The 219127-nt window shown below is 67.0% G+C and carries 229 protein-coding genes, 3 tRNA genes and 2 pseudogenes (2 of these 234 cut by a window edge); 133 read left to right on the plus strand and 101 right to left on the minus strand.

Going from position 1 to position 219127, the window contains the following annotated elements; translation table 11 throughout:
* Nucleotides 1-6, plus strand: the 3' end of a protein-coding gene (locus ACSQ9I_RS07725) for a bleomycin resistance protein (protein ID WP_093106447.1). 417 nt of this gene lie to the left of the window's left edge; 6 of the gene's 423 nt are visible here — the last part of the coding sequence; its start codon lies beyond the left edge, outside the window; the stop codon is at nt 4-6.
* 39 nt (nt 7-45) lie between these two features.
* The gene (yccS, locus tag ACSQ9I_RS07730; RefSeq protein WP_436312755.1) at nt 46-2301 is read left to right on the plus strand and encodes a YccS family putative transporter; all 2256 of its coding nucleotides are present in this window, start codon (nt 46-48) and stop codon (nt 2299-2301) included.
* Here the strand turns inward: yccS and ACSQ9I_RS07735 are convergent.
* The 4 genes from ACSQ9I_RS07735 to purM all read right to left on the minus strand — a co-directional run bounded on the left by ACSQ9I_RS07735 (nt 2290) and on the right by purM (nt 6111).
* Nucleotides 2290-3279 carry a GlxA family transcriptional regulator gene (locus ACSQ9I_RS07735; protein WP_093106442.1) on the minus strand — a complete coding sequence of 330 codons (990 nt, stop codon included), beginning with the start codon at nt 3277-3279 and terminating at the stop codon, nt 2290-2292. The genes yccS and ACSQ9I_RS07735 overlap by 12 nt on opposite strands.
* A 13-nt stretch (nt 3280-3292) precedes the next feature.
* Entirely contained in the window at nt 3293-3865 is a 573-nt protein-coding gene (locus ACSQ9I_RS07740; RefSeq protein WP_436312756.1) for an isochorismatase family protein, read from the minus strand.
* Nucleotides 3866-3973: 108 nt separating this feature from the next.
* Nucleotides 3974-5050: an AI-2E family transporter gene (locus ACSQ9I_RS07745; RefSeq protein ID WP_436315728.1), complete on the minus strand. Its 1077-nt coding sequence runs from the start codon at nt 5048-5050 to the stop codon at nt 3974-3976.
* Nucleotides 5047-6111, minus strand: a complete 1065-nt coding sequence (gene purM, locus ACSQ9I_RS07750; protein ID WP_093106437.1) for a phosphoribosylformylglycinamidine cyclo-ligase — start codon at nt 6109-6111, stop codon at nt 5047-5049. The genes ACSQ9I_RS07745 and purM overlap by 4 nt, the downstream gene beginning before the upstream one ends.
* A 173-nt stretch (nt 6112-6284) precedes the next feature.
* Here purM and hda point away from each other — a divergent pair, with 173 nt between their 5' ends.
* The 5 genes from hda (at nt 6285) to ACSQ9I_RS07775 (ending at nt 10772) form a co-directional block, all read left to right on the plus strand.
* Nucleotides 6285-6971 carry a DnaA regulatory inactivator Hda gene (gene hda, locus ACSQ9I_RS07755; protein ID WP_093106434.1) on the plus strand — a complete coding sequence of 229 codons (687 nt, stop codon included), beginning with the start codon at nt 6285-6287 and terminating at the stop codon, nt 6969-6971.
* 27 nt (nt 6972-6998) lie between these two features.
* Nucleotides 6999-8555, plus strand: coding sequence for a polynucleotide adenylyltransferase PcnB (pcnB, locus tag ACSQ9I_RS07760; RefSeq protein ID WP_093106431.1), 1557 nt, complete (start codon nt 6999-7001; stop codon nt 8553-8555).
* Nucleotides 8552-9013: a 2-amino-4-hydroxy-6-hydroxymethyldihydropteridine diphosphokinase gene (folK, locus tag ACSQ9I_RS07765; protein ID WP_436312757.1), complete on the plus strand. Its 462-nt coding sequence runs from the start codon at nt 8552-8554 to the stop codon at nt 9011-9013. Before pcnB ends, folK begins: the two co-directional genes overlap by 4 nt.
* A 90-nt stretch (nt 9014-9103) precedes the next feature.
* A complete protein-coding gene (locus tag ACSQ9I_RS07770; RefSeq protein WP_093106846.1) occupies nt 9104-9748 on the plus strand; it encodes a DUF47 domain-containing protein in 645 nt (214 codons plus the stop codon).
* Between the two features lie 13 nt (nt 9749-9761).
* Complete coding sequence (locus ACSQ9I_RS07775; protein WP_436312758.1) at nt 9762-10772, plus strand: anion permease; 1011 nt, start codon at nt 9762-9764, stop codon at nt 10770-10772.
* A gap of 138 nt (nt 10773-10910) precedes the next feature.
* Here the strand turns inward: ACSQ9I_RS07775 and ACSQ9I_RS07780 are convergent, their stop codons facing one another.
* Together ACSQ9I_RS07780 and ACSQ9I_RS07785 are read right to left on the minus strand one after the other, a co-directional pair.
* Complete coding sequence (locus ACSQ9I_RS07780; RefSeq protein ID WP_093106423.1) at nt 10911-11357, minus strand: hypothetical protein; 447 nt, start codon at nt 11355-11357, stop codon at nt 10911-10913.
* Nucleotides 11354-11875, minus strand: a complete 522-nt coding sequence (locus ACSQ9I_RS07785) for an N-acetyltransferase family protein (protein ID WP_436312759.1) — start codon at nt 11873-11875, stop codon at nt 11354-11356. The genes ACSQ9I_RS07780 and ACSQ9I_RS07785 overlap by 4 nt, the downstream gene beginning before the upstream one ends.
* A 166-nt stretch (nt 11876-12041) precedes the next feature.
* Here ACSQ9I_RS07785 and rpsP point away from each other — a divergent pair, with 166 nt between their 5' ends.
* From rpsP to hisC, 7 genes are all read left to right on the plus strand, one after another.
* Nucleotides 12042-12305, plus strand: a complete 264-nt coding sequence (gene rpsP, locus ACSQ9I_RS07790; protein WP_093106418.1) for a 30S ribosomal protein S16 — start codon at nt 12042-12044, stop codon at nt 12303-12305.
* Between the two features lie 15 nt (nt 12306-12320).
* The gene (gene rimM, locus ACSQ9I_RS07795) at nt 12321-12875 is read left to right on the plus strand and encodes a ribosome maturation factor RimM (RefSeq protein ID WP_093106416.1); all 555 of its coding nucleotides are present in this window, start codon (nt 12321-12323) and stop codon (nt 12873-12875) included.
* A gap of 22 nt (nt 12876-12897) precedes the next feature.
* Nucleotides 12898-13644 (plus strand): tRNA (guanosine(37)-N1)-methyltransferase TrmD, encoded by a 747-nt coding sequence (trmD, locus tag ACSQ9I_RS07800; protein ID WP_436312760.1) that lies wholly within the window; start codon nt 12898-12900, stop codon nt 13642-13644.
* 99 nt (nt 13645-13743) lie between these two features.
* Nucleotides 13744-14124, plus strand: coding sequence for a 50S ribosomal protein L19 (gene rplS, locus ACSQ9I_RS07805; protein WP_093106411.1), 381 nt, complete (start codon nt 13744-13746; stop codon nt 14122-14124).
* Nucleotides 14125-14292: 168 nt separating this feature from the next.
* Nucleotides 14293-15009 carry a CoA pyrophosphatase gene (locus ACSQ9I_RS07810; RefSeq protein WP_436303194.1) on the plus strand — a complete coding sequence of 239 codons (717 nt, stop codon included), beginning with the start codon at nt 14293-14295 and terminating at the stop codon, nt 15007-15009.
* Between the two features lie 52 nt (nt 15010-15061).
* On the plus strand, nt 15062-16063 hold the full coding sequence (locus ACSQ9I_RS07815; protein WP_093106405.1) for a CobD/CbiB family protein: 1002 nt from the start codon (nt 15062-15064) through the stop codon (nt 16061-16063).
* A 16-nt stretch (nt 16064-16079) separates the two neighbouring features.
* The gene (hisC, locus tag ACSQ9I_RS07820; RefSeq protein WP_436312761.1) at nt 16080-17159 is read left to right on the plus strand and encodes a histidinol-phosphate transaminase; all 1080 of its coding nucleotides are present in this window, start codon (nt 16080-16082) and stop codon (nt 17157-17159) included.
* Nucleotides 17160-17165: 6 nt separating this feature from the next.
* On the opposite strand, the gene ACSQ9I_RS07825 is transcribed toward hisC, so the two are convergent.
* Genes ACSQ9I_RS07825 through ACSQ9I_RS07840 form a run of 4 tightly spaced genes read right to left on the minus strand, consistent with a single transcriptional unit; the run spans nt 17166 to nt 20862 of the window.
* Nucleotides 17166-18287, minus strand: coding sequence for a glycosyltransferase family 4 protein (locus ACSQ9I_RS07825; RefSeq protein WP_436292635.1), 1122 nt, complete (start codon nt 18285-18287; stop codon nt 17166-17168).
* The gene (gene rsgA / locus ACSQ9I_RS07830; protein WP_436292636.1) at nt 18284-19225 is read right to left on the minus strand and encodes a ribosome small subunit-dependent GTPase A; all 942 of its coding nucleotides are present in this window, start codon (nt 19223-19225) and stop codon (nt 18284-18286) included. Before rsgA ends, ACSQ9I_RS07825 begins: the two co-directional genes overlap by 4 nt.
* Nucleotides 19226-19243: 18 nt before the next feature.
* Nucleotides 19244-19585, minus strand: a complete 342-nt coding sequence (locus ACSQ9I_RS07835; protein WP_436303198.1) for a 4a-hydroxytetrahydrobiopterin dehydratase — start codon at nt 19583-19585, stop codon at nt 19244-19246.
* A 17-nt stretch (nt 19586-19602) separates the two neighbouring features.
* Nucleotides 19603-20862, minus strand: coding sequence for a M48 family metallopeptidase (locus tag ACSQ9I_RS07840; protein ID WP_436312762.1), 1260 nt, complete (start codon nt 20860-20862; stop codon nt 19603-19605).
* 64 nt (nt 20863-20926) lie between these two features.
* On the opposite strand from ACSQ9I_RS07840, the gene orn reads away from it, so the two are divergent.
* Nucleotides 20927-21523, plus strand: a complete 597-nt coding sequence (gene orn / locus ACSQ9I_RS07845) for an oligoribonuclease (protein WP_093106390.1) — start codon at nt 20927-20929, stop codon at nt 21521-21523.
* Nucleotides 21524-21735: 212 nt separating this feature from the next.
* Nucleotides 21736-23502, plus strand: a complete 1767-nt coding sequence (locus ACSQ9I_RS07850; RefSeq protein ID WP_436312763.1) for a DEAD/DEAH box helicase — start codon at nt 21736-21738, stop codon at nt 23500-23502.
* Nucleotides 23503-23560: 58 nt separating this feature from the next.
* Here the strand turns inward: ACSQ9I_RS07850 and ACSQ9I_RS07855 are convergent, their stop codons facing one another.
* A complete protein-coding gene (locus ACSQ9I_RS07855; protein ID WP_212733656.1) occupies nt 23561-24055 on the minus strand; it encodes an Lrp/AsnC family transcriptional regulator in 495 nt (164 codons plus the stop codon).
* A 64-nt stretch (nt 24056-24119) separates the two neighbouring features.
* Here ACSQ9I_RS07855 and ilvB point away from each other — a divergent pair, with 64 nt between their 5' ends.
* A complete protein-coding gene (gene ilvB, locus ACSQ9I_RS07860) occupies nt 24120-25871 on the plus strand; it encodes a biosynthetic-type acetolactate synthase large subunit (RefSeq protein WP_436312764.1) in 1752 nt (583 codons plus the stop codon).
* Between the two features lie 100 nt (nt 25872-25971).
* Nucleotides 25972-27417, plus strand: a complete 1446-nt coding sequence (locus ACSQ9I_RS07865) for an NAD-dependent succinate-semialdehyde dehydrogenase (RefSeq protein WP_093106382.1) — start codon at nt 25972-25974, stop codon at nt 27415-27417.
* A gap of 6 nt (nt 27418-27423) precedes the next feature.
* Here ACSQ9I_RS07865 and ACSQ9I_RS07870 read toward each other — a convergent pair whose 3' ends face one another.
* From ACSQ9I_RS07870 to bktB, 3 genes are all read right to left on the minus strand, one after another.
* Complete coding sequence (locus ACSQ9I_RS07870; RefSeq protein ID WP_436312765.1) at nt 27424-28473, minus strand: aldo/keto reductase; 1050 nt, start codon at nt 28471-28473, stop codon at nt 27424-27426.
* A 164-nt stretch (nt 28474-28637) separates the two neighbouring features.
* Nucleotides 28638-28713 (minus strand) — tRNA-Lys (locus ACSQ9I_RS07875).
* 64 nt (nt 28714-28777) lie between these two features.
* On the minus strand, nt 28778-29959 hold the full coding sequence (gene bktB / locus ACSQ9I_RS07880) for a beta-ketothiolase BktB (RefSeq protein WP_093106378.1): 1182 nt from the start codon (nt 29957-29959) through the stop codon (nt 28778-28780).
* A gap of 101 nt (nt 29960-30060) precedes the next feature.
* Here bktB and ACSQ9I_RS07885 point away from each other — a divergent pair, with 101 nt between their 5' ends.
* Nucleotides 30061-30768: an SDR family NAD(P)-dependent oxidoreductase gene (locus ACSQ9I_RS07885; RefSeq protein ID WP_093106376.1), complete on the plus strand. Its 708-nt coding sequence runs from the start codon at nt 30061-30063 to the stop codon at nt 30766-30768.
* Between the two features lie 44 nt (nt 30769-30812).
* On the opposite strand, the gene ACSQ9I_RS07890 is transcribed toward ACSQ9I_RS07885, so the two are convergent.
* Nucleotides 30813-30888 (minus strand) — tRNA-Ala (locus tag ACSQ9I_RS07890).
* 58 nt (nt 30889-30946) lie between these two features.
* Here ACSQ9I_RS07890 and ACSQ9I_RS07895 point away from each other — a divergent pair.
* Nucleotides 30947-31813, plus strand: a complete 867-nt coding sequence (locus ACSQ9I_RS07895) for an alpha/beta hydrolase (protein ID WP_436312766.1) — start codon at nt 30947-30949, stop codon at nt 31811-31813.
* Between the two features lie 21 nt (nt 31814-31834).
* Here the strand turns inward: ACSQ9I_RS07895 and ACSQ9I_RS07900 are convergent, their stop codons facing one another.
* A complete protein-coding gene (locus ACSQ9I_RS07900; RefSeq protein ID WP_093106371.1) occupies nt 31835-32812 on the minus strand; it encodes a GMP reductase in 978 nt (325 codons plus the stop codon).
* 258 nt (nt 32813-33070) lie between these two features.
* On the opposite strand from ACSQ9I_RS07900, the gene ACSQ9I_RS07905 reads away from it, so the two are divergent.
* Nucleotides 33071-35440 carry a UvrD-helicase domain-containing protein gene (locus tag ACSQ9I_RS07905; protein WP_436312767.1) on the plus strand — a complete coding sequence of 790 codons (2370 nt, stop codon included), beginning with the start codon at nt 33071-33073 and terminating at the stop codon, nt 35438-35440.
* A 6-nt stretch (nt 35441-35446) separates the two neighbouring features.
* On the opposite strand, the gene ACSQ9I_RS07910 is transcribed toward ACSQ9I_RS07905, so the two are convergent.
* Genes ACSQ9I_RS07910 through ACSQ9I_RS07920 form a run of 3 tightly spaced genes read right to left on the minus strand, consistent with a single transcriptional unit; the run spans nt 35447 to nt 37704 of the window.
* Nucleotides 35447-36250 carry a BPSS1780 family membrane protein gene (locus ACSQ9I_RS07910; RefSeq protein WP_093106366.1) on the minus strand — a complete coding sequence of 268 codons (804 nt, stop codon included), beginning with the start codon at nt 36248-36250 and terminating at the stop codon, nt 35447-35449.
* 26 nt (nt 36251-36276) lie between these two features.
* Entirely contained in the window at nt 36277-37335 is a 1059-nt protein-coding gene (locus tag ACSQ9I_RS07915) for a homoserine kinase (protein ID WP_436308685.1), read from the minus strand.
* A gap of 9 nt (nt 37336-37344) precedes the next feature.
* On the minus strand, nt 37345-37704 hold the full coding sequence (locus ACSQ9I_RS07920) for a hypothetical protein (RefSeq protein ID WP_436312768.1): 360 nt from the start codon (nt 37702-37704) through the stop codon (nt 37345-37347).
* Between the two features lie 97 nt (nt 37705-37801).
* On the opposite strand from ACSQ9I_RS07920, the gene polA reads away from it, so the two are divergent.
* Genes polA through ACSQ9I_RS07935 form a run of 3 tightly spaced genes read left to right on the plus strand, consistent with a single transcriptional unit; the run spans nt 37802 to nt 42831 of the window.
* The gene (polA, locus tag ACSQ9I_RS07925) at nt 37802-40594 is read left to right on the plus strand and encodes a DNA polymerase I (RefSeq protein ID WP_436312769.1); all 2793 of its coding nucleotides are present in this window, start codon (nt 37802-37804) and stop codon (nt 40592-40594) included.
* A gap of 25 nt (nt 40595-40619) precedes the next feature.
* Nucleotides 40620-41906, plus strand: coding sequence for a M20/M25/M40 family metallo-hydrolase (locus tag ACSQ9I_RS07930; protein WP_436312770.1), 1287 nt, complete (start codon nt 40620-40622; stop codon nt 41904-41906).
* A gap of 22 nt (nt 41907-41928) precedes the next feature.
* Nucleotides 41929-42831 carry a LysR family transcriptional regulator gene (locus tag ACSQ9I_RS07935; protein ID WP_093106353.1) on the plus strand — a complete coding sequence of 301 codons (903 nt, stop codon included), beginning with the start codon at nt 41929-41931 and terminating at the stop codon, nt 42829-42831.
* Between the two features lie 5 nt (nt 42832-42836).
* On the opposite strand, the gene ACSQ9I_RS07940 is transcribed toward ACSQ9I_RS07935, so the two are convergent.
* Complete coding sequence (locus ACSQ9I_RS07940; RefSeq protein WP_436312771.1) at nt 42837-44045, minus strand: D-amino acid dehydrogenase; 1209 nt, start codon at nt 44043-44045, stop codon at nt 42837-42839.
* A 224-nt stretch (nt 44046-44269) separates the two neighbouring features.
* Here ACSQ9I_RS07940 and ACSQ9I_RS07945 point away from each other — a divergent pair, with 224 nt between their 5' ends.
* The 5 genes from ACSQ9I_RS07945 (at nt 44270) to ACSQ9I_RS07965 (ending at nt 48091) form a co-directional block, all read left to right on the plus strand.
* Nucleotides 44270-45154, plus strand: coding sequence for a transporter substrate-binding domain-containing protein (locus ACSQ9I_RS07945; protein ID WP_436312772.1), 885 nt, complete (start codon nt 44270-44272; stop codon nt 45152-45154).
* A gap of 128 nt (nt 45155-45282) precedes the next feature.
* Nucleotides 45283-46191, plus strand: a complete 909-nt coding sequence (locus tag ACSQ9I_RS07950; RefSeq protein ID WP_436312773.1) for a dienelactone hydrolase family protein — start codon at nt 45283-45285, stop codon at nt 46189-46191.
* A 72-nt stretch (nt 46192-46263) separates the two neighbouring features.
* Nucleotides 46264-47154, plus strand: a complete 891-nt coding sequence (locus ACSQ9I_RS07955; protein WP_436312774.1) for a ZIP family metal transporter — start codon at nt 46264-46266, stop codon at nt 47152-47154.
* A 129-nt stretch (nt 47155-47283) separates the two neighbouring features.
* Nucleotides 47284-47520, plus strand: a complete 237-nt coding sequence (locus ACSQ9I_RS07960) for a hypothetical protein (RefSeq protein WP_093106340.1) — start codon at nt 47284-47286, stop codon at nt 47518-47520.
* Nucleotides 47521-47542: 22 nt separating this feature from the next.
* Nucleotides 47543-48091, plus strand: coding sequence for a DUF421 domain-containing protein (locus tag ACSQ9I_RS07965; RefSeq protein ID WP_436312775.1), 549 nt, complete (start codon nt 47543-47545; stop codon nt 48089-48091).
* A 15-nt stretch (nt 48092-48106) separates the two neighbouring features.
* Here ACSQ9I_RS07965 and ACSQ9I_RS07970 read toward each other — a convergent pair whose 3' ends face one another.
* The 9 genes from ACSQ9I_RS07970 to ACSQ9I_RS08010 all read right to left on the minus strand — a co-directional run bounded on the left by ACSQ9I_RS07970 (nt 48107) and on the right by ACSQ9I_RS08010 (nt 55151).
* Complete coding sequence (locus ACSQ9I_RS07970; RefSeq protein ID WP_093106336.1) at nt 48107-48316, minus strand: dodecin; 210 nt, start codon at nt 48314-48316, stop codon at nt 48107-48109.
* A gap of 66 nt (nt 48317-48382) precedes the next feature.
* Nucleotides 48383-48865 (minus strand): hemerythrin domain-containing protein, encoded by a 483-nt coding sequence (locus ACSQ9I_RS07975; protein WP_436308688.1) that lies wholly within the window; start codon nt 48863-48865, stop codon nt 48383-48385.
* Nucleotides 48866-49028: 163 nt separating this feature from the next.
* On the minus strand, nt 49029-49634 hold the full coding sequence (locus tag ACSQ9I_RS07980; protein WP_436292649.1) for a DUF3299 domain-containing protein: 606 nt from the start codon (nt 49632-49634) through the stop codon (nt 49029-49031).
* A 2-nt stretch (nt 49635-49636) separates the two neighbouring features.
* On the minus strand, nt 49637-50899 hold the full coding sequence (locus tag ACSQ9I_RS07985) for an ABC transporter permease (RefSeq protein WP_436308689.1): 1263 nt from the start codon (nt 50897-50899) through the stop codon (nt 49637-49639).
* Nucleotides 50896-51603, minus strand: coding sequence for an ABC transporter ATP-binding protein (locus ACSQ9I_RS07990; RefSeq protein WP_436312776.1), 708 nt, complete (start codon nt 51601-51603; stop codon nt 50896-50898). The genes ACSQ9I_RS07985 and ACSQ9I_RS07990 overlap by 4 nt, the downstream gene beginning before the upstream one ends.
* Nucleotides 51600-52154, minus strand: a complete 555-nt coding sequence (locus tag ACSQ9I_RS07995; RefSeq protein ID WP_436303219.1) for a DUF2796 domain-containing protein — start codon at nt 52152-52154, stop codon at nt 51600-51602. Before ACSQ9I_RS07995 ends, ACSQ9I_RS07990 begins: the two co-directional genes overlap by 4 nt.
* On the minus strand, nt 52151-53062 hold the full coding sequence (locus ACSQ9I_RS08000) for a sulfurtransferase (protein ID WP_436312777.1): 912 nt from the start codon (nt 53060-53062) through the stop codon (nt 52151-52153). Before ACSQ9I_RS08000 ends, ACSQ9I_RS07995 begins: the two co-directional genes overlap by 4 nt.
* Nucleotides 53063-53072: 10 nt before the next feature.
* Complete coding sequence (locus ACSQ9I_RS08005; RefSeq protein ID WP_436312778.1) at nt 53073-54005, minus strand: DMT family transporter; 933 nt, start codon at nt 54003-54005, stop codon at nt 53073-53075.
* A gap of 9 nt (nt 54006-54014) precedes the next feature.
* Nucleotides 54015-55151, minus strand: coding sequence for an aromatic ring-hydroxylating oxygenase subunit alpha (locus ACSQ9I_RS08010; protein ID WP_436292654.1), 1137 nt, complete (start codon nt 55149-55151; stop codon nt 54015-54017).
* A 182-nt stretch (nt 55152-55333) separates the two neighbouring features.
* Between ACSQ9I_RS08010 and xseB the strand changes: the two genes are divergently transcribed.
* From xseB to ACSQ9I_RS08030, 4 genes are all read left to right on the plus strand, one after another.
* The gene (gene xseB, locus ACSQ9I_RS08015) at nt 55334-55600 is read left to right on the plus strand and encodes an exodeoxyribonuclease VII small subunit (protein WP_093106838.1); all 267 of its coding nucleotides are present in this window, start codon (nt 55334-55336) and stop codon (nt 55598-55600) included.
* Nucleotides 55597-56514 (plus strand): polyprenyl synthetase family protein, encoded by a 918-nt coding sequence (locus ACSQ9I_RS08020; RefSeq protein WP_436312779.1) that lies wholly within the window; start codon nt 55597-55599, stop codon nt 56512-56514. The genes xseB and ACSQ9I_RS08020 overlap by 4 nt, the downstream gene beginning before the upstream one ends.
* A 15-nt stretch (nt 56515-56529) precedes the next feature.
* The gene (gene dxs / locus ACSQ9I_RS08025) at nt 56530-58413 is read left to right on the plus strand and encodes a 1-deoxy-D-xylulose-5-phosphate synthase (RefSeq protein WP_436303222.1); all 1884 of its coding nucleotides are present in this window, start codon (nt 56530-56532) and stop codon (nt 58411-58413) included.
* A gap of 89 nt (nt 58414-58502) precedes the next feature.
* A complete protein-coding gene (locus tag ACSQ9I_RS08030) occupies nt 58503-59582 on the plus strand; it encodes a TRAP transporter substrate-binding protein (protein WP_436312780.1) in 1080 nt (359 codons plus the stop codon).
* Nucleotides 59583-59616: 34 nt separating this feature from the next.
* On the opposite strand, the gene ACSQ9I_RS08035 is transcribed toward ACSQ9I_RS08030, so the two are convergent.
* The 3 genes from ACSQ9I_RS08035 to ACSQ9I_RS08045 are packed head-to-tail and all read right to left on the minus strand — an operon-like array spanning nt 59617 to nt 62221.
* On the minus strand, nt 59617-60078 hold the full coding sequence (locus tag ACSQ9I_RS08035) for a hypothetical protein (RefSeq protein ID WP_436312781.1): 462 nt from the start codon (nt 60076-60078) through the stop codon (nt 59617-59619).
* Nucleotides 60075-61628 (minus strand): TRAP transporter large permease, encoded by a 1554-nt coding sequence (locus ACSQ9I_RS08040; protein WP_436312782.1) that lies wholly within the window; start codon nt 61626-61628, stop codon nt 60075-60077. Before ACSQ9I_RS08040 ends, ACSQ9I_RS08035 begins: the two co-directional genes overlap by 4 nt.
* A 53-nt stretch (nt 61629-61681) precedes the next feature.
* A complete protein-coding gene (locus ACSQ9I_RS08045) occupies nt 61682-62221 on the minus strand; it encodes a TRAP transporter small permease subunit (RefSeq protein ID WP_093106303.1) in 540 nt (179 codons plus the stop codon).
* A gap of 165 nt (nt 62222-62386) precedes the next feature.
* On the opposite strand from ACSQ9I_RS08045, the gene ACSQ9I_RS08050 reads away from it, so the two are divergent.
* The 5 genes from ACSQ9I_RS08050 (at nt 62387) to ACSQ9I_RS08070 (ending at nt 67421) form a co-directional block, all read left to right on the plus strand.
* The gene (locus tag ACSQ9I_RS08050; protein WP_093106300.1) at nt 62387-63679 is read left to right on the plus strand and encodes an SUMF1/EgtB/PvdO family nonheme iron enzyme; all 1293 of its coding nucleotides are present in this window, start codon (nt 62387-62389) and stop codon (nt 63677-63679) included.
* Between the two features lie 30 nt (nt 63680-63709).
* Nucleotides 63710-64366 carry a TetR/AcrR family transcriptional regulator gene (locus tag ACSQ9I_RS08055; RefSeq protein ID WP_093106297.1) on the plus strand — a complete coding sequence of 219 codons (657 nt, stop codon included), beginning with the start codon at nt 63710-63712 and terminating at the stop codon, nt 64364-64366.
* Nucleotides 64367-64373: 7 nt separating this feature from the next.
* A complete protein-coding gene (dcd, locus tag ACSQ9I_RS08060; RefSeq protein WP_093106295.1) occupies nt 64374-64940 on the plus strand; it encodes a dCTP deaminase in 567 nt (188 codons plus the stop codon).
* A 13-nt stretch (nt 64941-64953) separates the two neighbouring features.
* The gene (ypfJ, locus tag ACSQ9I_RS08065) at nt 64954-65841 is read left to right on the plus strand and encodes a KPN_02809 family neutral zinc metallopeptidase (RefSeq protein WP_436312783.1); all 888 of its coding nucleotides are present in this window, start codon (nt 64954-64956) and stop codon (nt 65839-65841) included.
* A 119-nt stretch (nt 65842-65960) separates the two neighbouring features.
* Nucleotides 65961-67421: a DEAD/DEAH box helicase gene (locus ACSQ9I_RS08070; RefSeq protein WP_436303227.1), complete on the plus strand. Its 1461-nt coding sequence runs from the start codon at nt 65961-65963 to the stop codon at nt 67419-67421.
* Nucleotides 67422-67425: 4 nt separating this feature from the next.
* Here the strand turns inward: ACSQ9I_RS08070 and ACSQ9I_RS08075 are convergent, their stop codons facing one another.
* On the minus strand, nt 67426-68268 hold the full coding sequence (locus ACSQ9I_RS08075) for a symmetrical bis(5'-nucleosyl)-tetraphosphatase (RefSeq protein WP_436312784.1): 843 nt from the start codon (nt 68266-68268) through the stop codon (nt 67426-67428).
* Between the two features lie 22 nt (nt 68269-68290).
* On the opposite strand from ACSQ9I_RS08075, the gene ACSQ9I_RS08080 reads away from it, so the two are divergent.
* Nucleotides 68291-69604 carry a hemolysin family protein gene (locus tag ACSQ9I_RS08080; protein ID WP_436312785.1) on the plus strand — a complete coding sequence of 438 codons (1314 nt, stop codon included), beginning with the start codon at nt 68291-68293 and terminating at the stop codon, nt 69602-69604.
* A 44-nt stretch (nt 69605-69648) separates the two neighbouring features.
* Here ACSQ9I_RS08080 and ACSQ9I_RS08085 read toward each other — a convergent pair whose 3' ends face one another.
* Nucleotides 69649-70137 carry a thermonuclease family protein gene (locus tag ACSQ9I_RS08085; protein ID WP_436312786.1) on the minus strand — a complete coding sequence of 163 codons (489 nt, stop codon included), beginning with the start codon at nt 70135-70137 and terminating at the stop codon, nt 69649-69651.
* A gap of 268 nt (nt 70138-70405) precedes the next feature.
* On the opposite strand from ACSQ9I_RS08085, the gene ACSQ9I_RS08090 reads away from it, so the two are divergent.
* A complete protein-coding gene (locus ACSQ9I_RS08090) occupies nt 70406-71068 on the plus strand; it encodes a hypothetical protein (RefSeq protein WP_436308698.1) in 663 nt (220 codons plus the stop codon).
* Between the two features lie 36 nt (nt 71069-71104).
* Here ACSQ9I_RS08090 and ACSQ9I_RS08095 read toward each other — a convergent pair whose 3' ends face one another.
* Nucleotides 71105-71479: an Hsp20/alpha crystallin family protein gene (locus ACSQ9I_RS08095; RefSeq protein WP_436312787.1), complete on the minus strand. Its 375-nt coding sequence runs from the start codon at nt 71477-71479 to the stop codon at nt 71105-71107.
* Between the two features lie 179 nt (nt 71480-71658).
* Here ACSQ9I_RS08095 and ACSQ9I_RS08100 point away from each other — a divergent pair, with 179 nt between their 5' ends.
* Nucleotides 71659-72630: a DHHA1 domain-containing protein gene (locus ACSQ9I_RS08100; protein ID WP_436312788.1), complete on the plus strand. Its 972-nt coding sequence runs from the start codon at nt 71659-71661 to the stop codon at nt 72628-72630.
* A gap of 50 nt (nt 72631-72680) precedes the next feature.
* Complete coding sequence (locus tag ACSQ9I_RS08105) at nt 72681-75578, plus strand: adenosylcobalamin-dependent ribonucleoside-diphosphate reductase (RefSeq protein ID WP_436312789.1); 2898 nt, start codon at nt 72681-72683, stop codon at nt 75576-75578.
* 6 nt (nt 75579-75584) lie between these two features.
* On the opposite strand, the gene ACSQ9I_RS08110 is transcribed toward ACSQ9I_RS08105, so the two are convergent.
* The 3 genes from ACSQ9I_RS08110 to ACSQ9I_RS08120 form a co-directional block, all read right to left on the minus strand.
* On the minus strand, nt 75585-76289 hold the full coding sequence (locus tag ACSQ9I_RS08110) for a glutathione S-transferase N-terminal domain-containing protein (RefSeq protein WP_436312790.1): 705 nt from the start codon (nt 76287-76289) through the stop codon (nt 75585-75587).
* Nucleotides 76290-76354: 65 nt separating this feature from the next.
* Complete coding sequence (locus ACSQ9I_RS08115; RefSeq protein ID WP_436312791.1) at nt 76355-77209, minus strand: methylglyoxal synthase; 855 nt, start codon at nt 77207-77209, stop codon at nt 76355-76357.
* A gap of 19 nt (nt 77210-77228) precedes the next feature.
* Nucleotides 77229-77996: a class I SAM-dependent methyltransferase gene (locus tag ACSQ9I_RS08120; RefSeq protein WP_436312792.1), complete on the minus strand. Its 768-nt coding sequence runs from the start codon at nt 77994-77996 to the stop codon at nt 77229-77231.
* Between ACSQ9I_RS08120 and ACSQ9I_RS08125 the strand changes: the two genes are divergently transcribed.
* The 17 genes from ACSQ9I_RS08125 (at nt 77907) to ACSQ9I_RS08205 (ending at nt 92808) form a co-directional block, all read left to right on the plus strand.
* Complete coding sequence (locus ACSQ9I_RS08125) at nt 77907-79256, plus strand: lanthionine synthetase C family protein (RefSeq protein ID WP_436312793.1); 1350 nt, start codon at nt 77907-77909, stop codon at nt 79254-79256. The genes ACSQ9I_RS08120 and ACSQ9I_RS08125 overlap by 90 nt on opposite strands.
* Before the next feature lie 8 nt (nt 79257-79264).
* Nucleotides 79265-79525, plus strand: a complete 261-nt coding sequence (locus tag ACSQ9I_RS08130; protein ID WP_436312794.1) for a class II aldolase/adducin family protein — start codon at nt 79265-79267, stop codon at nt 79523-79525.
* The gene (locus ACSQ9I_RS08135; RefSeq protein WP_436312795.1) at nt 79522-81207 is read left to right on the plus strand and encodes an FxLYD domain-containing protein; all 1686 of its coding nucleotides are present in this window, start codon (nt 79522-79524) and stop codon (nt 81205-81207) included. The genes ACSQ9I_RS08130 and ACSQ9I_RS08135 overlap by 4 nt, the downstream gene beginning before the upstream one ends.
* A gap of 165 nt (nt 81208-81372) precedes the next feature.
* On the plus strand, nt 81373-81588 hold the full coding sequence (locus ACSQ9I_RS08140) for a hypothetical protein (protein WP_436312796.1): 216 nt from the start codon (nt 81373-81375) through the stop codon (nt 81586-81588).
* Between the two features lie 536 nt (nt 81589-82124).
* The gene (locus tag ACSQ9I_RS08145) at nt 82125-82709 is read left to right on the plus strand and encodes an A24 family peptidase (protein ID WP_436312797.1); all 585 of its coding nucleotides are present in this window, start codon (nt 82125-82127) and stop codon (nt 82707-82709) included.
* Nucleotides 82710-82747: 38 nt separating this feature from the next.
* On the plus strand, nt 82748-83599 hold the full coding sequence (cpaB, locus tag ACSQ9I_RS08150) for a Flp pilus assembly protein CpaB (RefSeq protein WP_436312798.1): 852 nt from the start codon (nt 82748-82750) through the stop codon (nt 83597-83599).
* A 47-nt stretch (nt 83600-83646) separates the two neighbouring features.
* Complete coding sequence (locus ACSQ9I_RS08155) at nt 83647-85149, plus strand: type II and III secretion system protein family protein (protein WP_436315729.1); 1503 nt, start codon at nt 83647-83649, stop codon at nt 85147-85149.
* Between the two features lie 10 nt (nt 85150-85159).
* Nucleotides 85160-85435 carry a hypothetical protein gene (locus tag ACSQ9I_RS08160; protein ID WP_436303245.1) on the plus strand — a complete coding sequence of 92 codons (276 nt, stop codon included), beginning with the start codon at nt 85160-85162 and terminating at the stop codon, nt 85433-85435.
* A gap of 120 nt (nt 85436-85555) precedes the next feature.
* Nucleotides 85556-85759, plus strand: coding sequence for a Flp family type IVb pilin (locus ACSQ9I_RS08165; protein WP_436303246.1), 204 nt, complete (start codon nt 85556-85558; stop codon nt 85757-85759).
* A gap of 147 nt (nt 85760-85906) precedes the next feature.
* Entirely contained in the window at nt 85907-86083 is a 177-nt protein-coding gene (locus tag ACSQ9I_RS08170; RefSeq protein ID WP_436312799.1) for a Flp family type IVb pilin, read from the plus strand.
* Between the two features lie 36 nt (nt 86084-86119).
* Nucleotides 86120-87415: a pilus assembly protein TadG-related protein gene (locus tag ACSQ9I_RS08175; protein WP_436312800.1), complete on the plus strand. Its 1296-nt coding sequence runs from the start codon at nt 86120-86122 to the stop codon at nt 87413-87415.
* Nucleotides 87416-87424: 9 nt separating this feature from the next.
* Nucleotides 87425-87874, plus strand: a complete 450-nt coding sequence (locus ACSQ9I_RS08180; protein ID WP_436303249.1) for a TadE/TadG family type IV pilus assembly protein — start codon at nt 87425-87427, stop codon at nt 87872-87874.
* Complete coding sequence (locus tag ACSQ9I_RS08185) at nt 87871-88305, plus strand: TadE/TadG family type IV pilus assembly protein (protein WP_436312801.1); 435 nt, start codon at nt 87871-87873, stop codon at nt 88303-88305. Before ACSQ9I_RS08180 ends, ACSQ9I_RS08185 begins: the two co-directional genes overlap by 4 nt.
* Nucleotides 88306-88322: 17 nt before the next feature.
* On the plus strand, nt 88323-89474 hold the full coding sequence (locus tag ACSQ9I_RS08190) for an AAA family ATPase (protein ID WP_436303251.1): 1152 nt from the start codon (nt 88323-88325) through the stop codon (nt 89472-89474).
* 36 nt (nt 89475-89510) lie between these two features.
* Nucleotides 89511-90884: a CpaF family protein gene (locus ACSQ9I_RS08195; RefSeq protein WP_436303252.1), complete on the plus strand. Its 1374-nt coding sequence runs from the start codon at nt 89511-89513 to the stop codon at nt 90882-90884.
* A gap of 11 nt (nt 90885-90895) precedes the next feature.
* The gene (locus ACSQ9I_RS08200) at nt 90896-91888 is read left to right on the plus strand and encodes a type II secretion system F family protein (protein WP_436303253.1); all 993 of its coding nucleotides are present in this window, start codon (nt 90896-90898) and stop codon (nt 91886-91888) included.
* Nucleotides 91889-91899: 11 nt separating this feature from the next.
* Entirely contained in the window at nt 91900-92808 is a 909-nt protein-coding gene (locus ACSQ9I_RS08205) for a type II secretion system F family protein (protein ID WP_436312802.1), read from the plus strand.
* 16 nt (nt 92809-92824) lie between these two features.
* On the opposite strand, the gene ACSQ9I_RS08210 is transcribed toward ACSQ9I_RS08205, so the two are convergent.
* Nucleotides 92825-93511: a response regulator gene (locus ACSQ9I_RS08210; RefSeq protein WP_436303255.1), complete on the minus strand. Its 687-nt coding sequence runs from the start codon at nt 93509-93511 to the stop codon at nt 92825-92827.
* Between the two features lie 10 nt (nt 93512-93521).
* Complete coding sequence (locus ACSQ9I_RS08215; protein WP_436312803.1) at nt 93522-95174, minus strand: sensor histidine kinase; 1653 nt, start codon at nt 95172-95174, stop codon at nt 93522-93524.
* Between the two features lie 259 nt (nt 95175-95433).
* Here ACSQ9I_RS08215 and ACSQ9I_RS08220 point away from each other — a divergent pair, with 259 nt between their 5' ends.
* Nucleotides 95434-96576, plus strand: a complete 1143-nt coding sequence (locus ACSQ9I_RS08220; RefSeq protein ID WP_436312804.1) for a zinc-binding dehydrogenase — start codon at nt 95434-95436, stop codon at nt 96574-96576.
* A gap of 68 nt (nt 96577-96644) precedes the next feature.
* Here ACSQ9I_RS08220 and ACSQ9I_RS08225 read toward each other — a convergent pair whose 3' ends face one another.
* The 5 genes from ACSQ9I_RS08225 to flgA are packed head-to-tail and all read right to left on the minus strand — an operon-like array spanning nt 96645 to nt 98785.
* Nucleotides 96645-96974 carry a type II toxin-antitoxin system RelE/ParE family toxin gene (locus ACSQ9I_RS08225; protein WP_093106221.1) on the minus strand — a complete coding sequence of 110 codons (330 nt, stop codon included), beginning with the start codon at nt 96972-96974 and terminating at the stop codon, nt 96645-96647.
* Nucleotides 96971-97222, minus strand: a complete 252-nt coding sequence (locus ACSQ9I_RS08230) for a type II toxin-antitoxin system ParD family antitoxin (protein ID WP_436312805.1) — start codon at nt 97220-97222, stop codon at nt 96971-96973. The genes ACSQ9I_RS08225 and ACSQ9I_RS08230 overlap by 4 nt, the downstream gene beginning before the upstream one ends.
* A gap of 59 nt (nt 97223-97281) precedes the next feature.
* Nucleotides 97282-97740 carry a flagella synthesis protein FlgN gene (locus tag ACSQ9I_RS08235; RefSeq protein ID WP_436312806.1) on the minus strand — a complete coding sequence of 153 codons (459 nt, stop codon included), beginning with the start codon at nt 97738-97740 and terminating at the stop codon, nt 97282-97284.
* Complete coding sequence (gene flgM, locus ACSQ9I_RS08240; RefSeq protein WP_436295941.1) at nt 97737-98033, minus strand: flagellar biosynthesis anti-sigma factor FlgM; 297 nt, start codon at nt 98031-98033, stop codon at nt 97737-97739. Before flgM ends, ACSQ9I_RS08235 begins: the two co-directional genes overlap by 4 nt.
* A gap of 59 nt (nt 98034-98092) precedes the next feature.
* Complete coding sequence (gene flgA, locus ACSQ9I_RS08245; protein ID WP_436312807.1) at nt 98093-98785, minus strand: flagellar basal body P-ring formation chaperone FlgA; 693 nt, start codon at nt 98783-98785, stop codon at nt 98093-98095.
* Nucleotides 98786-98947: 162 nt separating this feature from the next.
* Here flgA and flgB point away from each other — a divergent pair, with 162 nt between their 5' ends.
* From flgB to flgL, 17 genes are all read left to right on the plus strand, one after another.
* Nucleotides 98948-99352: a flagellar basal body rod protein FlgB gene (flgB, locus tag ACSQ9I_RS08250; protein WP_436308722.1), complete on the plus strand. Its 405-nt coding sequence runs from the start codon at nt 98948-98950 to the stop codon at nt 99350-99352.
* 29 nt (nt 99353-99381) lie between these two features.
* Nucleotides 99382-99777 carry a flagellar basal body rod protein FlgC gene (flgC, locus tag ACSQ9I_RS08255; protein ID WP_436315730.1) on the plus strand — a complete coding sequence of 132 codons (396 nt, stop codon included), beginning with the start codon at nt 99382-99384 and terminating at the stop codon, nt 99775-99777.
* Between the two features lie 24 nt (nt 99778-99801).
* Nucleotides 99802-100488, plus strand: coding sequence for a flagellar hook assembly protein FlgD (locus ACSQ9I_RS08260; protein WP_436312808.1), 687 nt, complete (start codon nt 99802-99804; stop codon nt 100486-100488).
* Nucleotides 100489-100568: 80 nt separating this feature from the next.
* Nucleotides 100569-101783: a flagellar hook protein FlgE gene (gene flgE / locus ACSQ9I_RS08265; RefSeq protein WP_093106203.1), complete on the plus strand. Its 1215-nt coding sequence runs from the start codon at nt 100569-100571 to the stop codon at nt 101781-101783.
* Nucleotides 101784-101799: 16 nt separating this feature from the next.
* Nucleotides 101800-102543 (plus strand): flagellar basal body rod protein FlgF, encoded by a 744-nt coding sequence (locus ACSQ9I_RS08270; RefSeq protein WP_436312809.1) that lies wholly within the window; start codon nt 101800-101802, stop codon nt 102541-102543.
* A gap of 28 nt (nt 102544-102571) precedes the next feature.
* The gene (gene flgG / locus ACSQ9I_RS08275) at nt 102572-103354 is read left to right on the plus strand and encodes a flagellar basal-body rod protein FlgG (protein WP_093106198.1); all 783 of its coding nucleotides are present in this window, start codon (nt 102572-102574) and stop codon (nt 103352-103354) included.
* The gene (locus ACSQ9I_RS08280) at nt 103354-104037 is read left to right on the plus strand and encodes a flagellar basal body L-ring protein FlgH (RefSeq protein ID WP_436303266.1); all 684 of its coding nucleotides are present in this window, start codon (nt 103354-103356) and stop codon (nt 104035-104037) included. The genes flgG and ACSQ9I_RS08280 overlap by 1 nt, the downstream gene beginning before the upstream one ends.
* A gap of 2 nt (nt 104038-104039) precedes the next feature.
* Entirely contained in the window at nt 104040-105149 is a 1110-nt protein-coding gene (locus ACSQ9I_RS08285; RefSeq protein ID WP_436312810.1) for a flagellar basal body P-ring protein FlgI, read from the plus strand.
* A 1-nt stretch (nt 105150) separates the two neighbouring features.
* Nucleotides 105151-106119: a flagellar assembly peptidoglycan hydrolase FlgJ gene (flgJ, locus tag ACSQ9I_RS08290; protein ID WP_436312811.1), complete on the plus strand. Its 969-nt coding sequence runs from the start codon at nt 105151-105153 to the stop codon at nt 106117-106119.
* 12 nt (nt 106120-106131) lie between these two features.
* Entirely contained in the window at nt 106132-106641 is a 510-nt protein-coding gene (locus ACSQ9I_RS08295) for a chemotaxis protein CheW (RefSeq protein WP_436312812.1), read from the plus strand.
* Nucleotides 106642-106656: 15 nt separating this feature from the next.
* Complete coding sequence (locus tag ACSQ9I_RS08300; RefSeq protein WP_436312813.1) at nt 106657-108693, plus strand: methyl-accepting chemotaxis protein; 2037 nt, start codon at nt 106657-106659, stop codon at nt 108691-108693.
* Nucleotides 108694-108730: 37 nt separating this feature from the next.
* Nucleotides 108731-110335: a methyl-accepting chemotaxis protein gene (locus tag ACSQ9I_RS08305; RefSeq protein WP_436312814.1), complete on the plus strand. Its 1605-nt coding sequence runs from the start codon at nt 108731-108733 to the stop codon at nt 110333-110335.
* A gap of 10 nt (nt 110336-110345) precedes the next feature.
* Entirely contained in the window at nt 110346-110831 is a 486-nt protein-coding gene (locus ACSQ9I_RS08310; protein WP_436312815.1) for a chemotaxis protein CheW, read from the plus strand.
* 3 nt (nt 110832-110834) lie between these two features.
* Nucleotides 110835-112571: a methyl-accepting chemotaxis protein gene (locus ACSQ9I_RS08315; RefSeq protein ID WP_436312816.1), complete on the plus strand. Its 1737-nt coding sequence runs from the start codon at nt 110835-110837 to the stop codon at nt 112569-112571.
* A gap of 89 nt (nt 112572-112660) precedes the next feature.
* Nucleotides 112661-114238 (plus strand): methyl-accepting chemotaxis protein, encoded by a 1578-nt coding sequence (locus ACSQ9I_RS08320; protein ID WP_436312817.1) that lies wholly within the window; start codon nt 112661-112663, stop codon nt 114236-114238.
* Between the two features lie 58 nt (nt 114239-114296).
* Nucleotides 114297-116255: a flagellar hook-associated protein FlgK gene (gene flgK / locus ACSQ9I_RS08325; protein ID WP_436312818.1), complete on the plus strand. Its 1959-nt coding sequence runs from the start codon at nt 114297-114299 to the stop codon at nt 116253-116255.
* Nucleotides 116256-116272: 17 nt separating this feature from the next.
* Nucleotides 116273-117484, plus strand: a complete 1212-nt coding sequence (gene flgL / locus ACSQ9I_RS08330) for a flagellar hook-associated protein FlgL (RefSeq protein ID WP_436312819.1) — start codon at nt 116273-116275, stop codon at nt 117482-117484.
* A 28-nt stretch (nt 117485-117512) separates the two neighbouring features.
* Here flgL and ACSQ9I_RS08335 read toward each other — a convergent pair whose 3' ends face one another.
* The 3 genes from ACSQ9I_RS08335 to ACSQ9I_RS08345 form a co-directional block, all read right to left on the minus strand.
* The gene (locus ACSQ9I_RS08335; protein ID WP_436295797.1) at nt 117513-117929 is read right to left on the minus strand and encodes a DUF6006 family protein; all 417 of its coding nucleotides are present in this window, start codon (nt 117927-117929) and stop codon (nt 117513-117515) included.
* Nucleotides 117930-118007: 78 nt separating this feature from the next.
* Nucleotides 118008-118133, minus strand: a complete 126-nt coding sequence (locus ACSQ9I_RS08340) for a hypothetical protein (RefSeq protein WP_436295798.1) — start codon at nt 118131-118133, stop codon at nt 118008-118010.
* A gap of 154 nt (nt 118134-118287) precedes the next feature.
* Nucleotides 118288-119247: a LysR family transcriptional regulator gene (locus tag ACSQ9I_RS08345; protein ID WP_436312820.1), complete on the minus strand. Its 960-nt coding sequence runs from the start codon at nt 119245-119247 to the stop codon at nt 118288-118290.
* 167 nt (nt 119248-119414) lie between these two features.
* On the opposite strand from ACSQ9I_RS08345, the gene ACSQ9I_RS08350 reads away from it, so the two are divergent.
* A complete protein-coding gene (locus ACSQ9I_RS08350) occupies nt 119415-119825 on the plus strand; it encodes a VOC family protein (RefSeq protein ID WP_436312821.1) in 411 nt (136 codons plus the stop codon).
* Nucleotides 119826-119827: 2 nt separating this feature from the next.
* Here the strand turns inward: ACSQ9I_RS08350 and ACSQ9I_RS08355 are convergent, their stop codons facing one another.
* The 3 genes and pseudogenes from ACSQ9I_RS08355 to ACSQ9I_RS08365 form a co-directional block, all read right to left on the minus strand.
* On the minus strand, nt 119828-120181 hold the full coding sequence (locus tag ACSQ9I_RS08355; RefSeq protein WP_436312822.1) for a DUF1161 domain-containing protein: 354 nt from the start codon (nt 120179-120181) through the stop codon (nt 119828-119830).
* A 46-nt stretch (nt 120182-120227) separates the two neighbouring features.
* Nucleotides 120228-120617, minus strand: coding sequence for a hypothetical protein (locus tag ACSQ9I_RS08360; RefSeq protein WP_436312823.1), 390 nt, complete (start codon nt 120615-120617; stop codon nt 120228-120230).
* Nucleotides 120618-120909: 292 nt separating this feature from the next.
* A pseudogene (locus ACSQ9I_RS08365) lies at nt 120910-121218 on the minus strand (acyl-CoA thioester hydrolase/BAAT C-terminal domain-containing protein); the annotation flags it as partial.
* Nucleotides 121219-121314: 96 nt separating this feature from the next.
* Here ACSQ9I_RS08365 and ACSQ9I_RS08370 point away from each other — a divergent pair.
* Nucleotides 121315-121681 (plus strand): annotated as a pseudogene (locus tag ACSQ9I_RS08370) (hypothetical protein); the annotation flags it as partial.
* Between the two features lie 60 nt (nt 121682-121741).
* Here ACSQ9I_RS08370 and ACSQ9I_RS08375 read toward each other — a convergent pair.
* Together ACSQ9I_RS08375 and ACSQ9I_RS08380 are read right to left on the minus strand one after the other, a co-directional pair.
* Entirely contained in the window at nt 121742-123943 is a 2202-nt protein-coding gene (locus ACSQ9I_RS08375; RefSeq protein WP_436312824.1) for a phosphocholine-specific phospholipase C, read from the minus strand.
* Between the two features lie 31 nt (nt 123944-123974).
* A complete protein-coding gene (locus ACSQ9I_RS08380) occupies nt 123975-124172 on the minus strand; it encodes a hypothetical protein (protein WP_436303285.1) in 198 nt (65 codons plus the stop codon).
* Nucleotides 124173-124341: 169 nt separating this feature from the next.
* Between ACSQ9I_RS08380 and ACSQ9I_RS08385 the strand changes: the two genes are divergently transcribed.
* From ACSQ9I_RS08385 to ACSQ9I_RS08420, 8 genes are all read left to right on the plus strand, one after another.
* Nucleotides 124342-125136, plus strand: coding sequence for an alpha/beta hydrolase (locus ACSQ9I_RS08385; RefSeq protein ID WP_436312825.1), 795 nt, complete (start codon nt 124342-124344; stop codon nt 125134-125136).
* A gap of 140 nt (nt 125137-125276) precedes the next feature.
* Nucleotides 125277-125639 (plus strand): Zn-ribbon domain-containing OB-fold protein, encoded by a 363-nt coding sequence (locus ACSQ9I_RS08390; protein WP_436303287.1) that lies wholly within the window; start codon nt 125277-125279, stop codon nt 125637-125639.
* Nucleotides 125636-126781, plus strand: a complete 1146-nt coding sequence (locus ACSQ9I_RS08395; protein WP_436312826.1) for a thiolase family protein — start codon at nt 125636-125638, stop codon at nt 126779-126781. Before ACSQ9I_RS08390 ends, ACSQ9I_RS08395 begins: the two co-directional genes overlap by 4 nt.
* A gap of 1 nt (nt 126782) precedes the next feature.
* Nucleotides 126783-127547 (plus strand): SDR family NAD(P)-dependent oxidoreductase, encoded by a 765-nt coding sequence (locus ACSQ9I_RS08400; RefSeq protein ID WP_436312827.1) that lies wholly within the window; start codon nt 126783-126785, stop codon nt 127545-127547.
* A 9-nt stretch (nt 127548-127556) separates the two neighbouring features.
* Complete coding sequence (locus tag ACSQ9I_RS08405; protein WP_436312828.1) at nt 127557-128363, plus strand: enoyl-CoA hydratase/isomerase family protein; 807 nt, start codon at nt 127557-127559, stop codon at nt 128361-128363.
* A 23-nt stretch (nt 128364-128386) separates the two neighbouring features.
* Nucleotides 128387-129382 carry a tripartite tricarboxylate transporter substrate binding protein gene (locus ACSQ9I_RS08410; protein ID WP_436312829.1) on the plus strand — a complete coding sequence of 332 codons (996 nt, stop codon included), beginning with the start codon at nt 128387-128389 and terminating at the stop codon, nt 129380-129382.
* Complete coding sequence (locus ACSQ9I_RS08415) at nt 129379-129780, plus strand: PaaI family thioesterase (protein ID WP_436312830.1); 402 nt, start codon at nt 129379-129381, stop codon at nt 129778-129780. Before ACSQ9I_RS08410 ends, ACSQ9I_RS08415 begins: the two co-directional genes overlap by 4 nt.
* 20 nt (nt 129781-129800) lie before the next feature.
* Nucleotides 129801-131003, plus strand: coding sequence for a CaiB/BaiF CoA transferase family protein (locus ACSQ9I_RS08420; RefSeq protein WP_436312831.1), 1203 nt, complete (start codon nt 129801-129803; stop codon nt 131001-131003).
* Here ACSQ9I_RS08420 and gcvA read toward each other — a convergent pair.
* On the minus strand, nt 131000-131899 hold the full coding sequence (gene gcvA, locus ACSQ9I_RS08425) for a transcriptional regulator GcvA (protein WP_436312832.1): 900 nt from the start codon (nt 131897-131899) through the stop codon (nt 131000-131002). The genes ACSQ9I_RS08420 and gcvA overlap by 4 nt on opposite strands.
* A 231-nt stretch (nt 131900-132130) precedes the next feature.
* Between gcvA and ACSQ9I_RS08430 the strand changes: the two genes are divergently transcribed.
* Complete coding sequence (locus ACSQ9I_RS08430) at nt 132131-132916, plus strand: DUF899 domain-containing protein (protein WP_436312833.1); 786 nt, start codon at nt 132131-132133, stop codon at nt 132914-132916.
* A 23-nt stretch (nt 132917-132939) separates the two neighbouring features.
* Here ACSQ9I_RS08430 and ACSQ9I_RS08435 read toward each other — a convergent pair whose 3' ends face one another.
* From ACSQ9I_RS08435 to ACSQ9I_RS08465, 7 genes are all read right to left on the minus strand, one after another.
* Nucleotides 132940-133422 (minus strand): adenosine-specific kinase, encoded by a 483-nt coding sequence (locus ACSQ9I_RS08435; RefSeq protein ID WP_436312834.1) that lies wholly within the window; start codon nt 133420-133422, stop codon nt 132940-132942.
* 51 nt (nt 133423-133473) lie between these two features.
* Nucleotides 133474-133683, minus strand: coding sequence for a hypothetical protein (locus ACSQ9I_RS08440; RefSeq protein ID WP_139191603.1), 210 nt, complete (start codon nt 133681-133683; stop codon nt 133474-133476).
* Between the two features lie 377 nt (nt 133684-134060).
* Entirely contained in the window at nt 134061-134975 is a 915-nt protein-coding gene (locus ACSQ9I_RS08445) for a protein NO VEIN domain-containing protein (protein WP_436308741.1), read from the minus strand.
* Between the two features lie 30 nt (nt 134976-135005).
* Nucleotides 135006-135653: a DUF6064 family protein gene (locus ACSQ9I_RS08450; RefSeq protein ID WP_436312835.1), complete on the minus strand. Its 648-nt coding sequence runs from the start codon at nt 135651-135653 to the stop codon at nt 135006-135008.
* Between the two features lie 4 nt (nt 135654-135657).
* Complete coding sequence (locus ACSQ9I_RS08455; RefSeq protein ID WP_436312836.1) at nt 135658-136599, minus strand: aldo/keto reductase; 942 nt, start codon at nt 136597-136599, stop codon at nt 135658-135660.
* Between the two features lie 12 nt (nt 136600-136611).
* On the minus strand, nt 136612-139011 hold the full coding sequence (locus ACSQ9I_RS08460; RefSeq protein ID WP_436312837.1) for a spermidine synthase: 2400 nt from the start codon (nt 139009-139011) through the stop codon (nt 136612-136614).
* Nucleotides 139012-139018: 7 nt separating this feature from the next.
* Nucleotides 139019-139762 (minus strand): protein-L-isoaspartate(D-aspartate) O-methyltransferase, encoded by a 744-nt coding sequence (locus ACSQ9I_RS08465; protein WP_436312838.1) that lies wholly within the window; start codon nt 139760-139762, stop codon nt 139019-139021.
* Between the two features lie 202 nt (nt 139763-139964).
* Here ACSQ9I_RS08465 and ACSQ9I_RS08470 point away from each other — a divergent pair, with 202 nt between their 5' ends.
* Nucleotides 139965-143180, plus strand: a complete 3216-nt coding sequence (locus ACSQ9I_RS08470) for a galactose oxidase-like domain-containing protein (RefSeq protein WP_436312839.1) — start codon at nt 139965-139967, stop codon at nt 143178-143180.
* Nucleotides 143181-143272: 92 nt separating this feature from the next.
* Here the strand turns inward: ACSQ9I_RS08470 and ACSQ9I_RS08475 are convergent, their stop codons facing one another.
* The 5 genes from ACSQ9I_RS08475 to ACSQ9I_RS08495 form a co-directional block, all read right to left on the minus strand.
* On the minus strand, nt 143273-144388 hold the full coding sequence (locus ACSQ9I_RS08475) for a cupin-like domain-containing protein (protein WP_436312840.1): 1116 nt from the start codon (nt 144386-144388) through the stop codon (nt 143273-143275).
* Nucleotides 144389-144610: 222 nt separating this feature from the next.
* Nucleotides 144611-144811: a hypothetical protein gene (locus ACSQ9I_RS08480; protein WP_093101984.1), complete on the minus strand. Its 201-nt coding sequence runs from the start codon at nt 144809-144811 to the stop codon at nt 144611-144613.
* Between the two features lie 37 nt (nt 144812-144848).
* Nucleotides 144849-145313 carry an EVE domain-containing protein gene (locus ACSQ9I_RS08485; RefSeq protein ID WP_436312841.1) on the minus strand — a complete coding sequence of 155 codons (465 nt, stop codon included), beginning with the start codon at nt 145311-145313 and terminating at the stop codon, nt 144849-144851.
* A gap of 7 nt (nt 145314-145320) precedes the next feature.
* Nucleotides 145321-145959, minus strand: a complete 639-nt coding sequence (locus tag ACSQ9I_RS08490) for a LysE family translocator (RefSeq protein WP_436290810.1) — start codon at nt 145957-145959, stop codon at nt 145321-145323.
* Nucleotides 145960-146015: 56 nt separating this feature from the next.
* On the minus strand, nt 146016-147074 hold the full coding sequence (locus tag ACSQ9I_RS08495) for an adenosine deaminase family protein (RefSeq protein ID WP_436312842.1): 1059 nt from the start codon (nt 147072-147074) through the stop codon (nt 146016-146018).
* Between the two features lie 137 nt (nt 147075-147211).
* Between ACSQ9I_RS08495 and ACSQ9I_RS08500 the strand changes: the two genes are divergently transcribed.
* The 9 genes from ACSQ9I_RS08500 to deoA all read left to right on the plus strand — a co-directional run bounded on the left by ACSQ9I_RS08500 (nt 147212) and on the right by deoA (nt 157045).
* Nucleotides 147212-148183, plus strand: coding sequence for a BMP family lipoprotein (locus ACSQ9I_RS08500; RefSeq protein ID WP_436312843.1), 972 nt, complete (start codon nt 147212-147214; stop codon nt 148181-148183).
* Nucleotides 148184-148326: 143 nt separating this feature from the next.
* Entirely contained in the window at nt 148327-149895 is a 1569-nt protein-coding gene (locus ACSQ9I_RS08505) for an ABC transporter ATP-binding protein (RefSeq protein ID WP_436312844.1), read from the plus strand.
* Nucleotides 149892-151034, plus strand: a complete 1143-nt coding sequence (locus ACSQ9I_RS08510) for an ABC transporter permease (RefSeq protein ID WP_436312845.1) — start codon at nt 149892-149894, stop codon at nt 151032-151034. The genes ACSQ9I_RS08505 and ACSQ9I_RS08510 overlap by 4 nt, the downstream gene beginning before the upstream one ends.
* Nucleotides 151027-151995: an ABC transporter permease gene (locus ACSQ9I_RS08515; protein ID WP_436303306.1), complete on the plus strand. Its 969-nt coding sequence runs from the start codon at nt 151027-151029 to the stop codon at nt 151993-151995. The genes ACSQ9I_RS08510 and ACSQ9I_RS08515 overlap by 8 nt, the downstream gene beginning before the upstream one ends.
* The gene (locus ACSQ9I_RS08520) at nt 151995-152411 is read left to right on the plus strand and encodes a cytidine deaminase (RefSeq protein WP_436290807.1); all 417 of its coding nucleotides are present in this window, start codon (nt 151995-151997) and stop codon (nt 152409-152411) included. Before ACSQ9I_RS08515 ends, ACSQ9I_RS08520 begins: the two co-directional genes overlap by 1 nt.
* An 82-nt stretch (nt 152412-152493) precedes the next feature.
* On the plus strand, nt 152494-153291 hold the full coding sequence (locus ACSQ9I_RS08525) for a purine-nucleoside phosphorylase (protein WP_436312846.1): 798 nt from the start codon (nt 152494-152496) through the stop codon (nt 153289-153291).
* Nucleotides 153292-153313: 22 nt separating this feature from the next.
* Nucleotides 153314-154921, plus strand: coding sequence for a bifunctional UDP-sugar hydrolase/5'-nucleotidase UshA (gene ushA, locus ACSQ9I_RS08530; protein WP_436312847.1), 1608 nt, complete (start codon nt 153314-153316; stop codon nt 154919-154921).
* Between the two features lie 13 nt (nt 154922-154934).
* On the plus strand, nt 154935-155705 hold the full coding sequence (gene deoC, locus ACSQ9I_RS08535) for a deoxyribose-phosphate aldolase (RefSeq protein ID WP_436312848.1): 771 nt from the start codon (nt 154935-154937) through the stop codon (nt 155703-155705).
* Nucleotides 155705-157045, plus strand: coding sequence for a thymidine phosphorylase (gene deoA / locus ACSQ9I_RS08540; protein WP_436312849.1), 1341 nt, complete (start codon nt 155705-155707; stop codon nt 157043-157045). The genes deoC and deoA overlap by 1 nt, the downstream gene beginning before the upstream one ends.
* An 18-nt stretch (nt 157046-157063) precedes the next feature.
* Here deoA and fliR read toward each other — a convergent pair whose 3' ends face one another.
* The 13 genes from fliR to fliF form a co-directional block, all read right to left on the minus strand.
* Complete coding sequence (gene fliR, locus ACSQ9I_RS08545) at nt 157064-157858, minus strand: flagellar biosynthetic protein FliR (RefSeq protein ID WP_436312850.1); 795 nt, start codon at nt 157856-157858, stop codon at nt 157064-157066.
* 7 nt (nt 157859-157865) lie between these two features.
* Nucleotides 157866-158135 (minus strand): flagellar biosynthesis protein FliQ, encoded by a 270-nt coding sequence (gene fliQ, locus ACSQ9I_RS08550; RefSeq protein ID WP_093102001.1) that lies wholly within the window; start codon nt 158133-158135, stop codon nt 157866-157868.
* Nucleotides 158132-158899, minus strand: coding sequence for a flagellar type III secretion system pore protein FliP (gene fliP, locus ACSQ9I_RS08555; protein ID WP_093102003.1), 768 nt, complete (start codon nt 158897-158899; stop codon nt 158132-158134). Before fliP ends, fliQ begins: the two co-directional genes overlap by 4 nt.
* Complete coding sequence (gene fliO / locus ACSQ9I_RS08560; RefSeq protein WP_436312851.1) at nt 158896-159381, minus strand: flagellar biosynthetic protein FliO; 486 nt, start codon at nt 159379-159381, stop codon at nt 158896-158898. The genes fliP and fliO overlap by 4 nt, the downstream gene beginning before the upstream one ends.
* Complete coding sequence (fliN, locus tag ACSQ9I_RS08565; protein WP_093102006.1) at nt 159378-159821, minus strand: flagellar motor switch protein FliN; 444 nt, start codon at nt 159819-159821, stop codon at nt 159378-159380. The genes fliO and fliN overlap by 4 nt, the downstream gene beginning before the upstream one ends.
* Nucleotides 159814-160815 (minus strand): flagellar motor switch protein FliM, encoded by a 1002-nt coding sequence (fliM, locus tag ACSQ9I_RS08570; protein WP_093102008.1) that lies wholly within the window; start codon nt 160813-160815, stop codon nt 159814-159816. The genes fliN and fliM overlap by 8 nt, the downstream gene beginning before the upstream one ends.
* A gap of 12 nt (nt 160816-160827) precedes the next feature.
* Nucleotides 160828-161310, minus strand: coding sequence for a flagellar basal body-associated protein FliL (gene fliL / locus ACSQ9I_RS08575; RefSeq protein WP_436290800.1), 483 nt, complete (start codon nt 161308-161310; stop codon nt 160828-160830).
* 99 nt (nt 161311-161409) lie between these two features.
* A complete protein-coding gene (locus ACSQ9I_RS08580) occupies nt 161410-162717 on the minus strand; it encodes a flagellar hook-length control protein FliK (RefSeq protein ID WP_436312852.1) in 1308 nt (435 codons plus the stop codon).
* A 21-nt stretch (nt 162718-162738) separates the two neighbouring features.
* Nucleotides 162739-163194 carry a flagellar export protein FliJ gene (gene fliJ / locus ACSQ9I_RS08585; RefSeq protein WP_436312853.1) on the minus strand — a complete coding sequence of 152 codons (456 nt, stop codon included), beginning with the start codon at nt 163192-163194 and terminating at the stop codon, nt 162739-162741.
* An 8-nt stretch (nt 163195-163202) separates the two neighbouring features.
* Nucleotides 163203-164612: a flagellar protein export ATPase FliI gene (gene fliI / locus ACSQ9I_RS08590; protein ID WP_436312854.1), complete on the minus strand. Its 1410-nt coding sequence runs from the start codon at nt 164610-164612 to the stop codon at nt 163203-163205.
* Nucleotides 164612-165373, minus strand: coding sequence for a flagellar assembly protein FliH (gene fliH / locus ACSQ9I_RS08595; protein WP_436312855.1), 762 nt, complete (start codon nt 165371-165373; stop codon nt 164612-164614). The genes fliI and fliH overlap by 1 nt, the downstream gene beginning before the upstream one ends.
* Nucleotides 165360-166361 (minus strand): flagellar motor switch protein FliG, encoded by a 1002-nt coding sequence (gene fliG / locus ACSQ9I_RS08600; protein ID WP_093102016.1) that lies wholly within the window; start codon nt 166359-166361, stop codon nt 165360-165362. Before fliG ends, fliH begins: the two co-directional genes overlap by 14 nt.
* On the minus strand, nt 166358-168055 hold the full coding sequence (fliF, locus tag ACSQ9I_RS08605) for a flagellar basal-body MS-ring/collar protein FliF (RefSeq protein ID WP_436312856.1): 1698 nt from the start codon (nt 168053-168055) through the stop codon (nt 166358-166360). Before fliF ends, fliG begins: the two co-directional genes overlap by 4 nt.
* A 284-nt stretch (nt 168056-168339) precedes the next feature.
* Here fliF and fliE point away from each other — a divergent pair, with 284 nt between their 5' ends.
* The 24 genes from fliE to ACSQ9I_RS08725 all read left to right on the plus strand — a co-directional run bounded on the left by fliE (nt 168340) and on the right by ACSQ9I_RS08725 (nt 192330).
* Nucleotides 168340-168657, plus strand: a complete 318-nt coding sequence (gene fliE / locus ACSQ9I_RS08610; RefSeq protein WP_436312857.1) for a flagellar hook-basal body complex protein FliE — start codon at nt 168340-168342, stop codon at nt 168655-168657.
* Between the two features lie 172 nt (nt 168658-168829).
* Entirely contained in the window at nt 168830-170119 is a 1290-nt protein-coding gene (locus ACSQ9I_RS08615) for a FliC/FljB family flagellin (protein WP_093102020.1), read from the plus strand.
* Nucleotides 170120-170240: 121 nt separating this feature from the next.
* A complete protein-coding gene (locus ACSQ9I_RS08620) occupies nt 170241-170600 on the plus strand; it encodes a flagellar protein FlaG (RefSeq protein WP_436312858.1) in 360 nt (119 codons plus the stop codon).
* Between the two features lie 188 nt (nt 170601-170788).
* Nucleotides 170789-172234 carry a flagellar filament capping protein FliD gene (gene fliD, locus ACSQ9I_RS08625; protein ID WP_436312859.1) on the plus strand — a complete coding sequence of 482 codons (1446 nt, stop codon included), beginning with the start codon at nt 170789-170791 and terminating at the stop codon, nt 172232-172234.
* Between the two features lie 19 nt (nt 172235-172253).
* Entirely contained in the window at nt 172254-172676 is a 423-nt protein-coding gene (gene fliS / locus ACSQ9I_RS08630; protein WP_093102023.1) for a flagellar export chaperone FliS, read from the plus strand.
* A gap of 24 nt (nt 172677-172700) precedes the next feature.
* Entirely contained in the window at nt 172701-173033 is a 333-nt protein-coding gene (locus ACSQ9I_RS08635; RefSeq protein ID WP_093102025.1) for a flagellar protein FliT, read from the plus strand.
* Nucleotides 173034-173049: 16 nt separating this feature from the next.
* Entirely contained in the window at nt 173050-174291 is a 1242-nt protein-coding gene (gene fliK / locus ACSQ9I_RS08640; RefSeq protein ID WP_436312860.1) for a flagellar hook-length control protein FliK, read from the plus strand.
* A gap of 58 nt (nt 174292-174349) precedes the next feature.
* Nucleotides 174350-174643 carry an EscU/YscU/HrcU family type III secretion system export apparatus switch protein gene (locus ACSQ9I_RS08645; RefSeq protein ID WP_436312861.1) on the plus strand — a complete coding sequence of 98 codons (294 nt, stop codon included), beginning with the start codon at nt 174350-174352 and terminating at the stop codon, nt 174641-174643.
* Nucleotides 174644-174899: 256 nt separating this feature from the next.
* Nucleotides 174900-175253 carry a flagellar transcriptional regulator FlhD gene (flhD, locus tag ACSQ9I_RS08650; RefSeq protein ID WP_093102030.1) on the plus strand — a complete coding sequence of 118 codons (354 nt, stop codon included), beginning with the start codon at nt 174900-174902 and terminating at the stop codon, nt 175251-175253.
* Between the two features lie 115 nt (nt 175254-175368).
* Complete coding sequence (gene flhC / locus ACSQ9I_RS08655) at nt 175369-175959, plus strand: flagellar transcriptional regulator FlhC (protein WP_436306275.1); 591 nt, start codon at nt 175369-175371, stop codon at nt 175957-175959.
* Nucleotides 175960-176040: 81 nt separating this feature from the next.
* Nucleotides 176041-176901 carry a flagellar motor stator protein MotA gene (motA, locus tag ACSQ9I_RS08660; protein WP_093102034.1) on the plus strand — a complete coding sequence of 287 codons (861 nt, stop codon included), beginning with the start codon at nt 176041-176043 and terminating at the stop codon, nt 176899-176901.
* 19 nt (nt 176902-176920) lie between these two features.
* A complete protein-coding gene (gene motB / locus ACSQ9I_RS08665) occupies nt 176921-177859 on the plus strand; it encodes a flagellar motor protein MotB (protein ID WP_093102036.1) in 939 nt (312 codons plus the stop codon).
* 30 nt (nt 177860-177889) lie between these two features.
* Entirely contained in the window at nt 177890-179944 is a 2055-nt protein-coding gene (gene cheA / locus ACSQ9I_RS08670) for a chemotaxis protein CheA (RefSeq protein ID WP_436312862.1), read from the plus strand.
* Between the two features lie 25 nt (nt 179945-179969).
* The gene (locus ACSQ9I_RS08675; protein WP_436312863.1) at nt 179970-181298 is read left to right on the plus strand and encodes an EAL and HDOD domain-containing protein; all 1329 of its coding nucleotides are present in this window, start codon (nt 179970-179972) and stop codon (nt 181296-181298) included.
* A gap of 99 nt (nt 181299-181397) precedes the next feature.
* A complete protein-coding gene (locus tag ACSQ9I_RS08680) occupies nt 181398-182219 on the plus strand; it encodes a CheR family methyltransferase (protein WP_093102041.1) in 822 nt (273 codons plus the stop codon).
* Nucleotides 182216-182824, plus strand: a complete 609-nt coding sequence (gene cheD / locus ACSQ9I_RS08685; RefSeq protein WP_436312864.1) for a chemoreceptor glutamine deamidase CheD — start codon at nt 182216-182218, stop codon at nt 182822-182824. Before ACSQ9I_RS08680 ends, cheD begins: the two co-directional genes overlap by 4 nt.
* Complete coding sequence (locus tag ACSQ9I_RS08690) at nt 182821-183906, plus strand: protein-glutamate methylesterase/protein-glutamine glutaminase (protein WP_436312865.1); 1086 nt, start codon at nt 182821-182823, stop codon at nt 183904-183906. Before cheD ends, ACSQ9I_RS08690 begins: the two co-directional genes overlap by 4 nt.
* Before the next feature lie 31 nt (nt 183907-183937).
* On the plus strand, nt 183938-184333 hold the full coding sequence (cheY, locus tag ACSQ9I_RS08695) for a chemotaxis response regulator CheY (RefSeq protein ID WP_170855469.1): 396 nt from the start codon (nt 183938-183940) through the stop codon (nt 184331-184333).
* A 1-nt stretch (nt 184334) separates the two neighbouring features.
* Nucleotides 184335-184988: a protein phosphatase CheZ gene (cheZ, locus tag ACSQ9I_RS08700; protein WP_436312866.1), complete on the plus strand. Its 654-nt coding sequence runs from the start codon at nt 184335-184337 to the stop codon at nt 184986-184988.
* A 111-nt stretch (nt 184989-185099) separates the two neighbouring features.
* Entirely contained in the window at nt 185100-186242 is a 1143-nt protein-coding gene (gene flhB, locus ACSQ9I_RS08705; RefSeq protein WP_436312867.1) for a flagellar biosynthesis protein FlhB, read from the plus strand.
* Complete coding sequence (gene flhA, locus ACSQ9I_RS08710) at nt 186239-188335, plus strand: flagellar biosynthesis protein FlhA (RefSeq protein WP_436290786.1); 2097 nt, start codon at nt 186239-186241, stop codon at nt 188333-188335. The genes flhB and flhA overlap by 4 nt, the downstream gene beginning before the upstream one ends.
* Nucleotides 188332-190725, plus strand: a complete 2394-nt coding sequence (gene flhF / locus ACSQ9I_RS08715; protein ID WP_436312868.1) for a flagellar biosynthesis protein FlhF — start codon at nt 188332-188334, stop codon at nt 190723-190725. Before flhA ends, flhF begins: the two co-directional genes overlap by 4 nt.
* Nucleotides 190722-191561, plus strand: a complete 840-nt coding sequence (locus ACSQ9I_RS08720; RefSeq protein ID WP_436312869.1) for a MinD/ParA family ATP-binding protein — start codon at nt 190722-190724, stop codon at nt 191559-191561. The genes flhF and ACSQ9I_RS08720 overlap by 4 nt, the downstream gene beginning before the upstream one ends.
* Before the next feature lie 34 nt (nt 191562-191595).
* Nucleotides 191596-192330 (plus strand): RNA polymerase sigma factor FliA, encoded by a 735-nt coding sequence (locus ACSQ9I_RS08725; protein ID WP_436303333.1) that lies wholly within the window; start codon nt 191596-191598, stop codon nt 192328-192330.
* Nucleotides 192331-192333: 3 nt separating this feature from the next.
* Here ACSQ9I_RS08725 and ACSQ9I_RS08730 read toward each other — a convergent pair whose 3' ends face one another.
* Nucleotides 192334-192513 carry a hypothetical protein gene (locus tag ACSQ9I_RS08730; protein ID WP_093102057.1) on the minus strand — a complete coding sequence of 60 codons (180 nt, stop codon included), beginning with the start codon at nt 192511-192513 and terminating at the stop codon, nt 192334-192336.
* Between the two features lie 152 nt (nt 192514-192665).
* Between ACSQ9I_RS08730 and ACSQ9I_RS08735 the strand changes: the two genes are divergently transcribed.
* From ACSQ9I_RS08735 to ACSQ9I_RS08750, 4 genes are all read left to right on the plus strand, one after another.
* Nucleotides 192666-193838, plus strand: a complete 1173-nt coding sequence (locus ACSQ9I_RS08735; protein ID WP_436312870.1) for a DUF3182 family protein — start codon at nt 192666-192668, stop codon at nt 193836-193838.
* Nucleotides 193838-194632 (plus strand): alpha/beta hydrolase family protein, encoded by a 795-nt coding sequence (locus ACSQ9I_RS08740; RefSeq protein WP_436303336.1) that lies wholly within the window; start codon nt 193838-193840, stop codon nt 194630-194632. The genes ACSQ9I_RS08735 and ACSQ9I_RS08740 overlap by 1 nt, the downstream gene beginning before the upstream one ends.
* A 119-nt stretch (nt 194633-194751) precedes the next feature.
* A complete protein-coding gene (locus tag ACSQ9I_RS08745; protein WP_436312871.1) occupies nt 194752-195180 on the plus strand; it encodes an FHA domain-containing protein in 429 nt (142 codons plus the stop codon).
* A 161-nt stretch (nt 195181-195341) separates the two neighbouring features.
* Entirely contained in the window at nt 195342-195731 is a 390-nt protein-coding gene (locus tag ACSQ9I_RS08750; RefSeq protein ID WP_436312872.1) for a hypothetical protein, read from the plus strand.
* 39 nt (nt 195732-195770) lie between these two features.
* On the opposite strand, the gene ACSQ9I_RS08755 is transcribed toward ACSQ9I_RS08750, so the two are convergent.
* Both ACSQ9I_RS08755 and ACSQ9I_RS08760 read right to left on the minus strand, forming a co-directional pair.
* Entirely contained in the window at nt 195771-196274 is a 504-nt protein-coding gene (locus ACSQ9I_RS08755) for a CDGSH iron-sulfur domain-containing protein (RefSeq protein WP_093102063.1), read from the minus strand.
* Between the two features lie 140 nt (nt 196275-196414).
* Complete coding sequence (locus tag ACSQ9I_RS08760) at nt 196415-196801, minus strand: hypothetical protein (RefSeq protein ID WP_436312873.1); 387 nt, start codon at nt 196799-196801, stop codon at nt 196415-196417.
* Between the two features lie 217 nt (nt 196802-197018).
* On the opposite strand from ACSQ9I_RS08760, the gene ACSQ9I_RS08765 reads away from it, so the two are divergent.
* Nucleotides 197019-198602, plus strand: a complete 1584-nt coding sequence (locus ACSQ9I_RS08765; protein ID WP_436312874.1) for a winged helix-turn-helix domain-containing protein — start codon at nt 197019-197021, stop codon at nt 198600-198602.
* 36 nt (nt 198603-198638) lie between these two features.
* On the opposite strand, the gene ACSQ9I_RS08770 is transcribed toward ACSQ9I_RS08765, so the two are convergent.
* The 5 genes from ACSQ9I_RS08770 to ACSQ9I_RS08790 form a co-directional block, all read right to left on the minus strand.
* On the minus strand, nt 198639-199010 hold the full coding sequence (locus ACSQ9I_RS08770; protein WP_436312875.1) for a hypothetical protein: 372 nt from the start codon (nt 199008-199010) through the stop codon (nt 198639-198641).
* A 31-nt stretch (nt 199011-199041) separates the two neighbouring features.
* A complete protein-coding gene (locus ACSQ9I_RS08775) occupies nt 199042-199584 on the minus strand; it encodes a hypothetical protein (protein ID WP_139191606.1) in 543 nt (180 codons plus the stop codon).
* A 201-nt stretch (nt 199585-199785) separates the two neighbouring features.
* Nucleotides 199786-200391 (minus strand): Isoquinoline 1-oxidoreductase subunit, encoded by a 606-nt coding sequence (locus ACSQ9I_RS08780; RefSeq protein WP_212733603.1) that lies wholly within the window; start codon nt 200389-200391, stop codon nt 199786-199788.
* The gene (locus ACSQ9I_RS08785) at nt 200391-202586 is read right to left on the minus strand and encodes a molybdopterin cofactor-binding domain-containing protein (RefSeq protein WP_436312876.1); all 2196 of its coding nucleotides are present in this window, start codon (nt 202584-202586) and stop codon (nt 200391-200393) included. The genes ACSQ9I_RS08780 and ACSQ9I_RS08785 overlap by 1 nt, the downstream gene beginning before the upstream one ends.
* A gap of 3 nt (nt 202587-202589) precedes the next feature.
* A complete protein-coding gene (locus tag ACSQ9I_RS08790) occupies nt 202590-203051 on the minus strand; it encodes a (2Fe-2S)-binding protein (protein ID WP_436303343.1) in 462 nt (153 codons plus the stop codon).
* A gap of 176 nt (nt 203052-203227) precedes the next feature.
* On the opposite strand from ACSQ9I_RS08790, the gene ACSQ9I_RS08795 reads away from it, so the two are divergent.
* Entirely contained in the window at nt 203228-203962 is a 735-nt protein-coding gene (locus ACSQ9I_RS08795; RefSeq protein ID WP_436312877.1) for a DnaJ domain-containing protein, read from the plus strand.
* A 6-nt stretch (nt 203963-203968) separates the two neighbouring features.
* Here the strand turns inward: ACSQ9I_RS08795 and ACSQ9I_RS08800 are convergent, their stop codons facing one another.
* Together ACSQ9I_RS08800 and ACSQ9I_RS08805 are read right to left on the minus strand one after the other, a co-directional pair.
* Entirely contained in the window at nt 203969-204640 is a 672-nt protein-coding gene (locus ACSQ9I_RS08800; protein ID WP_436303345.1) for a protein-L-isoaspartate(D-aspartate) O-methyltransferase, read from the minus strand.
* A gap of 190 nt (nt 204641-204830) precedes the next feature.
* Nucleotides 204831-206549: an IS1634 family transposase gene (locus ACSQ9I_RS08805; protein ID WP_436312878.1), complete on the minus strand. Its 1719-nt coding sequence runs from the start codon at nt 206547-206549 to the stop codon at nt 204831-204833.
* A 54-nt stretch (nt 206550-206603) separates the two neighbouring features.
* Between ACSQ9I_RS08805 and ACSQ9I_RS08810 the strand changes: the two genes are divergently transcribed.
* From ACSQ9I_RS08810 to ACSQ9I_RS08825, 4 genes are all read left to right on the plus strand, one after another.
* Nucleotides 206604-206954, plus strand: coding sequence for a DUF6788 family protein (locus ACSQ9I_RS08810; RefSeq protein ID WP_436312879.1), 351 nt, complete (start codon nt 206604-206606; stop codon nt 206952-206954).
* Between the two features lie 156 nt (nt 206955-207110).
* Nucleotides 207111-207785, plus strand: coding sequence for a Crp/Fnr family transcriptional regulator (locus tag ACSQ9I_RS08815; protein WP_436312880.1), 675 nt, complete (start codon nt 207111-207113; stop codon nt 207783-207785).
* Nucleotides 207786-207888: 103 nt separating this feature from the next.
* A complete protein-coding gene (locus ACSQ9I_RS08820) occupies nt 207889-209088 on the plus strand; it encodes a DesA family fatty acid desaturase (protein ID WP_436312881.1) in 1200 nt (399 codons plus the stop codon).
* A complete protein-coding gene (locus tag ACSQ9I_RS08825) occupies nt 209085-209243 on the plus strand; it encodes a DUF3309 family protein (protein WP_436290773.1) in 159 nt (52 codons plus the stop codon). The genes ACSQ9I_RS08820 and ACSQ9I_RS08825 overlap by 4 nt, the downstream gene beginning before the upstream one ends.
* A 64-nt stretch (nt 209244-209307) precedes the next feature.
* On the opposite strand, the gene ACSQ9I_RS08830 is transcribed toward ACSQ9I_RS08825, so the two are convergent.
* Genes ACSQ9I_RS08830 through ACSQ9I_RS08840 form a run of 3 tightly spaced genes read right to left on the minus strand, consistent with a single transcriptional unit; the run spans nt 209308 to nt 210784 of the window.
* The gene (locus tag ACSQ9I_RS08830; protein ID WP_093102660.1) at nt 209308-209574 is read right to left on the minus strand and encodes a glycine zipper domain-containing protein; all 267 of its coding nucleotides are present in this window, start codon (nt 209572-209574) and stop codon (nt 209308-209310) included.
* A 20-nt stretch (nt 209575-209594) separates the two neighbouring features.
* Nucleotides 209595-209849, minus strand: coding sequence for a hypothetical protein (locus tag ACSQ9I_RS08835; RefSeq protein ID WP_436312882.1), 255 nt, complete (start codon nt 209847-209849; stop codon nt 209595-209597).
* The gene (locus tag ACSQ9I_RS08840) at nt 209846-210784 is read right to left on the minus strand and encodes a LysR family transcriptional regulator (RefSeq protein WP_436312883.1); all 939 of its coding nucleotides are present in this window, start codon (nt 210782-210784) and stop codon (nt 209846-209848) included. Before ACSQ9I_RS08840 ends, ACSQ9I_RS08835 begins: the two co-directional genes overlap by 4 nt.
* 91 nt (nt 210785-210875) lie before the next feature.
* Between ACSQ9I_RS08840 and ACSQ9I_RS08845 the strand changes: the two genes are divergently transcribed.
* Nucleotides 210876-211295 carry a nuclear transport factor 2 family protein gene (locus ACSQ9I_RS08845; RefSeq protein ID WP_436312884.1) on the plus strand — a complete coding sequence of 140 codons (420 nt, stop codon included), beginning with the start codon at nt 210876-210878 and terminating at the stop codon, nt 211293-211295.
* Between the two features lie 40 nt (nt 211296-211335).
* Here ACSQ9I_RS08845 and ACSQ9I_RS08850 read toward each other — a convergent pair whose 3' ends face one another.
* The 9 genes from ACSQ9I_RS08850 to prfB all read right to left on the minus strand — a co-directional run.
* Entirely contained in the window at nt 211336-211647 is a 312-nt protein-coding gene (locus tag ACSQ9I_RS08850) for a hypothetical protein (protein ID WP_436312885.1), read from the minus strand.
* Nucleotides 211648-211784: 137 nt separating this feature from the next.
* Nucleotides 211785-212597, minus strand: coding sequence for an NYN domain-containing protein (locus ACSQ9I_RS08855; RefSeq protein WP_436312886.1), 813 nt, complete (start codon nt 212595-212597; stop codon nt 211785-211787).
* A gap of 67 nt (nt 212598-212664) precedes the next feature.
* Nucleotides 212665-213522: an SIR2 family NAD-dependent protein deacylase gene (locus ACSQ9I_RS08860; RefSeq protein ID WP_436312887.1), complete on the minus strand. Its 858-nt coding sequence runs from the start codon at nt 213520-213522 to the stop codon at nt 212665-212667.
* Nucleotides 213523-213594: 72 nt separating this feature from the next.
* Nucleotides 213595-213819: a hypothetical protein gene (locus ACSQ9I_RS08865; RefSeq protein WP_436312888.1), complete on the minus strand. Its 225-nt coding sequence runs from the start codon at nt 213817-213819 to the stop codon at nt 213595-213597.
* A gap of 231 nt (nt 213820-214050) precedes the next feature.
* Nucleotides 214051-214126: transfer RNA gene (locus ACSQ9I_RS08870), tRNA-Thr, on the minus strand.
* An 11-nt stretch (nt 214127-214137) separates the two neighbouring features.
* Nucleotides 214138-215151, minus strand: coding sequence for a class 1 fructose-bisphosphatase (locus ACSQ9I_RS08875; RefSeq protein WP_436312889.1), 1014 nt, complete (start codon nt 215149-215151; stop codon nt 214138-214140).
* A gap of 30 nt (nt 215152-215181) precedes the next feature.
* Nucleotides 215182-217875, minus strand: coding sequence for an aminopeptidase N (pepN, locus tag ACSQ9I_RS08880; RefSeq protein ID WP_436312890.1), 2694 nt, complete (start codon nt 217873-217875; stop codon nt 215182-215184).
* Nucleotides 217862-218548 (minus strand): HAD family hydrolase, encoded by a 687-nt coding sequence (locus ACSQ9I_RS08885; protein WP_436312891.1) that lies wholly within the window; start codon nt 218546-218548, stop codon nt 217862-217864. The genes pepN and ACSQ9I_RS08885 overlap by 14 nt, the downstream gene beginning before the upstream one ends.
* Nucleotides 218548-219127 (minus strand): peptide chain release factor 2 gene (gene prfB, locus ACSQ9I_RS08890; RefSeq protein WP_139191607.1) (it continues 525 nt past the right edge of the window). Within the gene, nt 218548-219127 belong to an annotated coding region that runs on past the window's edge; the region does not span the whole gene. Before prfB ends, ACSQ9I_RS08885 begins: the two co-directional genes overlap by 1 nt.

Below are 219127 nucleotides of genomic sequence, written 5' to 3' on the forward strand. Positions count from 1 at the left end.
CCTTAGCTGCCCGTGCCGTGGCACGCATCATGCGTGACCACGGCAATGATTTCACTTGCAGGCTACACCTTTCGCCAGCGGCTTCGCGCATTCGCAGGCCGGGCGCAGCCGCTGCGGGTGCTGCTCACGTTGGGCAGCCTGGTGGCGCTGTGCGAGTTCACCGGGCATCCGGAGGCGTTGATCCCGCTGTTCCTGGGCGCCATCGCGAGCGCGCTGGCCGAAACCGATGACAGCTGGCGCGGCCGATTTCGCGCCCAGGTCGTGACACTGGTCTGCTTTGCAGCGGCGGCGTTCGCGATCGAGGCCTTGATTGGCGAGCCCCTGCTGTTCATCACCGCTCTGGCGCTGGCGGCGTTCTGCCTGACGATGCTGGGCGCGGTCGAGGCGCGCTACAAGGCGATCGGCTTCGCGACGCTCATCCTGGCGGTGTACGCCATGCTCGGCATCGACAACCGGCCCGCGAGCGACGCCGCAGACTGGGCCGAGGCGGTGCTGCTGTTGGCCGGCGCGGCCTGGTACGGGGTGTTTTCGGTGCTCTGGTGCGCGGCCTTTCCGGCCCAGCCGGTGCAGGAGCGCCTGATCAGACTGTTCTCGGTGCTCGGCGACTACGTGCGCTTCAAGGCCTCGCTGTTCGAGCCGCTGCGCGGGATCGACATCGAGCGCAAGCGGCTCTCGCTCGCGCAGCTCAACGCCGAGGTGGTGGCCGAGCTGAATGCCGCCAAGGAAAGCATCTTCAGGCGGATCGGCGCTCGGGCACCGACGGGTCGCATCGCGCGCTATCGCGGGCTCTACCTGATCGCGCAGGACGTGCATGAGCGCGCGAGCTCGTCGCACGACGACTACAACGCGCTGGCCGATGCCTTCTTCCACAGTGACCTGCTGTACCGCTGCCAGCGCGTGCTCGGCCTGCAGGGACAGGCTTGCCAGCGCCTCGCCCGTTCGATCACCCGGCGCGAGCCCTTCGTCGCCGACGCCGGGACGGTGCAGGCGCTGGCGGAGCTGCGCAGTGCGATCGAGCAAGAGCGCGAGCGCGCGACCACGCCGGAACGACTGGCGCTGCTGGCCTCGATCGAGGCGCTTGCACGGAACCTCTTGCAGCTCGACGGGCAGCTTGCGGGTGCGAGTCAGCCGGCCGCCCAGGCGGGGCGCACCGACATGGGCTTGTTCGACCGCTCGCCGCGCTCTTGGCGCGAGGTGATGGAGCGCGTGCGGCGCCAACTCACTCCGCGCTCGGCGCTGTTCCGTCACGCGTTGCGGCTGGCGATCGCGCTTGCCGCCGGCTACGGCGTGATGCAGCTGGTTCATCCGGCGCAGGGCTACTGGATCCTCCTGACCACGCTGTTCGTCTGCCAGCAGACCTACAGCGAGACCGTGGCGCGCATGGGCCAGCGCATCGCAGGCACCGCGCTCGGGGTGGTGGTCGGCTGGGCGCTGCTGCAGCTGTTTCCCCAGCCGCTGCTGCAGTCGCTGCTGGCCGTGGTGGCCGGCGTGCTGTTTTTTGCCACGCGCACCACCCGCTATCTGCTGGCCACGGCGGCCATCACGCTGCTGGTGCTGATGTGCTTCAACCAGGTGGGCGATGGCGATGGACTGATCGCGCCGCGGCTGGTCGGCACGGCCATCGGCAGCGCCATTGCGGGGCTCGCCGTGCTGCTGGTGCTGCCGCACTGGCAGGCGCGGCGCATCGACGAGCTGGCCGCGACCGCGATGCGCAACCATGCCGGCTACCTGCGCCAGATCGTCCAGCAGTACCGCTCGGGCGCGCGCGACGACCTGGCCTACCGGCTCGCGCGGCGCAACGCCCACAACGCCGACGCGGCGCTCTCGACTGCGGTGGCCGACATGTTCCGCGAGCCCGGCTACGTACGGCCGCGCGCAGGCGTGGCGCTGCGATTCCTGATCCGGTCGCACACGCTGTTGAGCTATCTCTCGGCGCTCGGCGCGCACCGCGTTGCGCTGCCCGATGCGGAACGTGCAGCGGTGCTGCGGGAAGCGGCCGAAGGCGCAGCAGCGGCGCTCGATGTCCTGTCTGCCGGGCTGGAGAGGGGGGAGCCCGATGCGGCGGGCGCAGGCCTGGAGGAGTCCTCCGTCCGTGCGGCGCTCGCGACGGCGATCGACCCCAGCGACGGGGCAGACCAGGCCGCCCGCCTCGTTCGCACGGAGCTCACGCTGATCTGGCTGCAGATCGACGCGTTGCGCGACCATGCGCGCGAATGGCTGCAGCCTGAGGGCAAGGTGCCGGCAGAAGCGTCAAGGGCGGCCGAAACCCCGCAGGATGAGTGCACGCCGCTATCGTCTTGATAGCAGATGTGCTTCCGACGGCGAGCCCACCAGACCGAACTGGCGCCAGGCCCGGCGCAGTTGCGTGTCGGAGCCGAAGCCCGAGAGTTCGGCCGCGCGCGTGACGTTGGCGCCCGACTGCAGCGCGAGCTGCGCCGTCGCGAGTCGCAGGCGGCGCAGATAGGCCAGCGGCGCCACGCCCGCGTGCTCCACGAACAGGCGCGTGAGATGGCGCGCCGAGGTGTGGGCCACGTCGGCCATGCGCGGCACGCTCCAATCTGCCTGCGGCTCCTCGCTCACCGCATCCTGCACGCGATGCAGCGCGGGATGCAGATGGTTGCGGTAGGCCAGGAAGGGCGAGAGCTCGGGATCGTGCGGGCCGCGCCGCAGCGCCACCACCATGGTCTGCGCGACCTGCGCCGCGAGCGCTTCGCCGCAGCTTTCGGCGATCCGGTGCAGCATCAGGTCGATGCCGGTCGTCACGCCGGCGCTGCTGTAGAGCGGCGGGTCGATCACGAACACGCGGTTGGCAACCACCTCGCAGCGCGGCTCCACCTGGCGCAATTCGTCCAGATGGTGATGGTGGGTGGTGGCGCGCCGGCCCGCGAGCGCACCCGCGTGGGCCGCGAGCAGGGCACCGGCGCAGATCGTGACGAGCTCGAGCCGGCCGCGCTCGAAGCGCAGGCCGCGCAACCACTGCAGCAAGGCCTGCGCCTGCGGGCCCGCCGTCGAGATCGTGTTGCCCGGCAGTCCCACGAGCACGATCCACGCCGGGCCGTCCCACTGCGCCGGCAGCGGCGACAGGCCGGCGAGGGTCACGCCGACCGAGCCGATCGCCGCCGGGTCCGGAGAGGCGAATTCGATCTTGAAGCGCTCCGGCTGGCCGCTGGCGCGCAATTGCTGGTTGGCGATGCGCAAGGCCTCGGCCGGGCCGGCCCAGTCCAGCACGAGGCTGTGGGGCAGCAGCACGAAGACAACCCGGATCGAGGGCAAGCTCATCGTGCGCGCGGCCTCAGGCCACGGCCAGGGCGCCCGCGCGCTCCAGCGCCTGTTCGACGCTGCAGATCTTGGCAAAACGGCCTTCGAGCACGGTCGCCGTGCGTGCCTTGATGTCGGCTGCGGACAGCGGACGGCCGTCGGGCTGGGTCATGTCGAAAGTCAGCGTGGCATCGAGCACGTAGTCGACCGACCAGCCCAGGTCGGAGGCGTGGCGCGTCGTGGTCTCGCAGCATTGTTCGGTGCGGATGCCGCTCACGATCAGCCGGCCTATGCCGTTCTCGGTGAGCCAGACGTCGAGCCCGCTGTTGACCAGGGCGCTGTGGCGGTGCTTGGTGAAGGTCGCGGCGGCATCGAAGCCGGTCAGTTCCGTGAGCGGCCGCACATGGCCCGATTCGACCGCGAAGGGGTTGCCTGCGCTGGCCGGGCCGTCGACGTGGAAGATGCGAACGATCGGGATGCCGGCCGCCGTGCAGCCTTCGATCAACGCGTTCTGCGCCGCGACGTAGGGGACATAGTCGCGTTGCGCGAAGTAAGGGCGATGGCGAAACGATTCCTGGGCATCGATCACTATCAGACAACTTTTCATGGCGGCAATCTCCTGGAGACGGGTGGATGATGCGCCTTATTCTTCTCCGTTGCCGACATTCCGTCCGCGCTGCACCGGACAAGAATCGATCAAATCAGGACATGCGACTCAGACGAGCCGGGCGGCCTGCAATTCCTTCTTGAGGTAGGCATAGAACAGCGGCGCCGCCACCAGCCCCGCCGGGCCGAACACCGCCTCGGCCGCGAACATCACGGCCAGCAGTTCCCACACGCCCATCTGCGTGCGGGCGCCCACCACCTTGGCATTGATGAAGTACTCGGCCTTGTGGATCAGGATCAGGAAGGCCAGGCAGGCCAGTGCGGTGATCGGCGATACCGACAGACCGACCACGGTGATCACCGCGTTGCACAGCAGGTTGCCCACGATCGGCACCAGGCCGGCGACGAAGGTCAGCGTGATCAAGGCCGGCGTGTACGGCAGGCGCAGGTCCCATGTCGGCAGCACGAACAGCAGGAAGAGGGCGGTCAGGAAGGTGTTGAAGGCCGCGATCCAGAACTGCGCGGCCACGATCTGGCCGAAGGCCTCGCCGAAAAGAGTGATGCGCTGCCTCAACTGCTCGGCCAGCGGGCGCCGCGTGGGCGGATGGGCGGCAACGGCAGCAAGCGCGCCGACGATCAGGCCGACGTAGGCGAAGAGCAGCCCGCCCAGCCAGGCGCGGCCGGTCAGCGCGAGCGCGCCGGCCTGCGCGCGCAGGTAGCCGGCGACGACGCGCTGCACCTCCGCCGCGCCTTCCGGCAGGTAGGCGCCGATGTCGGGCGGCAGCTTGAGGCGCAGCTCCAGCACCGTGCGCGCGATGTAGTCGAGCAGTTCCTGGTACTGCTCCGGCGCGTTGAGGACAAAGTCGCGCGCCTCGGAGAAAGCCACGCTCAGCAGGCCGATCGGCGCCAGCATCACCAGCGTGGCGGCGATGACGCGCGACCACGAGGGAACGGCGGATCCCAGGCCCTGCGGCCGCAGGGGCACGAAGCGTCGCAGGCCGGCATCCAGCACGCGAGCGATCCAGCGCGTGCCCAGAAAACCGATGCACACGCACAGCAGGCCGGGCAGCAGGCCCTGCCACATGATCAGCAGCAATGCGCCCGAGATCAGCAGGTAGCTCGCCGTCAGCAGCGCGCGCGATGACGGCGTGGAGGGAATATCGCTCACGCGGTGCAGGCCGCTCAGGCCACGACCACGGCCGCGCCGGTACCACGCTCGGCAATGACGCCGATCTCGTGCACCGTCTCGCCCGCGGCGCGCAGCGTCGCCGCGCAGGCGGAGGCCTCGGCCGCATCGATCACGACCACCATGCCGATGCCGTTGTTGAAGGTGCGGTTCATCTCGATGTCGTCGATGCCGGCCACCTTCTGCAGCCAGGCGAAGAGCTCGGTCTGCGGCCAGCTGCCTTTCCTGAGGTGGGCCGCCGTGCCATCGGGCAGCACGCGCGGGATGTTCTCGAGCAGGCCGCCGCCGGTGATATGGGCCAGCGCTTTGATGCCCTGTGCTGAGCCTGTCGAAGCGGGATGCTTGGCCAGTGCCGCCAGCACCGGCTTCACGTACAGCCGCGTCGGCGCCATCACGGCTTCGCGGAAGGGCTGGCCGTCGAGCGTTGCGGGCAGATCGGTGCCTGCGCGCTCGATCACCTTGCGCACCAGGCTGAAGCCGTTGGAGTGCACGCCTGCCGACGCCAGGCCCAGCACCACGTCGCCGGGTTTCACGTTCTGGCCGGTGAGGATCAACGATTTCTCGACCGCCCCGACCGCGAAGCCCGCGAGATCGTATTCGCCGGCCGGGTACATGCCGGGCATCTCGGCGGTCTCGCCGCCGATCAGCGCACAGCCGCTCAGTTCGCATCCGCGGGCGATGCCGCCCACCACGGCGGCCGCGGTGTCGACGTCGAGCTTGCCGCAGGCGAAGTAGTCGAGGAAGAAGAGCGGCTCGGCACCCTGGACGAGCACGTCATTGACGCTCATGGCCACCAGGTCGATGCCGACGGTGTCGTGCATGTTCCATTCGAAGGCGAGCTTGAGCTTGGTGCCCACGCCGTCGGTGCCGCTCACCAGCACCGGTTCCTTGTAGCGCTTGGGCACCTCGAACAGCGCGCCGAAACCGCCGATGCCGGCCAGCACGCCCTCGCGCATCGTCTTTTTGGCCAGCGGCTTGATGCGGTCGACCAGCGCGTCGCCGGCATCGATGTCGACGCCGGCATCCTTGTAACTGAGCGGGGTGGGCGGGGTGGAGTTCATGGGCTGGCCGGACGAAGGAAGGGAGGGGCGAAAGGAAGGAGGACAATGACGCCGGCAACCGAAGCAGTCGGGCCGATAGAATTCGCCACGATTTTAAGGGCCGCCATGCCCTGTCCCATGAACCCTTCTTTCGCGTCATCCGCGCCACCCCAGCCGCTCTCGGCGGCCATGGCATGAAGCAGCTCGCGCTCGACATCGGCATTGCGACCGGTCCGACGCTCGCGGGCTTCTTCGCCGGGCCGAACGAGCCGGCGCTGCGGCACCTGGCGCTGTGGGTCGGCGACGCGCGCTCGACCACGCTGCATTCTCCGGTGCCGACCTACCTGTGGGGCGAGGGCGGCTGCGGCAAGACGCATCTGCTCGAAGCCGTGCGCGGCGCCTTGCGCGAGCAGGGTGCGAGCGTGGGCTGGCTGCATCCGGGGCTGCTGGACCCGCCCGAGTTCGACGAACGCTGGGGTGCCGTGCTGTTCGACGACGTGCATCTCTACACTGCGGTCCAGCAGCACGCCGCTTTCAATTGGTTCGTCAATGCGCAGAGCCTGCAGCGGGGCGTGGTGGCGGCGGGCACCGTGCCGCCGGCCGATCTGCCGCTGCGCGAGGACCTCCGCACGCGCCTGGGTTGGGGCCATGTGTTCCACTTGCAGGTGCTCGGCGAGTCGGAGCGGCGCGCCGTGCTGCGCCAGGCCGCGGACAGCCGCGGCGTGATGCTGTCGGACGAAGTGCTCGACTACATGCTGCATCGTTTCAGCCGCGATCTCGGCAGCCTGATGGAACTGCTCGCGCAGCTCGACGGCTATGCCTTGCAGACCCAGCGCGCGATCACGATCCCGCTGATCCGGTCGATGCTCGAAAATGAATGAGGGCGCCAGAGGCGCCGAAGCTTTCCAATGATCAAGAAATTCATCGACAAACTCCTCGGCAAATCCGGCGATGCCGCACAGGGCGGCAAGGCCCGTTTCGGCAAGCGCCAGGAGGTGCCCGCCTCGGTGCACGGCATCGACCCGGCGCTGGTCGACGAGCGCGCCAAGAACGTCGTCACCACGCTGCAGGATGCCGGCTATGAGGCCTACGTCGTCGGCGGCGCGGTGCGCGACCTGCTGCTCGGCCTGCGCCCCAAGGACTTCGACGTCGCGACCAACGCGACGCCCGAGCAGGTGAAAAGCCTGTTTCGCCGCGCCTTCATCATCGGCCGGCGCTTTCGCATCGTGCACGTGGTGTACGGCCGCGGGCGCGAGCACGAGGTGATCGAGGTCTCGACCTTTCGTGCCTACATGGACAGCAACGGCGCCGAGCAGGTGGCTGGCAACGAACGCACCAGCAAGGGCGAGCTCGCGGGCATGAAGCACGCGGTCGACGCCAGCGGCCGCGTGCTGCGCGACAACGTCTGGGGCCCGCAGGAAGAAGACGCCGCGCGGCGCGACTTCACCGTCAATGCGATGTACTACGACCCGGCGAGCGAGATCGTGGTCGACTATCACAACGGCATCAAGGACTCGAAGAAGCTCACGCTGCGCATGATCGGCGACCCGATCACGCGCTACCGCGAAGACCCGGTGCGCATCATTCGCGCGATCCGCTTCTCGGCCAAGCTGGCAGCGCTCGGCTTCAAGCTCGAGCCCAAGACCGCGGCGCCGCTGGTCGAATCCAGCAAGCTCCTGGCCGACGTGCCGCAAAGCCGCCTGTTCGACGAGATGCTCAAGCTGCTGCAGACCGGCCATGCCGTTGCCACCGTCGCGCAGTTGCGCAAGCTCGAGCTGACGACCGGCATCTACCCCTTGCTCGACGTCGTGGTCGAGCGTGCCGATCTGCCCTTCGTGAAGGCCGCCCTGCAGGACACCGACCGCCGCGTCGGCGAAGGCAAGCCGGTGGCGCCGAGCTTCCTCCTGGCCTGCGTGCTGTGGGCCGATGTGCGCGACGGCTGGGCCCAGCGCGTCGAGGGCCGCCATGGCCAGCGCGCGCAAGCCGCGTTCCCGGCGCTGCAGGATGCGATCGACGACGTGTTCAATGCGCGCATCGGCGACGTCTCGGGCCGCGGCAAGCTGGCGGCCGACATGCGCGAAATCTGGATGATGCAGCCGCGCTTCGACAAGCGCACGGGCGCCACGCCCTACAGCCTGGTCGAGCAGGCGCGCTTTCGTGCGGCCTTCGACTTCATGCGCTTGCGCGCCGATGTCGGCGAGGTCAGCGAAGCGATCGCCGAGTGGTGGCAGGAGTTCAGCACGGCCGACGAGGTGCGCCGCCAAGACCTCTTGGACCAGGTGCGCGACGAGCAGCACAAGAGACCCCGCCAGCGCGTGCCTGCCGCGCGTGCGCCGGCGGCCGCCGCCGACGAGGCGCAGCTTCCGCCCGACGGTGAAGTCGCTGCCGCCGCGCCGCGCAAGCGCCGCCGCAGGCGCAAGCCGCGCAGCGGCGGCGAAGCCGGCAGCAGCGTCGCGGCCGAATGACGGCGAGCCGGGCCTACGTCGCAATCGGCGCCAACCTGGGCGACGCGCGCGCGACGGTGAGGCAGGCGATGGACGATCTGGCGGCGCTGCCCGGCACGCGCGTCGGGGCGCGCTCTTCGCTCTATCGCAGCGCGCCTGTCGATGCCCTGGGGCCCGATTTCATCAATGCGGTGGTCGAACTCGAGACCGAACTCGATCCGACGGCGCTGCTGGCCGAGCTCCAGCGCCTCGAGAGCGGCGCGGGCCGCGAGCGTCCCTACCGCAATGCGCCGCGCACCCTCGATCTCGATCTGCTGCGCCATGGCGAGGTGGCGATGGACACGGCGGTGCTGACGCTGCCGCATCCGCGCATGGGCGAGCGCGCCTTCGTGCTCGTGCCGCTGGCGGAGATCGCGCCGGAGCAGGTTACGCCGGCCCAGCTCGCCCAGGTGGCCGACCAGCGCATCGAGCGCCTCTGACCCTCGTCTGCGCGCCCGACCAGTACACTTGCGCGGTTTTTTCACGATGGCGTCACATGAATGTGGTGGCCGCGAATCCAGGAGAGCGCCATGTTCGGCAAGCTGCTGCCCCGCGAGGGGAATTTTTTCGAGATGTTCAATCAGCACGCCGACCGCATCGTCGAAGCCGCGCGCGCCTTCGAGCAACTCGTCGCCAACTACAACGACCTGCATCTGCGCGAGCAGTACAACCGCGATGTCGACAATGCCGAGCGCGCTGCCGACCGCGTGACGCATGACGTCAACCGGTTGATCCACAAGACCTTCATCACGCCGATCGACCGCGAGCAGATCCACAAGCTGATCAACACGATGGACGACGTGGCCGACCTGATCCAGGACTCGGCCGAGACCATGGCGCTCTACGACGTGCGCCACATGACGGAGGAGATCACGCGCCTGACCACGCTCAGCGTGAAGTGCTGCGAGCGAGTGAAGGACGCGGTCAAGTTCCTCGGCAAGATCACCGACCCGGCCACCGCCGAGGCCACGCTCAAGACCTGCGAGGAAATCGACCGGCTCGAGTCCGACGCCGACCGCGTGATGCGCAGCGCGATGAGCAAGCTGTTCCGCGAAGAGCCGGACGTGCGCGAGGTCATCAAGCTCAAGGCCATCTACGAGCTGCTGGAGACGATCACCGACAAGTGCGAAGACGTCGCCAACGTGATCGAGGGCATCGTCCTCGAGAACTCCTGAGCGCGGGCTCCGAATGACAACGGTGCAGGTCGCCCTCTGGGTGGTGGTGGTGCTGGTCGCGCTGGCCATCGCATTCGACTTCATGAACGGCTTTCACGATGCGGCGAATTCGATCGCCACGGTCGTATCGACCGGTGTGCTCAAGCCCGGCCACGCCGTGGTGTTCGCGGCCTTCTTCAACCTGATCGCGATCTTCGTCTTCCACCTGAGCGTGGCGGCGACCGTCGGCAAGGGCATCGTGCAGCCGGGCATCGTCGATGTGCACGTGGTGTTCGGCGCCCTCGTCGGCGCCATCAGCTGGAACTTCCTCACCTGGTACTACGGCATTCCCAGCAGCTCATCGCACGCGTTGATCGGCGGCATCGTGGGCGCGGTGATTGCCAAGGCCGGCTCGGGCGCCTTGATCGCCGCCGGGATCTGGAAGACCGTGGCCTTCATCTTCGTTTCGCCGCTCCTGGGTTTTCTGCTCGGCTCGCTGATGATGATCGTGGTCGCCTGGGCGTTCCGGCGTTCGACGCCGTCGCGCGTGGACCGGTGGTTCCGCACGCTGCAGCTGGTTTCGGCCGGCGCCTACAGCCTGGGCCACGGCGGCAACGATGCGCAGAAGACCATCGGCATCATCTGGATGCTGTTGATCGCGACCGGCTATTCGGCTGGCAACGCGGAGGCGCCGCCGGCCTGGACCGTCGGCAGCTGCTATGCGGCGATCGCGCTCGGCACCATGTTCGGCGGCTGGCGCATCGTCAAGACCATGGGCCAGAAGATCACCAAGCTCAAACCGGTCGGCGGCTTCTGCGCCGAGACGGGCGGGGCGCTGACCCTGTTCCTCGCCACGGCGCTGGGCATTCCGGTCTCGACCACGCACACCATCACGGGTGCGATCGTCGGCGTGGGTTCGGCACAGCGCGCGAGCGCCGTGCGCTGGGGCGTGGCCGGCAACATTGTGTGGGCCTGGGTCTTCACGATCCCGGCCTCGGCCTTCGTGGCCGCGATCGCCTACTGGATCGGCCTCCAGGTGTTTTAGCGCGCCCCCAGGCTGCGCGCACTTCGTGTCGCTTCGCCAACCCCCTACCGGGGGCGGCCGGGCGCGGCGGCCCTCTGAATGGCAGGCCTCACCCCTGTCCGCTCGGGCTGAGCTTGTCGAAGCCTTGCGCAGCGGCGATTACTGAGAAATCTTCCGGCCTTCTTCGATCTGGTGCTCGAAGAAGCGCTGGAAGCTGAAGGCGATGCTGGCCATGAGGATCGTGCTGCCGAAGAACAGGGCCAGCACGACAGCGCCGATGGTGAGCCAGTTGGTGCGCCCGGCGGGAGCCTCGGGCGCGGCGCCGGCGTTGTAGCGGGCGTTCCATTTCTCCGGCGTCATCAGGCCATAGACGATAGCGGTGAGCGCGCAGCCCGCAATCGTGAAGCCGAGCAGCGGGAGCAGCAGCCAGCTCCAGCCGTCGTCCACGCCATAGAGGCGCAGGCGTTCGATGCCGTACAGGCCGAGCGCCGTCGGGATCGGCAGCAGCCAGCCCAGCGTGCTGCCGAAGCCGCGCAGATAGAAGCAGTGCAGCCCCAGAGGCCCGCCGAGGAAGGCGAGCCAGGCGGCCACGGTCTTGTTCTTCATTCGGGGCTCGTCAAGCTGCCTTCGCCCAGCACCTTTTCCATCAAGACCACGTCGCGCCACTGGCCGAACTTCCAGCCGCAGTCCTTGAGCACGCCCACATGGGCGAAGCCCTGGCCGCGGTGCACGCCGATCGATCCGGCGTTGGCCGAGTCACCGATCACCGCGATCAGCTTTCGCACGCCGACGGATTCGGCGGCCTGCGTCAGCGCGGCCAGCAGTCGTGCACCCAGGCCCTGGCCCCGCGCGGCGTCGGCCAGGTAGATGGAATCCTCGGCCGAAAAGCGGTAGGCGGGACGGGGCTTGAACCAGGTGCAGTACGCAAAGCCGAGCAGTTCGCCGTCCTGCTCGGCCACCAGATAGGGCAGGTTCTTCGAGAGCACGTCGGCGCGTCGGGCAGCCATGTCGGCGGATGAGGGCGGCTCGGTCTCGAAGGTGCCTGTGCCGTGCAGCACGTGATGGGCATAAATGGCGGTGATTGCCGCGATGTCCTCGTCGCGGCTGGGGCGGATGGTGGTCATTCTGAGACGCCTGGCAATGCCAAGGGTGTTGAAAAAAGTCGCTCGGGCTATAATCGTGGGCTTTTCAGCGTGTCGCTGGCCGGGTGGCCATGTCGCGTGTCTCGACGCTGGAAGAACACCGTGGGCGAACCTATTCGGGTTTGCTGCACCACCCGAAGGATAAATCATGGTCGTCATTCGACTCTCCCGCGGCGGCGCCAAAGGCCGTCCGTTTTTCAACATCGTCGTGTCGGACAAGCGCGTTCGCCGCGATGGCCGTTTCATCGAGCGCCTGGGTTTCTATAACCCGACCGCCAAGGAAAACGAAGAAAGCATCCGCATCGCGCAGGATCGCCTGGCCTATTGGAAGAGCGTCGGCGCGCAAGCCTCGCCCACGGTCCATCGCCTGATCAAGCAAGCCGCCGCCGCGGCTCCGAAGGCCGCTGCTTAAGCGGCCGGCAAGGCGATGCTGCCCACACTCGAAGCCGCCGAACTGCCGGCGGACGCGATCGAGGTGGCGCGCATCGCCGACGCCTGGGGCATCAAGGGCTGGTTCAAGGTCCTGCCCCACAGCGCCCAGCCCGAGGCGCTTTTTTCATCCAAGCGCTGGTTTCTGCAGCCGCCCGGCGCAAAGACCGCCGGCGCTTTCCGGCTCGCGATCCGCGAAGCCAAGGAACACTCCGACTGCATCGTCGCCTCGTCCGAGGACGTGCCTGACCGCAACGCGGCCGAAGCCTTGCGCGGTGCGCGCGTGTTCGTGCCGCGATCGAGCTTTCCGACCGCCGGCGACGACGAGTACTACTGGGTCGATCTGATCGGGCTTGCCGTCGTGAACCGCGAAGGCGTCGCGCTCGGCACGGTGCGCGAACTTCTCGCCAGCGGGCCGCAGACCACGCTGGTGCTGGACGCCCAGGAGGGCGGCAAGCCGATCGAGCGCATGGTTCCCTTCGTCTCGGCCTTCGTCGACAAAGTGGATCTGCCGGGCCGGCTGATCACGGTCGACTGGCAGCCTGATTACTGAGCCGCCCGGCTCCGGCGCCGCCATGCGCTTCGACGTCATCACCCTCTTTCCCGAGCTGTTCGCGCCCTTTCTCGCGAGCGGCGTGACGCGCCGTGCCTACGAGTCGAAGCAGGTCGAGGTCGTGCTGTGGAACCCGCGCGATTTCGCCGACGGCAACTACCGGCGCGTCGACGACCGGCCTTTCGGCGGCGGCCCAGGCATGGTCATGATGGCCGAGCCGTTGTCGGCCTGCCTCGATGCGGCGCTGGCGGCCCGGGGCGCGGCGGCGCCGGTGCTTCTCTTCTCGCCGATCGGCGAGACCTTGAGGCACGCGGTGGTGGAGCAATGGTCCGCCACCGTAGGCGCAGTGCTGGTGTGCGGGCGCTATGAAGGCATCGACCAGCGCTTCATCGATGCGAGGGTCACGCACCAGCTGAGCATCGGCGATTTCGTGCTTTCGGGCGGCGAGATTCCCGCCATGGCCTTGCTCGACGCCGTCGCGCGGCTCCAGCCCGGCGTGCTGGGCGATGAGGACAGCCATGTGCAGGACAGCTTCAATCCGGCGCTCGACGGCCTGCTCGACTGCCCCCACTACACCCGGCCGGAGCAATGGAAGGGCGAGGGCGTGCCTCCCGTCCTGCTCTCGGGGCATCACGTGCAGATCGAGCGCTGGCGACGCGATCAGCGGCTCGCGATCACCCTGCAAAAACGGCCGGAGCTGATCGAGGCGGCACGCGCAGCCGGACGGCTCAGCCCGGCGGACGAGAAAGTGCTCCAAAAAAAGCTATAATATTTGGCTCCCCGATCCTCTGCCGGCCGCGTCGCCTTGGCCTTCAAGGCCTCGAGACGCCTTTTGTGTAGCGCGAGCACGATCGAATCCAGGAAACAAATGAACCTCATCCAGACCCTCGAGCAGGAAGAAATCGCCCGGCTCGGCAAGAAGATCCCCGATTTCATGCCCGGTGACACGGTCATCGTCAGCGTGAACGTCGTCGAAGGCAACCGCAAGCGCGTGCAGGCCTACGAAGGCGTCGTGATCGCCAAGCGCAATCGCGGCCTCAACAGCGGCTTCACGGTGCGCAAGATCTCCAGCGGCGAAGGCGTGGAACGTACGTTCCAGACCTACAGCCCGTTGATCGCCGGCATCGAAGTCAAGCGTCGCGGCGATGTGCGCCGCGCCAAGCTCTACTATCTGCGCGAACGCAGCGGCCGTTCGGCACGCATCAAGGAAAAGCTGCCGGGCAAGTCGTCGGCAGCGGCTGCTCAATAAAGAGCGCCTCCCGTCGTGCAAAAAGCCGCCGATCAAGGCGGCTTTTTGCATTTGTGCTTCGATGCATCCAGCGTTCGTGATTTTTGTTGTTGTGCCGCGTGTCACGCTGGCTCAGTTTTTGCGTTTTACTCAGCAAGTCCTTTCTTGACCACACCACCACCGTCCACCATGCGCGCTGCTTCCGTCGAATCCGTCAACGCCGTCCTGCCGTCGGCGCTGCGGTCCTTCGACCCGCGCCAGGTGCCGGTGGTCGGTATCGACGTCGGGTTGCCCGCGGTGGCGCCCTCCCGCTTCGATGCGCGCGCCTTGCGCGCACGCTTCGCCACGCCGCCGGCCTGGGTGCCCGAGTTGCGGCGCGAGCCGCGGCTGACGGATCGCGTACCCGCCCAGGCGGCGGTGCTGGTGCCGATCGTGATGAGGGACGAACCCACGGTGCTGCTGACCGAGCGGACGACGCATCTGTCGACCCACTCGGGCCAGGTCGCCTTTCCGGGCGGCCGGGTCGACCCCGAAGACGCCAATATTGCAGCGGCCGCCCTGCGCGAAGCGTGGGAAGAGGTCGGCTTGTCGGCGGCGTACATCGAGGTGCTGGGCTGCCTGCCGACCTACACCACCGTCACGTCCTTCATCGTGACGCCGGTGGTCGCGCTCGTGCGCCCGGACTTCGAGCTGAACATCAATCCTTATGAGGTGGCGGCGGCTTTCGAAGTGCCGCTCGCTTACCTGATGAATCCGGCGAACCACCGGCGACACGCGCTCGTCGGCGAAGACCTCAAGTCGCGCGAGTGGTTTTCGATGCCCTACCAGGACGGTCCTGACGAGCGTTACGTATGGGGTGCGACGGCGGGCATGCTGCGCAACCTCTACCGCTTCCTCTCGGCCTGAACCACGCCGCGTCCCGTCCGGGTGCCATGGAGGCACTCGCTATCATCGACGGATGAGCTTCTTTGCGATCCTGTGCGCGTTGCTGATCGAGCAGGTGCGCCCGCTTGCGTACCACAACCCCGTGTACGGCAGCGTGCTCGCATGGACGCGTTGGACCAGCCGCAATTTCGACGCCGGCAAGCCGCACCATGGCTGGGTGGCCTGGGGGCTTGCGGTGCTCGTGCCGACGGTGCTCGCATTGGGCGTGCACTGGCTGCTGGTGCTCACGCTCGGGCTGCCCTTCGCGGTGCTGTGGAGCGTCGCGGTGCTCTACGTCACGCTGGGCTTTCGGCAGTTCAGCCACCATTTCACCGGCATCCGCGATGCGCTCGACGAGGGCGACGAAGCGCTCGCGCGCTCGCTGCTCGCGCATTGGCAGCGCGTCGATGCGGCCGACCTGCCGCGCAGCGAGATCGTGCGGCACGTGATCGAGCACTCGGTGATCGCGGCGCATCGGCACGTGTTCGGTGTGCTCGCCTGGTTCTCCATCCTCGCCGCCGCCGGATTGGGGCCTGCCGGCGCGGTGTTCTATCGGATGAGCGAATTCGTCTCGCGCTATTGGGCGCACAAGAACGGCGCTTCGATCCAGCCGTCCAGCACGTGGGTCCAGCATGCGGCCGATCGGGCCTGGGGCCTGATCGACTGGCTGCCGGCGCGCATCACGGCGCTCGGTTTCGCGGTGGTCGGCAGTTTCGAAGAAGCGATCGACTGCTGGCGCAACGACGCCCGGCGCTTTCCCAACGAGAACGACGGCGTGATCCTGGCCGCGACCTCGGGTGCCGTCAACGTGCGGCTCGGTGGCGGCACCCTGAGTCCGGTCCCGCTGACCGATCCGTTGTCGAGGGCGCAGGCGGGCGATCCGCTCGCCGGCGGGCGTGGCCCCGACAGCGGCAGCACCCCGGGGCGCGAACCTGAACCAGCGCACCTGCGCAGCGTCGTCGGCCTGGTCTGGCGTTCGGTCGTGATGTGGATGGTGCTGCTCGCGCTGCTCACGCTGGCGCGCCTGCTGGGCTGAGCCGGGTGTGTCGGCCTTGAGCACCGCTCCAAGCTTCTGGAGTCCGCGCATTGCGGCGCTGGAGCCCTATGTGCCGGGCGAGCAGCCGCGCATCGCGAATCTGGTCAAGCTCAATACCAACGAGAACCCCTATCCGCCCTCGCCGCGAGTGCTCGATGCCATTCAGGAGGCGGCAGAGAAGGGACTCGAACGCTACCCCGATCCCGAATCGATCGCGCTGCGCGAAGCGATCGCTGTGCGCCACGGCCTGCACAGCGCGCAGGTGTTTGCGGGCAATGGCTCCGACGAAGTGCTGGCCCACGCCTTCTTCGCCTTTTTCCAGCAAGCCGAGCCTTTGCTGATTCCGGACGTCACCTACAGCTTCTACCGCGTCTATGCGCAGCTCTATGCGATCGCATGCGAGCTGCAGCGGGTGGACGAGGGACTTCGCATCGATGCCGATGCGCTGGCGGCGCGTGCCGAGGCCGGCTGCGGCGGCATCGTGATCGCGAATCCCAATGCGCCGACCGGTATCGGGATGCCGCTCGCATGCATCGAGCGCCTGCTCCAGGCCTGCCCGCAGCGCGTGGTGCTGGTGGACGAGGCCTATGTGGATTTCGGCGGCGAAAGCGCGCTGCCCCTGATCGCGCGCTATCCGAACCTGCTGGTCGTGCAGACGCTGTCGAAATCGCGTTCGCTCGCCGGCTTGCGCGTGGGCTTTGCCTGCGGGCAGGCGCAGCTGATCGATGCGCTGCAACGGGTCAAGAACAGCTTCAACTCCTATCCGCTCGACCGCTTGGCGACGGCGGGCGCCATTGCCGCGCTCGCTGACGAGGTCTGGTTCTCGAAGACGCGCGACGCCGTCGTCGACACCCGCGAGGGACTGACGCTGCAGTTGGAGGATCTGGGCTTCGAGGTATTGCCCTCGCAGGCCAACTTCGTATTCGTGCGCCATCCCGCGCACGATGCCGCCGCACTGGCGGCGGCGCTGCGGGCGCGCGCGGTGCTGGTGCGGCACTTCGGACAGCCGCGCATCGCGCAGTACCTGCGCATCAGCATCGGCACGCGGGAGCAGTGCAGTGCGCTGGTCGATGCGCTGGCGCAGGTCCTCGATTGAATCGCCTCAGGCGCGGCCCGTCACTTCCTTGAGCAGGCCGATGTACTGATCGACGAAGCGCGCGGGCATGAAGGCTTGCGCGCGTTCGCGGGCCTTTGCCGTCTGCGCGGCCCGGAGGACCGGATCGCCCAGCACCCGCTGCATCTGCGCGGCCAGCGCTTCATCGTCGCCGTTCGGGAAGACGAGACCGGCATCGCCGACGCACTCCGAAAGTCCGCCCTTGGCCGAGACGATGAGGCTCTTGCCTGCTGCCAGGAGCTCGACCGCGACCCCGCCCATCGGCTCGTACCACGCCGACGGGATCACGCCGATCATGCCCTTCGAGACCCATTCGACGAGCGCAGGGCCCGATTGCGAGCCGGCGAAGACGACGGAAGCCGAGAGGCCGGATGCGGCCACCAGCCGCTCGATCTCCGGCCGTGCGCTCCCATCCCCAATGAGCAGCAGCCGCGGCGCTTCCCGGCTGCGTTGGACGACCTTCGCGAAGGCGCGGATCAAGGTGTCGACGCCCTTCTCCTGCACGATCCTTCCCATGTAGAAGAACTCGTACTCGGGCTCGCCGCGGTCCGCTGCCTGGAAGCGCTCGATCGGAAAGGGGTTGTAGATCTGCACCTGCCGCGGCAGCGGCAGCGTCTTGTTCATCCACTGGGTGATGGCGACATTCCGGGTAACGGCGAACTTGGCGATACCGCGCCGCAGCAGCAGTTTCACGCCATCCTTCAAGCCGCGTACGTAGCCGCTTCTGCGCGCATGAAAGAGAAAAGACGCCACGGGCTCGAGCGGCGCCGGGGCGTTGTCGACCCAGCCGGCGCCGTCGATGCACGAGGCCTGGTAGCCCACATGCACCCAGACGAAGGGCTTGCGATAGGCCAGAACCCAGGGCTGAAGCGCCAGGCTCGCGCCATTGAAGAGAACCACGTCCGCCCAGCGCAGAAGCTCGCGCACGCGCGCGCTAGCCGGTTGGCGGATCACCTCGAAGGGGAACTGCGCGCCGTCCCCCTCGGGCGTCTGGGTCACCACCTTGCAGTCGATGCCTTTCGCCACGAAGCCCTCGACGAGTGCGCGCGATACGGTCTCGACGCCGCCCACCGACGGATGGAACACATGGGAATACAGCAGCACCTTCATTTGTAGCGGGATTGGCTCAGTTCGGCGAACAGCTCGCCATAGATCCGATAGCGCGAGGGGCTGATCGCACCCGGATGGCCGGGCGACTCCACCTGCGCGATCACACCGCAGCCCGGCTCGTGCAGATGCGTGCAGTTGTAGAACTTGCATGCCGCGGCGTGTTCGGCGATGTCGGGCATCAGGTGCGCGAGTTGCATCGCTTCGATGTGATTCAGTCCGAATTCCTGGAAGCCCGGCGAATCGATCAGCGCCGTGGTCCGCGCGTCGTCCACCCAGTACCAGGTGGTGCTGGTCGTGGTGTGCTTGCCCGAATTGAGCGCCTGCGAAATCTCTGCCGTCGAGGCCAGCGCGGCCGGCACCAGCAGGTTGGTGAGCGTGCTCTTGCCGGCGCCCGACGGACCGAGCACCAGGGTGGTCTTGCCCGCCAGCAGCTTCATCAAGGTTGCGCGATCGGCCTCCGGCGAGGCCTTGAGCGACAGCGGCAACACGCCATGATGCATCCGGCGGTAGGGCGCCAGCCTGGCCCAGGCCCGTTCGAAGGGGGCGACGACATCGCTCTTGTTGAGCGCGATGATCGGCGCGATGCGTTCGGCCGCGGCCGCGATCAGCGCACGCGCCAACTGGGTTTCGGAGAACTCGGGCTCGGCCGCGATCAGGATGAGTACCTGGTCGAGATTGGCCGCGAAGGACTTGGTGCGAATCTCGTCCTGCCGGTAGAACAGGTTCTTCCTCTGCTGTACCTGCTCGATGGTGCCCTCGTCCTCGCTGGCCTGCCAGCGTACACGGTCGCCCACCACGGCTTGGCTCTTCTTGCCGCGCGGATGGCAAATCAGTCGTTCGCCCTCGGGTGTTTCGACGAGGCAGTGGCGGCCATGGCTGGCAATGACGAGTCCGTCGCGCAATGCGGCACCCTCGGCGCCGCTGCGTTGCTTAGCCAAGGGCGCGTTCCATCGGGCTCAGGCCGTTGCCAGCAGGGCATCCGCCTGCGTCGCGCACTCGAAATCCGTGGCCGAGATGCCGCCCACGTCGTGCGTGTTGAAGCGTACGACGCAGCGGTTGTAGTGCACCGAAAGGTCGGGGTGGTGGTCTTGCGTGTGCGCAATGAAGGCCAGTGCGTTCACGAAGGCGATGGTCTCGAAGTAGTTCGCGAAGCTGAAAGTCTTCTCGATCGCGACATTGGCGCCGTCGCCGGTCAGCTTCCAGCCGTCGAGCCGCGCCAGCCCGGCGACGATCTCGGTGGCGCTCAGTGCGCGGCGTGCGTGCTGCTTCCAGTCCTTGGGTTTGAACATGCTGCTCATGGTCGGCTTTCTCAGGTTCAACCCGCGACCATGCGCGCAAGGCGCTCGGATGCGGGCGGGTGCGAGTAGTAGAACTTGACGAACACCGGGTCGGGTGTCAGCGTCGAGGCGTTGTCCTGGTAGAGCTTGAGCAGCGCCGCCGAGAGGTCGGCGCCGCTGGTTTGCGCGATCGCATAGGCGTCGGCCTCGAACTCGTGCTTGCGGGAAATGCGCACCGGCAGCGGCGCGACGAAGAAGCCGAAGACCGGCACCGCGAGCATGAAGAGCAGGATGGCGAGTGCATCGTTGGGCGCTGCCATGTTGGGCTGTACGCCGAGGCCGACATAGAACCACGAATGGACCGACAGCCAGCCCAGCAGCGCGAAGCCGGCCAGGCTCAGCGCGAACATCGCGGCCATGCGCTTCACGACGTGCCGGTGCTTGAAGTGGCCCAGTTCGTGCGCGAGCACGGCCTCCACTTCGCCGGCGTTGAGCTGGCGCAGCAGCGTGTCGTAGAAGACGACGCGCTTGCTGGCGCCGAAGCCGGTGAAATAGGCGTTGGCATGCGCGCTGCGCTTGCTGCCGTCCATCACGAACAGGCCCTTGGCGGCAAAGCCGCAGCGCTTCATCAGGGCGTTGACGCGCGCCTTGAGCGTGGCGTCGTCCAGCGGCTGGAACTTGTTGAAGAGCGGCGCAATGAAGGTCGGATAGACCAGCATCAGCAGCAGATTGAATGCCATCCAGGCGCCCCAGGCCCACAGCCACCACAGGTTGCCGGCCGCGCCCATGAGCCAGAGCATCAACGCCGCGATGGGCAGGCCGATGAGCGCGCCCAGCAGCAGCGACTTGGCGCCGTCGAGGAGCCACAGCCGCCAGGTCATCTTGTTGAAGCCGAAGCGTTCCTCGAGCCTGAAGGTCTGCCAGAGCGTGAATGGGAGGTCGAGCAGGCCGCTGATCAGCGCGAAGGCAGAGAACAGCGCGAGCTGCTGCAGCATGCCGCCGCCCATCCAGTCCATCAGCAATTTGTTGAGGAGGTCGAGCCCGCCCAGCAGGGTCCAGCCCAAAAGCAGCGCCGTGCCCCATGCCATTTCGAGCAGGCCGAATCGGGTCTTGGCCACCGTGTAGTCGGCGGCCTTCTGGTGCGCTGCGAGCGCGATGGCCTGCGCGAAGGCCGCAGGCACTGCATCGCGATGGCGCGCCACATGACGCACCTGCCGCGTGGCGAGCCAGAGTTTGACGACGAGGCCTGCAGCCAGCGCGAAGGCGAACGCAAAAGTGAAGAGGAGGGCGGCGGACATGGCGAGGCGAGTTTAGCCCGCACGCCAGCCGCTCGCGCACAGGGTCATCGACGACAATCACCCGATGTCAGAATCCACCGCCCCGACCGCGCCCGTGCCCGCCACCACCCTCAAGAAGAGCGACCAGAACCTCGTCTGGCTGGACTGCGAGATGAGCGGCCTCGACCCCGAAAAAGAGCGCCTGCTCGAGATCGCCGTTGTCGTGACCGGCCCCGATCTGGTGCCGCGCATCGACGGCCCCGTGCTCGTCATCCACCAGAGCGACGAGGTGCTCGACGGCATGGATTCCTGGAACAAGGGAACGCATGGCCGCAGCGGGCTGATCGACAAGGTCAAGGCCTCCACGTTGGACGAGGCCGCGGCCGAGCAGCAACTGCTCGAGTTCGTCGCGCGCTACATCCCGAAGAACGGCTCGCCGATGTGCGGCAACACCATCGGCCAGGACCGGCGCTTCCTGGTCAAGTACATGCCGAAGCTGGAAGCCTATTTCCATTACCGCAACCTCGACGTCAGCACGCTCAAGGAACTGGCCAAGCGCTGGAAGCCGGCCGCCTACAACGCCTTCAAGAAGCAGCAGGCGCATACCGCGCTGGCCGATGTCCACGAGTCGATCGAGGAGCTCGCGCACTACCGTGATACCTTCTTGCGCATTGCGGATTAGGTAAAAACCCGAAGCCATGCGATAATCGTCGGCTTCGCTGCCGGGGACCCTTCAGGCAGCGTTTTCTTGCATCTCCCTATCTTGCACACCGCGCCCCGTTGAATGGGCCGCAGCAAAGACGAAAGTCCTTGCTGAATGTCGTTGGATGGTTGATGTTTTTCACCACCCAACGGAGCGCCGCCCACGGCAGCGCTCGCGTATGAGATTTCTGAATGACCGACGCTTTTGAAGCGCAGGGCGACTTTGCGCCTGTGCAATCCGATGAAACGACTTCCTTCGAGGCGCTCGACGCCGTCGAAGCCACCGAGCCGAAGCTGCCCAACGGCTTCATCAAGCTCGGCCTCGCGCCCGAGCTGATCGCCGCGGTCGAAGACCTGGGCTTCACCCAGCCGACCACCGTGCAGGAACAAGTGATTCCGCGCGCCATGACCGCCAGCGGCCAGGCCGACGGCGCCACGCGCTTCGTCGACCTGATGGTGTCGAGCCAGACCGGTAGCGGCAAGACCGCTGCCTTCCTGCTGCCCGTGCTGCACACCCTGCTGCAGCGCCAGGCCGAAGCCGAGGCTGCGGCCAAGGCCGAATTCCAGCGCCTGGCCGCCGAAGCCGCCGCGCGCGGCGAAGCTCTGCCGAAGAAGCCCAAGCGCAAGGACCCGACCAACGCGCGCCATTTCAAGGCGGCCACGCCCGGCGCTCTGATCCTGTGCCCCACGCGCGAACTCGCCCAACAGGTGGCGCATGACGCGATCGACCTGGTCCGCCATTGCCGCGGCCTGCGCATCGCCAACGTGGTGGGCGGCATGCCCTACCAGTTGCAGATCGCCCGGCTGCAGAACGCAGACCTCGTGGTCGCCACGCCCGGCCGTCTGCTCGACCTGCAGCGCTCGATGCAGATCAAGCTCGACCAGGTCAAGTTCCTGGTCGTCGACGAGGCCGATCGCATGCTCGACCTCGGCTTTGCGGACGACCTCGCCGAAGTCAACCAGCTGACCATCGAGCGCCAGCAGACCATGATGTTCAGCGCCACCTTCGCGCCGCGCATCCAGCAGCTGGCGCAGCGCGTGATGCGCGAGCCGCAGCGCGTGACCATCGACAGCCCGCAGGAGAAGCACGCCAACATCAAGCAGGTGCTGTTCTGGGCCGACCACTCCCAGCACAAGCGCAAGCTGCTCGACCACTGGCTGCGCGACACCACCATCAACCAAGCCATCGTGTTCGCGAGCACGCAGGTCGAATGCGACGGCCTCGCCAACGACCTGCAGCAGGACGGCTTCAGTGCCGTGGCGCTGCACGGCGCGCTGAGCCAAGGCCTGCGCAATCGCCGGCTGATGGCGCTGCGCCAGGGCCAGGTGCAGATCCTCGTGGCCACCGACGTGGCCGCCCGCGGCATCGACGTGCCGACCATCACGCACGTCTTCAACTTCGGCCTGCCGATGAAGGCCGAGGACTACACCCACCGCATCGGCCGCACCGGCCGGGCAGGGCGCGACGGCCTGGCCGTGACCTTCGCCGAGTTCCGCGATCGCCGCAAGATCTTCGACATCGAGTCGTACAGCCGCCAGCAGTTCAAGGCCGAGGTGGTCCCCGGTCTCGAGCCGCAGCAGCGCTCGCCGCAGTCGCGCCCGGGAGGCGACTTCGGTGGCCGTGGCCGCGACAGCCGTGACAACCACTCGCGCGATCGCAAGTTCGGCGGCGGCGGCGGTCATCGTGGCGGCCCCGCAGGCGGCTATGCGGGCGCCAGCGGTTTCAATGATCGCGGTCCTGCACGCGGCCCGGGTGCACCGGCACCGCGTGGCTTCCAGCACAAGGGCAATGCGGGCTTCGGCGGCGGTCGCGACGACGCTGCCGGCTATGGCCGCAAGCCCGGCTGGGGCGATAGCGCACCCCGCGGCGATGGTTTCGCACCGCGCGGCAACAACGGCGGCGGCAAGGTGTTCGTGCCTCGCGACGCCCAACGGCGCGCCTTCAAGCCCACGCGCTGAGCGCCTGCTGCGCACATGACAAAGCCCGCCTTCGGCGGGCTTTTCCTTTGGGGCGCGATCAGGCCAGCGGCACGCTCGCTTCCTTGAGCACGCGCAGCACGAAGTGCGACTGGCTGTGGCGGATGCCCGGAATCTTGTAGAGCTTCTCGCGCAGCAGCCGCTCGTAGTCGCGCGTGTCGCGCACCGCGATGCGGATGTAGTAGTCGTAGTCGCCTGAGACCAGGTAGGCCTCCTGGACTTCGGGAATGGTGGCGAGCACGCGGCCGAACTCGTAGAGCGTCTCGTCGCTGTGGCTTTCCAGCGTGAGTTGCACGATCACGGAGTCGTGGTAGCCGAGCTTGGCGGCATCGAGGTCGACCGTGTAGCGCTTGATCACTTCCTGCGCTTCGAGCTTCTTGATGCGACTCCAGCAGCTCGTCGGCGACAGCCCGACCTCGGCGCCGATTTCCTGCAGCGTCTTGCGCGAGTCGTGCAGAAGCGCACGCAGGATCGCCATATCGAATCTGTCGAATGATTCTTCGTTTGTTTTCTTGTTTTGGCGATTGATCTTCATGAAATCAGCAGAATTGCTTGAAAGAATGAAGCAAATTCTGCATCGAAACCGGAAGAATCGGTGCATGCACGCCACCATCGCCTCCGCCGTCCCGACTGTCTCGCTGCGCAACGGCGCCGAAGCCCTGCTCGACACCCTGATCGAATGCGGCATCGACACCATCTTCGGCTATCCCGGCGGCGCCGCGCTGCCGCTCTACGACGCACTGCACGGCGAGCCTCGGCTGCGGCATGTGCTGGTGCGGCACGAGCAGGCGGCGGTCCATGCGGCCGAAGGCTACGCGCGCAGCACCGGCCGCGTGGGCGTGGTGCTCGTGACCTCGGGGCCGGGTGTCGGCAACACCATCACCGGCCTGCTCGATGCGATCAGCGACTCGGTGCCCGTGCTGTGCATCAGCGGCCAGGTTGCAACCGGCGTGATCGGCACCAACGCGTTTCAGGAAAGCGATGCACTCGGCATGTCGCGGCCGGTGACGAAGTGGAATCACCAGACCCGCATCGCCGACGAGATCCCGGCCGTGGTGCGGCGCGCGCTGCGCATCGCCGCCTCCGGGCGCCCGGGGCCGGTGCTGCTCGACGTGCCGAAGGATGTTCAGCTCGCGCCGCTGACCGGCCAGCCGGCCTCGACGCCGCGGCGGCCCGGCCCCGATGCACGACTGCCGCCGTACGCCAGCCTGCAGCGCGCGGCGGATCTTCTCTCGACCGCCCGCCGGCCCGTCCTCTACGGTGGCGGTGGGCTCGTCAACGCCGGTCCCGGCGCATGCGAAGCCTTCACGCGCCTCGTGCATCGCCTCGACGCACCCTGCACGCTGACCTTGATGGGACTCGGCGCCTTCCCGGCCTCCGACCCGCGCTTTCTCGGCATGCTGGGCATGCACGGCACGCTGGAGGCCAACCTTGCGATGCACGAGGCCGATCTCGTGGTCTGCGTCGGCGCGCGTTTCGATGACCGAGTGACCGGCAAGCTCGACGAGTTCTGTCCGCATGCGCGCAAGATTCACATCGACATCGATCCCAGCAGCATCAACAAGGTGGTGCGGGTTGACGCTCCATTGGTCGGCGATTGCGGCGCAGTGCTGGATGCACTGCTTGCGCTGCCCGCGCTCGACGGCCTCGCGCCGGAGCGGCTCGCGCCCTGGTGGCAGCGCATCGAGCGCTGGCGCGCGCAACGCTGCCTGGACTTCGCTGCGCGCAGCGACGCCATCCTGCCGCAGCAGCTGATGCGCTCGCTGCAGCAGGCCATCGAAGGCCGCGACGCCATCGTCTCCACCGATGTCGGCCAGCACCAGATGTGGGCCGCACAGTACCTGCGCTTCGAGCGCCCGCGCTGCTGGCTGACATCGGGCGGGGCCGGCACCATGGGCTATGGCCTGCCGGCGGCCATCGGCGCGCAGATCGCGCACCCCGAGGAGCTCGTCGTCTGCGTGAGCGGCGACGCCTCGGTACTCATGAATATCCAGGAGCTTTCCACGGCCATGCAGCACCGAACGCCCGTGAAGCTCGTGTTGTGCAACAACGGCTACATGGGCATGGTGCGCCAGTGGCAGGAACTGAACCACGGCAACCGGCTGAGCCACAGCTGGAACGAGGCGCTGCCCGATTTCGTGGCGCTGGCCAGGGCTTTCGGCTGGGGTGCGCGGCGCGTGTCGGACCCTGCCGAACTGCAGGCCGCGCTGGCCGAGTGCATAGGGTACGAGGGCCCCTTCTTCCTCGACGCACAAGTGGCCCCGCAGGAGAACTGCTTTCCGATGATGCCGGCCGGCCAGGGCCACCATCGCGTGATGCTCACCAAGGACCGGTGGTACGTGGAAGACTGACCGCGCGGGCCGGAAAACCGTCACGGGTGACAATGGCGGCTGGCCGCGCGATCGGATCGCGCACCAGCATCAATACTCGGAAAGAACCCCAAGGACCGACATGAGCACAGCAAGCTACACCGACACCCGACTGCTGATCGAGAATGAATGGTGCGACGCCGCGAGCGGCAAGACCCTGGACGTGATCAACCCTGCCACGGGCAAGCCCATCGGCAAGGTCGCCCACGCCGGCATTCCCGACCTGGACCGGGCACTGGCCGCCGCGCAGCGCGGCTTCGAAGCCTGGCGCAAGATCCCGGCCAACGAACGCGCAGCGACGATGCGCAAGGCCGCAGGCCTGGTGCGCGAACGCGCCGCCGACATCGCCCGCCTGCTCACGCAGGAGCAGGGCAAGCCCTTCGTCGAAGCGCGTGGCGAAGTGCTGGCCGGCGCCGACATCATCGAATGGTTCGCCGACGAAGGCCGGCGCGTCTATGGCCGCATCGTGCCGTCGCGCAACCTCGCGGCGCAGCAGCTGGTGATCAAGGAGCCGCTCGGCCCCGTGGCCGCGTTCACGCCGTGGAACTTCCCGATCAACCAGATCGTGCGCAAGCTCGGCGCCGCGCTCGCGAGCGGTTGCTCCTTCCTCGTCAAGGCGCCGGAAGAAACGCCGGCCTCTCCGGCGGCGCTGCTGCAGGCCTTCGTGGATGCGGGCGTGCCCGCGGGCACGGTCGGCCTGGTGTTCGGCGATCCGGCCGAGATCTCGAGCTACCTGATTCCGCACCCCATCATCCGCAAGGTCACTTTCACCGGCTCGACGCCGGTGGGCAAGCAGCTCGCGGCCCTGGCCGGCGCGCACATGAAGCGCGCCACCATGGAGCTGGGCGGTCACGCCCCCGTGATCGTGGCCGAGGACGCCGACGTCGCGCTGGCCGTGAAGGCCTCGGGCGGTGCCAAGTTCCGCAACGCAGGCCAGGTGTGCATCTCGCCAACGCGCTTCCTCGTGCACAACAGCATCAAGCAAGCCTTCGCCGAAGCGATGGTGAAGCATGCCGAGAGCCTCAAGCTCGGCGACGGCCTGGCCGAAGGCACGACTCTCGGGCCGCTCGCGAACGCGCGCCGACTCACTGCGATGGCGAAGGTGCTCGACGACGCGCGCGCCACGGGCGCCAAGGTCGCCACCGGCGGCGAACGCGTGGGCTCCTCCGGCAACTTCTTCGCGCCCACCGTGCTGACGGACGTCTCGCTCGAAGCCGACGTGTTCAACAACGAACCTTTCGGCCCGATCGCCGCCATCCGCGGTTTCGACACGCTCGAAGAAGCGATCGCCGAAGCCAACCGCCTGCCTTTCGGCCTTGCGGGCTACGCGTTCACGAAGTCGATCAAGAACGCGCACCTGCTGTCGCAGCAGATGGAAGTCGGCATGCTGTGGATCAACCAGCCGGCCGCGCCCACGCCGGAGATGCCCTTCGGCGGCATCAAGGACTCGGGCTACGGCTCCGAGGGTGGTCCGGAGGCGATGGAGGCGTACTTGAACACCAAGGCCGTGTCGATCATGGCGGTGTAGCCATTCTCAGGCGCCGGCGGATTCCGCGAGCTGCTGGAGCCGGGGTCCGCCCTGGCGCTCGAGCATCCAGCCCGGATATTCGGCCGGCAGCGCGCTGACCTTGTCGAGCGTGGCGAGTTCCTCGCCGCTCAAGGCGATGGCGGTCGCCGCGATGTTGTCGTCGAGCTGCTCTGCGCGCTTGGCGCCGATGATCACGCTCGTCACCGCCGCCTGGTGCAGCAGCCAGGCCAGGGCGATCTGCGCCACGGAAACGTCCTTCGCCTGCGCGATGCCACGCATCACGTCGATGCAGTCGTAGGCGCGCTCGACGTTCACCGGCGGAAAGTCGAAGGTGGTGCGTCGGCTGCCTGCCTCCGCCTTGACGTCGCGGCCGTACTTGCCGCTCAGCAGGCCGCCGGCGAGCGGGCTCCAGACCATCAGCCCGACGCTTTCGCTCTTGAGCAGCGGAACCAGTTCGCGCTCGAGATCGCGGCCGGCGATCGTGTAGTACGCCTGCAGCGATTCGAAGCGCGCCAGCCCCAGCCGTTCGGAGATGCCGAGTGCCTTCATGATCTGCCAGGCGGCCCAGTTCGACACGCCGACATAGCGCACGTGGCCGTGCTGAACGAGGTTGTCGAGTGCGCGCACGGTCTCCTCGATCGGCGTTGCCGGATCGAAGCCATGGATCTGGTACAGGTCGATGTGGTCCAGCTGCAGGCGCTTCAGGCTCGCCTTCACACCGTCCATGATGTGATGGCGCGACATGCCGCGCGAATTGATGCTTTTCGTGCCGGCCTCGCCGAACACCTTGGTGGCGACAACCACGTTCTCGCGCGGCACCTGCAGGTTTCGCAGCGCCTGCCCGGTGATGATTTCCGAGCGGCCGTCGGAGTAGACGTCGGCCGTGTCGATGAAGTTGATTCCGGCATCGAGCGAGCGGCCGATCAGGCGCTCGGCCTCGGCCTGCTGCAGGTCGCCGATCTGCCCCCAGATGCCGCCTCCGCCGCCGAAAGTCATCGTGCCGAGACAGAGCTCGGAAATGAACAAGCCGGTACGGCCGAATCTTCTGTAGCGCATATGAGGAACTCCTTGGGTTGCGTGCTGCGAGTGTGCAGTTTTGCGAGTGTCCTTCCGGCAGGAAGGTTCGCGATAGCCCAATCCTGTTTCTCTCTTGCCCGATCCTGCTGGTGCAGGCATGAAAAAAGCCCGCCATCGATCTGATGGCGGGCTTTTGTATGGTTTGGTGGGCCCTGAGTGACTCGAACACTCGACCTACGGATTAAGAGTCCGCTGCTCTACCAACTGAGCTAAGAGCCCCTGATCGACATTGCTGTCATTCAGGCAATCCCACGATTATAGCCATATCGCGAGGCGGCCTCGCTCAAGCGCGCTCGAAAATGCACGCGATGCCCTGGCCGCCGCCGATGCACATCGTCACCAATGCGTAGCGGCCCTGGATGCGTTCGAGCTCGTACAGCGCCTTCACGGTGATCAGTGCGCCGGTCGCGCCGATCGGGTGGCCAAGCGAGATGCCCGAGCCGTTCGGGTTCACCTTGGCGGCATCCAGCCCGAGATCCTTGCTCACCGCGCAGGCCTGCGCCGCGAAGGCTTCGTTGGCCTCGACCACATCCATGTCCGATGCCTTGAGGCCCGCTTTCTCCAGTGCCTTGCGCGAGGCCGGCACCGGGCCGATGCCCATGTAGGCCGGGTCGACGCCGGCGAAGGCATAGGCCACGACGCGCGCCATCGGCTTGAGGCCGCGGCGCGCCGCCTCTTCTTTCTCCATCAGCACCACCGCCGCTGCCGCGTCGTTGATGCCCGAGGCATTGCCGGCGGTCACCGTGCCGTTTTCCTTCAGGAAGGCGGGCTTGAGCTTCGCCATGTCCTCGATCTTGGCGTCGAAGCGCACGTGCTCGTCGGTATCGAACAGCGTCGTGCCTTTGCGGCTCTCCAGCGGCACCGGGACGATCTGCGTCTTGAAGTAGCCGTTCTCGATGGCCTTCTGCGCGCGCTGGTGGCTGGCGAGCGCGGTCTGGTCCTGCGTTTCGCGGCTGATGCCCCACTTCTTCGCGACGTTCTCCGCCGTCACGCCCATGTGAATGTTCTCGAACGGGTCGTGCAGCGCGCCGATCATCATGTCGACCAGCTTGGCATCGCCCATGCGCACGCCCCAGCGCGCGGTGAGCGAAGAGAGCGGGGCGCGGCTCATGCTTTCCGCGCCGCCGCCGACGGCCACCTTGGCGTCGCCGAGCTGGATGCTTTGCGCCGCGCTCACGATCGCCTGCAGGCCCGATCCGCACAGCCGGTTCACGGTGAGGGCAGGGGTCTCCTGGGCGCAGCCGCCCTCGATGGCGGCCACGCGCGCCATGTACATGTCGCGCGGCTCGGTGTTGACCACGTGGCCGAACACCACGTGCTCCACGTCCTTGCCGTCGACCTTGGCGCGCGCGAGCGCCTCCCTGGTCACCAGCGCCGCCAGCCGCGTGGGCGGCACATCCTTGAGGCTTCCGCCGAAAGTACCGATTGCGGTGCGTACACCGCTCACGACAACCACTTCTTTCATGACGATTCTCCGGTGCAAAAAGGAAGGGTCAATGATGCCAGCCGAGCGCTTCCCGTACTGACGCCGGCGTTACCATGCCTGCCCGAACAAGGAGCCGCCAAATGATCGAAGCCAACACCATCCGCCACATCGTGGTGACCGGCGCCGCCGGCGCGCTCGGCCGCGCCGTCGTGCAGCATTTTCTCGACCAGGGCGCCCGCGTGGCGCTGCTCGACCACCGCATGGAGCATCTGACCGACGCGTTTCCGGGGCTCGACAACTCGCAACACCTGTTGCTGCAGGCTGACGTGACTTCGGCGTCGGCCATGGCCGACGCCGCGACGCAGATCCTCGCGGCCTTCAAGCAGGTCGACGCGCTGGTCCACATCGCCGGCGGCTTCGAGATGGGCGAGCCGGTGCATGCGCTGAGCCGCGCGGCCTGGGACCGGATGATGAACCTGAACGCTTGGTCCTTCGTGGCCGTCTCGCAGGCGCTGGTGCCCTCGATGATCGAGCGCAAGGCCGGCAGCGTGATCGCCGTCAGCGCCAAGACCGCGGCGCGCGGCGCGGCCGGGATGGCGGCCTACATCGCGTCGAAGAGTGCGCTGCAACGCTTGGTCGAGGCGGCGGCGGCCGAGCTGGCGCCGCACGGTATCCAGGTCAACAGCATCGCGCCCAGCGTGCTCGACACGCCGGCCAATCGCCAGGCCATGCCCGACGCCAAGCCCGACAACTGGGTGTCGACCGCGGTGGCCGCGCAGACCATCGGCTTCCTGGCCTCGCCGGCGGCCGCCGCGCTGCACGGCCAGCACCTGACATTGGACGCCTGAAAACAAAAAGGCCCCGGCGATGCGCCGAGGCCTTCGAGAGATGTTGGTGGAGAGGAGGAGGATCGAACTCCCGACCTCCGCATTGCGAACGCGGCGCTCTCCCAGCTGAGCTACCCCCCCAACGCAGAGCGAATTTTAACCAGAACCGATGCCCCAACGCACAAGGAGCACGAATCGCATGGCCTTCGACGACCCCGCCTGGCTGGAGGGCATGTACAACAACCTGGCGCGGGTGAAGGACCATCCCGCGTACCTCGAGCGCTGGGCCCGCGAATCCGCCGCCGCGCGCGACGCCTTGCCCGGCCGGCTCGACTTGTCCTATGGCCAGGGGCCCAACGAAATGCTCGACGTTTTTCCCGCTCCGGTGCCCGATGCGCCCGTGCTGGTGTTCATCCACGGCGGCTACTGGCGCGCGCTCGACAAGAGCGACCATTCCTTCGTCGCGCCCGCGTTCAACGACCGCGGCGTGTGCGTGGTCGTGCCGAACTATGCGCTGTGCCCCGGGCCGGCCAATCGGCCCGTGACCGTGCCGGATATCCTGCTGCAGATGGTGCGCGCGCTCGAATGGACCTGGCGCCACATCGCGGCCTACGGCGGCGACCCTGAGCGCATCACCGTCGCCGGCCATTCGGCAGGCGGCCACATGGCGGCGGCGCTGCTGGCCTGCGACTGGAAGGCGGTCGCGCCCGACCTGCCGGCGCAGCTGGTGCGCAACGCGCTCTCGATCTCGGGCCTCTACGACCTGCGGCCGCTGCAGCGCACGCCCTTCCTGGAACACGTGCTGCGCTTGAGCGATGCGGACGTGCTGCGCGCCAGCCCCGTGCTGTGGCCGGCACCCGCGCGCGGCCAGCTCTATGCGGTCGCGGGCGGCGACGAGAGCGAGGAGTTCATCCGCCACAACGCGGCGATTCGCGCGGCCTGGGGCCGCAACACGGTGCCCGTTTGCGAGGTGCTGCCAGGCCTGCACCACTTCAGCATCGTCGATGCCTTCGCCGATCCGGCGCACAGGCTGCACCGGCATGCGGCGCAGCTGCTCGAGGCCTGATCGCAGGCCCCGAAGGGCGGCCTACATCAGCAGGTGTTCGCCGGCGTTGTCGCCGCCGAGCATGACGTAGTTGACCTTGCGGATGTCCATGAGCTTGCGCCCGCCCGCATAGCTGATGGAGCTCTGGATGTCCTGCTCCATTTCGACCAGCGTGTCGGCCAGCTTGCCCTTGATCGGCTCGAGGATGCGCTTGCCCTCGACGTGCTTGTACTCGCCCTTGTTGAAGTCGCTGGCCGAGCCATAGTACTCCTTGAAGAGCACGCCGTCGACTTCCACCGTCTGGCCCGGCGAGTCCTCGTGGCCGGCGAAGAGCGAGCCGATCATCACCATCGAGGCGCCGAAGCGGATGCTCTTGGCGATGTCGCCATGGTCGCGGATGCCCCCGTCGGCAATGATCGGCTTGGTGGCGACGCGTGCGCACCACTTGAGCGCCGACAGTTGCCAGCCGCCGGTGCCGAAACCGGTCTTGAGCTTGGTGATGCACACCTTGCCCGGACCGACGCCGACCTTGGTTGCATCCGCACCCCAGTTCTCTAGGTCGATCACGGCCTCGGGCGTGCCGACGTTGCCTGCGATCACGAAGGCCTTCGGCAGCTTCTTCTTGAGGTACGCGATCATGTTCTTCACGCTGTCGGCATGGCCGTGCGCGATGTCGATCGTGATGTATTCGGGTGTGAGGCCGGCGGCGGCCAGCTGGTCCACCGTCTGGTAGTCCGGCTTCTTGACGCCCAGCGAGATGGATGCGAACACGCCCTTGGCATGCATGTCCTTCACGAACTGCAGGTTGTCGAGGTCGAAGCGGTGCATCACGTAGAAGTAGCCGTTCTGCGCCAGCCAGGTGCAGATGGTCTCGTCGACCACCGTCTTCATGTTGGCGGGCACCGTCGGGATGCGGAAGCTGCGGCCGCCGAGGGTGACGCTGGCGTCGCATTCGGATCTGCTCTCGACCACGCATTTGCGGGGCAGCAAGAGGATGTTGTCGTAGTCGAAAATCTGCATAAAACCAAGCTCCTGTGAAATGACTGCCCCCCGGCTCGCCACCTCGTGTGCTTCGCCACCCCCCGAGGGGGAGGCTCGGCCGCCTTGGGGCGGCCCGGCGGCGTCCCGGAATTGAGCGCTTGGTCCGGCCGGCTTTCGCAAACGAAAAACCGGGCGCAAGAAACTTGGGCCCGGTAACTGATTTTACGCGCCCGATCGGAAACGCGTGCTCAGGGACTTCGTATAACCCGCATACGCCGTGCTTTCTACAATCGACGGATGTTCACCGACCTCGCGGCCACCGCAGATTCGCCCCTGCTGCACAACCTCAACGCCGAGCAGCGGGCCGCGGTCGCCTTGCCGGCCGGCAACGCGCTGATCCTCGCCGGCGCCGGCTCGGGCAAGACGCGGGTGCTCACCACCCGCATCGCCTGGCTGCTGCAGACCGGCCAGGTGTCGCCCGGCGGCATCCTGGCCGTGACCTTCACCAACAAGGCGGCGAAGGAAATGATGACGCGGCTGACCGCGATGCTGCCGGTCAACGTGCGCGGCATGTGGATCGGCACCTTCCACGGCCTTTGCAACCGATTCCTGCGCGCGCACTGGAAGCTCGCCGACCTGCCGTCCACCTTCCAGATCCTCGACACGCAGGACCAGCTCTCGGCCATCAAGCGGCTGATGAAGCAGTACAACGTCGACGACGAGCGCTTCCCGGCCAAGCAGACCCAGTGGTTCATCGCCGGCGCCAAGGAAGACGGCCTGCGCCCGCGCGATGTGGAGATCCGCAGCGAGGACGACCGCAAGAAGGTCGAGCTCTACCAGCTCTACGAAGAGCAGTGCCAGCGCGAAGGCGTGGTCGATTTCGGCGAGCTCATGCTGCGCAGCTACGAACTGCTGCGCGACAACGACCCGGTGCGCGAGCACTACCAGCGGCGCTTCCGCCACATCCTGATCGACGAATTCCAGGACACCAATCGTCTGCAGTACGCATGGATCAAGATGCTTTCGGGCAGCACCGTCGAAGGCCGTTTCGTGCCCGGCGACAACAGCGTGATCGCGGTCGGCGACGACGACCAGAGCATCTACGCCTTCCGCGGGGCCCGGGTGGGCAACATGGCCGATTTCGTGCGCGAGTTTGACGTCTCGCACCAGATCAAGCTCGAACAGAACTACCGCAGCTTCAGCAACATCCTCGATTCGGCCAACGAGCTGATCAGCCACAACAAGAAGCGGCTGGGCAAGAACCTGCGCACCGACCAAGGCCCGGGCGAGCCGGTGCGCGTCTACGAATCGACCAGCGACTTCGCCGAGGCGCAATGGATGGTCGAGGAGATGCGCCAGCTGGTGCGCGACGGCATCGAACGCAAGGAAATGGCGGTGCTCTACCGCAGCAATGCGCAAAGCCGGGTGATCGAAACGGCGCTCTTCAACGCGGCCGTGCCGTACCGCGTCTACGGCGGCCTGCGCTTCTTCGAACGCGCCGAGATCAAGCATGCGCTGGCCTACCTGCGCATGCTTGAGAACAAGGACGATGACACCAGTTTCCTGCGCATCGTCAACTTCCCGCCGCGCGGCATCGGCGCGCGCAGCATCGAGCAGCTGCAGGACGCGGCCCGCGCGGCCGGCCGCTCGCTGCACGACGCGGTCAACGCGGTGGGCGGCAAGGCCGGCTCCAACCTGTCGGCTTTCGTCGCCAGGATCGACGTGCTGCGCGAGCAGACGCAAGGCATGTCGTTGCGCGAGATCATCGAGCTGGTGCTCGACCACAGCGGCCTGATCGAGCACTACAAGGCCGACCGCGAAGGCGCCGACCGCATCGAGAACCTGGAAGAACTGGTCAATGCGGCCGAGAGCTTCGTCACGCAGGAAGGCTTCGGCCGCGACGCGGTGGCGATGCCGGTCGACGAGCTGCGGCAGTCGCCGGCCAGCCAGGGCCTCGACCCGAACCGCCCCGTCACCGACGAGCCGCTGGCGCCGGATGCCGAAACCGGCGAAACCATGAGCCCGCTGGCGGCTTTCCTGACCCATGCCGCGCTGGAGTCGGGCGACAACCAGGCGCAAGCCGGCCAGGATGCGGTGCAGCTGATGACCGTGCATGCGGCCAAGGGCCTCGAATTCGACTGCGTGTTCATCACCGGCATGGAAGAGGGCCTGTTCCCGCACGAGAACTCGATGAGCGACTACGAGAGCCTCGAGGAGGAGCGCCGGCTGATGTACGTGGCCATCACCCGCGCGCGCCGGCGCCTGTATCTCAGCCATTCGCAGACGCGCATGCTGCACGGCCAGACGCGCTACAACGTGAAGAGCCGCTTCTTCGACGAGCTGCCCGAAGGCGCACTCAAGTGGCTGACGCCCAAGAACCAGGGCTTCGCGCCTTCGGCCTTCGGCTACGGCGGCGGTTACGCGACCACGCGCGGCGGGGCCGGCGGATACGGCAAGGACACATTCGCCAGCCCGCCGGTGCCGCCGCAGAAGAGCGCGCCTTCGCACGGCCTGCGCTCCGGAATGCAGGTGTTCCACAACAAGTTCGGCGAAGGCACGGTGCTGGCACTGGAAGGCAGCGGCGACGATGCGCGTGCGCAGATCAACTTTCCCCGCCACGGGGTCAAGTGGCTGGCGCTGTCGGTCGCCAAGTTGACGCCCGTATAAAGACTGCTAGTCAGCCCGGAAGCTGTCCCGGAAGGTGAACCAGGTCGAGCTCAGCGACATCGCCGCCAGAACCAGCGCGCTGCCGATCATCAGCGCGCCGCCGATGGCCGAGGCGCCGTCGCCCATGCCGATCGCGCCGACGCCCACCAGCACCGTGGCCACGAGGCCGATGCCGATGCCCGCAGCGAGGAACACGCCGAACCACGACAGGCAGAACATCGCATAGGCGCCGAAGTTGCGGAACAGCGCGACCAGGCTGAAGAACAGACTCTTCACCGGCTCGACCTGGTGCCAATGCACGAGTGCCGGCGCGTGCCACATCGCGAGCGACAGCGGCAGATTGAGGACCATGACGAACAGGCGCGCGGTCTGGAAGTCACTGCTTGCGATCACCTCGGGCGTGAGCGTTTCGTCCAGCAGGTAGGCGCGCGCCAGCTGGCCGCCGTCGATCAGGGCCGAAACCCCCACGGCGGCGACGAAATAGACCGCCGAAATGATGCCCAGCACGACCATTCGCCGCCATTCGGCACGCACGGCGCCCACTGCGGCGATGAACATGGCCGGGGCGGCCGGCTTCTGGGTGTCGTTGGCATACGCGACCGAGGTGGCGACCATCAGTCCGAGCGTCATGAAGGGCAGCAGGATCGGTGCCAGCACGCTGCCGAGGAAGGGCAGTTGCGAAGCGATCGAGATCGCCGCCATGAACAGGAAGAACAGCGAGATGAAGGCGAGCGGCTGCCGCCAGAAGGTCTTGAGTCCGAGGCGGACCCATTCGGCGCCGGTGCGCGCCGGCACGAGATTCAGTTTCATGGGATTAGGGCCCGTACACAGGCCCCTCAGGCGGCCAGCGGCTCGGCAGTCGGACGCGTGCCTTCGAAAGAGGAGAACAGTGCCGCCGGCGCACGGACGCGTTCGCGCAGCACACGCTCGAAATGGGTCGGGTCATGGGCCTTGAGCATGCTCGCTTCCCGTGGCAGGTGGAAGTCCCACAGCCGCGAAATCCAGAAGCGCAGCGCCGCGGCGCGCAGCATGGCGGGCAGCAGGGCGCGCTCGGCTCCGGTCAGCGGCCGCACGCTGCCGTAGGCAGCCAGCAGGGCGTCGGCGTGGGCCGCATCGTGGCGACCGCTCTGCAGGTCGATGGCCCAGTCGTTCAGGCACACGGCGAGGTCGAACAGCCAGCTATCGGTGCCGGCGAAATAGAAGTCGAACACGCCGGTCAGGCGCGGCGTCTCGCTTTCGGTGTCGAACATCGCGTTGTCGCGGAACAGGTCGGCATGCACCGGCCCGCGCGGCAGGGCCGCGTAGGCCGAGGATTGGGCGACGTGGTTCTGGTACGCGAGCTCGCTTTGCAGCAACGCGGCTTGCGGAGCGTCAAGGTAGGGCAGGACCACCGGCTCGGTGTCGTTCCACCAGGGCAGGCCGCGCAGGTTGGGCTGCATGCGCGGAAAGTCGCGACCCGCAAAATGCATGCGCGCCAGCAGGCGGCCCAGCTCGGCGCAATGCGCGGCCGTCGGTGCCAGCTCGCTCTTTCCCTGCAGCCGCTGCACCAGAGCCGCCGGCTTGCCGGCCACTTTGTGCAGGAACTCGCAGGGCGCATTGGCGGGGATGGAAAGCGCGTGGCCGTCGGGCGGCGCCACGGCCGGGTCGGCCACCGGCTCCGGCACCGGAATGCCGCGCGCCGCCAGATGCTTCATCAGGCAGAGGTAGTAAGGCAGTTGTTCGGCGCCCAGGCGCTCGAACAGCGTCAGGACGAACTCGCCCGACGCGGTGCTCGCGAAGTAATTGGTGTTCTCGATGCCGCCCTCGATGCCTCTGAGCGAGGCGAGCGGGCCCAGGCCGAGGCGCTGCACCAGCGCATCGGCTTCGTCGAACCCGACTTCAGTGAAGACCGCCACCGCCCGGGCTCAGAACTTGAGCACGTTCCAGACCCGCGGGCCGTTGCCGCCGGTGCCGGTTTCGGACTGGCCCTGGCGGTCGCGCCCGCCGTAGTTCGGCAACACCTCGTAGGAGGGCACGTTGGCCTTCGGCGTCACCGTGATGCTCTGGGTCTGTCCCCCGTAGCGCACTTCGTCGACCGCGGCGCCGCTGTCTTCGACGTGGATGTGCTCGATCTTCTGGTTCTGGCGCGGCGATGCTGCCTGTTCCTGGCCCTGCGGGGCGCCGGGCGGCGGCGCGCTTTGGGCGTGAACGGCGGCCAGCGGTGCGGCGCAGGCCAGGACGGCCGTCAGGGCGCCGCGAACGAGCAGAAGGGTTGGGGAGGACATGATGAGGATTGTAGGCGCCGGCCTCGCGGCAGGTGTCAGCCGGCGGCGATCTTCGCCGTCGTGCGGAAGCCCGAGCGCGGCACGGCAAAATGCTCCGATGACCGACAAGAAAACGTTGCTGCTCGTCGATGGTTCGAGCTACCTCTACCGCGCCTTCCACGCGATGCCCGATCTGCGCGCCGTGCCGGGCGATGCCGGCAGCCCGGCCACGGGCGCCATCCGCGGAATGATCAACATGATGCAGGCGCTGCGCCGCGAGGTGCGGGCCGACTACGCAGCGTGCGTGTTCGACGCGCCGGGAAAGACCTTTCGCGACGACTGGTATCCGCAATACAAGGCGAACCGCTCGCCGATGCCCGACGACCTGCGCAGTCAGGTCGAGCCGATCCACCAGGTGGTCAAGCTGCTCGGCTGGCCGGTGCTGTGCGTGCCCGACATCGAGGCCGACGACGTGATCGGCACCCTGGCCCGCACCGCGGCCAACCAGGGCATCGAGGTGATCGTCTCCAGCGGCGACAAGGACCTGAGCCAGCTGGTCGACGAGCACGTCACCATCATCGACACCATGAACGGCAAGAAGCGCGACGTGGCGGGCGTGACGGCCGAATTCGGCGTGCCGCCGACCCTGATGATCGACTACCAGACCCTGGTGGGCGACAGCGTCGACAACGTGCCCGGCGTGGAGAAGGTCGGCCCGAAGACTGCCGCCAAATGGCTGCTCGAATACGGCTCGCTCGATGCGCTGATCGCCCGCGCCGGTGAGGTGAAGGGCCAGGCCGGCGAGAACCTGCGCAAGGCGCTCGACTGGCTTCCGCAAGGCAAGCGCCTCGTGACCATCCGTACCGACTGCGAGCTCGATGGCCACGTGAGCGGCCTGCCTTCGCTGGCCGGCATCGCCATCGGCCCCCAGCAGATCGACGAGCTGAAGGGCTTCTACGAGAAGTACGGTTTCAAGAGCCTGGTGCGGACGCTGCAAGCGCACGAGGTCTCGCCCGAGCTGATCGAGGAGAACAAGAAGAAAAAAGGCCCCGAAGGCGGCACCGGCCTGTTCGACGAACCGGGCTTCGAGGCCGCGGCGAAGGCCACCAACCTGGCCTACGACACGGTCATGAACTGGGAGGCCTTCGACGCCTGGCTCGCGAAGCTCCAGGCGGCCGAGTTGGTCGCGATCGACACTGAAACCAACTCGCTCGACGAGATGCGCGCCGAGATCGTCGGCATCAGCTTCAGCGTGAAGCCCGGCGAGGCGGCCTATATTCCGGTGGCCCACAACTACCCCGATGCGCCGGCCCAGCTGCCGCGCGACGAGGTGCTCGCGAAGCTCAAGCTCTGGCTCGAGGACGGCACGAAGAAGAAGCTCGGGCAGCACGTCAAGTACGACCGCCACGTGTTCGCCAACCACGGCATCGAGGTGCAGGGCTACGCGCACGACACCATGCTGCAGAGCTACGTGCTCGAAGTGCACAAGCCGCACGGCCTGGCCAGCCTGGCCGAGCGGCACCTGGGCCGCACTGGCATCGACTACGAAGACCTCTGCGGCAAGGGCGCGCACCAGATCCCGTTCAGCCAGGTTTCGATCGAGAAGGCCGCGGAGTACTCGTGCGAAGACTCCGACCAGACGCTGGACGTGCACCTCGCGCTGTGGCCCAAGCTCGAGGCCGACGAGAAGCTGCGCTACATCTACGAGCTGGAGATGGCGTCCAGCGAAGCGCTCTACCGCGTCGAGCGCAACGGCGTGCTGATCGACGCACCCACGCTGGCCGCGCAGAGCAACGAGCTCGGCAAGCGGATCATGGCGCTGGAGCAGGAGGCCTACGAGCTTGCGGGCCAGCCCTTCAACCTCGGTTCGCCCAAGCAGATCGGCGAGGTCTTCTTCACCAAGCTGGGTCTGCCGGTGGTCAAGAAGACGCCGAGCGGCGCACCGAGCACCGACGAAGAGGTGCTCGAAAAACTGGCCGAAGACTTCCCGCTGCCGGCCAAGATCCTGGAGCACCGCGGCCTCTCGAAGCTCAAGGGCACCTACACCGACAAGCTCGGGCAACTGGCGAACCCGCGCTCGGGCCGCGTCCACACGCACTATGCGCAGGCGGTCGCGGTGACCGGGCGGCTGTCGAGCAACGACCCCAACCTGCAGAACATCCCGATCCGCACCGCCGAGGGCCGCCGCGTGCGCGAGGCCTTCGTGGCGCCTGCCGGCAGCGTGATCGCGAGCTCCGACTATTCGCAGATCGAGCTGCGCATCATGGCTCACATCAGTGGCGACGAGTCGCTCTTGCGCGCCTTCACCGAAGGCATCGACGTGCACCGCGCGACCGCGGCCGAAGTCTTCGGCGTGGCGGTGGAGCAGGTTTCGAGCGAGCAGCGCCGCTATGCGAAGGTCATCAACTTCGGGCTGATCTACGGCATGAGCAGCTTCGGCCTCGCGCGCAATCTGGGCATCGAGACCAAGGCCGCGGCCTCCTACATCGACCGCTATTTCGCGCGTTATCCCGGCGTGAAGATCTACATGGACGAGACCAAGGCGCTGGCCAAGCAGAAGGGCTATGTCGAGACCGTGTTCGGCCGCCGCCTTTATCTGCCCGAGATCAATTCGCCCAACGGCCCGCGGCGCGGCGGGGCGGAGCGCGCGGCGATCAACGCGCCGATGCAGGGCACCGCGGCCGACCTGATCAAGCTCAGCATGGTGAAGGTGCAGGAGGTGCTCGATGCCGAAAAGCGCCGCACGAAGATGATCATGCAGGTGCACGACGAACTGGTGTTCGAAGTGCCCGAAGACGAAGTCGAGTGGGTCCGCACCGAGATCCCGCGACTCATGGCCGGCGTGGCGGAGCTCAAGGTCCCGTTGCTGGCCGAAATCGGCTTTGGTCCCAACTGGGACAAGGCGCATTGACGAACGACAACCCAAGGAAAGAAGAATGAAACTCCCGCGTCATCTGCATGCCTTCGTCATCGGCACCGTCTGTGCCGCTTGGTTCGGTGTCGCCTCGGCCGCACCCGACGAGCGCATCGCCGCGCTGGCGGCCAAGGAAAAACCCGCGTTGCTCGAAACGCTGAAGCAGCTGGTCTCGATCGAGTCCGGCAGCCGCGACCTCGAAGGCCTGGACAAGATCGCCAACCTGATCGCCGACAAGTTCAAGGCGCTCGGCGGCCAGGTCGAGCTGATCGACCCGACGGCCGATGCCTACCGCATGGAAGACACGCCCGAGAAGATCGGCAAGGTCGTGCGCGCCACCTGGAAAGGCACCGGCAGCAAGAAGATCATGCTGATCGCGCACATGGACACGGTCTACCAGATCGGCATGCTCGCCAAGCAGCCCTTCCGCATCGAAGGCGACAAGGCCTACGGCCTCGGCATTGCCGACGACAAGCAGGGCGTGGCAGTCATCACGCACACCGTCGCCCTGCTCAAGGCGCTGGACTTCAAGGAGTACGGCACGCTCACCGTGCTGATCAACGGCGACGAGGAGATCAGCTCGCCCGGTTCGCGCAACCTCATCACCCGATTGGGCGGCGAGCACGACGTGGTGATGTCCTACGAAGGCGCCTCCGTCAAGGAAGACAAGCTCTCGCTCGCCACCGCGGGCATCGCCTCGGTCTCGCTCAACGTCACGGGCAAGGCTTCGCACGCGGGCTCGGCGCCTGAGCTCGGCGTGAACGCGCTCTACGAGCTCTCGCACCAGATCCTGCAGATGCGCGACCTGTCCGACCCGGCCACCGGCCTCAAGATGAACTGGACCATCTCCAAGTCGGGCAGCAACCGCAACGTGATCCCGGCCGCGGCCAGCGCCGGTGCCGACGTGCGCGTGCTGAAGGTCGGCGACTACGACCGCATCGAGAAGCAGGTGCAGGAGCGCGTGAAGAAGCAGCTCATTCCCGAAGCCAAGGTCGAGATGAAGTTCGAGCGCCGCCGTCCCCCCCTGGAGGCCACCGACGCCTCGCGTGCGCTGGCCAGCCATGCGCAGCAGGTCTACAAGGAGCTCGGCCGCGAGCTGGGCGCCGACGACAAGGTGGCCGGCGGCGGCACCGATGCCGCCTTCGCCGCGCTGAAGACGAAGGCGCCGGTGGTCGAGCGCTTCGGCCTGCAGGGCTTCGGCGCGCACTCGGCCGATGCCGAATACGTGCTGATCGATTCGATCGAGCCGCGGCTCTACCTCGCGGCACGCATGATCATGGACATCTCGCGCGGCAAGGTCGACCACTAACGGCCGGCTATTGCGTCCCGCGATGCGCCTGCGCCATATCGAAGTCTTCAACGCCATCATGCTCACCGGCAGCGTGAGCGCGGCGGCGCGGCTCATCAACATCACGCAGCCGGCGGTCAGCCGCACGCTGCAGCATGCCGAGATCCAGCTCGGCTTCTCGCTCTTCCAGCGCGCCAAGGGGCGGCTCACGCCGACCACCGAGGCGCTGGCGCTCTATCCGCACATCGAGCGCCTGTTCGCGCAGCTCGACGAGGTACAGCGGCTGGCCGCCAACCTGCGCAGCGCCAGCGACGTGGGCGAGCTGCGCATCCTCACCGTGCTCGCGCTCAGCTACGAGGTGCTGCCGCGCGCGCTCAAGAGCTTCCGCCAGAAGCACCCGGGCATCGCCGTCACGGTGGAGTCGCTGCATTCGCCGCAGATCATGTCGGCCCTGCTGCTGCAGGAGGCCGACGTGGGCTTCGCCTTCAGTCCCGCGGTCCATCCCTCGCTCACGCAGGAGACGCTGGCAGACAGCCGCATGGTGTGCATCGCGCCCAAGGGCATGCTGCCGCGCGCGCTGGTGCGCAACGGCTCGGCGGCGCTGCACGACCTGGTGAACCTGCCGGTGGTCGGCCTGGACAGCCGCGATCCCGTCGGGACCAGCCTGAGCCAGGCCTGCCGGCAGGCCGGCGTGGGCTTCCAGCAGGCGGTGGTCACGGTGCAGACCTACCACGCGGCGCTGGCGATGGCGCACCACGGGCTCGGGGTCGCGCTGGTCGACGGCTGCACGGCGAACTCGGCCGATCGCACCAAGGTCGACGTGCTGACGCTGGAGCCGCACATCCCGGTGCCGATTCGCGCGCTGCGCTTTGCCGGCAAGCCCGACTCCGTGGCGGTTCGCGGCATCACGCGCTGCATGCGCGAGGCGATCGAAGGAATGGCTTAGACGGCTTAGACGAGGCTTTGCGCGACGCACTGCGCCGAACCGAAAGCCAGCGTGAAGCCCAGCGCCCCGTGCCCGGTGTTGAACAGCATGTTGGACGGGGCGCCCGCCAGGCGGCCGATGATCGGCACGCCGGTCGGCGTGGCCGGGCGCATGCCGGTCCAGGGATGCAGTACCTCGAAGCGGCTCGCCTGCGGGAACACGGCGCGCGTCGCCTCGGCCAGCGTCTCGATGCGCGTGGCGGGGATGCTCGCATCGTGCCCCACGAGCTCGGCCATGCCAGCCACCCGCAAGCGCGACCCGATGCGCGCGAACACCACCTTGCGTGCGCTGTCGGTCACGCTCACCCGCGGCGCGGCGCCGGGCGCCGGATCGACGTCGACCGTGATGCTGTAGCCCTTGAGCGGATAGACCGGCAGGTAGGCGCCCAACTGGCGCCCAAGCCGGTGCGATGCCGCGCCCAGTGCCATGACGAAGGCATCGGCTTCCACGTCGCCGGCGCCGGTCTGCACCGCGGTCACGCGGTCGTTGCGGACATCGAAGCCGCGCACTTCGCAATCGAGCACGAAGCGCACGCCGCGCGCGCGCAGCGCGCGCTCGAGTGCGATGCAGACCTTGAGGCAGTCCGCGGCGCACTCGCTCGGCGTGTGGATGGCGCCGGCCATCCGGGCGCGGTAGCCGGCCAGCGCGGGCTCGATCGCGATGCACTCCTCGGGCGTGACGAGGCGCTGTTCGCTGCCCATCGCCTGCTGCAGTTCGAGTTGCCGGCGCGCGCCCTCGAGCGCGCCGGCGCTCGCGTAGAGCACCAGCTTGCCGGTGGCGGAGAAGTCGCAGTCGGGCGCCACGTCGGCCAGCATCTGCTCGAAGGCGCGGCGGCTCTCCGCGGCGAGCGCGAGCAGGCGCATCGTCGTGTCGCGCGAGGTCCGGGCGTTGCAGGCCGCCAGGAAGGCCAGACCCCAGCGCCACTGCAGCGGGTCGAGCTGCGGCCGCAGCTTGAGCGGGGAGGAGGGCGAGAGCAGGAGCTTGGGCAGCTGCTTCCAGATCGAGGGATCGGCCAGCGGCTGCACATACGAATAGCTCAGCTGGGCGCCGTTGCCGCCGCTCGCACCGGCGCCCGGCGCGGCGCGATCGATCACGCTCACCTCGAAGCCCTGCCGGTTCAATTGCCAGGCCGTGGCCAGGCCCACGATGCCGGCACCCAGCACGCACACATGCATGACGCTCCTTCCTGTCGCTGCTTGTTGTTGGATGCGAGCGACTCTAGGGCCGCATCGCTCGAGCGTGAAATGCCAAAACCGCCGCGGGCCATAGCCAAAGCTCATGCCCTCCGGTGGCTGCCCATAACTTTTGGTCATGGCCATGGGCGCAAAAGGAATTGTGACCGGCGCATGAATCGTTCCTACACTCCGCAACACATTCCATATCCACCGAAAGGGCTCGCATGAAACTTTCCGCATTGATGGCCGCCGTTCTGCTCACCGTTGCCGCGACGGGCGCGCAAGCCGCCGACACCCTGGCCAAGATCGCCGAGTCCGGCAAGATCACGCTGGCCTACCGCGAGTCTTCGGTGCCCTTCAGCTATCTCGACGGCCCGAACAAGCCGATCGGCTTCTCGGTCGAGCTGTCCAACGCGGTGGTCGAGGCGGTGAAGAAGAAGCTCAACAAGCCGAACCTGCAGGTGGCGCTGATGCCGGTGACCTCGCAGAACCGGATCCCGCTGATCCAGAACGGCACCATCGACCTGGAGTGCGGCTCGACCACCAACAACAGCGCGCGCGGCAAGGACGTGTCCTTCGCCATCAACCACTTCTACACCGGCACGCGCCTGCTGACGAAGAAGTCGTCCAAGATCAAGAACTACGCCGACCTCGCGAAGAAGACGGTGGCCAGCACCACCGGCACCACCAACGCGCTGGTCATGCGCAAGTACAACACCGAGAAGAATCTCGACATGGACATCGTGCTCGGCAAGGACCATGCCGACGCTTTCCTGCTGGTCGAGAGCGACCGCGCGGTGGCTTTCGCGATGGACGACATCCTGCTCTTCGGCCTGATCGCCAACGCCAAGAACCCGGCCGAATTCGAAGTGGTCGGCGAAGCGCTGCAGGTCGAGCCCTACGCCTGCATGCTGCCCAAGGACGACGCGGCCTTCAAGAAGGTGGTGGACGACACCATCGTCGGCCTCATGAAGAGCGGCGAGTTCGAGAAGATGTACAACAAGTGGTTCATGTCGCCGATCGCGCCGAAGAACGCGCCGCTCAACCTGCCGATGAGCCCGCAGCTGCGCGACAACATCAAAACTCCGAGCGACAAGCCAGCGACCTGACGGGTTGAGGCGCGCCTCCGGCGGAGCACGGAACCTCGCGGCGCATTCTCCGCTCTGATCGCCTACATTGCGGCGTGCGCTTCGCAGCTGCGCCTTCTTTGTCCGTCGATCAACTGGAGTAATACGACATGCCTCAATTCGATACGGGTTCCGATCTGAAAGCCGAATTCGATTCGCTTCGCCCCGGCGAAAGCACGGAACAGGGCGCCACGCGCCGCACCGCGCTGAAAGCTGCGATCGGCGTCGGCTACGCGGCCGCCACGCTGCCCATCGCTGCGCAGACCGCGATCAAGACTCCGGCCGACGGCCTCAAGGCCGGCCCCATCAAGTACAACGTCAACGGCTTCGACGTACCGGGCTATGCGGCTGCACCGGCCGGCAAGACCGGTCTGCCGGTGGTGCTCGTGATCCAGGAGATCTTCGGCGTGCACGAGTACATCGCCGACACCTGCCGGCGCTTCGCCAAGGCCGGCTACCTGGCGATCGCGCCCGAGCTTTATGCGCGGCAGGGCGACCCGAGGACCTACACCGACATTCCGAAGTTGCAGGCCGAGGTGGTCAGCAAGGTGCCCGATGCCCAGGTCATGGCCGACCTCGACGGCGCGCTGAAATACGCGGCCGCCAACGGCGGCGACGTGGACGAGGCCGCGATCACCGGCTTCTGCTGGGGCGGCCGCATCGTCTGGCTCTATGCAGCCACCGGCAAGGTCAAGGCCGGCGTGGCCTGGTACGGCCGCCTGGTCGGCCAGCCCAGCGAACTCACGCCCAGGCATCCGATCGACATCGCCGCCACCCTCAAGGCGCCGGTGCTCGGCCTCTATGGCGGCAAGGACCAGGGCATCCCCCTTGACACGGTTGATAAGATGAAAGCGGCTCTGGCAACCGGCACTCCGGCGGCCAAGGCCTCCCAGTTCGTCGTTTACCCCGAAGCGGGCCATGCCTTCCATGCCGACTACCGGCCGAGCTACGTTGCCGGCCCTGCCGAAGACGGCTGGAAGCGCACCCTGGCCTGGTTCCAAGCCAACGGTGTCGCCTAGAGAGCGGCATTCGCCAGCCGCTTTCCACCGAAAGCCGTCCGATGGGCGGCTTTTATTTTTTATGAAGCAGTCATGAACCTGTTAGCCATCATCGCCGCGACCCTGGTCGCCGGCATCGGAAGTGTCTGGATCGCCGCGCTGCTGCTGCGCGTGGGCGTGAAGAGCGGCGGCGGCGGCGTGAATCCGCAGCATCTGCTGAGCCTGGCCGCCGGCGCGCTGCTGGCCACCGCTTTCATGCATCTCCTGCCCGAGGCTTTCGAGAGCCGCATCGAGCCCGGCCTGCTGTTCGGCGTGCTGCTGTTCGGCCTGGTCTTCTTCTTCCTGCTCGACAAGGCCGAGCTGTGGCACCACGGCCACGAGCATCACCACGATGGCGAGGCCCGCGAAGCGCACGGGCATGACCACCACGATCGGCACGACCATGTGCGCGCCCATTCGGATCCTCATGGCCACACTTCCAAGGGTGGCGGCTGGGCCGTGCTCACCGGCGACAGCGTGCACTGCTTCGGTGACGGCATCCTGATCGCGTCGGCCTTCATCGCCGACCTGCGCCTGGGCCTGGTGGCGGCGCTCGCGGTGCTGGCGCACGAGGTGCCGCACCACATCGGCGATTTGGTCGTGCTGCGCCAGAGTTCGCCCAATCCGCGCGCCGCGCTGATCAAGGTCTCGCTCGCCGGCACCATGACCGCGCTGGGCGGGCTGGCCGGCTGGTGGCTGGTCGATCGGCTGCACGGCTGGCTGCCGTACTTCCTGGTGCTGGCCTCCAGCAGCTTCGTCTACGTCGCGCTGGCCGACCTGATCCCGCAACTGCAGAAGCGCCTGGCCGCGCGCCAGACCGCCTTGCAGATCGCCTGGCTCGCGGTCGGCATCCTGCTGGTCATGGGGGTGAGCCGGCTGGCCCACGGCGACCACGAACACACCGATCCGGCGCACGCGCACGAAGAGCACGGCCACAAGCACTGAAGGCGCAGATGGGGCGCTCTCCGACACGCCGGCCTGCGCCGTAGGTCCACACTCGGGGCTGTTCAACGCGACCGAGGAGGCTCACACTTGGGGGCTGCCCAACGCGATCCATCAGTCAAGGAGCCGATCATGACCAGCGCCGATCCCCCGCTGCGTTCCGCTGTTACAAGCGACAACCCGACGGACGACGAACTCGACGACGAGCTGCCCGAAGACGAGGCCGAGGCCGAGGAAGAAGAAGAGGCCGAAGCTGCTGACGAGTTGTCGGAGGAGACCGGCATCGATCTGACCGACGCCAGCGAACTCGATGCCGACAACGTGCCGGCCGACGAGGAGTTCGACCGCGTGATGCAAGCGCCGGATTGAAACTCCAGGTCGAGGTCGGCGCATGGACGGTGAATTGGTCGAGCTGTTCGCCTTCCACATGCCGGTGTGGGAGATCATCCTGCGCGGCAGCGCGATCTACTGGTTCCTGCTGCTGCTGTTCCGCTTCATCCTGCGGCGCGATGCCGGATCGCTGGGCATCGCCGATCTGCTGTTCGTCGTGCTCATCGCCGACGCATCGAGCAACGCGATGCAGGGCGAATACCGCTCGATCGCCGAGGGCTTCGTGCTGCTCGCCACGCTGGCGGCCTGGAACTACATGCTCGACTGGGCCAGCTACCGCAGCAAAGCGATCAAGCGCCTGATGGAGCCGCCGCCCGAACCGCTGATCCGCGACGGCAAGATGGTCTGGAAGGCGCTCAAGCGCAACCTGATCACCGAGGACGAACTGAAGTCCAAGCTGCGCGAGAAGGGGATCGAAGCGATGGACGCCATCCGGCTCGCCTACCTCGAAAGCGACGGCCAGATCAGCGTGCTCGAGCGCGCCGGGCCTCAGAGCGGCGCTGGCAAGCAGCACGACCAGCCTGCGCCGCGGCGTCCGGGCGCAGGCTGAGCCGCGCGCGGGCTTTCAGTCTTCGAGCGTGAAGCCCACCTTCAGCGTCACCTGCCAGTGCGCCACCTTGCCGTCCTGCACATGGCCGCGGGTCTCGGTGACCTCGAACCACTGGATGTTGCGCACCGACTCGCTGGCCTTCGAGATCGCGCGCAGCACGGCGTCGTCGCTGCTCGTGGGCGAGGAGCCGGTGAGTTCGAGGAGTTTGTAGACGTGGTTGGACATGGAGCGCTCCTTGACGATGGAACAGGGGCGATGCCGCGGATGGCACCGGCCTGTCCATCATAGGCTTCAGGCCATCGCTTCCTGGTGCTGCATCAGCTCCTCCTTGCGCGCCGCCAGCTGCTCCTTCAGCGCGACCAGATCCATCTTGGACTTGCGCGCCTTGTCGAAGATCTGTTCGCGCTCTTCCTTCACATGGTGATCGATGTATTCGCCGAGCACGATCACCTTGGCATCGAACAGCGCCTCCTCGGGGCCCATGGATTCGATCTGCGCGATCAGTTCCTTGGCCGTCGAATGCTCCACGGTGGCTTCGTCGAGCAGCGGATCGTCGTGGATGGCGGCGCGCGCCGCCGGATAGAAGATCTCTTCCTCGATCTGCGCATGCACGCTCAGCTCGCGGCAGATCTGGTCGGCCAAGGCCTCGCGCTGATCGGCGGGCGCCTTGGCTTCGGCCAGCTTGCTGAATTCCTGGAACAGTTTTTTCACGGCGATGTGGTCCGCGTCCAGCAGATCGACGGCGTCGTTCTTCTTGGGAGGTGCTTTGCTCATGATGCTGATTCCTTTGGTGGGATGTCGTGGGTGGATTTCGTGGGCGGCGCAGCCGCGTGCCTGCGCCAGGGGCCACACTAGAAATCGCACCGTGCCGACCCTGTGAGGGTCTGCATGACATGCGCGTAGGACGAACGCGATCCCCGCGCGACAGCGCTGGCAGCTACTTGGCGCCGCCCGTGTACTTGGTCACGCTCTCGGCCGTGACGTGATAGCCGCTCACGCCCATCATCGAGTCGTTGCGCAGGGTCTGCAGCTTGCCGGTGACCCACACCGTGTCCATGGCGCGGAACTTCGCACCCTGGCGCGGGCGCACGTGCAGGATCTGATTGGCCGGCGGCGGCGGCGTGTGGATGCAGGCGCCGAAGTAGGGCACCAGCAGGAACTCGGTGACCTCACCCTTGTTCTCCTCGAGCGGCACGATGAAGCCCGGGATCTTCACCTCGACGCCGTTCATCGCCGGATTGGTCGGCGCGTTGTTCGAGACCTCCTGCATCTTCAGCAGCAGGTCGTTGGCGCGCGGATCGCCGTCTTCGAGCTTGCTCAGGTCCATGCCCTTGAATTCCTTCATCGGGTCCCAGTCCTTGGGCACCAGCTCTTCCCACGAGATGAGCCGGGGCTGGCCCGCCGCGGGCTTGGCGGCAGCGGCCTTGCCGCCGATCGGATTGGTCGGCGAGGTCGCCTGCGGCGCGGGGTCGGCCGCGAAGGCCGCGGTTGCAGCGGCGGTGCACAGGGCCATGAGCAGGGGGCGCAGCATCGTCTTCTTCATCTTCAAATCCTCGGTGAGAGTCCATCGGCCAGCGAGAGTCTGTAGGCGCGCACGCCCGGCAGCAGGCTGGCCAGCCAGCCGGCTGCGAGCAGGCTGGCGAGCAGTATCCATTCGTTCAGTGTAGGTTCGCTGAGGCGAAGCGCGAGGCCGAACTGGGCCTGCAGCCATGGCGCGAGCAGGGCGATGCCGAGCACCGCCAAGACCACGCCGATCGCCACGCCCAGCAGCGTGACCAGTGCGCCTTCGAGCGCCAGCAGCGCCAGCACGTGGCGCAGGCTGGCACCTACCGCGCGCAGCACCGCGAGCTCGCGGCGGCGTTCGTTGAGGCCGGCCATCACCACCGACACCAGGCCGGCGAGGCTGACCAGCGCGACCAGCGCCGACATCAGCAGGAGTGCGTTCTCGCCGATGCCGACCACGCTCCAGAGCTCGTCGAGCGCCACGCCCGGCAGGATGGCCATCAGCGCTTCGGCGGGGTAGGTCGAGACCCAGCGCTGCACGCCGAACACCGCCGCGCGGTTCTTGAGGCCGACCAGCACCGCGGTCACGTTCTTGGGCGTGAGATCGAACTTGCGCACCTGCTCGGCCGGAATCCGAACGCCCGGCAGCGGCGCGCCGCCGGCCCATTCGAGATGGATGGCTTCCATCGCCGGCAGGCCGATGTGCACCGTGCGGTCGACCGGCGTGCCGGTGCGCGCCAGCACGCCCACCACCGTGAAGGGCTTGTCCGCGTGCTCGGCCACGTTGAGCTCGCCGCTGCCGTGCGCGAGCGTGATCTTCTGGCCCACGTGGTAGCCCAGCCGGTCGGCCACCTCGGCGCCGACGACCGCATCGAAGAGCTCGGCTAGGGCCGTGCCTTCGCGCAGCTGCAGCGGCTGGCGCTCGCCGTAGCGGAAGTGCTGGAAGTACTCGGGCGTGGTCGCGAGCACCGCAAAGCCGCGGTGCGAATCGCCGAGCGAGAGCGGCAGGACCCAGTCCACGCCCGGGTGCTGGGCCAGCGCCTGCACGCTCTTCCACTGCATGTTGTTGGTGGCGGCGCCGATGCGGAACACCGAGTAGAGCAGGAGCTGCGAAGAGCCCGTGCGCGCGCCCACGATCAGGTCGGTGCCCGAGACGGAGGACGAGAAGTTCTCGCGCAGCTCGGTGCGGATGCGTTCGACGCCGAGCAGCAGGAAGGTCGACAGCGCGATCGACAGCACCGTGAGCGCGAGCGTGAAGCGGCGGTTCCAGGCGCTCTTCCAGGCGATGCCGAACAAGGCCTTCATGCAGCGGCTCCCACGGCCGCGGCGCGATTGATATCGGGCAAGAGGATGTGGCGGCCGAAGCGCGCCGCGATGCGCTGGTCATGGCTCACGAACACCAATGCGCTGTGACTGGCCTGGCAGGCCGCGACCAGCACGTCGAGAAAAGCCTCGCGCCGGTCTTCGTCGAGCGCCGAGGTCGGCTCGTCGGCGATCACGACCTCCGGCTGGCCGATCAGCGCGCGCGCCGCCGCCACGCGCTGCTGCTGGCCCACCGAGAGCAGCATGGCCTGGCGCTGCCACAGGCTGGCGTCCAGACCCATCCGTTCCAGAAGCTGCTGTGCCTGCACCCGCGCCGAACCCGCGCGCGAGGCCTGCGCCATGCGGCGGGCCGAGAAGCGGCAAGGCAGGAGCACGTTGTCGAGCACGCTGAGGTAGGGCAGCAGGTTGAACTGCTGGAAGATGTAGCCCACATGCGCAACCCGGTTGCGGTCGCGCGCGCTGCCCGAGAGCGCGGCCCAGTCGCGGCCCAGCAGCGTGACGCGGCCTGCACCGGCCACCAGCACGCCGGCCAGCAGCGACAGCAGCGTGCTCTTGCCGCAGCCGCTGGGACCGTGCAGGAAAACGGCCTCGCCGGCCGCGATCTCGAGCCGCTCGATGTCGATGCAGGGTGCGCCGGCGCCGGGCCAGGCGAAGCGCAGCGACTCGACGCTGAGAACCGGAGTCACTTGCCCCAGGCCAGCCGTGAATTCGGTCGTTTCAGCGTGCGCTTGAACTGGCCTTCGCGCGAAACGATCTGGGCATCGATCTGGCGCATGCCCTTGAAGGCGGTGAACAGGCCGATGTCGATGAATTTCGCCGCTGCCGCATTGGTGCAGTTGAAGGCAAAGGTGCCGTCCAGGTCGGCATGGCCTTCGGCGGCGCCGGTGCCGGCCTCGGCCTTGCCCAGGCCCAGCGCCGTCGATTGCAGTGCGATCGGGCCGAGCTTGCAGTTGGCTGCCGGATCGATCTTGAACAGTTGGTCGGCCGCGCGCAACTGGGCGACCGCAGCCTCCGCGGTCTTCTTCTCGGCATCGGTCTTCGGCGCATGCTCGAAGCCGACGAAATTCTCGAGCGGCGACTCCATCGCAATCACGATCGCCGGCCCGTCTATCGCGACGTCGAGCTTGACCTGGCCGTGCACATGCGCGCGTTGCTGTGCCTGCGCCATGGTGGCCCAGGGCGCCGCCGCGAGCAGGGACGCCAGCGCGAGACCGGAAAAAGCGCGTTGGAAATTCATGCTTTCGCACCTTGCCGGGTCGGCAGCCCCGGCGTGTTGCTCCACTCGCTCCAGCTGCCGGCATAGAGCGCGGTCGGCCCCAGCCCGGCGATCTGCATCGCGAGCAGGTTGGGCACGGCGCTCACGCCGCTGCCGCAGTGATGGACGACCGTTGCGGGATCCCGGCCCGCCAGCAGCGCTTCGAACTCGGCGCGCAACTGGGCGGCCGGCTTGAACTTGCCGTCGGGACCGAGGTTTTCGGTGAAGGGCCGGTTCAGGGCCCCGGGGATGTGACCCGCGATCGGGTCCAGAGGTTCCACCTCGCCGCGATAACGTGCTGCGGCGCGCGCATCGATCAGCGTCTGGTCAGCTTTCTCGAGCCGCGAGGCGACGGTCTGCGTGTCGGCGAGCGCGAGCAAGGGCGTGCCGGCGACGAAGTTCGACTGGAAGCGCGCGGGCTCTTCGCGGGCGGTCACTGCGCCGCCCGCCGCCTGCCAGGCCTGCAGCCCGCCGTCGAGCACGGCCACGGCCTCGTGCCCCATCCACTTGAGCATCCACCAGAGCCGGCCGCAGTAGTTGGCGCCGTTGCGGTCGTAGACCACGGCCTGCATGTTGTTGCCAAAGCCGACGCTGGACAGCCAGGCCGCGAACTTCTCGCGGCTGGGCAGCGGGTGGCGCCCGCCCGAGGCCGGCGGGCCCTCGTCCGTCGTCACGATTACCACCTCGCCGCGCGCGCCGGGCAGGCCGTGCTTCGCGCTCAGGTCGGTGTCGAGATTGGCGTAGACCGCGCCGGGAATGTGGGTCGCGCGGTACTGCTCGCCGCCGGCTTCGGGCTTCATCAGGTCGAAGCTGCAGTCGAACACCATCAGCGGAGCGCCGCTGTCCTGCAGCGCCATGAGCTGGTCGACGGAAATCAGGGTCGTGTACATATGAGCTCCTTCAATGCTCTTCCGCAGGCGCCTTGGGCAGCGAGCGCTGGCGCAACACGGTGGCGGCGATGCCGCTCACGACAATCAATGCCATGCCGGCCCAGCCGGCCGCGTCGATGCGGTCGCCGAACAGCAGCACGCTGTAGATCGCCGCGAAGACGATGCCCGAATACTGCAGGTTCGCGACCACCAGCGTACCGCTTTCGGTCTTGGCACTGGAATAGGCGCGCGTCATGCAAAGCTGTCCCAGCGCCGCCAACACGCCCACCGGCACCAGCCACAGCGCATGGCGCCAGGTCCATTCGGCCCAGGGTGTGAAGCCGCCCAGCAGGGCGGCCAGCCCGCCCGCCACCGCGGAGCCGAGCGCGAAGTAGAACACCGTGCGCGCCTCGGGCTCGCCGGCCCGCGAGAGCGCCACCACCTGCATGTAGGCGAAGGCGGCGGTCAGCCCGGACAAGAGCCCCATGAGCCCCGCAAAACCCTGGTTGTCGCCCACCGTGGGCTTGAGCATCAGCACCACGCCGCCGAAGCCCGCGAGCACGGTGAGCACCAGCGGGCCCTGCAGCGGCGGCCGCGGTATGCGTCCGTCGCGGCCCGGCACCGGCACCCAGGCGAGCAGGGCGCCCCCGACCAGGAAGGCGGCGATCCACACGCTGCTCATGTAGTTGAGCGTCATCGCGGTGGCGAGCGGCATGTGCGCGATCGCGTAGAACCAGGCGCCGAGCGAGAACACGCCGATCAAACTGCGCCAGGCGTGCATGCCGGGGTAGCGCGTGGCCAGCGTGACGCCGCGGCTTCTCGCCAGCACCCAGAGGAAGACGATGCCGATCAGCCCGCGGTAAAGCACCAGCTCGGCGCTCGTGAACCAGGCCGAGGCGATCTTCACGCACACGCCCATGGTGGCGAAGATCAGTGCGCCCAGCACCATCCAGAGCGCCTGCATCGCGGGGTCTTAAGCCTTCATCTCGTGGCGGTACCACTCATGGAACTGCAGCATGCCGTCTTCCATCGGGCTCTGGTAGGGACCGCTCTCGTCGTCGCCGCGCTGCATCAGCGCGCGGCGGCCGGCGTCCATGCGCTCCGCGATCTCGTCGTCTTCCACGCAGGTCTCCATGTAGGCGGCCTGCTGCGCCTCGACGAACTCGCGCTCGAAGGCGACGATCTCCTCGGGATAGAAGAACTCGACCATGTTGAGCGTCTTCTGCGGGCCCACCGGATGCAGGGTCGAGACCGTGAGCACGTGCGGGTACCACTCGATCATTACGTGCGGGTAGTAGGTGAGCCAGATCGCGCCGTACTTGGGCGGCTTGCCCTCGCGGTACTTGAGCAGCTGCTCCTGCCACTTCTGATAGACCGGGCTGCCGGCGCGGCCGAGCCGGTTGGCGACGCCGACCGTCTGCACCGAGTAGTAGCGATTGAATTCCCAGCGCAGGTCGTCGCAGGTGACGAAGCTGCCGAGGCCCGGATGAAAGGGGCCGACATGGTAGTCCTCGAGGTAGACCTCGATGAAGGTCTTCCAGTTGTAGTTGCACTCGTGCAGCTCGACGCGGTCGAGCGCATAGCCCTCGAAGTCGAGGTCGGCGCGCGGGCCGAGGCTCGCGAGTTCGGCCGCGATGTCGCGCTTCCTGCCCGTGGCGTTCTTCTCGAACAGGAGGCCGTTCCACTCGGTCAGCGGGTAGTTGTGCAGGTTGAGGCAGGGGTCCTGCTCGAAATGCGGTGCGCCGATCAGCTGGCCGGTGGTGCGCGGGTCGGCCGCCGCATAGGTCCAGCGGTGCAACGGACAGACGATGTTGCCGCCGGTCTGGGCATCGAGCTCGCCGCGGCCCTGCAGGATCAGCGCCTGGCGGTGGCGGCACACGTTGGAAACCAGCTCCACGCCTTTGGGCGTGTGCACCAGCGCGCGGCCCTGCTGCTCCTGCGGCAGGGTGTGGTAGTTGCCCGGCTCGGGAACGGCGAGCCGGTGGCCGACGTAGCGCGGGCCGGCGGCGAAAAGCGTTTGCAGCTCGCGGGCATAGAGCGCCTCGTCGAAGTACGCGGAAACCGGGAGTTGGCTCGAAGCCTGCTGCAGTTGAAGACTTAAATCAGACATGGGTGACCTGACCAAGCTCCCCACAGGGAGAGAAAGAGAACGGAAGGCTGCCGTCGAAGAGGGGTGCGACGGCTCGGTGAAAAATGCCGGCGGGTGCCGGCTTGGGAGACCCGGGATTGTACCCGTGGGCATAGGTTCACGCCCCCCGCCCTAAAATGCCCGGTTTCATCCCCGATCGCCGCATGCCCAAGGTGCCTCCCATTTCTCCGCCGGCCCCGCCTGCCTCCCCCGACACCGGTGCACTGCCCGCAAGCTACGAAGCCGGGCTCCAGGAACTCGAACAGCTGGTGACCGAACTCGAATCGGGCCAGTTGCCGCTCGACCAGCTGCTCGGCAGCTACCAGCGCGGTGCGGTGCTGCTCGCGTTCTGCCGCGACAAGCTGCAGGCGGTCGAAGACCAGATCAAGGTGCTCGACGCGGGCGGCCTCAAGGTCTGGACCGGCGAATGACGGTCGCGGATGCCTTGCGCTGGGATGCTCGACGCCTTGCCGCGTGGAGCGATCCGCAGCTGGCGCGCGTCGAGGCCGCGCTTTCGCAATGGGTCGGCGTCGATGCGCCGGTTCTGCTCGGCGATGCGATGCGCTATGCCGTGCTCGACGGCGGCAAGCGGCTGCGTCCCCTGCTGGTGTTCGCGGCCAGCGAGGCCGTGGGCGGCCAGGCCGAAGCCGCGCTGCGCGCTGCCTGCGCGGTCGAATTGATCCATGCCTATTCGCTGGTGCACGACGACCTGCCGTGCATGGACAACGACGTGCTGCGCCGCGGCAAGCCGACCGTGCACGTGAAGTTCGGCGAAGCCGATGCACTCCTGGCCGGCGATGCCTTGCAGGCGCTGGCCTTCGAATTGCTCACGCCCGATGGCGACGGCATCGCGCCCGTGGTGCAGGCGACCCTGTGCCGCTTGTTGGCCCGTGCGGCCGGCAGCCAGGGCATGGCCGGCGGCCAAGCCATCGATCTCGCGAGCGTCGGCGTGGCGCTCGACGAGGCGCAGCTGCGCGAGATGCATCGGCTCAAGACCGGCGCCCTGCTGCAGGGCAGCGTCGAGATGGGCGCGGCTTGCGGCGGCACCATCGCGGCCGATGCGCTCGCGGCGCTGCGCGACTACGGTGCGGCCATCGGCCTCGCCTTCCAGGTGGTGGACGACATCCTCGACGTCGTCGCCGATTCGCAGACCCTGGGCAAGACCGCCGGCAAGGACGCCGCGAGCGACAAGCCCACCTACGTGTCCCTGCTCGGCCTCGACGGCGCGCGGGCCCAGGCCCGCGAACTGCTGGCCCAGGCGCTGGCCGCGCTCGATCGCAGCACGCTGGCCGATACCGGCGCGCTGCGCGCGCTGGCCCACATGGTCGTGGACCGCGACCGATAACAAAAAAGTCTCCCCATGGCTCCGTTGCTCCCCACGATCCACGATCCTTCCGTCCTGCGGCAGTTCGACCGCGCGCAGCTCAAGCAGCTGGCCGACGAAGTGCGCAGCTGCGTGCTCGACAACGTGTCGCGCACCGGCGGGCACCTGAGCTCCAACCTCGGCACGGTCGAGCTCACGGTCGCGCTGCACCATGTGTTCAACACGCCGCACGACCGGCTGGTGTGGGACGTGGGCCACCAGACCTATCCGCACAAGATCCTGACCGGCCGGCGCGAGCGCATGCCCACGCTGCGCCAGATCGGCGGCATCTCCGGCTTTCCGCAACGCACCGAGAGCGAGTACGACACCTTCGGCACCGCGCATTCGTCGACCAGCATCTCGGCCGCGCTCGGCATGGCGATGGCGGCCAAGCAGAAGGGCGAGGACCGCCACGCGGTCGCGATCATCGGCGACGGCGCGCTGACCGCCGGCATGGCCTTCGAGGCGCTCAACAACGCGGGGGTCTGCCACTGCAAGCTGCTGGTGATCCTGAACGACAACGACATGTCGATCAGCCCGCCGGTCGGCGCGCTCAACCGCTACCTCGCGCAGCTCATGAGCGGCAACTTCTACGCCGCGGCCAAGAACGTCGGCAAGACCGTGCTGCGCGCCGCGCCGCCGCTGTTCGAGCTGGCCAAGCGCTTCGAGCAGCATGCCAAGGGCATGGTGGTGCCGGCCACGCTGTTCGAGCAATTCGGCTTCAACTACGTCGGCCCGATCGACGGCCACGACATCGATTCGCTGGTGCCGACGCTCGAGAATCTCAAGCATCTCGAAGGCCCGCAGTTCCTGCACGTGGTCACCAAGAAGGGCCAGGGCTACAAGCTGGCCGAGGCCGATCCGGTGGCCTACCACGGGCCTTCCAAGTTCGATCCGGCGGTCGGCCTCGTCAAGCCCGCCACGGCGCCCAAGCAGACCTTCACGCAGGTCTTCGGCAGCTGGCTGTGCGACATGGCCGCGCAGGACGGCCGGCTGGTCGGCATCACGCCCGCGATGCGCGAGGGCTCGGGGCTGGTCGAGTTCGAGCAGCGCTTTCCCGAGCGCTACTACGACGTCGGCATCGCCGAGCAGCATGCGGTCACCTTCGCGGCCGGCCTGGCCTGCGAAGGGCTCAAGCCGGTGGTTGCGATCTATTCGACCTTCCTGCAGCGCGCCTACGACCAGCTGATCCACGACGTTGCGATCCAGAACCTGCCGGTGGTGTTCGCGCTCGACCGCGCCGGCCTGGTGGGTGCCGACGGCGCCACGCATGCGGGCGCCTACGACATCGCCTTCATCCGCTGCATTCCCAACATGAGCCTGGCCTGCCCGGCGGACGAGGCCGAGTGCCGGCAGCTGCTCTCCAGCGCCTTCGCGCAGAACCATCCGGTGGCGGTGCGCTATCCGCGCGGCGCGGGCGCCGGCGTCACGCCCGGGCTCACGCTCGATGCGCTGCCCTTCGGCAAGGGCGAAGTCCGCCGCGAAGGCAAGCGCATCGCCATCCTCGCTTTCGGCACCTTGCTCTATCCGGCGCTGAAGGCCGCAGAGGCGCTCGATGCCACGGTGCTCAACATGCGCTGGGCCAAGCCGCTCGACGTCGAGCTGCTGCTGCAGGTGGCCGGCACGCACGATGCCATCGTGACGATCGAGGAGGGTGCCGTCATGGGCGGCGCGGGCAGTGCGGTGTTGGAAGCCTTGCAGGCCGCGCAGGTGGACAAGCCCGTGCTGCAACTCGGCCTGCCCGATCGCTTCATCGAGCATGGCGACCCGGGCAAGCTGCTGGCCAGCATCGGGCTCGATGCGGCGGGCATCGAGCAATCGATCCGACAGCGCTTCGGCGATGCGTCTGCCGCAGGGAAAACCCCCCCCGGCACGGTGTAAGCACTTTTTACAATCGCGCTCGACTCAACAAGTCAGCAACGCGGCCACAAGCCGCGTTCTCGTTTTTCAATGCACTCGGAGTGAATTCAATGGATCGTCGTTCCCTCATCAAAAACGCAGGCATCGCCGGCGTCCTCGCTGCCGGCATCGCGCCGGCAGTCCATGCGCAGGCCGCGGTTCGCTGGCGTCTGGCATCCAGCTTCCCGAAGTCGCTGGACACCATCTTCGGAACGGCCGAGACGTTCTCGAAAAAGGTGAGCGACATGACGGGCGGCAAGTTCCAGATCTCGGTGCATGCCAGTGGTGAGCTGATGCCGGCCTTGGGTGTGCTCGACGGCGTGCAGAACGCTTCGGTCGAGATGGCGCACACCGCGCCGTACTACTTCTACGGCAAGGACCCGACCTTCGCGTTGGGCTGTGCAGTGCCCTTCGGCATGAACACGCGCCAGATGAACGCATGGATGTACGAAGGCAACGGCCTGAAGCTGATGCGCGAGTTCTACGCCAAGTACAACGTCTTCAGTCTGCCGGGCGGCAATACGGGCGCGCAGATGGGCGGCTGGTTCCGCAAGGAAATCAAGTCGGTCGCCGACCTGAAGGGCCTGAAGTTCCGCACCAACCCGATCGCGGGCAAGGTGCTCGAGCCCTTCGGCATGATCCCGCAATCGATCCCGGGCGCCGACCTGTATCCCGCGCTCGAGAAGGGCACGATCGACGCGCTCGAGTGGGTCGGCCCGTACGACGACCAGAAGCTCGGCTTCAACAAGGTTGCGCCGTTCTACTACTACCCTGGCTGGTGGGAAGGCGGCCCGCAGCTGGACTTCTATATCAATAGCAAGGCATGGGAAGGCCTGCCGGCCGAATACAAGGCGGTGGTCGAGGCGGCCGCTGCGCATGCCCACGTCACGATGACGGCCAAGTACGATGCCAAGAACCCGATCGCGCTCAAGCAGCTGGTCGGTTCCGGCACCAAGCTGCGCCCCTTCACGCAGGACGTGATGAACGCGGCCTTCAAGTCGGCCCAGCAGATCTACGCGGACCTGAACAACAGCAACCCGGAGTGGAAGAAGGTCTACACCGACTACGCCAAGTTCCTGGCCGACCAGAATGCCTGGTTCCGCTTCACCGAAGGCACCTACGATCGCTTCATGCAGCAGCAGAAGCTCTGAGCGCGCTTCGCTTCAAGACAAAAAGCCCCGCCGGTTACGGCGGGGCTTTTTTCATGGCGATGCGCTCGGCGACGCGTTCGGCAAAGCCCGTGAGCAGCCGCGCGTCGGCTGAATGGAACCAGGTGACGGCGCCATTGCGGCGGCGCACCAGTAGGCGCGGCGCAATGACACGCTCGAGCCAGCGCCAGTGCACGAGCTTGAGTTGCGCCACGTCGGCCGCATGCTCGCGCTTGGTCCAGAGCCAGGTCTGCGTGAGCACATCGCCTTCGAGGCGCGTGCGGCTGTAGACGATCCAGTAGCCGACCCAGAGGATGCACAGGGCCGCCACTCCCAAAACCAGGAGGCTGGACGTGGACCAGTCGACGCTCCGCAGCGACGGCAGGCTCCAGAGGCCGAAGCCGATCAGGTCGATCACCAGAACGACCGCCAGCGTTCGCACGAAAGGCGGGTAGGCCGGGCTCTCCAGCGCGACAGGGGCGTCGACTGCGTCGCTCACTGCTTCTTGTCGGCGCCAGGGCTCGGGGGCTCGGGCTCCGGCATCGGCATCGGCATCGGCAGGGCGTCGGGCTCGGCCGGTTTCTGGGTGCCGAACGGATCTTCCATGTTGATGCTGCTGCCCGGCCCCTGCGAGTCGGCCGGCATCTCGAGCTGCACCTTGTCGACGTCGACCTCGATCTTCTTGTCGAGGAACACGGTAACGGTCTGCGGGAAGAAGATCACGATCGCCACCAGCAGCAGCTGCAGCCCGACCCACGGGATCGCGCCCAGGTAGATGTCGCGCGAATCGATCTTGCGCGGCAGCGCGTTGTTCTTGAACAGCGTGTCGGCGATGCCGCGCAGGTAGAACAGCGCGAAGCCGAAGGGCGGATGCATGAAGGAGGTCTGCATGTTCACGCACAAGAGCACGCCGAACCACACCATGTCGATGCCGAGCTTGGCCGCGACCGGCCCGAGCATCGGCAAGATGATGAAGGCGATCTCGAAGAAGTCGAGGAAGAAGGCCAGGAAGAAGACGAAGATGTTGACGACGATCAGGAAGCCGATCTGTCCGCCGGGCAGGCCCGAGAGCATGTGCTCGATCCACTTCGCGCCGTCCACGCCCTGGAACACGAGCGAGAACACGCGCGAGCCGATCAGGATGAAGACCACCATGGCGGTGAGGCGCATGGTGCCGTTCATCGCTTCCTTGAGCATCGGCCAGTTGAGCCGCCGGTGGAGCGCGGCCAGCAGCAGCGAGCCGACGGCGCCCATCGCGCCGGCCTCGGTCGGCGTTGCGATCGCATGCTCCATGAAGGGCAGGCCGCCCATCGAGCCGAGCACGGCGAAGATCAGGATGGCCGAGGGGATGATGCCGCGCAGGCACTTGCCCCACAGCGCCCAGCCGACGAGCGTGCGTGCGGTGACCGGCACGCCGGGCACGTAGCTCGGGCGGATGCGCGAAACCAGGAAGGTGTAGAGCGCGAAGATCAGCACCTGCAGGATCGAGGGCCCCCACGCGCCCTTGTACATCTGGCCGACGTCGGTGCCGAGCTGGTCGGCCATGACGATCAGCACGAGGGAAGGCGGCACCAGCTGCGTGATGGTGCCCGAGGCCGCCAGCACGCCGGTGGAGTAGCGCATGTTGTAGCCGTAGCGCATCATCACCGGCAGCGAGATCATCGCCATCGCGATCACCTGGCCGGCCACGGTGCCGGTGATGGCGCCGAGGATGAAGCCGACGATGATCACCGAGTAGCCGAGGCCGCCGCGCACCGGGCCGAAGAGCTGGCCCATCGAGTCGAGCATGTCCTCGGCCAGGCCGCACTTCTCGAGCACGGCGCCCATCAGCGTGAAGAAGGGGATTGCCAGCAACGTCTCGTTGGACAGGATGCCGAACACGTTGAGCGGCAGGTTGGCCATGAAGCCGGCCGGGAACCAGCCCATCTCGATCGCGATGAAGCCGCTGAGCAGGCCCAGCGCCGAGAGCGAAAACGCGACCGGAAAACCGATCAGCATGATCACGATCAGCCCCGCGAACATGATCGGGGCGAAATTTTCCATCTGCATTTCTTATCCTGCGAAGCGGTGCGTGGGACAGCGGGGACTCGTGGCGGCGGTGCTCACTGCACCGGCTTCTCGTAGTGCGTGTCCATCTCGATCAGGCCGCGCAGGTAGGCGACGCGCTTGATGATTTCCGCCACGCCCTGCAGGAACATGGCGCCGAAGCCCAGCGGCATCATCAAGGCCGCGGGCCAGCGGATGAGGCCGCCGATGTTGCCCGACATCTCACCGCTCCTGAGCATGCCGAGGAAGAAGGGGAGGGTCAGCCAGAAGAGCAGGCCCATCACCGGCAGCAGGAAGAAGACCAGGCCGAAGAGGTCGACGTACACCGGGCCGTTGCGCCTGAGCTTGCCGTAGATGATGTCCACGCGCACGTGTTCGTTGAGCTTGAGCACGAGCGGCGCGCCGAGCATCACGGTGGCGGCGAACAGGTACCACTGGATCTCGAGCCACGCATTGGAGCTGAAGTCCAGGCCGTAGCGCACGAAGGCGTTGCCGGCGGAGATCACCGAGGCGGCGAGGACGGCCCACGCCGCCACCTTGCCGAACTGGGCACTGATCCAGTCCATGGCCAGCGCGAATTTGAGGAATGCGGACAAGGCTTGTCTCCCTGCGGGAAAAGTTCTGGCGCCAGTCGGGGAGGTCGGCGCAAAGCCCGCAATGGTAACGCCGTGCTGCAAGGCCTCGACAGGGCGCGAGCGACGGGTTTACCCGTGGAGTTCCATGGCCGTAGCGAGCCGCAAGGCAGGTGGCCATAATGGCCCATGCCTTCGAGCCCGCCGTCCAGCACGCCCTTCGGCACCCCCAGCCTGCCTTTTTCGATCGATTCGCCCGACATGCGTCGTGCGGGCCGCGAGTTGCTCTCGCTGGCGCTGATCGATGCGCGCAATCACACGCTGCATCTGCTTTCGCTTTACGAACAGGCGCTGGGTTCTGCTGCGTTGGCCGTTCCCCGCCAGGACGGGGTCGAGCCGCCGGTGTGGTTGGCCGGCCACATCGGCTGGTTCGCGGAATGGTGGATCGGGCGCAATACCCAGCGCGCCTTCGGGGTCGACTGCCCGGTGCGTCCGACGCGGCTGGCTGCGATCGAACCGCAGGCCGACGCGTGCTGGAATCCGGCGCAGATCGCCTGGGTGGACCGCTGGTCGCCCCAGCTGCCCGATCTCGCGCAGACCAAGGCCTATCTGCTCGACACGCTGGAAAGCACGCTCGAACTGCTCGAACATGCAGTCGAGACCGATACCGGTCTTTACTTCTACCGGCTCGCGCTGTTCCACGAAGACTTGCGCGGTGAGCAACTGGTGGTGATGGCCCAGACGCTGGGCTTGCCGCTGGGCATCGAGCAGGAGCCGGCCGCGGTCGAGCGCGAGCCGCTCCTCATGCCGGCCACCGCCTGGGAGCTGGGCGTGGCCGACGCCGGCTTCGCGTTCGCGCAGGAGCGAGGCGTGCTCCAGGTCGAAGTGCCGGAGTTCGAGATCGACGCCCAGCCCGTCACCTGGAGCCAGTACGTGGAATTCGTCGACGACGGCGGCTACGACCGCGAGGACTTGTGGCATCCCGAAGGACTCCTGTGGCTCGAGCGGCAGGCCGAAGGGCGGCGCGGCCCGCGCCATGTGGCCCAGATCGGCGCCGCGCGCCATGGCGCCGGCGGTTCCGTGCTGCAGCAGCGTTTCGGCCGCACGGTGCGCGCGGCGGGCAACCAGAGCGCGGTGCACGTGGCCTGGTGGGAGGCCGATGCCTGGGCGCGCTGGGCCGGGCGCCGTCTTGCGACCGAGGTGGAGTGGGAAATCGCGGCCCACACCGCCGCGCGCCGCGGCTTCCGCTGGGCCGACGTCCATGAATGGACCGCGGGCACGCTGAAGCCCTGGCCGGGCTTCCGTGCCGATCCCTGGAGCGGCGGCACCGAGTTCGATCCGCAGCCGGTCTTCGGCCAGGCCCACGTGCTGCGCGGCGCATCGCTCGCCACGCGCGCGCGCCTGCGCTCGCCGAAGCGCCGCGGCTTTGCGATGCCGCAGCGCGACGACGGTTTCTTCGGGTTCCGCACTTGCGCATATTGACAACAACATCAACGGAAAGGGCGCTGCCGAATGGCTCGCGTGCGTGACCCGGCCGGCTACGACGGCCAGCGAGAAATGATTCTTTCCAATGCGGCGCAGCTGTTCGCGCAGCGCGGCTTTGCAGGTACTTCGATGAACGAGGTGGCCGCAGCCTGCGGCGTGTCGAAGGCCACGCTCTATCACTACGTGCGCGACAAGCACGACCTGGCGGTGCGCATCGCCGAGGAGCACGTGCAGAGGCTCGAGTCGGTGGTGCAGGAGGTGCTGCGCGAGCACCAGGCGCCCGAGGCCCGGCTCGCAGAACTCATCCGGCGCTTCGTGGCGGAGTACGCGATTGCCCAGAACGCCCAGCGCGTGCTGACCGAAGACGTGCGCTTCCTGCGCGAAGAGGACCAGGAGCGCATCTTGAACGTGGAGCGGCGCGTGGTCGCGGCCTTCGCGCGCACCATCGCCGAGGTGCGCGGCGAGGATCCGCAAAGCAAGCTCGGCAAGCCGATGGCGATGCTGCTGTTCGGCATGATCAACTGGATGTTCACCTGGCTCAAGCCGGGGCGCGAACTCGATCACGACGCGATCGGCGCGATGGTGTCCGAACTCTTCTTCGGCGGCGTTCGGGCCGTGACGCTTCCGGAGGCGCTCGCGGCCGATCAGCGGCATGCCACAATCCGCGGCACCCCCGCAGCGTAGACCTCACATGAGCATCAAGAGCGACAAATGGATTCGGCGCATGGCCGAGAAGAACGGCATGATCGAGCCCTTCGAACCAGGCCAGATCCGCGAGCAGGACGGCCATCGCATCATCAGCTACGGCACCTCGAGCTACGGCTACGACATCCGCTGCGCGCCCGAGTTCAAGGTCTTCACCAACATCCACAGCACGGTGGTCGATCCGAAGAACTTCGACGAGAAGAGCTTCGTCGATTTCCATGGCGACAGCTGCATCATCCCGCCCAACAGCTTCGCGCTGGCACGCACGATGGAGTACTTCCGCATCCCGCGCAACGTGCTGACCATCTGCCTGGGCAAGAGCACCTATGCGCGCTGCGGCATCATCGTCAACGTCACGCCCTTCGAGCCCGAATGGGAAGGCTACGTGACGCTGGAATTCAGCAACACCACGCCGCTGCCGGCCAAGATCTATGCCGGCGAGGGTTGCGCGCAGGTGCTGTTCTTCGAGAGTGACGAGGTCTGCGAAACGAGCTACAAAGACCGCGGCGGCAAGTACCAGGGCCAGCGGGGTGTGACACTGCCGAAGGCCTGAGCAGGAGAGCGTCATGAAGTGGGAAGGCAACCGCGAATCCGACAACGTGGAAGACCGCCGGGACGAAGGCGGCGGCGGCTTCGGCGGCTTGCCGATCGGCGGGCGGAGTGTCGGCATCGGCACCATCGTCGTGGCACTGCTTGCGGGCTGGATCTTCGGCATCAATCCGCTCACGCTGCTCAGCATGTTCGCTGGCGGCGGCGAAGCGCCGATCGTCCAGCAGCAGCAGCAGCAGCGGGCTCCGGCGCCGCCGGCCAACGACGAGGCGGCACGCTTCGTCTCGGTCGTGCTGGCCGACACCGAGGACGTCTGGACCCCGATCTTCCAGCAGGCCGGTTCGACCTACCGCCAGCCCAGGCTGGTGTTGTTCCGCGGCGCCACGCCCACGGCCTGTGGCACCGGCCAGAGCGCCATGGGTCCCTTCTACTGTCCGGGCGACCAGAAGGTCTACATCGATCTCGGCTTCTTCGACACCCTGAAGCGCGAACTCGGCGCCCCGGGCGAGTTCGCGCAGGCCTACGTGATCGCGCATGAGGTCGGCCACCATGTGCAGAACCAGCTCGGCATCACGGGCAAGGTCGATTCGATGCGCGGCCGCATCAGCCAGGCCGACAGCAATGCGCTGAGCGTGCGCGTCGAACTGCAAGCCGACTGTTTCGCCGGCGTCTGGGCCAACAAGGCGCAGAACGCGCGCCAGATCCTCGAGCAGGGCGACGTGGAGTCGGCGATGAACGCCGCCGCGAAGATCGGCGACGACGCGCTGCAGCGTTCGGCCGGCCGGGCGGTGGTGCCCGACAGCTTCACCCACGGCACCAGCGCCCAGCGCCAGCGCTGGTTCACGACCGGGCTGAAGAGTGGTTCGATGAAGGCCTGCGACACTTTCAATACCCGCAATCTTTGAGGCGCAGGGGCTCGATGGCCCGTTTTTACTGCGATGCCTGCTATCGAAAAGATAGCTGGCCGCGCAGTCACCGCACTGTCATCGCCGTCTTTTGCCGCAGTGCGACAATACCCGGCTTCATGACAAGCTCCTTCTCCAATCTTTCCCTGGCCGAACCGCTGGCGCGCGCCGTGGCCGAAATGGGCTACGAAACCATGACGCCGATCCAGGAGCAGGCCATTCCGGTGGTCCTCGCGGGCCAGGACGTGATGGGCGCGGCGCAGACCGGCACCGGGAAAACCGCTGCCTTCTCGCTGCCGCTTTTGCAGCGCATGCTCAAGCACGAGAACAGCTCGACCTCGCCGGCGCGCCATCCGGTGCGTGCCCTGGTGCTCCTGCCCACGCGCGAGCTGGCGGACCAGGTGGCGCAGCAGGTCAAGCTCTACGCCAAGCACACCCAGTTGCGCAGCGCGGTGGTGTTCGGCGGCATCGACATGAAGCCGCAGACGCTGGAACTCAAGAAGGGCGTCGAGGTGCTGGTCGCCACGCCGGGCCGGCTGCTGGACCATATCGAAGCCAAGAACGCGGTGCTCAACCAGGTCGAATACGTGGTGCTCGACGAGGCCGACCGCATGCTCGACATCGGCTTCCTGCCCGACCTGCAGCGCATCCTCTCGTTCCTGCCCAAGCAGCGCACCACTTTGCTGTTCTCGGCCACCTTCTCGCCCGAGATCAAGCGTCTCGCGGGCAGCTACCTGCAGAACCCGGTCACCATCGAGGTGGCGCGGCCGAACGAAACCGCTTCCACCGTCGAACAGCATTTCTACAGCGTGAGCGACGACGACAAGCGCCGCGCGCTCAAGCAGATCCTGAAGCAGCGCGGCCTCAAGCAAGCCTTCGTCTTTGTCAACAGCAAGCTGGGCTGCGCGCGGCTTGCGCGTTCGCTCGAACGCGAAGGCTTGAATACCACCGCCCTGCACGGCGACAAGAGCCAGGACGAGCGCCTGAAGGCGCTCGCGGCCTTCAAGGCCGGCGAGGTCGACCTGCTGGTGGCCACCGACGTCGCGGCGCGCGGCCTCGACATCAAGGACGTGCCGGCGGTCTTCAACTTCGACATTCCGTTCAACGCCGAAGACTACGTGCACCGCATCGGCCGCACCGGCCGCGCCGGCGCCTCCGGCCTGGCGGTGAGCTTCGCGAGCGGCGGCAACGACGTGCGCCTGGTGGCCGACATCGAGAAGCTGATCAAGAAGAAGATCGAGCTGGAACCGATCGAGTTCGAGGAAGACCGCCCGCGCGGCCGCATCAACGACGGCCGCCGCCACTGGCGCGACGAAGGCGAGGCCGGCGATGCGCGCGACGTGCTCGACCAGCCGCGCGAACGCAGCGAAGCCCGTCCTGTGCGCAGTGGCCGGCCGCACCGCGCACCCGCGGCACCGCGCGATCCCTTCTTCGAGCAGCCCTACGAAACGCCGGAGCGCGAAGCCGCGCCGGCCTGGGAAGCGGCCGCCAAGACCACGCCTTCGCGCGGCATCTCGAGCAACATCAAGAGCAAGCGCAAGGTCGCGGCGCTGTTCAAGACCGCAGCACAGCCGAATTAGGGGCTCAGCCCGGCTTCTGCGCTTCCGGGCAGCGGGCCTGGATCAGTTCGCGCTCCTCGAGCGTCGCGCCCATGCGCACCGCGCTCAGGCAGCCGCCCCAGACGCAACCGGTATCGGTCGACAACAGGTCGGGCCGAGAGAGCCAGCCCAGCGTCGACCAGTGCCCGCAGGCGATGGTGGCGGCTTGCGTCCTGCGGCCAGGCACGTCGAACCACGGCATGAAACCCGCGGGCGCGGACGCGGTCCCGTCCTTGGTTTCGAATTCCATCAGGCCATCCGTCGTACAGAAACGCAGCCGCGTGAGCGCATTGACGATCGCGCGCAGCCGCGCATGGCCACTGAGCGTGTCGCTCCACTGCGCGGGCTCGTTGCCGTACATCTCGTGCAGGAATTCGCCGGATGCGGAACCGCGCAGCACCGACTCGACCTCGGCCGCGTAGACCAGCGTATCGGCCACGCTCCACTGCGGCAGCACGCCCGCATGCACCATCAGCAGGTCGCCGCCGCCCACCGAGCGGTGCAGCGCCATGGGCTGCTGGCGCAGCCAGTCGAGCAGGGCCTCGCGGTCGGGCGCTTCGAGCACGCCGTGCAGCGTGTCCTTGCGCCCGAGCTTGCGCGCGCCCTGTGCGACGCCGAGCAGGTGCAAGTCGTGGTTGCCGAGCACGGTCTTCGCCGCGCCGCCGTAGCGCTGCACGCGCCGCAGCACCTCGGCCGACGCGGGGCCGCGGTTGACCAGGTCGCCCAGGAGCACCAGGGTGTCGCGGCTGGGAGAGAAAGCGATGTCGTCGAGCAGGCGCTGCAGGGGCTCGTCGCAGCCCTGCACATCGCCGATCAGGTAGAGTGCCATCTCCCCATTCTCTCCCGCATACATGGATGTTTTTCTGCTGGCCTTGCTGACCACGCTCAACGCGTTGTTCGCAATGTCCGAAATGGCCCTTTCCACCAGTCGTCGAGCGCGGCTCGCGGCGCTGGCCGAAGCGGGGGATACGGGGGCGGAGGCTGCGCTCAAGCTGATGGAGGATCCGACGCAGTTTCTCTCCAGCGTGCAGATCGGCATCACCTCGATCGGCATGTTGAGCGGCATCGTCGGCGAGGCGGCCTTCGCGGCGCCGCTCGCGTACTGGATGGAAGGGCTGGGTCTGGGTGCGGGCGGTGCGAGCTTCGTGTCGACGGCCATCGTGGTGACCTGCATCACCTTCTTCACGATCGTCTTCGGCGAGCTGGTGCCCAAGCGCATCGGCCAGCTCTACCCCGAGCCGGTGGCGCGCTACGTGGCGCGGCCGATGCGCGCGCTGGCCACCGCCGCCAAGCCCTTCGTGCTCTTGCTGTCGGGTGCCACGGCCGCCATGCTCAAGTTGCTGCGCATCGATTCGAGCGCAGCCCGCATGGTGACCGAGGAGGAGATTTCCGCCAGCCTCGAGGAAGGCGTCGATGCCGGCGTGATCGAAATGCACGAGCACCAGATGGTGCGCAATGTGTTCCATCTCGATGATCGCCGGCTGAGCTCGCTGATGGTGCCGCGTGCCGATATCGAATGGCTGGAGGCCTCTTTCACCGTCGCGCAGAGCCTGCAGAAGGTGTCTGCTGCGAGCGCGCTCAACCTGGTCCACTCCTGGTACCCGGTGTGCCGCACCTCGCTGGACGATGTGGTGGGCGTGATCAGCGTGGCGCACCTGTTGACGCTGAGCCCGACGCACGAGGGCACCATCGAGTCGGTGGCGCAGCCCGCGGTGTTCGTGCCCGAGACGCTCACCGGCATGGAGCTGCTGGAGCAGTTCCGCACGCGCGCCGGCCGGCTGGTGTTCGTGGTCGACGAATACGGCGTGGTGCAGGGCCTCATGACGCCGCGCGACTTGCTGGAAGCGATCACCGGCGAGTTGCAGACCGCCACCCAGGGCGATGCCTGGGCCCACGAACGGCCCGACGGCGTGTGGGAGCTCGACGGCCTGATGCCGGTGTCCGAACTGCGCGCGCGGCTCGGCATCCGCGAGCTGCCCGAGGAGGAGCGCGGGCGCTACAACACCGTGGCGGGTTTGCTGATCTTCGTCTCCGGCCATCTGCCCGAGCTCGGCGAGCGCATCGATTGCGATGACTGGAACTTCGAGATCACTGCGATCGACGGCAGGCGCATCGACCGCGTGCTGGCGCGTCCGCTCGGCGTGGCCGCGCACGCCGCGAGCTGATCGCCGGCGGCGTCGGGCAAAAGCCTATCCGCCGAGCCTCATTTTCACCGGGCGTACGGATGCGCCGGCCGCCATTTCCAGGGCGGTACGGGGTCGCGTTCGGCCCACAAGCCCACGCGCCTGGCCCTGGCCTCGCGTTCGGCGAAGCCGTACTGGCCGCGCTCGGTCGGGCGCTGCTCCGAGGCATGGGCGCGCGACCACCAGGCCATGCCGACGGTGAGCATGGCGAGACCGGCATCGAGCGTCTTCGGGCAGCGGGCGTCGGTGCAGGACGCGGGCGCCACCCACACTTCGCAGACGCGACGGTCGTAGCGGTCGGTCTGGCCGCAGTCCAGCCGCGCGGTCTTGCGGTAGGCGATGTCCGAAAGCGCGCGCTTGGCGCGGCGGCCGTAGGGTTGGCCGATCTCGGGCGCATCGATGGCATGCAGCCGCACGGTGAGCCGGCGGTAGGCGCCGGGCTCGCCGCAACGAAGCTTGAGGGTGTCGCCGTCGCTGACGGCGACGACGAGGCAGAGGAGGGCAGCAGAAAGCATGGAGGCAAACCGGGCGATGCTAACGCGACTTCCTGGCGCCAGAGCCCCCTGATCAGCCCTCGCATGCGCGCTGGAGTTCGGCGGGGCATCGATGAAATGGCGAAGCGCTTGTCCCGGTTGTGAGAATCGGCCTTGCACGCCGGTCGGCCTGTGGCTTCAAAGCCCCGAATAGCGAGGTTTGCATGCGAATTCCTCAAAAGTCGCTTTGGAAAGTAACTATTTGTGTGATTCAATCGACCCCCGGAGTGAGGACCAGTCGAGGGATTTCATGAAGAAACTGCTGAGCATCGTGTGCGCGACAGCCTTGGTCTGTGGATGCGCAACCCGGCCCCAGGAGGGCCCCGGTTCGGGTTCCGGCGCGGACTACGTGCCCATGGTGGCGCCGTCGGCGGTCGAAAGCTCGGTCTACGACCAGGACGTGGCCAAGTGCCGCGCGAACGCGAAGAACGTGCCTTTCAACGCCAGCCAGCACGACGATGCGCTGGTCGTGGTCGACGGGGGCGTGATCGGCGTCGGCATCCTGCAAGGATGGCCGACGCTCGTCGGCGGCGTGGTGATCGGCGGGCTGGTCGGCTTCAACCACTGGGTCTACACGCCCGAGCGGCGCGCCTGGAAGACCAAGCAGGAAACCGTGATGGCCAACTGCATGGCGCAAAAGGGCTACATCAACACCGACCCTAGCGTACGCGTCACCTGGGTGCCGCCTGCACTGCGGGCGGTGGAAAGCATCCGGCCCACGGGCCGGGACACCTACAACGTGGAGCAGCTCGCCAAGGCGCAGCGTTGCAATGCCACGCCGCAGGCAACGCTGGTGGAGAAGGGGCCGGGCTTCGAGCGCCACACCGTGGCCTGCACCAACGGCCAGGTCATGGCGGTGCGCTGCGAGTTCGGCCAATGCCGGGTGAGCCAGATGACGGCGCTGCGCAGCTAGTCGCCAGCAGCCAATACCGCTTGTAGAGCGGGCCCCCTAGTCGATCTTCAGCACGCGGCTGGAGCTCCCCTGCCGCTTGGGCAGCGTGAGGCGCAGCACGCCGTCCTCCAGCTTGGCGACGGCGGTCTTTTCGTCCACGTCGCTGCCGAGCGTGAAGCCGCGCGACACGCTGCCGTGATAGGTTTCTTTCGTCAGCGTGCGGCCGTGTTTTTCTTCCAGCTCCTTCTTGATCTCGGCGGCGATGGAGACGTAGTTGCCGTCGATCGAGACGCGGATGTCCTCCTTCTTCGCGCCCGGGATCTCCGCGCTGACCAGGTATTCCTTGTCGTTCTCGCTGATGTCGACGCGAATGTCGGACGGCACGTCCACCTCATCCAGCATCTGCAGCGGCCGCGCCCAGCGGCGCATCATTCGGGGAACAGGTTGTCGATGCGCTCGAGACGGTTAAAGGCATTCATGGTGAATGGCTCCAGGTAGGTTGAACAACACGTCGCTCCGTTCCATGATTCATGAACGGCGACACCCAAGGAATATGGTCGACCCTTGCCAAGCCCCTGGCGTGCCCGCGGAATTCGGCTAGCGGAAGAGAGATGGCCCAACGATTCGATATCTGCAACGGCGATGCCGACGGCCTGTGCGCTGCCGTGCAATGGCGGCTGCACGAGCCCGCGCCCGCGGCGCTGCTGACCGGCCTGAAGCGCGAGATCGCGCTCGTCGGGCGCGTGCCCGCGAAGGCCGGCGACGAGCTCAATGTCTTCGACCTGTCGATGCGGCCCAACCGGGGGGCCTTGCAGCGCCTGCTCGACGCCGGCGTGCGCGTGCGCTATTTCGACCATCACGTGGTGGAGGACATGCCCGCGCACCCGCTGCTCGAGTCGCACGTCGACACCGCCACTGACGTCTGCACCAGCCTGCTCGTCGACCGCCATCTCGGCGGCGCCTTTCGCGCCTGGGCGCTGGTGGGCATCTACGGCGACAACCTGGCCGCGGTCGCCGACCGGCTGGCGCTCGATTCGAACGTCGACGCCGGCGACTGCGCGCTGCTGCGGCGGCTCGGGGAAGCGATCAACTACAACGCCTACGGCGACGAGGAGCGCGACGTGCACATCGCGCCGCGCGACTTGCACGCCATCATGCTGCGCTACCGCGACCCGCGCGACATGCTGGCCTATGAGCCCGTGGTCGACGAGATCGATGCGCAGCGCCACAGCGATCTGCAGCAGGCGCTTGCCGTTGCCCCGCTCTGGCAGGATGCGGGCGCCAGCGTGCGCGTGCTGCCGGATGCGCCATGGAGCCGCCGCGTGCTCGGTTGCATCGCCAACGAGCTCGCGAACGCCGAGCCGCAACGCGCCCATGCGGTGCTCAAGCAGCAGGGCAAGGGCTATGCCGTCAGCGTGCGCGCGCCGCTGGCGTCGCCGTCGGGCGCCCACGCGCTGTGCAGCCGCTTCGGCGGCGGCGGGCGGGCTCGGGCCGCCGGCATCGACGGGCTGGCGCAGGATGAGCTGGAGCGCTTTATCTGCGCCTTCGCGAACGCACGCTGGGGCGAGCCGCCCGGCCCCTGACGCACATCGGTCGCCTCGACGAAGATGCAGGACGCATCAGGAGCGAAACCATGGATCCTCAGGCCAACTCGACGAGTTCGATCAGTGCGCCCGCGCTGCCGTTGCAGCCGATCAGCGAGGAAGTGCTGCTCGAGAAGTACGCCAAGGGCAATGAACGCAGCATCGACGACGTTCGCCGCCGTGTCGCGCGGGCATTGGCGCAGGCCGAGCCGCCCGAGGCACGTGCGCAGTGGGAAGCGCGCTTCCTGCAGGCCTTGCAGGACGGCTTCCTGCCCGCGGGGCGCATCAATTCGGCGGCCGGCACGGCGTTGTCCGCCACGCTGATCAACTGCTTCGTGCAGCCGGTCGGCGACTCGATCGCGCAGGAGGAAGAAGGCCATCCGGGCATCTACACCGCGCTCACCGAGGCCGCCGAGACCATGCGCCGCGGCGGTGGCGTGGGCTACGACTTCTCGCGCATCCGGCCGCGCGGCGCTTGGGTCGGCAGCACGCAGTCGAGCGCCTCGGGGCCGGTGTCGTACATGCGGGTGTTCGACCGCTCCTGCGAGACGGTCGAATCGGCCGGCGCGCGCCGCGGCGCGCAGATGGGCGTGCTGCGCTGCGATCATCCGGACATCGACGAGTTCGTGCATGCCAAGGACCAGGGCGACCTGGCCAACTTCAACATCTCGGTGGGACTGACCGACGCCTTCATGCAGGCCGTGCAGGAGGACCGGCCGGTCGATCTGGTGCACCGCGCGGCGCCGGGCCCGCGGCAGAAGGCCGGCGGCGCCTACCAGCGCGACGACGGCCTGTGGGTCTATCGCACGCTGCCGGCGCGCGCGCTGTGGGAGCAGATCATGCGTTCGACCTACGACCATGCCGAGCCCGGCGTGCTGTTCCTCGACCGCATCAACGCCGACAACAACCTCTCGTACTGCGAGACCATCGCCGCCACCAACCCCTGCGGCGAGCAGCCTTTGCCGCCCTACGGTTGCTGCTGCCTCGGCTCGATCGACCTGACGCGCTTCGTGCGCGATCCCTTCGAGCCGGCCGCGCGCTTCGACGAGGAGGCCTTCGCGCGCTTGGCCCGCATGGCCGTGCGCATGCTCGACAACGTGCTCGACATCAGCGTCTGGCCGCTGGAGCGCCAGCGCGAAGACGCGCGCAACAAGCGCCGCATCGGCCTCGGCTTCACCGGCCTGGGCGATGCGCTCGTCATGCTGAACCTGCGCTACGACAGCGCCGCCGCGCGCGCCGCGGCGCGCCGCATTGCCGAAGTGCTGCGCGATGCGGCCTACGGTGCGTCCGCGGACCTGGCGGCCGAGCGCGGCGTCTTTCCGCTCTTCAACGCCGACCTCTACTTGCGCCGCGGCACCTTCGCCTCGCGCCTGCCAGCACCGTTGAAGGAGCGCATCCGCGCTGTAGGCCTGCGCAATTCGCACCTGCTTTCCATCGCGCCGACCGGCACCATCAGCCTGGCCTTTGCCGACAACGCGAGCAACGGCGTCGAGCCGGCGTTCTCGTGGACCTACACGCGCCGCAAGCGCAGCGCCGAGGGCACTTTCGAAGAACACATGGTCGAAGACCATGCCTGGCGGCTGTACCGGCATCTGAAGGGCGAGCAGGCGCCGCTCACCGGGGCCTTCGTCACCGCGCTGCAGATGAGCGCGCAGGCGCACGAGGAGATGGTCGCGGCGGTGGCGCCCTACGTCGATACCGGCATCTCGAAGACCGTCAACGTGCCGGCCGACTACCCGTACGCGGATTTCCAGGATCTGTACCTGCGGGCATGGAAGTCCGGCCTGAAGGGACTCGCGACCTACCGGCCCAACACGGTGCTCGGCGCGGTGCTCAGCGTCGATGCAGCCGCCGCGGCGAAGGCGCAGGCGCCGGCAACGCTCGACGCCCCGCACCTGAACCAGCGCCTCGCGCTCGAACGCATGCCGCGGCCGGTGCTGGCCTCGCTGCGCTGGCCCGGGCGCCCGGAGCTGGCCGGCGGCAACGCGGCCTGGACCTACATGGTCCGGCATCTCTTCGGCGAATTCGCGCTCTTCATCGGCGAGCTGCCCGAGGACGGCAAGCCCGCGCCCTTCGAGGTGTGGATCAACGGTGCCGAACAGCCGCGCGGGCTCGGCGCGCTGGCCAAGACCTTGTCGATGGACCTGCGCGCCAAGGACGCGGCCTGGGTGCGCCTGAAGCTCGATGCGCTGGCCACCGTGCAGGAAGAGCGCGCGTTCGAGATGCCCTTTCCGCCCCATGGGGAGATGCGCCGTTTTCCCGGCGTGGTGGCCGCCACGGCCGCCGTGATCCGCTGGCGCTGCGAGCAGTTGGGGCTGTGGGCGGAGGGCGAATCCGCGCCCACGCCGGTGATCGACGCGATGTTCAGCCGCGAGGAGCCGCAGACCGGCCCGAACGGAACGCTCGCCTGGTCGGTGGACGTGCACAACCCGGCCAGCGACGAGGCCTTCGCGCTGACGCTCAAGGAGGTGCTGGTGCCGGACGGGCAGGGTGGCACGGTCACCCGGCCTTGCGCGCTGGGGCTTTCGGGCAACTGCCCGCGCGCGATGGACGGGCTCGCGCGCGTGCTCTCGCTCGACATGCGCGTGCTCGACCCGGCATGGATCGGCATGAAGCTGCGCAAGCTCTTGAACTACGCCGAGCCGCTCGGTCACTTCATGGCTTTCGTGCCGGGCTTGCCGCACGGCCAGCAGCGGCAGCAGACCTGGCCCTCGACGGTGGCGTACCTGGCGCGGCTGATCATCCACCGCTACGCGATGCTCGGCGTGCTGGACGAAGAGGGCTACCCGCTGCAGGAGATGGGCATCCTGCAACTGCCGGCATCCACGCCCATGCAGGCGGAGCCGATGGCCGGCGCGCGCTGCCCGGAGTGCGGCAACGCGACGATGATCCAGAAGGACGGCTGCGACTTCTGCACCGCCTGTGGACACATCGGCAGTTGCGGCTAGCGGGGTTCAGTCCCGCTGGGGAATGCCCAGCCCCCGCGCGACGGCCGGACGTGCGAGAAACATCTCCAGCGCCCGCGTGACCTGCGGGAAGTTCCGGATCTCGACCAGGTCCGCCGCTTCGTAGAAACCGATCAAATTGCGCACCCAGGGAAAGGTGGCGATGTCGGCGATGCTATAGGCATCGCCCATGATCCAGTTGCGGCCCGCGAGCCGCCCTTCGAGCACGCCGAGCAGGCGCTTGGCTTCCTCGACGTAGCGGTCGCGCGGGCGCTTGTCTTCATAGTCCTTGCCGGCGAACTTGTTGAAGAAGCCGAGCTGGCCGAACATCGGACCGATGCCGCCCATCTGGAACATCAGCCACTGGATGGTTTCCCAGCGGCCGGCCGCGTCCTTCGGCATGAGCTGGCCGGTCTTGTCCGCGAGGTAGAGAAGGATCGCGCCCGATTCGAACAAGGGCAGCGGCTTGCCGCCCGGACCGTCGGGATCGAGGATGGCCGGGATCTTGTTGTTGGGATTGAACGAGAGGAACTCGGGCGACATCTGGTCGTTCGTCGAGAAGCTGACCAGATGCGGCTCGTAGGGCAGGCCGGTCTCTTCGAGCATGATCGAGACCTTGACACCGTTGGGCGTCGGCAGGGAATAGAGCTGCAGCCGATCGGGATGCCGGGCGGGCCATTTCTTGGTGATCGGAAAAGCCGATAGGTCGTTCATGGTGTTGCGTGTCCTTGATGCCGCGGAAACGGCTGAAGGCGGGGATTCTGCCTTCGGCCGGCGGTTCAGGAGAAGGTTGAAGCCCAGCGCTCGGCCATCGCCGGGGAGTTGAAGCAGGTGGTGTCCCGCGTCGTGCTGCATACGGCGCGTTCGAGCAGCTGGATGTCGGCCTCGTGCTGGCGCGCGACATGCGGGTCCTCGAAGAAGATGGCCTTCTGGCAGCGGCGGTCGAGCACCAGCTCGGCGATCTGCGCATCGCCGCCCAGCGGGCCGCTGAGATAGCGCTGGACCCAGGGCTGATCCTTGGGCCAGCCGCGCGACCAGGCCATGTCGTTGAGCCGGCCGCCCGTCGTGCCCGTGCCGACGCGCGCCTTGAACCTCGACAGCAGGTCGAAGTGGGTCGCCGCGAACTCGACCATGCGGTCCTTCAAGGCGTCGTGCGCGATCAGGGCGACCGTCTGCGAGTCGATCGCCGAGAGCCGGGTTTTCTCTTCCGGAGCCAGGCCCGCATGCGCGAGCTCCACCGCCACCCATTCGGCGGCACCTGCAACCGTGGAGACGAAGGGCTTGCCGTGGACCACGCACTGGCGCTTGAGCGCCAGCGCTTCCGGATACAGCGAGGACGGATCCACAGGATCGATCAGGTAGATCACGCCATCGAGTTCGCTGGCGGTGGCGAGGCCGCCGGCAATATGCGACACCAGCCGCATCACGCCGCCGTCCCGGCCGTCGGGATAGCGCACCAGGCGCTCGTAGCCCGCGAGCAGGCCTTGCCGCATCAGCGCATCGTAGGTGCCGCCGACCGCGTGAAGCTCGAGTTGCAGCGCGCGGATGCCGTCGTCGCAAACAGCGGCCCAGTGGGCCAGCCCACCGCTCGCGTCCTGGCGATGCAGCCTGCTGGCGATCAGTCCGAAGCGCATGGCCGTCACTCCTGTTTGATCAAGCCGGTTTGACGGCCGTGTACTCGGAGAAGATGCCGAGTTCAACATGGCGATGCGCGTCCTCGAAGCCGGCGGCGCGCAGCGCGGCCAGCACCGATTCCGGGGGAATGCAGGCCTCGATCGTGTCCCAGTAGTAGCGCCAAAGCTCGGCGGTGTCGCGCCGGCGCGCCACGATCCGCGCGATCACCGGCACGACAGTGCGCATGTAGGTCTTCAGCAAGGCCGTGCCGATCGGTCCCGCAGGCTTGGTGATCTCGAGCACGAGCAGCCGGCCGCCCGGGCGCAGCACCCGGAAGAATTCGGCAAAGGCCGCATTCACGTCGGCGATGTGGCGCAGCGCATAGCCCATGCTGAGGAAGTTGCTGCCGGCCTCCGGCAGCGGCAGCGCTTCGGCCCGGCCGCGGATCAGCTCGACCCCAGGCAGTGCCACCTCGCGCATCATGCCTGGACTGGGGTCGATGCCCACCAGCCGGCCGTGCGGGCCGATCAGGGCGAGCGCCTCGCGCGCGACCAGGCCGGTGCCGATGCCGACGTCGAGCACCTGCGCGCCGGCTGCGAGCCCGGCTCGCAGCAGCGCGGCGCGCCGGTAGCGCGGCCCCGAGCCGAGCGCGAGCAGCCGCTCGATGCGCTCGTAGTCGGGCGCGGTGTCGTCGAAGATGCGGCGCAGGAACCGGTCGTGCTCGACCTCGTCGCCGTAGTAGGCTGGCAGCGGTGCGTGCGGCGGCAAAACTTCGATGGGAGCGATCGACGGGCTTGGTTTCTGCATCGAAGCCATTATCGTGAGCTCCACCTCGTCATCCTCGTCGACACCGCCATGCTCTTTTCGACGGACCGCCATGAACCACTGAGCCCGGTCGCCTGGGATGAAGCGGTTGCCCGCGAGACGATCGAGCGGATCGTGCGGCAGACGGAAGCCCGCTTCTCTCCCGAGCTGCTGTGGCCGACGCATCCCAAGGACAGTGCCGAGCCCGCGCCTTCCTGCATGCTCTATTGGGGCGCCTGCGGCGTGTTCTGGGCGCTTCGCTACCTGGAGGCACGCGGCGCGTGCCGGCTGCAGTGTGACTACGCCCCCTTCGTTCATTCACTGCTGAAGCCGAACCGGAAGGCGATGGGGCACCGCGGCCCATCGGCCTTCGGCAGCTATCTGATGGGCGACAGCGGCATTCAGCTCCTGCGCCATTGGAACGATCCTTCGGAAGAAACGGCGGCCGAGTTGGCCGTGCTCATCGAGGCGACGATGGACCATCCCGCGCGCGAGCTCATGTGGGGTTCGCCGGGCACGCTGCTCGCCGCTCTTTTTCTTCAGGAACGGACGGGTGACCCGCGGTGGGCCCAGCTCTATCAGGCAACCGCACGCAAGCTCTGGTCGCAGCTCGAATGGTCGACGGCGTTTGCCTGCAGCTACTGGACTCAGGACCTGTACGGGAACACACACACTTTCCTCGACGCGGTGCACGGCTTCGTGGCGACCGCTGCGGTGCTTATCCGGGGAGGGCATCTGCTGGACGGCGCCGAATGGGCCGCGTGGCAGCAGTGCATCGCCGACACCGTTCGGCAGACCGCGGAATGGGACGGCCAGCATGTCAACTGGCGGCCGAAGCTGGACTCCACGCCGGTCAAGGACTCGGCGACCAAGCTCGTCCAGTTCTGCCACGGTGCGCCCGGCTTCGTCATCTGCCTCGCGGACTTCCCCGATGCCTCGTTGGACGACCTGCTCGTGGCCGGCGGCGAAACGACATGGGCCGCCGGTCCGCTCCGCAAGGGCTCCAATCTTTGCCATGGAACAGGCGGCAACGGCTATGCCTTTCTCAAGCTCCATCGCCGCTTCGGCGATGCGCGGTGGCTGGAGCGCGCACGCGCATTCGCCATGCACGGCATCCGGCAGACCGACGACGACCTCGCAAAGTTCGGCGACCTGCGCTACTCGCTCTGGACCGGCGACCTGGGCTTCGCGATCTACCTGTGGGATTGCATCCACGGGACCGATCGCTTCCCCACCTTGGACGTGTTCTTCGCGGGCGCGTGAGCGGTCATGTGGCATCCGAGATCAGCGCATCGAGCCTCGTCAAGGTGAATGTGCGCGGCGAGGTGGTCGATGGCTCGGGCGCCCGCGTCAACCCGATCGGCTTCGCGATCCACGGCGCGGTGCATGCGGCGCGGCCCGAGGTTGCCGCAACGTTGAACGACGGCAGATTGAAGCGCGTGCTGCCCGGATGGGGCTGCACCGCGAGCGAGATCCAGCTCGCTAAGATCGCGCCGTACCACGCCGCCACGCCCAACAAGGAGCCCCTGTGACCATCAACCTGCAAACGCTCAAGTGCGGGGAATGCGGCAGCGGCGTGCTCGAGCGCTCCGGGCTCAACCAGTACACCTGCGCGCATTGCGGCTCGGTCTCGATCGTCGAAGACGACGTGTCCGAGCGGCTGAGCCGGGTGCTCGACCAGGTCAAGGACGAAGCCGCGCGCCGGCTGGCGGCGGAACAATCGGCGCGCGGCCGGCAGGTCGGCCGGTCGTTGGGCATCGCCGCGGTGGCCGGCGTGGTCCTGATCACCGGCGTCTTCGTGGTCACGGCCTTCATCGTGGACCGCAAGGAGCCGTCCGGCGCGGGCAGGCCGGTGGTGGCCTCGATGGCGCCGCGCGCGATCCCGATCGACGGGCTCAAGCTCGATCCGCCGCGTCAGGTGCTGGTAGGCGCCGGCAACTCGGCTCGGCCCAGGCTGCTGGTGATGGCGCGCAACGAAGCCGGCACGCCGCTCGAGCGGCCAAGCGTCAAGGCCATCTTCTACGACGGCGAAAGCCGGATCGGCGAGCGCAGCGAATCGGTGCCGATCGGCACGCTGATGGCGGGCGAATCGGCGCCGCTCCTGATCGACCTGCCGAGCGACAAGACCGTCACGCGCCAGGAGCTTCAGGTGGCCTCGCTGTCGGCGCCGTACCGGACCGTGGAAGGGCCGCGGCTGCAGTTCACGCGCGTGCGCCTGGTGCAGCAGGAGGGCGAGGTGCGACTGGTCGGCCGCATCGTCAACGCGCGCAAGGATGCCGCGGCGCTGACCGCCGTGGAAGTGCTGGTCACGCTCTACGACGACGCCGGTGCGGTCATCGGCTTCGGCCGCGGCTTCTCGCAGGCCAACGAGATCAAGCCGGGCGAGCGCAGCGCGGCGGAGGTGCGCATCGAGCGCTTCGGCAGCCGCCAGGTGCCGATCGCGGCATGGGACTACCGCATCGACTACAACCTGAGCGAAGGGGAGCAGCAGGGCCGCACGCGCGTGCTGAGCAGCAACCGCGTGATCCGCACGGCCGGGGCGCCGGAGGCCTTCCATCCATCGCTGCGCCTCGGCAGCGAGGACCTGCTGGCCGACGAGGCCGAGCGCTTCGATCTCGCGCAGATCGAGTTGCTGCCGCTGGTGCCCGCGCACAACATCACGCAGCGGCCGGTCTACCTGGCCGAGGTGGTCAACCGCAGCAGCGAGGCCATCGCCCTGGCGCCGGGCGCGGTGATCTCGCGCTACGACGGCAACCGGCTCGACGGCACCACGGCCGTCGCCGGGCCGGCCTACCTCTACCCGGGCGAGCGCTTTCCCGTCCTGCTGGAGCCGCGCGACGCCGACCGCATCTCGGCCACCCGCGTGGAATGGAAGCCGATGCGCCGCGCCGCCATGCCCGGGCCTCGCATGCCACTGCAGGTGCGCGTCGAAGACACCCGCGCGGCGACGAGCAGCGTGCTGGTCAACTTCAGCCGGCGCTACACCTACAAGTACGTCGACGGCAGCGGCACGGTGACCAATCCGGGCCAGGCCATCGTTCGCAAGTCGCGGTTGTGGGTGAGCCTGCGCGACGGCGAAGGCAAGCTGGCCGGCTTCACGCTGCTCGACAACCTGCCGGCTATCGCGCCCGGCGAGAGCGTGCCCTTCCAGGCCAAGGTCAATCAGTTCGGCCGCGATTTCGCACGCGTGGAGACGCTGTACCAGAGCGAGTAGCTCGGGCGGGGTCGAACCCCGCTGTGCAAAGCTTCTCGAAATGCGCGGCTTTGTAGGTAGAAAGACCCCGCACCTAGACCAAAGTCGTAGCCGCTTCGACCCGGCACTCGGCACACTCGCGCCCTTGTCTGCGGACAGCCACTCCAAATCGACCAAGGGAACGCGATGGAACCGATGCACTGGGAATACATAGGCGCCTTGGGCGGCGTGATCGGCATCGGCTGGCTGGTGGTGGTGCCGATGTACCGCGGCTGGAAACCGTTGAACAAGAGGATGAGCGATCGGGTCAGGGAAACCACGACGCTGCTGGCGGCGCTGGAGTGCGATCACGCGGGCCGCTCCGCGCACCGGTCGTCGTCGTACTCGACGAGCATTCGCTGAGGGGCGCTTCTTCCGTTTTCGTGTCAGTGGCTCACTGACTCGGAGAACACGCGATCGGCCTGCAGATCCGTTGGCAAGTCGCAGCCCGCCGTCCTCGAACACGTTCGCCACTGGCCGACCGCGGCCGCTCTGAGTCCTTGAGCGGCTGCTGGTCGGCTTAGTCACGTCTGGAAGTCCGTGTCGACTTCGGCAATGAGTACTTTGGTAGGCGTTTTGTCATGCCGAGAGCCCCTTCAAAAGAGGCGGTCTGTCCCGCCCAAATGAGGGCGCAACGCTCATGTACCCATTTGTTTGCATCTCTACATTCGATCCAAGCCAAACGCTTGGCCGGTAATTCCGATCAAGTCCTCCAACGAAAGAGCAACTCGGAGAAATGCATGCGATTTGCGAGGCATCTGTCGCATACGTTCGCCGATCTATTGAAAGAAGAGGCGGGCGCCTCGCTCATGGAATATGCACTCGTGGGTTCGCTGATTCTGGTCGTTTGCATGCTTTTATTGCTCGCTTGGCACAAACAGAACTGAAGGAAATTGAACATGCAAGAATTTCACGCGCTACTCGAACTTCTGGCCATGCTGGCGACCGACCCGCGCACTGTGGTGCTGTTTGTGCTGCTCGTCGTCGCCTCCATCAGCGACTATCGCACCTACAGAATTCCAAATTGGCTGACATTCGGCGGTGCCGCTTTTGCGCTGGTCTACAAGACCGTCATTGCCGTGTCGCCGCCATCGGCTTTTTTGCAGGCGTTCGGGGGACTTTTCCTCGGCTTTCTGGTCATGCTGCCGGCCTATGCGCTGGGTGTCATGGGCGCAGGCGACGTGAAGCTGATGGCGATGGTCGGTGCGTTCCTCGGAGTCCATGAAACGCTCCAGGCCGTTCTATTCGCATTCATCGTGGGCGGAATAGCCGCGCTCGGATTTGCATTTCTCAAGGGAAAACTGGGGCGCATGCTGCACAACGCAAAAGCCGCAGTTTTCGGCATGCTGGCATCGACGTTCGCAGGTTTCAGGCCCGATGGTCGAGTTGAGGCGAGCCAATCGATCGGAAAACTCCCATATGGCATCTGCATCAGCATCGGGACGATGGGTTACGTACTAGGTCGGCAATTGGGCTACGCATAGCCGGCGCAGATCGAAAACATCAATTAGTGGAGCACTAAATGAGAAATATCAAGGCAATGGGTCTTCTAATTCTGGCATTGATGATCGGCCTGGCTGCCGCCGTCTATGCATCAGGCTGGGTATCGCGGCAAGGAAACATTGCTTCCAACAAAGTGGTGGTTGCCGTGGTCGATATCGAACTCGGCAGCAAGATCAATGCGCAAATGCTGTCGACGACCGATTGGCCGAGCGGGTCTGTCCCGGCCGGGGCCTTCAACGACCTCAAGGACGTGCAAGACCGCGTCGCCAAAGTCAGCGTGATGCGCGGCGAGGCGATCCTCGAAGGAAAGCTGGCACCGGTGGGAACCAAAGGCGGCCTCTCCGCGGTCATCGCCCCCGGCAAGCGGGCCATGACGGTGCGCGTCAACGACGTGGTCGGCGTCGCCGGCTTCGCGCTCCCCGGCAACTACGTCGACGTCATGGTGAACGCGCAGCAGGAAAGGGCCAAGGGCGAAGAAGCAAAGCAGATCAGCAAGACCGTCCTGGAGCACGTGCTGGTCCTGGCCATCGCACAGGAAGCGAGCCGCGACGACACCAAGCCCAAGGTGGTCAACGCCGTGACGCTCGAGTTGTCGCCGGAGGATTCCGAAAAGCTCGATCTCGCCCGCAGCGTCGGAACGCTGTCCCTGGTGCTGCGCAACCAGGTGGACAAGACAACGGTCGCGACCAACGGAATCACCAAGCGCCAGCTCTTTGGCGACAAGGAAATCCTGCCCGTATCGGTGGTGGCAGCTGCCCCGGCCCCTGCCACGGCCAAGCCCAGGGCCTTCATCAGCAAGCCCGTGATGGCGCCCCCGATGGAATGCGTGGAAGTCATTCAGAGCTCCGGTCGAGCCCTCAATTGCTTCTGATCTAAGAACACAGAGGAGAAGTTCAAGTGCACAACAACCACAAGTCCCTGGTGCTGCTCGCGGCGCTGGCGTTGACTGGCCCATCTTTTGCGGCCGACGACCCCCCCGTCACTTCGGCGGCCCCCAGTGCAGCTCCTGCCAGTCCCGCAAGTTCCGGCGGCACCAAGCGCTGCACGTCCGTGGTCCACGACGACCGCCCGACCTACGTGACCCTCGGGAAATCGACTGTCATACCGCTCGATGTGCGGGTCGCCCGCATCATCGTGAGCGGCCAACCGCCGAGCAGAGCCCCTGCACCGAGTGCCGCCGCGACGGCCGCGCCTGGAGCGGCACCCGCACCGGCGCCTGCGCGCCCCGCCCCCGCCTCCCAAGCGAATGCAAACGACGGCGTGGCCGACATGGAAGTCATGCTGCTCAGCCCGACCGACCTGTTCTTCAGGGGAAAAGTCGCGGGATCCATGAACGTGATCCTGCAAAACGCGCAGGGCGCTTGCTTCATCAAGGACATCATCGTCACGATCGATTCGGGCGCGCTGCAGGCGAAGCTGACTGAACTGATGCCCGAGGAAAACCGAATCAAGGTGCGGGGCGCCGAAAGAGCGATCGTGCTTACCGGCGAGATCAGCGACGCGCTGAAGCTCGACGACGTGATGAGCCTGGCCACCTCCTACGGCGACGGCAAGAAGGTGGTGAACCTGCTGCGCATCACGTCGCCGCAGCAGGTCATGCTCGAAGTCAAGATCGCCGAAGTCAGCAAGACCTTGCTTGACAGGCTGGGGTCGAGCATCGCCGCGCGCAGATTCACCAACGGCGCCACCAACACCTATACGCTGATCTCCAGCTTCCTGAGCGGAGGTGGTGCATTTGCGGAAGCGCTGCGGGTCGGCAAGACGGCGGTCGCACTCGACGGCCAGAAAGACGATGGCCTGGTGCGCGTCCTGGCCGAGCCCAACATCATGGCCATCAGCGGGCAGCAAGCCAGCTTCTTGTCGGGCGGCAAGATCTTCATCCCTGTCTCTCAGACCCAGAGCGGCGGCGGCATCCCCACTATCACATTGGAAGAAAAAGAGTTCGGCATCGGCGTGAAATTCACGCCCACGGTGCTGAACGGCGGCCGGATCAATTTGAAGATGGTGTCCGAGGTCTCGGATCTGTCGCAGACCGGCTCACCCTTCACGACAGTCACTGGCGTGACCTCGGTACTGCCGTCGCTCACCGTGCGCCGGGCCGACACCACCGTGCAGCTCAATGACGGTCAAAGCTTCGTCATCGCCGGCCTGATCAAGAACAACGTCACCGAAACGATCAAGCGCTTTCCGGGACTCGGCGAGGTGCCGGTGGTGGGCGCGCTCGCTCGCAGCACCGAGTTCCAGAACGACCAGACGGAATTGCTGTTCGTGATCACGCCGCGCCTGGTCAAGCCGCTGTCCGAAACGCCCAGGCTGCCCACGGAGAACCACGTCGTGCCCAGCCGCGCCGAGGTCTATTTCAACGGTGCCCTGGAAAGCTCCCAGCCGGCACCTTTCCCTCCCGCTTCCGAAACCAAATAAAGAGGACGTCATGACCAAGCTTGCCATTGCACTGCTTATCGGCCTGGTAGCGGGCTGTTCATCGGTGACTCCCCATTACGACGCGCGCTTCGGCGACGCCGTTCGGGATGCCAAGAAAAAAATGATCATCAATCCGGACGCCGGCAAGAATCCCGATCCGGTGGTTGGAATGGACGGAAAAGCGGCGCGGGAGACGATCATTCTTTATCAAGGAACCTACAAGACGCCGCCACCGGTGGTTAATGTAATCAATATTGGTGGGAACATTGCCGGCAGTGGCAAGTGACTCCAAAAAATGTCCCAAGTCTTAAAAATTTCATGGAAAGGAGTTGGAACAACCGAGTATCAGAATCCTCTACCAACCAAATTCATTCATCATTTTTTTAGTCAATTCAAAGGTATCCAAATGAATAAATTTTTTAACGCGGCTCGCAATTCCATCGGCTCTTTTGTGCAAGACGAAGAAGGCGCTCAGATCGTCGAGTACGCACTGATCATCGCCGTCATTTCGCTCGTGCTGATCGTGGCGCTGCGGGACTTGAATGGTGGCGACTTCGCTGCCTTCATCGCCAAGGTCGGAACTTGCCTGACCGACGGGGCAACCTGCTAGTAACTGCAACCGCATGGCAGTCAGGCAGTGGCGACGCGCCTTTCCTGGTGGCGTTGCTGCTGGCCTGGCGCGAGAGCGATGGCTAATTCATCATTCGCTCGCCATCCCGGCTTCAGCTTGACCTTGAATCAGACAAAGGAAATTCTCATGTCGACTGCATTTTTCAAGGACGAGGAAGGCGCTCAGATCGTGGAATACGCGTTGATCATCGCGGTGATATCACTCGCATTGATCGTCGCACTCCAGCCTCTGACCCTCGGTGCCGGCATTGGTGGCGTGCTCCAAAAACTTACCAACTGTCTGACCACGGCTTCGTGCCCGTAATCCATTGGCGAAGTTTCGATTAACAGAGGAGCTCTCATGCCAAGCGTTGCCATTCACCGTTGCCCTCGCCACCGTCAGCGCGGGGCAGTGATCATTACCACAGCGCTCGCCTTGCTGTTTCTGCTCGGCTTCATGGGAATTGCACTGGACTTTGGCCGGCTATTTGTTGTCAAAACAGAGTTGCAAACCGCAATGGACAGCTGCGCGTTGGCGGCGGCGGGGGAATTGGACGGGCAGAGTTCTGCATTCGAACGCGCCAGAAGCGCCGGCAAGACGGCCGGAAACCTGAACCGCGTCAACATGCAGTCTGTCGACTGGAGCGGCCAGGGCCAGATCGTCGACGCCGACATCACCTTCAAGGATTCCGCATATGTGACGACCGGCGATTTCGCGGTCGCCAAGTACGCACAGTGCCAGCATACGCAGCCGAACGTGAAGATGTGGCTGTTGGCGGCCATGGGCGCCTTTTCGGGCGACAGGGCTGGCAACCCGGCAACTCACAACGTGGCGGCGACGGCGGTCGCCACCCGGGCCAGCGCGCAGACCAGCTGCCCCGTTCCGGTGGGGCTCAAACCCAAGCCAGGCGGCACCGCACCGAACTACGGGTTCGCTGTGGGCGAATGGGTCACCCTGATCAACGAGCAGGGCGCGGCTCAGGGCGGCGAGATCGGCTGGGCCAATCTGGACGGGTCCAACAACGCAGCCGAAACGGAAGCCGAGTTGAACGGTCATTGCGGAACGAAAGTGGGCGACACATTGGGAACTCCCGGTGTGCAGGCTTCCGTCGCCGATGCCTGGAACTACCGTTTTGGGATCTACAAGAACACCGCCGATCCGGCCGCGACTGTGAGCAACCCGGACTTCACTGGCTACGCCTACACCGCGACCAACTGGCCGGCCCAGCAGAGCGCCTACGATGGTCCAGCGCCTGGCGCCGTCGCGCCGACCGCGGAGAATTTCCTGACCAAGCGCCAGGCATTCGCCTCCTGCGCCGACACCGGGACCAAGGTCAAGGGCGCCGACAGCTGCGAGTCGATCTCAGCCCCCCATTTGTCGCTGAACAGCTTCCAGAAGCTGGCTGCGCCAGGCAACACGCCGGGTGGGCATAAGCAATATGGACGCAGTCGACGCATCGTCACGGTACCGGTGATCAATGGCGCCGGCCAAGTCGTCGACTACGCATGCATGCTCATGCTGCAGCCTCTGTCGATCCCGATGACGAACGTGCAATTGGAATTCAGGGGCAATGCCTCGGCGGACGGCGGCCCCTGCACGACCAGCGGCCTTCCAGGTGGTGTTATCGGACCGCTTGTACCGGTTCTGGTGAGGTGAGGAGTCGATATGAAAGCCAAACAATCCGGAGTGGCATTGGTCGAGCTGGCCTTGATCATTCCCCTTTTGTTGCTGCTGACCTTTATCACCACGGAGTTCGGACGCGCAATGTATGAGTACAACGCCGTTACGAAATCGACGCGGGACGCCGTGCGCTATCTCTCATTTCAAACGCCGGGCACCCACATTACAGAAGCTCAGAATCTGATGGTCTACGGCAATCTTGCGGGCACAGGAACGCCGTTGGTGCGCGGACTCAGCCTTGCCAACGTGCCGGCGGCAAGCTGCTGCACTTGGCAGACGGCGGGCACCAATCCGGTGATAAATACCGTGACCGTCCGGATCAGTGGCTTCACGTTTCATTCGCTTTTTATCAGCGTCTTCGGCGTCGTTTTCGGCGATGCCAATGGCGATATTGTCTTTAGCGACATCACGGCAACGATGAGAGGTGCGACATGAAAAGAAAGCAAACCGGTGCGACCATCGTGGAATTCGCGCTGGGCCTGATCATATTTTTCATGTTCCTGTTCGGAATCACGGACTTCGCCCGCATGCTTTTCACCTGGAGCGCCGCGAACGAGGCGACCAGGGCCGGCGCGCGGTATGCGGTGGTTTGCGATGACACATTCCAACAGGCGCAGGTGTTGGCAAAGATGCAAACACTGCTGCCGCAGATCAACGCCATCGATGTGGCATGGATCCCATCGGGATGTAACGCAGCGACCTGCGAAGGCGTCACGGTGACGATCACCAGTCTCAACTACCAATGGATTTCTCCTATTGCCGGTGCAGCTCGGCTTGCGCCTATTCCGATGCCGACCTTTTCCACCTTCCTGCCCCGGGAAGTCATGCACCAAGACCTGAATAGCGATGCGATCTGCGCATCATGAACATGGATGGATGAAAAATGAAAATCGCCCTTATTTCTCCCAGCAAGAGTCATCTCCAGGAAATGAGCCGGGTGCTCGAGGCTCATTCGCACACCGTGGTCCTGTTCGACGGCGGAAAAAGCAAAATGCGCCAGGTTGCCGAGCAGGAGCAACCGGACCTCATGGTGGTGGATGGCATGTGCTGCGATCCCAATGAACTGGCGCTGGTCGAATACGTCACCACGCACCACCCGAAGGTGGCCGTGATTCTGCTTTGTGCCACCCAGACGCCGGAATTCCTGATCAATTCCATGCGCGCCGGTGTGCGGGAGGTGCTCCCTTCGCCGGCCACGCCGGCTGCGCTGGAGGCCGCGGTGAACCGCATGGCGGCCAAGCTCCTGGGGCTTCACGGCGCCACGGCCGGCAAGGTGCTGGCATTCATGCCCTGCAAAGGCGGCAGCGGCGCGACTTTCCTGGCAACCAATCTCGGCTACCAGCTGGCCGAAACCAGTTCGGTGCTGCTGATCGATCTGAATCTGCAGTTCGGCGATGCCCTGTCTTTCGTCAGCGATGGCAAGCCCGCTTCCACGGTGGCAGATGTCGCGCGCGACATCAGCAGGCTGGACGCCTCCTTCCTGGTGGCAAGCACGGTCAAGGTCGCGCCCAACTTCAGCATCCTGGCCGCCCCGGAGGACATGTCCAAAGCCATGGAGGTCAAGGCGGAACATGTCGACGCCATCCTCGCTCTGGCCGTGACTCTGTACGACTTCGTCCTGCTGGATCTCGATCGAAATCTGAACACGCTGGCAATCAGGGCGCTGGATCGTGCCCAGCGGATCTACCCCGTGCTGCAGGCGGGGCTGCCATCCATTCGAAATGCAGGCAAGTTGTTGGCGGTATTCAAGTCGCTGGGCTATCCGGCAACCAAGACCGAGCTGATCGTCAATCGCTTCGAGAAGACGGGCGAGATCGGCGTCAGCGACATGCGGCGTTCGCTGGGCTCCGTCGCGCTGCTCACGATCCCGGACTCCTATAAGGAAGTCAACAACTCGATCAACCGCGGTGTCCCCCTGGTGGAAATCTCCCGCACTAATCCTGTCGCCAAGAGTCTGGCGGATCTGGCGCTGTCGTTGGCTCCGCGGCAAGACCAGAACAGCAGTTTCTTCGCCCGTCTCTTTCGGAAAGCCTAACCGTCTTCTCCCTGTAATTCACAAGGCAGGTACCCCATGTCATTTCGAGAAAAACTTGACGCTGTCGCGATGGAGCCCATCGTGCGCCCGCAGGTTCAGCCCACTGTCGATGTCCTCAGAAATCCGGTCGCCACCGATTCCTACAAATCGCTGAAGGGCAGGATGCACCTGAAGCTGCTCGAGAAGTTCGACTTGGCGGCGCTGGAGACTCTGGCGCCCGAGGTCTTGCGGCAAGAGATTTCCGCCATGGTTGGACGCTTGCTGCTGGAAGAGCAGGAAGCCCTCAATGAGATCGAACGACGCACCCTCATTCGAGACATCCAGCATGAAATGCTGGGCTTCGGTCCGATCGAATTGCTGATGGCCGACCCCACTGTGTCCGACATCCTGGTCAACTCCCACGAGCAGATCTACGTCGAGCGCAAGGGGAAGCTGGAACTCACCAACGTCACCTTTACCGACGAAAAGCACTTGCTGCGGATCATCGACAAGATCGTGTCGCTGGTGGGGCGGCGCATCGACGAGTCGAGCCCCATGGTCGACGCCCGGCTGCCCGACGGTTCCCGCGTCAACGCAGTCATTCCACCCGTGGCGCTCGACGGGCCGATGATGTCCATTCGCCGCTTTGCTCACATTCCTCTCAAGATGGAGAACCTGGTCAACGACCTGAAGAGCCTGACGCCGCAAATGGCCTTCATGCTGGAAGGCTTGAGCAAGGCCAAGGTCAACATGATCATTTCCGGCGGAACAGGTGCGGGCAAGACCACGCTGTTGAACATCCTGTCCGGCTATATCCCGGAATCGGAGCGCATCGTCACCATCGAGGACGCGGCCGAGCTGCAGATGCAGCAGCCGCATGTGGTGCGCATGGAAACGCGCCCCATGAACATCGAGGGCAAGGGTGAGATCACGCAGCGTGCCCTGGTACGCAACGCGCTGCGCATGCGACCCGACCGCATCGTGATCGGCGAGGTGCGCGGCGCCGAGGCGGTCGACATGCTGCAGGCCATGAACACCGGCCATGAAGGCTCGCTGACGACGATCCACGCCAATACGCCGCGGGACGCTTTGTCCAGGCTGGAAAACATGATCGGGATGGCCAATCTCAATCTGCCGCACCACGCGGCGCGCCAGCAGATCGCTTCGGCCATCACCGTCGTGATCCAGGGGCTGAGACTGATCGACGGAAAGCGAAAGATCACCAGCATTCAGGAGATCACGGGCATGGAAGGCGACGTCGTCACCATGCAGGAGATCTTCGCTTTCAAGCAAACCGGCGTGGGAGCCGAGGGCGAGGTGCAGGGGTACTTCCACGCGACCGGCGTCCGGCCGAAATTCGCCGAGCGCCTGCGATCGTTTGGCGTCCTGCTGCCGGATGCCATGTTCGATCCGAGCAAGCGCTACGAGTAAAGGAGTCGATCATGTGGAAAGACGTCGGCAGCAATGCCTTCCTGGTGGTTGCAGTACTGGTATTCGTGGCCGTGCTTCTTCTTCTGGAAGCCTTGTATTTGATCTGGAAGTCGTACAAAGGGCCCGAGGCCAAGAAGCTCGAAAAGCGACTGCAGGCGCTGTCGGCCTCTCATGACGCGACCGCTCAGGCACAGTTGCTGAAGCAGCGCATGCTGAGCGAGGTGCCGGCCTTCCAGCGGCTCTTGTTCAGTCTTCCGAGAGCGCACAGCCTCGACAAATTCATCCTCCAGGCTGGTCTGGACTGGACGGTCTCGAAGCTGCTGCTCTCGGGCGCAGGGTTCGGGGTGATCGGCCTCGTCTTGATGACCGGCGTGGCTCATCAGCCCCTTCTGATGGGCGCCGCCGGGGGGGCAGTGCTGGCGGCGGTGCCGCTGCTGTACTTGCAGCACAAGCGAAGCAGCCGGCTGGCCAAACTGGAGCGGCAACTGCCCGACGCGCTCGACCTGGTGACCCGGGCACTGCGGTCCGGACATTCGTTCTCGTCCGGTTTGCAAATGATCGGCGAAGAAATGGCGGAGCCCATTGCCAATGAATTCCGCATCGTCAGCGACGAAGTCAACTTCGGGGTGTCGCTGCAGCAGGCGCTGACCAACCTGAGCGAAAGAGTCCCGCTCACTGACTTGCGCTATTTCGTCGTGGCGGTACTGGTCCAGCGTGACTCTGGCGGCAACCTCACCGAGGTGCTGGGCAATCTGAGCCGTTTGGTTCGCGAGCGCCTGAAGCTGTATGGAAAGGTCAGGGTCTTGTCGTCGGAGGGGCGGCTGTCGGCCTGGATCGTGGGTTCGATGCCATTTGCGCTGGCGGGCGTGATGAACCTGGTGAATCCGTCCTTCATGTCTCCCTTGTGGAAAGATCCGATGGGCATCTCCATCATCAAATACATGCTCATCCTGATGGCTTTCGGCGTCTTGATTCTCAGAAAAATAATCAAGATCCGGGTATAGAGGAGAAGAAAATGCTGTTATTTCCCGTGCTCATCTTCTTCGTCGTGATCTTGACACTCGGCGGGGTCTTCCTCTGGCTGACCCCCAGCAAGACAGAACAGCGGCTGCAGGCCATGTCCAATCCGACAGGCAAGTCGCAGTGGACGGAATCCGTGGTGAAGATCGTCGGCCCCTTCGCTCAGCTTTCGGCGCCGCCGATCGATGGTGAGGCATCGCCGCTGCGCGTCAAGTTTCTCAATGCAGGTATCCGGCACCCCGACGCGCATCTGATCTTCTTCGGATCCAAGACCCTGCTGCCTCTTGCTCTTGCAGGATTGGCCTTTGTTGCCCTGAGAGCGTCGAATCAAACGACAGGCTTGACGCTGGTGATGTACCTTGCCATGGCGGCATTGGTCGGATGCTATCTGCCGAATTTCGTCCTGCACTGCGTGACCAGGAACAGAAAGCGGGAGATCTTCGAGAACTTCCCTGATGCTGCCGACTTGATGCTGGTTTGCGTGGAGGCAGGCCTGGGGCTCGATGCCGGGTTGGTGAAGGTCACCGATGAAATCAGGATAAAAAGCGTCGCCCTGGCGGAAGAACTCCACTGGACGAATCTCGAGATGCGGGCAGGCGGGACGCGAGAGAAATCGCTGCGCAATCTGGCAATGCGCACGGGCGTCGAGGAAATCGGCATCTTTGCCACCATGCTGACCCAGGCCGACAAGTTCGGAACGAGCATCGGCGAGTCTCTTCGGGTTTTTTCCGATGATCTGCGGCACAAACGGCAAGTGCGTGCGGAGGAGCTGGCCGCCAAAATTCCGACCAAGATGCTCATTCCGCTGGTCCTGTGCATATTCCCGTCGATCCTAATGGTGATCCTGGGCCCGGCCGCCATTCAGATCATCCGAACCCTCGTCCCCATGTTCGGCGGACGGTGACAGAAAGGCGCTGCCGTCAGGACGGCAGCTTGTCCAGGTGGTGCTTCACGGCGTAGACATACAGCTCCAGCCGATTGCTCACCCCCAGCTTCTGGTAGATGGAAGTCAGGTGGTTGCGCAGGGTGTGCTCGGTGATGAAGAGCCGTTCGGCCAGCGCCTTGTTTGACGCGCCGTTTCCGTCGACCACGGTGTGGATGATCTTGCGTTCCTTGCAGGTCAGTGCCGCCTGCTTCTCCGCCTCGGGGTCGACCTTGTGCACCCGCTTCGAGTCCACGAACTCCGCGAACACGCGGCCCATCGTTTCGTTGTCCACGCACAGCTCGCCCTTGTGCATTCTTTCGATCGCCTGGAGCACCTGGTCCGCGGCTGCGTCCTTGCGCAACACACCCCGGGCGCCGCCGAGGACCGCCAGGTCGAGGGTTTTTTGTTGACGCTCGCCGGTCAGGATCATTACGCGGGAGACCGAGTTGGACAGCAGGCCGGGAAGAATGTCCAGGGCGCTTTTTCCTCCCAGGTCGAGATCCAGCAGGATGACGTCGGGAATCACCTGGTCGACCTGCTCGAGCGCTTCTTCGCAGTTTCTCGCCGTCCCGACCACCTGCATTCGCGGCTTCTCGCCATCGATCAATCTGGACAATCCCCAAAGCATCGTCTGGTGATCATCGACAAGCATGACACCGATGGGTTTTTCAACTGGCTGCATGTTCCACCTCCTAGATGGGTATCTCGACGTGCACGGAAGTGCCGCCGCTCGTTCCCCGCACCACTTGCGCGTTGCCGCCGAGCGCGGTCGCGCGTTCCGTGATCGACCTCGGCTGGAATGCGATCGACTGTGTTCCGTCGCATTCGTTCTCGATCTGGATCCTGAGCAAGCCGTCCACGCATTCCAGCTTGACGGCGCCGTGGTGCGCGAAGGTGTGCTTGCAGATGTTGCTCAAGCCCTCGCGCACGATCTGCAATATCTCCGCGGTCAGGCGGTCGCTCACGTTGAGCTCGCCCTGCACGCAGACCGAGATGTCGATCCCGTAGAAATCCCTGGCCTGCGCTGCCTGCTGGCGCAGGACCATGAGGAAGACTTGTTCCGTCTTGCCAAGGCCATTCTTGACCGTGCCGGCATAGCGGCGCAGATCGCCGATCACCTTGGCGGCCATGTCCGCCAGCTTGTCGAGATCCTCGATCAGCGGGTTGTCGGCGGCCGCCTTGTTGCGCAGAGCACTGAGGCCCATCTTCAATCCGATGTAGGGCTGGATGGCCGTGTCGTGAAGATCCAGCGCGATCTTCTGGCGTTCCTGCGAAGCCGCATCCGAGGCCATCCGGTCCAGCAGTTCGATGTTCTCGATCACGGGGAAGGCCTGGGCAGCGATATGGCTCAGGAAGAGCGCGTCGGCCTTTCTGAACCCGGCCTGGTGCGAGAACACATAGATGCGGCCTTCGCTTCTTCGGAGCGACACCGGCGCGCTGATGAACGAACGGGCATCCAGAAGCTCGGCCAGGCTCTCGCAGGCCGCTTCCTCGTGCTTGTTCCATCTTCCCTCGGTGCTGTCGTACACCGCGGCTCCGGCGAACGGGGACAGCTTCGGCCAGATCGCGCGGTTATGGACAACGATGCGGTTCTGCGGGAGCGCGACGAGCGGCGCGGCCGCTTGGGCGTCGATCCATTCGGCATTGACCGAATGCTTCGCGTCGCCCTCCCTGATGGTGCGCAGGAAGTAGGCGCCCGACTCCTTGTCCCGGACGATCAGCAAGCAGCAGCTTCCCTGGAAGAACACCTGTGTCCTCTCCAGAATGCTGGTGACGGTGTGATCGACGCCGAAGCGCGGATTTGATACGCGGCTGACGTCGCGCAGCAGCGCGAGCCGCCGTTTCAGTTCGACCTTCGAGCCGCCCCAATGGATGCTCATGTAGCCGAACGCAAGCAGGAAGGTGGCGCGCAGCAGCAGGCGGGGGAGGTCCTGCTCGGTCGTCGTTCCCAGTCCGCAGGCGGCGAACAATCCGACCGAAGCGAGGGTGACGCGCGCGCCCTCGTTGAAGCCCCATCGGAAGGACGAGGTGAGGATGGCGAAGAAGAAGAACAGGAAGAAGAAGCTGTGGATGCCGTCCGTGAAAAGAACGATCAGCCCATACCAGAAGACATCCAGCCAGTGAATCAGCTTGCTCTGCGAAAACGGGGCATCGAGTTGCGTATAGAGATAAACGGCCAAACTGTGCAGGATGTAGCCGAAGAACAGCAGCCAGGTGAAGCCGCCGATGCCCCTCAAGCCCGCAGGATCGACAAAAATCGCGAGCAGGGCGGAGACGGACAGCACGAGCCGCATCCTGGCCACCATCCGCGCATCGGCGGCGTCGGCAGCAAGACTCGTATCCATCTCGTTTTTCCTGTCCAGCCTGTGCACCAGCATCGGGCGTCTCCTCCTCCCACGGATGGGGTCATCGGTGGGTTTGTTCAGCCAATTTCCGCGCAAGAGATGCGTATGTGAAGAAGTCACATATTACTACTTAGGTAAACAGAAGTAAGACTTTTGAAAGGATTTGTCAGTCGTTCTGCGCAAGAAGTCACGCGCCACCGGGGAGGCGCACCGGCGCCGAGCCTGCCTATACTGGCCGGCCCCAGCCTGGAGATACGCCATGCCCGCCGAGATACCCCGCACCACCCTGCAACTCCGCTCCCTGATCAAGCGCAGCGGCGAGCTCGAACTCTCGCTGGCCGAAGAACCGGTTCCCGAGCCCAAGCCCGACGAAGTCATCGTGCGCGTCGAGGCCGCGCCCATGAACCCTTCGGACCTCGGCCTCCTGTTCGGCGCTGCCGACATGGCCACGGCCAAGGCCTCGGGCACGCCGGCGCGACCGGTGGTCACGGCCAGCGTCCCCGAGGCCGCGATGAAGAGCATGGACGCGCGCCTGGATGCGTCGATGGCCGTGGGCAACGAAGGCGCGGGGGTGGTCGTGGCGGCGGGTTCCTCGCCCGCGGCGCAGGCGCTTCTGGGCAAGACGGTCGCGCTGATCGGCGGCGCGATGTACACCCAGTACCGCTGCATCCCGGTCGCCCAATGCATGCTGCTGCCCGAGGGCACGACGCCGGCCGAGGGCGCATCGTCCTTCGTCAATCCGCTCACCGCGCTCGGCATGGTCGAGACCATGCGGCGCGAGGGCCACAAGGCGCTGGTGCACACGGCCGCGGCCTCCAACCTCGGCCAGATGCTCAACCGCATCTGCATCCAGGACGGCATCGGCCTGGTGAACATCGTGCGCAAGAAGGAGCAGGAAGAGATCCTGCGCGCGATCGGCGCCAGGTACGTGTGCAATGCGAGTGCGCCCACCTTCATGCAGGACCTGACCGACGCGCTGGTCGCCACCGGCGCCACGCTGGCCTTCGACGCCATCGGCGGCGGCAAGTTGGCCGGTCAGATCCTGAGCTGCATGGAAGCGGCCTTGAACAAGAGCGCCACCGAATACAGCCGCTACGGCTCCTCCACCCACAAGCAGGTCTACATCTACGGCGGCCTCGACCGTGGCCCCACCGAGTTCGTGCGCAATTTCGGCATGGCCTGGGGCATGGGCGGCTGGCTGCTGTTTCCCTTCCTGCAGAAGATCGGCCCGGAGGGCGCGAAGAAGCTCAAGGAGCGCGTGGCGGCCGAACTGAAGACCACCTTTGCGAGCCGCTACACCAAGGAGGTGTCGATGTCAGAGGCACTGAGGCCCGAAGAGATCGCGGTCTATGCGAAGCACGCGACCGGGGAGAAGTATTTGCTCAATCCAAGCAAGGGTTGAGCGCCGGCACCCACTGAATAGAGAAAAGCAAGCTGGCGCGCAACAACGCGGGAGGCTTGAGAGGTCCGTCAGGTTGAATCCGACGCCTGCATCCACGCCGGGATATCGCGTTGGCCATGCAGCACGCGCCAGACATCGATGTGATCGGCATGCTCGATGTAGAACACGAGATAGGGATAGCGCGTCAGCGGCCAGGAACGAAGGCCCGGCAGGTTCAGCTCATGGGCGTAGCGTGGCGAACCGGTGGACGGATGACGGCCAATGTGGGCATAGGCCTGCTCCAAGGCATCAACGAATCCGAGTGCGGCGTGTTCGGCGTCTTCCGCCAGGTAATGCGAGATTGCATCTTCGACGTCCCGGTTCGCCTGTTCGCGCGGAACAACGCGCCTAAGCTTCACCTGCGAGCACCAGTCCTGGCTGCCTTTCGCGTCCGGTTACGTAGGCTCTCGAAATAGCCGGCATCAGCCGGCGCCCCGGGTGCGGACTCTGCGCCTGCCATTAACAGATCCCGCAGATGCAAACGCTCCTGGTCTTTGCGGATCAGTTCTCGTACGTATTCGCTGCTGGTGCCGTAGCCGCGTTGATCGACCTGCTTGTCGACGAATGCCTTGAGGGTGTCGGGCAGAGAGATGTTCATCGTGCTCATGGCCCAAGGCTAAATCGAATGGCAAAATTTGGCAAGGTTCAGGCCCCTTGCGGCAGAACCTACCCCAGCGCCAGCCGCGTCCCCGAAGCGCCCGCCGCCTTGCGGATCCCGTCCGGCCCGTAGAAGGGCTGCTTGCTCGCCTGCAGATAGTCGAGCGCGTTCTGGGTGAAGTCCAGATGGCCGTAGACCATCGATCCGATCTGGCGGTTGTCGGCCTTGGCGCGGTCCGCAAGTTCCAGCAGCGCCGTCCAGGCCTCTTGCGATGCTTCGCCGGCGGCGGCTGCCGCTTCATCGGCACCGGTACGGCCGGGTTCGAAGCCCAGCGCCACTTGCGCCGATTCGCGCGCCTGGTCGAGCGCGGCCAGGCGGTCGAGCAGGGCGGTCTTCTGTTCGGTGAGCGGGCCGAGGTCGGCGAAGAGATTGTTCTTCATGGCCTGCGCCTCCAGGTCCAGAATCGCAAGGAATTCTTCGACGCAGGACTTCTCGGCCAGCAAATGAGGCAGCAGGATCACGTTCACAGGTCTTTCTTGGCGCCGAGCAGGTCGCGCACGCTGGCCAGGAGGCCCTTGGCGATCCGCTCGGGATGGATTTCGTAGCGGCCGGCGCGGATGTCCTCGCGGATCGAGGCGACGCGCGCGGCATCGAAGTCGGTGCTGGGCGAGCTGGGTAGCGAATGAACCTGACCCGTGGAAACCTGCACCGATTCCTTGGCGCCTTCGGCGGCATCGGCGCCGGTGGCCGGCAGGGCCTTGCCGCCCTTGGCGGTGCGGGAGAGCGGTGTGGCCGACGGGGCGGATTGATCGATTTTCAAGATGGTTCCTCAGGGGCTGACCCGTTTATCGGCAGTTTAGGGCGGAACTTTAGGGTCACCTATTGCGAGAGTCGGATCTGGCCGCCTTCGTCCGCCACGCCGCTGACCAGGCGGCCGTCGCGCGTCTTGGCCTGCACGGTCGCGCCGATCTCGGCGCGGGTCATGGCCCGGGCCTCGGTGCTGACGGTGAAGCCCGGCCCAACGGCCACCACCTGCACCGTCTGGCCCTGCTGGATCACGACCACGCCGCGCACCGCCTCGCGCCGCACGGGCGCGCCGGCGGCGATGCGGTTGACGGCCACCACGCCCCTGAGTTCGGCGGCATCGGTCACGACCGAGCGCGGCAGCGCGCTGAGATCGCCCGTGCGTTCGGCCAGGTCGCCGGCGCCCAGGGCCTGGCCGGCATCGATGGCGCGCGCGGCCACGAAGTAACGGCCCTCGATGGCGACGCGCGCCTGCACGAAACGCGTCCAGGGCTTGTCGCCGGCGCAGCGCAGGCCCACCGATACCCGGCCCGAGGGTGCGGCGCCCCTGGGCAGGAAAGCCTGGAGCGATTCGCAGGGAGGCAGCGCGCCCGAAGCCGGCATGCTCACGTCGATGCGCACCTTGCCCGGGAGGCCGGCGGTCTGCGCTTGCAGAAACTGTTCGATGACGGCGCGCGCATCCCCTGGCGCGGCCGCGGCCGGCGCTGCGGCCAGCACCGCGAGCAGCAGGAGGAGGAGACGGCGAAAGGAGCGGGTTGTTTCCATCATCGGTCCAGCGATTCTAGGAATGCGTGGCTCCGCCTGAAGGTGCGAAGTGCACCCCAAATGCCCCTTTGTTCGGCCCATTGCAAACACGACCCGTGCATAGACTCGCTTTCCATCAGTCGCCATGCCCACCTGGGACGCGACACCTCCAACTGATGGAACAACATGATCGACAAGCTGGATGCGGCGCTTCGCTTCAACCGCGAAGCACTCAATCTCCGGGCGCAGCGCCAGGAGGTGCTGGCGGCCAACATCGCCCATGCCGACACGCCCAACTACAAGGCGCGTGACTTCGATTTCGCGAGCCGGCTCTCGCAGGCCGTGGAGCAGGGCCGCGCTGCGCAGTCGGTGACGCTTTCCACCACCTCCGCGCGCCACCTGCAGGCCGAAGCATCGGCAGTGCCCGATGCCGACCTGCTCTATCGCGTGCCAAGCCAATCCAGCATCGACGGCAACACCGTCGAGATGGATGCCGAGCGCATCAACTTCGCCGACAACGCGCTGCGCTACGAGGCCAACCTCACGGTGCTCAGCGCCAAGATCAAGTCGCTGCTGTCGGCAGTGCAGTAGGAACCACCATGCCCTTGCCCAGCGCTTCCATGAACATCTTCAATGTGGCGGGCTCCGCCATGGCCGCGCAGTCGCAGCGCATGAACGTGACCGCGAGCAACCTGGCCAATGCCGAGAGCGTGGCCGGTCCGGACGGCCAGCCCTACCGCGCCAAGCAGGTCGTCTTCGAGGTCGCGGCCTCGGGGCAGCAGGACATCGGCGGCGTCCAGGTCGCGGGCGTGGTGGAAGACCCCTCGCCCATGAAGATGGTCTACGACCCGAAGAACCCCCATGCCAATCCCGCGGGCTACGTGACCATGTCCAACGTCAACGTGGTCGAAGAGATGACCAACATGATTTCCGCCTCGCGCAGCTACCAGGCCAACGTCGAGGTGCTCAACACCGCCAAGACGCTGATGGTCAAGACGCTGACGATCGGCCAGTAAATCCCAACCACAAGAAGCGAACCCATGGCCATCGACGACTCCCTCGCCATCACCGGCACGAACACCACCAGCTCGGCGCAGAGCAACAACAGTGTGAGCGGCGCCGACAGCGAGCAGCGCTTTCTCAAGCTGCTGGTGACGCAGCTCAACAACCAGGATCCGCTCAACCCGATGCAGAACGCCGAGCTCACCTCGCAGCTCGCGCAGATGAGCACCGTGAGCGGCATCGAGAAGCTCAACGGCACGCTCTCCGGCCTGGTGAACCAGACCGGCGCCAACCAGGTGCTGCAGGCGGCATCGCTGATCGGCTACAACGTGCTGTCGCCCGGCAACGAGATCGCCACCAAGGCGCCGGAAGCGGGCAAGGACCCGGCGGTCGTGCCCTTCGCGGTGCAGCTGCCGGGCTCGGCCGGCGACGTCGAGGTGAAGATCCGCGACGCCGTGGGCAACACGGTGCGCACGCTCAACCTCGGCTCGTTGCCCGAAGGCGTCAACGCCGTCACCTGGGACGGCAAGGCCGACGACGGCACCGTCGCACCGGCCGGCAGCTACACCTTCACGGTGGCCGCCGACAACAACGGCACCACGGTCGAGGCGACCGCGCTCACCTTCTCGCAGGTGGCCGCCGTCAAGCAGGGCACGAGCGGCGTCACGCTCGAGCTGGCCTCGGGCCGCAGCATCGGCCTGGCCGACGTCCGCATGTTCCTTTGAGTCTTCCGCCTGTCTTCTCCCTCGGCGGAGGCCGTCGTGCTGCAAGCCGTTCTTTCATCGCCTCGAAACAAGGATCGATCATGAGTTTTTCCCAGGGCATCAGCGGCCTGTCTGTCGCCGCCGCCAACCTCGACGTCATCGGCAACAACATCGCCAACTCGGGCACCGTGGGCTTCAAGTCGGCTGCCGCGACCTTCCAGGACGTGTATGCCGGATCGCGCATCGGCCTGGGTGCCTCGGTGGCCGGCGTGACGCAGAACTTCACGCAGGGCGTGACCCAGACCAGCAGCCGCCCGCTGGACGTGGCCATCCTCAACGGCGACGGCTTCTTCCGCCTCTCCAGCCCGAGCGGCGAGATCATGTACTCGCGCAATGGCCAGTTCACCAAGGACCAGGACGGCTACATCGTCAACGCCGCCGGCCTGCGGCTGACGGGCTTCGGCGTCTCGGCCACCGGCGGCATCGAAGGCGGCACGCCCTCGGCGATCCGCATCCCGACCACCGCCATGGACCCGAAGGCCACCACCGGCGTGCAGGCCGAGTTCAACCTCGACTCGCGCAGCGTGACGCCCACCAAGACGCCCTTCAACGTGGCCGACTCGGACACCTACAACTACTCCAACGCGCTCGGGCCGGTCTACGACTCGCTGGGCAATCCGCACGAGCTGGGCGTCTTCTTCGTGAAGACCGGCGCCAATGCCTGGAGCGTCTACGGCGCGGCCGACGGTGCCGCGCTCAACGCCGGCGCGCCGATCTCCACCATGACCTTCGACGCCAACGGCAAGCTGCTGACGCCCGCCGGCGGCACCATCACCCTGCCGGCGATGACCTTCCCAAACGGTTCGGCGGCGATGAACGTCACGGTCGACCTCTCGGGCACCACGCAGTTCGGCAATGCCAACGCGATCAACAAGCTCAACCAGGACGGCTATACCTCGGGCTCGCTGACCGCCTACTCGATCAACCCCGACGGCACCATCACCGGCAAGTTCTCCAACGAGCAGACCCAGCTGCTGGGCCAGGTGGTGCTGTCGAGCTTCGCCAACCCCAACGGCCTGGAGCCCAAGGGCAACAACGTCTGGGCCGAGACCCAGGCCTCGGGCCAGGCGCTCACCGGCACGCCGGGCGCGGGCACCAAGCAGGGCTCGCTCGCCTCGGGCGCGCTCGAGGCTTCCAACGTCGACCTCACTTCCGAGCTCGTCAACCTGATCGTGGCCCAGCGCAGCTACCAGGCCAACGCGCAGACGGTGAAGACGCAGGATCAGGTCGTCCAGACGCTGATCAACATCCGCTGAGCGGCAGGAGCACCCAGTGGACCGCATGTTGTATGTCGCCATGAGCGGCGCCAAGCAGGCCATGGAGCAGCAGGCCTCGGTCGCCAACAACATGGCGAACGTCTCGACGCCGGGCTTTCGCGCGCAGGTCAACAGCTTTCGCGCGGTGCCGGTGGTCGGCGAGGAAGCGCAAACGCGCGCCTTCGTCGCCGCCATCACGCCGGGCGCCGACTTCAGCCACGGTCCGCTGACCGAGACCGGCCGCGCCCTCGATGTCGCGGTGCACGGCGATGGCTGGCTCGTGGTGCAGACGCCCGACGGCGGCGAGGCCTACACGCGTGTGGGCAACCTGCAGGTCGGCGGCGACGGCCAGCTGCTGACCATGGGCGCGCGCCCGGTGGTCGGCGAGGGCGGCGCGCTGGTGGTGCCGCCGGGCTCCACGGTGCAGATCGCGCCCAACGGCGCCGTCACGGCCCGCGGCGCCGGCGACCCGCTGGTCGGCGTGGCCGAAGTGGGGCGCCTGAAGCTGGTCAATCCGCCGACGGCCGACCTGGTGCGCGGCGCCGACGGGCTCTTTCGCATGCGCGCGGGCCTGCCGCCGGCCGAGGCCGACGCGGCCGTGACCGTCGCCAGCGGCGTGGTCGAGGGCAGCAACGTCAACGCGGTCGAAGCCATGGTTTCGATGATTGCCCAGGCCCGCAGCTTCGAGATGCAGATGAAGTCGATGCAGACCGCGGACACCAACGCGCAGTCGGCCAACAAGTTGCTGGCGTACGGCTAGCCCACCAACCCCTGAAGGAATTTCTCCCATGATGCGCTCGCTCTACATCGCCAAGACCGGCCTCGACGCCCAGCAAACCCAGCTCGACGTGGTGTCGAACAACCTCGCCAACGTCGGCACCACCGGCTTCAAGCGCAGCCGCGCCGTGTTCGAGGACCTGATGTACCAGAACCTGCGCCAGGTCGGCGGCCAGACCTCGGACCAGACGCGGCTGCCTTCGGGCCTGCAGGTCGGCACCGGCGTGCACGTGGTCGCCACCGAGCGCATCCATGCGCAGGGCAACATGACCAAGACCGACAACCCGAAGGATGTCGCGATCAACGGCGCCGGCTTCTTCCAGGTGCTGATGCCCGACGGCACCACCTCGTACACGCGCGACGGCTCCTTCCAGACCGACCGCGACGGCCAGCTCGTCACTGCCAGCGGCTTCCCGGTGCAGCCGGCCATCACCATTCCGCAGAACGCCACCAGCATGACCATCGGCCGCGACGGCATGGTCTCGGTCACGCAGGCCGGCAGCACCGCCACGGTGCAGGTCGGCCAACTGCAGCTGGCCACCTTCCTGAATCCGGCCGGCTTGCAGAGCATGGGCGAGAACCTCTATGCGGAGACCGATTCCTCGGGCGCGCCCAACCAGCTGAACCCGGGCCTCGAAGGTGCCGGCATCCTGAGCCAGGGCTACGTCGAGGCATCGAACGTCAACGTGGTGGAGGAGCTGGTCAACATGATCGCGACCCAGCGCGCTTACGAAATCAACAGCAAGGCCGTGCAAACCTCCGACCAGATGCTGCAGCGCCTCGCGCAACTGTGATGCAGAGCGCGCGTCTTCATCGTCTTGCCGTCTGCACGCTGGTGCTCGCCACCGGCTGCGCGCAGATCCCGCGCGAGCCGCTGGTGCACCAGCCGATGACGGCGCGCGCCAACACCTATGCGGCGCTGCCGGCGCCGCGCGCCAACGGCGCGATCTTCCGCGACGGGCCCGGCGCCAATGCGCTGTTCGAGGACCGCCGTCCGCGCAATGTCGGCGACATCCTGACCATCGTGATCAGCGAGAAGGTCAACGCCAGCAAGAACTCGGGCGCCAATGCCAGCCGCAGCGGCAGCCTGACGGCTGCCTTCCCGACCATCCCGAAGCTGCTGGGCGGTCTGCTGGACGAGCAGGACGCGAAGCTCTCCGGCAACAACATCCTCAATGCCAAGGGCGGCGCCAACGCCAACAACACCTTCAACGGCGTGATCACCGTGACCGTGGTCGACGTCATGCCCAACGGCAACCTGCTGGTTTCCGGCGAGAAGCAGATGGGCATCAATCAGGGCACCGAATACATCCGCTTCTCGGGCGTGGTGAACCCGCGTACCGTCTCCGGCAGCAACACCGTGCCCTCGACCCTGGTGGCCGATGCGCGCATCGAATACACGGCCAAGGGCTACATCGACGAGGCCCAGCACATGGGCTGGATGCAGCGCTTCTTCCTCAATGTGATGCCGTTCTGATCATGAACTTCAAATTTCTCCGGCGCTGCATCTTCTCGGCCTTGTGCGCCGTCGCGTTGTCGTCTCCGGCACAGGCCGAGCGGCTCAAGGAACTGGCCAGCATCCAGGGCGTGCGCGACAACCCGCTGATCGGCTACGGCCTGATGGTGGGCCTCGACGGCACCGGCGACCAGACCATGCAGACGCCGTTCACCACGCAGAGCCTGAACAACATGCTGCAGCAGCTCGGCATCACCATTCCGGCCGGCGTCAACATGCAGCTCAAGAACGTGGCGGCCGTGATGGTCACGGCCACGCTGCCTTCGTTCGCGCGGCCCGGCCAGAACATCGACGTGACGGTGTCCTCGATGGGCAATGCCAAGAGCCTGCGCGGCGGCACCTTGCTGATGACGCCGCTCAAGGGCGTCGACGGCGCGACCTACGCCATCGCGCAGGGCAACATGGTGGTGGGCGGCGCGGGCGCCTCGGCCAGCGGCAGCAAGGTGCAGATCAACCAGCTCGGCTCGGGCCGCATTCCCGGCGGCGCGCTGGTCGAGCGCAGCGTCGAGGCGCCGATCGGCGGCGAAGGCATGTTCACGCTGGAGCTCAACCGCTCCGACTTCGGCACCGCGCAGCGTGCGGTCGAGGCCATCAATCGCCAGTTCGGCCCCGGCACCGCCGACGCGATGGACGCCCGCGTGATCCGCGTGCGCGCCCCCGAGCCGCAGGAGCGCGTCGGCTTCCTCGCGCGCCTCGAAGGGCTCGAAGTCACGCCGACCCAGGCGGTGGCGCGCGTGGTGATCAATGCGCGCACCGGCTCGGTGGTCATGAACCAGGCGGTGCGCGTCAACGACTGCGCGGTGGCGCACGGCAATCTCTCGGTGGTCATCAACACGGAGCCGGTGATCAGCCAGCCCGGCCCCTTCTCGGGCGGCAGCACGGTGGCCACGCAGACCTCGCAGATCTCGATCGCCCAGGGCGGCGGCGCGCTGCAGATGGTGCGCGGCGGGGCATCGCTCTCGGATGTGATCAAGGGACTCAACAGCCTGGGCGCCAATCCGCAGGACCTGGTGTCAATCCTGCAGGCCATGAAGACCGCCGGCGCCTTGCGCGCCGAGCTCGAGATCATCTGACATGGCGATCCTGGAAAACCGAAGCGGCGCGCTGGACCAGCGCTTTGCGTTGGACGTGCAGGGCGTCGATGCGCTGCGGCGCACCGTGCGTACCTCGCCCGAAGAGGGCTTGAAGCAGGTGTCGCGGCAGTTCGAAGCCCTGTTCATGAACATGGTGCTGAAGAGCATGCGAGAGGCCACGCCCTCCAGCGGCCTGCTCGAGAGCCGGAACGAGAAGGTCTACATGTCCATGCTCGACCAGCAGCTCTCGCAGAACCTCTCGGGGCGCGGCGTGGGGCTGGCCGAAGCGATGCTCGCGCAGCTGAGCCGCAGCGCGGCCTCGGGCGCGGCCGACGGCGAAGCCGGGGCCATGTCGCTCGACGGGCCGTCGGGCTTCCCGTTGAAGCCGCAGGCCGGCATTCCACTCGGCTCCTCGCCGCCGGAGGGCGCACCGGCCACCCGGCGCTCGATGCCGGTGGACCTGAGCGTCTACCAGAACAACGGCGAGCGTCCTTCGCCGGCCGCGGTGGCTTCGCTGCAAGGCCACGTCGACAGCTTCGTGAAGAGCATGGGCGGCTCCGCCCAGGCCGCGAGCGAGGCCAGCGGCGTGCCCGCGCCCCTGATCCTGGCGCAGGCCGCGCTCGAATCGGGCTGGGGCAAGCGCGAGATCCGCGCCGACGACGGCACGCAGAGCTTCAATCTGTTCGGCATCAAGGCCGACCGCGGCTGGAAGGGCCCGGTGGTGGAAACCACCACCACCGAATACGTCGACGGCGAGCCGCAGAAAGTGCGCGCCAAGTTCAGGGCCTACGGTTCCTACGACGAAGCCTTCACCGACTACGCGAAGTTCATCACCCGCAACCCGCGCTACGCCAACGTGCTGGCCACCGACGACCCGGCCGAGGCTGCGCACGGCCTGCAGAAAGCGGGCTACGCGACCGATCCGCAGTACGGGCAGAAGCTCGTTCGGATCATGCAGAAATTCACATAGGACCCACGACCAATGGTAGAGATCACCAGCCTTCATCAGCGCGCGAGCGCCCCAGTTCTCGCCAACGCCAACCGCCTCGAGGTGGTCACCTTCACGCTGGGCGAGGAGGAGTACGGCATCGACATCCAGAAGGTGCAGGAGCTGCGCGGCTACGACGCGGTGACGCGGATTGCGAACGCGCCGGAGTACATCAAGGGGGTGGTGAACCTGCGCGGGATCATCGTTCCGATCATCGACATGCGCATCAAGTTCAAGCTGGGGACGCCGAGCTACGACCAGTTCACGGTGGTGATCGTGCTGAACATCGCAGGCCGGGTGGTGGGGATGGTGGTGGACAGCGTGTCGGACGTGACCACGCTGTCACCAGAGCAGATCAAGCCTGCGCCGGAGATGGGTTCGGCGCTGGACACGGACTACCTGATCGGGCTGGGGACGCTGGAGGAGCGGATGCTGATCCTGGTGGACATCGACCGGCTGATGTCGAGCGAAGAGATGGGCCTGATCGAAAAAATGGCCGCTTGAGCCAAGGGCCCCCACATGAAAGCAACGAATCAGTCGAGGCGAGCGCCTTCCTTCGTTTCGCTGGCGCGCACACTGACCATCCGGGCCGGCGTGGCCATGCTGGCACTCACGGTGCTCATCCTGGCGGTTTTCTATGCGCTGGCCTCTGCGCAGCAGCAGCGCAGCGCCGCGCAGTACGCGAATGCCAAGGCCGAGGCCATTGCCCGGTCGCTGGACATCTTCGACCAGACCATGCAGCTGAACGCGGAGAACGCCTACGGCGTGTTCCGGCGCCTGTTCGCGGCCACCTTCGTCCTCGAGGACGCCGCGCAGGGCAGGTTGACGAACCACGGCGTTGCGCTCGATGGCAGCGCCACCGCCGAAGTGGATGCCTTTGCGCGCGACTTTCCCGGCGCCAACGCCACGGTGTTCGTGGTGCAGGGCGAGGACTTCCGGCGGATCACCACCTCGGTCAAGAAGGAGAACGGCGAGCGGGCCATCGGGACCCTGCTCGACCGCAAGAGCGGCGCCTATCCGGTGCTGCGCGCCGGCAAGAAGTTCGTCGGGCGCGTCACGCTGTTCGGACGTCCCTACATGACCGTCTATGAACCGGTGCGTGATGCCGCCGGCCAGGTCGTCGCCGTGCTCTACATCGGCCTGGACATTTCGCGGCAGCAGGCGTCCTTCGGCGAAGCGGTGAACAAGACCCGCATCTTCGAAAGCGGCGGGCTCTACGTCGTCAATCCGAGCGGCGGTGCCGCGGCGGCGACGCTGGTGTTCCACCCGACGGCTGCCGGCAAGAAGCTGGCCGAAGTTCTTCCGCCGGGCGCCGACGCGGCGGACTGGCTCGCGCGCCTGGGCAGCGGCGACGGCACATGGATCGACAACGCACCGGCGGTGCTTGGGCAGGTGCCGGAAGGACGGCGTTATGCCTCCGTGGCGAAGAGCGAAGCGAACGGCTGGCTGGCGGTGGCCGAGGTTCCCGCCTCGGAGGTGATGGCCGAGCTGTACCGCCAGATGGCCTGGCTCGCCGGTGCCATTGCCCTGGCCGCCGTGCTGCTGGGCATCGCCCTGGTCGTCTTCATTCGCCGCACCGTGCGGCCGCTGAGCCTGCTGAGCGAGCATGTGCAGGCCATCGGCGGCGGCGACCTGTCGCGGCAGCTGGCATCGAATCGCCGCGACGAGATGGGCGTCATCACCCGGTCCGTCGAATCCATGCGGGACGGCCTGGCGCGCGTGGTGAGCGGCGTGCGCGAGGGCACCGATGCGATCGCGACGGCCTCGGGGCAGATCTCCGCCGGCAACCAGAATCTCTCGTCGCGCACCGAGGAGCAAGCGAGCTCGCTGGAGCAGACCGCGGCCTCGATGGAGGAACTGACCTCCACCGTCAAGCAGAACGCCGACAACGCACGGCAAGCCAATCAGCTGGCGCTCTCGGCCTCCGAAGTGGCGGTCAAGGGCGGCGACGTGGTGTCTCAAGTGGTGAACACCATGGCCTCGATCAATGCCTCCTCCAAGAAGATCGTCGACATCATCGGCGTGATCGACGGCATCGCCTTCCAGACCAACATCCTCGCGTTGAACGCAGCGGTCGAAGCCGCGCGTGCCGGCGAGCAGGGCAGGGGCTTCGCAGTCGTGGCTGCCGAAGTGCGCAATCTGGCGCAACGCTCTGCCGCCGCGGCCAAGGAAATCAAGGGCCTGATCGACGACTCGGTCGGCAAGGTCGATGCCGGTAGCCAACTGGTGGGCGAAGCCGGCAAGACCATGGAAGAGATCGTGGGCAGCGTGAAGCGGGTGACCGACATCATGGGCGAGATCACGGCAGCGAGCCACGAGCAGACGCAGGGCATCGAGCAGATCAACCAGGCGATCACGCAGATGGACCAGGTGACGCAGCAGAACGCGGCGCTGGTGGAAGAGGCTGCGGCTGCGGCGCAGTCGATGCAGGAGCAGGCCGGCAACCTAGTGGAAGCGGTCAGCGTGTTTAGGCTCGACACCGATGCTCGCAGGCTGCATTCATCCGATTTCGTGCCGCGCCTTCAAGACTGGCGGGAAGCTGCCGATAAGCCATAGGCAGTACCGCGCAAGCACAGACCTTGGAGACACGCCCATGCCCGACTTCCTGAACCTCCGCTCCCTGAGCATCGCCAAGAAGCTTGGCCTGCTCACCTTCAGCGCCATTGCGGGCGTGGTCGTGCTGACGGCCTTGTTCCTGGCTTCCGAGCGCAAGCTCATCATGGACGAGCGGCAGAGCAGCGTGCGCCAGGTGGTGGAAAGCGCGCACGGCCTGCTGGTGCACTACCACGCGCTGGCGGCCAACGGCACGCTGAGCGAAGAGCAGGCGAAGCAGCAGGCCATGCAGGCGATCCGCAGCCTGCGCTACAGCGGCAGCGAGTATTTCTGGATCAACGACATGCAGCCGCGCATGCTCATGCATCCGATCAACCCGGCGCTGGACAACAAGGACCTGTCGGCCAACAAGGATCCGACTGGCAAGCAGCTCTTCGTCGAGTTCGTGAACACCGTCAAGGCCCATGAAGCCGGATTCGTTGCCTACCAGTGGGCCAAGCCGGGCAGCGACAAGCCGGTGCCCAAGGTGTCCTACGTCAAGGGCTTCAAGCCCTGGGGCTGGATCATCGGTTCGGGCGTGTACGTGGACACGGTCCACACGACCATCATGAACCGGCTGATCGGCTTCTCGATCTGCGCATTGGTCCTAGCGGCCATCCTGCTGGCGATCGGCTGGGTGATCTCGCGTGGGCTGCTGAAGCAGCTGGGCGGCGAGCCGGCGCAGACGGCCGGCATCACGCTGCGCATCGCGCAGGGCGATCTGACGGTGCCGATCGATCTCAGGAAGGACGACAGCGCGAGCCTGCTTCACTCGATCAAGGGCATGCGCGACAGCCTGGCCCGCGTGGTGGGCGAAGTGCGTGCCGGTACCGACACTATGGCCACGGCCTCGGGCCAGATCGCGGCGGGCAACCATGACTTGTCCTCTCGCACCGAAGAGCAGGCGAGTTCTCTGCAACAGACGGCCGCGTCGATGGAGGAACTGACTTCCACCGTCAAGCAGAACGCGGACAACGCGCGCCAGGCCAATCAACTGGCGCTCTCGGCCTCCGAGGTGGCGGTCAAGGGCGGCGACGTGGTCAACCAGGTGGTCGACACCATGGCCTCGATCAATGCGTCCTCCAAGAAGATCGTCGACATCATCGGCGTCATCGACGGCATTGCCTTCCAGACCAACATCCTCGCGTTGAACGCAGCGGTCGAAGCCGCGCGTGCCGGCGAGCAGGGCCGCGGCTTCGCGGTCGTCGCCTCCGAAGTGCGCAACCTCGCGCAGCGCTCGGCCGCCGCGGCCAAGGAAATCAAGGGCCTGATCGACGATTCGGTCGGCAAGGTCGATGCCGGCAGCCAACTGGTCGGCGAAGCCGGCAGGACCATGGAAGAGATCGTGGGCAGCGTGAAGCGGGTGACGGACATCATCGGCGAGATCACGGCGGCGAGCCACGAGCAGACGCAGGGTATCGAGCAGATCAACCAGGCGATCACGCAGATGGACCAGGTGACGCAGCAGAACGCGGCGCTGGTGGAAGAGGCTGCGGCCGCGGCGCAGTCGCTTCAGGAGCAAGCCGGCAACCTCGTGGAAGCGGTGAGCGTGTTCAGGCTGGATGCCGGCACCCGGCCCGCTCTCCCCAAGTTTCAAACCTCATGAAGAGACGCAGATGAACGCAACAGACACATCGAAGCAGGCCGCGAAGCCGCTGGAATTCCTTTCCTTCACGCTGGGCGAGGAGGAGTACGGCATCGACATCCAGAAGGTGCAGGAGCTGCGCGGCTACGACGCGGTGACGCGCATTGCGAACGCGCCGGAGTACATCAAGGGGGTGGTGAACCTGCGCGGGATCATCGTTCCGATCATCGACATGCGCATCAAGTTCAAGCTGGGCACGCCGAGCTACGACCAGTTCACGGTGGTGATCGTGCTGAACATCGCAGGCCGGGTGGTGGGGATGGTGGTGGACAGCGTGTCGGACGTGACCACGCTGTCGCCAGAGCAGATCAAGCCTGCGCCGGAGATGGGTTCGGTGCTGGACACGGACTACCTGATCGGGCTGGGGACGCTGGAGGAGCGGATGCTGATCCTGGTGGACATCGACCGGCTGATGTCGAGCGAAGAGATGGGCCTCATTGAAAAGATGGTGGCCTGAACCATGAACTTCCTCTCCAACGTACGCATCGGAACGCGCCTGGCCATCGGCTTCGGCATGGTCCTGGCCCTGACCCTGGCCTCGGCCGTCTTTGCCCTTATGAGCGCCAGCAGCAACGCCGAGGCCACCCGCCAGATGATGCAGAGTCCGCTCGCGAAGGAACGGCTCATCTCGGATTGGTACGTGCTGACCTACTCGGCCATCGCGCGCACGGCGATGATCGCCAGGACCACCGACGAAACGCTTCCCGTCACCTTTGCCGATGTCATCTCCGACAGCGTCAAGAAGGGCGGGGAGACCATGGCCAAGGTCGAGGCCCTGCTGATGACCGATCTCGAGAAGTCGACCTTCAAGTCCATTGTCGAATTGCGAGCCAAGTACCAGGCGGCCAAGGAGGCGGTGCAGAAGGCGAAGGCGGGCGGCAACGCGGCGGAGACGGAGACCGTCTTCAAGGACACCTTCCAGCCGGCCGCCAAGGCTTATGAAAGCCGCGTGCTCGAACTACTGGCGCTGGAGCGCAAGGCGATCGACGACATGAGCCGCGCGATCGACGAGGCGAACGCGCAGAGCTTCAATCTCCGCATCGCGCTCACTGCGCTCACGCTGTTGCTGGGAGGGGTCTGCGCCTTCCTGATCGCCCGCAGCATCACCCGGCCCATCGACCGTGCCGTCCAGGTGGCGGAGACCGTGGCCAGCGGCGACCTCACATCGCGCATCGAAGTCGACTCGCGCGACGAGACGGGCCAGCTGATGCATGCGCTGAAGAACATGAACGAGAGCCTGGCCAAGGTGGTGGGCGAAGTGCGTGCCGGCACCGACACCATGGCCACGGCCTCGGGCCAGATCGCGGCGGGCAACCATGACTTGTCCTCTCGTACCGAAGAGCAGGCGAGTTCGCTGCAACAGACGGCCGCGTCGATGGAGGAACTGACCTCCACCGTCAAGCAGAACGCGGACAACGCGCGGCAGGCGAATCAACTGGCCGTCTCGGCCTCCGAAGTGGCGGTCAAGGGTGGCAGCGTGGTGTCGCAAGTGGTCGACACCATGGGTTCCATCAATGCCTCGTCCCGCAAGATCGTCGACATCATCGGTGTGATCGACGGCATTGCCTTCCAGACCAACATCCTGGCGCTCAATGCCGCGGTGGAAGCGGCGCGTGCCGGTGAACAGGGTCGCGGCTTCGCGGTCGTGGCCTCCGAAGTGCGCAACCTCGCGCAACGCTCGGCCGCAGCGGCCAAGGAAATCAAGACCCTGATCGGCGACTCGGTGGAGAAGGTCGAGGAGGGCAGCAAGCAGGTGGCCGAAGCCGGCCGCACGATGGACGAGATCGTCGACAGCGTGAAGCGGGTGACCGACATCATGGGCGAGATCACGGCGGCGAGCCACGAGCAGACCCAGGGCATCGAGCAGATCAACCAGGCGATCACGCAGATGGACCAGGTGACGCAGCAGAACGCGGCGCTGGTGGAAGAGGCTTCGGCGGCGGCGCAATCGCTGCAGGAACAGGCCGGCAGCCTCTCGCAGACCGTCAGCATCTTCAAGCTGAGCCAGGAAGAAGCGGCCGTGGTGCTCGCGCAGGTCCAGGCCCGCAGCCAGCCCACATTGCCGCCGAGGCGCGTGGCGCCGGCGCTGAAGGCGCCGGCCAAGCCGGCGGCCGCTCCGCGCAAGGCGGTGGCGCACCGGCGCGCGCCGCAGCTTGCAGTGGGCCACACGGCCTCGGGCGAGTGGACGGAGTTCTGAAGAAGAAGTCCCGGCCCTCAAGTTTCGGGCCGGACTGCCGATATCTCTCATAACCGGGCCTCTATCGACGGCCTTCGCAGGAAGAAAAAATGCAGTGGTTCCAGGAGCTTCGTGTCACCGTCAAGCTGATCCTCAGCTTTCTGATCGTCGCCGCCATCGGCGCCGTCGTCAGTGCGCTCGGCATCTTTCAAATGGGGCGCATCAGCGCCTCGACCGAGAGGCTCTACAACCACGAGCTGCAGACGCTGAAGGCGGTGCAGGCCGCCAATATCCACCTGCTCTATGCGAGCCGGGCCCAGATGGGCCTGCTGTCGGCCTCCACCAAGGGCGAGCGCAATGCCGGCATCGCGGAACTCAAGAAGGCCGGCGCCGGACTCGAAGCGCGGATGACCGAGGTCAAGCCCGTGTTGCTCGAAAGCGATGAGGGCCGCAGGCTCAACGAGCAGTACGAGGCCCTGCTGCCGACGCTGAAGAAGCGCATGGGCGATTTCGTCACGCTGCTCAGCGCGCAATCGCTGGACAGCTCTCAGTTCGACGGCCGCGTGGCCGAGGACAGCGCGCAGCTGCTGAAGGATTCGCGCGCGCTCGAGGAAGTGCTCGAGACGATGGTGGCGCACAGCGACATGCAGGCCAAGGCGAGCATGGACCATGCCGGCCAGACCTACAAGACCTCGCGCTTGCTGATGCTGGCGATGGCCCTGATCGGCATCCTCGCGAGCGTGGGGCTGGGCGTGGTGGTGGCCCGCCTGCTGGCGCGCCAGCTGGGCGGCGAACCCGGCTACGCGGCGGATGTGGTCGGCCGCATCGCCGGCGGCGACCTGACGGTGGGCGTCGAGGCGCGCTCGGCCGACGACGGCAGCGTGCTGCATTCGATCAAGCAGATGCAGGACCAGCTGACCCATGTGGTCGGCAGGATCAAGCTGTCGACCGACGCCATCGCGACGGCCTCGGGCCAGATCGCTTCGGGCAACCAGGATCTTTCGTCGCGCACCGAGGAGCAAGCGAGCTCGCTGGAGCAGACCGCGGCGTCGATGGAAGAACTCACCAGCACGGTGAAGCAGAACGCCGACAACGCGCGCCAGGCCAATCAGCTGGCGCTCTCGGCCTCCGAAGTGGCGGTCAAGGGCGGCGACGTGGTCAGCCAGGTGGTCCACACCATGGCCTCGATCAATGCGTCCTCCAAGAAGATCGTCGACATCATCGGCGTGATCGACGGCATTGCCTTCCAGACCAACATCCTGGCCTTGAACGCAGCGGTCGAAGCCGCGCGTGCCGGCGAGCAGGGCCGCGGCTTCGCGGTCGTCGCCTCCGAAGTGCGCAACCTGGCGCAGCGCTCGGCCGCCGCCGCCAAGGAAATCAAGGGCCTGATCGACGATTCGGTCGGCAAGGTCGATGCCGGCAGCCAACTGGTCGGCGAAGCCGGCAGGACCATGGAAGAGATCGTGGGCAGCGTGAAGCGGGTGACCGACATCATGGGCGAGATCACGGCAGCGAGCCACGAGCAGACGCAGGGCATCGACCAGATCAACCAGGCGATCACGCAGATGGACCAGGTGACGCAGCAGAACGCGGCGCTGGTGGAAGAGGCGGCTGCTGCGGCGCAATCGATGCAGGAGCAGGCCGGCAACCTCGTGGAAGCAGTCAGCGTGTTCAGGCTCGCGGACTGAATGTTTCGCCCGCGCTGCCGATAAACAAGCAAGCAAACGTACTTACAGGTAAAGCCAAATGTCGATGTTCCATACAGGCCTGAGCGGCCTGGCCGTGGCGCGCAGCGCGCTCATGACCACGGCGCACAACACGGCCAACGTGTACACCGCCGGCTACAGCCGCCAGACCTCGATCGTCGCCACCAACGGCGCGATCTCGACCGGCGCCGGCTTCATGGGCACCGGCGCCCGCGTCACGACCGTGGCGCGCAGCTACGACCGCTACCTCACCGCCCAGCTCAACGGCGCCGAGGCCACGGGCGCGGCGCTCGCGAGCTACAACTCGCAGATCAGCCGCATCGACTCGCTGCTCGCCGACAAGACCTCGGGCCTCACGCCCCTGATGCAGAGCTTCTTCGCCGGCATGCAGGGCGTGGCCAACACGCCGGCCGACCCGGCCGCGCGCCAGCAGCTCATCAGCGCGGCGCAGGCCCTGGCCAACAAGTTCCGCGCCACCGACCAGTACCTCACCGACCTCAACACCTCGGTCAACGACCAGATCGTGGGCAGCGCCGAGCAGATCAACACCTACGCGACGCAGATCGCGAGCCTCAACCAGCAGATCGGCCAGCTCCAGGCGATGGCCGGCGGCCAGCCGCCGAACGACCTGATGGACCAGCGTGACCATCTGGTGGCCGAGCTCGGCAAGATCGTGGACGTCAAGGTGCTGGAGCAGGACGGCGGTAAGTACAACGTCTTCATCGGCAACGGCCAGACGCTGGTGCTGGGCGACCGGGCCGCAACGATGAAGGCCGTCGACTCGGCGGCCGATCCCACGCGCAAGGCGATGGCGCTGGTCGGGCTGAACGGCACCGCGTCCGAGCTCAAGGACAACATCTTCACCGGCGGCACGCTGGGCGGGCTGATGGCCTTCCGCGCCGAGACGCTGAGCACCACGCAGAACGCGATCGGCCGCCTCGCCATGGCGCTCGGCAGCAGCTTCAACGACCAGCACAAGCTGGGCGTCGACCTGAACGGCGCGCTGGGCACCGACTTCTTCTCCGAGGCCCAGGCCGGCGTGTTCTCGAATGCGCGCAACACGGGCACCATGGTGCTCGGCGCCAGCGTGACCGACACCTCGCAGCTCACGACCAGCGACTATTCGGTGGAAGTGAAGGACGTGGCAGGCACGCTCACCTATTCGGTGACGCGCCTTTCGGACAAGCAGGCCATCGGCGACTTCACCACCTTCCCGGTCGACTTCGACGGCGTGAGCTTGACCGCTGCCAGCGGCACGGCCCAGGCGGGCGACACCTTCCTGGTCCAGCCGACGCGCACCGGCGCGCGCGATCTCGAAGTGCTGGTGCTCGACCCGGCCAAGGTGGCCGCGGCCTCGCCGCTGGTCACCGGCAACACCAGCGGCAACCAGGGCAGCGGCGCGCTGAGCGCCGCCACCGTCGATGCCGGCTACCTGGCCACGCCGTTGGCGGCAACGGTCACGCTCGCCTACGACGCCGGGACCAACACGCTGTCGGGCTTTCCGGTGACCTCGGCCGTCACCGTGACGCTCGCCGACGGCACCTCGACCAGCTACGCGGCCGGCACGCCCGTGCCCTACACGGCAGGTGCCTCGATCAGCTTCGACGGCATCAAGCTCAGCATGACCGGTGCGCCGGCCCAGGGCGATACCTTCACGATCAAGAAGAACGTGGGCGGCGTGTCGGACGGCAGCAATGCGCTGCTGCTGACGGCGCTGCAGAAGAAGAACACCATGGGCGGCGGCAGCTCGACCTTCAACAGTGCCTACGCGCAGCTGGTGAGCTCGGTGGGCAACCGCACGATGGAGATTCGCGTGGCCGAGACCACGCAGACCAGCGTGACGGACCAGATCCGCGCCATCCGGGATTCGATTTCCGGTGTGAACCAGGACGAGGAAACCGCCAACCTGCTGATGTTCCAGCAGATGTACCAGGCCAACGCCAAGGTGATCGAGACCGCGTCGACGATGTTCGACTCGATCCTCGGCATCAGCAACTAAGAACATCGGGAATCGTCATGCGCATCAGCACCCAGACCTTCTACGCACAGAGCCTGAAAGGGATTGGCTCGCAGCAGCAGCAGCTGTTCCGGATCCAGCAGCAACTGTCTTCGGAATCCAAGTTTCTGACGCCGGCGGACGATCCGGTGGGCGCGGCGCGTTCGCTGGTCGTCTCCCAGTCGATCGCGGAGAGCTCGCAGTACGCCGCCAGCCGCAGCCGCGCGGTGCTCTCGCTCTCGCACGAAGAGGCCGCGCTGCAATCGGCCACCACCATCCTGCAGAACATCAAGACGCTCACGGTGCAGGCCGGCAACGGCACGCTGTCGGACGCCGACCGCGAATCGCTCGCCACCACCATCCAGAGCAACCTCGACCAGCTGGTGAACGTGGCCAACGCCGACGACGGCAACGGCCAGTTCCTGTTCGCCGGCTTCAAGAGCGCCAACCCGCCCTTCGTGGCGCAGGCCGGGGGCGGCGTGCAGTACATGGGCGACCAGGGCCAGCGCCTGATGCAGATCGACGTGTCGCGCCAGATGTCGGCCACCGACGACGGACGCAGCGTGTTCCAGTCGGTGCAGGGCGGCGCGGGCTACGTGACCACGGCGAATGTCGCCAACACCGGCTCGGGCGTGTTCGGCGCGGTCGGCGTGACCGATGCCACGGCGCCCAACTACGGCCGCGACTTCACGATCAGCTTCGCGGGCGGCAACTACACGGTGACCACCAACGACACGCCGCCGGTGGTCGCGGCCACCGGCCCCTTCGTGGCGGACACGCCGATTTCCTTCGGCGGCGTGCAGATCAGCATGAGCGGCACGCCGGCCGACGGCGACAGCTTCCAGGTCTTTACCGCCAAGAACGCCGGCACCGACGTGTTCGCCGCCATCGGCGACCTCGTGGCATCGCTGAAGAAGCCGCTCGCCGGTGGTGGTGCGGCCGCGCAGGCCGAACTGCTGAATGCGCTCTCCACGGCCAACGTCAAGATCACGAACGCGCACGACAACGTGCTGACCATCCGCTCCTCGGTCGGCTCGCGCATGAACGAACTCGATGCGCTCAACGCGTCGGGTTCCTCGCGCAGCCTGATCGACAAGAGTTACCTGTCGGAGCTGGAAGACCTGGACATGGCGAGCGCGATCTCCGAATACCTGCAGCGCGAAACCGCGCTGAAGGCCTCGCAGGAGACCTTCGCGCGGCTGCACAGCATCGCGCTGTTCAACTACCTGTAGGCCGGCCGGTCTTCGCGGCGGCGCCCGATCAGCGCCAGCACGAGAGCGGGTAGCGCTGGCCGTTCCAGGTCGTCCAGCCCGCGGTCCGGTTGCCCGAGGGCCTGGCCAGGTACCAGCGGTTGCCGTCGGCATGGCGGAAGTACAGGCCGCCGCGGTCGCCTTCGTTGGGATGCGTCAGCGCCACCCAGCGCGAGTTGTTGTCCGAGAACTTTCCCTTCCAGCGCGCGCCGGCGCTGCTGCTGCAGGTGTCGCCGTCGCAACTGGTTTGGGTGTCGTTGACCGGGACCCAGGTCATGCGTGCCGGCCGGCCGTCGATGCTGCAGTTCCAGGCGCCGCCCCACCAGCCGCCGACCGTGCTGGCGAGGGCCGGACCGGAGAGGGCGAAGCAAAGGGCAAGGCCGCGGGAGAAGGTCGTGAGCGACCGCCGCGTCGTGTTCGAAGTCATGCTGCTGCTCCTTGTCGCCTCGATGAGGCTGGAGGCAGCGTACCGAGCCGCTGTCGAACCAGAAATCCCGTGAAGGCGCTACCCGCGCAGAAACGAGACCGCGATGACGACCGCGACCATCACGATGCCGACCCGGGTCATGTAGACCCCCAACCGGGCTGCCACCGGGTCTCGGGGTTGCAGCTTGGCGTGCGTTGTATCCATGGCGAACTCCTTTCGGACGACTCGCTGTCATCCTAGGGGCGAGCGCCGGCCATGCACATGGCCAAATCGCAACGATGGGCCGCACTCGGCGGGCGATTCGTGGATTGGTTCACCGTTCCCCGAAGTGATTGCAGGCTCCGGTTCGGCCGGGCGGCTACTCAGGCACCTCGCCAGCAGGCGCCGCCGCCTGCTGCTGCGCCTCCATCTGCACGACGGCCTCATGCAGAAGGCCGCGAAGCCAGACCAGCGCCGGGTCGTGGGTGCGGTACTTGTGCCATTGCATGGACTGCTCCATCCGAGGCAGCGGCAAGGGCGCCGGCAGCACTGTCAGCGGCAGGAATTGCTGCGCCATGCGCGCCAAGCGACGCTGCACCGTGGCGACCCGGTCGGTGCCCAGAACCAGGAAGGGCGCCGCGACGAAGCTGAAGGTGCAGACCTCGATGCGCCGCTCGATGCCGCGACGCTTCATGAACCAGCTCTCGAGCGTGGGCTGGCCGATGCTGGCGGGCTGCACCTCGACGTGGTCTGCGGCCACGTACTCCTCGTAGCTGAGGGTGCCGGCGCGCGCGAAGCGGCTGTCGTTCCACACCATGCACACGTACTCTTCCTCGAACAGCGTTTCGATCGGATGGTCGGGCGAGCAATAGTTGCGCGGGATCACCAGCAGGTCCGCTTCGCCGCGCCCCAGCGCGCGCTGCGGCTGGTCCAGTTGCGGCAGCGGCGAGAGCAGGAAGCGCACCGTGCCCGACTGCCGGCGTGCCAGCGCAAGCAGGTGCGGCATCAGGGTGACCGTGGTGTAGTCGGAGACCAGCAGCTGGAAGGTGCGGTCCGAGCGTGAGGGATCGAACTGCGGCTGCGCGGCGATCGCGGTGTCGACGCGCATCAGCACGTCGCGCACGGGTTCCTTCATCGTCTGGGCCCGGGGCGTGAGCTCCAGCGTGCGGCCCACCTGCACCAGCAACTCGTCGTCGAAATAGGCCCGCAGCCGAGCCAGCGCGTTACTCATGGCGGACTGGCTCAGATGCACGCGCGCGGCCGCCCGGCTGATGCTGCACTCGGTGAGAAGCGCGTCCAGTGCCACCAGCAGATTCAGGTCAAGCTTGTTGAAGCGCATAGCCGCCCTCGCTCGCACGAGATCGAGAAGAGGATGGTGAACCGCCTTTCGGCGCCGAAGACTAGGGCAAGTGCGACTACCGCCGCAGGAAACGCTGGCCCGAAGCTTCGTACTCCCGCCACGCGCAGAATGCGGACCACATCTCTGCCACGCTTCAAGATTCGCAAATGAAACAGTCGATAGCTCAAGTTGCCATCGTGGTCCGCGACTACGACGAGGCTCTCGACTTCTACGTCGGGACCCTCGGCTTCTCCCTGGTCGAAGATTCGTATGTGCCGGAACAGGACAAGCGCTGGGTTGTGGTGGCTCCGCCGGGAGCCGTCGAATCGCGGCTCCTGCTTGCCCGGGCGGCGAATGTCGAGCAGGCGTCTCGAGTTGGCAACCAGACGGGAGGCCGCGTTTTCCTGTTCTTGTTCACCGACGATTTCTGGCGGGATTTCCGTTCGTACAAAGCGAAGGGTGTGACTTTCGTTCGCGAGCCAAGGGAAGAGAGCTACGGCACGGTGGCCGTGTTTCAGGACCTCTACGGCAATCTCTGGGACCTCTTGCAGCCGGTCCACAAAACGAAGGAAAGCTGAGCCTACTGCTTGCAGTCGCCGCCGACCGATACGGAACCGTCCTTGCATTCGGTCAGGATGGGCTCACTGCGAGGGCGCGGCGGCGATGGACGCGCGTTGGATGCCGAGCCGTCATTGGGCGGCGAAGCCGGCAAATCGCCCTGCGCATACACGATCTTCTTCGTTCCAAGATCGCAGGTGCCCACGACCTTGTCGGTGACGATTGCGTCGGCGTCTACCGTGGTGAGCGTGAAGCGAGAGACGCCGGAGGCTCTGATCTTCGTATCGATCTGGGACAGGATGGCATCGCAGTTGCTGGCGCCGCTCGCAGAACTGGCGAAGACCAGTGCGATGAAAGCCAGAGATAGTCTTGGCATCGGTACTTGCCTCAAGGAGAGTCTTCCTGAACGACCAGTCTGGCGATCAGCGCGAAGGCGCCGGCGGCACCGGAGTCACCGTCTCGCGAATCACGCCGCCGCCCATGACGCTGCCCCCGGAAGAACTGCCCGCGCCGCCTCGCACGCGCGCCTCGCAGTCCGCCTGGTCGGCAGCGGGCTGCAGCTTGCATCGGGCCATCGCATTGGCGTCGTAGCCGGTGGCGCTCGAGCCGGTGAGGCCGTTGCGCCGGGCCTCCTGTCGCGCGGCACCGGCTTCGCGAAGGCACGCCGCCTTGTCCTGCTGCACGCCATCGCAGGCCGCGCGTTCGCTCGCCGTGCGGGCATCGGAGCCGGGCGGCGCCGACTGGGCGAGCGCGGCGCCGGCGCTGAGCAGTGCGATCAGCCAAAGACTGGCCAGAGCTGGTTTCGTGTTCATGGGGCTCCTCTTTGAACGGAGCCTGCAATGTGACCGCAGGATGGCGGCCGGACTGTGGGACGGATGCCCGATGCCTGTCGGACGCAGTCCGCAAAAGAAGGCCCGCACGAGGCGGGCCTGAAGGGGTTGGTCCTTGATGCCCACCCGGGAGAAACCATGGCCGAAGATTAGTAGGTGTAGTCCTACACGGCAAGTCGAGCAAAAGTTCACGTTTGCATCAACTTTTCAGTCTCGAACTCAAATCGGCGCTAGGACCGAAAGGACCACTAACCGGTGCTCGCGCGGAGGACACTCAGCCATCCGGCAGCGCGCTTCGCAGGAACGCGAGCATTCGCGGCCAGGAGTCTTGGCGTGCACGCGCTGTCCCTTCGGACGTGCCACCCATTTCGATTTCCTCCCCAGACACCGGATGTTTTGACTTCAGCATGGTTGTGGGTCCGTTGGGCCAAGCAATGCTATGTCCCGCGTCCGCGTAACGGAGGTGCTCGACACGGTGAAGAACGTTCTTCTGCTTGAAGCGCTGAACAGCGAACTCCGTCAGCTCCGTTGACGGCCAGAGCCGGTCGTCGGCGCCCGAAATCATGAAGACAGTCCGTTGATTCTTTCCACAGGGATGGTCACCTTGGCCGCGTAGTCAGCGTCCCTCAGGGGAATCAAGTACCAGTCGAAGCTGCCTTCTCGCGCTCGTCCGTCGGCCTGGTCGCTGTTCTTCATCTTCCTGCTGTACTTCACGGCGCCCGCCCTCGCGGTGCTGGTGAAGTTCGAGGTCTTCAACGTGCTGGTGGGAACGCCGTTCAGCGAGCTGCCGGCCTGGATCGCCTATTGGTCCAAGGTCGATCCGTCGCTACTACATGGCCGTGACCCAGCCCTGGATGCGCAGCGTCTTCGGCGTGACAAGCCCGATCGAGCTGTGGTGGGGCATCCTGCCGATCTCGGCCGGCCTGTTCGGCGTGCCGGTCGGCTTTGCGGTGATCGTCATCGTCAGCCTGCTCACCGGCCAGCCGAGGAAGGATACGCAGGAGCTCGTGGAGCACGTGGGCTACCCCGACCTCAAGCGGGCCTGAGCTGAAGGCCCGCGAGGCGCGGCGCCATGCAACGCACGGCGCCGCGCGCGTCGCTCGTCCTCAGGCGTTCGGCTTGCCCATCGCCGGATCGCTCACCGAATGCCGGCCGGTCTCGACGCGGCCGGCGATGCGGCGCAAGTAGGCCGGGTCGGCGTCGCAGCGCACTTCGAAGTCGTACCAGAAGCCGCTGTCCTCGAGGTCCCACTGCTTCTCGACGTCGTCGCCGCCCTTGACGCGCACGGTCCACGGGCCGTCGTTGCGATAGGCCAGGGCCTTGATCGTGAAGACGCAGTCCCGCTCGCCCTCGTTGCGCAGCTTCAGGTGCAGGTCGCCGCGGCGCACGTTGTAGCCGACGCGGATCTCGGGGTCGGGTGCGCCGCGCGAGCGCAGGCGGTTCAGGTCGCCCTTGAAGTGGCGGTGGAAGCCGTTGGGCCCGAGCACCCACAGGTCGTAGAGGCCGGCGTTGTCGGTCGCCGCGGCCCACTCGTCGTCGAGGCGCTCGTTGGGCTCCACCATGTAGCGGCGCGGCAGCCGGTCGAGGTTCAGCTTGTCGTAGACGTGGAACACGGCCGCGGCCTCGCCGCTGTTCGCGAAGACGAGCTTGACCTTGCCGTGCAGCGCGCTGCTGCGCGCGCTCGCGTGCAGCTCGTAGGGCAGCGCGCGCGAGGGCCGCGTGCCGGTGGCCTGCACCGGCAGCAGCGGGTTGGCCGGCGGCACGATCTGGGGCAGTTGCTGCTGCGCGGCGCGCAGCGCATCGGCCTGGGCCAGCGTCTTGCGACCCGTGAGCGTGGGCAGCGGCTCGTTGTTGGGATTCTTGAAGTTGAAGGCGCTCGTCAGGTCGCCGCACACGGCGCGGCGGTAGCGGCTGATGTTGGGTTCCTTGACGCCGAAGCGCTGCTCGAGGAAACGGATGATCGAGGTGTGGTCGAACACCTGCGAGTTGACCCAGCCGCCGCGGCTCCAGGGCGAGATCACGTACAGGGGCACGCGCACGCCCGGGCCGTAGACCCGGCCGTCGGGCTGCGGCTGGCTGGTGGTGGCGGGCGGGTTCGGGTGCGTGAAGCGCTCGAAGGCGACGTCGGATTCGCGCAGCGTGGTCTTGCCGGCCGGCGTGCCGTCCGGGTTGAGCGAGGGCGCAGAGGGCGAGGGCACATGGTCGAAGTAGCCGTCGTTCTCGTCGAAGTTGACCAGCAGCACGGTCTTGCTCCACACATCGGGCACGGCCGTGAGCGCGTCCAGCGTCTCCTGGATGTACCAGGCGCCCTGCACCGGGCTCGACGGGCCGGGATGCTCGGAGTAGGTGGCCGGCGCGATGACGAAAGACACCTGCGGCAGCTTGCCGTTCTTGATGTCCTGGCGGAAGGTTTCGAAATACGCGTTCACGTCGCCGAGCGGGCCCGGCATGGTGTTGGCGATGCCCTTGTACAGCGGATTGCCGGCATTGTCGCTGGCCGGGTCGTAGGCGGGCGAGAGGGCGTCGTTGCTCACCGGCTTGCCCGAGGCCTCGTTGGCCTTGCGGTACTGCTTGAAGCCCGCCAGCGGGTTGTCGCCGAAGTTGTCGGGCATGTTCTGGTAGACCATCCAGCTCACCTTGGCTTCCTGCAGCCGCTCGGGGTAGGTCTTCCATTCGTAGCCGAGCGCGGAGGAGTCGATGGAGTCCCACTCGTTGTTCAGCGAGGCCACGCCCGCGGCAGTGGGGCCGTTGGTGCCGGTCCACATGAACATGCGGTTCGAGTTGGTGCCGGTGTGCATCGAGCAGTGGTAGGCGTCGCACAGCGTGAAGGCGTTGGCCAGCGCGAACTGGAAGGGCAACTCGGCTTCCTTGTAGTAGCCCATCGATGCGGGCGTCTTGTAGCGCACCCATTGCTCGATGCGGCCGCCGTCCCAGGCGTTCTGGCCGTCGACCCAGCTGTGCGGCGTGCCGCTCACGCGCTGTGCATTGCCCTTGGTGAAGTCGAGGTGGTAGGGCAGCACCGGCTGGCCGGCGGCGTTGTTCTGCTGCCAGACGTTGCGGCCCTGCGGCAGCGGAATGGTGAAGCGGTCGCCGAAGCCGCGCACGCCGCGCAGCGTGCCGAAGTACTGGTCGAAGGAGCGGTTCTCCTGCATCAGGATCACGACGTGCTTGACGTCCTTGATGGTGCCGGTCTCGTTGTGCGCGGGAATCGCGAGTGCTTTGCGGATGCTGGGCGGAAAGGCGGCGAGGGTGGCGGCGGCGATGCCGGTGGTGGCGGTGCCCTGGAGGAACTTGCGGCGCGAGTTCATGTGGGGTCCTCTGGATGTTGTTGTAGGGGGCTCAGGGCGCGTAGCGCACGTCGGCGTTGTCGCTCGCCGCGGGCTGCACCGGGGTCTCGGTCTTTTCGCTGCCGGTGGCCGTGCTGCCCGCGGCGGTGCCGCTGAAGCCGCCGCCGCTGCTGCCGCCGCCGCAGGCGGCCAGCGCGCAGGCCAGGGTCAGGGCGCACGCGAGGCGCGCCAGGTAAACATCTGTGTGCATGGGGAGTTCCTTTTTGGCGTTGTCGGGGATTGGGTTCACAAGCGGCGCGGCCAAGACTAGGCAGCGGCCGTGTCATCGCCATGAACCGGCCATGACGCTTGTGCGACGTGCGCATGACGCCCTGGTACCCTGTGCCATTCGCGCGCGGCGCGGAGTGAACGCGATGCCGATGAAACTGCTCTTGAAGCTCGCCATCGCCTGCCTGATCGGGCTGGCAGGAGTCGCCATGTTCCAGGACCGCCTGCTCTACTTCCCGGCCAAGGCCACGGTCGCGGACATGGTGTCCGGCGGACTGAAGGCCTGGCCTTCGGCAGAGGACTTCCGCGGCCTGGTCGCGGAGCCGGCGGGCGTAGCGCGCGGCACCGCCATCGTCTTTCACGGCAACGCGGGGCATGCCGGGCATCGCGCGTACTACGCCCGTGCGCTCACGGGCCTGGGGCTGCGCGTGATCCTGGCCGAGTACCCTGGCTACGGCCCGCGCGGCGGAGAGATGGGCGAACGCCATCTGGTCGACGATGCCGAACAAAGCATCGTGCAGGCGCATCGAGCGCATGGCGCGCCGCTGCTCGTGGTCGGCGAATCGCTGGGCGCGGGTGTCGCGGCCGCGGCGGCCGCACGCCAGCGCGACAAGGTGGCGGGCCTGCTGCTGATCACGCCGTGGGACCGGCTCGAGAACGTCGCGGGCCATCACTACCCATGGCTGCCAGTGAGCTGGCTGCTGCGCGATCGCTACGACAGCGCCGCGCATCTCGCCTCCTTCGGCCGCCCGGTTCTGGTCGCCATCGCCGAGCGCGACAACATCGTGCCGGCGCGCTTCGGCCGCGCGCTTTACGACGCGCTTCCCGAGCCCAGGCGGCTGGTGGTGATCGAGGCGGCCGGCCACAACGACTGGCCGGGGCGCGTCGACGATGCATGGTGGCGCAAGGCCACGTCCTTCGTGCTCGACGCCGCCACTGCGCGCTGAGCGCGCAGCGGTGTTTGCGCTTGCTCAGTTGAGATTTCCTCAAGCGACAGAGCCACAGAAGTCGTTTGTCGGCGAGCGCCGGAAGGACAACCATAGCTCCATCCGATGCCATCTTCGCGGTGTCGGCCACAAGGAGATCTATGTACGTCGCACCCTACCCGCTGTGGAGCCCTGAGCCCGACGCCGGCCTGCTCGCCTCGCGCGCCGCCGATACCGGCGAGCTGATTTTTCCTGCCTTTCCCGATGCTTCGCCGCTGGCCGCGCGGCACGCGCCGGTCGCACTGCCCTCGATCGGCGAGGTCTACAGCTTCACGGTCATCCATCCGGCGGCCAAGAGCGGGCTGGCGCCTTACGCGCTCGGCTATGTGGACCTGCCCGGCCCAGTGCGCATCTTCGGCCGGCTGCAAGGCAAGGCGCGCCCGGCCATCGGCGAGCGCTATCGCGCAGTGCCAGACGAGCAGTTCGGCTACGTGTTCGAGGCGGTCGAAGGAGCATCGGCATGAAAGACATCTTCATCACCGGCGGCGCCATGACGCCCTTCGGCCGCCACAGCGGCGTGCTCGCTCCCGAGCTCGCGCAGCACGCCATCCTGAAGGCAATGGACGACGCGGGCGTCGAGGCGCGCGACATCCAGGCCATCTACTGCGCCAACGTGCTCGGCGGCATGATCCTGGGCCAGCTCATCGTCCGCGATCTCGGCTTCGGCGGAATTCCGGTCTACAACGTCGAGAACGCCTGCGCCAGCGGCGCCACGGCGGTCCACTTGGCACGGCACGCGATGCTGGCCGAGCAGTACGACACGGTGCTGGTGTTCGGCATCGAGCAGCTCACCGCGCTCGGCGGCGGCACCATCCCGCTGCAGCGCAACGACCACAAGACCGAGCTCTATGCAAAGGCGGGCATGGTGCTGCCGGCCGTGTACGCGATGCGCGGCACGCGCTTCCTGCATGAGCGATCTGCCACGCCGGCCGACCTGGCGGCCGTCGCGGTGAAGAACCGCCGCCACGGTTCTCTGAACGAATACGCCCAGCAGCGCACCGAGACCACGGTCGAGGAGGTGCTGGCCTCGCGCATGATCGCCGATCCGCTGACGCTGCTGCAGTGCTGCCCTTCGCAGGTCGATGGCGCGGCCGCCGTGGTGCTGCGCACGCGCCGCCCGGCAGGGCGCACGCCTGTGAAGCTGCTGTCTTCCGTGGTGGTGTCGGGCATTCGCGAACGGGCCGACGACGACATCCTCGATGCCGAGATCACGGCCCGTGCGGCACGCCAGGCCTACGAACAAGCCGGCCTCGGCCCGCAGGACCTCGACGTGGTGGAGCTGCACGACGCCTTCACCATCGCCGAACTGCTGTACTACGAGGCCTTGGGTCTCGCGCCGCGCGGAGAGGCTGTTGCCTTGCTGCAATCCGGCGCCACGCGATTGGGCGGCCGCGTGCCGGTGAACCCCAGCGGCGGGCTGCTCGCCAAGGGCCACCCGCTCGGCGCCACCGGCGTCGCGCAGATGGTCGAGCTGATGTGGCAGCTGCAAGGCCGGGCCGGCGCACGCCAGGTCGAGGGCGCGAAGGTCGGCCTGACCCAATGCACCGGCGGCGGCATTGCCGGCGTCGACCATGCCGCGTCATCCGTTCACCTGCTGGGAGTGTGAGATGGGCGAAAGAAGATTCAACCCCGAACACGTGGCGGTGGTCACCGGCGCCGCCCGAGGCATTGGCCTCGGCATCGCGAGCCGGCTCGCTGCGCAGGACCTTACCGTCGCCTTGCTCGACCGCGATGGCGCGGCGCTCGACGCTGCTGTGGCCGCCTTGCAACAAGACGGGCACAAGGCCATGGGCGTTGCCGTGGACCTGACCGACTCCAAGGCCGTCGATGCGGCCTTCGCCAGCGTTCTTGCAAGCGCAGGCCGCGTCGACTTTCTCGTCAACAACGCGGGTGCGGTGCGCGATAAGCGCTTCCTGAAGATGACCGACGAGGACTGGGACATCGTCATCGACTCCAACCTGCGGTCGCAGTTCGTTTGCTGCCGCGCGGCGCTGCCGGGCATGGTGGAGCGCGGCTTCGGCCGCATCGTCAACCTCTCCTCGCGCGCCTGGCTCGGCGGCTTCGGCCAGGCCAACTACTCGGCGGCCAAGGGTGGCGTGGTGAGCCTGACGCGGAGCCTGGCCATCGAGTTCGCCGCCAAGGGCGTGACCGTCAACGCGGTGGCGCCCGGCATCGTCGACACCCCGCTGTTTCGCAACTTCGCCCCGGATGTGCAGGCGCGGCTCAAGGACTCGGTGCCGGTGCGCCGCATCGGCACGGCGGACGACATCGCGCTGGCGGTCGAGTTCTTCCTCGATCCGGCGGCGTCCTACGTGACCGGGCAGACCCTCTATGTTTGCGGCGGCCGCAGCCTGTCATCGCCCAGCGTCTAGGAGCTCCTCATGACCGTTCGTCTGGATGTCAAAGACCAGGTCGCGCTGATCACGCTGGACCGGCCCGAAGCGTTGAATGCGCTGGACCTGGCTGCGCTGAGAGACCTGCGCCGGTGCCTGGTCGAGGTCCGCGATCGCGACGACCTGCGCGTCGCGATCCTCACCGGCGCAGGGAGCAGGGCCTTCTGCGCCGGCGCCGATCTCAAGGGCACGCAGACATCGCCTGCACCGTATGCCGAAGCATTGTTCCGCGCGTCCGCGCCGGCAGCCGACATGGGCCTGTACATCCGGCTCATGGACCTGAGCGACCTTTGCGTGTTCAAGCCGCTCATCGCGGCCGTCAACGGCCATTGCCTCGGCGCCGGGCTGGAGCTGGCGCTCCAGTGCGACCTGCGCATTGCCTCGGCCCGCGCGAGCTTCGGCTTGCCGGAGACGGCCGTCGGCTCGATTCCGGCGGTGTCCGGCCTGCACCGCCTGCTCAAGGCCGTGCCGTCGGCGCATGCGATGCAGATGGTGCTGACGGCGGAGCGCATCGATGCGAGCACCGCGCAGCGCATCGGGCTGGTGTCGGAGCTGGTGGAAGAGCCCGCCGCGCTGCTCGACCGCGCCTTCGCGCTGGCGCGGCGCATCGCCGGCAACGCGCCGCTGGCGGTGCAGGCCGTGAAGAAGCTGTCGCGCCAGACGGCACACCTCGGCGAAGCCGACGCGCAGCAGCTCACCGAGCTGTACTGGGGCGTGCTGCGAGATACGCAAGACCGCATCGAGGGCCGCAGGGCCTTCACCGAGAAACGCCCGCCCCGCTATGTGGGCCGCTGAACATCGATTCCAAGGAGACACGCATGAACACCCATCCCACACACCGCCGTTCGTTGCTGGCGCTCGCGGCCGCGGCCGCCGCGCTCGGCACCTGGCCGCTCGGCCATGCGCAGCAGCCACCGTATCCGGCGAAGGCGATCACGCTCGTGGTGCCGTTCGCGCCCGGCGGCGGCAACGACATCCTGGCGCGCGCCATCGCTCCGCGCCTCACGGAAATTCTCGGTCAGGCCGTGGTGGTCGACAACCGGCCGGGGGCGGGCGGCAACCTCGGCACCGACATCGTGGCGCGTGCGCCGGCCGATGGGTATACCTTGCTGCTGGCTTCCAACCAGGTGACCATCAACCCCGCCATCGGTGTCAAGACGCCGTTCAAGCTGGAGAAAGACTTCGCGCCGGTCAGCCTGCTGGCCTCGGTGCCGATCGTGCTGGTGGCCAACCCGGCCGAGCCCTACCGGACGCTTGCCGAATTCGTGCAGTACGCCAAGGCCCACAGCGGCAAGCTGGCGTACAGCAGCCCCGGCAACGGCACGCCGCAGCACCTGGCGGGCGAGGTGTTCGCCAACATGGCGAAGACGCAACTGGTTCACGTGCCTTACCGCGGCACCGCGCCTGCCATCGCCGACGTGATCGGTGGGCAGGTGCAGCTGGCTTTCGGCACCATGGCCTCGGTGCTCCCCTTCATCGAGAGCGGCAAGCTGCGCGCGCTCGGCATCGCGGGACAGGCCAAATCGGCCGCGTTGCCGCAGCTTCCGACCTTCGGCGAGGTCGGTTTCAAGAACTACGAGGCCTCGCTCTGGTACAGCCTGCTCGCTCCGGCGCAGACCCCGAAGCCGGTCATCGACAAGCTCAATGCCGCGGTGGTGGAAGCGCTCAAGACCCCCGAGGTCCAGGCGCGCCTGGCCAAGCAGGGTTTCGAGACCCGCTCTTCCAGTCCCGCAGAGGCCAGGCAGCTGCTCGACAAGGACCTGCTTCGCTGGGCACGCCTGGTCAGCGAACTCAAGCTGAAGATCGAGCAATGAGCGCCGGTCCTGCGTTGCAGCTCGACAACCCGCTGCTCGAGCACCTGGGCATCCGGCTCGTCGAATGGAGTCCCGGCCGATGCAGCCTGGCGCTCGCGCTCGAGGGCCGGCATCTCAACCGCCAGGCCAGTCTTCAGGGCGGCGTGACCGCCACGCTGCTCGATGCGGCCTGCGGCTACGCCGGACTCATGGCGCACGGCGAAGCGGCGCCGGTCAATGCGCTGACCTTGACGCTGTCGATCAGCTATCTCGCCCGTGTGAACCGGGGCGAAGTCCAGGCGAGCGGGCGCGTGACGGGCGGCGGCAGACGCGTCTACTTCGCGAGTGCCGAGCTGGTCGCCGACGACGGCACCGTCATCGCCACGGCCCAAGGGGCTTTCAGGCGCCAGCCGAACTGAACCATGAAGGAGACATCGCCATGCTGCGCACTGCACTCGAGAGCCTGAAGGTCATCGACTTCACGCAGATCGGCGCCGGGCCCACCTGCTCGATGCTGCTGGCCGACATGGGCGCCCGCGTGATCAAGGTCGAGGCGCCCGAGGGCGAACTCGGACGCACGCTCGGCCCGCCGTGGATCGGCGACGACAGCGCGCTGTTCCACGCCTTCAACCGCAACAAGCTCGGGCTGTGCCTGGACCTCAAGGCCCCCGAAGGCATGGCCGTCGCTCGCACGCTGATCGCGCAAGCCGACGTCGTGATCGAAAGCATGCGGCCCGGCGTCATGGAGCGGCTCGGCCTCGGCTACACGCAGCTCGCGGCCGACCATCCGCGCCTGGTGTACTGCTCCATCTCCGCCTACGGACAGAGCGGCCCGTATGCCGACCGCGCCGGCGTCGACGGCATCCTGCAGGCCGACAGCGGCTTGATGAGCCTGATCGGATCGCCCGGCGCCGAGCCGGGCAAGGTGCAGGCGCCGGTGGTCGATGTCGTCACGGGCTATGTGGCCTGCGTGGGCGTGCTGGCCCAGCTGCAGCAGCGCACGGAAAGCGGGCAGGGCGGCTATCTCGACGTGAACCTGATGAACGCGGCCCTTGCATTGCAGCAGTCTTCGTTCACCAGCTATCTCTCGGAAGGCGAGCTCCCGCAGCGCATGGGCAGCGCGGCGCCGTACTCGGCTCCCAACGAGGCTTTCGAAACCGCCGACGGCTGGATCATGGTGGCCGCGTACAACGGCGGGCGCTGGGACCGGCTGTGCGAAGCGCTGGCACTTCCGCAACTGATCGGCGACGAACGCTTCGCCAGCTCGCCCCTGCGCGTGGCCCACCGCGGTGCGATGCGTGCCGCCCTGGCCGAGGCATTCCGCACCCGCTCGACCGACCATTGGCTGGCCGAACTCAACGCCGCCGACATCCTGTGTGCGCGCGTCGCGAACTACGGCGATGTCGAGCGGCATCCGCAGGTGGCCGCCAACCAGATGATCGCCACGCTCGACGATCCGGCTGCAGGCGCGGTCCGGACGCCGGGTTTCCCGATCAACAGCGCCGAGACCAACCGCCTGCCGCACGCGCCAGCGCCGCGCCGAGGGCAGCACACACGCGAGATCCTGGCGGCGGCGGGTTACGACGCGATGCACATCGAGCGACTGCTCGCGGATCGCGTCGTGTCCTGCCCGGCATCCTAGGCCTCTGGCAGCGCGAACTGCGCGAGCATCCAGGTCCGGAACTGCTTCATGGATGCGCTCTCCGGCCGCCCGGCCGGCGTCAGCAGATAGTAGGTATAGCTGCCCATGTCGAGCGTCTTCTTGAGGGGCATGACCAGCTTGCCCTCGCGCAGGTCGTCCTCGACCAGGAAAAGCTGTGCCATGGCCAGTCCTTGTCCTTCGATGGCGGCAGCATAGGCCATCGCGGAGCTTTGGTAGGTCATGCCCGCAGCGCTGTCGACCTGCGGCGCCACGCCGTTGGCGTCCAGCCAGTAGCCCCAGTCATCGGGCCGGGCGATCGAGTGCAGCAAGGTGAAGTGGCGCAAATCCGCGGGCTTGCGCAGCTTGGTGCGGCCTTTGAGGAGTTCGGGGCTGCACACCGGCGCGAGGATGTTGGCAACCAGCATGTGGCTGTTCGCGCCGGGCCACTTGCCGTCGCCCAGGCGGATCGCCGCGTCGAGATCCTCCTTGCGGAAGTCGACTTCGTCCAGCGAGGCGGTCAGGAGCACCTCGATGTCCGGATGGGCCTGGTGGAATCCGGAAAGCCGCGGAATGAGCCAGCGCATCGCGAAGGTCGTGTACGAGCGCACCTTGAGCTGCTTGCGCTGCGTGCGTCGCGTGAGCCGCCGGGTGGCCTCGCGCAACGCATCGACGGCCTTGGTCACGGCACGGAAGTAGTCCGCGCCGGCCCGCGTCAGCGAGATCTGCCGGTGCCCGCGGTGCAGCAGCTGCAGGCCCAGCGTGTCCTCCAGCAGCTTGATCTGGCGGCTCACCGCGCCGGGCGTGACGTGCAGTTCGCCCGCAGCGACGGTGATGCTCAGGTGCCGCGCCGCGGCCTCGAAGGCGCGCAAGGCATTCAGCGGGGGCAGGCGGTCCATGCCGCCAGCCTAGCCTCGATTGCGAAAATCTCAAATGTGAAGCAGGCTGTCGAAGACCGGAGTGGGTCGCCGAGCCATCCAACTACTCCATCGGAATCCCGCCACACTTGTTACTCCCAGCGTTCGATTTCCGGTGCCAAACTGTCTCACGACCAACGAGCGATGAGCAGCGAATGGAATCGCGCTTCAGCCACGAGGCGCGGGAATTCGCCCAATCAGGAGATTTCTGCCATGACTACGTCAACCGAGAACGGACGGAAAGGCGGCCAGCCTGCCATGCACACACCACCGGTCGTGTCATCGCAGGCGTGGGAGGCGGCCCGCGAGCAGCTGCTCTTGAAGGAAAAGGCCCAGACCCGCGCGCGTGACGCCCTGGCCGCCGAGCGCCGGCGAATGCCGTGGATGGCCGTGGAGACGGCGTATGCATTCGAGGGGCCTGCGGGCAAGGCCAGCCTGCTCGACCTGTTCGAGGGTCGGCGCCAGTTGATCGTCTACCGCGCCTTCTTCGAGCCGGGAGTGTTCGGCTGGCCCGACCACGCGTGCCGGGGCTGCTCCATGGTGGCCGACCAGGCCGCCCACGTAGCCCACCTGAACGCCCGTGACACCACCCTCGTCTTCGTCTCGCGCGCGCCTCAGCCGGACATTGCGCGGCTGAAGGCGCGGATGGGCTGGGAGATGCCGTGGTTCACCCTCACCGACAGCTTCGACGCCGACTTCGGCGTGGACGAGTGGCACGGCACGAACGTGTTCTACCGCGACGGCGACCGCGTGTTCCGCACCTACTTCATCAACAACCGCGGCGACGAGCAGATGGGGAGCACCTGGAACTACCTCGACATCACGCCGCTGGGCCGGCAGGAGGTCTGGGAAGACTCGCCCGAGGGCTATCCTCAGACTCCGACCTACAAGTGGTGGAACTGGCACGACAACTACGTCGCAGACGCAGCGCCCGACAAGAAGTGGGTCGAGGTGTCGGACGCCGGAGAGGCGGCGTTCCGGAACCAACACCCGAGCTGAGCTGGACCGCGCCTGCTCGCCGCTCAGAGCTTGTAGCCGAACTGGCGCAGCATCTTCTTGCGCGCTTCGACGTCGGCCTCGGTTTCGATTCCCTTGCTCGTGGCGCCATCGACAACACCGAGAATTCCTCGCCCGTTCCCGGTGTCGGCCACGATGACCTCCACCGGATTGGCCGTCGCGCAGTAAATGGCGCAAACCTCCGGTACCGCTTTGATCGTGTTGAGGATATTGATCGGAAATCCGCCGGTCATGAAGACGATGAAGCAATGTCCGCAACTCAGCGCCAGGGCATTTTTTTGCGCCAACTCGATGAGTTCCGTGTCATTCCCGCTCCGACGCACCAGGGCGGGCCCGCTTGACTCGCAAAACGCGATGCCGAACTTCATCTGGGGCACTGTCTGCACGATCGCCTCATGCAGGTCCTCGATCGTCTTGATGAAGTGCGACTGGCCGAGGATGAAGTTGAGGTCCGTCGGCTTGTCGATCGGGACGGTTGTCAGTTCCATGGCAGTCTCCTTTGCATTGCGACCCCTGTCGGGAGGGTCTGGTCCACCAGGTCAATCCGGACCTCGCAAATGACCCTCAATCTCGTCACGCGCATCCCCAAGCGTCTGGTACGCGCGAATCAGCGCCACTCGAAGGACGTCTTGGTGAGTTTGCGCATCAAAGCTCCGATCGCTGCTCAGCGAACTGGCGGACACGGCTGCGGCAACGAGATGCACGGCTTGCGCAAAGCGTGCTTCGTCGATTTGGGATCTTTCGCTCATGGGTACCCTCCGGTGAAAGGGTTGGTGACATACCCGACGGGCGGGTAAGGTCTCCATCAGTAGCCGAGACGCGCACAGAAACGACATGCCGACACGCGACTGTACGCCTGCGCAGCGCGTTTCCCCGCGACGCCGCACCGACGGCGAAATGGCGCGGAACTTCCTGTGCAGGGGCCGATCAGACCTTCGTGATGCAACGGTGGACTCAGTGGCTCATCCCGCCACGGGAGCTTTGCTCCAAGGGGTTCGCCCCTTCCTCCCGCATCGCCCTGAAACCCGCCTCGATGGCGGGTTTCTTCGTAAGTCGCCAACATGCGGTTGAAGTCCGGAGCGATTCCACTCACGTCGGCGCCTTCCGTGGGCGACGTCAACGCTTGCTATTCAAGCAGCGGTTCGAGGCCGGGTGCTTTGTCAACCTCGGAGGGCTTGTAGAGTTTGTGCTGCGCCGCGGGGCCGAGCGCGTCCGTGACCACCGCAAGCCGCCAGGGATCCCCCCGCTTTGCGCACGCGCGCTCCTCACCCGTGAGCTGGAAGCCGGCCATCCCAGCCGAGGTGCCCTTCACCGCGAGCTTGAGCAAAGTGACGCCCTTCTTGTCCGACACCTCGATGTCGTAGCCAAGGTTCTGGCCTGCCACGTTCTCGGTCTTGTACCCGTAGCCCGCGAAGTGACGCGTCAGGTAGGCAATCGCGGCTGCCTGGACCTCTTCTCGAGATGCCTGGCCCGATGGGCCCTCCGGCGCCGCAGCCGGCACGCCACCCCGCGCCCGGGCAGCTTGCAAGTCTTCCTCGGTCGGTAGCCACCCACGTCGGCCGCGAACCAGCAGTGCAACTTTTTGATCGGCATCCCACGTGGCGACGTGCCATTCTTCGTCATCCGCCACCCGCATCGAAACCTTGGCGGCTTTGTCGTTTTCCAGATCGAGGATGGGTACCCGGTTCGTCTGCAGTACGGCCCGGAACCCCTGAGCTGCGTCCAGCGAGCGCTTGAGCAATATGAGTCTGTCTTTGGCGCGCTGAATTTGCAGAGCGGTGCGCTCTCCGCCGCCAATCCGATGCTGCGTATCCAGAGACTCGAGATAGAACCACCGCCCGCCGGCTCCGATGCTCACGAACTCGGCCCAAATGGTTGCGATGACGTTGTCGCCCGTCGCCAGCCAGGCGTAGTCGGACGCTTTCTGCCTTGCATCGAACACACCCATCTTGGCGATGATGTCGACGGGAGTGCGCTTCTCGCCTAACAGGCGCTTTTCATTGATGACCGCAAGCACTGCGGGATCGACTTCTTTGTCCATTCGGTAGGATTCAGGCGAGTTGTGACCGGTTCAAGTATGCCGCGGACCGTGGTCGATGCTGGAAATAGCCATGACTCCCGCAAGCGTGCACTGGGTCGTCGCGCCGATCAGGCACCACAGCAGCGGGATCGGCCACAGCATCCATGCCAACGGTGCGAGCGGCCGCAAGAGGAGCAGCAGGCCCAGTGTCGCGAGCGCGGTCGGGTCCGGCGCCATGCCGAACAGCTCGGCCTCGCGCCACGGCCTGCCGAAGAGCAGCATGCCGAGCCAGGGCTGGATGACGAGCGCAAAGACGAGCAGGCCGAGGCCGAGATTGCCGCTCCAGCCGCGCTGCGTCCGGATGTGAATGCGTGCGCCGAACACGCCGAACAGGAGGAGCAGCAGGCCCTCGATCGCGAAGGCCGCGGCGAACCCTGTCGCCGCCCAGTTGATGGCGGCGTAGCGCTGCAGATGGAAGGCCCAGGCCACCCACAGCCAGCAGGCCGCGAGCAGCAGGCAGGCCACCCGCGCCGCCTGCACCCCGCCTTGCAGCGCTGTGTACAGCACCGCCAACCCGATCACCAGGGCGAGGAGGTGCGCCGGCCAGAGCTCGGCGTTGTAGAGCTCGAAGAGCCGATGGTAGGTGCGCGCCGAGAACAGCAGGAAATCCGACGGCCGGTAGCTCCACCACTCCCACATGCGGCTACAACGCCTCGACGTGCGCAACCATGCGCCGGCGCATCGCGGCATCGGGCATGCGGCCGAGGGCCGCGCCCATGTTCTGCCGCACGTGCGCCACGCTGCTGGTGGCGGGAATGGCGCAGGTCACGGCCGGATGCGAGACGATGAACTTGAGCGCGAACTGCGCCCAGCCGTCGCAGCCGATCTCGGCCGCCCAGGGCGGCAGCGGATGGCGCTGCAACCCGCGCAGCAGCGCACCTTCGCGGAAAGGCCGGTTGGCGATCACCGCGATGCCGCGCTCGCGCGCCAGCGGCAGGATGCGCTCCTCGACCTCGCGGTCGAGCAGGTTGTAGCTGATCTGCACGAAGTCGATAGCCTGGCTGCGCATGATCGATTCGATCTCGCGATGGCGCCGGCCTTCCGAGGTGGTGATGCCGACGTAGCGCAGCCGGCCGGCCGCCTTCATCGCGAACAGCGTAGTCAGATGCTCTTCCCAGGCGAGCAGGTTGTGCACCTGCAGCAGGTCGAAGCGCGAAAACCTCCACAGGCGGCGCGATTCCTCGATCTGGCCCGGCCCGCGCGCGCGCGAGCCGATCCAGACCTTGTCGGCCGCGAACACGCGCCCCGCGCTGCCGATGCGGCCCAGGCCTTCGCCGATGACGGCCTGCGAGGAGCCGTACATCGGCGATGAATCGATCATGCGTCCGCCGGCTTCGAAGAAGGCGCGCATGACCTCGGTGCAGGCATCGCGCGCGACGCGGTCGTTGCCGACGTTGAAGGTGATCCAACTGCCCAGGCCCACCACGGTCAACTGCTCGCCGGTCGAAGGGATCGGCCGGGTCGCGGGGGCGGCCGTCGGCTGGGCGCGGCCGCGCGCCGGCCACAGCAGGGCCGGCGCCAGTACCGCGAGCCCCTTCTTCAGGAACTCGCGGCGCATCGAAGCGTGGCAATGACCGGTGGGCATGCGTGCATGGTGTCAAGGACGCGCCGCAGCCGCAAGCCCGTAGAGCAGCAGCGCGGCCAGCACCACGGCCGTGAACCCGAGATGGATCGCGAGCAGCGTGGCCAGCACCGCGCCGGTGACCGACGCGCAGCCGTTGATGCCCCAGGCCCAGGGAACGAGCCGGACATCCGCGGCCTCCACGCGCGCCAGGCCGAGCGGGAAGGGCATGCCCATGAAGAAAGCCAGCGGCGCGATGAGCGCGACAGAGAGCAGGATGCGCGCCGCCTCCGGCCACCCCATCGCGTGGCGGAAGAGCAAGGGAAGCAGCAGCAGGCACAGCATTGCTGCGAGCGCGATGGCGCCGGCCACCGCCGCCACCGGCACGGCACGCGCGGCGACGCGGCTGCCGATGCCCGCGAACAACAGGAAGGCGAACAGCACCACCGCCACCGCATAGAGCGGATGGCCGAGGAACAGAACGAACTTCTGGATGAACGCGATCTCGATGAACATGAAGCCGAAGCCGATCGCCATGAAGTAGACCAACACGCGGCCGCGTGATCCGGCGAGCGGCGGCATGCGCCTGGCGCTCTGCCGGATGCCGACCCAGGCCAGCGGCAGGCCGATGAGAAGCAGGCTCGCGATCGCCGCTTGAGCGAGCGTCGCCACGAGCACCGGGTAGCCCCATTCCAGAAGCGGCAGGCCGCCTTGCTCCTTGAGCGACAGCAGTTCGGGCAGCGAGCGCCACTTGAAGAAGTGGAAGAAGTGCGGCCTGTCGTCTGTTGCCGGCGCGATGTGGAACTTGTAGTCCTCGAGAAACGCGTCCCGGCCCGGACCGAGCAGCGCCGTCGCGCCATCGAACAGGTCGGGACCTTCGACCACGTTGTAGCGGTTCGCCTCCTCCGGGCGCATGCCGGGATAGAAGCCGAGGTCGAAGGAGCGGGCGGTGCAGAAGGCCTTGATCGCCGCGATGTCCTCGCTGCTGAACACGCCGTTCTTCACCAGCAGCGTGCTGGTCTTCCAGCTGCGCACCAGCGCGAGTTGCGATCCGGGATCGGTGGCGCCCGAGCGCTCCAGCGCCGCCACGGCGGCGGCGAAGAGCTTCAACGCATCGCGCGGCGGCAGCGTGACCCAGCGCGTGATCGCGAGCAGGCCGCCGGGCTGCAGGTGCCGCAACTGGTCCTGCAGCGCTTCGACCGTGTAGAGATGGTTCTCGGCCAGCGCGTAGAGGCCGGCCGACGAAGCGCTGAAGGAATCGAGCAGCGCCACCTGGATCAGGTCGTAGCGTTCGTCGCTGGCCGCGACGAAGGCACGCGCTTCGGCCACATGCACGCGCGCGATGTGCCCGTAGAGGCCGCCCGCATGCTCCGCGAAGCGGTCCCGCACCAGCTCGACCACTTGCGGATTGAGCTCCACCGCGTCGATCCGGCTCGCGCCGTGGTAGTAGGCCTGCAGCACGTCGGCCCCGGCGCCGGCGCCCAGCACCAGCACGTGCGGACGGCGCAGCAGGTGGTAGGGCAGTGCCGAGCTGATCTGGTCCAGATGGGCCAGGCTCTCGCGCCGCCCGTCGAAGCGGGTCAGCGCGTTGAGTCCCTCGCCGTCGACGAAGACCGCGAGCTGCGGCGGCGGTTCCGCCGTCGCGTTGAGGCTCAAGCCCGGCGCGTGCCGCAGCGGAATGCGCGGGCTCTCGAGCACGCTGACCAGCCCGAGGGGGCTCGATCGCTCCTCGATCACGCGGGCTTCGGGAATGCGCAAGGTCTGCGACAGCTCCTTGTACGGCGACATGGCGGGCGCGATCCAGACTGCGGGCAGCAGCAGGAGCAAGGCAGCCGGCAGCATCGGCAGCAGCGCCGGCCAACGCCTGGGACGGCCGCATTCGAGCCATGCCACCGCCGCGGCAGCGAATCCCAGCGCGCCGATCAGCTTCAAGGCCTCGGCCGGCGAGAGCACGAACAGCAAGGCCACGATGCCCAGGCTGCCCGCCCCCGCACCCAGGATGTCGAAACTGTAGATGCGCGCCAGCTTGCCGCGAAAGCGCGACAGGGCCATGCACACGCAGGCGCCGGCGCACAGGAAGGGCAGCAGGAGCAGCAGGTAGATTGCCAGCAGGTTCGCGGGCTGGCGCGGATCCCAGAGCAGTTCCAGCGGATTGAAGGGCACGCGCTGCGCGAGCAGGAAGCAGCCGACGGCGCCGGCCCCGAAAGCCGCGGCGGATGCGCAGAACAGCGGCGCGAAGTGCCGCTGCACCGTATGCTGCGCCAGCGTCAGCACGGCGCCGCTGGCGCCCCAGCCCAGCAGCGCGAGGCTGATGATCATGTAGGCGAAGTGATGCCACAGCATGATCGAGAACAGCCGCATCAGCACGATCTCGTAGGCCAGCGCGGCGGCCGAGATCAGCGCCACGGCGATCAGCGGCGCGCGTGTCGCGGCCATCGCCGGCTCAACGCTTGCCGGTCAGCGGCACGAAGGCCACCGGCAGGATCTGCCGCGTCGAGACCGTCCCGTCCGCGTTCTTCTCGACCAGCATCAGTTGTTGGACCATGAAGGCCGCGCCCACCGGAATCACCATACGGCCGCCGGCCCTGAGCTGGCGGATGAGCGGCGGCGGGATGTGGCTGGCCGCGGCGGTGACGAGGATGGCGTCGTAGGGCGCATGCTCTTCCCACCCGTGGTAGCCGTCGCCCAGGCGCACCTCGACATTGCGATAGCCCAGCGCCCGCAGCCGCTCCCTGGCCGCCAGACCGAGCGGCTCGACGATCTCGATGCTGTAGACCGCGCCGGCCAGCTGCGCCATCACCGCGGCCTGGTAGCCGGAGCCGGTGCCGACTTCGAGCACCTTGTGGCCGGGCTCCGCGCGGGCCAGGTCGGTCATCAAGGCGACGATGTAGGGCTGCGAGATGGTCTGTCCGTGGCCGATCGGCAGCGGCCGGTTCAGGTAGGCGTAGGGAAGCTGGTCGGCGGGAATGAAGGCATGCCGCGGCACCTTCGCCATGACCTCCATCACGCGCGCGTCGAAGGCGCGCTTGCCGGTGTCGGCGTGGGTCTCGCGCGCGTGTGCCGCGATCTGTTGCGCCATGCGCTGGCGCTCGGCCACGAACGCGTCGGCCGCGGCGGACCGGCCCCCTGTCACGGCCAACAGGAGCGCGGCGGCAACGACAACGAGGCGGACGGTGAGTGCGGCCATCGTTTGCCGATCATGGCCCTGCGCGGGAGCGCGGTCCACCCCTCCAGGCCGCGCTGCCCCGTGCCCTGCCGCTGGGCTTGCATGGCGCCTCTTCGGTGCCGGCCTAGGGCTTTGCCTTAGGTCTTTGGCTCTACCCAGATTGGAGGACGCGGTCCGAGCACGGCCGATGTATAACCGCAAAGTTCTCACTTCTGGGGGGGATATGGCAACTGCCTCGCCGGATCCGCGTGCTTCGGGCTTCGCATGGATCGCCTTGTGCGCCCCGTTCGTGATCACCGCTTGCGGTGGCGGCGGGGACAGTGCAGGCACCGGCATCGCCGGCATGCCCACCGGTGCCGGCGATGCACCGGCACCAGCGCCAGCGCCGGCCGCTGGAGCAATGCCCAAGCCGCCGTCTCCACCCTCGCCCATCAGCAAGGCCGTCAGATCGCTGGACGACATCGGCCGGCTGCGGCAGCTGGAGCGGGATCGCACCGCGCCCATCGACCGTGGCCCGGGCGCGCCCGACCAGACCATCGCCGCCGCCGCTGCGGCACCGGCAGCAGCCCCGGTGGCGCCCAGCACGGGCGGTCAATGGGCCGCCCCGATCACCTGGCCGATCAATGCCATCCACGCCGTGCTGACGCCCGACGGCAAGGTCATGAGCTACGGCACCGACCCGAGCGGCGCCCAGGGCGCCCAGCTCTACTACGACGTGTGGACGCCCGCCACCAACGCCCACAGCCTGCTGCAGCACACCACGCGCACTGATCTCTTCTGCACCGCCCAGTCCACGCTGCCCTCCGGGCTCGTGCTGCTGGCCGGCGGCGACACGCGCGGGTTGACGCCGAATCAGGTCAACGGGGGCGTGCGCGACGTCAACCTGTACGACCCGGCCGCGGCCACCATCTCGCCGGGGCCGCCGATGGCCTATGCGCGCTGGTACGGCACGCTGGTGCCGCTGGCCGACGGACGCCAGCTCGTCCTGGCCGGCATCGACGGCGGGGGTGCGGGCTCCGGGGTGCCCGAGATCTACCGGCCCACGCTCGGCTGGCAGACCCTCAACATGCAGGACTGGCCGGCCGACTGGTTCTACCCACGCGCCGTGCTAGCGCCCAACGGGCGCGTGCTGGTGACCAGCGGCAACCGCCTGTTCAGCATGAACACCGAGGCCCCGTTCATCATGCAGATCGGGACGCTGCCCAAGACGGCGAACTGGGCCATGCCCTGGACCATGTTCGACCGCGGCAAGGTCCTGCTGATCGCCGAGGACGGCAGCGCGATGGTGGTGGATTTCAATGGTGCCGCCCCCGTCGTGACCTCCATCCCGGGGCCCGGGGCCGACCGCATCTGGGCCACGGCGACCGTGATGGCGGACGGCAAGGTGCTGGTCACCGGCGGCTCGGCGAGCTACAACGAGCTGGTCGACACCGCCTTCACCGCGATGATCTGGAACCCGGCGAACGGGCAGTGGACCACCGGTGCGGCGGCGACGAAGGCACGCCTCTACCACTCGACGGCGATGCTGCTGCCGGACGGCACGGTGCTGTCGGCCGGCGGCGGCTCGCCCGGGCCGGTGGTGAACCTCAATGCCGAGATCTACTCGCCGCCCTACCTGTTCGACAGCAACGGCCAGCGTCGGCCACGCCCCATCATCGACCAGACACCGGCCCAGCTGACGCTCGGCACCGACTTCCGCGTCACCGTCGCGTCCTCGCGGCCGATCGGGCGCGTCACGCTGATTCGCACCGGCGCGGTCACGCATTCCACCGATTTCGGGCAGCGCTTCCTCGAGCTGCCCTTCACCCAGGCCACGGGAAGCGCGAACGTCGACATCACCTTCAACGAGAGCCCGAACGTCGTGCCCATCGGGCACTACCTGCTGTACGTGATCGACGACGCGGGCGTGCCCTCGATCGGGAAGATCCTCAAGGTGGATGGCAGCGTGACGAAGGTCGCCGACCAGGGCCAGACCTTCACCCTGCCTGCGCCCACCGTCGTGCAGTTCGGCGTGGGCGGGAACTGGACCCCGAAGACCGTCACCGGCAACGTCAGCTGCAAGAGCGATTTCTTCGGCATCAATCCTTCCCCCACCGTCACGAAGAGCTGCCACGTGCTCACGACCAAGGCCTCCGGCGTGACCCTGGGCAGCACGCAGACGACCACCGACCGCACCGTCGCCGCGCAAGGCGGCAGCTTCAACATGTCGAGCGCGACGCTGGTGAGCTACGGCGCCGACAACCGCTGGGTGCACAAGGTCGTGACCGGCGCCGCCACCTGCACCGTCTCCTTCTTCGGCAGCGACCCGGCGCCGTCGGTGGCGAAGTCCTGCGTGGCGGATTCGGGCGTCACGGGATCGCCCCCGCCGCCGCCGCCGCCTCCACCCCCGCCACCGCCGCCGCCGCCACCACCAGCGCCGCCGCCATCGGGGACGACGCTGGCCACCGAAGGCGGCACCTTCACCGTGTCAAGCCCGACCCTGGTGCGCTATGGCGCCGACACGCGTTGGGTGGAGAAGACGGTCAACGGCACGGTGCCCTGCACCAACGAGTTCTTCGGCACTGACCCGGCGCCCTTCGTAGTGAAGTCCTGCGTGACGGCCACGGCCCCGCCGCCGCCTGCACCTGCACCTGCACCTGCACCTGCACCTGCACCTGCACCTGCACCTGCACCTGCACCTGCACCTGCACCTGCACCTGCACCTGCACCTGCACCTGCGCCTGCGCCTGCACCTGCGCCTGCACCTGCACCTGCACCTGCACCTGCGCCTGCGCCTGCGCCTGCGCCTGCGCCTGCGCCTGCGCCTGCGCCTGCGCCTGCGCCTGCGCCTGCGCCTGCGCCGTCCGGGGCGACGCTGGCCATGGAGGGCGGCACCTTCACGGTGTCGAGCCCGACGCTGGTGGCCTATGGCGCCGACACGCGCTGGGTGCAGAAGACCGTCAGCGGCACGGTGCCTTGCACCAACCAGTTCTTCGGCACCGACCCGGCGCCCTTCGTGGTGAAGTCCTGCAGGCTGGTGACCGCGTCCCCGCCGCCGCCACCACCGCCTGCGCCCGCACCCGCACCCGCACCCGCGCCTGCACCCGCGCCTGCACCCGCACCCGCACCCGCACCCGCACCCGCACCTGCGCCTGCACCTGCACCCGCACCTGCGCCTGCACCCGCACCTGCACCTGCGCCTGCACCCGCACCTGCACCTGCACCTGCACCTGCACCTGCACCTGCACCGGCCCCAGCGCCAGCGCCAGCGCCGCCACCCTCGGGCGCATTCCTGGCCAACGAGGGACAAAGCTTCACCGTGTCGGCGCCGACCGTGGTGAGGTATGGCGCCGATACGCGCTGGGTGGAGAAGACGGTCAACGGCACGGTGCCCTGCACCAACGCGTTCTTCGGCACCGACCCGGCGCCCTTCGTCGTCAAGTCCTGCCGCGTCGCCTGAGCCGAGGCTTCAGACGTCGAAGCGCACGCCCTGCGCCAGCCGCAGGGCGCGCGGCGGAACAGCGCCGAGCACACGGCAGGGCGCGTGCTTCATCAAACATCCGTGGACGGGACGGCACGCGGCACCGGGTCGAAGTAGGTGAACTGGTTCGGGATCGGCAAGGCCAGATTCGAGTACGAGAAAGACACGCTGACGTCCAGCGCGCGCACCTGGTGCCACCAGCCCAGCGGCAGGAACATGGTCTCGCCCGGCCAGACCACGACTTCGAGCACGCGCACGCCCTCGAACAAGGGAAACTGTCTCAGGTCGACCGCATCCAGGTCGATGGGGCTGAAGACGCCGTTCGTGTTGTACAGGCGCGGCCCCTGCAGCGGCGAGACGAGGCGCCAGCGCTTGCGCCCGACGACCTGCGTGTGGAACAGCATCAGCGTGTCGTGGTGCAAGGGGGTGACGGTGCCTCCCGGCCCGAACCAGAACGAGGAACGCCCGGCCAGTTCCGCGCGATCGCAGCACGGCGGCAGGCTGCCTATGTCATCCAGCAGCGGCGCGAAGTCGGGCCGCCGCAACGCTTCGTTGTTGGCGGTGAGGTAGTAGTCGTTGCTTTCGCCGCCGGCGAGCACCTGGTCGACGAAATCGCCCAGGCGGAGAGTCCGCCGATGCGAGGCCTTGTCTTCTTCGTAGCGTGGATTCGCCTGGCGTTCGGCCTGGACCTCGACATCGACATGGCCGAACCGCATCTTCAGGTCGGCCGGCGACCACCGCCGCATCGCCGGCCAGTCCCGCGTATGGCCCGTGAGCACCAGGGGCCGGCAGCCCCGCACGTAGCGATCGATGAATTCATCCTCGCTGACCGACACGCGCTTGTCCACGATGCCGTACATCGGGTCGATCTCCCAGAGCAGCTGCAGGTTGGCCAGCGTCGACTCGAGCTTGCGAAGTTGCTGCGCCCGACCCTCGGCCGCGATGTAGACCGCGTTGACGGGCACCAGCTCGATCAGCTCCGCGCTGGCTCGCGCGTCGACGCCGGCAGCGGTCATGACCGCCAGCATCGATTCCGGCGTGCAGCCGCGCAGCAGCTGCTCGGTGACCCAGCGCACCCACTCGGGGGTCAGCGGTCCGCCCGCTGGAGCCGGGGATGCCTTCTCGGCCTGGCTCTCGGCCTGACTCTCAGGCGGCCGCGGCGGAGCAGGCGGCATAGCTGGATTCATGCGGCGATCTCCTGCGTTCTCTGCTTGTCCATTGTGTGCCGAACCCGGCCGAGATAGTGGCCGGACAGAGCTTCACCGTCTCGAGACCGACCCTGGTGAGGGACGGTGCCGATACGCGCTGGGTGGAAAAGACCGTCACCGGCACGGCCCAATGCACCAACGCCTACTTCGGCACCGACCCGGCGCCGTAGGTGGTGAAGTCGTGCAGGGTGGCCTGAGCCGTCACTCGCAACGAAACAGAATGCCGGCTTCGGCCTGGGCCTTGCCGAGCATCCGCGCGGTCGAGGCTTTTTCTCGGCAGTAGTTCGATGCGTCGGCGGATGTGGGGGCGCGCAGCACGCCTTCGCGAACGCGGACAACCTCGTTGGGCGTGGAGCAGCCGGCGATGGCCAGGACGAGCGGGAGCAGGGTGCGCAAGTTCATTCGATTCTTGTGTGAGGTCTGTAGGGACCGGTTTTTTTCAAGCCAGCATCTTGTCGACGATGAGGTGCCAGTGCGTGGCATCGACGGGTGTGATCGACAGGCGATTGCCCTTGCGCAGCACCACCATGTCGGCCAGCGCGGGCGTCGCACGCATCTCGGGCAGGCCCAGCAGCCGGGTCTTGCGCAGCGCCTGCACGTCCAGCAGCAGCCAGCGCGGGTGTTCCGGCTTGGAGGCCGGGTCGTGGTAGGGCGACTTCGGATCGAACTGAGTCGGATCGGGCCGTGTGCCGGAAGCCACGCGAGCGATGCCGACGATGCCCGGTTGGGGGCAGCTCGAGTGGTAGAACAGCACGCCGTCGCCGATCTGCATCTCGCTGCGCATGAGGTTGCGCGCCTGCCAACCGCGCACGCCGGTCCATGGCACGGTCGCATCGGGCGCGGCCAGCGCGTCGTCGATCGAGCACTCGTCGGGCTCGGATTTCATCAGCCAGTGGCGAGACATCGCAGGCTCAGCGCGTGGGCCGCGTGCCCATGGCCGTGAGCACGCCCAGGCCGATGAAGGAGGTGCCCGCGAGCCGGTTGCCCCAGACCGCATGCCGCGCCGCGCGGCCGAGGCGCGGTGCGACGAGACTGGCCGTTAGCACATAGACCAGGTCGGTGCAGCCGGCGACGGCTATGAAGACGCCGCCCAGCGCCAGGGTCTGCATCAGCGGGCTGGCGTGCGCGTCCATGAACTGCGGCAGGAAGGCGGCGAAGAACAGGGTGGTCTTCGGGTTCAGCAGCGCCACCACGAAGCCGTCGCGGAAGACGCGCCGCAAGGGCTTGCGCGGCGCCTGCGGCGTGGTGATTGCGATGGCCGGCGCCGTCCGCCACATCCGGATGCCGAGATACACGAGGTAGGCGGCGCCGGCCCACTTGACCACGGTGAAAGCGGTCGACGATACGGCGAACAAGGCGGCCAGGCCGAGCGCGGCGCCCACGGCGTTGGCGAGGTTGCCGAGTGCCACGCCCAGCACGGAAGCCAGGCCGCAGGCGCGGCCCTGCGCCAGGGTGCGGGCGACGATGTAGACGACGGCGGGGCCGGGCGTGAGGGCAAGCACCAGGCTTGCGGCCACGAAAGCCAGGAGGAGGGGCGTGTCGGGAAGCATGTGAACTCCAGAATTCTCAGACCGGCAAGTATCCCCGCACCATCGCTGATTGCAACTCACCCGGTGCGGTCCTGCCAGACTTGCAGCGCAGCCTGCGCCTGCAGGCGCGCCGGCGCGGGAAGGAAGGAATGCTCGGCCGCTTGCAGGCCCATCGCCGCGAGGTCGCGCAGGCCCAGGCCGTTGTCGCGCACCAGGCCCATCGCTTCTCCGCTCATGCTGACCATCGAGATCAGCCGGTTGTCGGTATGGAAGGACAGGCTCAGGCCGGCCTGCCAGAGTCGCCGGATCGGGTGGGCCGCCAGCGACGCGGCAGCGCCGGTGTGGACGTTGCTGGTGGGGCACAGCTCCAGGTGCACGCCGCTGGCGCGCACTTCGTCGAGCATCGCGCGGGCCGCGCTGCCGGCCTCCGCGTCCAGCGCGTCGGCCAACCGCACGCCGTGCCCGATGCGGCGCGCACCCAGGCGCGCCGCTTCCAGCACGCGCTCGGCCGCGTCGGCCTCGCCGGCATGGCAGGTGATCGGCAGGCCGGCCTCGCGCGCCATGGCGAAGGCGGCGGCATGGCGCGACGGCGGATGGCCCCGTTCGGCGCCCGCCAGGTCGAAGCCGATCACGCCCTCGGCGCGGTAGCGCAGCGCCAGGCGCATCACGCGCTCGCTGTGCGCGCTGGGCTGCTCGCGCATGGCGCACAGGATCAGCCCGCTCGGGAGCGGGCTCTGGCGCAAGCCGGCCAAGAGCGCCTCGACCGCGGCCTCGGGCGGCACGCCCATCGGCTCGAACAGCAGCGGCGCGATGCGGAACTCGGCCAGCACGCAGCCGTCGAGCCGCGCGTCCTCGGCCGCCTCGAAGGCCACGCGCGCGAGCGCGGCGGGGCTGGCCATGGCCGCGACCGTGAGGGCGAAGCCGCGCAGGTACTCGGCGAGGCTGCCGGCATGGGCGCGCGCGTCGAACCAGGCCGCCAGCGCTGCGGCGTCCGGCGCCGGCGCGGCCAGGCCGCGTGCACGCAGCAGTTCGAGCAGGGTGGCCGGTCGCAGGCCGCCGTCGAGATGCTCGTGCAGCAGCACCTTCGGCAACGCCTGCAGGTGTTGCGAGAGCGCGGGAGAGAGCGGAGCGGCCATCGCGGCATGGTAGTGGAGCTAGTGGTGCCCCGGGGTTGATGCGGCGCAAGTCTTGCTATCCTGACCCGAGGCTCTCGCGAGCCCTGCAACGCAGCAAGAAGTCTTACAGCCGGATCGCCAACACCAAGGATGCGCACATGAAACTCAACAAGGCCCTTGTCCTCGCTTTCGCCGCCGGCGCCGCGCTGGTGGCAGGTGCCGAGCCGGCCATCGTCTACGACATGGGCGGCAAGTTCGACAAGTCCTTCAACGAAGCGGCCTACCGCGGCGCCGAGATGTGGAAGAAGGAAAGCGGCAAGCCCTACCTCGACTTCGAGATCGCCAACGAGGCGCAGCGCGAGCAGGCCATGCGCCGCATGGCCGCGCGCGGCGCCAACCCGGTGATCGGCATCGGCTTCTCGCAGGGCAGCAGCATCGAGAAGGTGGCCAAGGAATTCCCCAAGCTCAACTTCGCGATCATCGACTCGGTGGTCAAGCTGCCCAATGTCGAATCGATCGTGTTCAAGGAGCAGGAGGGAAGCTTCCTGGTCGGCATGATGGCGGCGCTGGCCAGCAAGAGCGGCAAGGTCGGCTTCGTCGGCGGCATGGACATCCCGCTGATCCGCAAGTTCCAGTGCGGCTATGAGCAGGGCGCCAAGTACGCCAACCCGAAGGTCGAGGTGAGCTCGGTCATGACCGGCACCACGCCCGCCGCCTGGAGCGACCCGACGCGCGGCAGTGAACTCGCCAAGGCGCAGTTCGCCAAGGGTGTCGACGTGGTGTTCGCCGCCGCCGGCGGCACCGGCTCGGGCGTCTACCAGGCCGCCAAGGATGCGGGCAAGCTTGCCATCGGCGTCGACAGCAACCAGAACCACCTGCAGCCGGGCACCATGCTGACCTCGATGGTCAAGCGCGTCGACGTGGCGGTGCTCAACGCCGCGAAGAAGCCGACCCCGGGCGTCACCTCGCTGGGCCTGAAGGAAGGCGGGGTCGACTACGCGCTGGACGAGCACAACGCCAAGCTGGTGAGCGCCGACATGAAGGCGAAGGTCGACGCGGCCAAGGCCGACATCATTGCGGGCAAGATCAAGGTGGCCGACTACATGGCCGACAACGCCTGCAAACTGTGACTCTCCCCCAGGCTTCGCGCACTTCGTGTCGCTACGCCAACCCCCTCACCGGGGGCAACACCAGCGGCCCGGCAAAGCCGGTTCCGCGGTGTTCCTGGTATCGCGTGGGGGCATTCGCCTTGCGTGGGGCGCGCTGAAATTCCATGAACGAGAGCCCCGCGCCCGCGGTGCGCATGACGCGCATCGACAAGCACTTCGGCGCCGTCCACGCGAATCGCGAAGTCACGCTCACGGTGCCGGCCGGCACGGTGCATGGCGTGGTGGGCGAGAACGGCGCCGGCAAGAGCACGCTGATGTCGATCCTGTACGGCTTCTACCAGGCCGACAGCGGCGAGATCGAGATCGAAGGCAAGGCTGCGCAGATTCGCGGCGCGCACGAAGCCATTGCCCTGGGCATCGGCATGGTGCACCAGCACTTCATGCTGGTCGAGTCGTTTTCCGCGCTCGACAACATCCTGCTCGGCGCCGAGCCGCACTGGCGGCTGCCGAACGCGCGCGCGCAGGTGCGCACGCGCCTCGAGGCGCTGATGCGCGACAGCGGCCTGCAAGTGCGGCTGGACCTGCCGGTCGAACAGCTGCCAGTTGGCGAACGCCAGCGCTTGGAGATCCTCAAGGCGCTGTTTCGCGGCGCGCGCATCCTGATCCTCGACGAGCCGACGGCGGTGCTCACGCCGCAGGAGACCGAGCAGCTGTTCGACACGCTGCGGGCCTTGCGCGCGCGCGGCACCACGGTGCTGCTGATCACGCACAAGCTCAAGGAAATCATGGCACTGTGCGACGCGGTGACGGTGATGCGCGCGGGCGCCGTGGTGCTGGCCTGCGCCACGGCCGACACCAGCGTCGACGCGCTCGCGCAGGCCATGGTCGGACGCCGCGTGCAGATGGGGCGCGTGGACAGCGCCGCGAGCGCCGCGAGCGCCGCGCGCGCCGCGAGCGCCGCGCCGCTGCTCGAAGCGCGCGGCCTGAACTGGCGCGACGCGCAGGGCACGCCGCGCCTGGTCGACGTGTCGCTGCAGTTGCGTGCGGGCGAGATCGTCGGCATCGCGGGCGTCTCGGGCAACGGCCAGAGCGAGCTGCTGGAGGTGCTCTCAGGCATGCTGGCGCCGCAGGCCGGCACGCTCACGCTGGGCTCGCGCTCCTTCACGCGCGAGCATTGGCTCGACCCTGAAGCCGCGCGCGAAGCAGGGCTCGCCCATGTGCCGGAAGATCGGCACCGGCGCGGCCTGGTGCTGCCCTTCGCGGCCTGGGAATCGGCCGTGCTCGGCTATCAGCGGCGCCCGCGCTACAGCCGGCACGGCTGGATGAGGCAGTCGGCCATGCAGGCCGACACCGCGCGGATGATGGACGAGTACGACGTGAGGCCGCGCAATGTGCGCCTGACGAGCGCCAAGTTCTCCGGCGGCAACCAGCAGAAGCTGGTGCTGGCGCGCGAAGCCGCGCCGAAGCCGCGGGTGCTGCTGGTGGGCCAGCCGACGCGCGGGGTCGATATCGGCGCCATCGAGTTCATCCACGGTCGCCTGCGCGCGATGGCGGCCGGCGGCGGTGCGGTGCTCGTCGTCTCGTCCGAGCTCGACGAGATCCTGGCGCTGGCCGACCGCGTGCTCGTGATGGCCGGCGGACGCATCGTCGGCGAGCGCCCGGTCGCCCAGTGCGACGAGACCACGCTGGGCCGCCTGATGTGCGGCGCGGGCGACGAGGTCGCGAAGTCGTGAATCCTCAAGGCACCGATCTGCCGCGATGGATCGACCTCTTGGTCCTGCCGCTCGTCAACCTCGCGCTGGCCCTCCTGGCCTGCGGCATCGTCGTCGCCGTGGTCGGCCACAACCCCTGGCAGGTGCTCACGCTGCTGATCCAGGGTGCCTTCGGCAGCCGCATGGGCGTGAGCTACACGCTGTACTACGCCACCACCTTCGTCTTCACCGGCCTGGCGGTGGCGGTCGCTTTCCATGCGGGCCTGTTCAACATCGGCGGCGAAGGCCAGGCCATGATGGGCGGGCTGGGCACCGCGCTGGCGGCCCTGGCGCTGGGCGAACATCTGCCGCGCTGGGCCATGCTGCCGCTGATGATCGGCGCCGCCATGCTGTTCGGCATGTGCTGGGCCGCGGTGCCGGCGGCGCTGCAGGCCTGGCGCGGCAGCCATGTGGTGATCACCACCATCATGTTCAACTTCATCGCCTCGGCGCTCCTGGCCTATCTGCTGGTCGACGTGCTCAAGGAGCCCGGCAACATGACGGTGGAGAGCCGCGCCTTCGCGCCGTCGGCGCACCTGCCCGGCGTGCACGAAGCGCTCGCCGGCCTCGGCATCGAATGGCCGGCCTCGCCGCTCAACCTGAGCGTGCTGCTGGCGCTGGCCGCGGCCGTGGGCGTGTACCTGCTGCTGTGGCGCTCGCAGCCGGGCTACGCCATCCGCGCGGTCGGCCATGCGCCGGAGGCGGCGCACTACGGCGGCATGCGGCCGCGCGTGCAGATCATGGTGTCGATGGCGTTGTCCGGCGCGCTGGCCGGGCTGGTGGGCATCAACGAGATCGCGGGCGTGCACGGGCGCTTGCTGCTCGAGTATGTGGTGGGCGCCGGCTTCGCCGGCATCGCGGTCTCGCTGATCGGGCGCAACCACCCGGTGGGCATCGTGCTGGCAGCGCTGCTCTTCGGCGCGCTGTACCAGGGCGGCTCCGAACTGGCCTTCGAGATTCCCGGTTTCAGCCGCGACATGGTGTACACGCTGCAGGGCCTGATCGTGCTGTTCTCCGGCGCGCTGGCGCATGTGGCGGCGCCGACGCTGGCACGGCTGTGGCGCGCGACGCGCCGTGCGCCGCGCGCCGCGGCGGCAGCAGGGAGCACCGTCGATGGATGAAGTCGCGCTCGGCACCTTGCTGGCCTCGACCCTGCGCGTGGCGACGCCGCTGATCCTGTGCGCGCTGGCCGGTGCGCTGGCCGAGCGCTCGGGCGTGATCGATCTGGGCCTCGAAGGCAAGATGCTGTCCTGCGCTTTCGCCGCCGGCAGCGTCGCTGCGCTGAGCGGCTCCTTGGCCCTGGCCCTGGCCGTGTCGCTCATCGTCGGCGTCGCGCTCTCGCTGCTGCAGGGCTTCGGCTGCGTGACCCATCGCGGCGACCAGGTGGTGATGGGCATGGCCATCACCATGACGGCCGCCGGGCTGACGGTGGTGCTGGGCATCGCGTGGTTCCAGCAGGGCGGCCAGACGCCCCCGCTGCCCGACACGGTGCGCCTCGCGCCGTGGGGGGCGGGCGCCGGCGAGGCGCTGCGCGCGCTGCCCTGGGTGGGCACGGTGCTGGGGCTGGGCCTGTTCGGCCACAACGCGCTGGTGTATCTCGCCATCGCGCTGGTGCCGGCCGTCTGGTGGCTGCTGTTTCGCACCCGCTTCGGCCTGCGCCTGCGCGCCACCGGCGAGAACCCGGCCATGGTGGATGCGGCGGGCGTTTCCATCACCGCGCTGCGCTACCGGGCGCTCATGCTCAACGGCGTGCTGTGCTCCCTGGCCGGCAGCTACCTGGTGCTGGCGCAGAATCCGTCGTTCATGCCGAACATGACGGCCGGCCGCGGCTACATGGCCCTGGCCGCCATGATCTTCGGCAAGTGGCATCCGGTCGGCGCCTTTTTCGCCTGCCTGTTGTTCGGCTTTCTCGACGCGGTGTCGATCCGCTTGCAGGGCACGGTGCTGCCCTTGATCGGCGCCGTGCCGGTGCAGGCGGTCCAGGCCTTGCCCTACCTGATGACGGTGGTGCTGTTGGCCGGCTTCGTGGGCAAGGCGCGTGCGCCCAAGGCGCTCGGCATCCCGTACGTGAAGGAGCGATGATGGCCGTTTCGCAGACCCAGATGACGCAGTTGATCGATGCCGCCCGCGCCGCCCGCGAGCGCGCCTATGCACCCTATTCGAAGTTCGCAGTCGGCGCCGCGCTGCTCGACGAACGCGGCCAGGTCCATGCGGGTTGCAACATCGAGAACGCCGCCTATCCGCAGGGCCAGTGCGCCGAGGCCTCGGCGCTCGCGCACCTGGTGCTGGCCGGCGGCACGCGGGTGCTGGCGGCGGTGGTGGTCGGCGTGGCCAAGGCGCCCGTCACGCCGTGCGGCGGCTGTCGCCAGAAGCTGCGCGAGTTCGCCGACGACGACACGCCGGTGTGGTGTGCCGACCTGCGCGAGGTGCGCGGCCGCTACACGCTGGGCGAGCTGCTGCCGGCGAGCTTTGGTCCGGCGCATCTGCCGTCGCCATGAGCGCAGCGCCGGGCCGCCCCAAGCAAGCCCGCGCCCCCTCGGGGGGCAGCGAGGACACGAAGTGCCGAGCGTGGGGGTCGCCATGAACGCCATCGAAGCAAGCGCCGCGCGCATCCGTGTCGCCGGTCCCGTGCCCGAGCTGGCGGTGGTGCTCGGCTCCGGCTGGGACCGCGCCGCCGAGCTGGTCGAGGCGCCCACGGACATCCCTTATCCCGAGCTGCCCGCCTTCCCGGCGCTGAACGTCGACGGCCATGCCGGCATCCTGCGGCTGGGCCGCATCGGCGGCCGCGCGGTCGCGCTCTTGCGCGGCCGCAAGCACGCCTACGAAAGCGGCGACGCGGCGGCCATGAAGGGCCCAATCCGCAGCCTGGCCGCCGCCGGCTGCCGCATCCTCGTGCTGACCAATGCCGCCGGCAGCCTGGACGCGAACATGGGCCCGGGCTCGCTGATGCTGATCGCCGATCACCTCAACATGGCCCAGCGCACGCCGCTGCACGACGAGCCCGGCTCGGACCGCTTCGTCGACATGAGCGATGCCTACGATCCGGCCTTGCGCGCGCAGGCCCGCGCCGCGGCCGCGCAGGCGGGCATCGCGCTGCACGAAGGCGTCTATGCCTGGGTGCTGGGCCCGCAGTTCGAGACCCCGGCCGAGATCCGCATGCTGCGCCTGCTGGGCGCGCAGGCCGTGGGCATGAGCACCGTGCCCGAGGTCATCCTGGCGCGGCATGCGGGCCTGAAGGTGCTGGCCTTCTCGATGCTCACCAACATGGCTGCGGGGCTCTCCGATGAAAGCCTGAGCCACGCCCACACCCTGCGCAACGCGCGCGCCGCCGACCAGGACGCATCGCGCCTGCTCGCAGCGGTCATTGCAGCGATCTGATCTGCTCTGGAGGATTCGACCCATGCGCATGCCATTCATCGCCGCCGCCGCCGCGCTGGCCCTGCTGGCCGGCTGCGCCACGGCGCCGGGCGAGCGCGCGCCGATCAAGCTGACCGTGCTGCACACCAACGACCACCACGGCCGCTTCTGGACCAATGCCGACGGCGAATACGGCATGGCCGCGCGCAAGACGCTCATCGACCGCCTGCGCGCCGAGGTGCAGGCCAGCGGCGGCTACACGCTGCTGCTCGACGGCGGCGACATCAACACCGGCGTGCCCGAGTCCGACCTGCAGGACGCCGAGCCCGACTTCAAGGGCATGAACCTGCTCGGCTACGACGCCTCGGCGGTCGGCAACCACGAGTTCGACAAGCCGCCCGTGGTGCTGGACAAGCAGCGCCAGTGGGCCGGCTTTCCGCTGCTCTCGGCCAACATCTACAAGAACGGCCAGCGCATGTTCGAGCCCTACCGCGTGTTCGAGCGCGGCGGCTTGCGGATCGCGGTGCTGGGCCTGACCACCGACGACACGGCCAGGATGGTGATGCCCGCCAACATCGCGGGCATCGAATTCCGCAAGCCCATCGACGAGGCGGCCCAACTGCTGCCCGAGCTGCGCGCCAAGGCCGACATGGTGATCGCCGCCACCCACATGGGCCACTACACCGACGGCCGGCGCGGCGTCAACGCGCCGGGCGATGTGGAAATGGCGCGCGCCACCCGCGGGCTCGACCTGATCGTCGGCGGCCACAGCCAGAACCCGGTCTGCATGCTGCAGGAAAACCTGCGCAACGACGCCTACGTGCCCGGCACGCCCTGCGCGCCCGACCGTCAGAACGGCACCTGGATCGTGCAGGCGCACGAATGGGGAAAGTACGTGGGCCGGGCCGACTTCGAGGTGCGCCCGGGCCGGATCGAGTTGATCAAGTACCAGCTGATTCCGGTCAACCTCAAGCGCACTGTGGACGGCAAGAAGGTCGCGTATGAAGAGACCATTCCCGAGGACGCTGGCGTGCGCGCCTTCCTGCAGCCCTTCCAGGACAACGGGCAGGCGCAGCTGACGGTGCCGGTGGGCGAAGCAGCCGGCGTGTTCGACGGTGATCGCGAACGGGTGCGCAGGCAAGCCACCAATCTCGGCCGGCTGATCGCCCAGGCCATGCGCGACAAGACGGGCGCCGATGTCGCGCTCATGAATTCGGGCGGGGTGCGCGATTCGCTGCCCAACGGCCGCATCACCTACCGCGACGTGCTCAAGGTCCAGCCTTTCGGCAATCAGGTGACCGTGGTACAGCTCACGGGCGCCGAGCTGCTCGGCTACCTCGAAGCCGCGGCCAGGATGACACCGGGCTCGGGCGGCTTCCCGCAGACGGCGGGCGTGCAGATGCTGATCGAAGGCGGACGGCTGAAGGATGCCAAGGTCAACGGCCAGCCCATCGACCCGCGGCGCGCGTACCGGCTGGCGATCAACAACTTCACTGCCACCGGCGGCGACGGCTATCCCAAGCTGGCGACGCATCCGGGCTACCTCAACACCGGCTTCGTCGATGCCGAGGTGCTGCGCGCCTACATCGCCGGCCGCAGCCCGCTCAAGGCCGCCGACTACGCACCGGGCGACGAGGTGTTAAGGAGATGATGTGGAAACCGACATGACACGCGACGCGCGCATTGCGCTGGCCTGCCTGGACCTGACCAGCCTCAACGACGGCGACGACGCGGCCGCCATCGATGCCTTGTGCGCCAAGGCGCAAGGGCCGGCCGGCCCGCCGGCGGCGCTGTGCGTGTGGCCGCGCTTCGTGGCGCAGGCCAGGGCCGCGCTGCCGGCATCGATCCGCGTCGCGGCCGTGGCCAACTTCCCCGACGGCGCGCTCGACAGCGAACGCGCCTTGCGCGAGACGCAGGCCATCCTCGCGGCCGGCGGCGACGAAGTGGACCTGGTCCTGCCCTGGCGCGCTCTCGCCGCGGGCAATGCGGACAGCGCGGCGGCCCTGGTCGCGCAGGTGCGCGCGGCCTGCGCCGCCTGCGCGGGCAAGACGCTCAAGCTCATCATCGAATCCGGCGAACTTCAGTCGCCCGAACTGATCCGCCAGGCCTGCCGCATCGGGCTCGATGCCGGCGTCGACTTCCTCAAGACCAGCACCGGCAAGACGGCCACGGGCGCGACGCCCGATGCCGCGCGCGCGATGCTCGAGACCATCGCCGGCCACGCGCGAAAAGATGAGGTCGGCTTCAAGGCCTCGGGCGGCGTGCGCACGGTGGCCGATGCGGCGATCTACATCGCGCTGGCGCGCGAGATGCTGGGCGAGTCGGCCATCGGACCGAAGCGGCTGCGCTTCGGCGCCAGCGGCCTGCTGGCCGACATCGAGTCGGTGTTGCTGCAGAAAGGCGCCGGCAAGCCATCCGTTCCCGGAGTCTATTGATGCTGCTGCCGGCCGAGGTCATCCGCGCCAAGCGCGATCGCCATGCGCTCTCGCCGGCGCAGATCGAAGCCTTCGTGCGCGGCCTCACCGACGGCAGCTGGAGCGAAGGCCAGATCGCCGCGCTGGCGATGGCGATCCTGCTCAACGGCATGGACGATGGCGAATGCGTGGCACTGACGCGCGGCATGACCCATTCCGGCGAAGTGCTGCAATGGCCCGATGTGCCGGGCCCGGTGCTCGACAAGCATTCCACCGGCGGCGTGGGCGACAAGGTGAGCCTCATGCTGGCGCCGATCGTCGCGGCCTGCGGCGGCGTGGTGCCGATGATCTCCGGCCGCGGCCTGGGCCACACCGGCGGCACGCTGGACAAGCTCGAATCGCTGGCGGGCTACCGCGTCGAGCCGTCGCTTGATGCGCTGCTCGCCGTTCTGCGCGATGCCGGCTGCGCCATCGTCGGCGCCGGCCCCACGCTGGCACCTGCCGACAAGCGGCTCTACGCGATTCGCGACGTGACGGCCACGGTCGAATCGCTGCCCTTGATCACCGCCAGCATCCTCTCCAAGAAGCTCGCGGCCGGGCTCGAGGGACTGGTGCTCGACGTGAAGGTGGGCAACGGCGCCTTCATGCCGAGCCTGGATAGCGCGCGGGCGCTGGCCAAGAGCCTGGTCGACGTGGCGGCCGGCGCCGGCTTGCGCGCGGAGGCGCTGATCACCGACATGAACCAGGTGCTGGGCCGCAGCGCGGGCAATGCGCTCGAAGTGCGCGAAGCGATCGATTTCCTGATGGGCGTCGAACGCGAGCCGCGGCTGCTCGAAGTGACCCTGGCGCTCGCGGCGCGGCTGCTGCGCCTAGGCGGCCTCGCGGCCGACCTGCCCGAGGCCAGGGCCCACGCCATGCGCGCGCTCGACAGCGGCGCGGCCGCCGAGCGTTTCGCGCGCATGGTGTCGGGCCTGGGTGGTGCGAGCGACCTCGGGCAAGCAGTGCGCCAACTGCCGGAGGCGCCGGTGCAATGCGATCTGCCGGCACCGCAAGACGGCGTACTGGTGGCGGCGGACGTGCGCGCTATCGGCCTGGCCATCGTTGCCCTGGGCGGCGGCCGGCGCCGCGCCGAAGACCGCATCGATCCGCGCGTCGGGCTCACGCAGGTGCTGCCGCTGGGCAGCAAGGTACGCAAGGGCGAGCCGCTGGCGCGCGTGCATGCGGCCAGCCAGGCCGATGCCGAAGCGGCGATCGCGGCGCTGCAGGCGGCCATGCGCATCGAAGAAGACGGCACGCAAGGGTCGGCAGCGCCTGATGTGCCGGCCCCGGTGATCTGCGCGGAGATCACGCGGGCGCCGTAGCGCGCCCCATGCCTGGACTCAAGGCCGCAAAGCCTGCGTCAACTCCATCACCGACGACAAGCCCGCCGCGATGCGCGGCGCGAGGAAGGCGCCCATCTGCGGTATCAGCAGTTGCAGCATGCCGATGCCCGCGAGCAGCGTCAGCGGAAAGCCCACCGCGAAGATGCTGAACTGCGGCGAGGCGCGGTTCAGGATGCCCATCGCCAGGTTGAGCGTGAGCAGCGCCGTGACCAGCGGCAGCGCCAGCATCAGGCCGTTGGCGAAGATCTGGCCGGCGCCCGCGACGAGGAACATCCAGCCGCGCGCGGCCAGCGGCGCGTCGGCGATCGGCAGGGTCTGGAAGCTCTCGGCGAGCGCGGCGATCAGCAGCAGGTGGCCGTCGAGCGCGAGGAAGATCAGCATCGCCAGCATGTGCAGCAGGCGCGCGACCACCATGGTGGCGCCGCCGCTCATCGGATCGAAGAAGGACGCGAAGGACAGGCCCATCTGCAGGCCGATGTACTCGCCCGCCGCCAGCACGGCGGCGAACACCAGCCGCATCGCGAAGCCGATGGCGCCGCCGATGAGCACCTGCTGCACCAGGATCCAGACGCCGCCCGCGGACACCACCGGCACCTGCGGCATCGGCCCGATGGTGGGCGCGACGGCCACCGCGAGCAGGGCCGCGATCGCGACCTTGATCTGCCGCGGCACGCCCGGCTCGCCGAAGATCGGCGCGGTGCTGACCAGCGCCAGCATGCGCACGAAGGGCCAGAGGAAGGCCACCATCCAGGCGTTGAGTTCCCCCGAGGTGACCGAAAAGACCGGCGGCATTGCGCCTCTAGGTCACGAGCTGCGGAATGCTCGAGAACAGCGTCCGCATGTAGTCCACGATCTGGCCCAGCATCCAGGGCCCGGCGATCACCAGCACAGCGAACACCGCCAGCAGCTTCGGGATGAAGGACAGCGTGGCTTCGTTGATCTGCGTGGCGGCCTGGAAGATGCTGATGACCAGGCCGACCACCAGCGCCACCAGCAGCAGGGGAGCGCCGAGCAGCAGCGACACATGGATCGCCTGGCTGCCGATGGCCATGACGGATTCGGGCGTCATAGATAGAAACTCTCGGCCAGCGCACCGATCAGCAACTGCCAGCCGTCGGCCATGACGAAGAGCATCAGCTTGAAGGGCAGCGCGATGGAGGCGGGTGGCACCATCATCATGCCCATCGACATCAGCACGCTGGCCACCACGAGGTCGATGATGAGGAAGGGGATGAAGATGGTGAAGCCGATCTGGAACGCGGTCTTCAGCTCGCTGATCACGAAGGAGGGCAAGAGGATGCGCAGCGGCACTTCCTCAGGTCCTTCCATCGCCGGCACCTTGGCCAGCCGCGCGAAGAGCGCGAGGTCGTTCTCGCGGGTCTGCTTCAGCATGAAGGTCTTGAAGGGGCCGATGCCGCGTTCGAGCGCGCGCTCGGCGCTGATCTTGTTTTCAGAGAAGGGCTTGTAGGCCTCGTTGTAGACCTTGTCGAAGACCGGCGACATCACGAAGAAGGTCAGGAAGAGCGACAGGCCCACCAGGATCTGGTTGGGCGGCGACGATTGTGTGCCGATGGCGGTGCGCAGCAAGCCCAGCACGATGAGGATGCGCGTGAAGCTGGTCATGCACAGCAAGAGCGCCGGCAGGAAGGACAGCGAGGTCAGCAGCACCAGCGTCTGCACGCTCAGCGACCAGGTTTGGCTGCCGCCCGGGCCGGGCGTGCTCACGAGGCCGGGCAGGCCCTGCGCCCAGGCGGCGATCGGCAGTGCAGGCAGCACGAGCGCCAGCAGTAGGCCCGCGCGACGCAGGCAACGACGACGGTGGCCCTGCATCATTCTCCCGGCCGCGGCCTGACGCCGAGCGATTCGCGCAGCTTCTGCGCGAACAGGCCGAGCGCCTGGGAGGTTCTCGCATCCAGCGGCGTGGCCGCCGGCGCCGAGGCCACGGCTTGCGCCGGCAGCGTGTGCAGGGTGTTGATCTGGCTGGCCGTGACGCCCAGCACCAGCCAGGTCGCACCCACTTCCACCACCACCACGCGCTCGCGCTGGCCGACCATGGAGCTCGACAGCACCTTCACGAGATTGCCGCCGCCGAAGCGCTGCAGGCCGAAGCGGCGTGCCATCCATGCGCACGCAAAAATCAGCGCGAGCACCACCAGCATGCCGAAGCCGGCCTGCAGCAGGCCGGAGGCGCCGACTGCCGGCGCGGCCTCGGCGGCGGGTGTCGGCACGGTGGGCAGCGCCGCGCGCGCCGGCAGCGTGCATGCCCACGCGAGAAGAGAGGCCGCGGCCCGCAGCGGTCGCCTGCAAGGAATCATGAGCGGCTGAGCTTCTGCATGCGCTCGGAGGGCGTGACGATGTCGGTCAGGCGGATGCCGTACTTCTCGTTCACCACCACCACCTCGCCCTGTGCGATCAGGTAGCCGTTGATCAGCACGTCCAGCGGCTGGCCGGCCAGGCCGTCGAGCTCGACCACCGAACCCTGCGAGAGCTGCAGCAGGTTCTTGATGGTGATGCGCGTGCGGCCGATCTCGGCCGTGAGCTGCACCGGCACATCGAGGATGCGTTCGATGTCGACCGGCGAGCTGTGGGCCGTCGGCGCGTTCTGGATCGGCTGGAAGACCTGTGCGCCGGCCGGCGCCGCCACGGGTGCGGGTGCGGCGGCCTGCAGGGGCGCAGGCGCGGAGGCCGCGGTCTGCTCGGCCAGCGCGCTGGCCCAGTCGTCCGCATCGCTGCTGGAAGGAGTGTTGTCAGTCATGGTCGTTCTTCAGATCGCTGTCTTGGTGGGAGATCATCTGTTGCACGCGCAGCGCATAGCGTTCGTTCGAGACGCCGAAGCCGCACTCCATCACCGGAATGCCGTCGACGCGCGCGACGACGGAGCTCGGCAGCTCGATCGGCAGTACGTCGCCGACCTGCAGCTTCATCAGCTCGCCGATGGTCGAGGGGATGGTCACGAAGTCGGCGCTGAGCTCGACGTCGGCGCTCTGCATCTGCTGCGACATCTGCTTGACCCAGCGCTTGTCGACCTCGATCTCGTCCTGCACCGGGTTGGACAGCAGGTCGCGGATCGGCTCGATCATCGAGTAGGGGATGCACACGTGCACGAAGCCGCCGACCGGGCCGAACTCGACCTGCAGCGTGGTGGTGATCACCACCTCGTTGGGCGCGACGATGTTGGCCAGCTTGCCGTGCATCTCGGCGCGCACGTAGTCGAAGGCGAGCGGAAACACCGGCTGCCAGGCGTCGCCGTAGCACTGCAGCGTGAGGTTCAGCAGGCGCTTGATGATGCGCTGCTCGGTGCGCGTGAAGTCGCGCCCTTCCACGCGCACGTGGTAGCGGCCGTCGCTGCCGAACAGGTTGTCCACCACCAGGAACACCAGCTTCGGATCGAACACGATCAGTGCGGTGCCGCGCAGCGGCTTGAAGTGCAGCATGTTGATGTTGGTCGGCACCGGCAGGTGGCGCACGAACTCGCCGTACTGCTGGATCTGCACCGGCCCGACCGAGATGTCGGCGCTGCGCCGCATGAAGTTCAGCAAGGAGCTGCGCAGATGGCGCGCGAAACGCTCGTTGATGACCTCCAGCGTGTGCATGCGGCTGCGCACCACGCGGTCGGGCGCACCGAGGTCGTAGGCCGGCAGGCCGTCGGTAGCCGGCGTGGGCGCGCGGGTCTGGTCGACGGCTCCGCCGGTGACGCCTTGCAGCAGCGCATCGACCTCGTCCTGCGAGAGCACCTGTTCATAGGCCATGCCAGGAGACCCTTACTGCACCACGAAGGTGTTGAAGGAAACGCTGGAGATGTCCTGCGCGGGCAGGTTGGGACCGAGCGGCTTGTTGAGCTCGGCGCGGATCTCCTCGGCCAGCCGGGCCTTGTCCTGAGTGGACAGCAGCGACTCGGGCTGGCGGTTTGACAGCAGCAGCAGCAACCGGCTGCGCAGCTCGGGCATGGATTCGACGATCTGCGTCTTGGCCTGCTCGTCGCGCACCTTGAGCGCCATGCCGATGTGCAGGAAGCGCCCGCGGCCTTCGGACTGCACGTTGACGGTCAGCGGTTCGAGCGTGACGAAGATGGGCTTCTGCGGCACCGGCGCGGCGGCTTCGCGTGCGAAGAGGTTGCTGCGGCTCAAGGCATAACCGCCGCCGCCGAGGGCGCACAGGCCGACGGCGATCAGCAGCCCGATCAGCAGCTTCGACGAGCGCGGGGCGGAGGGAGCGACTTGGGTGAGTGAGGGACTGGTGGCCATGGGTGGGAGCTGCTGCAAAACGATTCGGTCTATTCTTGGCCGGCGCACGCGCAAGCGAAGCGCCGATCAAGCGGGGGAAAGGGCCTCAGATCTCGCGTTTCAGGCGAAGGTATCGAGTCCGGCGCGGCCGGTACTGCGCGCGGCCACAGGCATGCGAGGCGCAACGGCATCGGTGCCCGTGTCCGCGCGCCCGGGATACGCCGCCTGCCGCGAGGACGAGGGCTGCTGCTGCGGCTGGCCGAAGCCGCCGCCTTGTCCGGCCCAGGGCCGCGACTCGGCACCGACCGAGGTCTGGCCCAGGCTGATGCCCTGCTCGGCGAGCGTGCTGCGCAATTGCGGCAGCGCGGCCTCGACGGCCTTGCGAACGGATTCATGGGCCGACACGAACATGGCCTGCGCCTGGTTGTCGCCGAGACTGAGCGTGACCTTGAGCGGGCCGAGGCCGGCCGGGTTGAGGTTGAGCTCGGCCACCTGATGGCCGCCGGTGCTCATGCGCAGCATCTGCTGGCCGATGGCCGGGCCCCATTCGTCGCTGCCGACCGGCGGTGCGACGGTCAACACGGGTGTGGGGCCGGCGGGTGCGCTGGCGCGCTCCACCGCCTGCGGCATGAAAGACGTCGATGTGGGGACCAGAGTCGGGGATGCCGGGCTCTGCGCTGCGGCTGCATCGGCACGCTCGGTGCTCGTCGCGGCAGCCGGCACCGTCTTCGTCTCGTCGACGGAGGGCAGCGCGGGCGATGCCTTGGCCTGCTGTTGCGCGGCCGTGCCGGCGGCCGGGGCTTTCGCCGAGGCGAGGGCGCTCGCGGCCGGCGGCAGCGGTGTTGCAGCGACGGCTGCCGGCGCGGCGGCGTCGGCAACGCTCGCATCCGCTGCCACGGGCAGCGCCTTGGCGGTGTCGACCTGTGCCGCAGCTGCTTGTGCAGGAAGCGTTTTCGCCTCCGGGCCTGCGTCTTGCGTTGCGGGGAGGGTCTTGGCTGCTGCTTCGGTGTCGGCTTCGGTCAGGGCGGTCGCCGGCGGCGTCTGCGCAAGCAAGGGGTCTTGGGCAACATCCGTTGCCATCGACACCTCTGCCTTGGCTTCGCTCGGCAGGCCGGCGGCGGGCGTCGCCACGGCCGTCGGTTGAGCCGCGACCGGCGCGGGCGCGAACAGTGCGAAGGCCAGCAGATCGGAGACGAGCTCGTCCTTCTTGTCCGCGCCGCGCTCCGGCTTCGGAAGCGCAGCGGCCTCGGCAGGCGCTGCGTCCGGCGATGCCTCGGACTTCCGCGTACCGGCGGCGCGCGAGCGCTCGAGCACCTCGCCGAAGCGCTGTCCCTGCGGCTCGTCGGCCGGGCGGCCGCGCAGGCCGGAGGATGTGAGCGGCTGGCTGGGCGCGGCCGGGCCGGCAGAGGGAGCGATGAAGGTGGACATGGCGGTTCCAGGTAGATGAGATCAGGGGCTCGAATGCGCCGCGCGGTCGATGAACTTGCGCGCCGCGCGCTCGTCGCTGTCGCGCTGTTCGCGCTTGGCCTGCACCATCGCTTCCTGGCGACGCAGGCGGTCGGCCAGGGTGTCGAAGGAGTTGAGGCGGCGCGCATGGTGCTGCCAGTCGCCACGGCCATGGTCGAGCCGGACATTCGTCTGGACGGCGATGGCGCGTTGCTGCTCGATGGCGCCGTCGAGCGTGCTGAGGAAGTTGCGGTAGTTGCGCCACTGCGAGGCGGGCAGGCCGCTCTCCATCCGCAGCTGAAGCTGGTGGCTGTAGTCCTGGCGGTATTGCAGCAGCAGGTCCAGTTTCTGGTGCGCGCTGACCTGCGCGCTCTGCAAGGCACCCAGGCGCCGCGCGGCCTCTTCCTTCTGCGTGCGGGCCAGTTCGGTCAGGGTGTCGAAGGGGAGCTTCTTGGACATAACAGGTCCTATTTGCTTTCGAACAAACCGGTGATGTGCGCGATCGAGCCCGCGTAGTCGGCGCGCTCGTGCATCGCCTGCTGCAGGAAGGCTTCGATCTTGGGATACATCGCGATCGCCTGGTCCAGCTGCAGGTCGTGGCCGGCCGCATAGGCGCCGACGCTGATCAGGTCGCGGTTGCGCTGGTAGCGCGAGAGCATCTGCTTGAAGCGGCGCACGGTCTCGAACTGCGAGGGTGGAATCAGCGCGGTCATCGCGCGGCTGATGGAAGCCTCGATGTCGATGGCCGGGTAGTGGCCGGCCTCGGCCAGCGCGCGCGAGAGCACCACGTGGCCGTCGAGGATGGCGCGCGCCGAATCGGCGATCGGGTCCTGCTGATCGTCGCCTTCGGACAGCACGGTGTAGAAGGCGGTGATGGATCCGCCGCGGCCTTGTGCATCGCGCGCGCCGTTGCCGGCACGCTCCACCAGCGCGGGCAGCTTCGCGAACACCGAAGGCGGGTAGCCCTTGGTGGCCGGCGGCTCGCCCACGGCCAGCGCGATCTCGCGCTGCGCCATCGCGTAGCGGGTGAGCGAATCCATGATCAAGAGCACGTCCTTGCCCTGGTCGCGGAAGTACTCGGCCAGGCAGGTCGCATAGGCCGCGCCCTGCAGGCGCAAGAGCGGCGAGTTGTCGGCCGGCGCGGCGACCACCACCGCGCGGGCCAGGCCTTCCTCGCCCAGCGTGTTCTCGATGAAGTCCTTCACCTCGCGGCCGCGTTCGCCGATCAGGCCGACCACGATCACCTCGGCGCTGGTGTAGCGCGCCATCATCCCGAGCAGCACGCTCTTGCCCACACCGGAGCCCGCGAACAGGCCCATGCGCTGGCCGCGGCCGACGGTGAGCATGGCGTTGATGGCGCGCACGCCGACGTCGAGCACCGAGTCGATGGGCGCGCGCGAGAGCGGATTGACCGGCGGCGAGGAGAGCGGCACCTTGCGGGCGATGTCGAGCGGACCGAGCCCGTCGAGCGGGCGGCCGGCCGCATCGACCACGCGGCCGAGCATGCCTTCGCCGACCGGCAGCCGCTTGGTGTGCGACTCGCCGCCGGCGCCGGGCCCGCCCGTGCCGGGCCGCGCGAAGACGCGCGCACCGGGCAAGAGGCCCGCCACTTCGCTCTGCGGCATCAGGAACAGGCGATCGCCGGCGAAGCCCACCACCTCGGCTTCGGCATGGCGCTGCGGATAGCCGGGCGGCAGCTCGATCAGGCAGTCGCTGCCCACGGGCAGCTGCAGGCCCACGGCTTCAAGCACCAGGCCCACCGCGCGGGTCAGTCGGCCCGAGTGGGTGGTGGTCGTGCAGTGGCTGACCTCGCTGCGCGCCTGGGCGAGCATGCCGCGCCAGGATTGCAGATGGGGGTTGGGTGCGAGCGTCGACATCAGATGTCCAGCGCATCCACATCGCGGTGCAATGCGGCAGTCACGCTCTTCCAGCGGGTTTCGAGGCTGGCATCCATCTCGCCGCTGGCGGACTGGACGCGGCAGCCGCCGCGCGCCAGCGTGTCGTCGGCGCGCACCTGCCAACCGGCGATCTGCAGTTCGTTGCCCAGGCTGTTCTTGACCAGCGCCACGTCCTCGGGATGCAGCAGCAGGCGCGGCTCGCCCTGCAGTGCAGGCTCGGCATGCAGCAGGTCCTGCACCAGCGGCAGCACCCATTCGGGCTCGGCGCGCAAGGTGCGGTGCACCACCTGGCGGGCCACGTCGAGCGCGAGCGTGAGAATGGCATCGGCCAGTTCGCTCTCGGCGCGGCGCAGTGCGTCCGGCAGCGTGGCGGCCAGCGCGCGCAGCTGCTCGGCGTGCGCGCTGGCGGCGGCCAGGCCCGAGGCCAGGCCGGCGGTGCGGCCCTCGGCATGGCCCTGTGCCCAGCCTTCGCGGCGGCCTTCGGCTTCGCCCGCGGCGCGCGCTTCGAGGCGCAGGCGTTCGAGTTCGGCGTCGCGCGCCAGCGCCGCGGGATCGATGCGCTGCGCGTTGGCGGCTTCGACAACGTGCTGCGGCGGCGCGGCGTCTTCATTCAGCGTGCCCATTTCCCAGCGCTGCCAGGCGGAGAGCACCGGCTTGGACGGCGTGGCCGGCCGCGTTGGCGCATAGGCTGCGGACAGCCGTGCACGGGCGCCGAAGGAGGAGTGGCTAGACGAAGTCATCGGTTCCCGGCGCAGCGACTGTGATCTCGCCCGAATCGGCAAGGCGGCGCACCACCTGCAGGATGGCCTTCTGCTCGGCTTCGACCTGCGAGACCCGCACCGGGCCGCGCAGCTCGATGTCCTCGCGCAGCGTCTCGGCGGCGCGCTGCGACATGTTCCGCAGGAACTTGTCGCGCAGCTCCTGCGCCGAGCCCTTGAGCGCGACGATGAGCGAATCGGATTCGATGTCCTTGAGCAGGCGCTGGATGAAGCGGTCCTCGAGATCGAGCAGGTTCTCGAACACGAACATCTCTTCGAGGATGCGCTGCGCGAGGGCCTCGTCGTGCTCGCGCACGTGGGCGATGGCCTCGTCTTCCTGCGCGCTGTTCATGAGGTTGACGATCTCGGCGGCGGTGCGCACACCGCCAAGGCGGCTGCGCTTCAGGCCTTCGCCGGAGAGCATCTCGGTCAGCACGTCGGTCAGCTCGGCCAGCGCCGCCGGCTGCACGCCGCCGAAGGTGGCCACGCGCATGATCACGTCGTGGCGCAGGCGCACCGGCAGCTTCTCCAGCACTTCCGAAGCCTTCTTGCGATCCAGGTGCACCAAGAGCGTGGCGAGGATCTGCGGATGCTCGTCGCGGATCAGTTCCACCACTTCGCCGGCCTCGAGATCGTTGAGCCGCTCGATGCCGCCGTGCGGCTCGTCGGGCTGCAGGATGTCTTCGAGCAGGTTGCTGGCGCGGTCGTCGCCCAGCGCCTTGCGCAGCACCGCGCGGATGTAGCTGCCTGAACCCAGGTGCAGGGCCGAGAGCTGCTCGGTCTCCATGCGGAACTCGGACAGCACGGCCGCCAGCTCTTCCTTGGACACCTGGCTCAGCTTGGCCATCGCGACGCCCAGCGCCTGTACCTCGGTGGTGGGCAGGTGGTGCAGCGTGGCGGCGGCACGGTCCTCGCCCAGCGACATCAGCAGGATCGCGGCCTTGCGGGTTCCCAAGTTGATATTGCTCATGGGTTCATCCAATGCTTGATCAGCGTGGCCACCAGCCGCGGATCGCTGTCGGCGGTCTGGTGGGCGTAGTCGAGGTCGGCCTTCTGGCGCTCGGCTTCGCGCTGGCGTGCGCTTTCCTGCGCGGAGCCGGCGTCGTCGGGATCGCCGCCGGCGGCCATGGCCTTCTGTGCCGGTTCGGCGGAAGCGGGCGCTGCCGGCGGTGCCAGGTGCTTGCGCAGCAGCGGCCGCAGCACGGCGAACCAGGCGAAGAGGGCGAGGGCGGCGAGCAGCAGGTACTGCCCGACGGTCTTGGCGAGCTCGATGTTCTCGGGGTCGCGCCAGTTCGGCACGTCCCGTGCCGCTTCATCGTGGCCCTCGCGGGCGAAGGCGCTGTTGACCACGTTGAGCGAGTCGCCGCGCTCCTGGCTGTAGCCCATGGCTTCCTTGACCAGGTTGCGGATCTGCTCGATCTCTGCCGGCGCGAGCGCGCGCGCGCCGGCCTTGCCGTCCGCGCCCTCGCGGTTGTTCACGACCACCGCCACCGACAGGCGCTTGACCGCGCCGGCGCCCTGCTGCACATGGCGGATCGAGCGGTCGAGCTCGTAGTTGGTCGTCGTGTCCTTGCGCAGGCTGGAGGGCGCGCCGTGCGCCGTGCTGGTGGCCGTCGTGGTCGTCGATGCGGCCGCGGGCGGCGTCGCGGCGGTGCCGGGCCGCGGCGCTGTGATCGGCGCGTTCGGCGTGGTCGGCGGCTGGTTCGACAGCGCGCCCGGTACGCCGCCCGGGGGCGTCGTGCCGTGCTGGCTCGATTCGCTCGATTGCTGGCTGCGGACCGCGGCATTGCGCGGATCCTGGTTGGGGCTGTATTTCTCGTCGGTGCGTTCGACCACCGAGAAGTCGATGTCGGCCGCGACCTGCGCCCGCACATTGCTTGCGCCGACGATGGGCTGCAGGATGGCCTCGATGCGGCGGATGTAGCCCTGCTCGATCTCCTGCGCGTACTTGAGCTGGCTCACGTCCAGGCCGCGCGCGCCGGCATTGGCCGCCGACAGCAGGTTGCCGCGCTGGTCGACCACCGTCACGCTCTTGGCGTCGAGCTCGGGCACGCTGCTGGAGATCATGTGGACGATGGCGCTGACCTGGCCTTCGTCGATGCTGCGGCCGCGGTGCAGGCTCAGCACCACCGAGGCGGAAGGCTTCTTCTGGTCGCGCACGAAGAGCGAGGGCTTGGGCAGCGCCAGGTGCACGCGCGCCGACTCGACCGTGGCTATCGATTCGATGGAGCGCGCGAGCTCGCCTTCGAGCCCGCGCTGGTAGTTGACCTGTTCGGCGAACTGGCTGGTGCCGAACTTCTGGTTGTCCATCAGTTCGAAGCCGACGCCGCCGCCCTTGGGCAGGCCCTGGGCCGCGAGCTTGAGGCGCACTTCAGGCACTTTGTCGCCGGCGATCAGGATCGCGCCGCCGCCTTCGGCGAACTTGTAGGGCACGTTCATCTGCGTGAGCGACGCGATGATCGCGCCGCCGTCGCGGTCCGAGACGTTGGTGTAGAGCACCTTGTAGTCGGGCGCGCGGCTCCAGAGCATGAAGGCCGCGGCGGCCGCGACCACCGCGGCGGCGCCGACGATCAGCGGCAGCTTCGGCTGCGCGCGCATCCGTTCCATGAGAGGCGGGAGGGCCGGCGCCGTCGGCGCGGCGCCCGCGGGCGCCGTCGCACTCATGTGCGCGCCTCCGGCGCGGCCGGCCGCGCCGGATTCATGGAGAGGAAAGAGAGTCGTCGATGTGGAGGAGTCATGCCGCAGGGCCGTTGATGTCGTCAGCAGGCTTTCTTGTTCGCAGTCGATTCTCGGCAGCCGGTGCGGATTCGATTGGTCGAACAACCGCGGGTTTTGCCGTCAGTTGGGCGCATCTGCCGGCGGCCTTGGCTGATACGCTGAAAACACGCGGAAGTGCCTTGGCGCTTCCTTTGTCAATACGGAAGTTCTAGAAGAGAAAAGGTTTGCTCATGTCGATTGCCGCCATCGAGTCCGTCCTGCAGCAGATGCGGGTCACCGCGCTCCGGTCCGGCTTCACGCCGCCCGCCGCCGAGGCGGCCCAGCCGGGCGGCTTCGCAGCCGAACTCCGGCGCTCGCTCGACAACATCAGCACGGCGCAGACCAAGGCTTACGGCCAGGCCGAGGCCTTCGAGATGGGGCGTCCGGGCGTGGCGCTCAACGATGTCATGGTCGACCTGCAGAAGGCCAACGTGGCTTTCCAGACCGGGCTGCAGGTGCGCAACCGGCTGGTGGCCGCCTATCAGGAAGTGATGAACCTGCCCGCTTGAGCCCTGAAGGTTGTGGAAAGGGCCGCGCGCATCTTTTTGGCGCACCGGCCTAAATGTTTGGAAAGCCCTGCCGATAACTAATCCAACGATGGCTTGAGTCTCAAGGTGGGAAGCGGGTCCAGCGTTGCGGCCATTGGCCGAAGTCCACAACCTTTGTCTACAGGAGTCGAACATGGCGCAAGTCATCAACACCAATAGTCTCTCGCTGCTCACGCAGAACAACCTCAACGCGTCGCAGTCGTCGTTGAACACCGCGATCCAGCGCCTGTCTTCGGGCCTGCGGATCAACGGTGCCAAGGACGACGCGGCCGGCCAGGCGATCGCCAATCGCTTCACGGCGAACATCAAGGGCCTGTCGCAAGCCCAGCGCAATGCCAACGACGGCATCTCGCTGGCGCAAACGACGGAAGGCGCACTGAAGGAAGTGAACAACAACCTGCAGCGCGTTCGCGAACTCGCCGTGCAAGCCGCCAACGGCAGCAACTCGGCCAGCGACCTGAAGTCGATCCAGGACGAAATCACCCAGCGCATGAGCGAAATCGACCGTGTCTCGGCACAGACCGATTTCAACGGCGTGAAGGTTCTGTCGGCCGGCGCGAAGCCGCTGACCGTGCAAGTCGGTGCCAACGACGGCGAAACCATCAAGATCGACCTCAAGCAGATCGACTCGACGACGCTCGGCCTCGGCGGCTTCTCGGTGAGCAACAACGCTCTCCCCGTGAGCGAGGCCATCACGCAGACCAACCTGGCTGCCACGCCTGCCGCTGTCGATCTGAGCGCTGCTGCCACGTCCCTGGGCGTCGCTGCGAGCTCGTTGAGCCTGCACAACGTGAAGGACGCCACCGGCGCCGCCACGGCCAACTTCGTGGTCAAGTCGGGTGACAGCTTCTATGCCGCGTCGGTCGCCGATGCCACCGGTGCCGTGACGCTGAACGTCGCCGACATCGACTTCACCGATCCGTCCAACGGCGTGACCGCTGCCGTGACGCTGGCCGACCAGCTCGTCAAGGTCGGTGTCGATTCCACCGGCGCCACCACCGCCTACGTGGCCGTGCAAGGCAAGAACTTCAGCGTCGGCGCAGGCGCGCTGGCCAACGGCGGTGCAGGCGGGACCGACTTCGACAACACCGCCACCGACATCGTGCTGAGCGGCGCCGGCGCCACGGCCGAATTCACGGGTGCGGCTTCGGTCGACCCGATGAAGAAGCTCGACGCAGCGCTCAAGATGGTCGACGACCTGCGCAGCTCGCTGGGTGCGGTTCAGAACCGTTTCGACTCGACGATCGCCAACCTCGGCACCACGGTGACCAACCTGTCTTCTTCGCGTTCGCGCATCGAAGACGCCGACTACGCGACCGAAGTGTCGAACATGACCCGCGCGCAGATCCTCCAGCAAGCCGGTACCTCGGTGCTGGCCCAGGCCAACCAGACCACGCAAAACGTGCTGTCCCTCCTGCGTTAATCGAAGAAGGAACCATCGCAGGCGTCCGGGCGAAAGCCCGACAGCGCCTGCGCTGTTCTCTGCGGCCTGGTCCTGGCCAGGCCGCAGACGACAGCGAAGCAAGCAACCAAAGGTGAAGACCATGTCGATCCCCGTAGCTCCGGCAGCAGACAACGGCCAGTGGTGGGTGCAGATGCTCTCGGGCCGGCCGATCGGCGCGGGCGCAGCGGCATCGCCGGAGGGCGCGACCACCGCGGCCGATGCCGTGGAGGCCGCGACGCCGACGCAGGTCGAACACGCGGTGCGCGAGGTCAATGCCTCGCTGCAGAGCCGCTCGGTCGGCCTGCAGTTCGAGGTGGACCAGGACACCGACAAGGTCATCGTCAAGGTGGTCGACCGGGCGAGCGGCGAAGTCATTCGCCAGATCCCGACCGAGGAAGTGGTGCGCATCGCCAAGGTGCTGGGCAAGGCGCCCGGCCTGCTGGTGAGCCAGTCGGCTTGATATGAACCACCCCCAGGCTTGCCCACTTCGTGTGGCCTCCAACCCCCTCACCGGGGGCAACACCAGCGGCCCGGCAAAGCCGGTTCCGCGGTGTTCCCCGAAGGGGCCTGGCTTCGCCGGCCGGGGGTTCGGCCATCGTGGGCCACAGGCATGCGTTTGTCGCACTCATTAGAAACAGGAATTCATTCATGGCATCGATCAGCAGTCTCGGCATCGGCTCCAACCTCGACCTGAGCAGCCTGCTCACCAACCTCGAAACGGCGGAGAGCCAGCCGCTGGTGCTGCTGCAGCAGCGCCAGGTCAGCTACACGAGCAAGCTGTCGGCCTACGGCCAGCTGCAGAGCGCGCTCGGCACGCTGCAGACGGCGGCCAAGAAGCTGTCGGACCCGGCCTTCTTCCTGGGCGTGAAAGCCACCTCCAGCGCCACTGACGTGATGTCCGCGAGTGCCGGCAACACGGCAGCGGCCGGCATCTACAACATCAACGTCGCCCAGCTCGCGCAGGCGCAGTCGGTGGTGGCGGCCGGGCAGGCGAGCGCCAAGACGGCCATCGGCACCGGCACCATCACGATCGACTTCGGCACCATCGCCGGCGGCAGCTACGACGCGGCGAGCGGCAAGTACACGGGCGCGGGCTTCACGCCGGACGCGAGCCGCACGGCAGTGCCGATCACCATCGATGCGGCGCACAACACGCTCGAGGGCATCCGCGACGCGGTCAACGCCGCCAAGGCCGGCGTGACGGCGAGCATCGTGAACGACGGCAGCGGCACGCCCAACCGGCTGGTGCTGACATCGACCGAGACCGGCAAGGCCTCGAGCATGCGCGTCTCCGTGGTCGGCGACGCGGCGCTGGCGAACCTGCTGAATCATGATCCGGCAGGCACGCAGAACCTGCAGCAGACGGTGCAGGCGCAGAACGCCGAGCTCACGGTCAACGGCATCGCCGTCACGAGCGCGAGCAACACCGTGAAGGAATCGATCCAGGGCACGACGCTGACCGTGCTGAAGACCGGCACCAGCACGCTGAGCGTGGCGTGCGACACGGCCTCGGTCGAGACGGCGATCAACGATTTCGTCAAGGCCTACAACGCCCTGCAGAGCACGGCCAGCACGCTGACCACCTTCGACACCGACAAGAAGACGGCCGCGGCGCTGGTCGGCGATTCGACCTTGCGCAATCTCCAGACCAGCATCCGCAACACGCTCACCTCGCCGCAGGCCGGCGGCACGGGCGACCTGACGATGCTGTCGCAGATCGGCGTGAGCTTCCAGAAGGACGGCACCATGAGCGTCGACTCGGACAAGCTCAAGAGCGCGCTCGCCACCAACCTGGACGGCGTCTCCAAGCTCTTCTCGAGCGCGACCAGCAGCACCACCGGCTACGGCAAGCAGCTCGACGCGCTGGTGACCAAGGCCACTTCCGCCGGCGGCGTGCTCAAGGTGGCGACCGACGGCATCAACACCTCGCTCAAGCAGCTCGACGAGCAGTACACCGACATGCAGGCGCGCGTGGATGCCAAGGTCGAGTACTACCGCGCGCAGTTCACCCAACTGGATCTGCTGGTCAGCAAGATGAACAGCACCAGCAGCTACCTCACGCAGCAGTTCGCGAGCATGAGCAGCGACAACTAAGCCCCACGCGGAGCAGCGCATGTACACACCCCACACCTTCAGAACCGGCGCCAACGCCTATGCACGCCTCGGCGTGGAAACGCAAGCGATGAGCGCGTCGCCGCACCAGCTCATCTGCATGCTGTTCGACGGCGCCGTCACGGCCATCGGCATGGCGCGGCACCACATGGCGAGCGGCGATGTCGCGGCCAAGGGCAACGCGATCTCCAAGGCGGTCGGCATCGTCGACAACGGCCTCAAGGCCAGCCTCGACGCCAAGGCGGCCGGGGCGGCCGGCGAGGGCCTGGTCGCCAATCTGTCGGCGCTCTACGACTACGTCATCCGGCGCCTGCTGCAGGCCAACCTGCACAACGATGCGCAAGCGCTCGACGAAGCCGAGGCGCTGCTCGAGAACATCGCCTCCGCATGGCGCGAGATCGATGGCGTTGCCGCTGGCCACTGAATACGAATCGAAGAAAGAAGAGACATGGCCGCCCGCAGTGAAATCGTCCATTGCTACGTGCAACTCGCCTCGACCACGTCGCTGATGGCGGCGCTGGCGCGGGCCAAGGAGTGGGACCGCCTTCCGGCCCTGGAAGAGCAGTGCGCGACGGTGGTCGAGCGATTGAAGCAGATCGGCCCCACGGAAGCGCTGGAACCCGCGCAGCTCGACCAGGCGCAGCGCCTGATGGAGCGCATCCGCGCCGACCAGGATGAAGTGCGTCGGCTGGTCAAGCCGCAGCTCGAACGCCTCGTCGCCACGATGGCCCGGCTGCAGAAGCAGGGCGAGCTTGACAAGGCCTACGGGCTGCCGCGCTGAACGGTATATCGCTGCCATGAACAGACTTTCCGGCCTGGTCGATACGCTGCTGAGCGCAAAGCTCGCGCCGCGGCTGGAACTGCTCGCGCTGCAGCAGAGCCAGGTCGGGACGGATGCGGCCACGGGGCCCGTGGTGGGAGTGCGGGAGGTCGTCAACGACATTCGCCTGCCGCCCGAGATGGCCCTGGGCCGGCACGCGCCGACCGCGGTCGCAGCGGCAGCGCCAGGCCAGTCCGCTCCAGGCCAGCCCGATGCGGCCGGGCCGGCCGCCGCGCGGTTGTCGGTGGCGGCGCGCGTCATCGGCGCCTTGCTGGCGGAGTTTCCCGACGCCGGCCCGCTGCGGGGGGCATCGCCGATGTGGCCGTCCTCGCAGCAGCAGCCTTCGGCCGCCGCGCTCGCCGGCACGCTGGCGCAGACCGTGAACGCGAGCGGCCTGTTCTACGAATCGCATTTGCGCGAGTTCGCAGCCGGCACCCGCACGCTGGCGCAGCTGGCGCAGGAGCCGCAAGCGCGCTGGGCGCCTGTAAGGAGCGCGGGGCCCGAGACCGCCGCCCAACCCCTTGCTACCGTCACAGCCATCGCGGCCGAGACGCTGAAGCCGGTGCTGCCGGCGGCCGGCGCGCCCGGTGCGCCGCGCTCGCCCGCCGAGGCCGGCGCGAGCGATGATGCGCTGCCGCCGCGCGCACCGGCGCCTCAGGTTCACGCCGAGACCGTCGCGCCTGCGGCCGATGCCGCGCGCGTGCAGGCGGCCTATCGCCGGGGCGAGGCGGCACCGTCCGCCGCACCACCGGAGGCGCCGCCTGTGCCGCGTGCGGAAGAGGCGACGCTGCGCCATGCCGCCGCGGCACCGGTTCAGGCGCTGCCTGGCGGCGAAGTGATCCACCCGCAAGCCGCGACCGTGGTGCACCAGCAGCTCGACCTGCTGGCCACGGCGGTGTTCCGCTGGAGCGGTCAGGCGTGGCCGGAGGTCCCGATGACGTGGTCGATCCAGGAAGAGGATGCAAAGCCGCAGGGCGATGCGCCTCATGAACCCGCTGCGCGAAGCTGGACCACCACGGTCTCGCTGGGCTTGCCCCGGCTGGGCGCCGTGGACTTGCGCCTGAGCCTCACCGGCTCCCAGATCCAGGCGCAGTTGGCGGCCAGCGAGGCGAGCACCGCAGCGCGCCTGCGCGCCGACAGCAACCGGCTGGTGCAGCGTTTCGAGGCCGCGGGCCTGCGGCTGCAGGAACTGCAGATCGCCGCGAAGGACAAGTCATGAGACGCCGGGCCGCTCCCAAGTCGAATAGCACCGCAGCGCATCGCGCGGAGGTTGCTCAATGACTCCCGGCACCGACGAACGCCAGAGCGCGGTGGCCCTGTCCTATCTGGACAAGACCCGGGCCCCCGTGGTCGTGGCCAAGGGCTACGGCGTGGCGGCGGAATCGATCATGCGCGAGGCGCGCGAGAACGGCCTCTACGTCCATGCCTCGCCGGCCCTGAACAAGCTGCTGATGCAGGTCGATCTCGACCAGCAGATCCCGCCGCAGCTGTACCTGGCGGTGGCCGAAGTCATGGCCTGGATCCACCGGCTGGAGGAGGCCGAGTCCGGAGGTTCAGGGCATGGAAATTAATACTTTTTATTATTCATATTCATTGACATATTTTTGTCTTGGTGAATTAGAACTTTTTTCTTCCGAATTAAGCGAGGTCGATCGTTATTAAGTGAATGAATTTGGTCTACGAAATAAATCACACAAAACCGGGTATCGCACGGAGGGCGGAGACAAGGCGTAATTTATTTCTCACTTTCAGATACATAAATCTGAAGAAGTTACATTTGTAAATAACTCTGGATAGACTGAAGCCTTGATTGAACGGAGTGCAAAAGTGGAACCGGATAACGTGAAGAACGCCGCGAGCGGCGAGATTTCCAAGGAAATCGGCGACCTCAACCTCGCCTACATGCTGCTGGCCCAGAAGCTCGTCAAACAGGACCGCGCGGCCGCCATGTTCAGGCTCGGGGTGAGCCGCGAACTGGCGGACATGCTCGCCAACATGTCGCTGGCCCAGATCCTCAAACTGGCGGCATCGAACTTCCTGCTGTGCAGCTTCCGCCTCGACGACCATCCGTCGATGTCGGCCGTGGTCGGCGAGGGGAAGGACACGACCCTGCAGCAGGCGCACATGTCGATCCTGATGTCGGCGCGACGGCTGTCGATGCTTGAAGGCGTGGCTGCATGAGCCGCAGGGCCGTTCCCAAGGCGAATACCGCAGCGCGCAAGCGCGGAGGTTGCTCAATTTGCCGCAGGGCCGTTCCCAAGGCGAATACCGCAGCGCGCAGCGCGGAGGTTGCCGAATGACGACCAAAAGCGTCCTCGGAGAAGTGCGCGAGGTCCAGCTCGCGATCGAGCTGATTGGGCTCGGCGCACGCCTCCAGTTCCTCGAGGCCGAGGTGAGCTTGAGCCGCGAGCGCCTGATCCGTCTCTACAAGGAGCTCAAGGGCGTTTCGCCGCCAAAGGGTTTGCTGCCCTTTTCGACGGACTGGTACATGACCTGGCTGGCCAATATCCATTCGTCGATGTTTTACAACATGTATCAATTCATGTTGACGCACGCAAACGAGAACGGTTTGCAGGCACTGATCAAAAGCTACCGGCTATATCTGGAGCAAATTGAATCGCAGGGCGGCGAAATTGTGCTGGATTTCACACGCGCCTACACGATGGTGCGATTTTTCGACAGCGACATGCTGCAGTTGAGTGCGTGTTGCCGGTGCGGCGGCAAGTTCGTGGCGCACGCGCACGACAGCAAGAACGGCTACGTGTGCGTTCTGTGCCGGCCGCCTTCGCGCGCGGGCAAGGTGCGCGGCGCGAAGCGCGCGGCGCTCGCAGTGGGACACGCTGGGTTTGCCGTGGAATCGACGCTGGAGGCCGGCGGATTGCACTGAAAGGGTCCTTGATTCCCCGGCGTTCGGTTTGGGAGGCGAGGTTTTTTGATTCGACGCCGGAAGCGGCGTTAGGGGAAGCGCGTGCTCGTTCTGGTTGGTTATCTGGTGGTCCTGGGGGCCGTGTTCGGCGGCTACGCCCTGATGGGCGGGCACTTCGGCGTCCTGTTCCAGCCGGTAGAGCTGTTGATGATCGGCGGCGCCGCGGTGGGCGCCTTCGTGGCGGGCAACAACGGCAAGACCATCAAGGCCACGCTCAAGGAGCTGCCGCTCCTGCTGCGCTCGTCCAAGCACAACCGCCAGCTCTACATGGACCTGCTGGCGCTGCTCTACGAGCTGCTGGCCAAGGCGCGCAAGGAAGGGATGATGAAGCTGGAGACCGACGTCGAGGACCCGGCCCAGAGCCAGATCTTCACGCGCTATCCCACCATCCTGGCCGACGCCAGCGTCATGGAGTTCCTCTGCGACTACCTGCGGCTGGTGATCAGCGGCAACACCGACGCCTTCGAGATCGAGGCGCTGATGGACCACGAGATCGAGACCATCAAGCACGAGGCCGAGATGCCGGTGCACAGCCTGACGCGGGTCAGCGATGCGCTGCCCGCGCTGGGCATCGTCGCGGCCGTGATGGGCGTGGTCCATGCGCTCGGCTCGGCCGACCTGCCGCCCTCCGAGATGGGCGCGCTGATCGCGCACGCCATGGTCGGCACCTTCCTCGGCGTGCTGCTGGCCTACGGCTTCGTCTCGCCGCTGGCCTCGCTGATCGAGCAGAAGGTGTCGGACGGCATGAAGCTGTACCAGTGCGCCAAGGTGACCCTGCTCGCCAGCCTCAACGGCTATGCGCCGCAGCTGGCGGTGGAGTTCGGCCGCAAGGTTTTGTTCTCCACGGAGCGGCCCTCCTTCACCGAGCTGGACAGCCACGTCCGCGAAGTCAAGGCCCGGTGATCCGGACGAGAGCAGCACCATGAGCGCAGAAAAGGGCCGGATCGTCGTCAGACGCGTTGCCGCGGCCGGCGGCGGCGGGCACGGCGGCGGCGGGTGGAAGATCGCCTATGCCGACTTCATGACGGCCATGATGGCCTTCTTCCTCGTGATGTGGCTGCTCTCCAATGCGAGCCCGAAGCAGCGCGAAGGCATCGCGGAACACTTCCGCATGCCGCTGAAGGTGGCCATCAACGGCGGCGAGAAGAGCAGCACCAGCGACAGCGTGATTCCGGGCGGCGGCACCGACCCGACGTCGAACATCGACGGCGAGATGCGGCGCGTCAACGCCGATGCCGACGACGAAGCCGATGCGAACCGCCTGGAGAGCATGAAGAAGCGGCTCGACGCGCTGATCGAGAACAGCCCGGTCTTCAAGCAGTTCCGCTCGCAGATCCTGATCGACATCACGACCGAGGGGCTGCGCCTGCAGATCGTGGACAACGAGAACCGTCCCATGTTCGACCTGGCCAGCGCGCGACTGGTGCCGCACATGCGCGCCATCCTGCGCGAGATCGGACCGGCGCTCAACGAGCTGCCGAACAAGATCACGCTCTCGGGCCACACCGATGCGATCGTCTACACCAACGGCGACAAGTCCTACGGCAACTGGGAGCTGTCGGCCGACCGGGCCAACGCTTCGCGGCGCGAGCTGGTGATGGGCGGCATGGCCGAAGACAAGGTGCTGCGCGTCGTCGGCCTGGCCGACAGCATGCACCTGGACAAGGCCGAGCCGCGCAACCCGATCAACCGTCGCATCAGCATCATCCTGCTCAATCACCGCACGCAGCAGCAGATCGAGCGCGAGAACAGCGGCGACGGTGCCGCGCCCACGCGGGCCGGCAAGCCGCCGGTGCGCATTCTCCCGGTCGACAACGTCAAGGTGACGGCCTACAGGCCGCCAACACCTGCACACCCCTAGCGAAAAAAGAAATCCGGTTTCGGAGCAACGATGGACCTCAGTCAGTTTACCCAGGCCTTTTTCGTCGAAGCCATCGAGCTTCTGGCGGAGATGGAGCAGCTGCTTCTCGAACTCGACGTCGAGTCGCCGGACAGCGAGCAGCTCAACGCCATCTTCCGCGCCGCGCATTCGATCAAGGGCGGCGCGGCCACTTTCGGCTTCACGGCGCTGACGGATACGACGCACCTGCTGGAGACCCTTTTGGACCGGGCACGCCATGGCCAGCTGAGCCTGAGCGGTCCGATGATCGACGCCTTTTTGGAAACGAAGGACGCCTTGCAAGAACAACTCACTGCCTATCAGGCGGGCAAAGAGCCTGAAACCGAAACGGTCGCGCACATCTGTGCGGTGCTGCAGCAGCTGGCGCGCGAAAACGGCGCCGCCGAGGCCGCTCCCGCGTCACTGCCGGCTGCGCCCGCGCCCGCCCCGGTGGTTGCCGCGCCGGTTGCGGCGGCCGCCCCAGCAGCGGAGGGCGCGCTGCGCATCCGCTTCGCGCGTCTCTCCGACAGCGAGTGCGATCTGCTCGCCGACGAACTGGGCAACCTCGGCCGCGTGCTCTCGCGCACGCGCAGCAATGACCAGTTGACCGTGATGCTCGAGACCACCTGCGCGCCCGACGACATCGTCGCCGTGTGCTGCTTCGTCATCGACGAATCGCAGATCGAGATCACGCGCGAGGCGGCGCAGCCCGAGGAGGCGGCAGCAGCGATCGCGCCGGAAGCGGCGCCGGCGGCAGCGAGCCCGGCCGTCGCTGCGCCGAAGCCGGCGAGTGCATCCGCCGCACCGGTGGCTGCAGCCGCGAACGCCAAGGAGTCCAGCTCGATCCGCGTCGACGTGGAGAAGGTCGACCAGCTCATCAACCTGGTGGGCGAGCTGGTGATCACGCAGTCGATGCTGACGCAGGCGGCGACGATGCTCGACCCGGTGGCCTACGAGCGCTTCCTGAGCGGCCTCGGCCACCTCGAACGCAATGCGCGCGATCTGCAGGAGTCCGTGATGTCGATCCGCATGATGCCGATGGACTACGTGTTCAGCCGCTTCCCGCGCGTGATCCGCGATGTCAGCGCCAAGCTCGGCAAGCAGGTTCGCCTCGACACCAACGGCCGCGAAACCGAGCTCGACAAGGGGCTCATCGAACGCATCGTGGATCCGCTCACGCACCTGGTGCGCAACAGCCTGGACCACGGCATCGAGACGCCCGAGCAGCGCCTCGCCAAGGGCAAGGAGGCCACCGGCCAGCTGCTGCTGTCGGCCCAGCACCATGGCGGCAACATCGTGATCGAGGTCAGCGACGACGGCGCCGGTCTCAACCGCGAGAAGATCCTCGCCAAGGCGCAGCAGCAAGGGCTGGCCGTGAGCGACGCGATGCCCGACGAGGAGGTGTGGCAGCTGATCTTCGCGCCCGGCTTCTCGACGGCGGAACAGGTCACCGACATCTCCGGGCGCGGCGTGGGCATGGACGTGGTCAAGCGCAACATCCAGGAGATGGGTGGCCATGTGGAGATCAGCTCGCGCGAAGGCCGCGGCACCACCACGCGCATCGTGCTGCCGCTGACGCTGGCCATCCTGAACGGCATGTCGGTCAAGGTCGGCGAGGAGGCCTACATCCTGCCGCTCAGCTATGTGATCGAGTCGCTGCAGCCGCTGCCGGAGCATCTGCATTCGATCACCGCCGACGGCCACGTCATCAAGGTGCGCGGCGAGTACCTGCCGCTGATCGAACTGCACCGCGTCTTCGACGTGGCCGGTGCGCAGACGCAACCGACGCAGGGCATCCTGGTGATCGTGCAGGCCGACGATGCGCGCTTCGCGCTGCTGGTCGACGAGCTGCTCGGACAGCACCAGGTCGTGGTCAAGAACCTCGAGACCAACTACCGCAAGGTGCCAGGCATCTCGGCCGCGACCATCCTGGGCGACGGCAGCGTGGCCTTCATCATCGACGTCGGCGCCATGCCGCGCATCCAGCGTGCGCAGGCGGCAAGCGCCGCCGCGCTGGCCGGTGCCTCCAGGATCGACGCCGCCGCCGCCGCCGCCACCGCCCACTGAGCGAGACACAGACGGAGACAAGAACATGCGCTTCGATTTTTTCCGGCGTCACGATTCCGACAACGCTTCGGTCGGTGACGCAGCGACGGAAGAGGCCTCCGCCGCGCAACTGCCGGCTGCGCAGGAGCGCAGCACCGACGGCTATCTGACCTATGCCTTGCTGCTGGACACGCAGAAGCGCGTTGCGGGCTACAGGCTCGCATGGCAGCCGGCGGCGCAATACAACGCCGCGGGCGCGGCCGAGCTGTTCAAGGCCTTCGTGAGCTGCGTGGCCAGGCACCTCAATCCGCCCAAGACCGCATGGCGGCTCGGCCATACCGTGCTCTTCTTCGACGTGACGGCCGAGACGCTGGCGGCCAGCGAACTGCAGGGGCTGCCGCCGGACAACGTGGTGCTGTGCCTGGGGCCGGATGCGCTCATGAATGCGGACGTGCGGCCCATCCTGCTGTTCCTGCGCGAGCAGGGCTTTCGCTTCATGCTGTGCGGCGCCGAGGCGCTGCCGGAAGATCCCGAGCTGCGCGGCCTCGTCACCCACTTCGATGTCGGCACCGGCCATCTCGACCTGGTGGCCAAGCTGCGGCGCGAGGAGCCGCCGGGCGAGCCGCTGCACCTCATCGCCACGCGCATCGCCACCTGGAAGGATTTCGACGCCTGCGCGGCGCGCCGCGTCGATGTGTTCCTCGACGGGACCGGCATGCAGCCGGAGAAGGAGGAGGCCGGCCGCACCCTGCAGCCCGAGTCGATGCTGATCGTGCGGCTGATGCAGATGATCCAGCGCAACGAGGACCTGCGCGAGATCGAGGCGGCCCTCAAGCACGACGCTGCGCTGACCTACAGGCTCCTGCGCCACATGAATTCGCCCGCCATCGGCGTGGGGGTGGAGATCCATTCGCTGCGCCACGCGGTGACGATGCTCGGCTACTCGCCCCTGTTCCGCTGGCTGTCGCTGCTGCTGGCGACCAGCAACGCCAAGGCCAGCCCGCCCTTCCTGATGAAGAAGGCGATCATCCGCGGCCGCTTCGTCGAGTTGATGGGCGAGGGGATGCTGCCGTCCGGCGAGGCCGACAACTTGTTCGTGGTCGGCATGTTCTCGATGATCGACCAGCTGCTGGGCGTCACCATGCAGGAGGTGCTGGGCAAGGTGCAGCTCAGCGAATCGGTGCAGCAGGCCATCCTCGCGCGCGAGGGCATGTACGGCCCCTTCCTCGCGCTCGCGGAGAGCTGCGACGAGGACGGTGTCCGGGCCGCGCAGCTGTCGGAGGCGCTGTTCATGAGCACCGAACAAGTCAATGCAGCGCACCTCTCCGCGCTCGTCTGGGCGCAGGACGTGAGCCCCGCCGAAGCGACGTACTGATGAAGGCGTGGCCCGAGATGCAGGACTTTTGCACCCTTGATCGGGCCATAGGAAAAGGTGAGCGCTGTGTACATTGAAAGTCATGTACCGGCGCTGACTGTGAACTCCGAATTCCTCTTTACCGATAGCGACTTTTCCAGGATCCGGACGCTGATCCATCACCGCGCCGGCATCGCCCTGGGCGAGCAGAAGCGCCAGATGGTCTACAGCCGGCTTTCGCGCCGCCTGCGCGAGCTGCGCCTGCCCGAGTTCTCGACCTACCTCGAGCTGCTCGAAGCCAGCCGCGACGGCGAGGAGTGGCAGGCCTTCATCAACTCGCTGACCACCAACCTCACGTCCTTCTTTCGTGAGGCGCACCATTTCCCGGTGCTCGCCGCGCACGTGCGCAAGAGCAAGCAGCCGGTCACGATCTGGTGCGCGGCCGCATCCACCGGCGAGGAACCCTATTCGATCGCCATCACGCTGATCGAGGCGCTCGGCGAGCGCGCGAGCACGGCCCGCGTGATCGCCACCGACATCGACACCGCGGTGCTGGCCAAGGCCTCGGCCGGCGTCTTCACGCTGGAGCAGGTCAACCGGCTGTCCACCGAGCGGCTGCGGCGCTTCTTCAGCAAGGGCACCGGCAGCAACGCCGGCAAGGTGCGCGTGCGTCCCGAGGTCGCAGCAATGGTCAAGTTCGGGCGGCTCAACCTGCTCGATCCGACCTGGCCTGTGAAGGAGCCGGTGGACGCGATCTTCTGCCGCAACGTGATGATCTATTTCGACAAGCCGACGCAGAAGAAGGTGCTCGACCGCTTCGCGCCGCTGCTCAAGCCCGAGGGCCTGCTGTTCGCCGGCCATTCGGAGAACGCCTCGCTGGTCAGCCCGAGCTTCAAGGCCGTGGGTCAGACCGTGTACGAGCTCAGCAAGGGCAAGTCATGAGCGCAGCGGTCCCGGGCTCGGTGGCCAGCCATCACTACTTCGACCGCGACCTCGACTGCATGGCGGTCAAGCTGCTGCCTTCCGAGTACTACGTCACCATCACCGACATCGCGCTGACCACGGTGCTGGGCTCCTGCGTGGCGGCCTGCATCGTGGACCTGGACGCCGGCGTCGCGGGCATGAACCACTTCATGCTGCCGGAAGACGGCGAGCCCGGAACGCGCGGCCAAGTCGAGTCGATGCGCTACGGCGCCTATGCGATGGACGTGCTGATCGGCGAGATGCTGCGCGCCGGCGCGCGCCGCGATCGGCTGCAGGCCAAGGTCTTCGGCGGCGCCGCGGTGCTCGCCAACATGACCACGCTCAACATCGGCGACCGCAATGCCGACTTCGTGCTGCGCTACCTGAAGGCCGAGCGCATCGCCGTCGCGGCGCAGGACCTGCGCGGCCAGCATGCGCGCCGCGTGTGCCTGTTGCCCCGCAGCGGCAAGGCCGTGGTGCGCAAGCTGCGCACGCAGATCGACGTGCAGTCGATTCAGCGCGAGGAGGGCGAGCTGCTGCGCCGGCTCTCCGTCGCCAATGACAAAGGGAGTTGGGTGGCATGAGCGGCAACAAGATCAAGGTGCTCTGCGTCGACGATTCGGCGCTGATCCGCAGCGTGATGACCGAGATCATCAACAGCCAGAGCGACATGAGCGTGGTCGGCACGGCGGCGGACCCTCTGGTGGCGCGCGACCTCATCAAGCAGACCAACCCCGACGTGCTCACGCTCGACGTCGAGATGCCGCGCATGGACGGGCTGGAGTTCCTCGAGAAGCTCATGCGCCTGCGGCCCATGCCGGTGGTCATGGTGTCCTCGCTGACCGAGCGCGGCTCCGAGATCGCGCTGCGCGCGCTGGAGCTCGGCGCGATCGATTTCGTCACCAAGCCGCGGCTCGGCGTGCGCGACGGCCTGCTCAACTACACCGAGCTCATCGCCGGCAAGATCCGCGTCGCCGCCAGCGCGCGCCTGCTGCCGAGCCGGCATGCGAGCGCGCAGCGGCCCGCGGCGGATCATGCGCTGGAGCCGCTCCTGCGCAGCCCACTGCTCTCCACCGAGAAGCTCATCATCATCGGCGCCTCGACCGGCGGGACTGAAGCGATCCGCGAGGTGCTGCAGCCGCTGCCGCCCGACGCGCCGGCGGTGCTGATCGCCCAGCACATGCCGCCCGGCTTCACGCGCTCCTTCGCCCAGCGGCTGGACGGCCTGTGCCGCATCCACGTGAAGGAGGCCGAGCACGGCGAGCGCGTGCTGCCGGGCTATGCCTACATCGCGCCCGGCGGCTACCACCTGTCGCTCGCCCGCAGCGGTGCCAACTACGTCGCGCATCTGGACCAGGAGCCACCGGTGAACCGGCATCGGCCCTCGATCGACGTGCTGTTCGATTCGGCGGCCAGGCACGCCGGCAAGAACGCGATCGGAATGATCCTCACCGGCATGGGCAAGGACGGCGCCGAAGGCCTGCTGCGCATGAAGCGGGCCGGCGCCCACACCCTGGCGCAGGACGAGGCGAGCTGCGTGGTCTACGGCATGCCGCGCGAGGCGGTCGCGCTGGGCGCGGTGGACGAGGTGTCGCCGTTGAACGAGATCAGCCGCCGCGTGCTGGCGCACCTGCGCACCTTCGGCGAGCGCGCGAACCGGGTTTGAACCTTTTTGAACTGTCAGTGGAGAAATCGTGATCGATAAGAGCATCAAAATTTTGGTCGTGGACGACTTCCCGACCATGCGCCGCATCGTGCGCAATCTGTTGAAGGAGCTGGAGTTCCTCAACGTCGACGAGGCCGAGGACGGCGCGGCCGGCATCGAGAAGCTGCGCGGCGGCAACTTCGGCTTCGTGGTCTCGGACTGGAACATGCCCAACATGGACGGCCTGACCATGCTGCAGACCATCCGCGCCGACCCGGAACTGGCCAAGCTGCCGGTGCTGATGGTCACCGCCGAAGCCAAGAAGGAAAACATCATCGCCGCCGCACAGGCCGGCGCCAACGGCTACGTGGTCAAGCCCTTCACGGCCGCGACGCTGGAGGAAAAGATCGTCAAGATTTTTGAGAAGCTCCAGAAAGAAGGGGCATGACATGACGCACAACGTGCCCGATGCCGGAGGGCAGACTAACACTCACGAGGAACTGCTGGGACGCATCGGGCAGTTGACGCGACAGCTGCGCGAGGGCCTGCGCGAGCTGGGCCTGGACAAGCAGGTCGCCCGCGCCGCGCAAGCCATTCCCGACGCGCGCGACCGCCTCAACTACGTCGCCAGCATGACCGAGCGGGCGGCGCACCGGGCGCTCAACGCGATCGAGCTCGCGCAGCCGCTGCAGGAGGAACTGGCCGACCGGGCCAAGGGCCTCACGAAGCGCTGGGACCAGTGGTTCGAGAACCCGATCGAACTGGACCATGCGCGCGAGCTCGTGATGGACACGCGCGGCTACCTGCAGCACGTGCCGCAGCAGGCGAGCGCCATCAACACGCAGCTGATGGAAATCATGATGGCGCAGGATTTCCAGGACCTGACCGGCCAGGTCATCAAGAAGATGATGGAAGTGGTCAACGACGTCGAGACGCAGCTGTTGCAGGTGCTGATCGACAACACGCCGATAGAGAAGCGCCACGAGTCGGCACCGAGCGCGCAGAACAACCTGCTCAACGGCCCGCAGATCAACACCGCCAATCCCGAGGCGGTGACCGACCAGGCACAAGTCGACGATTTGCTGGAAAGCCTGGGGTTCTAAGGCCCGAGTTGGAGGGCAATCCGGGCCTTGATCGAACGATTGTTCCAAGGCACCGAATCCAATAATTCAGCCATGAGCTGAGGTCTTCGCCGATGCTCTTTCGGAGCATGAATGGCTGAAGAAAGCGATCTCGAGAAAACGGAACCTGCCTCGCCGCGGCGCCTGGAGAAGGCGCGCGAAGAAGGCAATGTGGCCCGTTCGCGCGAACTGGTCACTTTCGTTCTGCTCGCCACCGCCGTCGCCGGCCTGTGGCTCACGGCGGAATCGGTCGGCAACACCATGCGCGGCGCGCTGCGCCACGGCCTGAACTTCGATCGCACGGCCGCCTTCGATCCCTCCTACATGCTGGCCCAGACCGGGCTGATGGCGATGCAGTCGCTGATCGCGCTGGCGCCGCTCGCCGGCATGATCGTGCTCGCCGCGCTGGTCGCGCCGCTGATGCTCGGCGGCTGGCTGTTCTCTGCCAAGGCCATCGGCCCCAAGTTCGACAAGCTCGATCCGATCGCCGGCGTCAAGCGCCTGTTCTCCGCGCAGTCGCTGGCCGAGCTGCTGAAGGCGCTGGCCAAGTCGCTCCTGATCGGCGGCGTCGCCTGGCTGGTGATCATGGACAACATGGACGAGGTCACGGCGCTGATGGCGCAGTCGGAGCGCGCCGCGCTGCCGCAGACGATCCGGCTGGTGGGGCGCAACTGCGCGCTGATCACGGCCGCGCTGCTGCTCATCGCGCTGGTCGACGTGCCCTTCCAGCTCTGGAGCTACTACCGCAAGCTGCGCATGTCGCGCGAGGACCTGCGCCAGGAGCACAAGGAAAGCGAAGGCGATCCGCACATCAAGGCGCAGATCCGCCGGCAGCAGCAGCAGATGGCGCGCCGCCGCATGATGTCCGAGGTGCCCAAGGCCGACATCGTGGTCACCAACCCGACGCACTTCGCCGTCGCGCTCAAGTACGTCGACAACGACATGCGCGCGCCGCGCGTGGTGGCCAAGGGCGTGGACGCCGTGGCCGAGCGCATCCGCGAGATCGCGCGCGAGAACAAGGTCGCGATCCTCGAGGCGCCGCCGCTCACGCGCGCGCTCTACAAGCACACCAGGCTGGGGGACGAGATTCCCACCGGCCTCTACACCGCCGTGGCCGAGGTGCTGGCCTGGGTCTACCAGCTGAAGCGCTGGCAAAGCGAAGGTGGCGAAGCGCCGCGCACGCCGGCCGACCTGCCGGTTCCCGAGGCCCTCGCATACAACGTGAAAGCTGCATGAACGCCCTCGCAAGCCTGATGCGTCAGCCGGCGCAGCTCTTTTCCGGCAGCCAGTTCAAGGGACTGGCCGGCCCGATCCTCATCATCATGATTTTGAGCATGATGGTGCTGCCGCTGCCGCCCTTCCTGCTGGACCTGCTGTTCACCTTCAACATCGCGATGTCGGTGATGGTGCTGCTGGTGAGCATGTACACCATGAAGGCGCTGGACTTCGCGGCCTTCCCGGCGGTGCTGCTGTTCTCCACGCTGCTGCGCCTGTCGCTCAACGTGGCCTCGACGCGTGTGGTGCTGATGCAGGGCCACACCGGGACCGATGCGGCGGGCAAGGTGATCGAGGCCTTCGGCCACTTCCTGGTCGGCGGCAACTTCGCGGTTGGCGTGATGGTGTTCATCATCCTGGTGCTGATCAACTTCATGGTCATCACCAAGGGCGCGGGCCGCATCGCCGAGGTCGGCGCGCGCTTCATGCTCGACGCCATGCCCGGCAAGCAGATGGCGATCGACGCCGATCTCAACGCCGGGCTGATCGGCGAGGACGTGGCGCGCAAGCGCCGTACCGAGGTGGCGCAGGAAGCCGACTTCTACGGCTCGATGGACGGCGCCAGCAAGTTCGTGCGCGGCGACGCCGTGGCCGGCCTGCTCATCATGGTCATCAACATCATCGGCGGCCTGGTGGTCGGCATGGTGCAGCACGGGCTGGACTTCTCCACCGCCGGCAAGACCTACACGCTGCTGGCCATCGGCGACGGCCTGGTGGCGCAGATCCCGGCGCTCGTGATCTCGACCGCAGCCGGCGTGATCGTCTCGCGCGTGACCACCGAGGAAGACGTCGGCCGCCAGCTGACCGGCCAGCTGTTCTCGAACCCGCAGGTGCTGTTCCTGACGGCGGCCATCATCGGCCTGATGGGGATGATCCCCGGCATGCCGAACGTGGCCTTCCTGCTGATCGCGGGCGGCCTGGTCTGGCTCGGCCGGCGCCTGCTGCTGCGCGCACCGCAGAAGGCCGCCGAACAGGCCGCCGCGGCGGCGCAGGCGACGGCGATGCCGGCGGCCGAATCGGCCGAAGCGACCTGGGACGACGTGGCGCTGGTCGACCCGCTGGGCATGGAAGTGGGCTACCGCCTGATTCCGCTGGTGGACCAGTCGCAGAACGGCGAGCTCTTGGGCCGCATCAAGAGCATCCGCAAGAAGATCGCGCAGGAGCTCGGCTTCCTGGTGCCGGTGGTGCACATCCGCGACAACCTCGAGATCCAGCCCAACACCTACATCATCAGCCTCAAGGGCGTCGAGATCGGCCGCGGCGAAGCCTTCCCCAACCAGTGGATGGCGATCAACCCGGGGCAGGTGACGGGCACGCTGCCCGGCACGCCGACGCAGGACCCGGCCTTCGGCCTGCCCGCGGTCTGGATCGACGCCAGCCAGCGCCAGCAGGCGCAGGTCTTCGGCTACACGGTGGTCGATGCCTGCACGGTGATGGCCACCCATCTCAACCACCTGATCCAGACCCACGCCGCCGAGCTGCTGGGCCGCCAGGAAGTGCAGCAGCTGCTCGACCAGGTCGGCAAGACCGCGCCGAAGCTGACCGAGGACCTGGTGCCCAAGGTGCTGACGCTGAGCACGCTGCACAAGGTGCTGCAGAACCTGCTGGAGGAAGAGGTGCCGATCCGCGATATGCGCACCATCCTCGACGTGATGGCCGAGCATGCGCCGACCATCAAGGACGCGACCGAGCTGACCACGCTGACGCGCCTGGCCCTGGGCCGCGCGATCGTGCAGCAGCTGTTCCCGGGCGACACGGAGATGCAGGTGATCGGCCTCGACGGCACGCTCGACGGCGTGCTGCAGCAGGCCCTCACCAGCAACAGCGGCATCGAGCCGGGCCTGGCCGACAGCCTGCTGACGCAGGCCCAGGCCGCCATCGCGCGCCAGGAGCAGATGGGCCTGGCGCCGGTACTGGTCGTGCAGCACGCATTGCGCGTGCTGCTCTCGCGCTTCCTGCGGCGCAGCCTGCCGCAGCTCAAGGTTCTCTCGCACGCCGAGATTCCTGATTCCCGCCACATCAAGATCACCGCCACCATTGGAGGAAGAGTTTGAACATCATCACGGACGTGCAAACCACCGCACGCAGGTTCATTGCCACCACCAGCCGCGAAGCGCTGCGCCTGGCGCGCGAAGCCCTCGGCGGCGAGGCGATGGTGCTGACCAACCGCGTGCTGGCCGACGGCGTCGAGATCGTCGCCATGGCGCCGGACGAAGTGGAGCAGGTGCTGGAGCAGGCCGCGCCCGAGGCGCCTGTCGCATCGCTTGCGCCGGTTGCACCGGCCTTGCCTCCCGCGCCTGAAATGCCCGCGATGCGCGAGCAGCCCGCGGCCCCGATCGCCGCGCCTGTGCCCACCCCCGCGCCCCAGCCGGCACCCGCGCCAGCGGCCCCCACCGACAGCGTGCTCAGCGAATTGCATTCGATGCGCGGCATGATCGAAGAGCAGCTCGCCAGCGTGGTCTGGAACGACAAGCAGCGCCGCGATCCGATGCGCGGCCGCCTCCTGCGCACCCTGCTCGGCGCCGGCTTCAGCGCGCGGCTTTCGAAGGCGATGCTGGAGCATCTCCCCGCGAACCAGAGCTACGCGCAGGGCATGGCCTTCGTGCGCTCCGAGCTGATGCGCACGCTGCCCATTCTCGAGAACGAAGACGCGCTCTTGGCCCAGGGCGGCGTCTATGCGCTGATGGGGCCGACCGGCGTCGGCAAGACCACCACCACCGCCAAGCTCGCGGCGCGCTGCGTGATGCGCTTCGGCGCCGATAAGCTGGCGCTGGTGACCACCGACAGCTACCGGATCGGCGCCTACGAGCAGCTGCGCATCTACGGCCAGATCCTCAATGTGCCGGTCTATGCGGTGAAGGACGCGGCCGATCTGCACCTGGTGCTGGAAGACCTGCGCGACAAGCACATGGTGCTGATCGACACCGTCGGCATGAGCCAGCGCGACCGCGCGGTGTCCGACCAGATCGCGATGCTGTGCAGCAGCCACCGGCCGGTGAAGCGGCTGCTGCTGCTCAACGCCGCCAGCCATGGCGACACCCTCAACGAAGTGGTGCATGCCTACCGCCACGGCGGCGCCGGCAACGAGCTGGCCGGCTGCATCTTCACCAAGGTCGACGAGGCCACCCATCCGGGCGCGCTGATCGACACCGTGATCCGCCATCGGCTGCCGGTGCACTACATCTCCAGCGGCCAGAAGGTGCCGGAGAACCTGATGCCGGCCGAGCGCGCCCAGCTGGTGGACAGCGTGTTCCAGGCCAGGAGCCACAGCGCGCTCTTCGTGCCCGGCGAAAGCGATCTGCAGGATAAGCCCGCCGGAGCGGAAGTCGAGCAGGCGCAGGCCGAGTCCGACCGGCTGCGCATGCAGTACCAGCGGCTGATCCAGGCCATGGCCCACGATGCGCAGGAAGTCGCTGCGGCCGCCACGGCGCTCACCGGCGCCGAGCTGGGCTTCGAACATGCGCGCGAGCTCTGGCGCCAGGCCGTCGACGAGGACGTGCTCCACAAGGCGGTGCTGCAGTCGCTCATGACGCATGCGAAGAGCGAGATCGCCGCCGGCTGCGACACGCACGTGCTTGCGCTCAGCGGCCAGGTCGGCCTCAAGTCGAACGAAGGCGGCGACGCCTACGAATGCCAGAGCAGCCTGCTCTTGTCCGACAGGAGCGGCCTGCCGCTGGCGGCGCCGAACCAGTGGCTCTCGACCGCGGCGGTCCGCGGCGCCGGCGATGCCGCGCGCAAGCCCGGCATGCGCCAGGCCCAGTGGCTGCGCCAGCAGGATTTCGGCAAGACGGTGGTGCACGTGCTGCCCCGGCTGCCCGGCAGCGAATTCATGGCGCAGGGCCAGCTCTGGCTGGCGCGCGCGCCGGGCTCGACGGCGGTGAGTGATCCGCGCTCCGGCAAGGCCGGCACCCTGGCGCGACTGGCGCTCGTGTTCGGCGAAACGCGGCCCGAGCGCTTCAAGGGCAAGGCGGCGCTGCAGTCGGAGGCACATGCCGACGTGCTGCTGCGCGGCGACGCCGAACTGCCGCCGCTGCGCTGCGTCGCGACGCGCGTGACGGATGCGAAGACGCGCAAGATCCTCGCGCAGAGCTATGCGCTCGCAAACGTCGGCAGCGAGATCACGGTGCGGCAGCTCGCGCAGTGGCAGGCCTGGGCCGCGGAGGCCGAGCCCTGCTTCCGGCTGATCCGCCAGGGTTTGCAGCTGCTCGGCGGCATGGGCGAGCTCGGCGATCCGCACATGATGAAGCGGCTCCTCGTCGCAGGCCAGGTGACGACCACCGTCTGGCGCCTGCTGCATGCGCGCGGCGACTGGACCGAGCGCACGCGCGCGCTGCTGAACCAATTGACCGGCCGGCCGGCACGGCCCGACCGCGCGCCCTCGGGCAATGCGCTCTACGTCGGCGTGGGCAAGCTGTTCCTGCTGCTGGAAGCCCTGGGCACGTGAGCAACAAGATGGTTGCCGATCAAGCCGACGGCCTGCGGCGCCTGCTGGCGCACACGCCGACGCGCGTCGTCGCCGTGGCCGGCATGGCGCGCGAACTGGGCGCCACCACGGCGGCGATGAACCTGGGGGCGGCCCTGGTGCTGCAGGGCAAGGACGTGCTGCTGCTCGACGAGCACGGGATGGCGGTGGACTCCGCCTGCGCCCTCTGGTCGCTCGATCCGCTCGGCACGCTGGCCGACGTGGCCTTGCGGCGGCTGACCTGCGAAGGCGCCGCTGCGCGCGCGAGCTGCGGCGTCAGCGTGCTGCCGGCACTGCCCGGCGCGCAGGACCCGAGCGCGGACCCGCGCCGGCTGTGGCAGGGCGACGTGATCCTGATCGACGCCGTGTTCGACGGTGAGGGCCGGCTGTCGGAGCTGGCGCAGATGGCCGACGAACTGGTGCTGGTGCTGCAGCCCCATGCGGCGTCCATCACCTCCACCTACTCGGGCATCAAGCGGCTGCACTACGCGCATGCGCTGAAGCAGCTGCGTTTGCTGGTCAACGGCGTCGCCGATCCCGAGGCGGCGCAGCAGATCATGGCCAACCTGGTCCAGACCGGCAGCCGCTACCTGGCCGTGTCGCTGCAGCCGGCCGGATGGGTGCGTGCCGATCCGCACCTGCGCGACGCCAGGCGCCTCTGCCGCACGGTGGTCGAGGCCTTTCCGGCCAGCCCGGCGGCGGTGGATTTCCGGCGCATCGCGGCCGACATGGGGCAGTGGCCCTGGCGCCCGGGCGCCAGCCTCGCCGTGCCGCCCGCGCGCGAGACGCAGGGCTCGAACATCGCCGCGGCCTCCTGAGGCCGCGGCAACTTGGAGAAGGAAAAGAACGGCCGTGTACACCGCACAGGGAACCATCGAGAAGTCCCATCTGCTGAAGCAGCACCAGCCGATGGTGCGCCGCATGGCGCTGCAGATGATCGCCAAGCTGCCCGCCAGCGTCGAGCTCGACGACCTGATCCAGGCCGGCATGATCGGCCTCCTGGACGCGTCGAGCCGCTACGAGGACAACCGCGGCGCGCAGTTCGAGACCTTTGCCAGCCAGCGCATCCGCGGCGCCATGCTCGACGAGCTGCGCGCCAACGACTGGGGCTCGCGCGGGCTGCGCCAGTCGGCGCGCAAGGTGGAGGCGGCCATCCAGGCGCTCGAACATCGGCTGGGCCGCGCGCCTTCCGAAGGCGAGATCGCCAAGGAACTGAAGATGAGCCTGGACGCCTACCAGGCCCAGCTGCAGGAGATCCAGGGCTGCCAGCTGCTGTACGTCGAGGACTTCACGCAGGGCGAAAGCGACAGCCCCTTTCTCGACCAGAACGCGCGCGGTGCGCGCAGCGAGCGCGGCGGCAGCGACGACCCGCTGGAGCAACTGCTCGAGAGCGGTTTTCGCCACCAGCTGGTGGATGCCATCGGCACGCTGCCCGAGCGCGACCAGCTGCTGCTCAACCTCTACTACGAGGAAGAACTCAACCTGCGCGAGATCGGCGCCATCCTCGAAGTGAGCCAGTCGCGCGTGTGCCAGCTCCACAGCCAGGCGATCACGCGGCTGCGGGTGGCGCTGAAAGAGATTCTGTAGCGTTCAATGCCCCGTGGGTGTCGCGCCCTTGCGTACCTGTGTCTGGTTGCTGCCGCCGACCTGGCTCTCGCGGTCGTGCCGGCTTTCGGGCGTGCGCTTCGGTTCGTTCCTCTGCGTCACGGGCTGGTGGCCGCCCTTGTTGTGTTCGGTGTGGCCCTTGCGATCGTTCTGCGAATTCGACATGGCAGCTCCTTGCTTCTGCATGGACATGAGCCCATGTAGCCCCAGGTGATTTGCGCTTGCACCGGACCGGTGCCGGCCCCGCGTGTAGGAAAACGTCGCGAGCATCGTGGCAATGGTTGATCTCCGCTGCGCAATCGCCCACATTGCCAGCCATGGACATGCTCATCAGCGCGCTGCCAGGCACTTCCGAGATGCTTCCCGGCGACCAGGCCGTGCTCGTCGAGCCGGGGCTGGAGGGCACCGTGGTCGCGCTGACCGCGGACCATCACGCCTACTGCAGCGAGCATGAGCGCGCGACCCGCACGCAGATCGCATGGCGGCTCGCGCGGCTCAAGAAGTCCAGCTTCCAGGGCGAGTACGACAAGTCCCGCAGCTATGCCGCGCCGGTCTATTTCGTCCCGAGCGACACGCTGGTCGGCGACGAGCTGATCGGCGCCTTGGGCATCGCCAGCCACCACGGCCTGTTCGGCGGGGTTGTGTCGCATCCCTTCGTGCTGACCAAGGTGATCACCCATCCGCTGATCGACACCGGCGCCGCCGCGCCCGAGGGCTGGAAGCCCGGTTTCGCCCGTCGGGTGGCCAGTGCGGTGCTGGAGGGCTTCTCGGTCTTCCGGCGCGACGACGCCGATCGCGCCGGCCTGCGCCTGCTGGAGCACGGCGCGGTGCGCATCAAACCGGTGCGTGCGACCGGCGGCCGCGGCCAGCAGGTCGTGCGCGACAAGCGCGCATTGGCGCGCTGCCTGGACGACATGGATGCCGCCGAGATCGCGGGCCATGGCCTGGTGCTGGAGGAGAACCTCCAGCAGCCGGTCACCATCAGCGTCGGCCAGGTGCACGTGGGCCGGATGATCGCCAGCTACTACGGCTGGCAGCGGCTCACGTCCGACAACCATGGCCACCAGGTCTACGGCGGCTCGGACCTCACGGTAGCGCAGGGCGGCTTCGATGCGCTGCTGGCCTTGAGCTTTCCCGCCGAGATCAGGCTGGCCGTCGAGCAGGCGCGAGTTTTCCATCGCGCCGTCGAGGCTTCGTTCCCCGGCTTCTTCGCCTCGCGCATCAACTACGACGTGGCGCAGGGGCCCAACAGCGCCGGCCGGTGGTGCTCGGGCGTGCTCGAGCAGTCGTGGCGCGTCGGCGGGGCGAGCGGCGCCGAGATCGCCGCGCTCGAAATCTTCGAAGAGCAGCCCGAGCGCGCCGTGGTCAATGCGTCGTGCTTCGAGGTCTACGGCGAGGACGTGGTGCCGCCGCCGAACGCCACCGTGTATTTCAGCGGCGTCGATGCAATCGCCGGCCCGCTCACGAAGTACACCGTGGCCGAGCCCTGATGCCCACCCGTCATGCCCTCATCGACATCCCGGTCGACGGCGTGCACATCGCCGGAACGCTCATCGCACCATCGACCGTGGTGCCGGGCGTGCTGCTGGTGCACGGCTGGGACGGCAGCCAGCAGCAGGACATCGCGCGCGCCCACGAGCTCGCGGCGCTGGGCTGCATCTGCCTGACCTTCGACCTGCGCGGCCATGCGCGGCACCTGGCGCAGCGCGAGGCCGTCACGCGCGAAGACAACCTGCGCGACGTGCTGGCCGCCTACGACGTTCTGGTGGGCCATCCGGCCGTGGACCCGAGCGCGGTCGCCGTCGTCGGTGCCAGCTACGGCGGCTACCTGGCGGCGGTGCTGAGCTCGCTGCGCCCCGTGCGATGGCTGGCGCTGCGCGTGCCGGCCATCTACCGCGACGAGAACTGGGAGCACCCGAAGCGGCGCCTCAACGGCGACGACCTCACGCTCTACCGCCAGACCGCGATCGAGCCCGAGAAGAACCGTGCGCTGGCCGCCTGCGAGGACTTCATCGGCGACGTGCTGGTCGTCGAGTCCGAGCACGACACCATCGTGCCGCACCCGGTCATCGAGAACTACCTGGCCGCCTTCAAGCACGTGCGCTCGATGACCTACCGCGTGCAGATGGGCGCCGACCACGCGCTCTCGAAGAAGGCTTGGCGGCAGGAGTACACGCAGATCCTCCTGGCCTGGATGAACGACGTGAGACGGTCTGCGAAGACCGAAGAAAAAGCCCTACCACCGCAGCATCCAAAGCGCTATGAGTCTTGGGTCGAACCTTAGTCACCTTAGTAGACGGAAGTGCAAAAAATTACCGCACTTGTAGTGCTTGCGACTTCAGAAATTGCACCCGGACGCCGAAATGTCATGCAGGTGCAATTCAAACAGCGAGCAGAAAGAAAATGTCCAGACTCATCGTTCTCGCCCGACATGGCAGCGTCAGGCAGTTCAACATCACCGGGCCGATCACGACCATCGGCCGCGACCGGGCTTGCGTGGTGCAGATCGACAGCATCGGCGTCAGCCGGCGCCATGCCACCATCCGCTGGACGGGCGACCGCTTCGTGCTGACCGACATGGCGAGCTTCAACGGCACCTTCGTCAACCGGCACCGCGTCTTCGAACATGCGCTGAGGAACGGCGACGCGATCACGATGGGGGCGTGCCAGCTGCGCTTTCTCTACACCTCGAAGGCGCTGCCGAGCGAAGACGCGCTGCGCCTGGTGACGCAGTCCGACGAACCGATCGACATCGACGCCGCGCGCGCGAAGAGCGACTGGGCCGCCTTCTTCCGCCGCAGCGAAAGCAGCGTGTCGGCCAGGCTGCGCTGAGGGTGGAACTCGCGGGTGCGCGACGGGATGCGAGGAGTCATGGCTGTTGACCGTGACCCTCCAGCATCTCGTCGGATTTGAGGATGCGCTACCTGCTCGACGGGGACACAGTTGTTCGGTCGGCAGAAGCCGATGACGCAACACCTCGAAGGAGCAGTTCGATGAGCAAGCTGGCAATCGTCCTCGCCGTTGCAGGCATTGCAACGGGCATGACCGTTCCGTTTGAAGCCGCCAATGCCTTTCCGGCGCTTTGGTTGGACAGAAAGCAGTTGCGCATCCCGATGGGGCATTGTGCTGGTGCGGCGTTCGAGGCTGTCAAGAAGGCCGGATTGCGCGAGGCCAACAAGGATGCGGAGGGTGCCGGCGGGACGACGGCTTCGGTTCGCGGCACCATTCGATGCGTGCGATTGCCGCGTGCGGGACCTTGCAATGCCGACGGCGCGACTGCCGTGTTCATTGCCACGAGCGATAGGAGCGTGCAAGACGCCAAAGACATTGTTCAGCGCATGAGTAGGGCGCTGGGAGATCCAGTACTTTTCGACTGCAACTGAAGGACGTGTTGCGCGCGTGCGTGTCGCCCGTCCTGTGATTCAGTTGTTGTCGTCCTGAAAGTTGATGCTCCGGTGCGTGCCATCGCAAAACGGCTTGTTCTTCGATCCGCCGCACCGACAGAGGGAATAGCGCTCGCGCGAGGCGCCTTCGCTCCAGTTGTCGGTGTCGAGATCGAAGCCCTGAACCTCATAGGGGCCGTTTCGTGCAATGCGAATGCTCGGAGCAGTCAGGTCGCTGGATCCGGGTTGGGCGGCGCCCCGATCGTCCACGACCCCGCAAGGCGTGCGGTCCGGGCGCGGGTCGTCCGAAAACCCGATCCGAATATGGGAGCTGTCACAAAACGGCTTCCTGTGCGACGCGCCGCAGCGACACAACGCGACGCCGTTCCACCCCTGGAGCCGCTCGCCCTTTGAGTTTGTCAGATCATCGACGGTGACCAGATAGGGGCCATTGCGCGACAGCCTGATGCGAGGTCTTTGCTTGTCTGGAGGGGATTGACCCACGACTGCATGCGAGAACGGCGCGACTGGTTCCTGCTTCATCTTGCAACTCCTTCGAGCCCAACGCTTGCGGCAAATATGAGCGAACGCCAGCCGAGCGTACACCTGATGAGCGATGAAAAAGCTTCGGCCCCTTGAAGACGAAGCTCGCCGGCCTGGCGGCCGCCGCGCGCGGGCCTTGGTCAGCGAGGCGACGACGACTCACGACCGGCAGGCAAGAGATCCCGCTGGACCGAGCCATCCCTCGAATCGGTGAGCCGGTCATCGCGGTGCAGCCGCCACCATGCGAGCAGGGCGTCAAAGTCGCCGGCGAAACTGCGCGCTTTCAGAACGTCGGCCGCGATCGAGCAATGGGCGGCTTCATCAAAAGCGAGCATGCGGTGGCTTGATACGCGGGCGCAGAGCAGATACAGCGCCTTGAGATCGGCCTCGGCGACGCGCTCGAAATGCGCCAGGAGGCGTTCGCGCACACCCGGCGCGGGCGCTCCGGGCAGGTTCTGGCCAAGCGCCGCCGCGGACAGCAGCGCGCAGGCCATGGCGGTCGAACTGCGTCGATGTTCCGATTTCATGGGGATGCCTCCGTGAGGGGTTCCGGAGTAATCTAGGCGACCCGCTGCGGCCTCGCGTCGAAACTCGGCCGAACCTTCGTCGAAGCTTCGCCGCAAGAGCCCACCGAGCAGGAGGGCAGGCGATGTTGACGAGCTCTGTGGGCATCGAGCCCGGTTCGGTGTCACTGTTTGGGCCGTTCGCGCTGGACGCGGGCCGGGCGGCGCTGACGGCGCACGCGTGGCCTTGCGTCCGAAGACCTTTGCGCTGCTGTCGTACTTGGCCGCACATCCCGGCCGCGTGGTCGGCAAGGACGAGTTGCTGGCAGCGGTCTGGCCCGGCGTCGTCGTCAATGAAGAGTCGCTGTCGCAGTGCGTGCGCGAATTGCGCGCCGCGCTGGGCGACGAGGGGCAGCAGCTGATCAGGACCGTCGCGCGTCGCGGCTATCTGTTCGACACGGCCGTCGAGGCGCCGGCGCCACCGGTGGCAGACGCCGCCTCGCCGCAGCACGACCGCCACCGGGCAGGATGGGCGATTGCCGGCGCGGTGCTGCTCGCCGGATTGACGCTCGCCGTGCAACGGACCGACCCTCCGGTTGGCGTCGACCAGGCGCTCAAGGCGCGCCGCTCGATCGCGGTGATGCCATTCAGCGAGCTCGGCGCCGACGGCCGCGGCTATTTCGCCGAAGCGATCACCGAAGATCTGATCACCGACCTCGCCAAGCTGCCCGACACGCTGGTGGTGGCACGGGCTTCCGCCGCCGCGGTTGCTGTGCGCGAGGCCGACATCGTGAGGATAGGGCGCGAGCTCCGCGTGCGCCATGTGCTCAATGGCAGCGTGCGGCGCGACGGCGTCGTGGTGCAGATCAACGTGCAGTTCGCCTCGAGCGACAACGGTGCAGTGCTATGGTCCGAGCGCTTCGAATATCCCGATCTCGCTGACTGGGCATGGCAACGCGACATCGGCACTCGCATCGCGCGCGTGCTCGACGTGCGGATGACGGCGGCAGCCGCAGGCCAGTCGGCAGCGCACAGCGGCAAGCGGCTCGACGCGATCGATGCGACGCTCCAGGGGCAGCACGCTTTGCGCAATTTTGTCGGCCGCGCCGATCTGCTGCGGGCCCGCGCGCATTTCGAGAATGCGTTGGCCATCGAGCCCGACTCCGCCATTGCACTGACCGGATTGGCGCAGTCGTACCTGAGCGAAATGGAAGCCGGGCTGGGCCTCGGCGTCCAGTCGGTCGCACTCGCCGAACAGGCGATCGCCCGGGCGCTGGCGGCGGCTCCGGACTATTTGCCGGCGCAATGCCTCACGGGTCACGTGCTGCGCGAGCGAGGCGACCCGGAAGGCGCGCTGCGGGTGTACCAGAAAGTCGTGGCCGCCAATCCCAGCGAGGCATGGAGCCATGCACGCATCGGCGCGATGAAGCTGCGCCTCGGCCGAGCCGAGGAGGTTGCGGCCCATACCGACGCAGCGATGCGGCTGAGCCCGTTCGAGACTTCGCTGGTCGGCTATAGCCACTTCCATGCCGGCGCCGCCGAGTACTACCTCGGCCGCGAGGACGCGGCCTACGAGCGCATGCGCCAGTCAGCCGCGGTCGGCCCGCATCCGGCGCAATACGCCGCGTTCCTCTGGCTGGCCTCGCTCGATGCGCTGCACGGGCGGGGGCAAGAGGCTCGGCAACATGCCGCAGGGGTACTTCGCCTGCGGCCGTACTGGACCATCCACTTGTGGCGAATCGGGACCGCGCCGGTGCATCCCCGGCTTCAGGCTGGCAGGGAACGGTTCGACGAGGGGTTGAGGAAAGCCGGGTTGCCCGAGTAGTGACATTGCACGCCCACGGGTGGTTCGTGGGCCCCTCTAACCCGCAATGAGAACGCGGACAAGAACGACGAGGAACCCCGCAGCGATGAACGCTGCGACGGTCGTCGTCACCAGGCCAGACGTTCCGTCGTCCTCTTTTTGCTGCGCCGGCGTGGCGTAGGCGTAGGGTTTCGCCGCAGCCGTGTCGAAAGCGGTGCTGAACGGGCTATAGAGCGCCCCGCCGAGGCTTTCCGGGCCAGATCCATCGTCTTGAACATCAACACCCGCTGATTGCTCGATCACGCCAGCTTTGATGGAGGAGGCCTTTTCAGCTTCGGCTGCCAACAGCAGTTCACCTGGGAGCGCCGACAGCGCTGCCAGGCAAAAGCCTGCCAACGCCCGGCGCATTCCACGTTTTTTTTTCGACACGGTGCACTTCGGTTTGCCGAGACCGCCGTTACTAGTTGCTGCCAGTCGCCTTGTGCGCCTGATGATTGCCGAAGGTCAGCGGCGTGGCCGTATCGCACTTGAGCGCGGGAGTCGCCGACCCCGCCAGGGTGATGATGACCAGGGCAGTGTCTTTGGTGCCAGGCTCTCCGCCGTCGGTGAACGTGAATGTTATCGACGCAGGCTGACCATTGAAGGTGCCGGTGCCCGCTCCCTCGAAGGTGTCGAAGGGCGCAGTCGGAGGTTGTGGTTCGATATTCGGGTCGTTGGTGCACAGGCCCTTCGACAAAGTGGTCAGATGGAAATTGTCGCCACCGGAAAAATTGATTTCCAGATTGTTCGGCTCCGCGGGGTCGGATCCTTCGAATTGAGTGCCCTGTCCGCAGTGCAACTCGAACCCGTGCGTCACCCTCTGCTGTCCGGTAGCGAGTTCGCTGCAGAAAAAGCTTCCGCCACCGGTCATCCGGCCGGGTTCATGAGCCCAAGCCGAGCCAACCATCATCGCCGCCGCTGCCGCGGCACCGCAGAGCACGGCTTTACCGCAAGGTCTGTTCATGATCTTCCCTTTGCCCCGCCACGGGCGGTGATACCAGGGCCAAAGCATTCACTTCAGGACGTTGAACAAACGGACGCACAGGCCCATTGGGCGCAATTGTTGTACGCCCCAAAGAGACCTTTCTCCATACAACGAATGGCCTATCGTTGCTGAGCGAGAGCGGCGTCGCGCCGTCGGCTACCCAGAGCCCAGCCGAACAGCTCAGGAGCGCGGGCAGAAAGCCCCGGCCTCGGCCCAGGCCTTGATCAGCGCCCCGAACTCCTTCTGCGTTCCCGGCGCCGGCGTGCGCCACGCGCCCGGGTTCCAGGCCCAGCCGACCAGCGAGTCTTCGGCCATGTGGTGCACCAGCTTGGCCATGTCCATGTTGTCGTTGCGCGACTTGTCCTTGATCTGCTCGCAGATCTGGCCCAGCGTGCGGCCCTGCCAGGCCATCGAGGCCGGCGCCAGGTGCCACTTGGGATGGCCCGGCATGCGCGCGTTGTCGTAGTTGGCGGCCTGGTGGCAGGTGGCGCAGCGCATCGCCGCCGCGCCGAAGCCGTCGGCGCCGCGCACCACCCAGGGCTGGTGCGGATTCAGCGCATTGCTCTGCGTCGGCCGGTCGCCCGACGGATGGCAGTTGAGGCAGCGTGGGCTGTTGATGACCTTGCCGGCCTCGGTGAAGAGGGCGATGGCGCGCTCCTGCTTGTCGGCGATCTTGTCGAACTCGGACACGGGCTTGAGCGTGTTGTTGCTGCCCTGCTGCTGCGCGGCCGCGATGCCACCGAGGGCGAGCAGGGCGGCAAGAAAGAGCTTCTTATTCATCATCATCACGCGGCCTCCCTGACCATGGGCAACTGCCGCGGCCGTTCGCCGCCCGCGAGCCGCGCGAGCGCATTGGCCACCGCCGGCCCGATCGGCGGAACGCCCGGTTCGCCGACGCCCGTCGGCTTCTCGGTCGAGTCGACGATCTTCACTTCGATCGCCGGCATCTCGTGGATGCGCAGCGAACGGTAGGTGTCGAAGTTGCGCTGCACGCGGCGCCCGCCTTCGAGCCGGATCTCGCCGTAGAGGATGTGGCCCAGGCCGAAGCCGATGCCGCCTTCCATCTGCGCGCGCACGATGTCGGGGTTGACCACGCGGCCGCAGTCCACCGCGCACCACACCTTGTGCACGCGCGGCTCGCCGTTCTCGCCCATCGACACCTCGGCGATGTGCGCGACATAGGTGCCGAAGGCCTTGACGATCGAGACGCCGCGTGCGCGCCCGCTGCCCGCGGCCGGCCCCGACCACTTCGCGAGATCGGCCACGGCGCGCAGCGTGGTCTTGAAGCGCGGGTCGTCGCCGAAGAGGGCCATGCGGCCTTCGACCGGGTCCTGCCCCGCGGTCTGCAGCAGCTGGTCGACGAAGCACTCCACCGCGTAGCCGGTGTGCGTGGAGCCCACCGAGCGCCACGACAGCGTGGGCACGCCGACCTTCTGGATGTGCAGGTCGCAGCGGAAATTCTCGATCTTGTAGGGGATCTCGTTCGCGCCTTCGACCATGGTGGCGTCGATGCCGTTCTTGAACAGCATGGATTCGAACATCGTGCCCTGGATGAAGGACTGGCCCACGATGGTGTCGGACCAGGCCACGACCTTGCCGCCGCGCAAGCCCCCGCGCATGCGGTGCACGAAGAGCGGCCGGTAGCGCCCGCCCTGCACGTCGTCGTCGCGCGTCCACATCAGCTTGACGGGGCGCGCGGGGCCGATGGCCTTGGCGACCTGGGCCAGCTCGGCTGCGAAGTCAGAGCCCATCTCGCCGCGGCGGCCGAAGCTGCCGCCGGCCAGCATGGTCTCGACCGCCACCTGTTCGGGCTTGAGCCCCAGCACGCCGGCGATGACGGCCTGGTCGAGGGTCTGGATCTGCGAGCCGAAGCGCGCGGTGGCGCCCTTGTCGTTCCAGCGCAGGAAGCCGTCCAGCGGCTCCATCGGCGAATGGGCCAGGTAGGGGAAGGCGTACTCGGTTTCGATCACCCGCTCGGCCGAGGCCAGGCTCGTGTCGACATTGCCGTGCGCGTCGGCGACGGCACCCGGCGAGCGGGCGGCGGCGCGGTATTCGGCGAGGATCTGTTCGCTGCCGCGCTTCTCGGCCGCCGACTCGTCCCAGGTGATGCGCAGCTTCTCGCGCCCCTTGATGGCCGGCCAGGTGCTCTCCGCGTAGACGGCCACGCCGGTCGGCACCTGCTTCACCTCCACCACGCCCTTGACCGCCAGCGCCTCGATCGCGTCGAAAGAAGCGACCTTGGCGCCGAAGAGCGGCGGATGCGCGACCACCACGGTGAGCATGTTCGGCTCGTGGATGTCGATGGTGAACTGCGCCGTGCCGTTGGTCTTGGCCGGCACGTCGAGCTTGCGCACCGCGCCTTCGCGCCCGATCAGGCGGAACTCGGAGGGGTCTTTTAGCCGCACCTCGGTGGGCGCGGGTGCGGGCAATCGCGATGCGGCGAGCGCGAATTCGCCGAAGCGGCCCTGCTTGCCCGACGCCGCATGCCGCAACACGCCGCGTTCGACCGTGATGTCCTTTGCCGGAACGCGCCAGCTGTTGGCCGCCGCCTGCACCAGCAGCGCCCGCGCGGTGGCGCCAGCCTGGCGCAGCTGGTCGTAGGAATTGGCAATCGCCGTCGAGCCGCCCGTGCCCTGCACCGGACCGAAGGCCAGGTTGTTGTAGAGCTTGGCGTCGGCCGGCGCGTGCTCGGCGCGCATCTGCGCCCAGTCGGCATCCATCTCCTCGGCCACGATCGTCGCGAGGCCGGTGAAGGGCCCCTGGCCGAACTCGATGTGCTTGACCAGCACCGTGACCGTGCTGTCGGTGCCCACGCGGATGAAGGCGTTGGGCGCGAAGACGCTCTGCGCCGCCTTAGCCTTGGTGGCCGCCAGCGCGCTGCCGGCGAAGGGGGCGAGGTAGGCGGCGACCACAAGGCCGGACGTGCTCTTCAGCACCGTGCGGCGCGAGAGCTTCAGGGTGGTGCTGTCTGCGGGGGCCATGGCTCAGGCTCCCAGCGTGCGCGCCGCGTCGTGGATCGCGGCGCGGATGCGGTCGTAGGTCGCGCAGCGGCAGATGTTGCCGTTCATCGCGAGGTCGATGTCGCGGTCGGTCGGCTTCTTGTTCTGCCTGAGCAGCGCCACCGCGCTCATCACCTGGCCCGACTGGCAGTAGCCGCACTGCGGCACGTCGCGCGCCACCCATGCCGCCTGCACCGCCTTGGCCTCGCGGCCCGTGAGGCCCTCGATGGTCGTGATGGCTCGCTTGCCGACCGCGGCGATTGGGATCGAACAGGAGCGCAGTGGCTGGCCTTCCATGTAGACGGTGCAGGCCCCGCACTGCGCGATGCCGCAGCCGAACTTGGTGCCCGTGAGCTTGAGTTGATCGCGCAGCGCCCACAGCAAAGGCGTGTCTTCGTCGGCGTCGACGCGTCGCTCCCTGCCGTTCACTTTGATGAGGTAAATCATGGCTTCCCCTCGGGGTGGCTGGATGGACTCTCGGAGTGCGCAGGCAATTTAGCGCGAACTACTTCACGAAGATAGAGGACGCGGCTGGCATTCCTTTCCTGCCGCCAGTCGGCAGTAAGTCCTTCTGCTACGCTCGCGCAACAATATTTAACATTCGGCGGAGAAGGTTCTTCGGTATGAATTCAGCGTATGTGATCCTGGGCATACCGGGCAACGCCACGGCGGCCGACATCGAGGATGCCTTTCAGCGGGCGCGCGCGACCTACACGCCAGAACGGATGGCCGAGGATTCGCGCGTCGCGCAGCAGTTGACCGATGTGATGGACGCGTACAAGGTGCTGCGCGATCCCGAGGCCCGCGCCGCGCACGACAGAAAGCTCGCGAGCCAGGTCCGGGTGCAACAGGTGCAGCGGAGCAGGATCGACCCGCAACCTGTCATGGAGCGCGAGTCGAGCATGCCCAAGGTGCTGATGTTCATCGGCGCGTTGGTGGCTGCGTTGTTTGCGGGCGGTTTCTACGTTCAGCACCAGCGCCAGGCCGCCCAGGCCGAGCTTGCGGCCAAGGCACTGGAAACGGCGCGCCAGCAGGCGATTGCCGAAGCCGAGAATCAAAAGACGCTGGCATTGGAAGCCCGCGAAAGCGCCCGCCGAGAAGCCGCGGAGCAAGCGCGGGACCGCGCGTTCCGCCGCGAAAGCGACACGGCGATCGCGCGTGCGCAGAGCAACCAGGCGCGCCAGAATGCACTCGATGCCCAGCAACAGTCCGCGGCGCTGCGGGAAGAGCAACGCAAGGAATACGAGCGTCGAGCGGATGAGCAGCGCCGCGCCAATGAAGGGCAGCGGCGGGTGGCTGCGGATCGGCAGCGGATTCGCGAGCTTTGCTATATCAACTATCGGCGCTATGACTGCTAGCTTTAGCTAGGACTCCTCGTCCTCGAGCGAAGAGAACAGCACCGGAAAGATGTCCTTCGTCGATACCGAACCGTCGAGATCCTTCTCGGCCAGCATGAGCTGCTGCGACTCGGGCAGGCCGGCGGGAATCACCATCTTGCCGCCGGGTTTCAACTGGTAGATGAGCGCCGGCGGAATCAGCTCCGGCGCCGCCGTCACGATCACCTTGTCGAAGGGCGCGTATTCGGGCCAGCCATGGCAGCCGTTGCCGATCTTGATGTCGACGTTGAGATGGCCCTGCCGCGCCAGCCGGTGCATCGCCCGCGTGGCCAGCTCTTCGATCAGCTCGATGCTGAAGACCCGCAGCGCGAGCTCCGCCAGGATCGCCGACTGGTAGCCCAGCCCGGTGCCGATTTCCAGCACCGTGTCGGTCGGCTGCACGTCGAGCAGATCGGTCATCACGGCGACGATGAAGGGCTGCGAGATCGTCTTGCCGTAGCCGATGGGCAAGGGCGTGTCGACGTAGGCAAAGGGCCGCAGCTCGAGCGGCACGAACTCATGGCGCGGCACCTTGGCCATGGCATCCATGACCCGCGGATCGAGCGCAGCCTTGCCCAGGTACGAGGTCGAGAAAATCGTCTTCGCAGCGATTTCCGCGAGCATGTGCTGCTGCAGGGCCGTGAAGTCCGGGTCGCTCATGGTGGCTGCTCGAAGGCGGGGACTGAGACGCCAACCATCCTACGCTTTCCGGATGAAAGCAAGAGCCGAATCAGCCGCTGACAAACCGGTGCAACAGCGAAAAAAACGGCGCTACATTCCCCGCACGTCTCACATTCCGCACATCGAATCTGTCAATAAACCCGAATTTCCGTCGTAGCGGAAGGCGGCTTCAGGGCTTGGCGAGATAGGCTGAAGCGGGCACTCCCAGCAAGCCGAGGACTTGGCGCTGCAGTTCGGTGAGTTCTGGCGGGAAGACCCGGATGACCTCGCCATGGGCCAACACCGACACGCGCTCGGCGAGGCTGAACAGCCGCAGGATGTGTTCGGTGGTGGGCCGCCGACAGGCCCGGGCCTCGGGATAGAGGGGGAGCTGATCGATGTTGGCCGCCTGCATGCCCTGGCGCAGCTCGCGCTCGATGAGCGCCTGCACCAGCAGGGCCAGGAAGTACAGGGTGAACAGCGCCTCGATGCGCGCCTCGTTCTTCAGGAACACGGGTGCGATCTCGTGCACCGACTTCAGCTGCTCGAAGCGCTTCTCGATGCATGGCTGACCCTTGTGGGCGGTGAGCACCTGGGCGGGCGAGAGGCTGGGGTCGTTGCAAAGCAACGGGTACATACCGTCGCTCTTCTGGTCGTAGGCGATGGCATGCGTGTCCAGCGTCCATTCGATGTCGAAGCGCCGGCGGGTGATCTTGCGGTAGGCGGTGTCCGGGCCCGGGCGTCCGCGGCGTGACTGCTTGAAGCTGTGCTCCTCGCGCACCACGCGCGAGACCTTCACATAGCGGGCGACCTTGTAGCGCTCCAGGATCTGCGCGACCTGCAGGTCGATCTGCGCGGCGCCGCGCAGCCGGGCGCGGGCAGCGGCCAAGCGTCGCTTGAGATCGCTCAGCTGTTCGATGGCCGCCGCCAGGTGCTTCTGGCGGCGATGGGTCTGGTGCAGGGTCAGCAGCGTGCTCCACACCCACACGATGGTGTACAGCTCCGCCGAGGGCAGTTCGGGCTTGAAGACGCACCACAGATCCCGCGGAGCGTCGGCCTCGCGCGCATTAGGCCGGTCCCACACCAACTCCCAGGACGGCGAGCCGGTCTGGATCCATTTGCGGAACTGCGCATCCTCCTGGCGCGAGCGTGGCATGACCGTCACGAAGCGCCCGCCGGCGCGCGCGATGTGCTGCATGTTGTCTTGCGAGCAAAGCTTCGAATCGGCGACATACAGGAAGTCGGCGCGCCCGGCCAACTCGCGCAGCGTGTTCCAGGTCTCGATATGGGTGCGCACGTCGGTGGTGTTGCCACTGGCGCAGCGGAACTGCACCGGCACGCCGCCGTCGGCCGCGGTGGTGAGGATGAACAGCAGCTGCTTCAGATCCGGGCGGTGGTCCTTCGAGTAACCGAAGGTGATAGCCGGCGCACTGCGCCCACGCACGCCGCGGCCACTGGCCTGGCGGTACTGACCGCACAGAGAGACCGACGTCGAGTCGTTGTGCAACTGCTCCATGCGCACGCCGAAGCGCTGCGCGACGGCCAGCACGACGCCGGTGAGCAGCGCGGCGCGATCGGCGTCGAACAGCCGATCCAGCGCGCGGCCGATGCGATCGTCGCTGAGTCGGGTGGCCTGCGCGGCATCGACGCCGAACAGGCCGGCGGCGAACCCGCTGGCGCTCTCCTGCTGGCGGTAGATCGGTTCGCGCTCGACGATGATCGAGCGCAGCAACACGCCCAGCGCCTGCGCATGGGAGACAGTGCTGCGGCCGTCGGCGGTGGGGACGTGGTGCTCGAGCAATTCGAGCAGACCCATGCGCGACAGGAAGTGATTGACCAGGGGTAAGGGACCCATCCGCTCGGCGAGCACGCCCAGCGCAGAGGGTGAGAGCGGAGGTTGAAGCGCCATCCTTCTTACATCATAATATATGTAAGCTAGAAACAAATCAAGATCAGGCAGCGCATGACCATCCCCTCCAAGCGCAGCGTGCAACGCGCGCGCGAACGCATCCAGGGCATCCGCGCCTCGCTGGGTGAATTCGAGCTGCTGTGTTCGGGCACGCTGAGCCAGCGCATGATGAAGTGCGGCAAGCCCAACTGCGGCTGCGCCACCGATCCGGCTGCGCGCCACGGCCCCTACTACCAATGGGTGCGCACGCGCGCGGGCAAGCCGACCGCCCGCTACGTCAGCGAGCAGCAGGCGCAGATCTTGAGTCAGGCGATCGACAACTATCGTCAGGTCAAGAAGATGCTGCGCGACTGGGAAGAGAACACCGAACGCCTCATCGACGCCGTGCAACCACCCACGCCATGACCCGCCGCCTTGCGCTCCGGTAATTGCGAGTTATTGCGTCGCAACATGTGCGGAATGTGAGGCACGTGGTGTTCAATTTCGGGACTTCGGCTCGTCATGGCATCGACTGCGACTTCACCGCGCTCTGCTTCAGCGCACAACGACCTCCTGGAGGTGATGCCTCCGGATGTGCGGGCCGGTCTGGCGCCGCTTCTCGAACTGGTGACGCTTCAGTTGGGCGATGTTCTTTACGAGTCGGGCGCGGTCCAGCAACACGTGTACTTCCCGACCGACTGCATCGTTTCGCTGCTGTATGTCCTCGAGAACGGGCAGTCCGCCGAGATTGCGGTCGTAGGGTTCGAGGGCATGGTCGGCGTCTCGCTCCTGATGGGCGGAGGCAGCACGCCGAACCGCGCGGTGGTGCAAAGCGCAGGGCATGCGTTTCGGCTGGGCGCCAGGCATATCAAGCAACTGGTCGAGCAGGGAGGGCCGTTGCTCCATCTCCTGCTGCGCTATACCCAGGCGCTCATCACGCAGATGTCGCAGACGGCCGTATGCAATCGACACCATTCGCTCGAGCAACAGCTGTGTCGCTGGCTCCTGCTGAGCCTCGACAGGCTGCCGGGCAGCTACCTGGTAATGACGCAGGAGCTGATCGCCAACATGCTCGGCGTTCGGCGCGAAGGCGTGACGGAGGCGGCCGGCAAGCTGCAGCGCCTGAACCTGATCCAGTACGCCCAGGGTCACATCACGGTGCTGGACCGTCCGGGTCTCGAGCGGCACGTGTGCGAATGCTACGAAGTGGTGAAGCGTGAGACCGATCGCTTGCTGCCCCATGAAACAGCGACCTGATCCGGCGACATCGGTCTCACCGTGCGGTAGCGTACAGACGATCGCCATCGTTTGACTAGCATTGCAAGTGGGGGCATTGCGCAGCCCCGCAACGGACCTTGTGATGCAACTTAGCGTGCTCGATCTGCCCTGGTGGGGTCTTGTGCTGGTCACGCTGGGCTCGACCCACGTCACCATCGCCGCGGTCACCATTTTTCTGCATCGGCATCAGGCGCATCGCGCGCTGGAACTGCATCCCGTCGCCAGCCACTTATTCCGTTTCTGGCTGTGGCTCACCACCGGAATGGTGACCAGGGAATGGACGGCGATCCACCGCAAGCACCACGCCAACTGCGAAAGCTCCGAAGACCCCCACAGCCCGCAGATCCATGGCATCAGGAAAGTGCTGTTCGAAGGCACCGAGCTCTATCGCATGGAAGCCAGAAACGCCGCAACGCTCGAAAAATACGGCCACGGCACCCCTGACGATTGGATCGAGCGCAAGCTGTACGCGAGGCACACCCGACTCGGCATCGGCCTCGTGCTGGGCATCGACATCGTCCTGTTCGGCCCGATCGGACTCAGCATGTGGGCGGTTCAGATGCTGTGGATTCCGTTCTTCGCCGCGGGCGTCATCAACGGCGTCGGCCATTATTGGGGCTACCGCAATTTCGCGCCGAACGACAGCTCCAGCAATGTCGTGCCGTGGGGCATCCTGATCGGCGGCGAAGAGCTGCACAACAACCATCACGCCTATGTCACCTCTGCCAGGCTGTCCAGCAAGTGGTGGGAATTCGACATCGGCTGGATGTACATCCGCATCCTGGAAATGATTCACCTGGCGAAGGTGCGCAAGGTTGCGCCCAGGATTCGCTACGACACATCCAAGACCCGTTGCGACACGGGGACCCTGCAAGCTGTCATCACTCACCGCTACGACGTACTGGCCAAGTTCGCCAGGTCCGTGCGCCCGACTGCCGTGGCGGAAGTCCTCAGCCTGCGGGCCGGCGCGATCCCGGGCTCCAGGGACTCCAAGGCGCTGGACCCGGTCAACTACCTGCTGCAAAGGGATGCGAGGGAATTGCCGGAGAAGGAGCGCGCAGTCCTGCAACAGGCTCTGCACTCCAGCACGGTGCTGAGCACCATTTACTCGATGCGGCAGGATCTCACTGCCGTATGGAGCCGATCCGCAGCCTCGAAGGAGCAGCTGGTGAAACAGCTGGAAGACTGGTGCCGGCGCGCCGAGGAAAGCGGGATTGGTGCGCTGCGCGAGTTTTCTCGAGCGCTGCGCCGCTACGACTCACTGACAGGAGACATGCCATGACATTGGGAACAATTCTGTTGATCATCGTGGTCCTGCTGCTCATCGGCGCGATTCCAAGCTGGCCCCACAGTCGGGGATGGGGTTACGGTCCCAGCGGTGGCATCGGGCTGGTGCTGGTGGTCCTGGTGGTTCTGCTGTTGGCCGGCAAGATATAGCGAGTTGCCTCGAACGGGGCAAAAAAAAACGTGCCTCATGGCACGTCTGTGAAAGCGGGAGCGCTCAGTAGCGGGGGCCGTTGTAGGGGTAGTAGCCACGGTTGTTGTAGTTGCGCTGGTCCGCGTTCCGCCCCACTTCGTTGCCTATCAGGCCGCCGATGGCGGCCCCTCCCACTGTTGAAGCCGCGTTGCCGCCGATCGCGTTGCCAAGCACCGCTCCGCCGACGGCGCCACCGGCGATACCGAGCTGCTGGTTGGGACCGGTCGCGCATCCGGCCAAAGTCAGGAGCGAACTGATGGCTGCTGCCGTCATCCAGGATGTTGTTTTCATGATGTCCACCTTTCAGTGAGTTATGCAGGAGCTGGTTGGAGCAAGGCACACACGGCCGGCCGCTCAGCCGCCGCGGCGACTCCGATGCCTGTCGGCGGCGCGATGGCCTGGTTGTCGATGTCTGTGCGCAGGCTCTGGTCGAGCACCGGCATCCTGCCGCTGCTCAGCCGTGCTTCGGCCACCCACACAACCGCAGCGTGCAAGACTTCTGGCAAGGTGCGTCCACGCAGGTAGACACGAACCATGGCGTCGGCAGTGAATTCGGAGGGGGTCATCCGGTCACTGTGACCGGATGCGCGTACTCCGTCTGTACGGCGTCGCGCATAGGTGGTGTGTGTGCACGCTGCCGCAAACTCGCGATGACAGGCCCCAGCAGTCGGCGCGATCGCGTCGGCGTGAACAGATGCATCTCGTAGCGCGGAAGGGCCTCACGCAGACGCAGCGGCACAACCTGGCCCTTCGCTGCACTCTCCAGCAGCGCCGGGTGAGGGAGCACGCCCAGCAAGTCGCTGTCGGCCATCAGATGCAGAAGGCTGGCGTAGTCGGGGCACGACGCCACCACACGTGACGCCCGCATCCGGCGGACGGCAAATGCCTCATGCAGCACGTCTACGGGCCCGCTCACGCTGGGCCCGACGATCGCCCATGACGCCCCCTGCAGTTCCTCCAGTGATTGCGCCTTGGCCAAGGGGTGCGCGCGGCAGGCGTAGGCCAGCGGCGTGAGCTGGTACAGCGGCTGACAGGCCAGGCCGGCGGCAGGGTACCCACGAGGCAGCGGTGAAATCACGAGGTCAAGTTCGCCGCCCTGCAACTTCGCAAGCATGCGGCCTTCGTCGGCGCTCGACATGTCGAGGCGACGGCGAGGGTGGCCATCACACCAACCGAAGTGCAACGCCGGGCCGCAGACCAGCGCGGCGGATGGCGTCACCCCAACGCGCAGCGTGTCGCGATGGGCCGGAGTGGCACTCGCCATTCCAAGTGCTTCGATCCGCTCTGCGAGATCCGTGCTCTCCAACGCCGCTTGCAACGCTGCCTCGGTGGGCAGCAGCCTGCGCCCGGACGCAACGAAAAGCGGTGTGTCGAACTGTCGCTGCAGCTGCCTCATGCCGTGACTGATCGCCGGCTGCGACACACCACCGGCCCGCGCCGCAGCAGCGAAGCTGCCATGTTCGATCACCAGCCTGAGGTACTGCAGGTAGCGCAAATTCATAAACGACTCTTATGGATTGACGGCCATTCTGACTTGTCGGCGAGCGCCGTGTCTGGAACGATTCAGCCGTTAACCGACAAGGAGCCCACACATGAGTCAAAACCAACTGGATACGGTGCGCAGCTACCTGCAATACCTGCACGCAAGCGATACGGCGGGGTTGATTTCCACTTTCGAGAACAACGGCGTCGTGCATTCCCCGTTTCTCGGCACCATGAAGGCGCGCGACTTCTTCCCCAGGTTGGCGCAGGCATCGCGCCAGAGTGTGATCACGCTGATCGATCTGTTCGCGTCGGTACAGCCTGTAGACGCCACGGTACGCGTGGCGGCCTACTTCCGCTATGACTGGACGCTGAGCGACGGAAGGCTGGTCGACTTCCCCTGCGTGGACGTGTTCGGCTTCCGCACGGACAGCGACCGCATCGACAGCATGCACATCGTCTACGACACGCATCCGCTGCGCGAGGGCGTGGGTGACAAGTACGCGCCAAACCCTGTATTGAACGGCTGAGCGGGGCGGCGGACAGCAAGGTCAGCATGAGCGCCCCGCACTAGTCCCACTTTGGAAGGTTCTGCAAAGCGTCGTTGGGCTGGTCGACGATGTCGACGCCGGTGATGCCGTTGCCGCCCGGCAGCGCCTTGACGTCGCAAACGATCTCCCAGGCATGGTTTTCGGTGCGCCGCGCGATGCAGACCTCCTCGCCGGCGGCAAGCAGATCGACGCATTCGCCGACCTTGACGCGCCGTGCCGCGCTGAGCGCCAGTTCTGTCGAACCGAATTCCTTGTCCACAACCGGGTGAAGCGCGACGAGATCGATCTTCCCGCCCCCGTAGTGAACAGCGGTGATTGCGTGCTGGGCCATGGTGACCTCCGTTTGTGGAGAGCCCAGTATGGCTGCGGCGACTGCTCTTGTCAGTCTGCCTACTGCGGCCGTGGGTACGGGCCCGGTCTTGTCCCCTCTCCCTCCGGGAGAGGGCCAGGGTGAGGGCAGGGGCCCCTTCAACGCAGGCGCACCACCTGGTCCGAATCACCCTTCCTGACCTCGACGATGTCGTCCAGCGCCTTCACCATCGCGGGGAAGTTGGGGTGGCCGTATTCCTTGGTGTCGAAGGTCGGGTCGAGCCGCTTGATCATGTGCCAGATCGAGCCTTTGTTGACCCACGGGTCGCCCTTGGTTTCGGCAAGGAGTTTGATGGCGCGTTTGAGGACATCGGCGGCAGGATTCACAGGCGGTGCCTCGATCGGCGCCGCTTCATCGGGTTGATCTTCAGGTACCGCAGGCTCTTCGGCCAGGTTCTCGTAGTAGCGGAACTCGTGGCAGCTCTTGGCCCAGTGCCGATTGGTCGACTTGCGCGTGCCCAAGCCGATGAGCGTCCGGCCCGCGGCCTTGATCTTCTGCGCGACCGGCATGAAATCGCTGTCGCCGCCGACGATGATGATCGTGCCGAGGTGCGAGAAGCGGGCGATGTCTTCCGTAGCGTCCAGGCACAGCTTGATGTCTGCGCCGTTCTTGGCGGATGCGCCCGGCGGGAAGAGCTGGATCAACTCGACCGCACTCTGAAGCAGCGCATCACGATAGCGGCCGTAGTACTGCCAGTTGCAGTACGCGCGGTTGATCGCGATGGGGCCGAACGACGATGCCAGTTCGACGATGGCCTGGACATCGATCAGCGGCTCCTGCACCTTGAAGCGAGCGTCCGGTTTGCTGTAGCTGCCCTCGCCGAACTTCGCTTCGCAGAGGCTCGCGTGCAGATTCTCGAAGTCCCAGTAGAGGGCGACCGAGCTGTTTTCTTCATTGTCGTTTCGGCTCATCGGCAACTCCTGGAGGTTGGTTCGTCCGCGTCGTGCGTACGAGGCGGATGCTACTTCGGGCGTTGGACTACAACAGCCAGTCGGCGCCCAGCACGTCGGCGATTGCGTTCAAGCCTTCGACGGCTCCGATGGCCAGCCCCACGTCGTGCGAGCTCCGCACTTCGGGCTCGCGGGGGTTGATGCGAATCAGCCGACCGCCGAACTGCTGGACGACGCGCTGGCTGAAGTAGCGCACCGAAGGGATCGCCGTGCCCGCGCCGATCTCGATCACCACCGGCCGGCTCACCGACGATAGCCACCGTTCGAGGCGCTCAGCCTGCGCCTGCTCGCGCGCTTCGATCCACTCGTAGTCGCCGAACATCAGCACGTTCGGCCGCGCAAGGCCGCCGCAACGAGGACACACGGGCGGCGCATTGCGCAGCCGACATGCGTATTCGTCCACGTCCGGCGTGAAGCCGTCCGCGCTCCAGATGTCATCGCTGCACGGAGCCAGGCACTGCAGGTGGTGGATGGACCCATGGCATTCGTGGATCAGCGCCGCATCGAAGCCCGCCTTCTGGAACTGCCCGTCGACATTGCTGGTGAAGACGGCGTAGCCGTGAGCCATCTTCTCGCCCCAATGCTTGAGCAGCGCGAAGCCGGCGTGCGGCGTGGTGCGGCGGTACAGGTTCAGGCGATGGCCGTAGAAGCCCCAGGCCAGCGTCGACTGGGCCTCGAACGCGGAGGGTGAGGCAATGCGGTGGAAGTCGATCTGTGCGCGGGCGAGCGCAGGGTAGGCGTTCCAGAAACCGGCCGTGCCGCGGAAGTCGGGAAGGCCGGAGTCGACGCCCATGCCGGCGCCTGCTGCGATGACGAGGGCGCCGGCTCGATCGAGCAAGGCGGCGGCGCGGTCGGCTGGCGTTTCGCTGGGGAAGGGCTGGGTCATCGGTGTTATGACGCGAATGTTCGCGGTCAGCACACGATAGCGGGTCTGCGCGTGAAATAGTCACGAGGCCTATCAACCCTGAGCGAGTTCAAGGCGTGGTTCAAAGAGGTTGAGCGCGTTCAGGGACAAAGGAACAAGTACGCGCATGGACGATGGGGCCACATGCGCATCAACACCGACGAGATCGAGTTCGTGGAGCTGTCTTGGGAGAGCGATCCCGCCAAGATGAAACCTGCGGTCAAGGTCGCTTTGGAGGACTTCAGGCGTCTTGTCGGCGAGGTAGAGCGTCTCACGCATGGCTTTATGAGCCTGCAGAAAAAGTTCGAATCACGCGTTCGATACAAGAAGGAGGGGAGGATGCCAATCCTGTGGGGTTCAAGGCCTGGGCGGCGTACCAAGCGATGCTTTCCAACTGATCTACGAGCCAGGGTTTGTACAAGCCCCGCCGCTCGAAATCCTCTTGGGTCGGCCGCCCACGGAAAAGGCCTCGTTGCTATCGAGCTGATAGCAACGAGGCCTTATCTGTATTGGTGCCGGAGAGATGAATCGAACACCCGACCTTCTCATTACGAATGAGCTGCTCTACCGACTGAGCTACACCGGCTAAGCCCGCGATTATAGCGGTTCGTGATACCCGGTCAGGCGCTCGACCTCGTTCTTTGACCCCAACACAACAGCCACGCGTTCGTGCAGCTTGGTGGGCTCCAGGTTGAGGATGCGCTTCTTGCCATTGGTGGCGGCGCCGCCGGCCTGTTCGACCAGCCAGCTCATCGGGTTGGCCTCGTACATGAGGCGCAGCTTGCCGGCCTTCTCGGGCTCGCGCTTGTCCCAGGGGTACATGAAGACGCCGCCGCGCATCAGGATGCGGTGCACGTCGGCCACCATGCTGGCAATCCAGCGCATGTTGAAGTCCTTGCCGCGCGGGCCTTCCTTGCCGGCCAGGCATTCGTCGATGTAGCGCTTCACCGGGGCGTCCCAGTGGCGCATGTTGCTCATGTTGACGGCGAATTCCTTGGTGTCGGCCGGGATCTGGATGTCCTCCTGCGTGAGCATGAAGGAGCCCTGCTCGCGGTCGAGCGTGAACATTGCGACGCCATTGCCCACGGTCAGCACCAGCGTGGTCTGCGGGCCGTAGATGCAGTAGCCGGCCGCCACCTGCCTGCTGCCGGCCTGCAGGAAGTCGGCCTCTTGCACGCCGGGGGTGTCGTCGGGCTTCTTCAGCACGCTGAAGATGGTGCCGATGCTGACGTTGACGTCGATGTTGCTCGAGCCGTCGAGGGGGTCGAACAAGAGCAGGTATTCGCCCTGCGGGTAGCGGTTGGGCACCACGTGGATGCTGTCCATCTCCTCGCTGGCCATGGCGGCGAGGTGGCCGCCCCATTCGTTGGCCTCGATCAGCACCTCGTTGGCGATGATGTCCAGCTTCTTCTGGATTTCGCCCTGCACGTTCTCGCTCTCGGCCGTGCCGAGCACGCCGCCGAGCGCGCCCTTGTTGACGGCCTGGCTGATGGTCTTGCAGGCGCGCGCCACCACTTCGAGCAAGAGGCGCAGCTGGCCGGGGATCAGGCCGTCGGCGCGCTGTTGTTCGACCAGGTAGCGGGTGAGGGAGATCTTGTGTTGATGAGCCATGGTTCCGGTGTTTTCTTCTTGACTAGCTGGCTAGCTCGCGAGGGCACGGGTCACGACCTCGTGCGTGTCCTTGCTGAGATCGGGCTTGGCGGCCACGCGCACGATGGCCTCGCGCGCCGCGCTGCGGTACGGCTCGGCCAGCTTGCTCCAGCGGTCGAGCGCGCGCGCGAGGCGGGCCGCGACCTGCGGGTTGATGGCGTCGAGCTCGATCACGCGATCGCTCCAGAACACGTAGCCGGCTGCATCGGGGCGGTGCAGGGCGCCGGGGTTGCCGCTGCAGTAGCTGAAGATCACGCTGCGCGCGCGGTTCGGGTTTTTGAGCGAGAAGTCGGGGTGCTTCATGAGCTGCTTGACCAGCGGCAGGATGTCGCCGCCGCGGTCGGGCGCGCCGGCTTGCAGCGAGAACCACTTGTCGATGACCAGCGCCTCGTCCTTGAAGATCGCGTGGAAGCGCGCCAGCGCCGGCGCCGCCAGCGCATGGCCCGAGGAGACCAGGGCGTTGAGGGCGTTGAAGCGGTCGGTCATGTTGCCCGCGTCCTTGAAGCGCTGCAACGTCTTGCCGGGCCAGACGGCGTCGCCGGAGGCGCGTGTGGCGAGGCACAGGTAGGTGAGGGCGAGGCCCGCCAGCGCGCGGCGGCCCGAGGACACGGGGTCGGGCTGGTAGCCGCCGGTGTCGCGGTTCTGCTCGTAGGCCTGTTCCCAGTCGGCGAAGAGGCCGGCGGCGAGCTGCGTGCGCATGGCTTCGCGCACGGCATGCACGCGCTGCGGATCGACCACTTCCAGCTGCTCGGCGATGTAGGTTTCCGAGGGCAGGGTGAGCACCAGTTCCTTGAAGGCGGCGTCGAGCTTGGGGTCGCGCAGCACGCGGCGCATGGCTTCGAGATACGCCTCGTTCAGCGGCGCTTCGCTGGCACTGACGGCGGGCGTGCCGATCGCGTGGATCGCGGCGCGCAGCGCCAGGCGCTGGCCGGCTTCCCAGCGGTTGAAGGGGTCCGGGTCGTTGGCCAGCAGCGTGAGCAACTGGGCGTCGCTGTACTCGTGGTCGAGGATCACCGGCGCGCTGAAGCCGCGCAGGATCGAGGGCACCGGTTCGGCGTCGATGTTGATGAAGGTGAACTGCTCGCCGGGGCGCGTGAGCACGAGCGTGCGCGTGCCCTGCGTGGCGTTCTCTTCGCCCGCCAGCTGCAGCGGCAGCTCGCGGCCGTCGTCGCCCAAGAGGCCCAGGTTCACCGGGATCACGAAGGGGTCCTTGACCGGCTGGCCCGGCGTCGGCGCGCAGCTCTGCAAGAAGCTCAGCGTGTAGCTGCGCGTCGCGGCGTCGTACACGCCGTGGGCCGCCAGGCGCGGCGTGCCGGCCTGGCTGTACCACCGCTTGAACTGCGGCAACAGGCGCGCGAGGTCGGACTCGGGGTTGGCGTCGGCAATGGCCTGCGCGAAGTCGTCGCAGGTCACGGCCTGGCCGTCGTGGCGCTCGAAGTACAGCGTGATGCCGCGCTCGAAGCCCTTGCGGCCGACCAGCGTCTGCATCATGCGCACCACCTCGGCACCCTTCTCGTAGATGGTGACGGTGTAGAAGTTGCTGATCTCGATGTAGCTGTCGGGCCGCACCGGGTGCGCCATCGGGCCCGCGTCTTCGGGGAACTGGGCGGTGCGCAGCACGCGCACGTCCTCGATGCGCTTGACGGCGCGTGCCGAGGCGTCGGCGCACAGGTCCTGGCTGAACTCCTGGTCGCGGAACACCGTGAGGCCTTCCTTCAGCGAGAGCTGGAACCAGTCGCGGCAGGTCACGCGGTCGCCGCTCCAGTTGTGGAAGTACTCGTGGCCGACCACGCTCTCGATGTTGCTGTAGTCGGCGTCGGTGGCGGTGGCCTGGTTGGCCAGAACGTACTTCGTGTTGAAGATGTTCAGGCCCTTGTTCTCCATCGCGCCCATGTTGAAGTCGCTGGTGGCGACGATCATGAAGCGGTCGAGGTCCAGCGGCAGGCCGAAGCGGGCTTCGTCCCACGTCACCGAGTTGACCAGCGAGTTCATCGCGTGCTCGGTTTTGTCGAGGTCGCCGGCGCGCACGTAGACCTGCAGCAGGTGTTCCTTGCCGTTGCGTGCCTTGATGCGCTGCTCGCGCGCCACCAGCTTGCCGGCCACCAGCGCGAACAGATAGCAGGGCTTGCGGAAGGGGTCGACCCACTTCGCGAAGTGGCGGCCTTCGGGCAGCTCGCCCTGTTCGACCAGGTTGCCGTTCGACAGCAGCACCGGGTAGGCGGCCTTGGCGGCGCGGATCGTCACCGTGTAGCTCGCCATCACGTCGGGGCGGTCGAGGAAGTAGGTGATGCGGCGGAAGCCTTCGGCCTCGCACTGCGTGAAGAAGGTGTCCTCGCTCACGAACAGGCCCATGAGCTTGGTGTTCTTCGCGGGCGCGCAGGTGGTGAAGAGCTCGAGCTCGAAGGCATCGGGCAGGTTGTCGATGACGAGCTGCTCGGCCTCCATGCGGAAGGACGCGCCCTGGCCGTCGACCAGCACCCGCGCCAGGTTGAGCTCGTCGCCGTCCAGGCGCAGCGGCTCGGCCGGCACGTCGGGGTTGCGGCGCAGGCGCATGCGGTTGAGCACGCGCGTCTTGGCCGGGTCGAGGTCGAAGGTCAGGTCGACGGTGTCGATCCAGTAGGCGGGGGCGCGGTAGTCCTCGCGGCGGATCGCGACGGGTTCGCCTTGGGCATCACGCAAGTGCATCGAGCGTCTCCAGAAAGTTTGATTTTGCGAGTTCGTTGTAGTCGCGCACGGCCGCAATCACATGCGGCCCTGCGAGTTCGGAGGCAGAGTGGGTGCTGCAGACCGCCACCGCGCGCATGCCGCCGCGACGCGCGGCCTCGATGCCGAAGGGCGCGTCCTCGAACACGACGCAGCGCGCCGGCGGCACGCCGATGCGGCGCGCGGCTTCGAGAAAGATCGCGGGTTGCGGCTTGCCGGGCAGGCCCTCGTCGCCGCCCACGATGGCGAGCGGCGCCGGGTCCAGCTTGAGCTGCGACATGGTGAAGGCGATGTTGTGCTTGTCGCCCGCCGTGCCGACCGCGATCTTGAAGCCGCGTGCCACCGCAGCCTTGGCAAAGTCGCTGAAGCCAGTCACTTCGCGAAATGCCGCCCCGAAGAGCTCGCGGTAGATCGACTCCTTGGCGTGCGTGATCTCGATGCTCTCGGCTTCGGTCACTTCGCGGCCCATGAGCTCGCAGGCGCATTCGAAGGCCGTGCGGCCGGTGGTGCGGCGCATGAAGTCCGGGATGTCGATCGCCAGGCCCTTGCGGCGGCCGTACTCGACCCATGCCTTGGCGTGCCAGGGCATGGAGTCGACCATGGTGCCGTCCATGTCGAAGATCAGGGCTTCCGCCTTGTGCGAAGTGCCCTGCATCAGACGCCTTGCTTCAACGAGGCTTCGATGAAGGGATCCAGGTCGCCGTCCAGCACCTTCTGCGTGTTGCTGATCTCGACGTTGGTGCGCAGGTCCTTGATGCGGCTGTTGTCCAGCACATAGCTGCGGATCTGGTGGCCCCAGCCGACGTCGGTCTTGCTGTCTTCCAGCTTCTGCTGCTCTTCCTGGCGCTTGCGCATCTCGTGGTCGTACAGGCGCGAGCGCAGGCGCTTCCAGGCCACGTCGCGGTTGCTGTGCTGGCTGCGGCCGTCCTGGCACTGCACCACGATGCCGGTCGGGATGTGCGTGAGCCGCACGGCCGAGTCGGTCTTGTTGATGTGCTGGCCGCCGGCGCCGCTGGCGCGGAAGGTGTCGGTGCGCACGTCCGCCGGGTTGATCTCAATCTCGATCGAGTCGTCGATCTCGGGGTAGACGAAGATGCTGGCAAAGCTGGTGTGGCGCCCGCCCGAGGAATCGAAGGGCGACTTGCGCACCAGGCGGTGCACGCCGGTCTCGGTGCGCAGCAAGCCGAAGGCGTAGTCGCCCTCGACCTTGATGGTGGCGCCCTTGATGCCGGCC

It is taken from the genome of Variovorax sp. LjRoot84, assembly GCF_964254305.1.
Lineage (GTDB): Bacteria > Pseudomonadota > Gammaproteobacteria > Burkholderiales > Burkholderiaceae_C > Variovorax.

Coding starts and splice junctions, on each gene's coding strand:
- ACSQ9I_RS08795 (WP_436312877.1), top strand. CDS start 203,228: ATGAATTCAGCGTATGTGATCCTGGGCATACCGGGCAACGCCACGGCG.
- cheA (WP_436312862.1), top strand. CDS start 177,890: ATGGACCTCAGTCAGTTTACCCAGGCCTTTTTCGTCGAAGCCATCGAG.
- flgB (WP_436308722.1), top strand. CDS start 98,948: ATGATCGACAAGCTGGATGCGGCGCTTCGCTTCAACCGCGAAGCACTC.
- ACSQ9I_RS08095 (WP_436312787.1), bottom strand. CDS start 71,479: ATGATGCGCCGCTGGGCGCGGCCGCTGCAGATGCTGGATGAGGTGGAC.
- flhA (WP_436290786.1), top strand. CDS start 186,239: ATGAACGCCCTCGCAAGCCTGATGCGTCAGCCGGCGCAGCTCTTTTCC.
- ACSQ9I_RS07735 (WP_093106442.1), bottom strand. CDS start 3,279: ATGAGCTTGCCCTCGATCCGGGTTGTCTTCGTGCTGCTGCCCCACAGC.
- ACSQ9I_RS08500 (WP_436312843.1), top strand. CDS start 147,212: ATGAAACTCAACAAGGCCCTTGTCCTCGCTTTCGCCGCCGGCGCCGCG.
- ACSQ9I_RS08845 (WP_436312884.1), top strand. CDS start 210,876: ATGAGTCAAAACCAACTGGATACGGTGCGCAGCTACCTGCAATACCTG.
- ACSQ9I_RS08645 (WP_436312861.1), top strand. CDS start 174,350: ATGACTCCCGGCACCGACGAACGCCAGAGCGCGGTGGCCCTGTCCTAT.
- folK (WP_436312757.1), top strand. CDS start 8,552: ATGACGGCGAGCCGGGCCTACGTCGCAATCGGCGCCAACCTGGGCGAC.
- ACSQ9I_RS08140 (WP_436312796.1), top strand. CDS start 81,373: ATGGAACCGATGCACTGGGAATACATAGGCGCCTTGGGCGGCGTGATC.
- ACSQ9I_RS08805 (WP_436312878.1), bottom strand. CDS start 206,549: ATGGCGCTTCAACCTCCGCTCTCACCCTCTGCGCTGGGCGTGCTCGCC.
- ACSQ9I_RS08420 (WP_436312831.1), top strand. CDS start 129,801: ATGCTGCGCACTGCACTCGAGAGCCTGAAGGTCATCGACTTCACGCAG.
- ACSQ9I_RS08525 (WP_436312846.1), top strand. CDS start 152,494: ATGAACGCCATCGAAGCAAGCGCCGCGCGCATCCGTGTCGCCGGTCCC.
- trmD (WP_436312760.1), top strand. CDS start 12,898: ATGCGCTTCGACGTCATCACCCTCTTTCCCGAGCTGTTCGCGCCCTTT.
- ACSQ9I_RS08220 (WP_436312804.1), top strand. CDS start 95,434: ATGCCCGCCGAGATACCCCGCACCACCCTGCAACTCCGCTCCCTGATC.
- ACSQ9I_RS08505 (WP_436312844.1), top strand. CDS start 148,327: ATGAACGAGAGCCCCGCGCCCGCGGTGCGCATGACGCGCATCGACAAG.
- hda (WP_093106434.1), top strand. CDS start 6,285: ATGAAGCAGCTCGCGCTCGACATCGGCATTGCGACCGGTCCGACGCTC.
- ACSQ9I_RS08230 (WP_436312805.1), bottom strand. CDS start 97,222: ATGAGCACGATGAACATCTCTCTGCCCGACACCCTCAAGGCATTCGTC.
- ACSQ9I_RS08090 (WP_436308698.1), top strand. CDS start 70,406: ATGAAGAAACTGCTGAGCATCGTGTGCGCGACAGCCTTGGTCTGTGGA.
- fliD (WP_436312859.1), top strand. CDS start 170,789: ATGGCATCGATCAGCAGTCTCGGCATCGGCTCCAACCTCGACCTGAGC.
- ACSQ9I_RS08810 (WP_436312879.1), top strand. CDS start 206,604: ATGACCATCCCCTCCAAGCGCAGCGTGCAACGCGCGCGCGAACGCATC.
- ACSQ9I_RS08080 (WP_436312785.1), top strand. CDS start 68,291: ATGGATGTTTTTCTGCTGGCCTTGCTGACCACGCTCAACGCGTTGTTC.
- ACSQ9I_RS08180 (WP_436303249.1), top strand. CDS start 87,425: ATGAAAGCCAAACAATCCGGAGTGGCATTGGTCGAGCTGGCCTTGATC.
- flgE (WP_093106203.1), top strand. CDS start 100,569: ATGAGTTTTTCCCAGGGCATCAGCGGCCTGTCTGTCGCCGCCGCCAAC.
- ACSQ9I_RS08780 (WP_212733603.1), bottom strand. CDS start 200,391: ATGATGATGAATAAGAAGCTCTTTCTTGCCGCCCTGCTCGCCCTCGGT.
- ACSQ9I_RS08865 (WP_436312888.1), bottom strand. CDS start 213,819: ATGCGTGAGACGCTCTACCTCGCCGACAAGACGCCTGAAGTCCTCCAA.
- ACSQ9I_RS08175 (WP_436312800.1), top strand. CDS start 86,120: ATGCCAAGCGTTGCCATTCACCGTTGCCCTCGCCACCGTCAGCGCGGG.
- ACSQ9I_RS08615 (WP_093102020.1), top strand. CDS start 168,830: ATGGCGCAAGTCATCAACACCAATAGTCTCTCGCTGCTCACGCAGAAC.
- ACSQ9I_RS08735 (WP_436312870.1), top strand. CDS start 192,666: ATGGACATGCTCATCAGCGCGCTGCCAGGCACTTCCGAGATGCTTCCC.
- ACSQ9I_RS08280 (WP_436303266.1), top strand. CDS start 103,354: ATGCAGAGCGCGCGTCTTCATCGTCTTGCCGTCTGCACGCTGGTGCTC.
- fliS (WP_093102023.1), top strand. CDS start 172,254: ATGTACACACCCCACACCTTCAGAACCGGCGCCAACGCCTATGCACGC.
- ACSQ9I_RS08215 (WP_436312803.1), bottom strand. CDS start 95,174: ATGGATACGAGTCTTGCTGCCGACGCCGCCGATGCGCGGATGGTGGCC.
- ACSQ9I_RS08355 (WP_436312822.1), bottom strand. CDS start 120,181: ATGCCAAGACTATCTCTGGCTTTCATCGCACTGGTCTTCGCCAGTTCT.
- dcd (WP_093106295.1), top strand. CDS start 64,374: ATGAGCATCAAGAGCGACAAATGGATTCGGCGCATGGCCGAGAAGAAC.
- ACSQ9I_RS07945 (WP_436312772.1), top strand. CDS start 44,270: ATGAAACTTTCCGCATTGATGGCCGCCGTTCTGCTCACCGTTGCCGCG.
- ACSQ9I_RS08375 (WP_436312824.1), bottom strand. CDS start 123,943: ATGAACTCGCGCCGCAAGTTCCTCCAGGGCACCGCCACCACCGGCATC.
- orn (WP_093106390.1), top strand. CDS start 20,927: ATGTCAGAATCCACCGCCCCGACCGCGCCCGTGCCCGCCACCACCCTC.
- ACSQ9I_RS08170 (WP_436312799.1), top strand. CDS start 85,907: ATGTCGACTGCATTTTTCAAGGACGAGGAAGGCGCTCAGATCGTGGAA.
- ACSQ9I_RS07780 (WP_093106423.1), bottom strand. CDS start 11,357: ATGAAGAACAAGACCGTGGCCGCCTGGCTCGCCTTCCTCGGCGGGCCT.
- rpsP (WP_093106418.1), top strand. CDS start 12,042: ATGGTCGTCATTCGACTCTCCCGCGGCGGCGCCAAAGGCCGTCCGTTT.
- yccS (WP_436312755.1), top strand. CDS start 46: ATGATTTCACTTGCAGGCTACACCTTTCGCCAGCGGCTTCGCGCATTC.
- ACSQ9I_RS08145 (WP_436312797.1), top strand. CDS start 82,125: ATGCAAGAATTTCACGCGCTACTCGAACTTCTGGCCATGCTGGCGACC.
- ACSQ9I_RS08055 (WP_093106297.1), top strand. CDS start 63,710: ATGGCTCGCGTGCGTGACCCGGCCGGCTACGACGGCCAGCGAGAAATG.
- ACSQ9I_RS08335 (WP_436295797.1), bottom strand. CDS start 117,929: ATGACTTCGAACACGACGCGGCGGTCGCTCACGACCTTCTCCCGCGGC.
- ACSQ9I_RS08745 (WP_436312871.1), top strand. CDS start 194,752: ATGTCCAGACTCATCGTTCTCGCCCGACATGGCAGCGTCAGGCAGTTC.
- ACSQ9I_RS08100 (WP_436312788.1), top strand. CDS start 71,659: ATGGCCCAACGATTCGATATCTGCAACGGCGATGCCGACGGCCTGTGC.
- fliR (WP_436312850.1), bottom strand. CDS start 157,858: ATGCCGCCGGTCTTTTCGGTCACCTCGGGGGAACTCAACGCCTGGATG.
- ACSQ9I_RS08285 (WP_436312810.1), top strand. CDS start 104,040: ATGAACTTCAAATTTCTCCGGCGCTGCATCTTCTCGGCCTTGTGCGCC.
- flhC (WP_436306275.1), top strand. CDS start 175,369: ATGACGACCAAAAGCGTCCTCGGAGAAGTGCGCGAGGTCCAGCTCGCG.
- ushA (WP_436312847.1), top strand. CDS start 153,314: ATGCGCATGCCATTCATCGCCGCCGCCGCCGCGCTGGCCCTGCTGGCC.
- ACSQ9I_RS08300 (WP_436312813.1), top strand. CDS start 106,657: ATGAAAGCAACGAATCAGTCGAGGCGAGCGCCTTCCTTCGTTTCGCTG.
- ACSQ9I_RS07910 (WP_093106366.1), bottom strand. CDS start 36,250: ATGAAACTGAATCTCGTGCCGGCGCGCACCGGCGCCGAATGGGTCCGC.
- ACSQ9I_RS08380 (WP_436303285.1), bottom strand. CDS start 124,172: ATGCACACAGATGTTTACCTGGCGCGCCTCGCGTGCGCCCTGACCCTG.
- ACSQ9I_RS08495 (WP_436312842.1), bottom strand. CDS start 147,074: ATGGCCGCTCCGCTCTCTCCCGCGCTCTCGCAACACCTGCAGGCGTTG.
- fliP (WP_093102003.1), bottom strand. CDS start 158,899: ATGATGCAGGGCCACCGTCGTCGTTGCCTGCGTCGCGCGGGCCTACTG.
- ACSQ9I_RS08490 (WP_436290810.1), bottom strand. CDS start 145,959: ATGCTTCCCGACACGCCCCTCCTCCTGGCTTTCGTGGCCGCAAGCCTG.
- ACSQ9I_RS08075 (WP_436312784.1), bottom strand. CDS start 68,268: ATGGCACTCTACCTGATCGGCGATGTGCAGGGCTGCGACGAGCCCCTG.
- ACSQ9I_RS08105 (WP_436312789.1), top strand. CDS start 72,681: ATGGATCCTCAGGCCAACTCGACGAGTTCGATCAGTGCGCCCGCGCTG.
- ACSQ9I_RS08315 (WP_436312816.1), top strand. CDS start 110,835: ATGAACTTCCTCTCCAACGTACGCATCGGAACGCGCCTGGCCATCGGC.
- ACSQ9I_RS08195 (WP_436303252.1), top strand. CDS start 89,511: ATGTCATTTCGAGAAAAACTTGACGCTGTCGCGATGGAGCCCATCGTG.
- ACSQ9I_RS07970 (WP_093106336.1), bottom strand. CDS start 48,316: ATGTCCAACCACGTCTACAAACTCCTCGAACTCACCGGCTCCTCGCCC.
- xseB (WP_093106838.1), top strand. CDS start 55,334: ATGCCCAAGGTGCCTCCCATTTCTCCGCCGGCCCCGCCTGCCTCCCCC.
- ACSQ9I_RS08635 (WP_093102025.1), top strand. CDS start 172,701: ATGGCCGCCCGCAGTGAAATCGTCCATTGCTACGTGCAACTCGCCTCG.
- ACSQ9I_RS08390 (WP_436303287.1), top strand. CDS start 125,277: ATGTACGTCGCACCCTACCCGCTGTGGAGCCCTGAGCCCGACGCCGGC.
- ACSQ9I_RS07825 (WP_436292635.1), bottom strand. CDS start 18,287: ATGAAGGTGCTGCTGTATTCCCATGTGTTCCATCCGTCGGTGGGCGGC.
- ACSQ9I_RS08020 (WP_436312779.1), top strand. CDS start 55,597: ATGACGGTCGCGGATGCCTTGCGCTGGGATGCTCGACGCCTTGCCGCG.
- ACSQ9I_RS08405 (WP_436312828.1), top strand. CDS start 127,557: ATGACCGTTCGTCTGGATGTCAAAGACCAGGTCGCGCTGATCACGCTG.
- ACSQ9I_RS08785 (WP_436312876.1), bottom strand. CDS start 202,586: ATGGCCCCCGCAGACAGCACCACCCTGAAGCTCTCGCGCCGCACGGTG.
- ACSQ9I_RS08730 (WP_093102057.1), bottom strand. CDS start 192,513: ATGTCGAATTCGCAGAACGATCGCAAGGGCCACACCGAACACAACAAG.
- ACSQ9I_RS07840 (WP_436312762.1), bottom strand. CDS start 20,862: ATGTCCGCCGCCCTCCTCTTCACTTTTGCGTTCGCCTTCGCGCTGGCT.
- ACSQ9I_RS07960 (WP_093106340.1), top strand. CDS start 47,284: ATGACCAGCGCCGATCCCCCGCTGCGTTCCGCTGTTACAAGCGACAAC.
- ACSQ9I_RS08760 (WP_436312873.1), bottom strand. CDS start 196,801: ATGAAATCGGAACATCGACGCAGTTCGACCGCCATGGCCTGCGCGCTG.
- ACSQ9I_RS07995 (WP_436303219.1), bottom strand. CDS start 52,154: ATGAATTTCCAACGCGCTTTTTCCGGTCTCGCGCTGGCGTCCCTGCTC.
- ACSQ9I_RS08465 (WP_436312838.1), bottom strand. CDS start 139,762: ATGGCCGCACTCACCGTCCGCCTCGTTGTCGTTGCCGCCGCGCTCCTG.
- ACSQ9I_RS07950 (WP_436312773.1), top strand. CDS start 45,283: ATGCCTCAATTCGATACGGGTTCCGATCTGAAAGCCGAATTCGATTCG.
- flgJ (WP_436312811.1), top strand. CDS start 105,151: ATGGCGATCCTGGAAAACCGAAGCGGCGCGCTGGACCAGCGCTTTGCG.
- ACSQ9I_RS08410 (WP_436312829.1), top strand. CDS start 128,387: ATGAACACCCATCCCACACACCGCCGTTCGTTGCTGGCGCTCGCGGCC.
- ACSQ9I_RS08690 (WP_436312865.1), top strand. CDS start 182,821: ATGAGCGGCAACAAGATCAAGGTGCTCTGCGTCGACGATTCGGCGCTG.
- ACSQ9I_RS08350 (WP_436312821.1), top strand. CDS start 119,415: ATGAAACAGTCGATAGCTCAAGTTGCCATCGTGGTCCGCGACTACGAC.
- ACSQ9I_RS07900 (WP_093106371.1), bottom strand. CDS start 32,812: ATGCAGATTTTCGACTACGACAACATCCTCTTGCTGCCCCGCAAATGC.
- ACSQ9I_RS08005 (WP_436312778.1), bottom strand. CDS start 54,005: ATGCAGGCGCTCTGGATGGTGCTGGGCGCACTGATCTTCGCCACCATG.
- pcnB (WP_093106431.1), top strand. CDS start 6,999: ATGATCAAGAAATTCATCGACAAACTCCTCGGCAAATCCGGCGATGCC.
- ACSQ9I_RS07870 (WP_436312765.1), bottom strand. CDS start 28,473: ATGCGCTACAGAAGATTCGGCCGTACCGGCTTGTTCATTTCCGAGCTC.
- ACSQ9I_RS08675 (WP_436312863.1), top strand. CDS start 179,970: ATGCGCTTCGATTTTTTCCGGCGTCACGATTCCGACAACGCTTCGGTC.
- ACSQ9I_RS08440 (WP_139191603.1), bottom strand. CDS start 133,683: ATGAGCGAAAGATCCCAAATCGACGAAGCACGCTTTGCGCAAGCCGTG.
- ACSQ9I_RS08395 (WP_436312826.1), top strand. CDS start 125,636: ATGAAAGACATCTTCATCACCGGCGGCGCCATGACGCCCTTCGGCCGC.
- ACSQ9I_RS08855 (WP_436312886.1), bottom strand. CDS start 212,597: ATGAGCCGAAACGACAATGAAGAAAACAGCTCGGTCGCCCTCTACTGG.
- ACSQ9I_RS08010 (WP_436292654.1), bottom strand. CDS start 55,151: ATGTCTGATTTAAGTCTTCAACTGCAGCAGGCTTCGAGCCAACTCCCG.
- ACSQ9I_RS08085 (WP_436312786.1), bottom strand. CDS start 70,137: ATGCTTTCTGCTGCCCTCCTCTGCCTCGTCGTCGCCGTCAGCGACGGC.
- ACSQ9I_RS08445 (WP_436308741.1), bottom strand. CDS start 134,975: ATGGACAAAGAAGTCGATCCCGCAGTGCTTGCGGTCATCAATGAAAAG.
- ypfJ (WP_436312783.1), top strand. CDS start 64,954: ATGAAGTGGGAAGGCAACCGCGAATCCGACAACGTGGAAGACCGCCGG.
- ACSQ9I_RS07980 (WP_436292649.1), bottom strand. CDS start 49,634: ATGAAGAAGACGATGCTGCGCCCCCTGCTCATGGCCCTGTGCACCGCC.
- cheZ (WP_436312866.1), top strand. CDS start 184,335: ATGACGCACAACGTGCCCGATGCCGGAGGGCAGACTAACACTCACGAG.
- ACSQ9I_RS08320 (WP_436312817.1), top strand. CDS start 112,661: ATGCAGTGGTTCCAGGAGCTTCGTGTCACCGTCAAGCTGATCCTCAGC.
- fliQ (WP_093102001.1), bottom strand. CDS start 158,135: ATGACGCCCGAATCCGTCATGGCCATCGGCAGCCAGGCGATCCATGTG.
- fliN (WP_093102006.1), bottom strand. CDS start 159,821: ATGACTGACAACACTCCTTCCAGCAGCGATGCGGACGACTGGGCCAGC.
- ACSQ9I_RS08485 (WP_436312841.1), bottom strand. CDS start 145,313: ATGTCTCGCCACTGGCTGATGAAATCCGAGCCCGACGAGTGCTCGATC.
- ACSQ9I_RS07850 (WP_436312763.1), top strand. CDS start 21,736: ATGACCGACGCTTTTGAAGCGCAGGGCGACTTTGCGCCTGTGCAATCC.
- fliK (WP_436312860.1), top strand. CDS start 173,050: ATGAACAGACTTTCCGGCCTGGTCGATACGCTGCTGAGCGCAAAGCTC.
- fliF (WP_436312856.1), bottom strand. CDS start 168,055: ATGAGTGCGACGGCGCCCGCGGGCGCCGCGCCGACGGCGCCGGCCCTC.
- cpaB (WP_436312798.1), top strand. CDS start 82,748: ATGAGAAATATCAAGGCAATGGGTCTTCTAATTCTGGCATTGATGATC.
- ACSQ9I_RS08115 (WP_436312791.1), bottom strand. CDS start 77,209: ATGCGCTTCGGACTGATCGCCAGCAGGCTGCATCGCCAGGACGCGAGC.
- ACSQ9I_RS08260 (WP_436312808.1), top strand. CDS start 99,802: ATGGCCATCGACGACTCCCTCGCCATCACCGGCACGAACACCACCAGC.
- ACSQ9I_RS08455 (WP_436312836.1), bottom strand. CDS start 136,599: ATGCCCACCGGTCATTGCCACGCTTCGATGCGCCGCGAGTTCCTGAAG.
- motB (WP_093102036.1), top strand. CDS start 176,921: ATGAGCGCAGAAAAGGGCCGGATCGTCGTCAGACGCGTTGCCGCGGCC.
- fliO (WP_436312851.1), bottom strand. CDS start 159,381: ATGATTCCTTGCAGGCGACCGCTGCGGGCCGCGGCCTCTCTTCTCGCG.
- ACSQ9I_RS07935 (WP_093106353.1), top strand. CDS start 41,929: ATGCGCCTGCGCCATATCGAAGTCTTCAACGCCATCATGCTCACCGGC.
- ACSQ9I_RS07865 (WP_093106382.1), top strand. CDS start 25,972: ATGAGCACAGCAAGCTACACCGACACCCGACTGCTGATCGAGAATGAA.
- ACSQ9I_RS08820 (WP_436312881.1), top strand. CDS start 207,889: ATGCAACTTAGCGTGCTCGATCTGCCCTGGTGGGGTCTTGTGCTGGTC.
- fliL (WP_436290800.1), bottom strand. CDS start 161,310: ATGGCCACCAGTCCCTCACTCACCCAAGTCGCTCCCTCCGCCCCGCGC.
- bktB (WP_093106378.1), bottom strand. CDS start 29,959: ATGAAAGAAGTGGTTGTCGTGAGCGGTGTACGCACCGCAATCGGTACT.
- ACSQ9I_RS08385 (WP_436312825.1), top strand. CDS start 124,342: ATGAAACTGCTCTTGAAGCTCGCCATCGCCTGCCTGATCGGGCTGGCA.
- ACSQ9I_RS08800 (WP_436303345.1), bottom strand. CDS start 204,640: ATGAGCGACCCGGACTTCACGGCCCTGCAGCAGCACATGCTCGCGGAA.
- ACSQ9I_RS08295 (WP_436312812.1), top strand. CDS start 106,132: ATGGTAGAGATCACCAGCCTTCATCAGCGCGCGAGCGCCCCAGTTCTC.
- ACSQ9I_RS08480 (WP_093101984.1), bottom strand. CDS start 144,811: ATGAACTTGCGCACCCTGCTCCCGCTCGTCCTGGCCATCGCCGGCTGC.
- ACSQ9I_RS08185 (WP_436312801.1), top strand. CDS start 87,871: ATGAAAAGAAAGCAAACCGGTGCGACCATCGTGGAATTCGCGCTGGGC.
- cheD (WP_436312864.1), top strand. CDS start 182,216: ATGAGCGCAGCGGTCCCGGGCTCGGTGGCCAGCCATCACTACTTCGAC.
- ACSQ9I_RS08110 (WP_436312790.1), bottom strand. CDS start 76,289: ATGAACGACCTATCGGCTTTTCCGATCACCAAGAAATGGCCCGCCCGG.
- ACSQ9I_RS07740 (WP_436312756.1), bottom strand. CDS start 3,865: ATGAAAAGTTGTCTGATAGTGATCGATGCCCAGGAATCGTTTCGCCAT.
- ACSQ9I_RS08310 (WP_436312815.1), top strand. CDS start 110,346: ATGAACGCAACAGACACATCGAAGCAGGCCGCGAAGCCGCTGGAATTC.
- ACSQ9I_RS08190 (WP_436303251.1), top strand. CDS start 88,323: ATGAAAATCGCCCTTATTTCTCCCAGCAAGAGTCATCTCCAGGAAATG.
- fliM (WP_093102008.1), bottom strand. CDS start 160,815: ATGGCCTATGAACAGGTGCTCTCGCAGGACGAGGTCGATGCGCTGCTG.
- ACSQ9I_RS08830 (WP_093102660.1), bottom strand. CDS start 209,574: ATGAAAACAACATCCTGGATGACGGCAGCAGCCATCAGTTCGCTCCTG.
- ACSQ9I_RS08205 (WP_436312802.1), top strand. CDS start 91,900: ATGCTGTTATTTCCCGTGCTCATCTTCTTCGTCGTGATCTTGACACTC.
- flgK (WP_436312818.1), top strand. CDS start 114,297: ATGTCGATGTTCCATACAGGCCTGAGCGGCCTGGCCGTGGCGCGCAGC.
- ACSQ9I_RS07815 (WP_093106405.1), top strand. CDS start 15,062: ATGAGCTTCTTTGCGATCCTGTGCGCGTTGCTGATCGAGCAGGTGCGC.
- flgL (WP_436312819.1), top strand. CDS start 116,273: ATGCGCATCAGCACCCAGACCTTCTACGCACAGAGCCTGAAAGGGATT.
- ACSQ9I_RS07920 (WP_436312768.1), bottom strand. CDS start 37,704: ATGTCCTCCCCAACCCTTCTGCTCGTTCGCGGCGCCCTGACGGCCGTC.
- pepN (WP_436312890.1), bottom strand. CDS start 217,875: ATGCACTTGCGTGATGCCCAAGGCGAACCCGTCGCGATCCGCCGCGAG.
- ACSQ9I_RS08580 (WP_436312852.1), bottom strand. CDS start 162,717: ATGTCCACCTTCATCGCTCCCTCTGCCGGCCCGGCCGCGCCCAGCCAG.
- purM (WP_093106437.1), bottom strand. CDS start 6,111: ATGAACTCCACCCCGCCCACCCCGCTCAGTTACAAGGATGCCGGCGTC.
- ACSQ9I_RS08070 (WP_436303227.1), top strand. CDS start 65,961: ATGACAAGCTCCTTCTCCAATCTTTCCCTGGCCGAACCGCTGGCGCGC.
- ACSQ9I_RS07940 (WP_436312771.1), bottom strand. CDS start 44,045: ATGCATGTGTGCGTGCTGGGTGCCGGCATCGTGGGCCTGGCCACGGCC.
- ACSQ9I_RS08840 (WP_436312883.1), bottom strand. CDS start 210,784: ATGAATTTGCGCTACCTGCAGTACCTCAGGCTGGTGATCGAACATGGC.
- ACSQ9I_RS08860 (WP_436312887.1), bottom strand. CDS start 213,522: ATGACCCAGCCCTTCCCCAGCGAAACGCCAGCCGACCGCGCCGCCGCC.
- ACSQ9I_RS07770 (WP_093106846.1), top strand. CDS start 9,104: ATGTTCGGCAAGCTGCTGCCCCGCGAGGGGAATTTTTTCGAGATGTTC.
- ACSQ9I_RS07930 (WP_436312770.1), top strand. CDS start 40,620: ATGAAACTCCCGCGTCATCTGCATGCCTTCGTCATCGGCACCGTCTGT.
- ACSQ9I_RS08210 (WP_436303255.1), bottom strand. CDS start 93,511: ATGCAGCCAGTTGAAAAACCCATCGGTGTCATGCTTGTCGATGATCAC.
- fliG (WP_093102016.1), bottom strand. CDS start 166,361: ATGAGCAATATCAACTTGGGAACCCGCAAGGCCGCGATCCTGCTGATG.
- rplS (WP_093106411.1), top strand. CDS start 13,744: ATGAACCTCATCCAGACCCTCGAGCAGGAAGAAATCGCCCGGCTCGGC.
- ACSQ9I_RS08360 (WP_436312823.1), bottom strand. CDS start 120,617: ATGAACACGAAACCAGCTCTGGCCAGTCTTTGGCTGATCGCACTGCTC.
- ACSQ9I_RS08040 (WP_436312782.1), bottom strand. CDS start 61,628: ATGCAGATGGAAAATTTCGCCCCGATCATGTTCGCGGGGCTGATCGTG.
- flhB (WP_436312867.1), top strand. CDS start 185,100: ATGGCTGAAGAAAGCGATCTCGAGAAAACGGAACCTGCCTCGCCGCGG.
- ACSQ9I_RS08815 (WP_436312880.1), top strand. CDS start 207,111: ATGCCTCCGGATGTGCGGGCCGGTCTGGCGCCGCTTCTCGAACTGGTG.
- ACSQ9I_RS08305 (WP_436312814.1), top strand. CDS start 108,731: ATGCCCGACTTCCTGAACCTCCGCTCCCTGAGCATCGCCAAGAAGCTT.
- flgA (WP_436312807.1), bottom strand. CDS start 98,785: ATGATGGAAACAACCCGCTCCTTTCGCCGTCTCCTCCTCCTGCTGCTC.
- flgC (WP_436315730.1), top strand. CDS start 99,382: ATGAACATCTTCAATGTGGCGGGCTCCGCCATGGCCGCGCAGTCGCAG.
- ACSQ9I_RS08875 (WP_436312889.1), bottom strand. CDS start 215,151: ATGGCTCATCAACACAAGATCTCCCTCACCCGCTACCTGGTCGAACAA.
- ACSQ9I_RS08620 (WP_436312858.1), top strand. CDS start 170,241: ATGTCGATCCCCGTAGCTCCGGCAGCAGACAACGGCCAGTGGTGGGTG.
- ACSQ9I_RS07965 (WP_436312775.1), top strand. CDS start 47,543: ATGGACGGTGAATTGGTCGAGCTGTTCGCCTTCCACATGCCGGTGTGG.
- ACSQ9I_RS07785 (WP_436312759.1), bottom strand. CDS start 11,875: ATGACCACCATCCGCCCCAGCCGCGACGAGGACATCGCGGCAATCACC.
- fliI (WP_436312854.1), bottom strand. CDS start 164,612: ATGTCGACGCTCGCACCCAACCCCCATCTGCAATCCTGGCGCGGCATG.
- ACSQ9I_RS08740 (WP_436303336.1), top strand. CDS start 193,838: ATGCCCACCCGTCATGCCCTCATCGACATCCCGGTCGACGGCGTGCAC.
- fliJ (WP_436312853.1), bottom strand. CDS start 163,194: ATGTCCAAGAAGCTCCCCTTCGACACCCTGACCGAACTGGCCCGCACG.
- ACSQ9I_RS08885 (WP_436312891.1), bottom strand. CDS start 218,548: ATGCAGGGCACTTCGCACAAGGCGGAAGCCCTGATCTTCGACATGGAC.
- ACSQ9I_RS08825 (WP_436290773.1), top strand. CDS start 209,085: ATGACATTGGGAACAATTCTGTTGATCATCGTGGTCCTGCTGCTCATC.
- ACSQ9I_RS07855 (WP_212733656.1), bottom strand. CDS start 24,055: ATGAAGATCAATCGCCAAAACAAGAAAACAAACGAAGAATCATTCGAC.
- ACSQ9I_RS08030 (WP_436312780.1), top strand. CDS start 58,503: ATGGATCGTCGTTCCCTCATCAAAAACGCAGGCATCGCCGGCGTCCTC.
- ACSQ9I_RS08200 (WP_436303253.1), top strand. CDS start 90,896: ATGTGGAAAGACGTCGGCAGCAATGCCTTCCTGGTGGTTGCAGTACTG.
- polA (WP_436312769.1), top strand. CDS start 37,802: ATGACCGACAAGAAAACGTTGCTGCTCGTCGATGGTTCGAGCTACCTC.
- rimM (WP_093106416.1), top strand. CDS start 12,321: ATGCTGCCCACACTCGAAGCCGCCGAACTGCCGGCGGACGCGATCGAG.
- ACSQ9I_RS08430 (WP_436312833.1), top strand. CDS start 132,131: ATGACTACGTCAACCGAGAACGGACGGAAAGGCGGCCAGCCTGCCATG.
- ACSQ9I_RS08400 (WP_436312827.1), top strand. CDS start 126,783: ATGGGCGAAAGAAGATTCAACCCCGAACACGTGGCGGTGGTCACCGGC.
- ACSQ9I_RS07885 (WP_093106376.1), top strand. CDS start 30,061: ATGATCGAAGCCAACACCATCCGCCACATCGTGGTGACCGGCGCCGCC.
- ACSQ9I_RS07955 (WP_436312774.1), top strand. CDS start 46,264: ATGAACCTGTTAGCCATCATCGCCGCGACCCTGGTCGCCGGCATCGGA.
- ACSQ9I_RS08050 (WP_093106300.1), top strand. CDS start 62,387: ATGCCTTCGAGCCCGCCGTCCAGCACGCCCTTCGGCACCCCCAGCCTG.
- ACSQ9I_RS08160 (WP_436303245.1), top strand. CDS start 85,160: ATGACCAAGCTTGCCATTGCACTGCTTATCGGCCTGGTAGCGGGCTGT.
- ACSQ9I_RS07985 (WP_436308689.1), bottom strand. CDS start 50,899: ATGAAGGCCTTGTTCGGCATCGCCTGGAAGAGCGCCTGGAACCGCCGC.
- ACSQ9I_RS08000 (WP_436312777.1), bottom strand. CDS start 53,062: ATGTACACGACCCTGATTTCCGTCGACCAGCTCATGGCGCTGCAGGAC.
- ACSQ9I_RS08790 (WP_436303343.1), bottom strand. CDS start 203,051: ATGATTTACCTCATCAAAGTGAACGGCAGGGAGCGACGCGTCGACGCC.
- ACSQ9I_RS07895 (WP_436312766.1), top strand. CDS start 30,947: ATGGCCTTCGACGACCCCGCCTGGCTGGAGGGCATGTACAACAACCTG.
- ACSQ9I_RS08520 (WP_436290807.1), top strand. CDS start 151,995: ATGGCCGTTTCGCAGACCCAGATGACGCAGTTGATCGATGCCGCCCGC.
- ACSQ9I_RS08475 (WP_436312840.1), bottom strand. CDS start 144,388: ATGAATCCAGCTATGCCGCCTGCTCCGCCGCGGCCGCCTGAGAGTCAG.
- deoA (WP_436312849.1), top strand. CDS start 155,705: ATGCTGCTGCCGGCCGAGGTCATCCGCGCCAAGCGCGATCGCCATGCG.
- ACSQ9I_RS08340 (WP_436295798.1), bottom strand. CDS start 118,133: ATGGATACAACGCACGCCAAGCTGCAACCCCGAGACCCGGTGGCAGCC.
- dxs (WP_436303222.1), top strand. CDS start 56,530: ATGGCTCCGTTGCTCCCCACGATCCACGATCCTTCCGTCCTGCGGCAG.
- ACSQ9I_RS08450 (WP_436312835.1), bottom strand. CDS start 135,653: ATGTGGGAGTGGTGGAGCTACCGGCCGTCGGATTTCCTGCTGTTCTCG.
- ACSQ9I_RS08750 (WP_436312872.1), top strand. CDS start 195,342: ATGAGCAAGCTGGCAATCGTCCTCGCCGTTGCAGGCATTGCAACGGGC.
- ACSQ9I_RS07905 (WP_436312767.1), top strand. CDS start 33,071: ATGTTCACCGACCTCGCGGCCACCGCAGATTCGCCCCTGCTGCACAAC.
- ACSQ9I_RS07775 (WP_436312758.1), top strand. CDS start 9,762: ATGACAACGGTGCAGGTCGCCCTCTGGGTGGTGGTGGTGCTGGTCGCG.
- ACSQ9I_RS07975 (WP_436308688.1), bottom strand. CDS start 48,865: ATGAGCAAAGCACCTCCCAAGAAGAACGACGCCGTCGATCTGCTGGAC.
- ACSQ9I_RS08460 (WP_436312837.1), bottom strand. CDS start 139,011: ATGGCCGCGACACGCGCGCCGCTGATCGCCGTGGCGCTGATCTCGGCC.
- ACSQ9I_RS08345 (WP_436312820.1), bottom strand. CDS start 119,247: ATGCGCTTCAACAAGCTTGACCTGAATCTGCTGGTGGCACTGGACGCG.
- ACSQ9I_RS08435 (WP_436312834.1), bottom strand. CDS start 133,422: ATGGAACTGACAACCGTCCCGATCGACAAGCCGACGGACCTCAACTTC.
- deoC (WP_436312848.1), top strand. CDS start 154,935: ATGACACGCGACGCGCGCATTGCGCTGGCCTGCCTGGACCTGACCAGC.
- gcvA (WP_436312832.1), bottom strand. CDS start 131,899: ATGGACCGCCTGCCCCCGCTGAATGCCTTGCGCGCCTTCGAGGCCGCG.
- flgG (WP_093106198.1), top strand. CDS start 102,572: ATGATGCGCTCGCTCTACATCGCCAAGACCGGCCTCGACGCCCAGCAA.
- fliE (WP_436312857.1), top strand. CDS start 168,340: ATGTCGATTGCCGCCATCGAGTCCGTCCTGCAGCAGATGCGGGTCACC.
- ACSQ9I_RS08850 (WP_436312885.1), bottom strand. CDS start 211,647: ATGGCCCAGCACGCAATCACCGCTGTTCACTACGGGGGCGGGAAGATC.
- ACSQ9I_RS08515 (WP_436303306.1), top strand. CDS start 151,027: ATGGATGAAGTCGCGCTCGGCACCTTGCTGGCCTCGACCCTGCGCGTG.
- ACSQ9I_RS08775 (WP_139191606.1), bottom strand. CDS start 199,584: ATGAACAGACCTTGCGGTAAAGCCGTGCTCTGCGGTGCCGCGGCAGCG.
- ACSQ9I_RS08415 (WP_436312830.1), top strand. CDS start 129,379: ATGAGCGCCGGTCCTGCGTTGCAGCTCGACAACCCGCTGCTCGAGCAC.
- ACSQ9I_RS08470 (WP_436312839.1), top strand. CDS start 139,965: ATGGCAACTGCCTCGCCGGATCCGCGTGCTTCGGGCTTCGCATGGATC.
- ACSQ9I_RS08120 (WP_436312792.1), bottom strand. CDS start 77,996: ATGCAGAAACCAAGCCCGTCGATCGCTCCCATCGAAGTTTTGCCGCCG.
- fliH (WP_436312855.1), bottom strand. CDS start 165,373: ATGACTTCGTCTAGCCACTCCTCCTTCGGCGCCCGTGCACGGCTGTCC.
- ACSQ9I_RS08165 (WP_436303246.1), top strand. CDS start 85,556: ATGAATAAATTTTTTAACGCGGCTCGCAATTCCATCGGCTCTTTTGTG.
- ACSQ9I_RS07810 (WP_436303194.1), top strand. CDS start 14,293: ATGCGCGCTGCTTCCGTCGAATCCGTCAACGCCGTCCTGCCGTCGGCG.
- ilvB (WP_436312764.1), top strand. CDS start 24,120: ATGCACGCCACCATCGCCTCCGCCGTCCCGACTGTCTCGCTGCGCAAC.
- ACSQ9I_RS07835 (WP_436303198.1), bottom strand. CDS start 19,585: ATGAGCAGCATGTTCAAACCCAAGGACTGGAAGCAGCACGCACGCCGC.
- ACSQ9I_RS08835 (WP_436312882.1), bottom strand. CDS start 209,849: ATGACCCCCTCCGAATTCACTGCCGACGCCATGGTTCGTGTCTACCTG.
- ACSQ9I_RS08755 (WP_093102063.1), bottom strand. CDS start 196,274: ATGAAGCAGGAACCAGTCGCGCCGTTCTCGCATGCAGTCGTGGGTCAA.